Source organism: Dyadobacter linearis, assembly GCF_907165045.1.
Taxonomy (GTDB): domain Bacteria; phylum Bacteroidota; class Bacteroidia; order Cytophagales; family Spirosomataceae; genus Dyadobacter; species Dyadobacter linearis.
In genome coordinates this window covers 692,057-922,742 of the sequence record NZ_CAJRAU010000002.1, presented here as the reverse complement: position 1 = coordinate 922,742, position 230,686 = coordinate 692,057, and the positions used below count along the sequence as shown (strand labels likewise).

The 230,686-nt window shown below is 46.2% G+C and carries 182 protein-coding genes and 1 tRNA gene (2 of these 183 cut by a window edge); 95 read left to right on the top strand and 88 right to left on the bottom strand.

Annotated features, from left to right (window positions below; translation table 11 throughout):
- From KOD92_RS09865 to KOD92_RS27695, 7 genes are all read left to right on the top strand, one after another.
- Positions 1-830, top strand: the end of a protein-coding gene (locus KOD92_RS09865) for a TonB-dependent receptor plug domain-containing protein (RefSeq protein ID WP_215233372.1). It extends 1,795 nt beyond the left edge of the window; 830 of the gene's 2,625 nt are visible here — the last part of the coding sequence; its start codon lies off the left edge, out of view; its stop codon occupies positions 828-830.
- A gap of 37 nt (positions 831-867) precedes the next feature.
- The gene (locus KOD92_RS09860) at positions 868-1,419 is read left to right on the top strand and encodes a GNAT family N-acetyltransferase (RefSeq protein WP_215233371.1); all 552 of its coding nucleotides are present in this window, start codon (positions 868-870) and stop codon (positions 1,417-1,419) included.
- 30 nt (positions 1,420-1,449) lie between these two features.
- Complete coding sequence (locus KOD92_RS09855) at positions 1,450-4,278, top strand: HEAT repeat domain-containing protein (protein ID WP_215233370.1); 2,829 nt, start codon at positions 1,450-1,452, stop codon at positions 4,276-4,278.
- Positions 4,279-4,282: 4 nt separating this feature from the next.
- A complete protein-coding gene (locus KOD92_RS09850; RefSeq protein ID WP_215233369.1) occupies positions 4,283-7,981 on the top strand; it encodes a sensor histidine kinase in 3,699 nt (1,232 codons plus the stop codon).
- A 34-nt stretch (positions 7,982-8,015) separates the two neighbouring features.
- Positions 8,016-8,846, top strand: a complete 831-nt coding sequence (locus KOD92_RS09845; RefSeq protein WP_215233368.1) for a sensor histidine kinase — start codon at positions 8,016-8,018, stop codon at positions 8,844-8,846.
- Between the two features lie 30 nt (positions 8,847-8,876).
- Entirely contained in the window at positions 8,877-10,058 is a 1,182-nt protein-coding gene (locus KOD92_RS09840; protein ID WP_215233367.1) for a PP2C family protein-serine/threonine phosphatase, read from the top strand.
- Between the two features lie 92 nt (positions 10,059-10,150).
- The gene (locus tag KOD92_RS27695; protein ID WP_215233366.1) at positions 10,151-10,474 is read left to right on the top strand and encodes a DUF3800 domain-containing protein; all 324 of its coding nucleotides are present in this window, start codon (positions 10,151-10,153) and stop codon (positions 10,472-10,474) included.
- 39 nt (positions 10,475-10,513) lie between these two features.
- Here KOD92_RS27695 and KOD92_RS09830 read toward each other — a convergent pair whose 3' ends face one another.
- Positions 10,514-12,328 carry a glycosyltransferase gene (locus KOD92_RS09830; protein WP_215233365.1) on the bottom strand — a complete coding sequence of 605 codons (1,815 nt, stop codon included), beginning with the start codon at positions 12,326-12,328 and terminating at the stop codon, positions 10,514-10,516.
- A 224-nt stretch (positions 12,329-12,552) separates the two neighbouring features.
- Between KOD92_RS09830 and KOD92_RS09825 the strand changes: the two genes are divergently transcribed.
- From KOD92_RS09825 to pgi, 3 genes are all read left to right on the top strand, one after another.
- Complete coding sequence (locus KOD92_RS09825; RefSeq protein WP_215233364.1) at positions 12,553-13,746, top strand: DUF5009 domain-containing protein; 1,194 nt, start codon at positions 12,553-12,555, stop codon at positions 13,744-13,746.
- A gap of 65 nt (positions 13,747-13,811) precedes the next feature.
- Entirely contained in the window at positions 13,812-14,648 is an 837-nt protein-coding gene (locus tag KOD92_RS09820) for a sugar phosphate isomerase/epimerase family protein (protein ID WP_215233363.1), read from the top strand.
- Between the two features lie 82 nt (positions 14,649-14,730).
- Positions 14,731-16,380 (top strand): glucose-6-phosphate isomerase, encoded by a 1,650-nt coding sequence (pgi, locus tag KOD92_RS09815; RefSeq protein WP_215233362.1) that lies wholly within the window; start codon positions 14,731-14,733, stop codon positions 16,378-16,380.
- On the opposite strand, the gene KOD92_RS09810 is transcribed toward pgi, so the two are convergent.
- The 17 genes from KOD92_RS09810 to menB form a co-directional block, all read right to left on the bottom strand.
- Positions 16,359-16,727 carry a VanZ family protein gene (locus KOD92_RS09810; RefSeq protein WP_215233361.1) on the bottom strand — a complete coding sequence of 123 codons (369 nt, stop codon included), beginning with the start codon at positions 16,725-16,727 and terminating at the stop codon, positions 16,359-16,361. The genes pgi and KOD92_RS09810 overlap by 22 nt on opposite strands.
- Positions 16,728-16,788: 61 nt before the next feature.
- Complete coding sequence (locus tag KOD92_RS09805) at positions 16,789-17,310, bottom strand: hypothetical protein (protein ID WP_215233360.1); 522 nt, start codon at positions 17,308-17,310, stop codon at positions 16,789-16,791.
- Positions 17,311-17,356: 46 nt separating this feature from the next.
- Complete coding sequence (locus KOD92_RS09800; protein ID WP_215233359.1) at positions 17,357-17,881, bottom strand: hypothetical protein; 525 nt, start codon at positions 17,879-17,881, stop codon at positions 17,357-17,359.
- Between the two features lie 11 nt (positions 17,882-17,892).
- Positions 17,893-19,236 (bottom strand): C10 family peptidase, encoded by a 1,344-nt coding sequence (locus KOD92_RS09795; protein WP_215233358.1) that lies wholly within the window; start codon positions 19,234-19,236, stop codon positions 17,893-17,895.
- A 253-nt stretch (positions 19,237-19,489) separates the two neighbouring features.
- Positions 19,490-20,314, bottom strand: coding sequence for an SDR family oxidoreductase (locus tag KOD92_RS09790; RefSeq protein ID WP_215233357.1), 825 nt, complete (start codon positions 20,312-20,314; stop codon positions 19,490-19,492).
- Positions 20,311-20,526 (bottom strand): hypothetical protein, encoded by a 216-nt coding sequence (locus KOD92_RS09785; protein WP_215233356.1) that lies wholly within the window; start codon positions 20,524-20,526, stop codon positions 20,311-20,313. Before KOD92_RS09785 ends, KOD92_RS09790 begins: the two co-directional genes overlap by 4 nt.
- 183 nt (positions 20,527-20,709) lie before the next feature.
- Complete coding sequence (dnaK, locus tag KOD92_RS09780) at positions 20,710-22,644, bottom strand: molecular chaperone DnaK (protein WP_215233355.1); 1,935 nt, start codon at positions 22,642-22,644, stop codon at positions 20,710-20,712.
- 162 nt (positions 22,645-22,806) lie between these two features.
- The gene (locus KOD92_RS09775) at positions 22,807-25,347 is read right to left on the bottom strand and encodes a phosphocholine-specific phospholipase C (RefSeq protein ID WP_215233354.1); all 2,541 of its coding nucleotides are present in this window, start codon (positions 25,345-25,347) and stop codon (positions 22,807-22,809) included.
- Positions 25,348-25,495: 148 nt separating this feature from the next.
- A complete protein-coding gene (rplT, locus tag KOD92_RS09770) occupies positions 25,496-25,840 on the bottom strand; it encodes a 50S ribosomal protein L20 (RefSeq protein ID WP_215233353.1) in 345 nt (114 codons plus the stop codon).
- 104 nt (positions 25,841-25,944) lie between these two features.
- Positions 25,945-26,136 (bottom strand): 50S ribosomal protein L35, encoded by a 192-nt coding sequence (gene rpmI, locus KOD92_RS09765; RefSeq protein WP_215233352.1) that lies wholly within the window; start codon positions 26,134-26,136, stop codon positions 25,945-25,947.
- 118 nt (positions 26,137-26,254) lie between these two features.
- Positions 26,255-26,806, bottom strand: coding sequence for a translation initiation factor IF-3 (gene infC, locus KOD92_RS09760; RefSeq protein WP_215233351.1), 552 nt, complete (start codon positions 26,804-26,806; stop codon positions 26,255-26,257).
- Between the two features lie 111 nt (positions 26,807-26,917).
- Positions 26,918-28,861, bottom strand: coding sequence for a threonine--tRNA ligase (gene thrS / locus KOD92_RS09755; RefSeq protein ID WP_215233350.1), 1,944 nt, complete (start codon positions 28,859-28,861; stop codon positions 26,918-26,920).
- A gap of 61 nt (positions 28,862-28,922) precedes the next feature.
- Positions 28,923-30,125, bottom strand: a complete 1,203-nt coding sequence (locus tag KOD92_RS09750; protein WP_215233349.1) for a tetratricopeptide repeat protein — start codon at positions 30,123-30,125, stop codon at positions 28,923-28,925.
- Positions 30,126-30,148: 23 nt separating this feature from the next.
- On the bottom strand, positions 30,149-31,036 hold the full coding sequence (locus KOD92_RS09745; RefSeq protein WP_215233348.1) for a class I SAM-dependent methyltransferase: 888 nt from the start codon (positions 31,034-31,036) through the stop codon (positions 30,149-30,151).
- A gap of 393 nt (positions 31,037-31,429) precedes the next feature.
- Positions 31,430-33,007 carry a hypothetical protein gene (locus tag KOD92_RS09740; protein ID WP_215233347.1) on the bottom strand — a complete coding sequence of 526 codons (1,578 nt, stop codon included), beginning with the start codon at positions 33,005-33,007 and terminating at the stop codon, positions 31,430-31,432.
- Entirely contained in the window at positions 33,000-33,407 is a 408-nt protein-coding gene (locus tag KOD92_RS09735; RefSeq protein ID WP_215233346.1) for an EVE domain-containing protein, read from the bottom strand. The genes KOD92_RS09740 and KOD92_RS09735 overlap by 8 nt, the downstream gene beginning before the upstream one ends.
- Positions 33,408-33,446: 39 nt before the next feature.
- Positions 33,447-34,271: a 1,4-dihydroxy-2-naphthoyl-CoA synthase gene (gene menB / locus KOD92_RS09730; RefSeq protein WP_215233345.1), complete on the bottom strand. Its 825-nt coding sequence runs from the start codon at positions 34,269-34,271 to the stop codon at positions 33,447-33,449.
- A gap of 106 nt (positions 34,272-34,377) precedes the next feature.
- Here menB and KOD92_RS09725 point away from each other — a divergent pair, with 106 nt between their 5' ends.
- Entirely contained in the window at positions 34,378-35,439 is a 1,062-nt protein-coding gene (locus tag KOD92_RS09725) for an AMP-binding protein (RefSeq protein WP_215233344.1), read from the top strand.
- On the top strand, positions 35,440-36,219 hold the full coding sequence (locus KOD92_RS09720; protein WP_215233343.1) for a hypothetical protein: 780 nt from the start codon (positions 35,440-35,442) through the stop codon (positions 36,217-36,219). It abuts the gene before it with no gap.
- Positions 36,220-36,226: 7 nt separating this feature from the next.
- On the opposite strand, the gene KOD92_RS09715 is transcribed toward KOD92_RS09720, so the two are convergent.
- From KOD92_RS09715 to topA, 4 genes are all read right to left on the bottom strand, one after another.
- Complete coding sequence (locus KOD92_RS09715; protein ID WP_215233342.1) at positions 36,227-37,288, bottom strand: helix-turn-helix transcriptional regulator; 1,062 nt, start codon at positions 37,286-37,288, stop codon at positions 36,227-36,229.
- 147 nt (positions 37,289-37,435) lie between these two features.
- Positions 37,436-38,317 carry a bifunctional 5,10-methylenetetrahydrofolate dehydrogenase/5,10-methenyltetrahydrofolate cyclohydrolase gene (locus KOD92_RS09710; protein ID WP_215233341.1) on the bottom strand — a complete coding sequence of 294 codons (882 nt, stop codon included), beginning with the start codon at positions 38,315-38,317 and terminating at the stop codon, positions 37,436-37,438.
- 3 nt (positions 38,318-38,320) lie between these two features.
- Positions 38,321-39,013, bottom strand: coding sequence for an SIR2 family NAD-dependent protein deacylase (locus KOD92_RS09705; RefSeq protein WP_215233340.1), 693 nt, complete (start codon positions 39,011-39,013; stop codon positions 38,321-38,323).
- A 72-nt stretch (positions 39,014-39,085) separates the two neighbouring features.
- Positions 39,086-41,530 carry a type I DNA topoisomerase gene (gene topA, locus KOD92_RS09700; RefSeq protein ID WP_215233339.1) on the bottom strand — a complete coding sequence of 815 codons (2,445 nt, stop codon included), beginning with the start codon at positions 41,528-41,530 and terminating at the stop codon, positions 39,086-39,088.
- A gap of 338 nt (positions 41,531-41,868) precedes the next feature.
- On the opposite strand from topA, the gene KOD92_RS09695 reads away from it, so the two are divergent.
- Together KOD92_RS09695 and KOD92_RS09690 are read left to right on the top strand one after the other, a co-directional pair.
- Positions 41,869-44,640, top strand: a complete 2,772-nt coding sequence (locus tag KOD92_RS09695; protein ID WP_215233338.1) for a bifunctional aconitate hydratase 2/2-methylisocitrate dehydratase — start codon at positions 41,869-41,871, stop codon at positions 44,638-44,640.
- Between the two features lie 54 nt (positions 44,641-44,694).
- A complete protein-coding gene (locus KOD92_RS09690) occupies positions 44,695-46,965 on the top strand; it encodes an aconitate hydratase (protein WP_215233337.1) in 2,271 nt (756 codons plus the stop codon).
- A 71-nt stretch (positions 46,966-47,036) separates the two neighbouring features.
- Here the strand turns inward: KOD92_RS09690 and lspA are convergent, their stop codons facing one another.
- Both lspA and KOD92_RS09680 read right to left on the bottom strand, forming a co-directional pair.
- Positions 47,037-47,549 carry a signal peptidase II gene (gene lspA / locus KOD92_RS09685; RefSeq protein WP_215233336.1) on the bottom strand — a complete coding sequence of 171 codons (513 nt, stop codon included), beginning with the start codon at positions 47,547-47,549 and terminating at the stop codon, positions 47,037-47,039.
- The gene (locus KOD92_RS09680) at positions 47,549-48,235 is read right to left on the bottom strand and encodes a 3-keto-disaccharide hydrolase (RefSeq protein WP_215233335.1); all 687 of its coding nucleotides are present in this window, start codon (positions 48,233-48,235) and stop codon (positions 47,549-47,551) included. Before KOD92_RS09680 ends, lspA begins: the two co-directional genes overlap by 1 nt.
- A gap of 42 nt (positions 48,236-48,277) precedes the next feature.
- On the opposite strand from KOD92_RS09680, the gene KOD92_RS09675 reads away from it, so the two are divergent.
- Positions 48,278-50,098 (top strand): M61 family metallopeptidase, encoded by a 1,821-nt coding sequence (locus KOD92_RS09675; protein WP_215233334.1) that lies wholly within the window; start codon positions 48,278-48,280, stop codon positions 50,096-50,098.
- A 2-nt stretch (positions 50,099-50,100) separates the two neighbouring features.
- Here KOD92_RS09675 and KOD92_RS09670 read toward each other — a convergent pair whose 3' ends face one another.
- Both KOD92_RS09670 and KOD92_RS09665 read right to left on the bottom strand, forming a co-directional pair.
- On the bottom strand, positions 50,101-50,871 hold the full coding sequence (locus KOD92_RS09670) for a TIGR03915 family putative DNA repair protein (RefSeq protein WP_215233333.1): 771 nt from the start codon (positions 50,869-50,871) through the stop codon (positions 50,101-50,103).
- Positions 50,871-52,127, bottom strand: coding sequence for a putative DNA modification/repair radical SAM protein (locus tag KOD92_RS09665; RefSeq protein ID WP_215233332.1), 1,257 nt, complete (start codon positions 52,125-52,127; stop codon positions 50,871-50,873). The genes KOD92_RS09670 and KOD92_RS09665 overlap by 1 nt, the downstream gene beginning before the upstream one ends.
- A gap of 137 nt (positions 52,128-52,264) precedes the next feature.
- Between KOD92_RS09665 and KOD92_RS09660 the strand changes: the two genes are divergently transcribed.
- Positions 52,265-53,011 carry a thioredoxin family protein gene (locus KOD92_RS09660; RefSeq protein ID WP_215233331.1) on the top strand — a complete coding sequence of 249 codons (747 nt, stop codon included), beginning with the start codon at positions 52,265-52,267 and terminating at the stop codon, positions 53,009-53,011.
- Here KOD92_RS09660 and KOD92_RS09655 read toward each other — a convergent pair whose 3' ends face one another.
- A complete protein-coding gene (locus KOD92_RS09655; protein ID WP_215233330.1) occupies positions 53,012-53,812 on the bottom strand; it encodes a GNAT family N-acetyltransferase in 801 nt (266 codons plus the stop codon).
- Positions 53,813-53,974: 162 nt separating this feature from the next.
- Here KOD92_RS09655 and KOD92_RS09650 point away from each other — a divergent pair, with 162 nt between their 5' ends.
- On the top strand, positions 53,975-54,814 hold the full coding sequence (locus KOD92_RS09650) for a sulfurtransferase (RefSeq protein ID WP_215233329.1): 840 nt from the start codon (positions 53,975-53,977) through the stop codon (positions 54,812-54,814).
- Between the two features lie 88 nt (positions 54,815-54,902).
- Complete coding sequence (locus KOD92_RS09645) at positions 54,903-55,178, top strand: hypothetical protein (RefSeq protein ID WP_215233328.1); 276 nt, start codon at positions 54,903-54,905, stop codon at positions 55,176-55,178.
- Here the strand turns inward: KOD92_RS09645 and KOD92_RS09640 are convergent.
- A complete protein-coding gene (locus tag KOD92_RS09640) occupies positions 55,175-55,441 on the bottom strand; it encodes a hypothetical protein (protein ID WP_215233327.1) in 267 nt (88 codons plus the stop codon). The two genes, KOD92_RS09645 and KOD92_RS09640, sit on opposite strands and share 4 nt — an antisense overlap.
- A 197-nt stretch (positions 55,442-55,638) precedes the next feature.
- Here KOD92_RS09640 and KOD92_RS09635 point away from each other — a divergent pair, with 197 nt between their 5' ends.
- Positions 55,639-59,682: an FG-GAP-like repeat-containing protein gene (locus KOD92_RS09635; protein ID WP_215233326.1), complete on the top strand. Its 4,044-nt coding sequence runs from the start codon at positions 55,639-55,641 to the stop codon at positions 59,680-59,682.
- Positions 59,683-59,737: 55 nt separating this feature from the next.
- Here KOD92_RS09635 and KOD92_RS09630 read toward each other — a convergent pair whose 3' ends face one another.
- Both KOD92_RS09630 and KOD92_RS09625 read right to left on the bottom strand, forming a co-directional pair.
- The gene (locus KOD92_RS09630) at positions 59,738-59,971 is read right to left on the bottom strand and encodes a hypothetical protein (protein ID WP_229254609.1); all 234 of its coding nucleotides are present in this window, start codon (positions 59,969-59,971) and stop codon (positions 59,738-59,740) included.
- A 78-nt stretch (positions 59,972-60,049) separates the two neighbouring features.
- Positions 60,050-60,679 carry a pyridoxamine 5'-phosphate oxidase family protein gene (locus tag KOD92_RS09625; protein ID WP_215233325.1) on the bottom strand — a complete coding sequence of 210 codons (630 nt, stop codon included), beginning with the start codon at positions 60,677-60,679 and terminating at the stop codon, positions 60,050-60,052.
- Positions 60,680-60,757: 78 nt separating this feature from the next.
- Between KOD92_RS09625 and pdxR the strand changes: the two genes are divergently transcribed.
- Together pdxR and KOD92_RS09615 are read left to right on the top strand one after the other, a co-directional pair.
- The gene (gene pdxR, locus KOD92_RS09620) at positions 60,758-62,218 is read left to right on the top strand and encodes a MocR-like pyridoxine biosynthesis transcription factor PdxR (RefSeq protein WP_215233324.1); all 1,461 of its coding nucleotides are present in this window, start codon (positions 60,758-60,760) and stop codon (positions 62,216-62,218) included.
- Between the two features lie 25 nt (positions 62,219-62,243).
- Positions 62,244-63,458 (top strand): MFS transporter, encoded by a 1,215-nt coding sequence (locus tag KOD92_RS09615; RefSeq protein ID WP_215233323.1) that lies wholly within the window; start codon positions 62,244-62,246, stop codon positions 63,456-63,458.
- On the opposite strand, the gene KOD92_RS09610 is transcribed toward KOD92_RS09615, so the two are convergent.
- A complete protein-coding gene (locus tag KOD92_RS09610; protein WP_215233322.1) occupies positions 63,429-63,812 on the bottom strand; it encodes a helix-turn-helix transcriptional regulator in 384 nt (127 codons plus the stop codon). The two genes, KOD92_RS09615 and KOD92_RS09610, sit on opposite strands and share 30 nt — an antisense overlap.
- A 116-nt stretch (positions 63,813-63,928) precedes the next feature.
- Between KOD92_RS09610 and KOD92_RS09605 the strand changes: the two genes are divergently transcribed.
- Positions 63,929-64,207 carry a hypothetical protein gene (locus tag KOD92_RS09605; RefSeq protein ID WP_215233321.1) on the top strand — a complete coding sequence of 93 codons (279 nt, stop codon included), beginning with the start codon at positions 63,929-63,931 and terminating at the stop codon, positions 64,205-64,207.
- Positions 64,208-64,229: 22 nt separating this feature from the next.
- On the opposite strand, the gene KOD92_RS09600 is transcribed toward KOD92_RS09605, so the two are convergent.
- Positions 64,230-66,224: a heavy metal translocating P-type ATPase gene (locus KOD92_RS09600; protein ID WP_215233320.1), complete on the bottom strand. Its 1,995-nt coding sequence runs from the start codon at positions 66,222-66,224 to the stop codon at positions 64,230-64,232.
- A gap of 249 nt (positions 66,225-66,473) precedes the next feature.
- Here KOD92_RS09600 and KOD92_RS09595 point away from each other — a divergent pair, with 249 nt between their 5' ends.
- On the top strand, positions 66,474-66,977 hold the full coding sequence (locus KOD92_RS09595; protein WP_215233319.1) for a hypothetical protein: 504 nt from the start codon (positions 66,474-66,476) through the stop codon (positions 66,975-66,977).
- On the top strand, positions 66,974-68,773 hold the full coding sequence (locus KOD92_RS09590; protein WP_215233318.1) for a M64 family metallopeptidase: 1,800 nt from the start codon (positions 66,974-66,976) through the stop codon (positions 68,771-68,773). The genes KOD92_RS09595 and KOD92_RS09590 overlap by 4 nt, the downstream gene beginning before the upstream one ends.
- Positions 68,774-68,831: 58 nt before the next feature.
- Here KOD92_RS09590 and KOD92_RS09585 read toward each other — a convergent pair whose 3' ends face one another.
- The 10 genes from KOD92_RS09585 to KOD92_RS09540 all read right to left on the bottom strand — a co-directional run bounded on the left by KOD92_RS09585 (position 68,832) and on the right by KOD92_RS09540 (position 77,453).
- Positions 68,832-69,128, bottom strand: a complete 297-nt coding sequence (locus KOD92_RS09585; protein WP_215233317.1) for a hypothetical protein — start codon at positions 69,126-69,128, stop codon at positions 68,832-68,834.
- A 5-nt stretch (positions 69,129-69,133) separates the two neighbouring features.
- A complete protein-coding gene (locus KOD92_RS09580) occupies positions 69,134-69,898 on the bottom strand; it encodes a ParA family protein (protein WP_215233316.1) in 765 nt (254 codons plus the stop codon).
- 321 nt (positions 69,899-70,219) lie between these two features.
- Positions 70,220-71,473 carry an MFS transporter gene (locus KOD92_RS09575; protein ID WP_215233315.1) on the bottom strand — a complete coding sequence of 418 codons (1,254 nt, stop codon included), beginning with the start codon at positions 71,471-71,473 and terminating at the stop codon, positions 70,220-70,222.
- A gap of 10 nt (positions 71,474-71,483) precedes the next feature.
- Complete coding sequence (locus KOD92_RS09570) at positions 71,484-71,723, bottom strand: hypothetical protein (RefSeq protein WP_215233314.1); 240 nt, start codon at positions 71,721-71,723, stop codon at positions 71,484-71,486.
- A 35-nt stretch (positions 71,724-71,758) separates the two neighbouring features.
- Positions 71,759-73,273, bottom strand: a complete 1,515-nt coding sequence (locus tag KOD92_RS09565) for an HsdM family class I SAM-dependent methyltransferase (RefSeq protein WP_215233313.1) — start codon at positions 73,271-73,273, stop codon at positions 71,759-71,761.
- A gap of 62 nt (positions 73,274-73,335) precedes the next feature.
- Positions 73,336-74,043 (bottom strand): hypothetical protein, encoded by a 708-nt coding sequence (locus tag KOD92_RS09560; RefSeq protein ID WP_215233312.1) that lies wholly within the window; start codon positions 74,041-74,043, stop codon positions 73,336-73,338.
- Complete coding sequence (locus KOD92_RS09555; RefSeq protein ID WP_215233311.1) at positions 74,025-74,525, bottom strand: hypothetical protein; 501 nt, start codon at positions 74,523-74,525, stop codon at positions 74,025-74,027. The genes KOD92_RS09560 and KOD92_RS09555 overlap by 19 nt, the downstream gene beginning before the upstream one ends.
- A 147-nt stretch (positions 74,526-74,672) precedes the next feature.
- Positions 74,673-75,695 carry an acetate and sugar kinases/Hsc70/actin family protein gene (locus KOD92_RS09550; RefSeq protein ID WP_215233310.1) on the bottom strand — a complete coding sequence of 341 codons (1,023 nt, stop codon included), beginning with the start codon at positions 75,693-75,695 and terminating at the stop codon, positions 74,673-74,675.
- 49 nt (positions 75,696-75,744) lie between these two features.
- Positions 75,745-76,758 carry a hypothetical protein gene (locus KOD92_RS09545; RefSeq protein ID WP_215233309.1) on the bottom strand — a complete coding sequence of 338 codons (1,014 nt, stop codon included), beginning with the start codon at positions 76,756-76,758 and terminating at the stop codon, positions 75,745-75,747.
- 17 nt (positions 76,759-76,775) lie between these two features.
- Positions 76,776-77,453, bottom strand: a complete 678-nt coding sequence (locus tag KOD92_RS09540; protein ID WP_215233308.1) for a hypothetical protein — start codon at positions 77,451-77,453, stop codon at positions 76,776-76,778.
- Between the two features lie 192 nt (positions 77,454-77,645).
- On the opposite strand from KOD92_RS09540, the gene KOD92_RS09535 reads away from it, so the two are divergent.
- Positions 77,646-78,566: a sugar phosphate isomerase/epimerase family protein gene (locus KOD92_RS09535; protein ID WP_215233307.1), complete on the top strand. Its 921-nt coding sequence runs from the start codon at positions 77,646-77,648 to the stop codon at positions 78,564-78,566.
- A gap of 28 nt (positions 78,567-78,594) precedes the next feature.
- On the opposite strand, the gene KOD92_RS09530 is transcribed toward KOD92_RS09535, so the two are convergent.
- Together KOD92_RS09530 and KOD92_RS09525 are read right to left on the bottom strand one after the other, a co-directional pair.
- On the bottom strand, positions 78,595-79,602 hold the full coding sequence (locus tag KOD92_RS09530) for an alpha/beta fold hydrolase (RefSeq protein WP_215233306.1): 1,008 nt from the start codon (positions 79,600-79,602) through the stop codon (positions 78,595-78,597).
- Positions 79,603-79,675: 73 nt separating this feature from the next.
- Positions 79,676-80,839, bottom strand: coding sequence for an MFS transporter (locus tag KOD92_RS09525; protein ID WP_215233305.1), 1,164 nt, complete (start codon positions 80,837-80,839; stop codon positions 79,676-79,678).
- 304 nt (positions 80,840-81,143) lie between these two features.
- Here KOD92_RS09525 and KOD92_RS09520 point away from each other — a divergent pair, with 304 nt between their 5' ends.
- The 3 genes from KOD92_RS09520 to KOD92_RS09510 all read left to right on the top strand — a co-directional run bounded on the left by KOD92_RS09520 (position 81,144) and on the right by KOD92_RS09510 (position 84,089).
- Complete coding sequence (locus tag KOD92_RS09520) at positions 81,144-82,649, top strand: serine hydrolase domain-containing protein (RefSeq protein WP_215233304.1); 1,506 nt, start codon at positions 81,144-81,146, stop codon at positions 82,647-82,649.
- Between the two features lie 75 nt (positions 82,650-82,724).
- Complete coding sequence (locus tag KOD92_RS09515; RefSeq protein ID WP_215233303.1) at positions 82,725-83,369, top strand: hypothetical protein; 645 nt, start codon at positions 82,725-82,727, stop codon at positions 83,367-83,369.
- A 111-nt stretch (positions 83,370-83,480) separates the two neighbouring features.
- Complete coding sequence (locus KOD92_RS09510) at positions 83,481-84,089, top strand: DUF6134 family protein (RefSeq protein ID WP_215233302.1); 609 nt, start codon at positions 83,481-83,483, stop codon at positions 84,087-84,089.
- Positions 84,090-84,234: 145 nt separating this feature from the next.
- Here the strand turns inward: KOD92_RS09510 and KOD92_RS09505 are convergent, their stop codons facing one another.
- The 3 genes from KOD92_RS09505 to KOD92_RS09495 form a co-directional block, all read right to left on the bottom strand.
- A complete protein-coding gene (locus KOD92_RS09505) occupies positions 84,235-84,654 on the bottom strand; it encodes a hypothetical protein (RefSeq protein ID WP_215233301.1) in 420 nt (139 codons plus the stop codon).
- A 328-nt stretch (positions 84,655-84,982) separates the two neighbouring features.
- The gene (locus tag KOD92_RS09500) at positions 84,983-85,864 is read right to left on the bottom strand and encodes a bestrophin family protein (RefSeq protein WP_215233300.1); all 882 of its coding nucleotides are present in this window, start codon (positions 85,862-85,864) and stop codon (positions 84,983-84,985) included.
- The gene (locus KOD92_RS09495) at positions 85,861-86,448 is read right to left on the bottom strand and encodes a 3'-5' exonuclease (RefSeq protein WP_215233299.1); all 588 of its coding nucleotides are present in this window, start codon (positions 86,446-86,448) and stop codon (positions 85,861-85,863) included. Before KOD92_RS09495 ends, KOD92_RS09500 begins: the two co-directional genes overlap by 4 nt.
- A 122-nt stretch (positions 86,449-86,570) precedes the next feature.
- Between KOD92_RS09495 and nspC the strand changes: the two genes are divergently transcribed.
- A complete protein-coding gene (nspC, locus tag KOD92_RS09490; protein WP_215233298.1) occupies positions 86,571-87,728 on the top strand; it encodes a carboxynorspermidine decarboxylase in 1,158 nt (385 codons plus the stop codon).
- Between the two features lie 115 nt (positions 87,729-87,843).
- Here the strand turns inward: nspC and KOD92_RS09485 are convergent, their stop codons facing one another.
- Positions 87,844-88,737: a PIG-L deacetylase family protein gene (locus KOD92_RS09485; RefSeq protein WP_215233297.1), complete on the bottom strand. Its 894-nt coding sequence runs from the start codon at positions 88,735-88,737 to the stop codon at positions 87,844-87,846.
- Between the two features lie 290 nt (positions 88,738-89,027).
- Here KOD92_RS09485 and KOD92_RS09480 point away from each other — a divergent pair, with 290 nt between their 5' ends.
- The 5 genes from KOD92_RS09480 (at position 89,028) to KOD92_RS09460 (ending at position 96,778) form a co-directional block, all read left to right on the top strand.
- The gene (locus KOD92_RS09480; protein WP_215233296.1) at positions 89,028-90,692 is read left to right on the top strand and encodes a CTP synthase; all 1,665 of its coding nucleotides are present in this window, start codon (positions 89,028-89,030) and stop codon (positions 90,690-90,692) included.
- Positions 90,693-90,770: 78 nt separating this feature from the next.
- On the top strand, positions 90,771-92,594 hold the full coding sequence (gene yidC, locus KOD92_RS09475; RefSeq protein WP_215233295.1) for a membrane protein insertase YidC: 1,824 nt from the start codon (positions 90,771-90,773) through the stop codon (positions 92,592-92,594).
- A gap of 120 nt (positions 92,595-92,714) precedes the next feature.
- Positions 92,715-94,433, top strand: a complete 1,719-nt coding sequence (locus KOD92_RS09470; protein ID WP_215233294.1) for an ABC transporter substrate-binding protein — start codon at positions 92,715-92,717, stop codon at positions 94,431-94,433.
- Positions 94,434-94,448: 15 nt separating this feature from the next.
- Positions 94,449-95,747 (top strand): glutamate-1-semialdehyde 2,1-aminomutase, encoded by a 1,299-nt coding sequence (hemL, locus tag KOD92_RS09465; protein ID WP_215233293.1) that lies wholly within the window; start codon positions 94,449-94,451, stop codon positions 95,745-95,747.
- Between the two features lie 20 nt (positions 95,748-95,767).
- The gene (locus tag KOD92_RS09460; RefSeq protein ID WP_215233292.1) at positions 95,768-96,778 is read left to right on the top strand and encodes a glycosyltransferase; all 1,011 of its coding nucleotides are present in this window, start codon (positions 95,768-95,770) and stop codon (positions 96,776-96,778) included.
- Between the two features lie 11 nt (positions 96,779-96,789).
- On the opposite strand, the gene KOD92_RS09455 is transcribed toward KOD92_RS09460, so the two are convergent.
- Entirely contained in the window at positions 96,790-97,566 is a 777-nt protein-coding gene (locus KOD92_RS09455; protein ID WP_215233291.1) for a class I SAM-dependent methyltransferase, read from the bottom strand.
- 59 nt (positions 97,567-97,625) lie between these two features.
- Here KOD92_RS09455 and KOD92_RS09450 point away from each other — a divergent pair, with 59 nt between their 5' ends.
- Positions 97,626-98,000: a hypothetical protein gene (locus KOD92_RS09450; protein WP_215233290.1), complete on the top strand. Its 375-nt coding sequence runs from the start codon at positions 97,626-97,628 to the stop codon at positions 97,998-98,000.
- A 35-nt stretch (positions 98,001-98,035) separates the two neighbouring features.
- Here the strand turns inward: KOD92_RS09450 and KOD92_RS09445 are convergent, their stop codons facing one another.
- A complete protein-coding gene (locus KOD92_RS09445; protein ID WP_166444435.1) occupies positions 98,036-98,188 on the bottom strand; it encodes a hypothetical protein in 153 nt (50 codons plus the stop codon).
- A gap of 147 nt (positions 98,189-98,335) precedes the next feature.
- Between KOD92_RS09445 and hisS the strand changes: the two genes are divergently transcribed.
- The 15 genes from hisS (at position 98,336) to KOD92_RS09370 (ending at position 118,412) form a co-directional block, all read left to right on the top strand.
- Positions 98,336-99,703: a histidine--tRNA ligase gene (gene hisS, locus KOD92_RS09440; protein WP_215233289.1), complete on the top strand. Its 1,368-nt coding sequence runs from the start codon at positions 98,336-98,338 to the stop codon at positions 99,701-99,703.
- A gap of 12 nt (positions 99,704-99,715) precedes the next feature.
- Entirely contained in the window at positions 99,716-100,579 is an 864-nt protein-coding gene (gene hisG, locus KOD92_RS09435; RefSeq protein WP_215233288.1) for an ATP phosphoribosyltransferase, read from the top strand.
- 35 nt (positions 100,580-100,614) lie between these two features.
- Entirely contained in the window at positions 100,615-101,883 is a 1,269-nt protein-coding gene (gene hisD, locus KOD92_RS09430) for a histidinol dehydrogenase (protein WP_215233287.1), read from the top strand.
- Between the two features lie 61 nt (positions 101,884-101,944).
- The gene (locus KOD92_RS09425; RefSeq protein WP_215233286.1) at positions 101,945-102,373 is read left to right on the top strand and encodes an antitoxin Xre/MbcA/ParS toxin-binding domain-containing protein; all 429 of its coding nucleotides are present in this window, start codon (positions 101,945-101,947) and stop codon (positions 102,371-102,373) included.
- Complete coding sequence (locus KOD92_RS09420; RefSeq protein WP_215233285.1) at positions 102,373-102,834, top strand: RES family NAD+ phosphorylase; 462 nt, start codon at positions 102,373-102,375, stop codon at positions 102,832-102,834. The genes KOD92_RS09425 and KOD92_RS09420 overlap by 1 nt, the downstream gene beginning before the upstream one ends.
- Positions 102,835-102,860: 26 nt before the next feature.
- Positions 102,861-103,934, top strand: coding sequence for a histidinol-phosphate transaminase (hisC, locus tag KOD92_RS09415; protein ID WP_215233284.1), 1,074 nt, complete (start codon positions 102,861-102,863; stop codon positions 103,932-103,934).
- A gap of 40 nt (positions 103,935-103,974) precedes the next feature.
- Positions 103,975-104,496 (top strand): hypothetical protein, encoded by a 522-nt coding sequence (locus KOD92_RS09410; protein ID WP_215233283.1) that lies wholly within the window; start codon positions 103,975-103,977, stop codon positions 104,494-104,496.
- 99 nt (positions 104,497-104,595) lie between these two features.
- Positions 104,596-107,925 (top strand): UvrD-helicase domain-containing protein, encoded by a 3,330-nt coding sequence (locus KOD92_RS09405; RefSeq protein ID WP_215233282.1) that lies wholly within the window; start codon positions 104,596-104,598, stop codon positions 107,923-107,925.
- A gap of 187 nt (positions 107,926-108,112) precedes the next feature.
- Complete coding sequence (locus KOD92_RS09400) at positions 108,113-111,520, top strand: response regulator (RefSeq protein WP_215233281.1); 3,408 nt, start codon at positions 108,113-108,115, stop codon at positions 111,518-111,520.
- Between the two features lie 2 nt (positions 111,521-111,522).
- The gene (locus KOD92_RS09395) at positions 111,523-112,338 is read left to right on the top strand and encodes a CheR family methyltransferase (RefSeq protein WP_215233280.1); all 816 of its coding nucleotides are present in this window, start codon (positions 111,523-111,525) and stop codon (positions 112,336-112,338) included.
- Positions 112,335-112,931 (top strand): chemotaxis protein CheB, encoded by a 597-nt coding sequence (locus KOD92_RS09390; RefSeq protein ID WP_215233279.1) that lies wholly within the window; start codon positions 112,335-112,337, stop codon positions 112,929-112,931. Before KOD92_RS09395 ends, KOD92_RS09390 begins: the two co-directional genes overlap by 4 nt.
- A 2-nt stretch (positions 112,932-112,933) precedes the next feature.
- Complete coding sequence (locus tag KOD92_RS09385) at positions 112,934-114,856, top strand: response regulator (RefSeq protein ID WP_215233278.1); 1,923 nt, start codon at positions 112,934-112,936, stop codon at positions 114,854-114,856.
- A 94-nt stretch (positions 114,857-114,950) separates the two neighbouring features.
- Positions 114,951-115,715, top strand: coding sequence for a hypothetical protein (locus KOD92_RS09380; RefSeq protein ID WP_215233277.1), 765 nt, complete (start codon positions 114,951-114,953; stop codon positions 115,713-115,715).
- A gap of 276 nt (positions 115,716-115,991) precedes the next feature.
- Positions 115,992-117,839: a chloride channel protein gene (locus KOD92_RS09375; protein WP_215233276.1), complete on the top strand. Its 1,848-nt coding sequence runs from the start codon at positions 115,992-115,994 to the stop codon at positions 117,837-117,839.
- A 138-nt stretch (positions 117,840-117,977) separates the two neighbouring features.
- Complete coding sequence (locus KOD92_RS09370; RefSeq protein WP_215233275.1) at positions 117,978-118,412, top strand: MarR family winged helix-turn-helix transcriptional regulator; 435 nt, start codon at positions 117,978-117,980, stop codon at positions 118,410-118,412.
- Between the two features lie 49 nt (positions 118,413-118,461).
- On the opposite strand, the gene KOD92_RS09365 is transcribed toward KOD92_RS09370, so the two are convergent.
- The 4 genes from KOD92_RS09365 to KOD92_RS09350 are packed head-to-tail and all read right to left on the bottom strand — an operon-like array spanning position 118,462 to position 121,539.
- Positions 118,462-119,295 (bottom strand): DUF4097 family beta strand repeat-containing protein, encoded by an 834-nt coding sequence (locus KOD92_RS09365; RefSeq protein ID WP_215233274.1) that lies wholly within the window; start codon positions 119,293-119,295, stop codon positions 118,462-118,464.
- A 5-nt stretch (positions 119,296-119,300) separates the two neighbouring features.
- The gene (locus KOD92_RS09360; RefSeq protein ID WP_215233273.1) at positions 119,301-120,164 is read right to left on the bottom strand and encodes a DUF4097 family beta strand repeat-containing protein; all 864 of its coding nucleotides are present in this window, start codon (positions 120,162-120,164) and stop codon (positions 119,301-119,303) included.
- Positions 120,165-120,188: 24 nt separating this feature from the next.
- Positions 120,189-121,028, bottom strand: coding sequence for a HEAT repeat domain-containing protein (locus KOD92_RS09355; RefSeq protein ID WP_215233272.1), 840 nt, complete (start codon positions 121,026-121,028; stop codon positions 120,189-120,191).
- Positions 121,015-121,539, bottom strand: a complete 525-nt coding sequence (locus KOD92_RS09350) for an RNA polymerase sigma factor (RefSeq protein ID WP_215233514.1) — start codon at positions 121,537-121,539, stop codon at positions 121,015-121,017. Before KOD92_RS09350 ends, KOD92_RS09355 begins: the two co-directional genes overlap by 14 nt.
- A gap of 154 nt (positions 121,540-121,693) precedes the next feature.
- Here KOD92_RS09350 and KOD92_RS09345 point away from each other — a divergent pair, with 154 nt between their 5' ends.
- The gene (locus KOD92_RS09345) at positions 121,694-121,972 is read left to right on the top strand and encodes a type II toxin-antitoxin system RelE/ParE family toxin (protein WP_215233271.1); all 279 of its coding nucleotides are present in this window, start codon (positions 121,694-121,696) and stop codon (positions 121,970-121,972) included.
- 9 nt (positions 121,973-121,981) lie between these two features.
- On the top strand, positions 121,982-122,314 hold the full coding sequence (locus KOD92_RS09340) for a HigA family addiction module antitoxin (protein WP_215233270.1): 333 nt from the start codon (positions 121,982-121,984) through the stop codon (positions 122,312-122,314).
- Positions 122,315-122,339: 25 nt separating this feature from the next.
- On the opposite strand, the gene KOD92_RS09335 is transcribed toward KOD92_RS09340, so the two are convergent.
- Together KOD92_RS09335 and KOD92_RS09330 are read right to left on the bottom strand one after the other, a co-directional pair.
- Complete coding sequence (locus KOD92_RS09335) at positions 122,340-122,822, bottom strand: ferritin-like domain-containing protein (protein ID WP_215233269.1); 483 nt, start codon at positions 122,820-122,822, stop codon at positions 122,340-122,342.
- Positions 122,823-122,902: 80 nt separating this feature from the next.
- On the bottom strand, positions 122,903-125,335 hold the full coding sequence (locus tag KOD92_RS09330) for an ABC transporter permease (protein ID WP_215233268.1): 2,433 nt from the start codon (positions 125,333-125,335) through the stop codon (positions 122,903-122,905).
- Between the two features lie 247 nt (positions 125,336-125,582).
- Between KOD92_RS09330 and KOD92_RS09325 the strand changes: the two genes are divergently transcribed.
- The 6 genes from KOD92_RS09325 to KOD92_RS09300 all read left to right on the top strand — a co-directional run bounded on the left by KOD92_RS09325 (position 125,583) and on the right by KOD92_RS09300 (position 129,800).
- Positions 125,583-125,786 (top strand): hypothetical protein, encoded by a 204-nt coding sequence (locus tag KOD92_RS09325; RefSeq protein ID WP_215233267.1) that lies wholly within the window; start codon positions 125,583-125,585, stop codon positions 125,784-125,786.
- 6 nt (positions 125,787-125,792) lie between these two features.
- Entirely contained in the window at positions 125,793-126,221 is a 429-nt protein-coding gene (locus tag KOD92_RS09320; RefSeq protein WP_215233266.1) for a hypothetical protein, read from the top strand.
- A gap of 166 nt (positions 126,222-126,387) precedes the next feature.
- Positions 126,388-127,767: a sensor histidine kinase gene (locus KOD92_RS09315; protein ID WP_215233265.1), complete on the top strand. Its 1,380-nt coding sequence runs from the start codon at positions 126,388-126,390 to the stop codon at positions 127,765-127,767.
- A 29-nt stretch (positions 127,768-127,796) separates the two neighbouring features.
- Positions 127,797-128,171: a response regulator gene (locus KOD92_RS09310; protein ID WP_215233264.1), complete on the top strand. Its 375-nt coding sequence runs from the start codon at positions 127,797-127,799 to the stop codon at positions 128,169-128,171.
- Positions 128,168-129,214, top strand: coding sequence for an adenylate/guanylate cyclase domain-containing protein (locus KOD92_RS09305; RefSeq protein WP_215233263.1), 1,047 nt, complete (start codon positions 128,168-128,170; stop codon positions 129,212-129,214). Before KOD92_RS09310 ends, KOD92_RS09305 begins: the two co-directional genes overlap by 4 nt.
- Before the next feature lies 1 nt (position 129,215).
- The gene (locus KOD92_RS09300; RefSeq protein WP_215233262.1) at positions 129,216-129,800 is read left to right on the top strand and encodes an HD domain-containing protein; all 585 of its coding nucleotides are present in this window, start codon (positions 129,216-129,218) and stop codon (positions 129,798-129,800) included.
- 10 nt (positions 129,801-129,810) lie between these two features.
- Here the strand turns inward: KOD92_RS09300 and KOD92_RS09295 are convergent, their stop codons facing one another.
- From KOD92_RS09295 to KOD92_RS09245, 11 genes are all read right to left on the bottom strand, one after another.
- On the bottom strand, positions 129,811-133,059 hold the full coding sequence (locus KOD92_RS09295) for a cyclic nucleotide-binding domain-containing protein (protein WP_215233261.1): 3,249 nt from the start codon (positions 133,057-133,059) through the stop codon (positions 129,811-129,813).
- A 144-nt stretch (positions 133,060-133,203) separates the two neighbouring features.
- Positions 133,204-134,688, bottom strand: coding sequence for a mandelate racemase/muconate lactonizing enzyme family protein (locus tag KOD92_RS09290; protein ID WP_215233260.1), 1,485 nt, complete (start codon positions 134,686-134,688; stop codon positions 133,204-133,206).
- 48 nt (positions 134,689-134,736) lie between these two features.
- Positions 134,737-135,669 (bottom strand): RraA family protein, encoded by a 933-nt coding sequence (locus KOD92_RS09285; RefSeq protein ID WP_215233259.1) that lies wholly within the window; start codon positions 135,667-135,669, stop codon positions 134,737-134,739.
- Positions 135,670-135,696: 27 nt separating this feature from the next.
- Positions 135,697-137,229, bottom strand: a complete 1,533-nt coding sequence (locus tag KOD92_RS09280) for a SusD/RagB family nutrient-binding outer membrane lipoprotein (RefSeq protein ID WP_215233258.1) — start codon at positions 137,227-137,229, stop codon at positions 135,697-135,699.
- 111 nt (positions 137,230-137,340) lie between these two features.
- The gene (locus KOD92_RS09275; RefSeq protein WP_229254607.1) at positions 137,341-140,805 is read right to left on the bottom strand and encodes a SusC/RagA family TonB-linked outer membrane protein; all 3,465 of its coding nucleotides are present in this window, start codon (positions 140,803-140,805) and stop codon (positions 137,341-137,343) included.
- 123 nt (positions 140,806-140,928) lie between these two features.
- Positions 140,929-142,023, bottom strand: a complete 1,095-nt coding sequence (locus KOD92_RS09270) for a FecR family protein (RefSeq protein ID WP_215233257.1) — start codon at positions 142,021-142,023, stop codon at positions 140,929-140,931.
- Positions 142,024-142,156: 133 nt separating this feature from the next.
- Complete coding sequence (locus KOD92_RS09265) at positions 142,157-142,783, bottom strand: RNA polymerase sigma factor (protein WP_215233256.1); 627 nt, start codon at positions 142,781-142,783, stop codon at positions 142,157-142,159.
- A gap of 168 nt (positions 142,784-142,951) precedes the next feature.
- The gene (locus KOD92_RS09260; protein ID WP_215233255.1) at positions 142,952-144,952 is read right to left on the bottom strand and encodes a plastocyanin/azurin family copper-binding protein; all 2,001 of its coding nucleotides are present in this window, start codon (positions 144,950-144,952) and stop codon (positions 142,952-142,954) included.
- Between the two features lie 26 nt (positions 144,953-144,978).
- Complete coding sequence (locus KOD92_RS09255) at positions 144,979-146,706, bottom strand: family 16 glycoside hydrolase (RefSeq protein ID WP_215233254.1); 1,728 nt, start codon at positions 146,704-146,706, stop codon at positions 144,979-144,981.
- Positions 146,707-146,829: 123 nt separating this feature from the next.
- Positions 146,830-147,324 (bottom strand): hypothetical protein, encoded by a 495-nt coding sequence (locus KOD92_RS09250; RefSeq protein ID WP_215233253.1) that lies wholly within the window; start codon positions 147,322-147,324, stop codon positions 146,830-146,832.
- An 80-nt stretch (positions 147,325-147,404) separates the two neighbouring features.
- Positions 147,405-147,614 (bottom strand): response regulator transcription factor, encoded by a 210-nt coding sequence (locus KOD92_RS09245; RefSeq protein ID WP_215233252.1) that lies wholly within the window; start codon positions 147,612-147,614, stop codon positions 147,405-147,407.
- A gap of 353 nt (positions 147,615-147,967) precedes the next feature.
- Between KOD92_RS09245 and KOD92_RS09240 the strand changes: the two genes are divergently transcribed.
- Positions 147,968-151,225, top strand: coding sequence for a SusC/RagA family TonB-linked outer membrane protein (locus KOD92_RS09240; protein ID WP_215233251.1), 3,258 nt, complete (start codon positions 147,968-147,970; stop codon positions 151,223-151,225).
- A 42-nt stretch (positions 151,226-151,267) separates the two neighbouring features.
- Complete coding sequence (locus tag KOD92_RS09235) at positions 151,268-152,863, top strand: SusD/RagB family nutrient-binding outer membrane lipoprotein (RefSeq protein WP_215233250.1); 1,596 nt, start codon at positions 151,268-151,270, stop codon at positions 152,861-152,863.
- A 66-nt stretch (positions 152,864-152,929) separates the two neighbouring features.
- On the opposite strand, the gene polA is transcribed toward KOD92_RS09235, so the two are convergent.
- On the bottom strand, positions 152,930-155,803 hold the full coding sequence (polA, locus tag KOD92_RS09230; RefSeq protein ID WP_215233249.1) for a DNA polymerase I: 2,874 nt from the start codon (positions 155,801-155,803) through the stop codon (positions 152,930-152,932).
- A 399-nt stretch (positions 155,804-156,202) separates the two neighbouring features.
- On the opposite strand from polA, the gene KOD92_RS09225 reads away from it, so the two are divergent.
- Positions 156,203-158,350 (top strand): S9 family peptidase, encoded by a 2,148-nt coding sequence (locus KOD92_RS09225; protein ID WP_215233248.1) that lies wholly within the window; start codon positions 156,203-156,205, stop codon positions 158,348-158,350.
- 58 nt (positions 158,351-158,408) lie between these two features.
- Here KOD92_RS09225 and KOD92_RS09220 read toward each other — a convergent pair whose 3' ends face one another.
- From KOD92_RS09220 to KOD92_RS09200, 5 genes are all read right to left on the bottom strand, one after another.
- Positions 158,409-159,695, bottom strand: a complete 1,287-nt coding sequence (locus tag KOD92_RS09220) for an O-acetylhomoserine aminocarboxypropyltransferase/cysteine synthase family protein (RefSeq protein WP_215233247.1) — start codon at positions 159,693-159,695, stop codon at positions 158,409-158,411.
- A 116-nt stretch (positions 159,696-159,811) separates the two neighbouring features.
- A complete protein-coding gene (locus KOD92_RS09215) occupies positions 159,812-160,348 on the bottom strand; it encodes an NADPH-dependent FMN reductase (RefSeq protein WP_215233246.1) in 537 nt (178 codons plus the stop codon).
- Positions 160,349-160,522: 174 nt separating this feature from the next.
- A complete protein-coding gene (locus tag KOD92_RS09210; RefSeq protein WP_215233245.1) occupies positions 160,523-161,482 on the bottom strand; it encodes a helix-turn-helix transcriptional regulator in 960 nt (319 codons plus the stop codon).
- Positions 161,483-161,516: 34 nt separating this feature from the next.
- A complete protein-coding gene (locus tag KOD92_RS09205; protein WP_215233244.1) occupies positions 161,517-162,530 on the bottom strand; it encodes an LLM class flavin-dependent oxidoreductase in 1,014 nt (337 codons plus the stop codon).
- 93 nt (positions 162,531-162,623) lie between these two features.
- Positions 162,624-163,070: a DUF2147 domain-containing protein gene (locus tag KOD92_RS09200; RefSeq protein ID WP_215233243.1), complete on the bottom strand. Its 447-nt coding sequence runs from the start codon at positions 163,068-163,070 to the stop codon at positions 162,624-162,626.
- Positions 163,071-163,468: 398 nt separating this feature from the next.
- On the opposite strand from KOD92_RS09200, the gene KOD92_RS09195 reads away from it, so the two are divergent.
- From KOD92_RS09195 to KOD92_RS09185, 3 genes are all read left to right on the top strand, one after another.
- Positions 163,469-164,716 (top strand): GAF domain-containing sensor histidine kinase, encoded by a 1,248-nt coding sequence (locus KOD92_RS09195; RefSeq protein WP_215233242.1) that lies wholly within the window; start codon positions 163,469-163,471, stop codon positions 164,714-164,716.
- 140 nt (positions 164,717-164,856) lie between these two features.
- Positions 164,857-166,083, top strand: a complete 1,227-nt coding sequence (locus KOD92_RS09190) for an RsmB/NOP family class I SAM-dependent RNA methyltransferase (protein ID WP_215233241.1) — start codon at positions 164,857-164,859, stop codon at positions 166,081-166,083.
- A gap of 659 nt (positions 166,084-166,742) precedes the next feature.
- Positions 166,743-166,967 (top strand): hypothetical protein, encoded by a 225-nt coding sequence (locus KOD92_RS09185; RefSeq protein ID WP_215233240.1) that lies wholly within the window; start codon positions 166,743-166,745, stop codon positions 166,965-166,967.
- A 74-nt stretch (positions 166,968-167,041) separates the two neighbouring features.
- Here the strand turns inward: KOD92_RS09185 and KOD92_RS09180 are convergent, their stop codons facing one another.
- Positions 167,042-167,869: a ThuA domain-containing protein gene (locus KOD92_RS09180; protein WP_215233239.1), complete on the bottom strand. Its 828-nt coding sequence runs from the start codon at positions 167,867-167,869 to the stop codon at positions 167,042-167,044.
- An 84-nt stretch (positions 167,870-167,953) separates the two neighbouring features.
- Here KOD92_RS09180 and KOD92_RS09175 point away from each other — a divergent pair, with 84 nt between their 5' ends.
- Positions 167,954-170,068 carry a Tex family protein gene (locus KOD92_RS09175; protein ID WP_215233238.1) on the top strand — a complete coding sequence of 705 codons (2,115 nt, stop codon included), beginning with the start codon at positions 167,954-167,956 and terminating at the stop codon, positions 170,066-170,068.
- Positions 170,069-170,103: 35 nt separating this feature from the next.
- Here KOD92_RS09175 and KOD92_RS09170 read toward each other — a convergent pair whose 3' ends face one another.
- Positions 170,104-170,550, bottom strand: coding sequence for an SRPBCC domain-containing protein (locus tag KOD92_RS09170; RefSeq protein WP_215233237.1), 447 nt, complete (start codon positions 170,548-170,550; stop codon positions 170,104-170,106).
- Positions 170,551-170,657: 107 nt separating this feature from the next.
- Here KOD92_RS09170 and KOD92_RS09165 point away from each other — a divergent pair, with 107 nt between their 5' ends.
- Positions 170,658-171,113 (top strand): SRPBCC family protein, encoded by a 456-nt coding sequence (locus KOD92_RS09165; protein WP_215233236.1) that lies wholly within the window; start codon positions 170,658-170,660, stop codon positions 171,111-171,113.
- On the opposite strand, the gene KOD92_RS09160 is transcribed toward KOD92_RS09165, so the two are convergent.
- The 3 genes from KOD92_RS09160 to KOD92_RS09150 form a co-directional block, all read right to left on the bottom strand.
- Positions 171,110-172,432, bottom strand: coding sequence for a porin (locus KOD92_RS09160; protein ID WP_229254606.1), 1,323 nt, complete (start codon positions 172,430-172,432; stop codon positions 171,110-171,112). The two genes, KOD92_RS09165 and KOD92_RS09160, sit on opposite strands and share 4 nt — an antisense overlap.
- Before the next feature lie 406 nt (positions 172,433-172,838).
- Positions 172,839-173,489: an NAD(P)-dependent oxidoreductase gene (locus KOD92_RS09155; protein ID WP_215233235.1), complete on the bottom strand. Its 651-nt coding sequence runs from the start codon at positions 173,487-173,489 to the stop codon at positions 172,839-172,841.
- Between the two features lie 337 nt (positions 173,490-173,826).
- Positions 173,827-176,034 carry a T9SS type B sorting domain-containing protein gene (locus KOD92_RS09150; protein ID WP_215233234.1) on the bottom strand — a complete coding sequence of 736 codons (2,208 nt, stop codon included), beginning with the start codon at positions 176,032-176,034 and terminating at the stop codon, positions 173,827-173,829.
- A 62-nt stretch (positions 176,035-176,096) separates the two neighbouring features.
- On the opposite strand from KOD92_RS09150, the gene rlmD reads away from it, so the two are divergent.
- Positions 176,097-177,500 (top strand): 23S rRNA (uracil(1939)-C(5))-methyltransferase RlmD, encoded by a 1,404-nt coding sequence (rlmD, locus tag KOD92_RS09145; RefSeq protein WP_215233233.1) that lies wholly within the window; start codon positions 176,097-176,099, stop codon positions 177,498-177,500.
- 185 nt (positions 177,501-177,685) lie between these two features.
- On the opposite strand, the gene dnaB is transcribed toward rlmD, so the two are convergent.
- Positions 177,686-179,299 (bottom strand): replicative DNA helicase, encoded by a 1,614-nt coding sequence (gene dnaB / locus KOD92_RS09140; protein WP_215233232.1) that lies wholly within the window; start codon positions 179,297-179,299, stop codon positions 177,686-177,688.
- Between the two features lie 245 nt (positions 179,300-179,544).
- Here dnaB and KOD92_RS09135 point away from each other — a divergent pair, with 245 nt between their 5' ends.
- The 3 genes from KOD92_RS09135 to KOD92_RS09125 are packed head-to-tail and all read left to right on the top strand — an operon-like array spanning position 179,545 to position 183,554.
- Positions 179,545-180,492, top strand: coding sequence for a PhoH family protein (locus KOD92_RS09135; RefSeq protein WP_215233231.1), 948 nt, complete (start codon positions 179,545-179,547; stop codon positions 180,490-180,492).
- Positions 180,473-181,762, top strand: coding sequence for a M43 family zinc metalloprotease (locus tag KOD92_RS09130; protein WP_215233230.1), 1,290 nt, complete (start codon positions 180,473-180,475; stop codon positions 181,760-181,762). Before KOD92_RS09135 ends, KOD92_RS09130 begins: the two co-directional genes overlap by 20 nt.
- A gap of 1 nt (position 181,763) precedes the next feature.
- Complete coding sequence (locus KOD92_RS09125) at positions 181,764-183,554, top strand: ComEC/Rec2 family competence protein (RefSeq protein ID WP_215233229.1); 1,791 nt, start codon at positions 181,764-181,766, stop codon at positions 183,552-183,554.
- On the opposite strand, the gene KOD92_RS09120 is transcribed toward KOD92_RS09125, so the two are convergent.
- Positions 183,548-184,633 carry a DUF922 domain-containing protein gene (locus KOD92_RS09120; RefSeq protein WP_215233228.1) on the bottom strand — a complete coding sequence of 362 codons (1,086 nt, stop codon included), beginning with the start codon at positions 184,631-184,633 and terminating at the stop codon, positions 183,548-183,550. The two genes, KOD92_RS09125 and KOD92_RS09120, sit on opposite strands and share 7 nt — an antisense overlap.
- Before the next feature lie 68 nt (positions 184,634-184,701).
- Here KOD92_RS09120 and KOD92_RS09115 point away from each other — a divergent pair, with 68 nt between their 5' ends.
- Complete coding sequence (locus tag KOD92_RS09115) at positions 184,702-185,169, top strand: deoxycytidylate deaminase (protein ID WP_215233227.1); 468 nt, start codon at positions 184,702-184,704, stop codon at positions 185,167-185,169.
- Positions 185,170-185,251: 82 nt separating this feature from the next.
- On the opposite strand, the gene KOD92_RS09110 is transcribed toward KOD92_RS09115, so the two are convergent.
- The gene (locus KOD92_RS09110) at positions 185,252-185,767 is read right to left on the bottom strand and encodes an FKBP-type peptidyl-prolyl cis-trans isomerase (protein ID WP_215233226.1); all 516 of its coding nucleotides are present in this window, start codon (positions 185,765-185,767) and stop codon (positions 185,252-185,254) included.
- A gap of 97 nt (positions 185,768-185,864) precedes the next feature.
- Here KOD92_RS09110 and KOD92_RS09105 point away from each other — a divergent pair, with 97 nt between their 5' ends.
- From KOD92_RS09105 to KOD92_RS09095, 3 genes are read left to right on the top strand one after another with little or no spacing between them, the layout of a single operon-like run.
- Entirely contained in the window at positions 185,865-186,467 is a 603-nt protein-coding gene (locus KOD92_RS09105; protein ID WP_215233225.1) for an acyl carrier protein phosphodiesterase, read from the top strand.
- Positions 186,468-186,509: 42 nt separating this feature from the next.
- Positions 186,510-187,529, top strand: coding sequence for a DNA polymerase III subunit delta (gene holA, locus KOD92_RS09100; protein WP_215233224.1), 1,020 nt, complete (start codon positions 186,510-186,512; stop codon positions 187,527-187,529).
- A 54-nt stretch (positions 187,530-187,583) separates the two neighbouring features.
- Entirely contained in the window at positions 187,584-188,495 is a 912-nt protein-coding gene (locus tag KOD92_RS09095; RefSeq protein ID WP_215233223.1) for a DNA-3-methyladenine glycosylase family protein, read from the top strand.
- Here the strand turns inward: KOD92_RS09095 and KOD92_RS09090 are convergent.
- The 4 genes from KOD92_RS09090 to KOD92_RS09075 form a co-directional block, all read right to left on the bottom strand.
- Positions 188,460-188,747: an Ada metal-binding domain-containing protein gene (locus tag KOD92_RS09090; RefSeq protein WP_215233222.1), complete on the bottom strand. Its 288-nt coding sequence runs from the start codon at positions 188,745-188,747 to the stop codon at positions 188,460-188,462. The two genes, KOD92_RS09095 and KOD92_RS09090, sit on opposite strands and share 36 nt — an antisense overlap.
- 1 nt (position 188,748) lies before the next feature.
- A complete protein-coding gene (locus tag KOD92_RS09085) occupies positions 188,749-189,450 on the bottom strand; it encodes a 2OG-Fe(II) oxygenase (RefSeq protein ID WP_215233221.1) in 702 nt (233 codons plus the stop codon).
- A 98-nt stretch (positions 189,451-189,548) separates the two neighbouring features.
- Positions 189,549-191,327, bottom strand: a complete 1,779-nt coding sequence (locus KOD92_RS09080; protein ID WP_215233220.1) for an ABC transporter ATP-binding protein — start codon at positions 191,325-191,327, stop codon at positions 189,549-189,551.
- A 117-nt stretch (positions 191,328-191,444) separates the two neighbouring features.
- Positions 191,445-191,518 (bottom strand) — tRNA-Met (locus KOD92_RS09075).
- 199 nt (positions 191,519-191,717) lie between these two features.
- Between KOD92_RS09075 and KOD92_RS09070 the strand changes: the two genes are divergently transcribed.
- The 6 genes from KOD92_RS09070 (at position 191,718) to menD (ending at position 198,966) form a co-directional block, all read left to right on the top strand.
- Positions 191,718-192,110, top strand: a complete 393-nt coding sequence (locus KOD92_RS09070) for an START-like domain-containing protein (protein WP_215233219.1) — start codon at positions 191,718-191,720, stop codon at positions 192,108-192,110.
- Positions 192,110-193,603, top strand: coding sequence for an LptF/LptG family permease (locus tag KOD92_RS09065; RefSeq protein WP_215233218.1), 1,494 nt, complete (start codon positions 192,110-192,112; stop codon positions 193,601-193,603). Before KOD92_RS09070 ends, KOD92_RS09065 begins: the two co-directional genes overlap by 1 nt.
- Positions 193,604-193,707: 104 nt before the next feature.
- A complete protein-coding gene (gene rpsO, locus KOD92_RS09060) occupies positions 193,708-193,983 on the top strand; it encodes a 30S ribosomal protein S15 (protein ID WP_215233217.1) in 276 nt (91 codons plus the stop codon).
- Positions 193,984-194,093: 110 nt separating this feature from the next.
- On the top strand, positions 194,094-196,235 hold the full coding sequence (pnp, locus tag KOD92_RS09055) for a polyribonucleotide nucleotidyltransferase (RefSeq protein WP_215233216.1): 2,142 nt from the start codon (positions 194,094-194,096) through the stop codon (positions 196,233-196,235).
- A 64-nt stretch (positions 196,236-196,299) separates the two neighbouring features.
- Positions 196,300-197,163 carry a sigma-70 family RNA polymerase sigma factor gene (locus KOD92_RS09050; protein ID WP_015810559.1) on the top strand — a complete coding sequence of 288 codons (864 nt, stop codon included), beginning with the start codon at positions 196,300-196,302 and terminating at the stop codon, positions 197,161-197,163.
- 69 nt (positions 197,164-197,232) lie between these two features.
- Positions 197,233-198,966, top strand: coding sequence for a 2-succinyl-5-enolpyruvyl-6-hydroxy-3-cyclohexene-1-carboxylic-acid synthase (gene menD, locus KOD92_RS09045; RefSeq protein WP_215233215.1), 1,734 nt, complete (start codon positions 197,233-197,235; stop codon positions 198,964-198,966).
- On the opposite strand, the gene KOD92_RS09040 is transcribed toward menD, so the two are convergent.
- Positions 198,950-199,984, bottom strand: a complete 1,035-nt coding sequence (locus KOD92_RS09040; RefSeq protein WP_215233214.1) for a tetratricopeptide repeat protein — start codon at positions 199,982-199,984, stop codon at positions 198,950-198,952. The two genes, menD and KOD92_RS09040, sit on opposite strands and share 17 nt — an antisense overlap.
- A gap of 434 nt (positions 199,985-200,418) precedes the next feature.
- On the opposite strand from KOD92_RS09040, the gene KOD92_RS09035 reads away from it, so the two are divergent.
- From KOD92_RS09035 to trmB, 6 genes are all read left to right on the top strand, one after another.
- Positions 200,419-203,436: a tetratricopeptide repeat protein gene (locus KOD92_RS09035; RefSeq protein ID WP_215233213.1), complete on the top strand. Its 3,018-nt coding sequence runs from the start codon at positions 200,419-200,421 to the stop codon at positions 203,434-203,436.
- Between the two features lie 35 nt (positions 203,437-203,471).
- A complete protein-coding gene (locus KOD92_RS09030) occupies positions 203,472-205,139 on the top strand; it encodes a TonB-dependent receptor (RefSeq protein ID WP_215233212.1) in 1,668 nt (555 codons plus the stop codon).
- 30 nt (positions 205,140-205,169) lie between these two features.
- Positions 205,170-206,234 (top strand): HU domain-containing protein, encoded by a 1,065-nt coding sequence (locus KOD92_RS09025; protein ID WP_215233211.1) that lies wholly within the window; start codon positions 205,170-205,172, stop codon positions 206,232-206,234.
- A gap of 86 nt (positions 206,235-206,320) precedes the next feature.
- Positions 206,321-207,247, top strand: a complete 927-nt coding sequence (locus tag KOD92_RS09020; protein ID WP_215233210.1) for a hypothetical protein — start codon at positions 206,321-206,323, stop codon at positions 207,245-207,247.
- Positions 207,248-207,251: 4 nt separating this feature from the next.
- Positions 207,252-208,553 (top strand): bifunctional folylpolyglutamate synthase/dihydrofolate synthase, encoded by a 1,302-nt coding sequence (locus KOD92_RS09015; protein WP_215233209.1) that lies wholly within the window; start codon positions 207,252-207,254, stop codon positions 208,551-208,553.
- Positions 208,554-208,564: 11 nt separating this feature from the next.
- Positions 208,565-209,224, top strand: coding sequence for a tRNA (guanosine(46)-N7)-methyltransferase TrmB (trmB, locus tag KOD92_RS09010; RefSeq protein WP_215233208.1), 660 nt, complete (start codon positions 208,565-208,567; stop codon positions 209,222-209,224).
- Positions 209,225-209,279: 55 nt separating this feature from the next.
- Here the strand turns inward: trmB and gap are convergent, their stop codons facing one another.
- Positions 209,280-210,293 (bottom strand): type I glyceraldehyde-3-phosphate dehydrogenase, encoded by a 1,014-nt coding sequence (gap, locus tag KOD92_RS09005; RefSeq protein WP_215233207.1) that lies wholly within the window; start codon positions 210,291-210,293, stop codon positions 209,280-209,282.
- A 384-nt stretch (positions 210,294-210,677) separates the two neighbouring features.
- Here gap and KOD92_RS09000 point away from each other — a divergent pair, with 384 nt between their 5' ends.
- Both KOD92_RS09000 and KOD92_RS08995 read left to right on the top strand, forming a co-directional pair.
- A complete protein-coding gene (locus KOD92_RS09000) occupies positions 210,678-211,493 on the top strand; it encodes a 2,3,4,5-tetrahydropyridine-2,6-dicarboxylate N-succinyltransferase (protein ID WP_215233206.1) in 816 nt (271 codons plus the stop codon).
- A 156-nt stretch (positions 211,494-211,649) separates the two neighbouring features.
- Entirely contained in the window at positions 211,650-212,027 is a 378-nt protein-coding gene (locus KOD92_RS08995) for a helix-turn-helix transcriptional regulator (protein WP_215233205.1), read from the top strand.
- Between the two features lie 16 nt (positions 212,028-212,043).
- Here KOD92_RS08995 and KOD92_RS08990 read toward each other — a convergent pair whose 3' ends face one another.
- Positions 212,044-213,852, bottom strand: a complete 1,809-nt coding sequence (locus KOD92_RS08990; RefSeq protein WP_229254605.1) for a gliding motility-associated C-terminal domain-containing protein — start codon at positions 213,850-213,852, stop codon at positions 212,044-212,046.
- Positions 213,853-214,345: 493 nt separating this feature from the next.
- Here KOD92_RS08990 and KOD92_RS08985 point away from each other — a divergent pair, with 493 nt between their 5' ends.
- The 7 genes from KOD92_RS08985 to KOD92_RS08955 all read left to right on the top strand — a co-directional run.
- Complete coding sequence (locus KOD92_RS08985) at positions 214,346-217,579, top strand: SusC/RagA family TonB-linked outer membrane protein (RefSeq protein ID WP_229254604.1); 3,234 nt, start codon at positions 214,346-214,348, stop codon at positions 217,577-217,579.
- Positions 217,580-217,590: 11 nt separating this feature from the next.
- On the top strand, positions 217,591-219,099 hold the full coding sequence (locus KOD92_RS08980) for a RagB/SusD family nutrient uptake outer membrane protein (RefSeq protein ID WP_215233203.1): 1,509 nt from the start codon (positions 217,591-217,593) through the stop codon (positions 219,097-219,099).
- Positions 219,100-219,483: 384 nt separating this feature from the next.
- Complete coding sequence (locus KOD92_RS08975) at positions 219,484-221,781, top strand: PSD1 and planctomycete cytochrome C domain-containing protein (protein WP_229254622.1); 2,298 nt, start codon at positions 219,484-219,486, stop codon at positions 221,779-221,781.
- A gap of 189 nt (positions 221,782-221,970) precedes the next feature.
- Positions 221,971-223,398: a DUF1501 domain-containing protein gene (locus tag KOD92_RS08970; RefSeq protein WP_215233202.1), complete on the top strand. Its 1,428-nt coding sequence runs from the start codon at positions 221,971-221,973 to the stop codon at positions 223,396-223,398.
- 351 nt (positions 223,399-223,749) lie between these two features.
- Complete coding sequence (locus KOD92_RS08965; RefSeq protein WP_215233201.1) at positions 223,750-226,995, top strand: SusC/RagA family TonB-linked outer membrane protein; 3,246 nt, start codon at positions 223,750-223,752, stop codon at positions 226,993-226,995.
- 36 nt (positions 226,996-227,031) lie between these two features.
- Positions 227,032-228,540: a RagB/SusD family nutrient uptake outer membrane protein gene (locus tag KOD92_RS08960; protein WP_215233200.1), complete on the top strand. Its 1,509-nt coding sequence runs from the start codon at positions 227,032-227,034 to the stop codon at positions 228,538-228,540.
- A gap of 416 nt (positions 228,541-228,956) precedes the next feature.
- Positions 228,957-230,686: the 5' portion of a c-type cytochrome gene (locus tag KOD92_RS08955; RefSeq protein WP_215233199.1), read on the top strand. It continues 967 nt past the right edge of the window; 1,730 of the gene's 2,697 nt are visible here — the first part of the coding sequence; the start codon lies at positions 228,957-228,959; its stop codon lies off the right edge, out of view.

Sequence of the window (230,686 nt, the reverse complement as noted above, 5' to 3'; positions counted from 1 at the left end):
CCCGGCTGGATTACAACCAGATTCGTTCCAAAGGTGGTTACGGTTTTGTATTCAATCCGCGCCTCAGCCTGATCTATACCAGCGGTATGTTTGTGTTCAAAGGCATTTACGCAGAAGCATTTAAAGACGCTTCATACCTGCAAAAATACGCGACTACCCGGGAGCGCCTCCTCAATAACCCAACCTTGCAGCCCGAGCGTGTGAAAAATGTGGAAGCGAGCGTCTCAGTGCGGTTCAGCAAGGCGCTTTCCCTGAATGTGGCGGCTTATGTGGCTAATTACAGCAATGCAGTAGGACTTGCGACGGCGACTTTACCCGCAGGCGGAAACACGACGCAGTTTCAGGCGCTCGGAAAGCAGCGCATTATCGGGTTGCAATCGGAGGCGCGTTATGATATGAAGAAATTGAATGTCTGGGGAAATTTCACTTACAGCAACCCGCGCGACCTGAGCCGGATCGAGGGTCAGAAGATCCCGGTGAGTGACGTTGCACCCTGGTCTGCAAACCTGGGCGCGGTTTATGAGCCGGTTAAAAATCTCAGCATCAGCATTACTAACAACTATATAAGTGCCAGGAAATCGGGCGCAGGTACCTCGGGTAGCAGCAATCCGATCACGCATTTCAAACCCATTTACCTGCTCGGCTCGACGATCACTTACCAGAATATCCTTAGCAAGGTCAGCTTGCAGTTACAGATTTCCAACATTTTGAACAATGAATATTTCGTCCCCGGCATCCGGGCTGCGGAAGGTATCACCTCCGCTTCCAGATATCCCCAGGAAAGACGCGTATTCTCTGTCGGCTTGCTCATTGATACAAATCGAAAATGACATAAAAATGAATGCGACGCTAAACACTCCTCTATTCATGAAATCAAAATTTGAAATCGAAAACTCGGAATTCCTTCTCACCAAGCTGGATTACCCCGAGCGTCTCGACGAAATGGGCGCGCTGCGTGTGGCAGCCTGGAAGGAGGAGCAGGGTATCAGCAAAGATTTTTTCTCACATAAACTCTGGCTCGACGACGAGGATCTGCTCGCTCATCACTGGGTGATTACGCACAATAAAGTGATCGTAGCAGCCGCCAGAATGAGTTTTCATCAGGAATACAGCTCAGTACCTCACGCCAATCTGTTCGATGAAACGTTGCTGGGCCAGTTTGCAGAGGGGCCTTTCGCCTCGCTGAATCGCCTGGTGGTATTGCCGGGATTTCGTGGAAAAGGATTTTCAGGAGTTCTGGATCAGGCGAGAATTCAGTTTGCACAATCGCAGGGTGCGAGGTCTATTATCGCCCAGCCGATCGCGTCGCGGATCAAACCGCTGGAAGATCTGGGGTTTGTGTATTTAGGAAAAATCAAGCCGCTATACCAAATGCCAGAGCGTCAGATCTATTTCATGATCAAGGATTTAAGTAAATAAAAATTGAAAATAGCCGGTAACATATCGCGAATGCTCAATATCAGGAAAGGCGAGGAAAAGCTCGTGTCTTTGCTGATGGCTTACTCGTTCTTTATGGGTGGGGCAACCGCATTATTTTACACGGTAGTCGCCTCTTCTTTCCTCGTCAGTTTCGACCGGCTGATCCTTCCGCAGGTTTACATTGTGGGCGGGGTTTTCATTTATCTGGTCGGGCTGGGCGTGACGCGACTGCAAAAAAGAATGGCATTCAACAAGCTCGCGGAGCGGATGCTTCTGTTTCTCTTTGTGTCCATTTCGGTTTTCCTGGTTACCTATCACCTCACCGGCAGTAAGTGGGTTTTCTTTGTTCTGTTTATCTGGAACCGGGTTTTTGTGCTGGTAAATGGCGTTACGTTCTGGGCTGTTGTGGTTAAGCTATTTAATTTTCAGCAGTCGAAAAGATTGTCATCGCTGATCAATACGGGGGAAGTATTTTCGTCGGTGATCATGTACCTGGCGGTTCCTGCATTGGTGAAGATCGTGCCTACTGACTCACTATTGATCGTGGCAGTCGTGTTTCTGATCATTTGCGGGGTATTCCTGAAAAAGATCCACCAGAATTTCGTTACGCCGGAAGCTGTTAAAACAGAAACCAAAAGCGACACGCTGGAAAAGCAGGCGGAGCCGCAGGTAGATCCGACTTACTATCGGAATATCTTCCTGCTGGCGCTGCTGCCGGTGTTTGCATTGTTTTATGTCGAGTACATTTTCTTCGCCGAGTCCCGCATTATTTTTCCTGATAAAGAATCACTTGCAACTTTTCTCGGCTTCTTTTTTGGGATATCTGCCATTCTTGAATTTTTCATCAAAACCTTCTTTTACAATAAGTTGATCGCCAGGTTTGGCGTGCGACTCGGGATATTGATCCTCCCGCTCAGCCTGGTTTTCAGTTTCTCAGTATCTGTCATTTATGGACTGGGCTACGATACCGCGGCCATATTCTTTGCCTGCGTTGCGCTTTCGCGGTTTTTTATGAGTGCGATCCGGAAGGCGATCAGTGAGCCAGCCTACCAGACTTTGTACCAGCCCATACCTGCCCGCTTCCGACTGAATATCCAGGGCAGGATCGAGGGCCGGGCGAAGGCGATGGGCGGGCTGATCGCGGGCGCGTTGCTACTAGTGCTTGTTAATGTATTGGATCTGAATGCATTGCCGCTCTCGGCATTGTTTCTGGGAGTTGCATTGATCTGGACATTGGTTTCGATTCTCAGCCAGCGTTCTTATAAAAAGATAGTGCGTGAAAAGGAGTTTCACTTTCCTGTTCGGAAGAAGAAATCGGAGGAAGGGATCCTTTCGCACGTCGCTTCCGAAAAGCCTTTTGATACGCTGGTCAGTCAGGTATTTTCAAATGATGAAAGGGAGCGCGTTGAGGCGGCTTACGGGCTGGGCGGTTCCAGCCGGTTTTTGTCTTATAAATACCTGATCCCACTGTTGCAGGATGAAAGTCCGGTGGTCAGAAAAGCAGCTATTTACACGGCCGGCGAATTGAAGCGGCCTGAACTCTGGCCGTTTTTAATGGAGCAAATGGAGATCGACCGGTACTTTTCAGTATCGTTCCGCGCACTTGTAAAGTCAGGTGTTCCCTTATTGAAGTACATCGAAAAGTCGTTTCTGAGTAACAATGAGAACCGCGACCGACAGCTGCATTTGCTGAAAATCGTGGAAGAGATTGGCAATGCAGACGCGATCCGATTCTTGCGGAGAAATATCGAAAACCCTAACCGGTTTGTAAAAGAAAAGGTACTTGATGCATTGCGGAACCTGCAATATACCTGCAACAGTACCGAGCGCAGCTATTTGCTCAACGAGCTGGAAGAACATTTGAAAACGTTTGCCTGGCTGCTTGCCGCGCAATCCGATCTCAGTGCGGACTACGAGCCCGAAACGCCGCTCATGCAAAATCTGGAAAAAGAAAAGCAGCGGATCATATTCAAAGCATTTACAGTACTGGAAATCGTTTTCGGCAACCGGTTCCACGCTGTGACCCTATTGCGGGGCGAGCAGGCGACCGATGCGCGCGATTACCTCACCGAAATCACAGACCTGCTTTTGCCCGAAAATGTAAAAACAAAGGTGCTGCCTTATCTTGACAGCGATTCGCCGGAGGAAATGTACCGGCGCTACAATGACATTTTCCCCCAGGTAAAACTTCCGGTAGACGAGCGGCTGAAAGATATTGTGAACAAAGATTACACGCGCATTTCCAGGTGGACAAAGGCAGTTGCGATCAAGGAATTGAAGCGTTTTCCGGCGGAAAGCGTTACGCCGATACTGGTTTCGAATGGGGTGTCGCGTTCCAAAGTAATATCTGAAACTGCATTTTATGTGCTGCGGATTGTCAATCCGGCGCGGTTCAGGTCTGTTCTGGAAGTAATGACGAGGGAAAAAGACGTGTTTCATTTGCAGATCATGCAACCGCTCGAATGGCTGGCGAGCGAAGAAGATCTGATGGTATGCAAGCTCCGGCGACTGCGCGCGACAGCCGGGCTGGCCAGATTGCTGAACGGAGAACTGCAAAAGATCCTGCTCAATTCCGAGTATTTCAAAGCCCGGGAAGGTGACGTGCCCGACCTGCGGAAAGCGACCGGACGTGCTGATATTTCTATTCTCGTCACTTATGGAAAGCTGCTATTTTCAAAAGCGGGTATTGTGAGTGCGGGCGAGATCAGGAGTGTGAATGAGCTTAAAGAACTGGGCGTAGCGATGATCCCGAATGTGCTGGAAGAGACCGAGTTCTATATTGTAGAAGATTATCTGCTGCGGGATCTGAGAGTGTTAAAAGAAGAAAATCAGGAAGTTACTGAATCGAAACCCGATTGAAAATATGAATGCATTACGCGTGTTTATCTGGATTTTTTGCATCGGACTTGTGCCCGCCGTGGCGCAAATGTCCAATGTTGGCCAGCGCGAAACAGGCAGGCCGATGTCCGGCTTCTATCAATCTTCCGAGTACCACGCGCACGACCAGAACTTTGCGATCGCGCAGGACAGTTCCGGCGTCATGTATTTCGCAAATTTTGCGGGTATACTTGAATTCGACGGCGTTTCCTGGAAAACGATACAGACTGCGAATGTGACGCGCGTATCCGCATTGGCGACAGACCGGAAAGGCAGGATACTAGCCGGTGCGAATGGGGAATTTGGGTACCTCGCGTACGATTCGGCGGGCGTGCACCGGTTTGTAAGTCTCTCCGCGAAACTGAAAGAAAAACCGGCACAGATCGTGCAGATCGTTCCGGTTAAAAATGGTGCGTGGTTTGTCGGCGACGGGCTGAATTTCTTTTGGAATGGGAAAACGGTCAGTGCGTTCAAACATCAGCTTTCGATTCAGTCTGCATTTCCTTTGGATGAGAATATCCTCGTTTATGCGAGAGGAAAGGGTATTGTGCTGCTGGAAAATGGGAAAACGTCGGCCATTACGCGCGGCGATAAGGTTCCGGTCCTGCTCGATCTTGTGGCAGTAATACCGCTTCCGGATCGATCGGCAATGCTGGTAACAAGTGGTCAGGGGATATTTTTTCTTAAAAACAACCAGATTGAAAACAGGGGCGGGAATGCAAATGCGGCGCTGATCAGACAGAAAGCTATGGCGGCGGTTAAGCTGCCCGGCGGACAGATTGCAGTTAGTACGAGCTCGCAGGGACTGGTCGTTATCAGCGCCGAGGGAAATGTTGCGTTTCCGGTGTATCCAGCCGAAGATCTGCGAGATAGCCAGGTGGCGGCAATGTTCTTTGACCGCGACAACCACCTCTGGCTCGCCCTGAATGATGGACTCGCCAGGCTGGATTTGCCTTCTCCGATTTCGGTATTTGATAGTGAGTCTGGCTTAAAAGGCTCTGTCACTTCCATTACCCGGTTCGTGGGAAAACTGTATGTAGGGACTCTTTACGGCCTTTTTTATATTGATAATAACAAGGTAATGCGGGTAAATGCATTCCCCGGAAGCTGTCTGGGTTTTGATGTAGCGGGTGAAAATCTATATATCGCTTCGAATAAAGGTCTGTTCCAATTAACAAAAAACGGGGCATTGACTGCAATAGGGAGCGAATTCTCACTCACTGTAACCGCTTCGGCTTCTGGTAACCGGCTTTTTGTCGGTTTGCAGGACGGATTGGCTATTTATACTAAAAATAATAATGGCTGGAAAAAAGAGCGTGTAAACTCAGTGACGGAGCAGATCACCGGTATCACAGAATACCCGGCGGGCACATTTTGGCTGGAAACGCTTTCGAATGGTATTGCAAAGCTGGATCCGTCGACTGGCGCTTTGAAGAAATTCTCAGCCACACAGGGTATCAGCAGTCCGCTTTATAACAAACTGGCTGTGTTTGGTGAAAAACTGGTTGTCTCGAACAAAGACGGACTATTTGAATACCAGCAAAGCAGCGACCGGTTTGTAACCGCCGACTGGCTCAAAGGTCGCAAAGCCTGGTTCGACCGCGTGCAGGGAGATCGGCAGGGCAATATCTGGACCACCCGCGGAGACAAGAAATCGGTTACTTATTTCAGGAAAATCAAATCAGCTGTCGGGTTCGAGCAACTTGAAACGCCTTTCGCACCTATTTCCAAAGTGCCTTTTCAGGTTATATATCCGGATCAGAACGGTGTGGCGTGGCTAGGCGGCGACCAGGGGCTTTTCCGGCTGGATATGAATGTGAGCGGGCGGTATGCGCATAGTTACCCGGTGCTGCTCCGGCAAGTGGCGACCCGGGAGGGAAAGTTGCCTGTTGATAGTAAAAGCAGCTCGCCGGTCAAACTGAGTCACCGGCAAAATACGCTGATGATCGAATTCGCATTGCCGAGTTTTCATAGTAACGAGGAGGTTGAATACCAGCATATTCTGGAAAATTACGACAAGAACTGGTCGGACTGGAACACTTTGACCCGAAAAGAATACAGCGGGCTGCCGCCGGGAAAATATACTTTCAAAGTGAAGGCGAGGGATATTTACGGTAACATTTCGAAGGAAGCCACATTTGCCGTTTCGATCCTCACGCCGTGGTTCAGGCAATGGTATATGATCGTTTTGTACGTACTCGCATTCGCGGTTATGATCTATTATGTGGTTCGCTGGCGGCTTCGGCGGATCATCCGTGAGAAGCAGGCGCTGGAAAATCTGATCAGGGAGCGGACGGAAGAAGTGGTTAACCAAAAAGAAGAACTCGAACAACAGTCAGACGAACTTTCGGCGACGAACGATCAGCTGGAACGTATTGACGAATTTGTGAAATCGATCAATGGAGAAGTGAATACCGGGAAACTGTTTCAGCTCGTGCTGGACCGGTTATGCGGTTTCCAGAATGTGGACGGGGCTTCTGCATTGATTTATAACAAGTCGGCGGACAACTATCAGTTCATCGCGGTGTCCGGCTCGGCAGGAAACGCCAATGTGGATGACCTGAGAATGAGCGCAGCGGAAGCGGACGAGCGTTATGTGGAAAATTCGGAGGAGGTTTACGAAGATGTGTTCCTGAAAAACGATTTTAAAAACCAGAATACCAACAATTCGATTGGCGAAAGCTATTCTCCTAAATCACTGATCAGCATTCTGATACGGGTTGATGGAGAGGTGAGAAGCTATATCATGCTCGAAAATATGGAGCGCGAGCACGCATTTCAGGAGCGAGATTTTAATATGGTTAAAAACCTGAAAGAGCATTTGATCGGTGCTTATATTAAAACCAATATCCTTGAAAACCTCGAAAATACGCTCTCCAACCTGAAATCGACCCAGGAAGAACTGATCCGCCAGGAGCGGCTGGCATCGGTGGGAAGTCTCACCAAAGGGATTGTCGACCGCATTCTGAATCCATTGAATTACATTAATAACTTCTCGCAATCGTCTGGTAAACTGCTGAAAGAGATCACGGAAGTGACTGACAAGCACCAGGACGGATTGTCGGAAGATGAAAAGGACGATCTGGAAAGCGGATTTGAAATGCTTCAGAAAAACCTTGAAAAAATATACGAACACGGCAACAGTACCACGCGGATCGTGAAGGATATGCAGAAGCTGCTGAAAGGGAAGTCGACAGAATTTTTAGTAACAGACCTGAATTATTTCCTTGAACCGAAAGCAAAGTCGGCGATTCAGGAGGTTTTGAATGAATATAAAGGTGCCCAGGTGAAGTTGACTTTCTCGCTTGCTACGCAGCCGGTGCGGGTAAGTGTGCTGCCTTATGAATTTGCGCAGGTGCTCACAAACCTGATCAGCAATGCGTGTTACGCGGTTATTGAGAAGACAAAACTGGATAAGACGTTTGAACCGGAGATCAGCATTTCGACGAAAGTGACGGGCGCGGGCGTTTCTATATTCCTGCGGGACAATGGGAAAGGTATTCCGTTGAAAGAAACAGAGCAACTTTTTAATCCGTTTTTCACCACCAAACCTACATCAAAAGGCACGGGACTCGGACTGTATATGAGCAAGGATATAATTGAATACCATAAGGGCAGCATGTCGGTAACTTCAAAGGAGGGTGAGTTTACTGAAATTGAAATTTTCCTTCCGATTGTCAAGTAATCTGAGTCAGTACATTACCCCAAAAGCCAGTTTTATGGAGCCCGCTATTATTGATAAGGAAATTGAAAAATATCAGCAAAAGATCATTGAGCTGAACCGGCTGGCTGAACTTGGTCAGTTAAGCGCGGGTATTTTACATGAAATAAAAAATCCGGTCAGTTTTGTCAACAATTTTTCCCGACTGGCGAACGAGCTGGTTGAAGAGATCCGTGAAATTGCGGCAAAACCGCTTTCGGAGCTTAGTGAGGCAGATGTGGAAGGCGAGAAGGAGATTTTGAATACACTTTCGCAAAACCTGATGAAAATCAGCGAGAACGGAAAGCGCATTGAGCGGATTATTCAGGGAATGCTCGCCCAGGCGCGCTCGGACAGTGCCGTTTTCGAGCCTACTGACCTGAACCAGCTGCTGGAAGAATACAGTAAGCTGGCCTATTACAGCGTGCGGGCCGAGGACAGGGAATTTAATCTGACGTTCAATTATGAGCTGGATCCGGAAGTGGGCCAGGTGAACTTGTCGCGGGGTGAATTCGGTCGTGTGGTCGTGAACCTGGTGAACAACGGGTGCTATGCGATTAATGAAAAGCGGAAAACAGCCCCGGCGGATTTTGAACCGATCATCGAAATCACGACGAAACGGCTGGCGGACACCATTCAAATCACGATCTGCGATAATGGGATCGGCATTCCCGAAGATAGTGTGGCTAAATTGTTCCAGCCGTTTTTCACGACCAAACCGATTGGAAAAGGGACGGGACTGGGACTTTCACTTACTTATACAAGTGTTGTCGACACGCACAAAGGGAAAATCAGCGTGACTTCGATTCCCGGAGAAAGAACAGAATTTAAGATACTTATTCCTGCTTAATGAGGACTTTTACAAAAAAATCAAATAACAATGGCGATCAGGATATTAAGCGTAGATGATGAGCAGGATATGGAAATGCTCATTCTTCAATTGTTCCGCAAGCAGATCAGAGATAAGAAATACGAATTTGTGTTCGCGAATAATGGGGTGGAGGCTTTGCAGAAGCTGGAAGAATCGGACGATATCACGCTCATTTTGTCGGACATTAATATGCCGGGAATGGACGGTCTTACCTTTCTTTCCAAGATTAACGAGAAACAAAATCCGCTGTTAAAAGCGATCATGGTTTCCGCTTACGGTGATATGGACAATATCCGCACGGCGATGAACCGCGGCGCTTTCGATTTTGTGACCAAGCCGGTGAATTTTGAAGATCTGGAAATCACGATCTCTAAAACGGTCGAGCATATTGAAATGCTGACTAGCCTGGAAAGAGGGAGAGAACAGTTGATCGCGATCCAAAATGACCTAAGTGTGGCGCGCGAAATTCAGATGTCGATGCTGCCGAAAACGGTACCTGCCAATATCGGCAAAGCTGGGGTGGATCTGCACGCATTCATACATCCGGCCAAGGCAGTGGGAGGGGATCTTTATGATTATTTCATGATGGACTCCGAGCATTTGTTTTTCATGATCGGCGACGTTTCGGACAAGGGTGTTCCCGCTGCGCTGTTTATGGCGATCTGTAAAGCGATTTTTAAAAGTCAGTTTTCAAACCGGAATGGCGATAGTATCTGTGAAAAGGTGAAGATCGTGAATCAGTTTCTGAGTGAAGATAATTCCACTTATATGTTCGTTACTGCGTTTGTTTGTATTATGAATGTAAAAACGGGCGTAGTTGAATATGTAGACGCAGGTCACGAGCCGCCGATCGTTATCAGAGCCGACGGCAGCACGGAGCTGATCCCGAAGCTGGGCGGAATGGCGCTTTGCTTCGATCCCTCTTTTGAATATGAATCACATTCCTTTACACTCAATAAGGACGACAAATTTGTACTCTACACAGACGGCGTAACCGACGCAAACAACCTGGCCGGCTCCCGCTACGGGCTGCACTTTTTGCAGGATTTCTTCACTACCGGCGAAGGTTCCACAAAAGAAAGTGCAAAGGAAATGAATGAATCGACACTCGAAAGTCTGATCGAATTCATCGGCGCAGCTAATCAGTTTGACGATATTACGATGCTATCGCTGCGGTATTTGGGGAATTGAAAAAAAATTGTGACCTGAAAGCAGTTTGTCCGTCTAAGTGTAATATCTGAATTGTAATTAAACGTAGCCGGTTTCGGCTACTTTTTTGTTTAATGGATTTTACATTATATCTGGACGAAAGTGGAGATCACGGTCTAAACAGAATTGATCCCAGTTTTCCGGTCTTTGTTTTATGCGGCGTTTTGTTTCATGAAAAAGGCTATGCTTTATTCAATGAGCAATTCAATACCCTGAAAGTGCATTTTTTTAACTCCAATGAATTAATCTTTCATTCCAGAGAAATCAGGAAATGTGAGAAGGAGTTTCGGATTTTGGCTGACGAGAGAACCAAACTCATTAAAAAACAAAAGAGTTTAACAGGTTACCTGCTAAACTCTTTTGCCGACCGGGTAACCCCAATCCCGAGACGAATATAAGGTATCTCTTGGATTTTGCAAAACACACGCAAATCAAATTCAATACAAATTAGCGATCGGCTGGTGGCGGATGAGCGCGAGGCGATATACGTCGCGATAGTAGCGCATCAGCTCGGTCCAGCAGAGCGTGTCGGAAATGCTTTTGGGCAGATTCACACGCGGGACGTAGTGTTCCTTTTCAAAAGTGTCTACAAATTGGGACAGTAAATAGGTCAGGTTATTCACTGCTTCTTCGTCTGAGTGGTAGCGGCGGTGCAGCATTTGGATACCTTCCTCATTTTCAGGCAGGATTATAGATTGAATATACCTTCCAAAACCCGATAAATCGCTGGTAATTACTGGGGTACCGTGCATCGCAGCTTCCATGGGCGCATACCCCCAGGGTTCGTAAAGCGAGGGGAAGATCCCGAGGTGGCAACCTCTCACGAATTCCAGATAGTCCATGGAAAGCGGCGAGGTGGTCTGGTCGATGAAATCGGGATGATAGACGATTTTTACTTTGCTGCTTTCGCTATTATCCAGTCCCGAATCGTGAATGAAATCGACAATATGGTCTGGTTCTTCTAACAAATGTGTCACAGCCGGCGGCAGCTCTTCCCGCTGAAACTGTGCCTTGGCTTGCCGCCAGGTCAGGTAAAGTTCTTCGTCAAGAAGATTGTTCAGATCTGGTAATGCATTGCTTTTCAATCCGATTACATTGGAATACAGCTGTGGGCCTAAATTTTTGCTGATTTCCTTGCATATCTTCTGCAAATCCTGAAACCGCTTTTTGGATTCCAGAATTTCCGGTTTAATGTGAATGAACGGACGTTTTGAAATAATAAAAAACACGACCGAAATGTCGGAGCCCGAAGCGATCAGCTGTTCGTTCAGCTTTGCGATTGCCCGAAGTGTAATGTCAAAACCTTTATTATAGTACTCATATCTTCCCGAAGTGAAGAAATACAGGACCTTATCTGTCTGAAATGAATAGCTCGGCGTGATCAGAGATTTAACGAATGCGTCGATCTTCTGGCGGTGGAGCAGATGTTTTTCGAAAACCTCGTGACCTGCGCCCGGCTTCTTATGGATCCCGTTCCGTATAATATAGTCCGGTACCCTATGGAAGAAAAATTCGCACTCCTGTGATGTTACATCGCTGTTAGTTACCAGTACGTTAGCTTCCCGCGCAGCCGCCCGCTCGATACCAACTCTACCTTCAATGCCATATTCATAGGCTTTTTGCTGCCAGTCGTATTCGGGAATATGCTGGAAATAATTGTCTTCATTTGCGGCCAGATACCTGCCCAGCAAAGTGGCGTGTGCATTGAAAATAGTTGCTATCCTGACTTTATCATAATGCAGATCGGGCAGTGCGCCAGCGGAAACCCACTCGTGAAAGTGCGTGATCAGATCCTGCTCGATGGTCATGGAACTAACCGTTTTCTCCAAAATCATCCTTGTAATCTCCCCAAAAGCGATCACTTCATCCCGAAAGGAATCTGCCCGCAGCGACGATATCCCGTAACGTGACCACAACCTGGCCTTTACTTCGTGAGAGCGTTCTTTCTGTAAAACCGGCTCGATCAGCAGCACTTTTGGACGCGCATCTTCCAGCATCCAGTAACCATAATGAACCTTAAACCCAAGTTCTCTGGCAAACCGCACAGCCTCAGCAAGCGCAGGATTTTCGATATCCCGTAACGGACGAAAATGCTTATTGGACTTGTCTGAAAAATAGGGGCCAATGAGCAGGTACCGGTCGCCATAGGTGTCCAGCATGGTCGGTATCTTCGACCTGATGTAAGTGAAAAGTCCGCCGATCTGGTTACAAACTTCCCACGAAATCTCAAAGAGATAGGTGTCCGGTTTCAAATTGTAAAGGGGGTAGTTGAGTAAAATTTCCCACAGCTAGCAGGATAATTCAAACAAAAATAATCACTCTACAAAGTCGATACCAGACATACCATTTTAAGCAGAAAAAACTGGAAGTGAAGCCGATAAATCTGCTGGTGAGCTCATAATTATTACGTGCTGGAAGCGAAGTTTTGTCCAAATAAATCTATATTCGGAACCCTAACCCCTTTTCCTTTTTATAAATGAGCAAGAAATCAGCTTCGTTTCGTGTCGAGTCCATTGATATATTCCGGGCCCTGACCATGTTTCTGATGATTTTTGTAAACGATTTCTGGACATTAGAGGGCGTGCCGCAGTGGATGCAGCACAGTAAAGGAAGTGATGATGCAATGGGGCTTTCGGATGTCGTATTTCCCTGTTTTCTCTTTATCGTCGGACTTTCGATCCCTTTTGCGATTGCTAACCGCCGCATGAAAGGGGATGGAAACGGTATCATATTATTCCACATTCTGGAACGAACGTTCGCCCTGCTATTAATGGGTATTTATATTGTCAACCTGGAAAGTGCCGTCAGTGAGGGGATGGTGGTGAGCAAATATGTGTGGCAGATCGCGATGGTGGTAGCTTTCTTCCTGATATGGAATGTGTATAAGGGGACTAATGTGAAGTTCACGAGCATGAAAATCCTGGGCTATTTAACCCTGGCGGCGCTCGCGGTGATCTACAAGGGCGGCGACCCGGCAAATCCTTCTTCAATGGAAACGCATTGGTACGGGATATTAGGTTTGATCGGCTGGGCGTACCTGATCTGTGCGCTCATTTACTTTTTTATGAAGGACAACCTTGGGCTGATTGTCGGCGCGTGGCTATTCCTGGTACTATTCAATCTCGCAGATTTCGCGGGTATGCTGCAATTTCTGGATCCTGTCAGAGCGAAGATATGGATTGTGGGAAGCGGCTCAATGCCTGCATTCACCATGGCGGGCGTGACGGCGTCGGTGATCTACCGCAATATGACCAGCAGATCGGCCGCAAGTCAAACCTACCTCTGGATCCTCCTCATTCTAGGGATATTAGCATTTGCCTACGGTTTCGGCACCCGGCCGTTTTGGGGTATTTCCAAGATCCGCGCCACTCCGGCCTGGGTAGGAATTTGCAGTGGTATCAGTTTTTTTGCATTTGCATTCATGTACTGGCTGGTTGATTTGAAACGATCGAAAAGCTGGGCGGAGGTATTGAAGCCCGCCGGAACTTCCACGCTGACTTGTTATCTCGTTCCGTATTTGTGGTATGCGATTATCACACTGGTGGGTTTCAGTCTGCCGCTGTTCCTGCGGACAGGAATTGTCGGGCTGGTCAAATCACTTTGCTTTTCCCTGCTGGTCATCGTCGTGACGGGGCTGCTGAATAGGGTAGGTATCCGGCTTAAAATATGACGTCAGTGGTATATTGGCGCAGTTTCGTCTTTATACAATAGCGTAAATTTTAAACAGGAATCTCAATGACTTCAAGAAGATCTTTTGTAAAGAAAGGGTTTGCAGGACTGGTAGCAGGAAGCGTGCTATCGATGCAGGAAACGAATGCGGATGTAGTTTTCGAAAAGAAAGAAGATAGTTTCAAACTCGGAATAGCCGGATTCAGCTTCGTCAATTTCAAGCTTGACGAGGCACTCGCGATGATGAAGCGGACCGACGTACATCACCTTTGCATCAAAGATTTTCACCTTCCTTATAACAGCACCGCCGAGCAGATCACTGCATTCCATGAAAAACTGAAAGAATCGGGCGTAACTGGTTACGCGGTCGGGCCGATTTACACCAAAACTCACAAGGATATCGACAATGCATTTGATTATGCAAAACGGGTAGGCGTGAAGCTGATCGTCGGTATCCCGAACCATGAAGATCTTGCTTATGTAGATCAGAAAGTGAAGGAATACGATATAAAATACGCGATTCACAACCACGGTCCGGAAGACAAACTGTACCCGAATGCGGCGTCGATCCATGAACTTGTCAAAAACCTTGATCCCCGGGTCGGGATTTGTTTTGATATGGGGCACAACAAAAGGGATAATCAGGATTCGGTTGCGGATTTGGGTAAATATGCCAAACGTATCTTCGACCTTCACCTTAAAAATGTGACTGCGGCTTCCAAAGACGGAAAAGCGTGTGAGCTTGGCAGGGGCGTGATCGATATTCCTGCTTTTGTTAAAATGCTGAGAAAAAGCAAGTACAATGGCGTGTGCAGTCTTGAATATGAGAAAGATATGAAGGATCCGCTGGCAGGAATCGCCGAGTCGGTGGGCTATTTCAAAGGAGTGTGCGATGCAGTTTAACTGCTGAAAATCGCTTAAAGTGGTTCAAAACCGTATTTTTGCGTACCAAGTAGATTATTTTCATCATATAAATAAGATAGTGATGCTCCAAAACGTGCCCTTTGATAAACTTCCTGCGTATAAAAAACTAAAAACGCACCATAAATCGATCTCACAGAAACATCTCAAATCGCTTTTCGAGGAAGATGCGGACCGCGGTAAAAAGTTTACGATCCGCTTCGGTGATATCCTGGTGGATTATTCCAAAAACCGCATTACAACACGTACAAGATCCTATCTTACGCAACTTGCGGAGGAAGCCGGCCTGGCTGATGCGATCGAACAAATGTTCACCGGCGAAAAGATCAATGCGACCGAAGACCGGGCGGTACTGCATACTGCATTGCGCAACCGGTCCAACGAGCCGGTTTTGGTCGACGGGAAGGATGTAATGCCTGACGTGAATGAGGTGCTGGATAAAATGAAGGAGTTTTCGGGCAAGGTGCGCTCGGGTTCGTGGAAAGGATATTCGGGAAAAGAGATCACGGATGTGGTGAATATCGGCATCGGAGGAAGTGATCTGGGGCCTGTGATGGTAACAGAGGCGCTGAAAGCTTACAGCAAGCCCGGCCTCGAAGTGCATTTCGTCTCGAATGTGGACGGTACCCACATTGCCGAAACCCTGAAAAAGCTGGATCCGGAAACGACCTTGTTTATGATCGCTTCCAAAACTTTCACGACCCAGGAAACGATGGCGAATGCGCACAGCGCCCGGAAATGGTTTTTGGACAAAGCGAAAGACGAGAAATTTGTTAAAAAGCACTTCGTTGCCATTTCGACCAACCGCAGTGAAGTTGAGAAATTCGGTATTGATCCCGACAATATGTTCGGATTCTGGGATTGGGTAGGCGGCAGGTATTCACTATGGTCTGCTATCGGGCTTTCGATCGCGGTCTATATTGGATTCCAGAATTTTGAGCAGCTGCTGGCCGGCGCGCACGAAATGGACAAACATTTCAGGACAGCGAAATTTGAGCGGAATATTCCCGTGATTCTGGGTCTGTTGGGTGTTTGGTACAATGATTTCTTCGATGCTCAAACGCAGGCAATTCTGCCTTATGACCAATATCTCCATCGTTTTGCAGCATATTTCCAGCAAGGTGATATGGAAAGCAATGGAAAAAGTACCGGTCGCGACGGCCAGCCTGTGGGTTACCAAACGGGGCCGGTGATCTGGGGCGAGCCGGGTACCAATGGTCAGCATGCATTTTATCAGCTGATCCACCAGGGCACGAAGCTTATCCCTTGCGATTTTATTGCTCCTGCGATCAGTCACAATCCGCTTGGAGACCATCATAAAATGCTGTTATCTAACTTCTTTGCGCAAACCGAGGCTTTGATGAATGGGAAAACGGACGAAGAAGTGCGTGCAGAACTGAGTGGCTCGGGGAAATCCAAAGAAGAAATCGACGCGATCGCACCTTTTAAAGTGTTCTCCGGCAACCGACCTACGAATTCTATTTTGGTGAAAAAAATAACACCGAAAGTACTGGGAAGCCTGATCGCGATGTACGAGCACAAGATATTCGTTCAGGGAATTATCTGGAACATTTACAGCTTCGACCAATGGGGCGTGGAGCTCGGCAAGCAGCTTGCAAATAAAATATATCCCGAATTACAAAACGACTGGCCGGTGAGCAACCACGACAGCTCGACGAACGGTTTGATCAATCAATACAAACGTTGGAGGTAACGGTTCAGGATTAGCGATGTGATCACGTAACCGACTAAAACACCAGTAGCATCTGCCACTGCGTCCCACCAGTCAAAGGTGCGGTCGAAGGGCAGAAGCTGCTGGTACACTTCCAGCGCCAACCCATAAGCCATTCCCAGGAAAACAAGCTGCTTTCCTTTCCGCGGATAGGCAACCATCCAAAGGACTATCCAGACTATAAATAACCCCGCGTGCACGATTTTGTCAAAGCCGGCTACGGGCGCTGAGGGGATATCTTTTCCGGGCCAAGTGCAGGCGATCAATATCAAAATCGTCCATATCCACGCCAGCCAGGGTGTTTTAAAAATGTTAATCAAAGCCTTCATTGAGCAACTGTAAAGTTAGAAGCTTAAATTTAGGCCGAAATCGACATTATCAGAATCCAACTCACCGAAACTTTGCAGTCGGCTCATAGATATACCGTAAAGAATCCAGCTCCGGCCTGTAAGTGGCGCTTTTCATGACGTTGCTGAGTTCGACCCGGTATGTTTCTCCGTCACCGTCAGGAATTGCATCAAGGAATGCAGCGAAGCCCGATTCTGCATTGATCTGATACCAGTATTGGCTTGTTTTATATTTTCTGTCGTATCTATGATCTCTTCTCACAGCTTGTATCGAGTCTTTCTTATTGAGCGAGCTGTCATAGAAGGAAAATTTCTGATAGGGCACTCCCTTACTATATACAGGCCCAAGCAGGCTGTCCTTTTCGGAAAGAAATTCTTCTACTTCCAGCAATGTTTTTTCTGGCATCCCACCATTTTCCAGTTTGCCTTTTCTCTGATATTCAACCAGCCTCCAATACCCCGGCTCCCCGTGATTGGTAAGACTACCTACAAGTGCTTTGGTGAATCTTTCGGGAAAACATCCTACCAGGCAAGCTGCGAAAAAGAATAATAATAGAGCTTTCATATCTGAGTTAAGATTAGGGCTGACTTATAACAGTTTTACTATCAAGCTATTTAAACTTTGCAGTCGGCTCATAGATATACCGCAAAGAATCCAGCTCCGGCTTGTAAGTGGCGCTTTTCATGACGTTGCTGAGTTCGACCCGGTGGGTTATCGTTTCTTTTCCCAGTTCAACATCCAGGAAAGCAGCGAAACCGTATTCCTTGTTAATGTGATACCAATATTGGCTTCGCTTGCGCTTTCTGTCGTACCTACTACCGTAAATCACCGCTTGTAACGAGTTAGTCCTTTGTATCGTAGAATCGAAAAATGAAAAGATATAGTACGGCGCTCCCATGTGATATTGAGGCTCTTGCAGGCTATCTTTTATTGAAAGCGCGTATTCAACTTCAAGTAAAGCCTTACCTGAGATCTGATTTAAGTTCTGATTCTTACCCTTTTTTTGGTAACCAACTAAGGTCCAATATCCGGGCTTCTCGCCATATACCAGATCACCCGTCGGTTCCGGAGAATATCGTTCCGGAAAACATCCGGCCATCACCGCAGCAATCAAACCAGTTATAACAGTTTTCATATAAAGCTGTATTAAGGATGAACAATGTAAGCTCTCATATTCGAACTATTGTACAATGTCCCGCCACCGACAATGCCGTTGTAGGCAAACCAGATATCGTTTTCTGGATCATTTCCCCATCCCCAGTTCATTTGGAAGTAAGTCGAATGATTTTCGTAGCAATATCCACTTTGATCATTGAAAATCGCGTATAAATCTCTAATTCCATCTATTACCCAAATGTGTTGCTTGGCGGCGCATAGAGTGCAGTTAGAACCGAATACAATAACTGGTCTATGCGCTCGTAGTTCGTTGTTAATCATCTCGATGTTCGAAAAGAATTCTTTATCAAAAGAAGTGTATCCACGATTTGAAAAGAAATTGTCAATGTGGCCAGGTATATTCCACGTTTGGCATCCAGATCCTGAGAGCGGAATACCGAGCCCGGGGACAAGGGTATTATATACTGCGTCCAGATCCTTCCCTGTATCCCGCAAAAGTTGCGCAATATTTATGTTGTTTGCATTGACAGGAATGCAGTCGCCAGGCACATTTACTGGCATCGCGTTAAACATAGCAGTTGAATAGCCATGACCGTTAGTAGTTATTGGTTTCCGATGAAACCTGAGAACCTGCGATACTGCAACTGGCCCGCAGCCTGTGGGTGCCTTACCGCAATTGTAGTCTCCTTTGCAATTCAATGTGTTGATCCCCGCCGGACAGAAGGCATTGTACCCGGTTCCCTGACGCCATCTTGACATATTGTGTGTCAAATGCGCGATCGTCGAATTAGCCGGAATTGGGTGGTTTACAAACCATTCGCAGCTGGATTCGGGAGAGTGTACTGGCTGGTCGCTGGTTCGGCGGCCGTCCGGAGCTTGTCTTAACTGACGCCACATATTTACGACATCAATGTGCGCTTCCTTCTGGGTTTGGGCGCCTTCAAAGTTTTCCCTGATGATATCAAACCACAATTGAATTCCGGGATTATCTGTCTTTTCATTAAAAGAGCCGGTTTCCGAAAAGGCCAGAATCGGCTTCATCCGTTTGTCCGCAGACAGAAGCGTGAAGCCCTCATTATTTGCATATTCAATAATGTAAAATAGTAGCTCGGCACGTTCGCCGTAAAACTTCCTGGCCTCTTTCACTACGCGGACTTTGTTTTCGCCGATGCGGGCATTTGAAGTAATCTTCGCAACAGGCTCGCCGGACATTAACTCAATAGCCTCCTCCTGATCAAGGAAGAATTGATTTTTTTCAGATTTATGCTCATTTGAAGAAGGCTCTGACAGATCATTTTTCGAACACCCGGTTAATAAAATCCATGCAGCCGAAAATGCGAATAGGGAGGGAAGAAGAATTTTCAATTTCATCATATAGCATGTTTGATCTCACCCTCCCGGCATACTTTGGTGTACAACTTCGTGGTGCAATGCAAAGTGCCGCATTATATTTTTACGATCCAACAAGCTACGCTTATAAGTCTATTGGTCACACTTATAATTTAATCAGTCTCACTTATAATTAGAATTTTACGAGCTAAAATTGGCGATAAACGGCAACGCAAAACGTCCGGCATGTACCGGACGTTTTGCGTTGCTATGATGAAGTAATTGTAATTTGACCTTGTTAACCGTTGTCCGAAAATTCCGGATACAGCGTCATTCCGCCATCTATATATAATGTTTCGCCATTTACGTAATCGGAATCGTCGGATGAAAGCCATGCAACAGCTTTGGCGACATCCTGCGGCGTACCGATTCTCTTATATGGAATCAGGTTCATTAAACCCTCATACTTATCGGGATCCGACCATACCTCCTTATTGATAGGCGTTTTGATCGCACCCGGACTTACTGAATTCACTCTGATCTTATGCGGCGCCAGTTCCTGTGCGATCGATTTCATGAACATCATAATACCACCTTTTGAAGCAGCGTAGTTCACGTGACCTGCCCAGGGGATAATATCGTGTACTGAACTCATCAAGACGATCTTACCGATAGAAAGTTCGCTGTGATTAGGAGCTTCTTCATTATTTACCTGAGCTAAAAACTGCCTGGAAGCAGCGCGGCAGCAGAGAAACATGCCAGTCAGGTTCACATCGATCACTTTCTGCCATTCCTGCAAAGTCATTTCGAGGAAAGGGGCGTCTTTCTGTAACCCGGCATTGCTCACAAGTACATCTAGCCTGCCAAACTTATCGACCGTTTCTCGGAACATCGCCAGCACATCTTCTTCCTTGCTTACATCAGCCTGGATCAGAATAGCCTCACCGCCTCGTTCATGGATCTCATCCACCGTTTTCTTGCCTTCCTCTTCGTTGGAGCTGTAATTGACGACGACTTTTGCGCCCTGGCCGGCGAAATGAATTGCGCAGGCTTTACCGATCCCGGAACTAGATCCCGTCACAATAACAACCTGATCTTTAAATTTCTGTTCAGGACTTATCATATGATTTCTTTTTCGATTGATTTCAATTTTTGCCAGACACTACGATTAACCTTTTTGACAGCCCAGTTTTTGGCGATCAAAATGGCTTTCGCGACAGCCTCCCGGGGAGAAATGTTGTTGGAGCGAAGAAGCTCTTGTGCAATCGCAACCGCCTTTTCACGGGTGGTAGGAGATAAATACATCAATTCAGGCAGTGGGATTCTTGCGTCCATAGATTAACGTGAATTTTAGTAACAGGTTTTAATTTGATGATTTGTGTAACTGACTTGATAAAATTCGGTGCCAGTTGGCAGCCGCATTAATTATATATTTTTCGGGTTTCCTGCACCCCAGTTTTTGGTCTTGCGTGTAAAAAAAATCCCCATCTTTTCAGACGGGGATTTTCAAAGGAAGTCTTATTTAACTTCTTCAAAATTTACATCCGTCACATCGTCGGTAGCATTTCCGCCTTCCGCCGCGCCCGGATTTCCAGGATTCGCGCCGCCTGCAAAACCGGCTCCCGGATTAGCACCAGCCGGCTGGCCTTCGCCACCCTGTGCGTACATTTCCTGTGAAGCAGCCTGCCACGCAGCGTTCAATTTCTCCATTGCAGAGTCAATACCTGTCAGATCCTGGCTTTGATGAGCTGTTCTCAGTTCAGCCAATGCGCCTTCGATATTTGATTTATTGCCCTCAGACAATTTGTCCCCGAATTCTTTCAACTGTTTATCAGTCGAGAAGATCAGGCTGTCTGCAGCATTGATTTTCTCAATTTTCTCACGTTCTGCTTTATCAGCAGCTTCGTTCGCTTTTGCTTCCTCACGCATTCTGTTGATTTCAGCGTCGGTAAGACCACTGGAAGCCTCAATGCGGATTTTCTGCTCTTTACCGGTTCCCTTATCTTTCGCCGAGACGTGCAGGATACCATTCGCATCTACATCGAAAGTCACCTCGATTTGAGGGGTACCGCGCTGTGCTGGTGGAATATCCGACAAGTGGAAACGGCCAAGTGTACGGTTCTGAGTCGCCATCGGGCGCTCTCCCTGCAATACGTGGATCTCAACAGAAGGCTGGTTATCAGCAGCAGTCGAGAATGTCTCCGTTTTTTTCGAAGGAATAGTTGTATTTGCGTCGATCAGTTTTGTAAATACACCGCCCAGGGTTTCAATGCCCAATGAAAGTGGAATCACGTCAAGCAGCAATACATCTTTTACTTCGCCTGTCAAAACACCACCCTGAATCGCTGCACCAACTGCAACTGCTTCGTCCGGGTTAACGTTTTTAGAAGGTTTTCTGCCAAAGAATTTTTCAACTTCTTCCTGCACGCGTGGAATACGTGTTGAACCACCCACCAGAATTACTTCACTGATATCGCTGTTGGAATAACCTGCATTTTTCATCGCTCTCTTGCAAGGCTCCATCATTCTCTGGAACAATGAATCTGCAAGCTGCTCGAATTTCGCGCGGGTCAATGTGCGAACCAAGTGTTTTGGAATTCCGTCAACCGGGAATATATAGGGTAGGTTAATCTCAGTCTGCGTTCCGCTGGACAATTCAACCTTCGCTTTTTCAGCGGCTTCTTTCAGACGTTGAAGTGCCATTGGATCTTTGCGAAGATCAACAGCTTCGTCTTTCTGGAATTCGTCTGCAAGCCAGTTAATGATCACCTGGTCAAAGTCGTCACCACCTAAGTGTGTATCACCGTCGGTAGATTTTACTTCAAAAACACCATCACCCAATTCAAGGATCGATACGTCGAAAGTACCGCCGCCTAAGTCGAAAACAGCGATTTTCATGTCCATGTGCTGCTTGTCAAGACCGTAGGCAAGCGCAGCAGCAGTAGGTTCGTTGATGATACGTTTCACATCCAAACCTGCAATCTGACCAGCTTCTTTCGTAGCCTGACGTTCTGCATCATTAAAGTAAGCAGGAACAGTAATAACCGCCTCCGTCACTTCCTGACCAAGATAATCTTCTGCTGTTTGTCTCATTTTCTGCAAAATAAATGCAGAAACCTCCTGTGGAGTATATAGCCTGTCACCGATAGGTATACGCGGCGTGTTGTTCGGGCCTTTGTCTACGGTGTATGCAACAGTTTTTTGCTCACTGGTTACATCATCGTATTTTTTACCCATAAATCTTTTTATGGAGCTGATAGTATGCTTGGGATTAGTGATCGCCTGACGTTTGGCCGGTGCTCCGATTTTGCGTTCACCATTGTCCATGAATGCAACCACGGATGGAGTAGTGCGGGCTCCTTCGCTGTTTGCAATTACAACCGGCTCGTTACCCTCCATGACAGCCACGCAGGAGTTCGTAGTTCCTAAGTCTATGCCAATAATTTTTCCCATTGTTCTATATTAAAAGTTAAGTATAATTTGATTCTGTGCGTTTTGAGCGTTGACCAGTGTTTCGGTCGCTCCAAGACTTTCTAAAAAGCCCGTACCAGATTATACATGCAAGGTGGGAAGTGACAAACTGTCAGGCCGGGATCTCGGCCTGACGAAGAGATATTATGCGAGGACTTGTCCCATATAAGGGTCGCTCTGGCTCAGCTGGCCAGTTTCTATGTGGCCTGCGTAGCGTTGCAGGAAATCAGGATCGTTTTCAATAGTAACCGAGAAATCGTACCAGTTCGCGCTGTTTTTGAGATCGAATGAAATACTTAAACCATTTTGGGAAGAGAGTACCCTGCTATTAATTTGCTTACTTCCAGCACCGTAGGTGTTGTCAGTAATAGTTATCACTGTGTTGTTAGTAACATTCAGGTCACTTAATGTAAATATGGCGAAAGCGTGCGATTTTTTGCTTTTATCTAACTTGTATTGCAGGCCTACTTTTACAGAACCAGAATCCTTTGTGCCGGTATATTCTCTGTAAAATCCATTCGGACCATATACCCTCAAATGATATTTACCACCTTCAAAATCGCTTATTTTCCAGGAACCTTTTAATGCGTCCCCTGCTTTCACCGCATAATTCCATACCCTGGACAGTTCATTTTTATATTTTCCAGGTGCATAAATCATGAAAGGAGAGCCGGCAGCCTTTTCTTTAAACATGTCATTTTGGGCTTCCAGTGTAATCTCGAATGCACTTTTGTCAGATTTTAAAGCACCATCCGCCGATAGTTCGTAGGGAATAGGGCAGGCTGAGCGGGTTCCTTTCTCCTGATTCGGTAAAATGGATGAAGCAATGGGATCTTTATTCACTTCGTCAATTTCTGACTTGGTCAATGCTTTGTAACCGTTTGGCAGCCTTTTAAATTTTGCATTAAATATGCCTTCCATGAATTCGTCCCTTTCTAAAAACGTCGGCAACTTAAACTGCTCGCCTTCGTACGGTAAGAATGTAGAAGTAAGATCACCACAAATAGTCCGCCTCCACTCGCTGATATTGGTTTCTTTAATCTCTTTTCCGGATTTGTGACTCACAAACTTTTCAAGAAATTGAAGTATAGAAGTATGGTCAAAAACTTCCGAGCAAACGTTTCCGCCGCGGTTCCAGGGAGAAGCAACCACAAGGGGAACCCGGTAACCCAAGCCAATAGGGCTTTCCCGACTTTCCTTTTCAGGTTTTTTGGTCATATCCTCTTTTAATGTCACATATTCAGTTTTACAGTCAATGCCTTCTGAAACGGCGCCGGTATCTTCTTTATAAGGATTGGGAACAGAAAATGGAGGTACGTGATCGAAATAACCGTCATTTTCGTCGTAACAAAGAATGAATATCGTCTTCTTCCAAACTTCCGGGTCAGCCGTCAGAATATCCATTACTTCCGACACATACCAGGCTCCGTACCACGGCGAGGTAGGGTGGTCCGAAAAATTCTCGGGAGCCACCAGCCACGAAACTGTCGGCAGATTTCCGGTCTTTACATCAGACCGGAATTGGTGAAGAATATCTCCCAGCGGTGCCTTCGCCTCATTTTCAATATCCCCGTCCTGGTATTTGACGGTGGTTATCTTCCTGTATTCGGGGTCATTTTTATTAATTGTAAATGCTTTCTGATGGATATTTTTAGCACGTTGAGAAAGTTTTTCAAAATTCTCGGCGCTCCATCTTACCACTTCTTCCCGGGCAATCGCAAGACTGGCTTTCTTTTCGCTTAGTTTTTTCGCGAGCAGATCCGTTTCCTTCCCCGGCTGCATTACTTTCAATTTAGCTTGTCCTTCCTCAATCTCGCCCGGCAGTTTTTTGATCTGATTTTTCAAATATTCCTGATAGCCGGTGTGAAAGCGGACCTGGTATTGAGAGAACCATTCAATAGGGTTGTCCGTGAAATTCGCGAGCCACGACTCTTCTTCTCCTGTCAAACCGGTTGAAATACTCAGTTCATTCTGATATATTTTCCACGATACGCCGTGGTCTTCCAGTCTCTCCGGAAAAGTTGTCCACGATGCTTCTGCATCATCCGATACGTTTTCGTTTCTGACATTTGCATAATTTTTCGGGTCAGGATTTTCGCGGATCGTGCCGGTCCATAAATACAGTCGGTTTGGGGTAGTACCAGTGAGTGAAGAACAGAAATTTTGATCGCAGACCGTAAATGCGTCCGCCATTGCGTAGTAAAAAGGAATATCCTCTCGGTTGTAAAACCCCTGGGTCAAAGGCATTTTAGTATAGTCCTTATGCCCTGGCTGCTTGGCGGTCAGCCATTTATCATACTTACCCTCATTCCGCGCATCCACCTGATTGGTCCAGGAATGCGGCAGAGAGCCCATCCAGGTTGCATTTGTTTCCCGCATATTCAGCCGGAACGGAACGTGCGTCTCACCGAATGCATTCGTTTGCAGCCAGACAAGGTTTTGATTTGGAAGCGTGATAGCACGCGGGTCATTAAAACCCCGGACACCTCTCAATGTTCCGTAAGCGTGATCGAATGAGCGATTTTCCTGCATCAGGATCACCACATGTTCAGCATCAAGGTAAGTACTCCCTTTCTGCGGATCTATGGCCAATGCTTTCTGAATGGAAGCAGGTAGGGTACTGAATAGTCCGGCGGCGCCAGTGAGCATGCCGGCCTTTTTTATAAATTCTCTTCTTGATTCCATTTACAGGGTAATAGCGTTTGACACTTTTTTGTAATACCTGACAAGGCTACTAAAGTACCAAGCTTTCCCAATTATGGCGCATTATTTAATTGTAAAGAAGAATTTGTAGGGGTAAAAAAAATCCCGCCGGAGAGGCGGGATTGCTGTTTTATTTTACTTGATCAACGATCGCTTTGAAAGCTTCCGGATGATTCATCGCTAAGTCAGCGAGAACTTTTCTGTTCAGCTCGATGCCTTTTGCATTCATTTTGCCGATAAAAGCAGAATAAGACAATCCGTGCTCGCGGGTACCAGCGTTGATACGTTGGATCCACAATGCGCGGAAATTACGCTTTTTCTGTTTACGACCTGTATATGCGTAAGCCAAACCGCGCTCTACTGCGTTTTTAGCTACGGTCCATACATTCTTACGACGGCCGAAATAGCCTTTCGCAAGCTTCATTACTTTTTTACGTCTTGCACGTGACGCAACGTGATTTACTGAACGTGGCATGTTTTAACTGTTTTTGATAACGGGCGCTCTGTTGAGTCTTGAAAGCCTTTTACCGGGTTGAACTAAGAAACCGAAATGGTATTGTACTTAAATGGCTTTGCTTATTAACCAAGCATTGCCAACACTTGCTTGTGGTTAGACACGTCGATAAGACCCGTCTTCACCAATCCACGCTTGCGTTTTTTAGATTTTTTAGTCAGAATGTGACTGTGGAAAGCGTGTTTACGCTTAATTTTTCCAGTGCCGGTCAGCGAGAATCGCTTTTTAGCTCCTGAAATGCTTTTCATTTTAGGCATGATTCAAAAAATAATAGTTGATAAAATATAAAACAGCGCGCAAAATTAGCCAAAATGTTTATAAAATGAAAATCGTGGCCCCGGAATACCGAAGCCACGATTTCTATATATGTAAAGATCACTTGCTTTTAACAATCGGCGCAAGGATAATTGTCATCCTTTTCCCTTCCAGTTTCGGTTCCATTTCCAGCTTGCCGAATTCACTCAGTGCCTCAGAAAATTTATTCAAAAGATTTACACCTCTTTCTTTAAATACAATAGTCCGACCAACAAAATGGACATAAGCCTTCACTTTTGAACCTTCTTTGAGGAAGTTGATCGCGTGTTTCAATTTGAAATCGAAATCATGGTCATCGGTATTCGGGCCGAAACGGATCTCCTTGATCACAACTTTCATTGCTTTCGCCTTGATCTCCTTTTGCTTTTTCTTCTGCTCGTACTTGAACTTGGAGTAATCGACTACTTTGCAAACCGGAGGTACTGCTGTTGGTGCAATCTCAACCAAATCAAGACTTTGCGCCTTCGCAAGTGCTCGGGCTGTGATGATATCCACTATGCCTGGCTCAATATTCTCTCCAACCAGACGTACTTCTTTCGCTGTAATTCGTTCGTTAATTTTATAAGGTTCTTCGGGAACTCTTAACCGTCCACTAGGGGGTCTTAATGCCATATAACTTGGTTTGGTGTTGTTTTATTTTTCGGTGAAAATCAAAATTGCTAACAGTGAGGCAGCAAAAATAGTGCCTTCCTGATGGAATTATAACAAAAAGTTAGGAAAACATCAAATTACCGCTGATTCTTTCTTGAAGAAAGCCGCAAATTCCGCCACTGTCATGCTGCCCAGGTCACCTTCTCCTTTACGACGAATCGACAATTTCCCCTCAGCCATTTCTTTTTCACCGACTATCAGCATAAAAGGTACCTTTGAAACTTCCGCATCACGGATCTTCCGGCCAATTTTTTCATCCCGGTGATCCACGAAGCCTCTGATATCATCATCCTGCAACTGGAAAAATACCTCTTCCGCGTAATCCGCAAACTTTTCAGAAATCGGCAGGATCGCGACCTGGTCAGGTGAAAGCCACAATGGGAACTGTCCGGCAGTGTTTTCGATCAAAATAGCGATAAATCTTTCCATCGAACCGAAAGGCGCGCGGTGGATCATCACGGGCTGGTGCTTTTGGTTATCAGAGCCGGTATATTCCAGGCCGAAGCGTTTTGGCATTTGGTAATCCACCTGGATCGTACCCAGCTGCCACTTTCTGCCCAAAGCGTCTCTTACCATAAAGTCCAGCTTGGGGCCGTAGAATGCAGCTTCTCCCAATTCAGTTACGGTATTCAAGCCACGCTCGGAAGCTGCTTCGATGATCGCATTTTCAGCGCGTTCCCAATCTTCATCCTTCCCAATATACTTAACCTTGTCATTTGGGTCACGCAGCGATATTTGCGCGCTGTAATCGTCGAATCCAAGGGTTTTGAATACGTATAATACCAGATCTATCACGCGCACGAACTCTTCTTTCACCTGATCGGGGCGGCAGAATATGTGCGCATCGTCTTGTGTAAATCCACGCACACGAGTCAGCCCGTGGAGCTCGCCGCTCTGCTCATACCTGTAAACCGTTCCAAACTCCGAAAACCGCAAAGGCAGGTCTTTGTAGGAGCGGGGAGAAGTTTTGTAGATCTCGCAGTGGTGCGGGCAGTTCATCGGTTTCAGCAAATATTCTTCACCCGGATTCGGTGTTTTGATCGGCTGAAATGAATCTTTACCATACTTATCCCAGTGCCCGGAAGTCACATACAATTCCTTACTTCCAATATTGGGCGTGATCACAGGCAGATAACCTGCGCGGGATTGTGCTTTGCTCAAAAATGACTGGAGTCTTTCACGCAGCATCGCACCTTTCGGAAGCCACAATGGAAGTCCCTGACCTACTTTTTCAGAAAAAGCAAACAATTCCAGCTCTTTGCCCAGCTTTCTGTGGTCACGTTTTTTAGCTTCCTCAATCAGCGTTACATATTCTTCCAGCTCTTTTTGCTTTGGAAAAGTAATACCGTAAATGCGGGTAAGCATCTTATTTTCCTGCTTATTACGCCAGTAGGCGCCTGCAATATTGGTCAATTTGACAGCCTTGATAATTCCTGTGTTGGGAATATGGGGGCCTCGGCAAAGGTCAGTAAAACCGCCTTGCTCATATAATGTAATCGAACCGTCTTCAAGACCGTCGATCAGTTCCAGTTTATATTCGTCTCCTTTTTGTGTAAAGAACTCAACTGCCTCGGCCTTGCTGATCGGTTTACGGACATATTCATTTTTCTGCCGCGCCAGTTCGAGCATTTTCGCCTCGATCTTAGGGAAATCCTCCTGAGAAAGTGTCTTGTCACCCAGGTCGACGTCATAGTAAAACCCCTTTTCAATAGAAGGTCCTGTACCGAATTTTACACCCGGATACAATGCTTCAAGCGCCTCGGCAAGCAAATGAGCCGATGAATGCCAGAACGTCGATTTACCATCTTCGTCATTCCATGTCAGTAACTTCACAAGTGAATCCTGCGTGATCTGACGCGTAGGATCCCAAACTTCATTGTTGACCTTCGCAGCGATCACATTGCGCGCAAGTCCTTCGCTGATACTGAGTGCAATTTCGAAGGCAGTAACTCCTTTTGGGTAAAAGCGTTCGCTACCGTCGGGCAGGGTAATTTTTACTTGAGACTCGTCTTTCATTCAAAAATCTATTCTGTGGATTTAATTCAAAGGTTTTCTCAAAAACCGGCAAAGTACAAAGCTATTCAATTTTAGCTTTTCGCGTTGAGTCGACGCGGATATTTGTAGTACCCCGCGGTTTCAATACATTGATTTTGACACGCGCCGTGTCGAGCAGTTTGTAGCCGGCTGCCGGATTTTCGTCCGGGTAATACGATTGGTAGCTGTTCTCTTCATTTTCCCTCAGCCTGATCCTGTACAACCCATACCTGGCATCCTGGTCACCCGGCGCTAGTGCCAATGCGGTACTATAATACATTTTCGCGTTCTCGTAATCGTAGTTTTTCTCGTAACAAAGGCCGAGCATATTGTTGATTTCTTTCGACTGCGGCTTCTTCTTTACTAGTTTTAAAAGAGCAGGAATTGCCTTTGGATATGCTTTTGATTGTATTCCAATGTTCGCAATCTGTAAAAGCGCATCTTCATAGTCGGGACTTAGCGAAGCGGCTTTCTGAAAACTGAACAGCGCGGTATCTGGCCGGGCCATTGCAACGAAAATCTGGCCCTGCTCATAATGCAGATTAGGGTCATTCGGAAAGCGCTCTATCGCTTTTTGGTTCACTTGCAGTGCCTTATCAACATTTTTAAGTTTTCTCAATAATAAAATACTCTGTTGATATGCACGGAGCATTCTGGGATTTACATTGATTGCGTAGTCCAGACTCGCCAATGCAGAAAGCGAATCGCCTTGTCGGGCTTGCAACATTCCTTTTACGTAATAAGCAGGCCCATCATAAGGAGCCATTTTCAGCGCCTGGTTGAGGTAGCCGACCGACTCACCGAAGCGATTTTTTGCCTGTAAAATGTCAGCTAGCAGCACATACAATTCCGGACTGCTTTGCTGCAATGCTTCCGCGCGTTGTGCATCTTCGAGCGCATTGTCGATCTTGCCCAACTCCCGGTTGATTTTTCCGCGAAGCAAAAAATAGTCGCTTACATTGTCCTGCTCGTAAATCGACTCGTTAATATCATCCAGTGCCTCGTTAAATTGTTCTCTTTCAAAATAAATCCTCGCCCTCTTGAAGTAATTGATATCGGAATCAATACCTCTGTTAATGAGCTCTGTCAGTGAAAGCAAAGCATCATTCTGCCACTGCGCCCGCGACTTTTTCACGACCGGCGGAATGCGCGTAGCATTTCTCGCATCGCTCTGGCAGGATTGAAGTAATCCACCCAAAGCAATGGTTATCAGGAAAATAACGTAGCCAGAAACAGCTGATTTCATTAATAGAATAGGCTTGCTATATGTCAATCGTTTTGATCTGAAAAACGTGAAAACACACCCAGCGGCAATTTTTTACCAAAAGAATCGGCAACATACAATTCGCCGAATTCATGATTTGTTGCGTCTCCAAAGTGCGCATTGATCAAATTTTCCACGATCAGCGCCGAGAACCCGAGTGAGTACAAGTTGATGATAAAGAAATTATTTTCCTTCTTCAATAGAAGCGCACATAGCCGCAAAATCTCGTTCAAGCTTTCTTCCAAAAGCCACTTTTCACCATCAGGACCCCGTCCATAGGCTGGCGGATCCAGTATAATACCATTGTATTGATTACCCCGACGCACTTCCCGCTGCACAAATTTCAATGCATCTTCCACAACCCAGCGGATATTGTCAAGTCCGCTCAGCTGCATATTCTCACGTGACCAGCTGATCACCTGCTTAATAGAGTCGACGTGCGTAACGTCTGCCCCCGCAGCTTTCGCCGCAAGCGAAGCAATGCCCGTGTAGGCAAACAGGTTCAGTACATTCAGCTTCTCCTCAGGAATTTTTTTAACCTTTTTGTAAATGTAATCCCAGTTCGTCGCCTGCTCCGGAAACACGCCTACGTGCTTGAATGAAGATAATATGAGCTTGCTCCGCAAATGCATAGAATTGGTGCGATACTGAAAAACCCATTTTTCAGGCATATCCGCCTTCGAAACCCACTGTCCTTTTTCCTGGGAGTTCTTATCTTTTTTGAAAACTGCATTAGACCGTTCCTCCCATTCACTTTCGGGAAGCGACTTATCCCAGATCGCCTGCGGCTCCGGCCGCGTCAGAATATATGGCCCGAATCGTTCAAGTTTTTCAAAGCCACCCGAATCGATCAATTGGTAGTCAGTATGCTGATCTGGAGTAAGTAATATCACGTTTTATTTTTTCTATTTATGGTACATTCCGTCGGCTGAAGCCGACGGGCATTGATTTTAATTTCCGTTGGCTTCAGCCAACGGTTTCGGGGCTGATGCAGATTGGTATTGATTTCATTATCCTTCGGCCAAAGCATACGATCATGCATCAATTTCCGTTGGCTTCAGCCAACGGCCCACGGGCTGATGCTGATTGGTATTGATTTCATTATCCTTCGGCCAAAGCCGACGATCATTCATCAATTTCCGTTGGCTTCAGCCAACGGCCCACGGGCTGATGCTGATTGGTATTGATTTCATTACCCTTCGGCCAAAGCCGACGATCATTCATCAATTTCCGTTGGCTTCAGCCAACGGCCCCACGGGCTGATGCTGTTCGCCATTGAGATACGCTCAATATGCAATCTTATTCATATAAAACACATTTCTTCTTCCCCTGGTCTGCGGGTCGCCGGCTGCGTTTACGATGCGTTGTTCGCCCCACGCGAGGTAAAAGTTACCGTACCAATAGTCAATATCATCGGTACTGGTCTTTCTCACCTTGTCGCCTTCTACATTGGTTTCGTTAGGGATTACCCGGTCGCTGTCTACTACCTGATTGCCTTTGATAATCTTGCTGCGGATCGCGCCGTTATGGCTGTAAACCAATCTGGAATTTCCATTCGCAAAAGTCTGAACGCGGATTTTTTCCCGCAGCTCCATACTCTTCACATTATCAAAGTTAATGCTGTTGTCCCAGACAAGATTTCCATTCTGATCCACATCGGTCACAATGGCGTGGGTGTATGTAAATCCATCGAAAACCTGCTGGTTGTAGCCACGGCCGCCGTACATCGGGTTCCATAAGTAAGGGTTATAAAGTCCCATTCCAAAGGGGTAGCCGCCAAATCCACCATAACCCATTCCACCCATCATCGCATTGTTATTGTAGCGATATTCCGGGTAGAATGCCTCAGCGACAAGAAGATAGTGGTTATCCTTCGGTACGATATCGTGTACTAAAAGCCTGTAATTCAGTTTTAAATCGTCGCCGCTTTCTTTTTTCTTCTTGATGCGCCTTTCGATCTTTTCCTGCTGGCGCTCATTCATGAAATTAAAGAAATTTTTGAAATCAGTAAAACTGTGGTATTTCGTAAAAACGGTCTCTTCACCCACAATTTTACTAATATACAAACCCTGAGAAGCCGCCGTGCTGCTGCTCTGCATATTGCGGTACCCATATGTCCCGATCAAAATCCTGACCGAATCGTTCAATACCTGCAACCGGCCACTCAGCAATGAAAAATCATCTTCAGGATCCACCGAAACCTGCGTGTAAAGCTCGCCGGTTTCTTCATAGGAACGCGCTACTATCTTGGTTTGTCTTCCTTTTTTTACCGCAAAACAAACATTTACCAAATGATGCGCGGTATCCACTTCCACAGTCTGAATCGCATTTGAGCCTTTAATAGCGGAAGGCAGCACTCTCGTTTGCGCAGTTGTAAGCTGCGTAAAAATCAGTACCGGCTCATTCCGCACCATTCCTGCCATAAAAACAGAATAGCCCAGCGTTTTAAAATCCGTGATCTCGAAACGGTCGACGGTATTGATAGTGAAAGTCTCGACAAAGCCGGGGCCCACATTCACTTTTACAATCTGATAAAGCGAGCTGCGGTATTTGCTGAATAACAAAAAAACAGCCTGCCCGTCGTACGAAGAGGTTATATAGTCCAGATTGGATTCGATAGGACCATCAATGGACCAGATGCGATCGAGGTTACTGTCAAATTTCTGGACATTAAATGTACCGCGGTCAGGTTTTGAGATCAGCAATACTCCTTGCTCGCCGAGCGGAACGGTCTGGTAAGCCGTGTTGCCCGAGAGTGGAAGCTCCACGCGCTTCACACTCTGCGCCCCGGCTAGTACCGGAATGCAAAGCAGCAAAACTGCAAAAAACGCCAGCCTGAGCCCTGGGAGAATACGCTTAATCATGCGCGAGTCCAACAATAATATCAAATTCCTCGCGCCGCACAGGTGATACCGACAATCTTGACAATTTCACCAAAGCCATTTCCTTTAACCGGGAATCGCCCTTAATCTGCGCCAGCGTTACTGTTTTTGGGAATTTTTCAACAGGAACCACATTTACAACTACCCAGTCACCTTCTTTGGCGGTAGGATCGGGATAATGTTCTTTGGAAACTTCCGCGAGGCCCACTACTTCTTTTCCCTCATTGCTATGGTAAAAAAGTACCTGATCGCCTTTTTTCATAGCCATTAAGTTGTTCCGTGCCGCATAATTACGCACGCCGTCCCACATTCCCTCTTTTTCTTTTACAAGCTGATCCCAGGGGTATGTGCTGGGTTCGGATTTGACGAGCCAATAATTCATGATTCAGTTAGGCTTTTGTATTGAATGTGTTGTTTAAAATCAGGGGAATTTCGGGTATTTACTAAAATCAGGTTTTCTTTTTTCAAGAAACGATTTCTGACCCTCTTTCGCTTCCTCACTCAGATAATAAAGCAAAGTCGCATTCCCTGCTAATTCCTGAATTCCCGCCTGACCGTCCAATTCCGCATTGAACGAGCTTTTCAGCATCCTGATTGAAAGCGGGCTTTTCTCCTGGATCTTTTTACACCAGGCCACCGTCGTTTCTTCGAGTTCTTCCAGCGGCACAACCTTGTTCACCAAACCCATATCAAGCGCTTCTTTCGCGTCATATTGATCGCACAGGAACCAGATCTCACGCGCTTTTTTCTGACCTACTACGCGCGCCAGGTAAGATGCGCCGAAGCCGCCGTCAAAACTGCCGACTTTCGGGCCGGTTTGTCCGAACCGGGCATTTTCAGCCGCAATAGATAAGTCGCAGATCACGTGAAGCACGTGCCCGCCGCCGATCGCCCAGCCGGCCACCATCGCAATAACTGCCTTTGGGATCGACCTGATCATTCTTTGAAGATCCAGTACATTCAGCCTCGGCACATGGTCTTCGCCAATATAGCCGCCGTGGCCGCGCACTGACTGGTCGCCGCCGGAGCAGAACGCTTTTCCGCCTTCGCCGGTTAAAATAATCACGTCAATTCTCGTGTCTTCGCGGCAGATATGCATCGCGTCGATCATTTCCGTTACTGTAAGCGGCGTGAATGCATTGTGTTTATGCGGGCGGTTAATGCTTATTTTTGCAATTCCTTCGTGCAGCGTGAAAAGGATTTCCTCGTATTCTTTAATGGTTTCCCATTGAATTGAACTGGACATAATCTGAATTGAAATTTGAAACAATAGGGCAGGGGAATCCGAAGAAGCAGGTCCGTGCGCCGAATGTGCGAAATTACTGATTGTTTGGGTATCCTTCAAAAAGCAAATGAATAAGATGTTTTTAGCAAATGATTTTTGGGAAAAACCCCGGCCGGAAGATCCATATCTCGCGAAAGCACATGATTTTATGCGTGCCTGGAAAACGGGTCAGGAGGAATTCGTGCTGCACACTTCCGGATCAACAGGTGTTCCTAAGCCAATTTCAATATCTCGAAACCAATTGATAAGCAGTGCATTAGCAACAGGAAAGGCGCTGATTTTGGATAAAGGAACACGTGCATTAGTGTGCCTCAATATCAATTACATTGCCGGACTAATGATGCTGGTACGAGGAATGGAGCTGGATTGGCAACTGACGGTTATTGAACCTTCATCCAATCCGCTGCTTGACATCGGTGCAAGCGTTGCTTTCGATTTTACTGCGCTGGTACCAATGCAGTTAGCCAATATTCTGGAAAATCCTTCGACAAGAAACCGGGCTAACAGCCTCGGTAAGATCCTATTGGGCGGCGCGCCCGTGAATACGCATTTGCAAAACGAAATACTAAATATAGAGCAGCCCGTTTTTCAAAGCTATGGAATGACAGAAACGGTATCACATATTGCATTGCGCAAATTAAATGCACCAGTTCCCGAAGACAATTACACCTTCCTTCCTGGCATTCAGTTTGGTACTGATCCAAGAAGCTGCTTGTTCGTTTCAGGAGCTGTGACGAATGGAGAAACTGTGCAGACGAACGATCTGGTGGAAATTAGCGGCAATACTTTTAAATGGATAGGAAGAGCGGATAATGTAATTAATTCGGGAGGAGTTAAGATCGTACTCGATCAGGTCGACCAGATAGTAGCTCAGACTTTCTTTCATCTTGGTATAGCCAACTCGTTTTTTTCATGGTATCTGCCTGACGAGAAATTGGGGCAAAAACTCGTGCTGGTCGTCGAAGGTGCGCATCTTTTAATTGATCAGGAATTGATTTTAGATGAAATTAGGAAGCGGAGTTCGGCTTATGAAACTCCGAAACATATTTACTTTGCAGCGCAGTTCACAAAAACGCCGACAGGCAAAGTGGACAAACGCAGCTCATTTCAACAGTTTTCCCAAATTTAAATGGATAAGAATCTTCAAATACCAGGTCTATACATCATCCGGTTCGAAACTGCGCCTGTTGTCCCTGCGCCCTTTGCACACTACTATGCGCTGAAACTTAACCTGCTCGCCGAAAAGGAGTTAGAGGTAGATTTCGAGATTAAATACAAAGACCGGGACGAACTTTCGGAAGACGAAATTTACGACGAGGGTTTCACGACCGAAGACGATTATAAATGGAAAGGTCCAGTTCCTGAAAAGTGGATCAGCGAGTTTGAGCAAATATTTTCATCCTCGAAAACGATCAGAAAACGGGAGGAAAATGAATATGAAGATTTTGTTGAGATCGAGTTGGAAGAAAATGAAAAGCGGGTGACCATATACCCGGTTGACAAAGAACGCTGGTCGTATTTTTTGCAGGAATTCATGCAGGCGATCTTCGAAACCAGCGGCCGGGAAAATCCTTTTGAACTATCATTTGTTGAGATAGACCAGGATAAAACCACCCGCCTGGACCTGAAAGCTTCATTTGCTAACAAATCATTTACCATTAGCAAGAACAACGGAACGCCGCAGCAGCTTGAATGGACGCAGCTGCAACAAATTATGGACACGGTTTACCGCGCAGAGTTTGTATCGGACAATGCATCTGAAGTAAAGCCCTCAAAACAAGGTAAGTACCTTACTGCCGGTGATGGTTTGTGGTATCAAATGGGCGTCGCAGTTTTAGAAACGACATCGAAAAGTAAAGACCTTTCTAAAATAGAAAACCTGTTTAGTACACTGGGCAAAAAAGTTTAGCGCATTGCTAAATGCCCTGCTGCCGGTATTGACTAAGCTCCATTTGCAATTCATCCACTAGCTGCATAATGCGATCGAGCGAAGGTTGCGGCGCGGGCATTTGCAGGCTGATAAAAGCTTTGATCTCCCATACTTCCAATACGTCCTGTAGAGGAATTTCCAGCTCAGCTACTTCCGGATTATCGGAGGTCAGTAATAGAAATCCCGATGTTTTAACGTGGTTGAATGCAGTCCTGCAAATAATTCCCTGACTTTTTAGCACAAAAACATACTGCATTCCGTCGTGGATATCGTACCAGTTGCGCACGAAAGTACCGACCAGCAGCGAGCCGGGATATGTATAATCTTCTCCGGCTTCAAACGCCCGGTAATAGCCGGTTGCCAGATTTGGAAGCTGGAATGACGGCAGGTTAGTCAAATAAGCGGGATTCTGAAAGTTGGCCAGATAGTGGCCTTGCATATTAAATGCAACCCACTGGACAGTCTGGTAAATATTCGGCCGCTCTTCGGCAGCCGCATTGAACTGGTTAGTTTGAAACTGATTATTGAATACTGGCAGCTGGTTAGGGGCGTAATTAGCTGCCTGTGGCGGCTCAGGATTAGCATAATTCATCGCCCGCGGCGGTTGCTGTACGGCTGGTGCCGGTGCTTCACCACTGACCGGTTTGAGGTTAACCTGCCTTGACACCATTCTGAGCGGCTGTTCCGGCTGCTGATACTTCTCCATGATCTTTGCCAGCGGCTGGGGCTCGGCGTAAGTCGGTACTCTTGAAGGAGCAGCAGGAGGGATATTTCCTGAATGTGAAACTGTCATTGGCTTAGCTGGCGACAGCGGAAGCGACATATCAGGCGTTTCCCTTAGTTTTCTGAGATCATTTTTTAGCAAATTATCGACCGTAATGCCAAACGCAGACGCCATATTTTTGAGGTTCGTCAAATTCGGATTGGCGCGTGCCTCTTCGTAAGCTCCTAACAGAGAGCGTTTGATCGCTATTTTTCTGGCAAACTGTTCCTGCGTCAGCCCATTCAGCCTGCGCAGGTATTTGATATTATTACTTACAATACTCATAAACCGATAGATTTGAAATCTGCTACTAATTGACAAATCTTTTAGCAAATATCAAACAGGGCAACAAAAAACCAGCTGAACTGCATATTGAATGCAGCTCAGCTGGCCAGTGTTTTTGAGCAAGAAGCTCAGCTATTAAAATTGCTTTTATTGATAAATTTCTTTCTTGGCAGCCTTGAAAGTATTGGTAAGTAAACCACAGATCGTCATCAAACCAACACCTCCGGGAACGGGCGTAATATAGCTCGTTTTGGGGGCAACATCATTGAAGTCAACGTCACCTTTGATCGAATATCCGCTCTTTTTCGTGGGGTCAACCACTCGGGTAATGCCCACGTCAATCACCACCGCACCTTCTTTTACGTAATCAGCTTTGATGAAATCAGCCCGGCCCAATGCTGCGATCAGAATGTCGGCACTCTGGCAGATCTCTTTCAGGTTTTGCGTTTTACTGTGCGTAATGGTTACTGTGCAATTGCCAGGGTAGTCGTTTCGCTGCATCAGAATACTCATCGGCAACCCAACGATCTGGCTGCGACCTACTACCACGCAGTGTTTACCGCTGGTATCAATTTTCGCGCGGATCAGCATTTCAAGAATACCGAAGGGTGTCGCAGAAATATAAGCCGGAAGCCCCTTGCACATTTTACCCACATTCACCGGGTGGAAACCGTCCACATCTTTCGCAGGGTTTACGGCCTCCATGATCGTATTTTCAGAAATATGCGCAGGAAGGGGAAGTTGTACGATAAATCCGTCCACGTCGGGATCGTTATTTAGCTGTTCAACAGCTTCCAGCACTTCGGCCTCGGAAACCGTCGGCTCGAACCGGAGCAGGGTAGAAGAGAACCCGATCTCTTCGCAGCTTCTGATCTTTGAAGCCACATACGTTTCGCTCGCGCCGTCGCTGCCAACCAGGATAGCCGCCAAATGTGGTTTCTTGCCACCGCCAGCGACCCATTTTTCAACTTCTTCCTTTATTTCAGATTTGATTTGAGAAGAAATAGCCTTCCCGTCTAGTAGTTGCATTCTCTAATTTTCTGATAGTAAATATTTGTTGGTCAAAATTTCCATTCCTGTGGAAGCTTTTTCCTGAATGAAGGTCATATTGGGTTTCAGGCGAATATCAGGTTGGGCTGGATCAATCAGGTAAATGGGCCTGCCTGCCGGAACATAGTGCACGAGGCCAGCGGCCGGGTATACTGCGAGGGAAGTGCCGATTACGAGAAAGATATCTGCTTGTTCAGTGACATCCATCGCCACCTCCATCATCGGAACTTCTTCCCCAAACCAGACAATATGCGGGCGCAGCTGGCTTCCCTCCTCACACAAATCGCCCGTTTTCAGCTCCCAGGAATCCATTTTGTAAACGAGCGCGGGATTTTTGGTACTGCGTGATTTAAAAAGCTCGCCGTGCAAGTGAAGTACTTTGGAAGAACCGGCTACTTCATGCAGATTATCAACGTTTTGCGTAATGATCGTCACGTCGAAATGCTTTTCCAAATCTGCCAGCGCATAGTGTGCGGCGTTGGGTTTTACTTCGTAAGCCTGCTTTCTTCGCTGGTTATAGAAATCCAACACCAGTTCCTGATTTCGGGCCCAGGCTTCCGGCGTTGCCACATCTTCAATGCGATAATTGTCCCACAAACCGCCGTTGTCGCGAAATGTACTGATGCCACTTTCGGCGCTGATTCCCGCTCCTGAGAGTACTACTAGTTTTTTCATTTTAATGTGTGTTTATTTTTGCCACGACTGATACACAAATAGTTGTCATTATCGGCCGTGCTTGCTATCACTTCATGCCTTCTTCGCAGCCGGTTTCTTTGCCGCCGGTTTCTTTGCTGCAACTGTTTTCTTGGCCGCCGCCGGTTTCTTCGCTGCCGGAGCTTTCGCCGCGGGAGCTTTTGCTGCCGGTGCCTTAGCCGCTGGCTTCTTCGCGCCTCTGCTCGAGGGCCTGTCGGGCGTTTCTGCTGCCAGTTTTACAACCTCCTCGTAAGTCAGATCTGCCGGATTGGTTCCCTTAGGGATCTTTACATTCTTTTTACCAAAAGCAATATACGGCCCGTACTTTCCATTTAAAACCTTTGCGTCAGCGTCCTCAGCGAATTCTTTGATCGTTCTGTTACTGTCCTGCAAGCGCTTGTCAGCAATGATTTCAACCAGTCTTTCCTCGGTAACTGCCATCGGATCGTCGGTGCGTGCCAGCGAGAAATATTTCCCGTCGTGTTTCACATAAGGCCCGAATTTTCCAATATTAACGACCATTTCTTTTTCTTCAAACAAACCCACTGTCCGCGGTAATTTGAACAATTCAAATGCTTCTTCAATAGTGATCGTTTCCATCAGCTGGCCCTTCTGCAAGCTCGCGAATTTCGGCTTTTCTTCATCCTCCACATCGCCGATCTGCACATATGGTCCGTATTTTCCAATGCGTACCGACATTTTCTTGCCGGTAGCCGGATCTTCTCCCAAATCTCTGGAAGTCAGACTTCTATCAATCGCTTCTTCCTTCGCCTCAGCTACTTTCTTTTGAAATGGGGTATAAAAATCCTTGATCATAGTCCGCCAGGCAAGTTGCCCGTCAGCAATATTGTCAAAATCTTTCTCTACACTCGCAGTAAAGGAATAGTCGATGATATCCTGAAAATGACTTACCAAAAAATCATTGACAACCATTCCGGTACTCGTAGGGAATAGTTTCGCCTTTTCAGTACCGTATATTTCTTTATTTACCTTGGCTTTAATCTCGTCGTTGGAGAGCGTAAATTCTTTAAACTCTCTTTCAGTTCCAAGCCGGTCTTCTTTTACAATATATTCTCTTTTCAGGATCGTAGAAATGGTCGGTGCATAAGTCGATGGTCGGCCTATGCCCATTTCTTCCAGTTTCTTAACCAAACTAGCTTCCGTATATCTGGGCGGATTTCGCGTAAAACGCTCGGTGGCTTTCATATCCGACAAGTTCAGAATCTGCCCGATATTTAGTGGCGGCAGCATTCCTTTTTGCTCTTCATCGCCTTCCTCATCACTGGATTCGAGATATACCTTCAAAAATCCTTCGAATTTGATCACTTCACCTTGCGCTACCAGTTCTTCTGACGCGGTGGATATTCCAATCGTCGCGGTTGTTCTTTCCAGCTGTGCGTCAGACATTTGGGATGCGATCGCACGTTTCCAGATCAGCTCATACAAACGCTGTTCATTGCGGTCGCTGCTGGCTGATAAGGTCGAGAAATCAGTCGGGCGAATAGCTTCGTGAGCTTCCTGCGCCGATTCTGATTTAGTTTTGAATATCCTTTTATTATAATATTCCTGACCGTATTCCTTCGTAATCTGCTGCCGTGCTTTCTCCAATGCTTCTTCCGACAAATTGGTAGAGTCGGTACGCATGTAGGAAATTTTACCAGCTTCATACAATCGTTGCGCGACTGTCATGGTCTGGGCTACTGAAAAGCTAAGCTTGCGGGAAGCTTCCTGTTGTAATGTAGAAGTTGTAAATGGCGGTGCAGGTGTTTTTTTAGCAGGTTTTACTTCGAGATTTTTAATAGAGAACTCCGCTCCAATGCATTTTTCAAGAAAACGAACTGCGTCTTCTTCGGTCGCAAAGTTCTTTGCAAGTTCAGCATTCAATACCTTACCGTTGCCGAGGTTGAACTGTGCAGTTACCTTGAAACTGTTTTTGGTTCTGAAAGCATCTATTTCTCTTTCCCTTTCGACGATGATCCGCACTGCCACAGACTGCACGCGACCGGCTGAAAGGTTTGATTTTCCAATCCTAATTTTCTTCCAAAGTACCGGAGATAGCTCGTATCCAACCAGTCGGTCCAAGATTCTTCTGGCTTGCTGTGCGTCAACCAGGTCGGTGTCGATGACGCGCGGTTTGGTGATTGCATTTTGAAGGGCAGTTTTTGTGATTTCCCTGAATACGATCCTTTTGGTATCATCAGGAAGCCCGAGAGCCTCTTTCAGGTGCCACGAAATAGCTTCTCCTTCGCGGTCATCATCCGTTGCGAGCCAGACTTCTGCTCCTTTTGCCAGTTTTTTAAGTTCAGAAATGACTTTGACCTTGTCCGACGAGATTTCATAAGAAGGTTGAAAATCATGTTCAACATCCACGCCCATATCATGTTCCGGCAGGTCGCGGACGTGTCCGAAACTTGACTTAACGGTGAAGTCCTGCCCTAAATAACTTTCAATGGTTTTGGCCTTCGCCGGTGACTCTACGATCACCAGATTTTTCGACATAATTTTGGATTTAAGGAATCTGGTAGCACTTTGAATGTCCAAATATAGGGCACAATCGAACAAAAAATCAAAGTTGCTGCAAAAGGAGCGGGAAATATAGGGGTAGAACGCCGCCAGATCTGTCTGAGGATTTAAATAACGAATTAAATCAACCTGCAACGAGAACAAAAAGAAATGGGGGTGGGTTATCTATATGTACCATTAGAATATAATGATGCTAAATAGTGCTGAAAATAGGCTTCAAATCCTGCGTATATTGGCTAAATTCGTAATTTCGCGCGTTTCAAAAAGCTTATAAAATCGTAGGCTACCCTTTAAAAAATTGAAAAAATTCAAACATGAACATTTATAAGGATTACATCCGGGAGATCGAAGAAAGAGAAACCCAGGGGCTTCACCCAAAACCAATTGACGGTGCCGAGTTATTAGGAGAAATCATCGCACAGATCAAGGATACGCAAAATGAGTACCGCGAAGACTCTCTTAAATTTTTCATTTACAATACATTACCAGGTACCACAAGTGCTGCCGGCGTGAAGGCCAGGTTTTTGAAAGAGATCATTCTCGGGGAATCCGTATTGGAAGAAATATCACCCGCTTTTGCATTTGAATTGCTGTCGCACATGAAAGGCGGCCCATCGATCGGCGTATTGCTCGATCTTGCTTTGGGTGAGGATTACTCGATTGCCAAACAAGCTGCCCAGGTTCTCAAAACACAGGTTTACCTGTATGATGCGGACACAGATCGTCTGAAAGAAGCATTCAAAAACGGCAACGAAATTGCGAGGGAAATCCTTGAAAGTTATGCCCGCGGTGAATTCTTTACATTGTTGCCCGAAATACCGGAAGAAATCAAGATCGTAACATTTATCGCCGGTGAGGGTGATATCTCAACGGATTTACTATCTCCGGGTAATCAGGCACACTCGCGCTCAGACCGTGAATTGCATGGTCAATGCATGATTACAACGGCTGCACAAAAGCAAATCAAAGCATTGCAGGAAGAACATCCTGACAAGAGCGTCATGCTGATCGCAGAAAAAGGGACAATGGGAGTAGGTTCGTCCAGAATGTCAGGTGTGAACAATGTGGCGCTTTGGACCGGTAAACAGGCGAGTCCGTATATTCCTTACGTTAATATTGCGCCGATCGTGGGCGGAACGAATGGTATTTCACCGATTTTCCTTACTACTGTTGACGTAACAGGCGGTATCGGTATTGACCTCAAAAACTGGGTCAAGAAAGTAGACGAAAACGGAAACGTTGTCCGCAATGAAAGTGGCGACCCGGTTTTAGAAGAGGTGTATTCCGTTGCTACGGGCACCGTTTTGACCATTAATACCCAAACAAAGAAGCTATATAATGGCGACCGGGAACTGATTGACATTTCCAAGGCGCTTACTCCGCAGAAAAAGGAATTTATCAGGGCAGGCGGATCTTACGCAATTGTTTTTGGTAAAAAGATACAAACGGTAGCTGCGAAAATTTTAGGTATTGAGCCGACGCTGGTATTCGCTCCATCCAAAGAGATTTCAAATGAAGGACAAGGTCTGACAGCAGTTGAGAAGATATTCAACAGAAATGCGGTAGGTGTCACACCGGGTAAAGTTTTACACGCCGGTTCCGATGTTCGTGTGGAAGTTAATATTGTCGGCTCGCAGGATACGACTGGTTTAATGACCGCTCAGGAACTGGAATCAATGGCAGCTACTACGATTTCGCCTATTGTTGACGGTGCGTATCAGTCGGGTTGTCACACAGCCTCGGTTTGGGATAAAAAAGCGCAGGCTAATATTCCGAAACTGATGAAGTTCATGAACGATTTCGGTCTGATCACGGCGCGTGACCCGAAAGGCGAATATCACGCCATGACCGATGTAATTCATAAGGTATTGAATGACATTACGATTGACGAGTGGGCGATCATTATCGGCGGCGATTCTCATACCAGAATGTCGAAAGGTGTTGCTTTCGGTGCTGATTCCGGAACTGTAGCCATTGCATTGGCCACGGGCGAAGTATCGATGCCAATTCCTGAATCGGTGAAAGTGACGTTTAAGGGCGACATGAAGGAGCATATGGATTTCCGTGATGTGGTTCATGCTACGCAGGCTCAGATGTTGCAGAAATTCGGTGGGGAAAATGTATTTCAGGGCAGAATTATCGAGGTTCACCTTGGCACGCTGCCTGCCGACCAGGCATTTACATTTACTGACTGGACTGCGGAAATGAAGGCAAAAGCCTCTATCTGCATTTCAGAAGATGATACGCTGATCGAATCACTGGAAATTGCGAAAAAGCGGATCCAGATCATGATCGATAAGGGAATGGAGAACCACAAGCAGGTTTTGCAGGGATTGATCAACAAAGCAGATAAGCGGATCGCTGAAATAAAATCAGGCGAAAAGCCCGCTTTGGTGCCTGATGCCAATGCAAAGTATTACGCTGAGGTTGTGATCGACCTTGACGTGATCGTAGAGCCAATGATTGCGGATCCGGATGTAAATAATAAGGAAGTTTCCAAACGTTACACCCACGATACCATTCGCCCGCTTTCTTATTATGGGGAAGATAAAAAGGTGGATCTTGGTTTTGTCGGTTCCTGCATGGTTCACAAAGGAGATTTGAAAATTGTTTCTCAAATGCTCCGTAACCTGGAAGATCAGCAAGGCAAGGTTCAGTTCCACGCCCCGCTGGTTGTGGCAGCACCTACCTATAATATTATTGAAGAATTGAAAGTAGAAGGTGACTGGGATGTTTTGCAGAAATACTCCGGCTTCGAATTCGACGATAACGCTCCGAAAGTGGCGGCACGTACCGAATACGAGAATATGATGTACCTGGAACGTCCCGGCTGCAACCTTTGCATGGGTAACCAGGAAAAAGCAGCGAAAGGAGATACAGTTCTGGCCACTTCAACCCGACTATTCCAGGGAAGAGTTGTGGAAGATTCGGAGCGTAAAAAAGGAGAGTCTTTGCTCGCGTCCACTCCGGTAGTTGTGCTTTCTGCGATCCTGGGCCGCATTCCTAATATGGCGGAATACAAAGCCGCAGTGGTGGGTATTGACCTCACCAAATTCGCACCTCCGGTGAAGCAGTTAGCTAAATAGCATTTGTGGTACAATTGTTGAGAACTGTGATGTATAAGCAATAATCAAAGAGATATGGCATTTGACTTAGATATGATAAAGGGCGTTTACGCCCGCATGGAAGAGAGGGTAGAAGCTGCCCGCAAGGTAGAAGGGCGCCCTTTAACCCTGGCTGAGAAGATTTTATATTCTCATTTGTGGGAAGGCTCACCTTCGCAACGTTACGAAAGGGGTAAATCATATGTAGATTTTGCTCCCGACCGCGTGGCCATGCAGGACGCAACCGCCCAAATGGCATTGTTGCAATTTATGCAGGCGGGAAGGCCACAGGTTGCGGTTCCTTCCACAGTGCACTGCGATCACCTGATCCAGGCGGAAGTAGGCGCAACGCAGGATTTGAAAAATGCAGTTGATAAGAATAAAGAGGTTTACGATTTTCTTTCATCTGTTTCTAATAAATATGGTCTGGGATTTTGGCGCGCTGGTGCGGGTATTATTCACCAGGTTGTGCTTGAAAATTATGCATTTCCGGGCGGAATGATGATCGGTACCGATTCACACACGCCAAATGCGGGTGGTTTAGGTATGATCGCGATTGGTGTCGGCGGTGCTGATGCCAGTGATGTAATGTCGGGACTTGCGTGGGAATTGAAAATGCCTCGTTTGATCGGTGTGAAGCTGACCGGAAAGTTAAGCGGCTGGACTGCTGCAAAAGACGTTATCCTATGGGTAGCGGGCCAATTAACTGTAAAAGGCGGAACAGGTTACATCGTTGAGTATTTTGGAGAAGGTGCTGAAAGCATCTCCGCAACCGGGAAAGCGACGATCTGTAATATGGGTGCTGAAGTAGGAGCTACTACTTCCATTTTCGCATATGATCATAGAAGTGCTGCCTACCTGAGAGCGACGGAAAGAGCAGATGTTGCCGATGCTGCTGACGCGGTAAAACACTTATTGCGCTCAGATGACGAGGTTTACGCCGATCCGGCACAATATTATGACCAGCTGGTAGAACTTGACCTTTCGTTATTAGAACCACAAATTAACGGACCATTTACCCCGGATCTGGCGTGGCCACTTTCTAAGTTCGCTACTGCGGTAAGAGAAAATGGCTGGCCGGAAGTTCTTTCGGTTGGTTTGATCGGATCTTGTACCAACTCTTCTTATGAAGACGTAAGCCGCGCGGCCTCCCTGGCGCAGCAGGCTGTTGATAAAAAGCTGAAAGTAAGCTCTGAATATACCATTACACCTGGTTCTGAGCTGGTTAGGTATACGGTTGACCGCGATGGTTACCTGGATACATTTGCACAAATAGGAGGCGTAGTACTGGCGAATGCTTGCGGACCTTGTATCGGTCAGTGGGCACGTCACGGAGCTGAGAAAGGGGAGAAAAACTCTATTATCACTTCCTTCAACCGTAACTTTTCGAAACGTGCCGACGGTAATCCGAACACGCACTCATTCGTAGCTTCGCCTGAAATTGTAACTGCATTGGCAATCGCCGGTCGCCTTACATTTGATCCTCGCACCGATAAATTGGTGAATATAGATGGTGACGAAGTAATGCTCGACGAACCGAGCGGCATTGAATTGCCGATACACGGTTTTGCTGTCGAAGATGCAGGTTACCAGGCTCCGGCAGAAGATCCGAGTCAGGTTCAGGTACTTGTGAGCCCTACTTCTGACCGTCTCCAATTGCTGGAACCATTTGCAGCATGGGAAGGAACAGATCTGATAGGTTTGAAATTGCTTATTAAGGCGAAAGGAAAGTGTACAACTGACCATATTTCAATGGCAGGTCCCTGGTTGAAATACCGTGGCCACCTCGATAATATTTCGAATAATATGCTGATTGGTGCGGTCAATTATTACAATGAGAAAACCAACACTGTCAAAAATCAGCTAAATAATCAATATAGCGAAGTGCCAGCCGTTCAGCGTGATTACAAAGCGCACGGCATCGGGACGATCGTGGTAGGTGATGAAAATTATGGAGAAGGATCATCCCGCGAGCACGCCGCCATGGAGCCACGGTTCCTTGGAGTACGCGCGATTCTGACCAAATCTTTTGCCCGTATCCACGAAACTAACCTGAAAAAGCAGGGTATGCTCGCGTTGACTTTCGCTAACACAGCCGACTACGATAAGATCCAGGAAGACGATACAATCGATATTTTAGGGCTGCAAACCTTTTCCGAAGGACAGCCACTGACAATTGTTTTGCATCACAACGACGGTTCAACCGACGAATTTCCTGTGAATCATACATACAATGATCAGCAGATTGAGTGGTTCAAAGCTGGATCAGCATTGAATATCATTCGTCGTTCAGTAGGAGCTGTGTAGGTATTAGCCGTTAGCTATTAGCTGTTAGCCGGTATTCTTACCCTAACAGCTAATGGCCAACAGCTGATCGCTTATCCCAGCATCCGTTCTTTTTGCCTGCTGAATGACTGGTAAAGAAAAATGAACATGCCGGTCATGATTGAAACATCGGCCATATTAAAAATGCCTGTTTGGAAAAAGCCGAGGTTAATGTGCATAAAATCCGTGACTGAACCGTGCATAAGCCTGTCGTAAATGTTGCCTATTCCACCACCAATCGCAAAGCTCAATGCAAGTGAGCTGAGGAGTGTTAAGTTTCTTTTCACCAGAATATAAAATACTCCGAAAATGAGCGCGATAAGCGGAATAACCGAGAGAATCAATATTTTTAAAGTATCGGGTAAATTGCTTCCTATACTTAGAAACGCGCCTGTATTTTCTACGTAAATGATTGTGAAGTAATCCTTTATAACGCTGATCGATTCATAAAACCCTACATGTTTTCGGACAATCTGCTTAGATATCTGGTCACATCCGATATTTGCAACCAGAATGCTCAATACTACTGCATTTCTGAAAACCCTGCTGGATTTTAGTTTTGACATTATTTTGACAATGTTTTGATAGGAGTGACCATCACTTCCTTGAATTCCACTTCTGAGCCTTCCGACTGCAAGGCGATCTGTCCTTTCTGGGCCGTAGCGTTGTAGCCATAATTGACCAGCACGCCATTCAGCCACACTTTGATCGAATTTTTAACACATTCAATATGCATTGAATTCCATTCACCCAGCGGTTTTTCGGTTCCGTCCGTCAGGTTTGGAATACGGCGCAACTTATCTCCGTTAACTCCCCATTTTTCTTTTGGGCCGCGTCGTTTTTCCATATCAGGTACTGTAATATCTTCCTGAATACACCAGAAATCACCTGCATTTTGATGCATCATCTGGACTTCGATCGATTTCGGGAACATTTCGTACAAGTCACGCGGAGTAGAAACGAATACCAGCGCACCGCAGTTACCCGGCTTTCCGGCAAAACGATACTGAAAGGTTAAACGAAAGTTTTCATATTGATCGTCTGTGATTAAATGGCCACCCGGTGTCCCCAGACTGGTCAGCATTCCATTTTTGATGATAAAAGGCGATTTTACATTTGGATCTTTGTCCATTTCCGGCACGTCCACATGCCAGCCTTGCAGGTCTTTCCCGTTCAATAATGCTTTCGACTGACTGAAAGAAGTTTGGGCAAAAAGAAATACCGAAACGATCGGAAGTAATAATTTTTTCATGGGGTTAAGTTATATTTAATTTTTGCTACTTCTTTCATATTCATGACTAAAAAAATACTATCCCTCATCGCTTTGCAAGCGATCGCATTCCATGCACTCGCGCAAAAAATCAGCTATGATGTTTCCTTCCCGAATCTGGTTCATCACGAGGCAAATATTAAGGTAAATGTCTCTGATGTGCCTCAAAAGGAACTGACTTTCCGGATGAGCCGGTCGTCCCCCGGGCGTTATGCGACGCATGAATACGGCAAGAACGTGTATGAAGTCTCCGCCTCTGATAAGTCCGGCAAAAAGCTTGATATTCAGCACATTGATGGTGATATGTACAGGGTTTTAGGTATCAATGGTTTTGTAAAAGTGGAATATACACTTTATGCAAACCACGCCGACGGTACCTACGCGGGAATAGATGCGTCGAGCATTCAGCTCAATATGCCCGCAACTTTCATGTGGGTGAAAGAATTGCAGAATGCACCGATGGAAGTGAAATTTAATCTACCCAAAGAATCGAAATGGACAATCGCGACACAGCTGCTTAAAGGTAAAGAACCGAATACTTTCACTGCGCCGGGTTTGCAGTACTTTATGGATTCTCCCACTAAAATAGGCAAGCTCATCTGGAAGGAATGGACTTTGGAGAATGTCGATGGAAAACAATCGAAGTTCAAACTGGCACTCGAAGCGAATGCAAGTGATTCACTATCAAGCAGTTTTGCAGACAAAGTGAAAAAGGTTACGCAGGAAGCAAAGACGATTTTCGGTGAATATCCTGTGTTTGATTCTCCTGAATATACTTTTCTTGCTAGCATCAATCCTTACGTTAAAGGTGACGGAATGGAGCACCGGAACAGTACGATGATCAGTATTCCGGTCGCATTTAATGGCTCGGATAATCTGCTCGGTGTGTTTTCACATGAATTTTTCCATACGTGGAATGTGGAACGGATCCGTCCCAAATCGCTCGAACCTTTCAATTTCGAAAAAAGCAATATGAGCTTCGAGCTTTGGTTTGCAGAAGGTTTCACTCAATATTACGGTGACCTGATTTTGGAAAGAGCAGGGTTCGATCCACTGGCAGACTATTGCCAAGCACTCACATTTCTGGTAAATACAAAAGAAAACACGCCGGGTGCAAAACGCGTTTCCCCCGTCCAGGCAAGCAATATGGCTGTTTTTGTGGATGCTGGCGTGGCGGTTGATAAAACGAACTATCCCAATTTCTACACATCCTACTATCCCTACGGAGCTTCAATCGCCCTGGCACTCGATCTGGAACTCAGGTCCAAAGGTTTAAATCTGGATGATTTTATGAAAATGCTCTGGCTGAAACACGGGAAACCTGAGATTCCTTATTCGGTTTCTGACTTGCAGACTGTACTTGCGGATTATTCAAAGGATGCCGATTTCGCAGCCAGCTTTTTTACTAAGTATGTAAACGGACATGAATCTTTTGACTACAAACCGCTCCTGGCAAAAGCCGGACTTACGCTCAAAAAACAATCGGAAGGTCAGGCGTGGATTGGCGACCTAAGGTTTAAAGAAGGTTCTGAACTAACAATACTAAACAACACATTGATCGGTTCTCCACTCTATGCCGCTGGCCTCGACGTAGATGATCAGATCCTGAGAGTAGAGGGAAAAGCCATTGGTTCACAAAATGACCTGAACACAATTTTAAAATCACACAAACCCGGAGACAAAATAACCGTTGAATACAAGCACCGCGAAGAAACCAAACTGGCAACGATCGCATTGATTGAAAACCCTAGGCTGCTCGTCGTTCCGAGTGAAACTTTGGGACAAGCACTTACCCCTGAAATGCAAAAATTCCGCTCAGCCTGGCTGGATAGCCGGATCAAATAAGGTTAGCCCTGCTTTTCAGACAAATATTTCCAATATCGTTTCGGCACGTGACGAATATGCAACTTCATATTCTTCCGTGCCGGAATGTTGACATTTTTGAAATAATCTTTCCATAGAATCGTATACAGTTCTTCTTTTTCATCTAATAATCTCGCGGGCAACGCATTGAGGCTTGGTGACATTTCCTCTGTAAAGTCAAACACGATTTCCTCCACTTTTTCAAGATCATAAAACAGCCCGTATTTTCTTTTCAGATCATAAATAATCCATTTCTGATCGGCATACCTGTTTTTGAAATGTTTGATCAACAGCGGCAGGACATTGAAATCCGGTTCGATATGCGCATAGAAAATATCATCACCCGTTTTCTGAAACCGTATAAATGCTTCCATTCTGTGCTTTTCGCGATGCACTTTGTGCTCTAACTGGGAAATCGCGAGCACATCAGAATTCCCAAAATTTGTCTCCGCTCCTTGCTCGTGATCAATGATATATCTTGCAAAATCCAGCAAATGCTGAAAAGCTTGCGGCTGCTCAGAGAGGAAGGCTTTATATATATTCAACATCCAGCCGGGATCCAACTTTTTGCGCAATCCTGCCCAAACCCGTTTCGCCTTATCGTCCTCACTTACCACCGTGAAATGCTGGTGAAATACATCCGGATGAAAGTGTGCAGAGCTCACGACTTTCACCTTTTCGCTCTTTTTCTGGTAACAATAAAACACGGCCGTAAGCAAACCTTCCAGCGTCCCATCGAATACAAAGGTTTCCATCAGAAAAGCGAAAGCTGGTTGTGCGGATTCTTTTGGTATTTGCTATGACTTTCAGCCAAAATGATACCCTTAATATGTCCCGCTTCATATTCTTTCAACTGCATCGGGCTATCTCCGTACCTGATAAAATGGCGCGCCTTGTTGAAGGAAATTCCAATTTTTTTCAAATGATCTTTATATAGCCTGCCAAATTTCCTCGCCTGTACGATCTTCAATGCAGAAGTCACACCAATTCCAGGTACCCGCAGTATCATCCGATAATCAGCCGTATTCACATCGACTGGAAACTGCTCTAAATGCCGCAGCGCCCAGCTTAACTTCGGGTCTACATCTACGTCCAAATTAGGATGGGCGTCATTTAGTATTTCCTGCACATTGAATCCATAAAAACGCATCAGCCAGTCGGCCTGATAAAGCCGGTTTTCGCGGATCAATGGTGGTTGTGAGCCAATTACAGGCAGGCGGCTATCATTGCTGATCGGGATATAGCCCGAATAATAGACCCGTTTCAGCGAGAAATTCTTATAGAATGCATTAGCGGTATGCATAATTTCCTTGTCGGTATCCGGCGTCGCACCGATTACAATCTGCGTGCTTTGACCGGCCGGAACAAACTTGGGAACATGCTTGATCAGCGCTTTTTCATCCGAAAACTGGGTAATGCTTTTCTGAATAAAGCCAAGCGGCTTTTTGACTTCTTCGTGCGATTTCTCGGGAGCCAGAATTTTTAATCCGGCTTCGGTCGGCATTTCCAGATTGATGCTCATCCGGTCGGCGTACATGCCAGCCTCTTTCAGCAATTCCTCACTCGCGCCGGGGATCGTTTTCAAATGGATATATCCATTAAAGCGCTCTTCGGTACGCAACTTTTTCACGATCCGGACCAGCCTTTCCATCGTATAATCTGCATTCTTAAAAATGCCGGAACTCAGGAAAAGTCCCTCTATATAGTTGCGTCGATAGAAATTGATCGTCAGTTCGACTACTTCTTCAACACTAAATGCGGCTCGCTTGATATCGTTGCTCCGTCTCGATACGCAAAACGCACAATCAAAGATGCAGTGATTGGTCAGGAGTACTTTCAGAAGTGAAACGCAGCGCCCGTCCTCCGTATAAGTGTGGCAAATCCCGGTTCCTTCGGCATCTCCCAAGCCTTTATTTTCATTTTTCCTATTACTTCCGCTGGACGAACACGAAACGTCATATTTCGCTGCATCTGCCAATATTCCCAATTTCTCACGGATCCTCTCGTACATAAAATCTCCAATAAAGTTAATTTTGCCTGAAATATTGTGGCGGGTTCGGCAGTTATAGAAGTATAAATTTCGGCAATGATTCTGACAATATCAAGCTTTTGATATTTTTAAAATCATAATATTTTCTTTTTATTTGCATGTGCAGTAAGCAGGTCAATTTTTATCTTCTTCTTTTCCTGGTATTCAACAGTACGGTTTGTTCGGCACAGGAGGAGCCGAAGGTTACCCGTTATAATGGCAAGGTGAGCCAGCAATTCGTGATGAACCGCGAATCGGTCATTATTGATCGCGCGACAGGTAAAAGGCTGAGTTATGCCGAGTATGATGAGAAATTGAAGCGGAATCCGGGACTGTATAAAACACTGCCCGTTTTCGATAAATATGGAAAAGCGTCTTCTTTTGAAGTGATTAAAAGAAATCAGGTTGACGTACAGTCAGACGGTTCTGTGATGAATAATCCGGATCTTATGCCGGAAGTAGGGGAGCCGCTTTCTTCATTTATAATGGAAGGTTTGGACGGAAAAGAATACAATTCGGACAAGCTGCGCGGCAAGTATATCCTGTTGGGGTTTTGGGTAAAATATGAAAAACCGCTTTATACGCTGGCCAGTACCAAGGTCATTTCTAACTTCATTGAAGAGAATAAGAAGAGAGGCATTGATATCGTTTCACTCGGGACTACCTTGAACACGAGGGAAGAATGCATGGAAGCGATCCCGAAGCGCAATTGCGGTTTTATCCCGGTTCCCGAATCATATGGTTTCAACCACAGGTACAAGATCAGCGAAACGCCGTTTTTTATATTAGTTGACAAAAAGGGTATTGTAAAAGCAATGGCACCGCATACGGAATTTTCCAGGATCAGCGAGTTGGTATTGAGATAGTTATCCCAGCGACCCGCTGACTCGGTTGAATATTTTTTCCGGCATCCATTCTTTTTTCAACCCCAAAAACATTCTTCTTGAAAAGCGGTATTCGGCAAAATTATTTTGAATTAAAAACTGGATTGCCAGCGAGTTTTCCTGCGGTAATATTGCTTTATCCTGCGTCTGAAATCTCAATTTCATCAGCTCAATACCTGCCTGATCGTCGATCGCGATAACAGGCGCGTCGCCCCAATTGGGAATATAATAACCCAATACAATATCATCAGTAACATATAGCATTGAAGAATTCAGAAAATCATCGAGGATACCCGCCCGGTTTTCTCCACTGATCTCGCTGTCGATCTTGTATACCTGTGTTCGGAATTGCGCTTCGAACGGCACGATTTGCGGTGAGATGGTATGGGGCGGCAACGCATCTTCGCGGGTAAAATGCGAATAACAGTTTTCGATTTCAAATCCTAATTTTCTATAAACCGGGTAGCCAAACTCAGTGGCATCGAGGTAGATACTAGGAAACCTTCGACGGTCTATCTGTTTGATCAGTTCCTGGGTGATGATTTTTCCTAAGCCCTTATTCCGGTGCGCAGGATGTACAACAATGCAGGCGAGCCACACCGAATTGGTATGGTACATATTCGTTCCAATCGCCATTAATTGCCCATTTTCAGAAATCTTAATAGGAGAGCAAAAGTCTGATCTGATAAAAAACCGGAACCTGGGAATCAGATCTCCCCAGTCGGGAGGTTGCAATGCTGGCAGCTGGACAAGATCAGCTTCCTGAAAAGTGCTTATAGTCATTTGTATTTTATTCAAAAATTGCCGGAATATATTGCCGATTCCCTCAGCGCGTCCCCGAATGCCAAACATAATGATAAAAAGTATTCGGTTGGATACCGCTCGCGAATTCTCACTTTTCCCGAAAAGTCACTTTCTTTACTAAATCTAAAACCAGACTTCTATATGAATATCATTGTAGCCGAAGATCTTAAAAAATTGCTTTCCCAGGGCGAATTGGTGCTGATTGACGCAAGAGGCGGGCCGGATGCATTCCAGCGATATCAGGCCGGCCATCTTGAAAATGCGCTTTTTCTGGATCTGGAAACGCAACTGTCTGACAAAACGGATAATGCGGCAAATGGTGGAAGACATCCTCTGCCCGAGCCACAGGATTTCGGGCAGCTTTTGGGCAGCGCAGGCATTTCGCCCGAAAGCACCGTTGTGGTTTATGATGATAAAAACGGAGCAAATGCAGCCTCCCGGTTTTGGTGGATGCTCAAAGCGATCGGACACGAAAAAGTGTACGTTGTAAGCGGCGGACTTGACGCCATTATAAAGGCCGGCATTCCAATTACATCGGAGATTCCTGCAAAACCACAGTTGAAGCAGTATCCCGCAAATAGCTGGCGCTGGCCGCTGGCCGACATATCCCGTGTTTCAGAAATTTCCACGGACCCGGAATTAATGGTGATCGATGTGCGGGAGCATTACCGCTATGCAGGTGAAAGTGAGCCGATTGACTTAGTAGCTGGTCACATTCCGGGCGCGGTCAATATACCTTATACTTCTAATTTGAACGAAAACGGTGAGTTTTTGACGAAGGAAGAACTTACCTCTAAATACCAGGCTGCATTGGCCGGCCGCACGCCTGAACAGGTGGTGGTGCATTGCGGATCAGGCGTAACTGCCTGTCACACATTACTTGCGCTCAACGAAGCAGGTTTCGAGGGTGCCGCACTTTACGTAGGATCGTGGAGTGAATGGTCGCGAAATGATAAACCGATTGCGATTGGAAACAATTAAGTGGAAATTTATGTCCCGGTCTTTCAACAGTAGACCGGTTGTGGTACGATATTTTGTCACTGGCTTTAACCCAATTTTAATGTTAGCTATGAAAAATATCGAGTGCCACTATAAAGACGGATCATTGGTCTTTTGCACCACAAATTCTTACACATACGCCACTGCACACAAGATATTGGATGTGTTTAATTTTCTGGGACTGGTTTCGAGGATCAGGCTGAAATCAGGCCAGTCATTTAATGTAGTCGGGCGTCTGCCGGTCAATTACGACCCGTTTATTCCCGATCAGGGGAAATGGAATGATGTAGTGTCTCAGTTGGTTGAAACCAAGCAGGCCCTCGAAAAGGAAGTTTGTTCTATTTAGGTCTTTCTTAGGTCTTCCAGTTGTTTCAAGAGGTCGTTCAGCTCGTTTTCCGCTGACTTCAATGCTTTTAAATCGGCGGTATCTACTACATTCTCAGTAGAATCGTCAAAGTTCTTTGCCTCTTCCGCCACGTCAGGAATTTCCCGGTTTTCTGGGGATAATTCCTGTTCTGCTTCCAGATTATTTCTGTCAAATTCTATTTGCTGACGCTTAGACAGTATTTGCTCTCTAAGTTCTTTCTCCTTCTGATTGTCTGCTGCCATTTTTTTGAAATCATGTTTCTCTGGTTTCCCAAAAAACCAAGCCAACGGTTTAGATCGTTACGTTAAATAACTGAACACGGCAACTTGCACATTTCGCTGCCGTTGAATAATCCATTCGACCGGTATCCACTGTAATGATTAAGATTTGTCTCAATAATAATTGACAAACCTCTTCATTCACTTTACTGGTCTGGCTTATGAAACACACCTACTATCTTATCTTGGTATTGATGATTACCTTGACTTTCGCAGGTCTGGGGTATATTTTCCAAGATGGCGAGAATGAAGCAGCCGCTACTGTCATTCAAAGTGATACTACGGCTGTTTCGATTGGCAAATCTGTCCCTGCGGACATTGAAAAAAGCATTAGTCAACGCGAATACCATATTACCTTCGACACACAGAGCGGCCGGTATCAAAGTCCCAACCGGGAACATAATCTCCGTGCATTCTACGAACCGGGTGTGCTCACAGTCCGTAACCGAAAGGATTCCGCGGGCCACAACTTCGAATTCAAGCTGGTTAATCGAGGGATTTATGCAGACAACAAGCGAATCGATCTTATTGATCCAGAAACCATTGTCGAAAACAAAAACAACACCGCTGAGATCAGGCACAGTACGTTTACCGAGCAGTACATCAATAGTCCGGAAGGTATCCGCCAGAATTTTATCATTGAAAAAGCGCCATCAGGGACGGATGATTTGTCTGTTAAACTGCAATTGAAGGGTTTCAAAGCCAGAGAAATTGGTAACAATACACTTGCTTTTTATAGTGAAAAAGGGACAAACGACGAGTTGGTTTACAGCGGCCTGAAATGCTGGGACGCATCCGGCGAGCCTCTTCAGGCGACCCTGGCACTGAGCGAAGGTGATATTGAGATCAATGTCGATGTCCGCGGCGCAACTTATCCTGTCACGATTGATCCGATCATATCGAATGGAAATCCGGGCAATGCGATCAAAGTCCCGGAAGCGAATCAGAACCAGGCATGGATGGGCGGGGTAGTGTCCAGCGCGGGTGATGTGAATGGGGACGGATACAGCGATGTGCTCGTGGGCGCTTCCAAATATGATAACGGGCAAATTGACGAAGGGGCAGTTTTTGTTTATTATGGCAATTCGGCTGGTATCAATATGGCCGGTGGTGTGATGCTCGAATCTGATCAGAAAGAAGCACGTTTCGGCGCCTTCGCTTCCTCGGCAGGAGATATCAATAAGGATGGTTTCAGCGATATCATCGTCGGCGCGCATATGTACGATAAAGGCCAGACCAATGAGGGTGCAGCATTTGTCTATTACGGGTCTGCGCAGGGAATCAGCAAAGTTGCGTCGCTGGTATTGGAAAGTAATCAGGCTGAGGCCAATATGGGCAATACCGTCGGCTTGGCCGGTGATGTGAACGGGGACGGTTACAGCGATGTGCTGGTCTGTGCGCGGGCTTATGACAAAGGGCAGACCAATGAAGGGGTCGTTTTCCTTTATCACGGTTCAGCAGCAGGACTAAATACGAATAACCCTATGATCATTGAAGCCAATCAGGCCGAAGCGATGATGGGCTTTTGCGCCTCTGGTGCCGGCGACGTGAACGGGGATGGTTACAGCGATATCCTGGTTGGTGCCAGACTTTACGACAAAGGCCAGACAGATGAAGGTGCTGTCTTCGTCTATCACGGCTCCGCGCTGGGTATCAATCCTGCAAATGCGGCTACTACTTTGGAAAGCAACCAGGCAACAGCATATCTGGGCCACACGGCAGCGACTGCGGGCGATGTGAATGGCGACGGTTACAGTGACATCATCATTGGTGCGAACATGTACGACAAAGGCCAAACCAATGAAGGGGCGGCTTTTGTGCATTATGGTTCCGCGCAGGGTATCAACATTGTTGCTGCAACGACGCTTGAATCAAACCAGGCAGAAGCCCAGTTCGGCTATTCAGTAGCTAGCGCTGGAGATGTGAATGGCGACGGATATGCCGATGTGATCGTCGGGGCGATGTACTACGATAATGGTCAAAGTAACGAAGGGGCTGCGTTTGTTTATCCAGGCAGCCAAACCGGCATTTCGGCAACTGCAATTTCAACGCTGGAAAGTAATCAAGCTGGGGCGCAATTTGGCAGCAATGTCGCCAGCGCAGGGGATGTGAATGGGGATGGATATAGTGATGTGATAGTTGGGGCGAGTTCTTACGATAATGGGCAAACTGATGAAGGTGGGGCGTTTATTTGGTTGGGTGGGGTTAGTGAATTGCTTGATTGGCCATTGACAAACCTCGAGTCTAACCAGATTAAATCATATATGGGTAGTGCTGTCGCGGGTGCGGGTGATATCAATGGCGATGGTTATAGCGATTTAATGGTTGCAGCAGCTGCCTATGATAATGGGCAGACGGATGAAGGTATTGTTTTAATCTACCACGGATCTGCCGCAGGAATTAAAAATACTCCAGCCCAGATGTTGGAAGGTGATAACGAAGATGCCTTGTTCGGGTATTCTGTTTCAAGCGCTGGAGACGTTAATGGCGATGGATTCGACGACATTTTAATAGGTTCGATTTATTATTCCAATGTAGAAGATCATGAAGGAGCCGCATTCATTTATTTTGGATCACTAGTCGGCGTACAACAAGCATCGAAACTTACTTTGGAGAGCAACCAGGTAAATGGTCTGATGGGAGGTTCGGTGTCGAAAGCAGGTGATATTAATGGTGATGGCTTTTCAGATATTATAGTTGGTGTTGAAAATTACAGCGATCTCCAAGTTGGTGAAGGAGCGGCGTTTATTTATTTGGGTTCTCAGGCAGGAATTAAAAGTTCTGTTAAAACCATCGTGGAAAGTAATGTCGAAGATGCGTGGCTAGGAAAGGCGGTCTCGAATGCCGGTGACGTAAATGGTGACGGTTTCGACGATGTCTTAATTGGGAGTCCATGGTATAATAACGGAAATGGCCTGGGTGCCACCTTCATTTACTATGGATCTAAATCCGGAATTGCACTTAATCTTTCAAAAAAATTAGAAACTAGCCAGAATATAAAATTTGGATGTTCAGTATCAAGTGCCGGAGACGTGAATGCAGACGGTTTTGACGATATCATTATTGGGAGCAGCAGTTACAGAAATGGGCAGATTGCCGAGGGAGCTGCATTTATATTTCATGGCTCACCGATTGGGATTGAGGAGAATCCTGCCTCTATTCTAGAAAGCGATCTTCAAGGTGCAGAAATGGGCAACGATGTGGGAAGTGCAGGAGACATCAACGGCGACGGATATAGTGATGTGGTTATAGGGGCTTTCTATTGGGAAAAAGGCCAACAGAGGGAAGGAGCTTTCGCTGTATACCTCGGCTCAAAATTTGGAATCAATATCAATACCTTGAAGATTTATGAAAGTAATCAAGAATCGGCGCAGCTTGGTTCGTCGGTATCGGCTGCTGGGGATTTAAATGGTGACGGCTACGGAGATCTTATTGTTGGAGCCGAAATATACGATCACGGTCAGAACGATGAGGGTTCAGCCTTTATATTTTACGGGAACAAGGGTGTCAATATAAAAAATACAGTACAATTGTACAACAGTAATTTGCTTTCCCCAATCAACCAAACCCAATTCGCTCAAAACAACTTTGGTGCTGGATTATATTCAAAATCCTTCCTAGGCAGTAATAAAGGCAAGCTGGTTTGGGAAACGAAGGCGGCTGGGCAGGGGTTTTCAAAGGGAGCGAATAATGTAATTACGAATAGCACACAATCCTCCGGCTCGCAGAACATTTATGCGAATCTGGGACTGATGGGTACGGAGTTGAAGAATGTTATCCCGAAACAAGGACCGGCTACGAAGGTGCGGGTCAGGGTAAAATATGATCCTGTATTGGCGCTTACTGGTCAGACGTATGGTCCGTGGCGTTACCTGCCTTCTTACTTAACTGGAAACGGTACCGCGCCCGTACCTGACGAGCGAATGCAGGAAACCGTTTCAAGAAAAGCAACGTCAGTAGAAGGGTTGGGAGTAAAGGTTATAATTTATCCTAATCCCGTGTCAGATAGACTGCTAATTACCGAGCTTGACAAGAGTAAAGTGGCGAACGTTCAAATTGTTTCGAACTTAGGACGGTCGCTATACAAGTCAAATAATGCAGAAAGTGAAATTGACGTGAGCGGATTCAGTCCGGGTGTTTACATACTGATCCTAAAATATACCGATGGCTCGCAGAGTACGCACCGGATTGCGGTGAAAAGATAAGGCGGTTCGAAAAATGAAGAATGCTGCATTCGACACGGAATGCAGCATTCTTCATTTAAATTAAAACCGCAGTATCAGGTTCGTATTGATTGTCGTCCGGCGACGCGGAATAGGACAGTGCGATTCGTTTTCCGGTATTCTCAGCCAGCTCCAGCATTTCAAAAAGTCTTTCTTCTCCTTCTATCCGCAGCGCCTGGTACAATATGTTACCGTAGTGGAATTCCTGCGAACCAAGTCCTTTTGCCAAGGCAATCAGTTGATAACGATCAAAAATTTCCTTTCCTGTCATGGCGTGCAACATTTGACTTAAATCCGGCATCTCATTTTTGTCGAATAGATGTCAGGTTCACCCAGAAGGTTGCATGCACTATTGTAGATGTGCAGGAAGTTGAATGTCTTTACTTGTATCATCAGGAATTGCTTGTAGCCGCTGCACAGGAATCGGTATCAACCCCGACCAGATGGGAAGTTCCAGATCTTCTTCTTCATCTTTTGGCATTCCGCTTCTGACCTTTGCCGAAGCCTCTTCAATAGAAAATGCAAGCGCGGTTGTCTTTAATACTTCGTTTTTCTTCATTGGTCGCAAATATGACCAGCGATTCGGGACAATTTTGTTTGTAAGCCACTCAAAAGCAGCAGCCTTCGTTTCAAAGTCTTCGATCTTTTCAGCATTCGAAAATATCGTGACGGACCTGTAATTCACTGAGTGACTAAATGCAGATTTAGCGACGACCAAAGCGTCGGTCAACATGACGGAAATACATACCGGAATACCTTTTTCGATTTCCCGGATGAAATGGCTTCCGACGGATCCGTGAATGTAAATTTTGTCCTCGTACCGCACAAAAGCCGTGGGAATTGCGAATGGACGATCGTCCACGACAAAGCTGATTGTGCAAAAAAGCGCTTCGTCCAAAATGGAGTAGATCGTTTCGTAATCGTAATGCGCTCTTTTAGGAAGCCGGCTCGGAATAAGATGGGGAGGTATATTTTTCATGACATTTTTTTTCTCCAAAAATCTCACCTAATTGGACGATATAAATGATCCGATTTATAAACTTATGATAGTCCAATTATGCGTGTTTTATCTTCCCTGATCACCATTGAGAAATCCGGAAAAGGAGCGGTCTATTTGCAAATTGCGAATCAGTTGGTTGCATTGGTGAGGGCAGGTACGTTACAGCCGGGACATAAGCTGCTCAGCACCAGGGAGCTTGCAGCAAATTTGAAAGTGCATCGTCGGACAGTTGTGCAGGCTTATGATGAGCTCCTGGCGCAAGGCTGGCTCGAAAGTCACACCGGCCGTGGTACATTTGTTACAAAGCATTTACCTACTATGCAGCCTGCGTCTGGCGGAACGCGTTCAACAGTTTTACCAAAATCCCAAAAAGAAGCCGGATTTACATTCGAAAAGCTTTCCCATTTAAATCGACCTGTTTTAAAACCAGTCAACCGACTTCATCTCGACGATGGATTTCCTGATCCCAGGCTCGCGCCGAGAGCCGAGCTGGCGAGGGCTTACCGAAGCCAATTGTTGCAGGGCAATGCATATTCACGGTTGGGATATGGTGAAACGAAGGGTTCTGCCTGGCTGCGCCAGGAGCTTTCCTCCCATTTGAATGAGACCCGCGGATTGACGACTACTACGGATAACATCTTGATTACGAGGGGTGTAATTATGGGAGTGCATTTGGTAAGTACACTACTTATTAAACCCGGCGATCATGTTGCGGTCGATTCACCGGGGTGGTTTAGCGCAACAATGAATTTTGTGCATGCAGGTGCAACTGTGACAGAAATCCCGGTCGATGAATATGGAATGGATGTGTCAGCATTAGAAAGATTGTGCGAGCAAAAGCCGGTAAGAATGGTTTATGTGACTTCACACCATCATTATCCAACCACAGTTGCACTTCGTGCCGACAGGCGTATTGCCTTGTTGCAGCTGGCGGCCAAATATAAATTCGCTGTTTTCGAAGACGATTATGACTATGATTTTCACTACCTCAGCAAGCCGCTGCTCCCGCTGGCGGGGGCGGATTCGCATCAGATGGTGCTGTATTGCGGTTCTTTTACCAAAACGATATCGCCAGCTTTCCGAGTCGGGTACCTGGTGGGGCCGGAAGATGTGATTACCGAACTGGCACTTTTGCGCCGGATCATCGACCGGCAGGGGGACCAGATGCTCGAAAATGCAATTGCCGAGTTACTGCAAACCGGTGTCATTCAGCGGCATCTGCGAAAGTCAATGCGGGTTTACAAGCAGCGACGTGATCACTTTTGCGACCTTTTAAAATCTCAGCTTGGAGATTCGGTCAATTTTGAAGTGCCGGATGGAGGTATGGCAGTGTGGACTCGATTTGACACAACTATTAATCTGACGCACCTCGCCTCGCGAGCGCTGCGGGAAGATCTGTACTTTTCTGGTGCGACCAGTGAGATAGAAATGCGGAATAATGCGATCAGACTTGGATTTGCTTCATCGGATTTGAATGAACTGGAAGAAAGTGTTGCGATCATCAAGAAATTGTTGTGAGATTTGCAGCCTTAATTCATGACAAATGCCCAACGGGATTTTACAGAGCTATCGTATTGCATTCACCGGGCTGAGCAGGGAAACCTGGCTACTCAGCATTGTGATTCTCGTGAACCGCTGCGGTTATATGGCCGTACCTTTTATGAGTATGTATGTTACTCAAAATCTTCACCGAAGTGTCGCCGATGCTGGATTGATCATCACACTATTTGGAGTTGGGTCGGTGGTGGGCGCAATGGCGGGTGGATATTTCACGGATAAATGGGGATTCCGTCAGGTGCAGGTTATCAGCCTCATTATGAGCGGCGTATTTTTTATTCTGTTCAGTTTAGTGACCGACTTTACAGCTCTTTGCGGACTCGTAATCGTATTAAGTTTTTTTGTAGAAGCATTTAAACCGGCAAATAGTACAGCCATTGCAGCCTATTCGACGACTGCAAACCTTACGCGTTCATATGCTTTGAACCGGCTCGCGACTAACGTTGGATTTGGTTTCGGAACGTCGGTTGGAGGAATACTGGCCGCGATCAATTATCATCTCCTGTTTTGGGTTGACGGTGCTGTATATATGATAGCCGGGATACTGATAGTCATTCTTTTACCCAAAGCGAAGGTCAACCGGGAACGACAGAAGGATGAGGTTGACGAATACATGGGAAAATCGCCATGGAAAGACGGATTTTTTCTGAGGTTTTTGACAATGGTCACACTTTATATGGTCTGCTTCTCAATCCTGTTCAGGCTGGTCCCTGTATATTGGAAAGAGGAAATGCATATTGGCGAGGCAACTATCGGTATGCTGCTGGGAATGAATGGGTTGATCATCGCACTATTTGAAATGGTGCTCATTCAGAATTTGCGGGACCGGTGGCCTGATTCCGTATATATCGTAGCGGGCGTGGTTTTCAGTGCCCTTTCTTTCCTTGCGCTTGTAGTCCCGTTTGTTTTGCCAATTGTACTTGCCGGCTTTGCAGTACTGCTTTTCACAATCGGTGAAATGCTCGCAATTCCCTACATAACTACTTTTGTAATGAATAGGGCAATGGATAGCAACCGGGGCAAGTATTCTGCTGCTTACTCTGTGGCTCAGGCGGTTGCGCAAATCGTAGGTCCTGCAACCGGCGGTATTGTGGCCGCGCAATGGGGCTATCAGCCGCTGTGGGCGGGGCTGATAGTCGTTAGTGTGTGTTGCGCTTTCGGTTTCCGGGTTTTATTCCTCAGGGAAGCCAGGGTCGGTTGATTCGCCGGATTCAGCCTGCCCGAGCGCTTTGTCGAGCTGCTCTTTCAGATCTTTGATCCGCTCTTCTTCCATTTCAAGCGCCTTTCTTTGCAGTTCGATGAGATCATCTTTTTTGACCATCACATAGTTCTCCCTCGGCTCTTCAAACATCGGTGCTTCACCCACAAGCTGGGCGACGGTCGCGTTAAAAACTTCTGCGAGTTTGATGGTTTCCTTTAAAGACGGGTCACTCTTACCAGTTTCCCAGTGCGAGATAGTCTGCTTGCCGCGTCTGTCAATTTTTTCGGCCAACTCGTCCTGGTTCCATCCCATCAATTCCCGGTATTTCCTAATTCTATCGCCTGTTACCGACATTATTTTCGCTAAACTTATATGATTTCTTGACTTTGTATCGATAATGTTATACTTTTGTATATAGCAATTATCGTATTACGCAAAATACAAAATTAACACACACAACATTACATCAAATGGAGGAGCTGCAAGCACGAGTTTCCGAACAGGGTGGATTGTCCATCAAAGAGCGTCTTTTGGTGAGGTTCGTAAGATCCAGAAACATTGTCGGGAAGAACTGGCGGGGTGTCCTCGCTGCCCGGGATCCGTTTTTTAACACCAAGCTAGGCGGGGATTACCTTACTTCCGTTGCGCAAGCTGTATCAGACAGCAGTCGCGGAAATGTGGACCGGATCGAGCGGGTTACTATTGCGCTCGAAAAGGTGGCAGGTATCCGCTCAGTACCAATTGTTTAGCAGGTGAGAGGTAGTTTGGGTTTTAGATTTTTTTGCCCTGGATCCTGAATGCATTGAGGATCGCGAGCAAAGCGACACCGACGTCGGCGAAAACCGCTTCCCAGAGTGTGGCGATTCCGCCGGCGCCTAGTAGCATTACTGCCACTTTTACACCCATTGCCAGCGAAATATTCTGGTAAACGACGCTTTTGGTTACTTTGCCGGCGCGGATCGCAGATACGATTTTCGACGGTTGGTCATTCTGGATCACGATATCGGCTGTTTCAATAGCCGCATCGGAGCCGAGTGCGCCCATTGCGATACCTGCATCCGCCAGTGCAATCACAGGCGCGTCGTTTACACCGTCGCCAACAAAGGCAATTCGCTTGCCCTGGTCTTTCAGTTTTTGCACGATCGCGACCTTGTCTTCGGGGAGTAAGTCGCCATAACTTTGTGCGATTTGGAGTGTTTGGGCAATGTGCGACACCACCGCGGTTTTGTCTCCTGAAAGCATTATCGTCTCGATACCAAGCGATTTCAGGTCAGCCACAGCTTGTGCGGCGTCATCTTTAATTTGATCGGCAATCAGGAAATGGCCTGCATAAGCGCCGTCAACAGCGACTGCGACGATCGTTTCAGGGATATCCGTAAGGTTTGCGGGATATTGGATCAGGTATTTATCAAGTAGTTTTAAATTTCCTGCCAAAACCTTTTTCGTACCTACGATCCCGGCCAATCCATGTCCGGCTATTTCCCTGACTTCCAGCGGTTTTTGAAGCTCCGCAGCATTTGCATAACTGACAACAGCTTTGGCGACCGGGTGGGTGGAATAGTTTTCGAGAGAAGCCGCCAGCTGAATAAATTCCTGTTTATCAAGCGTTGTTTCCACGTGCTGAACTGCAAAAACTCCTTTGGTAAGTGTACCCGTTTTGTCAGAAACGACCGTATCGATTTTTGTGATAACATCCAGAAAATTAGCGCCTTTCACCAAAATACCATTTCGCGAAGCCAGGCCAATTCCACCGAAATAACCCAGCGGAATGGAGATTGTAAGCGCACAGGGACAAGCGATAACAAGGAAAACCATACCCCGGTAAAGCCACTGATCGAAATCGTAATTGTTTACAAAAAAGTAGGGCAGTAGAATGATCAGTACGGATAGCAAGAAAACGATCGGCGTATATATTTTTGCCAACCTGCTGATAAGTAATTGTGTCGGTGCTTTTCTGGCAGTGGCTTCCTGTACCATTTCCAGGATGCGGGACAGTTTTGAATCTTTAAACAAAGTAGTCACTGTAACCTCCACAGCTTGCTCGGTATTGATCATCCCTGCCAGTACCGTGTTGCCTTTTGAGATCACATCCGGCCGCGGCTCGCCGGTTAACGCGGCTGTATTGAATGTGCCCGATTCTGAACTGAGCTTTCCGTCGAGCGCAACTTTTTCACCCGCTTTTACCAAAATTATTTCGCCAATCGCCACATTATGAGGACTTACGAGGCTGTTCTGATGATCGCGGATTACGGTAACCGTGTCTGGGCGAATATCGAGCAATGCTTTGATCGAGTTTTTGGATCTGCTTACCGCGATATCCTGGAACAATTCGCCAATTTCATAAAATATCATGACCGCAACGCCCTCGCTGAATTCGCCGATATAGAATGCGCCCAGTGTTGCAATCGTCATTAATGTAAATTCATTGAAAAAATCACCGCGTGCTATCCGACGAAAGGCGATTGCAATCGTTTTGTTACCGGCTAATAAATAGGCCGCGAGCATCAGAGCGATCTCGACTGTCCGGTCTATTTCCATCTTGAAAATAAACGTAATTGCAAGTGTGGTCAGCAGGATCAGCAGGCTCAGCCAGAGCATCCACCGGGTTTTCAAAATGCTTGCTTCACCACTATCCCCGTGATCATGGTCGTGATCGTGATCATGGTCGTGGTTATGATTGTTTGCTGCCTTCTGCTTGTGGTCGTCGTGGCCAGAGCAGCAGTGGTCGGTATCGTGGTGAGTGGGATTGGTTTCCTGAACTTTCATTGTCGTTGAATTACGTTGCAAAGATAGGCCTGATAACCGTGCAACAGGGTTTCAGGTGCTGTAAATCAATCAATTGCACTATTGTTGCAATGTTTTTAGACTGAACTCCAACCAAATACGCGTCAAAATTTTCCGGTTTGTGCGTGAGTTATTTAACGGTATAGAATTCTGGCACCACCGGCAGTAGTAGCTATATGTTTTTGCCGCTTAAAGATTTAATTTTACCAATGCCCCATTTTATCCCTTTTCATGAATTTTAGACTATTCACTTACATTACTTTTTGTTTACTATTCATGCATTTAGGAAGCTGCACGCCGCGCCAGTCCGCACTTGACTTAAATGATGTATTGCGGTTTGATGCGACCGTTGCCGAACAGATTCTGTTCCTGCAATTCAGGGTGAATTTTGGTAAAAAGGGTGGGCAGGAGGAAGTGGAGCTGGTCAGTGCGGTGGCTGGAAACGGGAAATTAAAACCGTTTCGCGCGCCGGTGGAGTCGCCTTATAAAATTGAAGTTGTGCCTAGGTATAGCGTGAGTGCGCTTGAAACGGCGATGGTTTATCAGCACCCGCTGTTCCAGGAGGTTGAAGTTCACGATCCGTCTGGTGTTATTACCCGGAAAAAAAACTATCAAAAGGAGGGAGCATTCACGATGCGGATGCAGGCGGATCACAATATTGAGAAACTGGATATTTACAGCGTTACGCCAGAAAGAGGAAAGATTAAAATATACACCCTTAAACTAAAACAATGAAGAGAATCTCTACCGCACTATGTTTCATTTTATGCGCAGCCCGGGCATTTGCTCAGGAGTTTCCGGTCGACACTTTATACAAATCCGGTCCGCTGGACAGCAGGATTAATGTAGTCATTCTGGGCGATGGGTTTACAGAGGCCGAAATGCCAAAATTCAGAACGGAAGCGAAGAAGTTCGCCGATTTTTTACTGGAATATCAGCCTTACAACAGGTATAAGTCGTATTTCAATTTTTTCGCTATCCCGACTCCTTCCGAAGAAAGCGGGGTGAGTAACCCGGGAACCGCGCCGGATACTTATCCTGATCAGCCTGTCGGAACGAAGAAAACGTATTATAGCGGCACTTTTGGCTCGACGATCCATAGGCTGGTCACGATTAATTTTACTGCTGCATACAATGTGCTCGCAGCCAATCTCCCGACCTACGATCTGATTGTCGTACTTATCAATACAACCTATTACGGCGGGTCAGGCGGCTCCATTGCGGTACATACCCTGAACGAAAGCGCCAATACCATCGGCGCACACGAGATTGGGCACACATTTACTTCGTTAAATGATGAATACTGGGCCGGCCCGCAGTACGGCTGGGAGGCAGCTAATATGACGGAGGTTTCCAACCCGGCAGAAGTGAAATGGAAAAACTGGCTCGACTCGGAAGGAATAGGCGTTTACAAACATGGAAGCGACAGCGAGGCAGCCAGGTGGCATAAACCCGCAAATGGAAAGTGTCTGATGGAATATCTGAATCAGGAATTTTGTGTCGTTTGCAGGGAAGCGACTACGGAAAGGATACTGGCTATCGTAGATCCGACCAGCAACATTCAGCCCGATACGAGTGCGACTTTTCTCGTGAAAGAACCAGCTACTTTCAAATTTGATTTGCTGAAACCGGAGCCGAATTCTATGTACATACAATGGAAGCTGGATGGTCAAGTGCTCGATAATACTCAAAACGAAATCGTATTGACACCAGAGGATATTGCCGGTGTGGGCAGGCTGACCGCCACGGTATTCGACTCCACGCATTTAAGCAGGTCGGAAACGTTGCAAATATCGCGGGTAAGAACGATCGAGTGGCGGGTACAATCCAATTCGCCTGCTGTGTTTAAAATAACGACTTTAACCGACACCCTCTGTGCTGGCGGTTCGACTATGTTGACGGCTTCAGGTTGTAACGGAGAGATCAGCTGGTCAACCGGTGGGAGTGGAAATAGCATTGAAATAGGGCCAAAGACGTCCACAATCTACACTGCCACCTGTCTGGCAACCGGGCGGTTGGCCACGGCAACTATTACAATATTGCCCTTACCTGACGCGAATGCCAGCAATACCGGACCGTATTTCGAAGGTGCGGCTATTGAATTAAATGCTGCGGGTGGGACTAACTACGCCTGGTCGGGGCCGGGTAATTTCGCTTCCGCGGAGGCGAAAGTGACTATTCCGGATGCAAAGGTTTCGCAGGGTGGTACCTATATTGTCAATGTCACCGACCAGTTTGGATGCAGCGACACAGCAAGCACGACGGTTTTGGTGGAGCCAATTCTGGCTGTGAACGGGGATCCGAAGGAATGGGTGCGCGTCTCGCCTAATCCCGCCAGCGATCACATAGAAGTCGTGACCAGCCTTGCGGGTGAATCGGAACTGAAAATTTACGATATTGCTGGAAAGAAAGTCCGTACCAAGGTATTCAGTTCCAAAACGGAAATTAAGCTAAACGTTGCGGCGGGAATGTACGTGTACCGACTCAGGAATGCGAGGAAAGAGATTTCAGGAAAATTGCTCATTAAATAGCCGTTGCAGTGACGCGGGCACTGAATGCAAAAAGTCTCCGGTGTGGAGACTTTTTGCTTTAATCTGCAAGTGATTTAGGTTTCCTTCCGACTTTCGTCCGGTTGCGGATCTTGTCGGGGCGGGGACGGATCTCTTTATCCTGGAAATACAGCTTCAAAGATTCAAGGATGATATCTTTTTGGGTAAGCCCTTCCCAGTATCCATAATCTTTCATGTTTTCCATTAAAATGTAATCACAATCAAATGTTACTTTGGTTGGCGCGCCCGCAATCACCTCTTCGGGTTGGTTTGGCTCTTCCTGAATATCATTTACCAATGGAAGTGGCGCAAACTCAAATTTCCTATCTTTTGCCATAAGTGTCAGTTATTAATTCGTTCCAGTATTTCTTTAGTTAGCTTATAATAATCTTCGGCTCCGTTGCTGGCGGGAGCGTAATCGAATATGGTCATGCCGTTTGCCTGAGCTTCCGACAGTGCGATGTTATCGCGAATGTACGAATCCATAAATACTTCACCAAGTTGATCCCTCGTTGCATTGATCAGTTCGTGGCTGATCTTTTTCCTGATCTTCGGGTTATAGCGTGTCGCAAATACGCCGCCCAGGTTGGTGCTTGGACTAATTTTCTTGATCTCTGCCGAGTAAACCAGAAAGTTTCTCAAACCTTCATAACTTAAAAATTCGGCCTGCAACGGAACATAATATTGGTGGCACGAAACCAGCGCAAGTCTTGTATTTCCGTAAAGCGCAGGCGGACAGTCGATGATCACAAAATCGTACAGATCCTTTACTTTTTCCAGTGCAATTTTCAGGTTAAAAGGAAAAACAGGAGCCGACCTGATCGTTTCTTCCCTGTGTATCATTTCGGCCGATCCCGGCAAAACATCAATATCCCCAACACGCTTTACAATCTCGTCAAATTCATATTCTCCGGTGATGAACGCGCCACTGTCTTTCTTCAAGCCTGCGTGTGTAATTCCGAAGCTTTTGGTCAAACTGGCTTGCGCATCAAGGTCAATGACGAGCACTCTCGCATTTGCAAATTTGCTGAGACCGGCAGCAATGCTTTGAGCGGAAGTAGTTTTTCCTACACCACCTTTGTTGTTGACAATACTGATGATTTTCATTTAAAAGTATTATTAGTATAAAATGTTATCTGTATATTCCAAGTCTGATATGTAAATAAACAGAAAATATTTTTACCACTATTCCTTCCAAATAAAAAGTCTCATAAGTTTTTATCTGCCGTAAATGTATAAATCTTTTTAAAAGAATAATTAGTATAAAAAGATTTATTTTTGAAGAATTTCATTCATCTTCTGTAACTATCTGAATTCAAGCCGTTTGATATGTTGTATTGCGAAATAAAAAAGCCCGCCATTTTGAATGAGCGGGCTGACATAATACTTGTGTTCTGAATTTTCGAACCGTCGATCTGGTCAGGAATTCTAGATCACAGCTTTTGGTTCAATTACCTGAGCTGTTTTGTGAGTAACGTACTTGTGGATACGATACATTAAGAATCCGGTTATTATAATAGCAACCACGACCACGTTTCCGAGCAATGGATAGTTTTCCAGGTAACCTGTCGCAGTTTCGGAAACAATATAGCCTGCGATCAGAGAAGCGATTCCACCGGATATCTGCTGTACCGAAGAGTTAATTCCCATGAATGCGCCGCGGTCGTGAGGTTCGGGAACGGCGCTCATTAATGCAGAAGCTGAGATCATTCTGGCAGTAATACCTACGAATAGCAAAATGTTCAATATGATAATAATCCAAAGCGGGGTTACACTGAGATTGCAATAGATCAACGTCATTACACAGGCAATTACCGAGCCCCAAAGGAACACCTGATACTTGCCGACTTTGTCGCTTAGCTTCCCGATGAGCGGACTGAATGCAAGCATACAAAGTCCGGTTACCATATATAAAGTTGGTAATTGTGCTTCCTGGATCCCCAGGTTGTTCACACCATAAGCAGTTCCAAAAGGCATTAACATAAAGCCGCCGGTTGCGAGCATCGTCGTCGCCGCGAAACCTTGCAGATACTGCGGCTTGGAAATCGTCCTGCCCAAATGCTGGAATGCATTGCCCTGCGACTGGAATTTCAAATGGGCATTGATCGGCTTCATATAAGCGACGATCAGAATACCAACTATAATGCTCACACCGACGATCATCAGAAACGGCGCGTGCCAGCTGAATTCTTTCGCGAGGTAAAGTCCGATCGGAATGCCAAGTACCTGACTGCTCGCAAACGCCATTTGAACAAATCCCATCACGCGGCCGCGGACCTGGATCGGGAAAAGATCAGTGATAATCGCGAAACCAATAGAACCGATCACGCCTCCGAATAGCCCCGTGAAGATCCGCGCAAATAATGGAAAATGGTAGGTAGGTGCGATGCCGCACAAAAATGTGCCGATCACAAAGCCGGTATAAAAGAAGAGCAGTAATTTTTTGCGGTCAAATTTGTCGGCAAAACCCGCAGTGAGCAGCCCGGCCGCTCCGGCACTGAATGCGTAAGCTGAAACAACCAGCCCAAACTGGCTCGTACTGATCGAAAGCTTGTCGAGTAAAATGTAACCCAGCGGCGAGAGTACCATGAAATCCAGCACGACTGTGAATTGCAGGATTGCCAGCAGGGCAATAATAAATTTTTCGTAACCGGTGAATGCACCAGTCTTTTGTTCTGACATATATCTTGGTTTAGTCTGTTAATTCCTCGCACGCATAACCGGCCTGCTGCACAAGTGCGATCACCGGCCTGCAATCGGGCTGCCGGGCCTCTATGCGCAATACTTTGTCGATATCCGACAGGTCAATATTCCATTTTAATATTTCGGTCTGTCCGTCGAGCAAGTGTGAAATGGATCTTACGTGCCTCTTGCTGTTGATGTTAGTCCTGAAAATCAGGACAAATTCCTGTGTAAACTTTTCTTCATTCATAGCTATTGAGTTGACAATTGTGCATTCGCATTGACTTAGGAAAGCGGCTTGTCTGTAATCAGCTGCGGAGTTGCTTCGGGTATATTGGTTATGATATAATTCTCGATCACTTTCTTATTGTAACCCTTATAACCTCCCTGAAAATCCCGGCCGGCGACAGAGATGAAATCTGCCATTCTTGCCGAGTTAAGCTGCTCCAAAAGCGCTGAGATGTCACCATCATATTTGATAAAATAACCGGAATACACCGTCACTTCCGGGTTTTCATACAACACGAAATTCGGCTCCCGGTTCATCGGCGAAAAAATGATTTTTTTGCCAAAAGAACTATCCAGCCCCTGCGACCGCCCGAATGCGTACCAGGCGACAGGATTAACCTTCCCATTATCACGACGATCGAGCGCAGGTTTTACTTTAAGAAAATACGAATATGTTTTCGGGTATCTGTGTTCCAGCTCCTTTTCCGGAATGATCTGATGCTTTCCAGCCTCACTTTTCTGGTATGGAAAAAGGATATATTCGGCCACCGGATCCGCCGGAGATTTAAGTTTGGAACCCTTTATGACCGGTTTCAGCAGCCCGGTTTCCAGATAAACGAGATCACCGTTTTTATTTTTAGCAAAGCAAATCCCGTCGCTCTCTTCCAGAATCTGGAACAGATAATACCTGTCAGCAAGCGTTGTTATCCCAACTGAAATCCTGCAAATGTCCCCCAATCTCGTCCCCTCGATCAGTTGTGATTCAGGCACGGAAAGCTTCCAGGGGCTGCTCAGTTCCGTAAAATAAAAATCCCTCGACTGGCAGTTGAATTGCTTATCAATGCATTGTTCAAATGTAAAATGTAGCTCCTTTTTGTTTCCAAAAACCGTGACAGCAGAGTAGGTGGAAGCATTTTCAAATACCGGAATTTTACCGTAATTGGTAATGTGTCTGAGATTTTGATTCTGCTCGAAATAGGAGCGGAGCAATTTTCCCGTTTCAGAAATGAAGAAGGAATTGGGTGTAATAAACCCGCAAACTCCATTTTTAGTTAATAAAACACTGGCGAGTTCAAAAAATGCCACGTAAGCATCGGTAGAACCCGACCGGCAGAATGTGTATTCCTGGCGAATGAATTGTCGCTGTTTTTCGGGTAAATGCTGGATCCGGATATAGGGCGGATTTCCAATAATCAGGTCAAATTTTGTCGCATTGTTCCGCTGAAAGAGCGCATCGCATTTACGCAGTTTCCACTTCACAGTAAGTCCAAGCGGCGCCACGAGCTGATCCAGGTTTGCGCGGCACTTCGCAATAGCCAGCGGATCAATATCCCAGCCATGCACATTTTGAAGTAGCCCCGGCAACTGTGCGGGAGGAACGTTTTTAATCAGAAATTCAACGACCGGAACCAGAAAACGTCCGTCACCGCAAGCGGGATCGAGTATTTTTTTGTTGGAAAAATCGGTATTGTAAAAACCGCAGAGGCGCAGGATTTTTTCGACTATATGAAGCGGCGTGTAGATTTGCCCAAGTAGCTTTTTCTTTTCATAAGAGCGTGTTTGTGATGCCATTCTGCGATAGGAGCCCGGTTTTCAATGCACGAAAGCACCACCTGCAACTGCCGCTAAAATAGTCATTTCAGCTCGCAAATGCGAAAGCCAGCCAGCTTTCTGAGTGAATCTGTCAGTACCGGCGGCGCAATGTCCTTGAAATCGATTTCGTAAGTGCTTTCATGGAAAGTGAATGTGCTCCCGTCTGTTCTGGTTCGCCTCGTGCCCGACTTGTACAATTGTCCGATTGAGCCACTTTCAAGCGCATATTTGTCGATAAAGCCTAGTAAGGAGGCGATTGTTCCGTCCGTGTCGGATTGGTGGAAGGAAATGCAAAAGTAATGCGTGGTCTTAGATCCCTTTTTGTGCAACTGAGAGGCGGGAATATTCAAAACATAATCGCCAGCCAATGTGCCCGACTTGCGTTTCATGGATTTGATATCGACGGAAAAATTCTCACTTTCAGATCGGATCAAAAAATCTTGTCCCCAATCCTGTCCGTCGGTTGCGCCGAAAGATCTGGTGGGTCTGGGAAGGTGGTAGCAATCGGCGAAGACGATCTCGCCTAGGGTTCCCGTAAATCGCAGCATTCTCGTGCTCGCCAAAGTAGCGGACGTTCCGGCGCCCGGCGCACCGGCGCCCGGCGCACCGGCGCCCGGCTTACCGTCCCAGATATTTGACACGTGATGGTGACGCAAAGAATATTCGACCAATTCCCGCGCTTCCAGCCTCTGCTCGTCGCCCACGGAGATTTGAATATATGTACCGGATTTCAAAACAGTTTGCTCCATGCAAATCTAATAGCAAGCAAAGTGAGTACGAAGCCTATTAATATGACAGAGAATGGGACGTAAGTCCATGCTACTAAGTTGATTCTGTCCATAAACCACATCACCCCGATCAATGCGGTAATGAGAGTCAGGAAACCGGAAATCTTGCCAAAACCGGGAATTAGTGAGAAAGGTATCTTGCTTTTGATAAGCATCAGCGTCAGAGCAAGTGAAATGACAGGAAGAAATTGCAAAATGATATTCGCCTGCCAGATGCTCTGCCTTTCGAAGAGGAACAAATAGATATTTAATGTAATTGCAAAGATTCCAGGAATGCAAGTCGCATAAACAAGTACTGCATAAATGTAACTCCACAATTTAACATCCCGACTTCCATGCGCAACCTCTCCAATACCCCACGCAAGAACAGGAAGTATACAAAAGTAAATAGCCGCCGGCCAGGGATTAGCGGAAATGTAGGCGAATAGTTGTGATAGTGTCATTTTTTTTGGGGAGGAGAGGGAGGAAGGGGAGGAAAGGGAGGAAGGAGGAAGGAGGAAGGAGGAAGGAGGAAGGAGGAAGGAGGAAGGAGGAAGGGAGAATGAAGAAAAACACTTCCTCCCTTTCTTCCCTCCTCCCTTTCCTCCCCCTTACAACCCCAATAAAAACCCGATCGTGAAATTCGCGTCCCAGTCGAATACGAACTGATCGCAGCCGGTGGCGTCTTTTACTGCTTTGTAGATGTTGACGCCGGCTTTGGATTTGGCGTTTGTTAGTTTTGAATAGGCTAGTGGCTCGCTCAGCGTTGTGAAGCGCTCTTTGCCTTTCCGTACTTCCTTAGCCATTTCGAACGGTACGCCTCCGATGATGAAGCACGTTTTACGTTTGTCGGCCGGGACTTGCTTGGCTTTCGACGATACTTCTTCATATACTTTCGAATCGTCTGAGCCTTCCTGATAGTACTTTGCGCCGTAAGATTCCAGGGCCGACACTTTGGTACCTTCCATCCACGACATTTTTGTATTTCCAGAACCAATATCCACTACAAAAGCCTTGTTCGCATATTCAGCCGGTAAAACCGACCTCAATGCAAGCTGACCTTCCTGCTCGGCTGTAACCTGGTTCACCACGTATCCGATCGACTTCAAAACCCTGGTAATCTTTGGTGTAACATCAGCCTTCGCAGCTCCTGAACTTACTACAAAGTGAATATCCTTGCTGCTAACCCCAAAATCGAGCATGCCACCGATATACTTTTTTAGACCAATGCGAATATCCTCGTCGGTGGCCATATTCTCGGTCACAAGGCTGTTCCCAAACTCCGACTTTTCAAGCGCCCAGCGTTTTTGATCGTCTACTTTGATAATAAATGAGTTGAAACCGCTAGCACCGAGTTCTACAACTCCTTTCAATTTCCCATCGACCGGGGCTGGCGGGGTATAAGTGAATGCAGAGTTGTCAGAAGTCGTAGCTTCCGAATTCTCAGGTGTACTTTCCGAAGGTGTCGCCTCCGTTTCACTTGCGTTGGATGCCTCGGTTTCAGGGTTCTGCGCCCGGTCTTCGGCCATTTGGTTCAGCGCTTTTTCGCCTCCAAAGTATTTATACCCTACAAATAATGCTCCTATAATAAGTGCCGTGATAATCAGGCGGCCTGCGACAGTAAGTCTTTTCATTGTTTTGTGCGGTAAATTGAACGATGTTAAATAAGTGAACGAAAATAGTTTAGTCTAAAAGTCCTTTATAGCTGGAATCCTTGGGCGCTTCCAGAGGTCGGGTTGTCTGAGGTTGCGCGTCAAGCTGGATGAATTTGAACTGGCCGGAGTTGTAAGCTTCCAGCATCGCCTGACCTTTGTCGGAAAGCAACCCGTTTTGAACGTCCACGCCATTGATAAAGTCAAGCGACAAATCCATCGCGCGTTTCATTTCACCCAGTTTCTGGCTCATATCATCCTGGATATATTCCATCGACTCGTCGAAATAGAACTTCTTGTCAGGGTTACCTTTGAAAATGCTCACTGCCGTACGCAATGCATTAGAGCTTTCCTTTACAATTCGGTACTCAGCCTCTTTCAGTTTAACCTTGATCTCGGTTTCCTTGATAATGTAATCAGCGCTTTTGTTCACTTTTTCCATGAATTCCAGCACCGTCTTCATATTACGCTGCAAGGGGAAAAGTTTCTCATTCATTTCCTGCAATCCGGCGCCTTCGATGGTTGCCAGTGAAGCAGTTTCCTTCATTCCCGGCCTGTCAAGCATGGTACTGGCTTTGTTGGCCTCCGCGAATTTCTGTTTGATCTGCTCATTATTCTGATTGATATTCTTGTTCAGCTTCACAAGCTGACCCGCCAGCGTATTGATCTGGCCCTGCATTTTCTCTCTTTTCTCTTTCAGATCGTCGATATAGATCTTCATAATGGCAATAGGATCGAGCTTGATAACAAGTCCCGTTATCTTACGCATTAATGTTTTGAAAAGAAAAAATACGGCTGTACGTACATCCCTGCTGGTAAAAAGGAATATAACGAGCGCCAAAACCGCCAGCAAAAAGCCGAGATACAAAGTGTTTTGCGTCACTTCTATCAGGAAACCGGCGATCTTGTTCCAATAGTATAATGCAGCGGCACCGAGTCCGCCAAGGAAAAGGAGCGAAGCAATGCCCTCCGGCTTACTCCAGTACGACCGCTTGGAAATGTCTTCCTGCGATCCGCCTATCTGTGAGAAATCTGGTGTTGCCATTTGTATAATAAGTCAGGTTATTTGAGATATTGGTTTATTTTATTCAAGTCGGATTTAATTTGTTCAACAAAGCTCAGGTGAGTTGCCTCAAAACTGTCTTTGTTCGCATTGATTTTCGCGCTTTGCTCGGTTACCTCTCCGGAAATCTGTCCAAGCCTGTTTCTGTTTTCCTCTATTTTCTTTTGTAAATCGAGGATCTGCTGTGAAATGGCGGTATTTGACTCTTCCAACTTTTTCTGTTCCTCCTGCAATGCACCGACTCTGTCTTTGATCGCTTTTTCTACATCTTTCAAAAACGAAGACCGGTCTTTGTCAAGGATATTCAGGTACTGGTCTGCGGAAGACTTCAAAATGGCCGGGTCTTTCGGGCCGCCCATTGCCTTAAAACTCGCCCAGGCCGCCTGGAATTGCTTTTCTTCTCCCAGCCCAAGCCCTTCCATGCTTTGGAGTGCCTGCTTGTATTCGAAATAATCAGGTCCGGGTAGATTGGCCTTTTCAAGAAGGCTCACAAAGTGATCGACAAATTTTCTGTCGATCTGCATCGTCCCGGCTACATTAGACACTGTCGGCGCCGGTTGTGGCTCCGGCTGGCCAACCGCAGGTTTAGTGACCGCAGCAGTTTTAGCTGGTTCTTCGCTCTCTTTGATAAAAAAGCTGAGTATTTTCTTTCCGATACCCGGTTCAGAGTCTGCCATAAGTGTATAAAGTGTTAGAATTCATTGGTTTTACCAGGTCAATATTACTAAAAAGAAAAGGATTTAAGGTGTGGGGATAGTTACCAGTGGTGCCCTGAATTGATGAAGCCTCGGAATTTTTGGATGGGATTGTGATGTAAATCTTGAACCGGGCTGCTTTTTTACTGAAGTTTACCCCAAAAACTCTGTATTATGCTCCAATTAGGTTTTAATAGCGCGATTTTAGCCGATTTCGGATTCGAACATGTAGTTCAGTTTGCTTCAAATCACGGGTTTTCCTGCGTCGAAATGATGTGCTGGCCGAGCGACAATGCGGACAGCAGGCGGTACGCGGGCGTGACACACATCAATGTGCTGGACCTCACGCCAGCCAGGGTGTCGCAAATCAGACATACATTAAAGGAAGCAAACGTTTTTATCTCCGCACTCGGTTACTATCCCAATCCCCTGGATCCGGACCCAAACCGTTCCGAATACTTTATTGAACACATAAAGGAAGTGATCAGGGGAGCTGCGAAGCTCGACATACCTGTGGTTACTACTTTCATCGGCCGCGATCCGTCAAAAAGTATCAAGGATAACCTGGCCCGCTTTGCGGACGTTTGGCCAGCCATTGTGAAGGTGGCAGAAGAGAATAATATCAAAATCGCAATCGAGAACTGTCCGATGTTCTTTACCGATGACGAATGGCCGGGCGGGAAAAACCTCGCGATCAGTCCGGCGGTGTGGGATAGAATGTTCGAGATCATTCCCAGCCCGACGTTGGGACTCAACTACGATCCGTCGCACATGATCTGGCAGATGATGGATGAAACTTATCCGATTTACAATTATAAATCACGATTGCATCATGTACATTTGAAGGATGCGAAAGTTTACAAAAATAAATTAGATCGTGTTGGTATCATGGCAAACCCGCTTGAATATCATTCTCCCAAACTGCCGGGACTTGGTGATGTAAATTGGAGAGCATTTTTCGCTGCACTAACTGACGTTCGTTACCGCGGGCCGGTTGTGATCGAAGTCGAGGACAAAGCTTACGAAGGCAGTATCAAGGATGTACAAAGTGCAATTTTGACCAGCCGAAATTACGTGAGACAATTCTTTGGCTGATTTACATTCATAATAGGTTTGCCTGAGATTAAGGTTTGTCAATGAACTTCATCAGAGGTTGAATAAACCTGTCGAAGTTTTCAATATGAGGTGAGTGGCCGATGTCGTTTAATTCGGCCAGCTCACTTTTGTTTATCAAAGCTTTCGTCTGCCGGCCCAGTGCAGGATAATTTCCCAGTGTCTTTCTGACATCCTCAGAGGCCAGGTTTTTGCCAACTGCACTACGGTCGCGCTGACCGATGATCAGCAGCGTAGGCACCTTGATCTGGTTGAGCTCGTAGCAAACCGGCTGGGAATAGATCATATCATAAGTGAGCGCCGAATTCCAGGCGATACGCGGATAATCCTTGTTCAGCGTCCAGCCAGCAAGCAGATTTACCCATTTGTCATAACTATCTTTCCATTTTCCGTCGTAGTAACTGTTCAGCTGGTAGTTTTTGATGCTGTTAAAATCACTTTTCAATTCGCTCATATACCATTTGTCAATGGATTGATAAGGCACTTTCACCTTGTAATCTTCCAGTCCGAGCGGGTTTTCGAGTACCAGCTTTTCGACCAGTTCCGGGTACATTAATGTAAACCTGGTGGCCACCATTCCACCCATTGAGTGGCCCAAAACGATCGTTTTATTCACATTCAGCTTATCCAAAATCCGTTTCGTGCCAGCCGCAAGTTCCTGGAAAGAGTATTGGAAATGCAGCGGTTTGGTTGATTTTCCGAAACCAATCTGATCAGGAATGATAACCTGATAACCTTTCTCCGATAGTGCTTTCGCTGTCTGCTCCCAGTAAGCTCCGTTGAAATTTTTCCCGTGCAGCAGCATGATGGTTTTGCCATTGCTTTTCGAAGGCTTGACAACCATATATGCCATTTTTAGTTTCTCGGCCTGCGAATCGAATTCAATGAAGGATACCGGAAAAGGATATTCATAGTTTTCAAGGTTCATATCAAGACTCCGAAGCGTGTCTTTCTGGGCAGTTGCAGCCTCGCTGAATAGGGCCAGGGTAGCGACGAAAAGCAGGGATTTGATTTTCATTGGAGTATATTAAAATGAAAAAAGGGATACCGGTGCCGGTATCCCTCTCACTCAAATCTTATACCAAACGAACTCAGCTGATCAGTTTCGCTTTGGTCGACAAATAGGCTGTCATGGAAGCCAGCACACCAACGATCGCAAAGGACCAGCGAAGATCCGCGAATTGCGCAACGATACCGATCAGCGGAGGGCCGATCAGGAAGCCGATGAAACTAATTGAAGAGACCGCCGCAAGCGCCATTCCGGGCGACATGGTTGTAGATTTTCCGGCTGCGCTATACACTAATGGAACCACGGATGAAACTCCAAAACCAACCAACAGGAAACCGAAAGTAGCTGGAACGAGGAAAGGGAAAAGCACCGAAATAGCCAACCCTGTACCCATTAAGATACCGCTGATCTGCAACATCTTCCTTCTTCCAAGTTTGTTGGCGAGCCAGTCTCCGGCAAAACGGCCGCCGGTCATTGTGCCCATAAACGCTACATAACCCAATGTGGTCATGGAAGCCGGCACGTGCACTGCCTCCTGGAAATATACGCCGCTCCAGTCGAACATCGCGCCTTCGCATACCATCGCACAAAATCCAATGAGTCCCAAAGTAAGCAGGTCGCGGTCTGGTTTTACAAATAGCGGCTGAGCCTGCCCATCGTTTTTGTCACTTTCTGGCATCGTGTGTTTGTACGCCATTAAGATGATCGCAAATGCAGCGATCGCAATGAAAATGAAATGAATGTGCGGGGGGATATTTACCGAGATAAACAGCGAGCCGATCATCGCGCTCACGAATCCGGCAAGGCTCCAAAGTCCGTGGAAGGATGCCATAATAGATTTCCCCCAAAGCTGCTCCACTGCAACTGCCTGCGTATTAATTGCAATATTGGTAAGGTTACCCCATAATCCGAATGCAAATAAAACGATAACCAGCTGCTCCGTGCGACTTACGAAACCAATAAATGCGAGTGTCGTCGCGTATAGGACAGCGCCGATCAATACCATTTTGCGGCTTCCGTAATGTGTTACCATCCAGCCGGAAATGGGCAAACTTGCCATTAAACCGATCGGTAATGCGAGCAATACGGTACCCAGGCCACCTTCTGTCAGGTGTAGCATATTTTTGATATCAGGAATACGGCTTGCCCAAGCTGCAAAACTGAGTCCCTGAACAAAGAAAAAGGCTGCCACCGCAAGGCGCAGGTATTTTCTGGAATCGGAGGGGGCGAAAATTGATAAATTCATGACTTGCTTTTTTTCTTTTCGGAGTGTGAAGTTGTGTACTTTTAAATTGTCTGCTATATAATTATTTCAAGTATTCTGTGAGTGTGCAAATGGTCTGAAATTGCACTGTACCAATTCGATACTTTTTAATCACCGCAAAATTAACGTATATACAACAATTTAGATTCAGTATGATGGTATTATTTAAATAATATTAAAAAGTAACTGTTGTACAAAAGAAAGATTTAGTGATTTACCTTTAAATTGTTGCAGTCCGCTTACTGATTTCTTAAATTGGCCATTCTACCAAACTCTCCGGCGGCTTATGAAAAGGTGCATTTTTACCTCTTTATTTATCATTTTAGTACTGACAGGAAAAATCCAGGCACAACCCGACCGGATCGCGAGGATCAAGGCGACTCTGCCTGTGATCGAGCAACTGTACCGAAATCAGGCTGCCAAACATCACTTGCCGGGGCTGGCATTTGGTATAGTAGTGGACGGGCAGCTTGTAATGGCTGGTGGCCAGGGATTCACCGAGGTCGCGACTAAAACGAAGGCATCTGAAAAATCACTGTTCCGCATTGCCTCTATGTCCAAAAGTGTCACGGCAATGGGGATACTGGCGCTGCGGAAGGAAGGTAAACTGAAACTCGACGACCCGGCCTATCTCTATATTCCCGAACTGAAAGATATGCCTGCGACCACCACCGACTCGCCACCGATCACGATCAGGCACTTACTGACACACGCGGCAGGGTTTCCGGAAGACAATCCCTGGGGCGACCGGCAGCTGAATGATAAGGATGAAGACCTGATAGCACTTATCAAAAGCGGCATTTCATTTTCCAATGCGCCTGGTATTTTTTATGAATACAGCAATCTGGGATTCGCTTTGCTCGGCCGGATTATCAGTGTGGTTTCGGGAAAACCTTATCAGCAATATATTGATGAAAAGATATTTAAGCCGCTTGGCATGAACAGTACGATTTGGGAATACACAAAATCTCCCAAAAACCTGCTGGCGCACGGATACCGTTATGAAGATGATGTGTGGAAGGAAGAAGAGCTTTTGCACGACGGCGCTTACGGCGCAATAGGAGGGCTGATCACTTCGATTGAGGATTTTAGTAAATATGTCGCGTTTCATTTGTCTGCCTGGCCTGCGAGCTCAGGCCCGGAAAAGGGCCCGGTTTCCCGGAGCGATGTGCGTGAGATGCAAATGCCGTGGAGTTTCAGCGGTTTGGTAGCAGACTATAAATATCCGAGCGGCCGGCCTTGCGCGCTCACGTCGGGTTATGGTTATGGGCTACGGTGGAGCCGGGATTGTGAAGGAAGGACGGGAGTGGGGCACACGGGCGGTTTACCTGGCTTCGGTAGTCAGTGGCAGATCTTGCCTCAATACGGGGTCGGGATCATTGCACATGCCAACCGTACTTATGCAGGGTTGTCCTCGGTTAATACCGCTGTGTTGGATACGATTATTAAGTTAGCTGGCTTGAAGCCGCTTCCATTGCCCGTTTCGGCTATATTAAAACAACGAAAAGACCAGATCACAAAGCTTCTGCCTGAATGGAAAAATGCCGAACAGAGCGGGATTTTTGCAGAAAATTTCTTTCCTGATCATTCTTTGCCGCATCGTAAGAAAGCGCTGGACGTATTGCTCGCCAAAGTAGGCGCAATCAAAGAAACTTCCGAAATGCGCGCTGAAAATCAGTTGAGGGGCACATTTTTGCTGAAAGGAGAGAAAGGGGATATTGAAGTATATTTTACGCTTACTCCCGAAAATCCGGCGCTGATCCAGTACCTCGACTTTTCATTAAAGGAATAAAATCAAATGAAAATTTAAAAAAGGAATAGGGGGGACGTTTTTTTCGATTGTCTGGTAAGAAAACATCCAGCAATTATGAAAAAGCGACTACTACTATTTACACTTCTGCTATCTGCCGCGGCAATGAATGTTGCGCAGGCGCAGGCAAATGAGACGATCTTTCGAAATACGGGAATCCGCAAATCGGGGGGATATGCCGCATTATCGAGCAAGTTTACCAAGATCAACGGGAGCTATGCGAATATGTCGGAGCTTTATGGTGGCTGGTTTATAAATCGCCGGCTAATGATCGGAGTGGAAGGTGCAGCTACAACCAATTTCATTCCTGTCCCGCTAGTGAACCAAACTTACCCTGGCAATAAAATGACCTATATGTACGGCCAGTTTGGTTTAATGACCGAATATGTGGTTGCTTCTACCAAAAAGGTACATTTCAATGTAAACCTCCTCACAGGCTCAGGATTTACATTGCAATATGATCGACGCGAGTTCGACGACTGGGATTTTGATGATTGGGACGAATATGACGACGATGAAAACGCGAACTTCTTCTTTGTTATAGAACCCGGTGTGCAAGTGGAATTTAACCTTTTGAAATGGATGCGTTTCAGCCCGGGTGTATCGTACAGGCAGACTTTTAATGCAAAGGGAAATGGGCTGAGTGACAAAGATCTCAGCAATATCTCCTATAACCTGACCCTGAAATTCGGTTTCTTTTAATGTGATAGACAAGATCCGGTTGACCTGATTTATTCATCGGCAAGCAATAGGAACAAAATTTATACAGTTATATACAAGTTGCATGCAATTTCAGGTCTAAACCACAGAGGGATGAAAGTTTTGAGTATTACGGTTTTCGGGATTTTGTTCCTTTCAGGATTGTCAGCAAAGGCGCAGAATGTCTATGATGTGATCGTGGCAGGAAGAACGATCGGCTCTTTGAAGGTTTTTGATGATAAGGGAATTGATAACAAGGAAACGCACCGGATCGAATCTGATTTCAAGGTGATGTTCTACAAAGGTAAATATGCGACGCAGACCGATTACGTGCAGGGTAAGCTGGTTTCCGCTACTTGTTCGCACCATGTGAATGGCGATCTGAAAGAGAAAACGCTCACCAAAAGTAGCACCAAATCGCTCTATGAGATTATGTTTTCGGGAGAAGATGCAGAGGATAAACCTAAAATGGTGTTCAACTCGCCGATCAGCAGCACGATCACCGGACTTTACTATAAAGAGCCTGTTAACGTGAGTGAAGTTTATTCAGAGCGTTATGGCAAAATGTGCAGCGTTAAAAAGCTGTCTGACGGAAAATACGGCGTATCGCTGCCCGACGGGAAACAGGGAATTTATTCCTATAAAAACGGGCTTTGTCAGGAAGTAAAAACGGATCTTGCAGGCTTTAAGTTGCGCATTGTCCTGAATGAGAAGAGATTATAGTCTTAGAAGAGCCGATCATATTCTCAGAAACTAATAAGCACAAAAAATCCAGCTGGGTATCCGGCTGGATTTTTTATGGGTTAAGAAATAGGTTTCTAGTAAATGCCGGTCCCAAGGGACCGGCTCTCGAGTCCGGATATTGCGGCTAATCCGTCGTCGGATACACTGAGTCTTTTGATTGGTCCACGTAATCCGCCATCTGATCGGCGTTGCGATTATTTTCCGTATTCAAATTTGGCGTTTTGTAGTTACGTGGGGACAACAGCGGGTTAATCTCAATTCCCTCCACTTTGTAATCCCTGACTACCACCAGCGTCGCGGGTCTTGGCGCGTACTTGGGCGTGGTGCTCATGTATTTGCCACGTTGAAATTTACCGTTTCGCTCAACCGTGTTGATTGTTGCAACCTGTACTTTGGGTTGCTTGGTCTTGGCCTGAGCTGCCTTGTTGGGATGTTTGTAATTGTGAACCGAAACGCCCGGATCAACGATAGATTGGGCATTGGATTCGACTGTAAATATGGCGGTCGCAGCCAAGACAGCGATTATTAATTTATATTTTTTCATTTTACAAATACATTTAAAGGGTAACTATTAATACCTCGTTTTAAGAGATACTTCTAATATAGTACCGTTTAATGATGTTTGTAAATGCCTCTAATAGTATCAAAAATGCAGTATTTCAAAATCTTGAGTTCAAAAATCGTCGGATTTTACCGGATTATTGAAAATTTTTAAAAAGCTCGTTTTGATCAAACCTTTGATTTAAGATAAAAATTGAAATTGGAGAAAAACTGGTGTTAATCGCGCGTTTCAGTTTTTTTTAAAAAAAGTTAAATTTTAACAAGTTTCTAACAAACTTCTAATAAGTTACTGACAGCTTTGTGGAAATCTGTCACGAGAGCAGTGCCTTTGCGGAAGTTTTGACACTATTACAAATGCGCTCGATCGGCAGGTCATTGCTATCTACGCCGAAAGGATCTTCAATCTCCTCGGCTATCACTTCCAAACTCGCAAGAATGTAAAAGACGAACATCACGAAAGGAATAACAAGAAAATGAAGACTAAATGCGTAGCCGATCGGCAGGGTTAGGCAGTAAGTGAAAATGAATTTTTTAATAAAAGAACTGTAAGACAGTGGAATGGGCGTATTCCTGATCCGCTCGCAGGCGCCGCAGATATCGGTGAAAGATTCGAGCTGCGTATTCAGTAATATCGTATGCTCCGGCAATATGATACCCGCCCGCTGTAATTCGATCACCTTATGAAACATCGCTGAGGCAATCTGATTGGGAATATGCTCGTCCGTTTTGAGGTCGGATCTTATAAAAAAAGCAGTGTCTTCAAACTCCTCGATAATGAACTGATTTCGCAGGTGGTTTTTTAATGAAAAAGCATAGTTCGTGATCATTTTTTCGAAAAACGCCCTTTCATCTTTCATTTGCCTGTCGAGCAGACCATTCAATTTCAATGCAAGGTTCCGACTATCATTCAATAAAGAACCCCACTTTTTTCGCCCTTCCCACCACCGATCGTAGGCGGTATTGGTCCGGAAAACCAGTAACATGGAAATCACGAAGCCGAGCAGGGAATGCATCAGCGAGATATTTTTCAGATCATTATTCTCGCCGAGTCTGAAATGGATCAGGAGGAGATAGGCGACGATGGCTGAATAAACACCAATCGTCAAAATCAGCGGAGTCAGCTTGCGAACAGTATCCGCTTTTTGGAAATAGAAGATATAGCGAAACCACTCCTTGGGATTGTAATCGATCATATAAACTTAACTCGGTCGATGAGTTTGAAAAATTCTTTAAAGCATTTGGCCGTGAGCCGCGCATCTTCCAGGGCATTGTGGGTATCTTCTTCCCGTTCAAAACCAAAATATCCTGCCACCGAACCCAGGCTCAGCGAGCGCGGGACGGTTTTCCCATTTTTTTCCATGATCTGAAAGAAAAGGTAGGAGACAGTGTGGAGGTCCAACATTTTGTTAGAGAACGACCATTTCATTTTTTCGTTCCTGTACGCAAACCTCAGGAAGTTGATATCGTTGATCACGCTTTGCCCGCAAATGATCACATTGGATAGTCCCGGCTTACCCGCATTCATTTTCTTGATCCACTTTTCAAATTCCGGCAGCACATCATAAATCATCGGGGCATCAGCAAGATCGGAGAGGGAGAGTCCGTGTACCTCCTCTGATTTTACCGAAAAAGCCTCCTCATTTTCAGGATATACATTTTGAAGGTAAGTCCCGCGGGCGTTCCAGTTGTCATCGAAGAACTCGGCTCCGATCTGGATGATTTCGTTCCAACCGGGCTCAGGGCCGGTCATTTCAATATCAAGTACGAGAAAAGACATAGTATTGAGGAGAGCTTAATATTAAATTGATTGCGGTCGCGGAAACTCAAACCTGTTAATTTGCGTACAAAATTATGTAAACATTACATTTTACCGGTTTCGATACCTCATTCATTTACAAAATGCCAATAGATTATCAACAAATACCTTCGCCGTGCTTTGTCCTCGAAGAAGAGTTGCTGCGAAAAAACCTTGAACTGATCGATTCTGTGCAGAAAGCGGCGGGTTGCAAGATCATTCTCGCACTCAAAGGATTTTCGATGTACAGCGCATTTCCGATCGTAAAGGAATATCTGAGCGGCGCTACGGCAAGTTCGCTGAACGAGGTAAAGCTGATCAACGATTTCATGGGTGTACAGTCGCATACGTACATGCCAGCGTACCTGGACAGTGAATTTTCCGAAATCCTGGAACGCAGCAGCCACATTACATTCAACTCACTGAGCCAGTGGGAGCGGTTTAAAGATAGGGTAGAGGCATTTAAAAGTGAAAACCCTGACCATTCATTATCCTGCGGGATACGCGTAAATCCGCAATATTCCGAAGTAGCTACCGAAATGTATAATCCATGTGTACCAGGCTCACGGCTGGGCGTGACGCGAGATAAGCTGCCCGATATTTTGCCTGAGGGAGTTGATGGAATTCACTTTCATACATTATGCGAGAACGGATCCGACACGTTGGAGCGCACGCTGGCCGCTTTGGAGGAGAAATTTGGTGATTTGCTGCATCAAGCCAAGTGGTTGAATATGGGTGGCGGACATTTGATGACCAGAAAAGGATATGATATTGAGAAGCTAATCAAGTTAGTTAGTAATATCAGAGCTAAATATAACCTCGAAGTGATCCTGGAACCTGGCTCTGCAATAGCCTGGCGGACCGGCGTTTTGGTGACTACCGTATTGGATGTAATGGACAGTCAGGGTATAGATGTTGCAATACTGGATACGTCATTCGCAGCCCACATGCCGGACACTTTAGAAATGCCCTACCAGCCCGCAATTATCGGCGCGCACCAGGAGCCGGTGGCAGGTAAACCTACCTATCGAATGGGCGGAATGACCTGTCTGGCAGGAGACTTCATGGGAGATTATTCATTCGATGCACCGCTGGCTATTGGAGATAAAATCATATTTGAGGACATGATCCACTACACTATGGTCAAAACCACCACATTTAACGGTGTTAACTTACCTTCCATTGGTTTTTGGAATTCAAATGGCAATTTTAAGCTAGTGCGGAGTTTCGGTTATGAGAGTTTCAAGGATAGGCTATCGTAGTAAACCTCCTGTTTTGATAGATATTCGAGTGAAAATGTAAAGTCCCGTTTCAAAAAATCATGCAATTTCGATTTTTTGAAACGGGACTTTTTATGGTGCGTCTTTTTGAAATTGCCTATCTCGGGAGCATTGGAAACAGGCGTTTAATTTCGGCTTCGTCCGGCTGTTTACCATACTCGCAAATCTCAAAGACTTCGACATATTTAATGTCTTTTGCCTTCTGTGCGCCGTACCATTTTTCGAGTGAAACTTTAATTTCAGGGTTCACCGCCGACCGTTTTTCCATCGCATTAAGCAACCATTTTTTTCGCTCGACTACATCTTTCGGAACATTAGCAAGATCCTGGTTTGTCCACGGCAGCCACTCGTAAAATTGGGAAACATGCGCATCGAGTCCGTCCACCTTTTTAGCAAGAATATTGGTGATGTCAATAGCAATATCTGGGCGGAATGGATTTGGTCGTTGAAAACGGTCACGGAAATAGAGGAAAACCGGGTTCTTGGTTAATGGAGGCACACTGCTAAGGATATTTGGCACGATTACCAAATAAGCTGCATCCTGAACAACTACACCCGTATTGCGGTGATCAGGGTGATAATCGTTCGTGCGCGGCGCAATAACTACGTCAGCATTCCATTCGCGGATCTTGCGTATCACGGCTAGTCTGTTTTCGATCGTCGGCATCAGCTTCCCGTCGTGGTTGTCCAGTACGTCGTAAGAAATGCCCAGGCGCTTCGCAACCTCTTTCGTTTCGGCCAGCCGCCTTCTCGCGAGCTCGCCGCCGCCAATATCCTGGTGCCCCGCGTCTCCATTCGTGAGCGAAACGAATTTGACTTTGTGACCCATAGAAGAGTAAATGGAAGCAATACCTCCTGCCCCGAGGTCGCAGTCGTCAGGGTGGGCGCCGAAGACGATGATGTTGAGCGGCGTTTTACTGTCAGCCGCATTTTGCGCGAATGTGAAGGGACCCGCAAGGAGCAGGGCAGCGAGCAATAATTTTTTTTTCATTTAAATAAATTGGTGAAAGGTTTGAGGAAAACGGCCGGAAATGCGGATCCGGAAATATTTCAATTTAGTTTATAAAGATTCATTTTGAAGTCTGTTTTGAAAAAATTATAAACCGGAGTGCGCCTCCGGTCATCTATCCGCATGTCGAAGTAAAATATTTATATTTCGTAACTCATCAGACTGACAAACGATTAGTCCTTGCCGTCCAACTAATTAACCACCTCCACTAAGATTCTTCCCGTAATCGTGTATCTTTGTATCCCGTAATCATAGAAAAACAGCAACGTCTTATGGCTGCTAAAGCACAAAAGACCGCGAAGTACATTTTCGTTACGGGCGGTGTTACATCTTCTTTAGGCAAAGGAATAATTGCCTCTTCATTAGCAAAATTACTGCAAGCCCGCGGGCTCTCAGTTACGATCCAAAAGTTCGATCCTTATCTCAATATTGATCCCGGAACTATGAATCCCTACGAACACGGTGAGTGTTACGTAACGGACGATGGTGCCGAAACTGACCTCGATCTGGGCCATTATGAGCGTTTTCTGAACGTTCGTACTTCCCAGGCCAATAATGTCACGACCGGACGAATTTATCACAATGTCATCACAGCCGAGCGCCGTGGCGATTTCCTTGGTAAAACTGTTCAGGTTGTTCCGCACATTACCGACGAGCTCAAACGCAATATGATGCTGCTCGGCCAAACCGGCGATTACGATATCGTAATTACCGAGATTGGTGGCTGCGTCGGAGATATTGAGTCACTTCCATTCCTGGAAGCAGTGCGTCAGGTAAAGTTCGAAATGAACGAGCACGACACGCTGGTGATCCATCTTACCCTCATTCCATATCTAAATTCGGCCGGCGAGCTGAAAACGAAACCTACCCAGCACTCGGTGAGAATGTTGCAGGAATCGGGTATTCAGCCGGACATTCTCGTCTGCCGCAGCGAACATCCGCTTCCTTACGATATCCGTAAGAAAATCGCATTGTTCTGTAACGTGCAGGTGAATTCGGTGATCGAGGCGATGGATGCGGATACCATTTATGCGGTTCCACTATTAATGCTCAAAGAGCGGCTGGATCAGCGTGCGCTTTATATGCTGGACATTTATAATGATAAGGACGTAGACCTGGATTCATGGAAAACGTTTTTGTCAAGACTGAAAAATCCGGTCGATTCGGTTCGGATTGGGTTGGTTGGTAAATATGTCGAGCTTCACGATGCGTACAAGTCGATTGTGGAATCGTTTATCCACGCTGGTGCGACGAATGAATGCAAAGTACATATCGAGTGGATCCACTCTGAAAGTCTGACTGCGGATAATATCGCGGAGAAACTGGAAAATCTGGACGGAGTATTAGTTGCACCAGGGTTTGGTGAAAGAGGTATTGAGGGTAAAATCGCTGCGATCCAGTTTGTTCGGGAAAATAACATTCCATTCTTCGGGATCTGTCTGGGCATGCAAATGGCAGTGATTGAATACGCCCGCAATGTGATCGGCTGGGAAGGTGCGCATTCGGTAGAAATGGATAACACCACGGACCACCCGGTGATCCACTTAATGGAAGATCAGAAAGATATTTCCAATAAAGGGGGAACAATGCGTTTGGGAGCATATTCCTGCCGCATTAAGAAAGACACGCTGGCTTCCCGCATTTATGGCAAAACCAATATCAGCGAGCGCCACCGTCACCGGTATGAGTTCAATAGCAAATACCTGAAAGATTTTGAAGGCAACGGACTGATGGCGACGGGAATTAATCCCGAAAACGATCTGGTTGAAATGGTAGAGCTTCCAAGCCACCCATTTTACATAGGCGTACAATTCCACCCTGAGTTGAAAAGTACAGTTATGAACCCGCATCCGCTTTTTGTTCACTTTGTGAAGGCGGCGCTTGCTTACTCGCTTCAAAGAAGGTCTGTGGAAACGCTAAATCCGTCGATGAACTAGTCGGAAAATCCTTTAAAGGAAAATCTTATTACCTTTGCCGTCCCTTAGGGACGTGTCTTTTAACAATTTAAGTAAATAATGGATAAAAATTTTATCATCGGCTTAGTACTTATCATGCTAATGCTGATTGGCTACCAGATCCTGATTCCAAAGCCTGTGGAACCAACGCCTGTGGAGCAAACAACTACAACAAATACCCCCAAAGCGACAGCTACTCTATCGGCAGCGACAGATTCCAGTGACATTGCATCCCAAATCAGTGATACCGTTGCCCGCGTAACCCCGCAGGACCTGGTTATTGAAACGCAGGATACCCGTGTTGTTTTTACTAATAAAGGCGGTGTATTAAAGGAGGTATTGCTGAAAAAATATAAAACCTACGACCAGAAGCCGCTTTATCTGATCGCTGAAAACCATAATAAGTTTCAGATTGATTTCCCTACACAAACCGGCGATGTAAGGCTGACAAATGCTTATTTTTCAACAGATTCGAAAGATCAGCAGCTGAGTGCGAAAGATTCGGCAGTGATTACTTACCGTACCAATCTGAAAAACAACCAGTTTGTAGAGCAAACTTATGTAGTACACGGTTCTGGTTATGTGATCGATTACAGCATTAAATCCAACGGAGCAGCGCTGGGCGATAAGTCGGCGATCATCAATTGGAAAAATGACCTGTTGCAGCTTGAAAATGATATGGCGAAGAACCGGGAAGTGGTGACTATCAACTACTACACGGACGAACTCCTAAGCCTGCCGACCAGCGCAACTTCACCGGAAGCCGACAAGACAGCTGACCCGGTAAAATGGTTTACAATCAAACACAAGTACTTTCTTGCCGGACTTATTTCCGAAAAACATCCTTTTAATAACGTAGCACTTTCTGCGGATGTGAATCCGAATGATTCTGTGATCGTGAAAACGATGGGTGTCACTGCGGGTATTCCAATGGCTGCTATTCAAAAAGGAGAGGCTAATTTTCAGTTTTTCCTTGGGCCGAACGATTATCACCTTGTAGACAAGGTTCAGGCTGAGAATTTTGATCAGAATGTGTATCTGGGATATGCGTTCCTGAAACCGATCAACAAATTTTTCCTGGTTCCTCTATTTAATTTCCTTGAAAAATTTGTGAGCAATTATGGCTTGCTGATCATTCTGCTGGTATTATTTGTAAAAACACTGCTTACGCCGCTGACCTACAAATCGTACATCAGTATGGCGAAAATGAAGCTGCTCGCACCGGAACTGGAGCAGATCAGAAACCAGAACCCGGACGATATGGCGAAGCAGCAGCAGGACCAGATGAAGCTTTACCAGCAGGTAGGGGTAAGTCCGCTGAGTGGCTGTATTCCTGTGCTAGCGACGATGCCGATCCTGTTCTCGCTCTTCTTCCTTTTTCCGAATTTGATTGAGTTGAGGCAGCAATCGTTCCTTTGGGCACCCGATCTTTCGACTTACGATTCATTTATAAGACTTCCATTCACAGTTCCTTTTGGAGTAGGTAATCACATCAGTCTTTTCACAGTGCTGATGACGGCTTCGAGTATTGGTTATGCTTATTACAATAACCAGATCACGCCGACGCAGCCAGGCCCGGTGAATATGAAGGTGTTAGGTTACATTATGCCGCTGATGTTCATGTTCGTATTGAACTCTTTCCCGGCTGGTTTGACATTCTACTACTTCGTTTCCAACATCGTTACCATCGCGCAGCAGCTGCTGATCAAACGTTTTGTAAATGAAGACAAGATCCGCGCGATCCTGGACGAAAACAGACGCAAAAACGCGAATGGAGAGAAGAAACAGACTAAATTCCAGAAGTATCTTGAGAAGTCTCTTCAAGCTGCGGACGAAGCGAAGAAAAAGCAGGCCGAACTAGAGAAACGCGCTAAAAAGAAATAAAAGCTTTTTTGAATCGTAATATATGGGCAATATTTCCAAAAGGGAATGTTGCCTGTTTTTTTCTCTTCATACAAGTTTCCTAACTTGTTCGCTCTCAACACAACCTGACCACTAACTCTGATGAGACTTTTCATTTTATTGATTTTGGCGGCCTTTTTCAGCTCCCCACAATCAACCTTAGCGCAGGTAAACCCGCAGAACGAGGGTATTTACAGGTCTGCCGTCAACGATTATAAGCAGGGTAAATACGCGGTCGCCATGCAAAAGCTGGCGCCGATCGCCAAATCGACTGTTAAGGCATCTTATACTCCCTACGCACAATACTATTATGCATTATCGGCTTACCAGCAGAAACGGTACCGTGAAAGCCGGCAAATGCTTGTTCAATTGCAGAGCAGCTACCCGGGCTGGAACAGGATCAATGATGTATATTACCTTTTAGGCGCGATCGGGCTGGAATCCGGGCAGATCAATGAAGGTTTGGAGAGTTTACTGAAAATCAAGGACAGCTCTTTTGCGAAGGACGTACAGGGTTTGAAACAGCATCACCTGGCAACTGTGGGCGATCTGCCTACGCTGGTTAGTCTGCAAAAACAATATCCGACCGACCGCGATCTTGCATTGATCCTGATTCAATTCATCGAAAAAGCCCCGACTGCCTCCCAGGTTGACAAATCGTACGCTGCGTCGCTTCAAAAGCAATTTAAATTTAGCAATAAAGAAAAAGTAGCGGCAGTAGCGGCGGAAACTCCGAAACGCAGCGCGCCCAGAAGTGAGGGACAATGGACAAAAGGATACCTGGATGTAGCGGTATTGCTTCCATTCCGCCTGGATGAATTTAACAGTACCAGACGCAGATCGAACCAGTTTGCCTACGATTATTATCTTGGGCTTACGATGGCGAAAGAGCAACTGGCTACTGAGGGAATTCAGGTGAATTTGTGGGCTTACGATGTTAATAATGAAGCCGGGCCGATGGAAGATATTGTAAGTAACAAGAATTTTCAGCAATCGGATATTGTGATCGGGCCGCTTTATGCGAACACATTTGACGTGACTGCCAACTATGTTTCGCAAAGCGGCACATTGATGCTGAATCCGCTTTCTACCGACGCTAGCTTATTAAAATCTGCTTCGAATATTTACCTCGGACACCCGTCGATCAATTACCAGACGCAGCAGGCTGCACAATATATGAAAACGCAGTCGCCTGGACTTTCTTCCATTATTTATTACGGAAATACCTCAAAAGACTCCGCCATGGCAGCTTCCTATTCGAATGAGTGGAAGAGCAAAGGCGGGCGGGTTACGGCGATGGTGAAGATCCAACCGGACCGCGAGTGGCTGGAAAATAACATTCCTTCCTTCGAAACAGCAAAACCAGCACATATCGCTTTGTTTTCTTCCGACGGATCGTCGGGGCCGAACTTACTGGAAGTGTTGAATAACCGAAAATTGACGGTAACCCCGGTAGTGGCGACTTCTACAAGCTTTAATCCACAACAGTCCAGGATCTCACGATACGGTTCCAGATTAGCTTTAATAGATCCGGATTATGTGGACCGTGAAAAGGAAAGTATCCGTCAGTTTCAGCGGAACTACTGGAACAAAACCAGCACATTTCCATCGGTATATTCTTACCTGGGCTACGACCAACTCACGTTTTTTGCAAGAATGCTCAATCAGCACAAGGATAAGCTGGCGTCGGGAATTCAGGCGAAGCGTCACGGTGACAGCGAATACCTGCTTGCAGGCTTCGATTACACGAAGTCTAACGAAAATCAGATTACACCCATTTTAAAATACAACGGGTCCAAGTGGGTTCCCGTCGACAGATAATTCAACGATTCTATAATGAATACTTCAACCAGTCAGGCACTTTTTGAAAAGGCGCAGCAATTCATTCCCGGCGGCGTAAATTCTCCGGTGAGAGCATTCCGGGCAGTAGGAGGCACCCCGATTTTTATCAAATCCGCAAAAGGACCTTATGTTTACGATGAGGACGGAAATGAATATATAGAACTGATCAATTCCTGGGGGCCGATGATCCTCGGACACGCGCACGAACTGATTCAAAAGGCGGTTTCCGACGCGATACAGCATTCTTTTTCATTTGGCGCGCCTACGCGGCGTGAGGTGGAAGTGGCTGAGCTGATCGTGGAAATGGTACCTTCGATTGAGAAGGTAAGGATGGTTAATTCAGGTACCGAGGCCACCATGTCAGCGATTCGTGTAGCTCGTGGTTTTACAGGAAGGGATAAGATCATCAAGTTCGAAGGCTGCTACCATGGCCACGGCGACAGTTTTCTGATCGCTGCCGGAAGCGGGGCTGCTACTTTTGGTACGCCGGATAGTCCGGGTGTGACCAAAGGCGTCGCAAATGATACACTGACCGCGCCTTTCAACGATCTGGATGCGGTAAGACAGTTGATTGATTCCAATAAAAATAAAGTTGCCGCATTGATCCTGGAACCTGTCGTAGGAAATATGGGCTGCGTTTTACCGGCTGAAGGATTTCTTGAAGGACTGCGCAAGATTTGTGATGAGGAAGGTATTGTATTGATTTTGGATGAAGTAATGACCGGTTTTCGTCTCGCGAAAGGCGGCGCGCAGGAAAGGTTCGGCATTAAGCCCGACCTGACTACACTTGGGAAAATTATAGGCGGCGGAATGCCTGTTGGCGCTTACGGCGGTCGCGCCGATATTATGAACTGGGTATCTCCGGCGGGACCCGTTTACCAGGCAGGCACGCTTTCCGGTAATCCGATCGCGACGGCGGCGGGCTTGACAATGCTGAACTATTTGAACGACCATCCGGGAGTGTACACACAATTGGAAGAATCGGGTAAAAGGCTGGCGGACGGTTTCAAAGCGTCTTTACAGAAACTGAGCCTGAACTACACATTGAATCAAATCGGTTCGATGTATACCTTATTTTTTACCAATCAGCAGGTAACGGATTTTCCTTCTGCGAAATCTTCGGATCTGGTTCTTTTTGGTAAATATTTCCACGCAATGCTCAATAAAGGCATTTACCTGGGACCTTCGCAATTTGAAAGTATGTTCCTGTCTACTGCGCTTACAGACAAGCATTTGGATATGGTCATCCAGGCAAATGAAGAGTCCTTAAAAGAGGTATTAAACCTTCATTAACAACCATTCAATTCGACAAAATGCGCTTCTATTCCTTCATAATTCCTGTTTACAATCGTCCCGACGAGTTGCAGGAATTATTGGAATGCCTTGCCCGCCAAACTTTGCAGCATTTCGAGGTTGTAGTTGTGGAGGACGGGTCAAAAGTAAAAGCTGATCATGTAGTTGCGACGTTCGCGGAGCGGCTCGATATCAAGTATTTCTTTAAAGAAAATGGCGGTCAGGGTTTTGCAAGAAACCACGGATTTGAGCGAGCTTCCGGCGATTATTTTATCCTGCTGGACTCTGACGCGCTCGTCGAGCCGGATTATCTCGCTATTGTTGACCAAAAATTAAACGCTGCTTACGTCGATCTTTACGGCGGCCCCGACACCGATCACCCTTCATTCACACCGATCCAGAAAGCGATCAGTTACTCGATGACTTCCCTGTTTACAACCGGCGGGATCAGGGGAAAGAAGAACAATATGGGCGGTACATTCCATCCCAGAAGCTTCAATATGGGGCTTTCAAGACAGGTTTGGGAAAAAACGGGCGGGTTTCTGACGAGCAGAATGGGGGAGGATATCCTGTTCAGTATCGCCGCGATCAGGCTGGGATTCAAGTCGGCGTTGATCCCAGAAGCATTCATTTACCACAAGCGAAGGACCAAGTTTTTACCGTTTTTCCGCCAGCTGAAATTCTTCGGCCGCGCACGTATCAATATCGCCCGCTTTTATCCCGACGAACTGAAACTGGTTCACGCATTCCCACTGCTTTTCACGCTTGCGGTTTGCAGCATTCCAGTCTGGTTTTTTGTATTTAAACCTTTCTTCTACCTGGGAGCCGGCTTTCTGGTACTCTATATTCTAGTCTTATTCGGCGACGCGCTGGTGAAAACCAAACAACTTAATGTGGCTTTTCTGGCTGTTGCGGCTGCTTTTGTGCAGCTTTTTGGATATGGTACCGGTTTTTTACAGGAAGGCTGGAAACGGATCTGGGAGAAAAAATCACACCGCGAAACCGGGGCCGCTATCGAATATCCTTCCTGAATTTCGGTTCGTTAAGCCAGTTTCTGGCAGAAATAGACGATCTCTTCTTCGGGCAAAGCGTAGCGTTTCACTTCTGCTTTTGTCAATTCGTCCATCACAAAACGGTCTTCTTTCACGGTGAATCCGCCTTTTTCCAACTCTCTTCCATAGTCTCTTCCGAATAGCCGCAAGTGGTCATTTTGAAGGAAATGCTTTTCTCTTTCTTTGGGATCTGTGATAGTTACGTCTTCGTAGGTGGTTGCATATTTCAGGTCTTGCGGGGATTGGATCAATGCCCAGCCTCCCGGCTTCAAAACGCGGTGTAACTCGCTCATGGCCAATATATAATCATCCACGTGCTCCATGACGTGGTTACAGAAAGCGACGTCGAATGTGTTCGCTGGAAACGGGATCTGGTGAATATCCATTTTCACCTTTGCAAGTGGCGATTCAATGTCGGCGGTAATGTAATCGAGGTTTTTCATCTTCTCAAAACGGTCGATGAAGCAGTATTCCGGCGCTACGTGCAGCACTTTCAGATCGGCAGTGAAGAAGTTGGTTTTTTGTTTTAGATACAATCCCATTAACCGGTGGCGTTCCAGTGAAAGACAGCCCGGGCATAATGCGTTTTCGCGGCTCGAAGTATTGCGTCCGTAAGGGAGAAATTTTCTGTATTTGCTTTCGCAAACAGGGCACTGCACTTTGTTACCAATGTAAAATATGCTCAAAAACCGCGCTGCCCAGTGTCCGACCAGTTGCAGATAAGGACGCGGTATATATCTTAAGACTAAACTAATGATCGATTTCATTAAGTCAATTAACTAAAAATTAATAATTTTAGGATTATAAGTATTGAAAAAACCTACGAATGATTCCTTCGATTGATCCAAAACCGCCGGGTAAGAGGCTGATAAAGCAGATGTCAACACGCACCAAGTGGATGATCCTTGCTCCATGCGGCCTGTTGCTGTTCAGTTTTGGTCTTGCCGTACTCAGCCAGGCGGCCCACGAGCGGCGCATTGGAGAGCCTACTCAGGTGTGGGTGGTGCTGGGTCTGTACAGTCTGGCGCTTATCAACGGCGGACTGATCATGTTTGGCGAGGCGATCCGTTTTAGGATATTACTTCACGTTCGCCGCGAAACGCGCCGGAGTATGCGTCAGCTTGTTCGCAAGGTCAATACCAAATCTTCGGGCAAATCGAAATCGGCTAAAAAAGCAAAAAGCCCTATCAAAGCAGATTGACAGGACTAGTTGAATAATTTTTCGGAGAGGCCAATTTATTTTTTGTTAGCTTCAAACTGCGCCTTTATAGCCTCCACATCGACATTGCGAACCTCTGGTTTACGTAAAAGATCTTTGATCTTGGCAGTGCGGTTGTTTGCTACCGCTTTGTTTCTGCGTCCTTTACGTTTCAATTCCGTAACTCCCATTGTAAAATATTGTTTTGTGAAAGAGCCGCAAAATTAATCATTTTATATGAAATAATGCAGTCCATAATCACAATTATTGCATAAGCTGGCTAACTTTGCCCCTCAGCCAGCTGAATAAGGCGCATTTTTTTGAACCCAATACATATAATGAGTAAACCATCCCTAGCCCGCGGAACCCGTGACTTCGGTCCCGAACAAATGGTGAAGCGGACTTTTATTTTTGATACCATTCGTCGTTCCTTTCAACGATACGGTTTCCTTCCGCTGGAAACGCCTGCTTTTGAAAATCTTTCGGTTTTAATGGGCAAGTACGGTGACGAAGGAGATCAGCTGCTTTTCAAAATATTGAATTCCGGTGATTTCAGCGGCAAGCTTTCCGATCAGGACTGGCAAGAAGGTTACAAACCACTTACCAGTAAAATTTCTGAAAAGGGGCTCAGGTACGATCTCACAGTTCCTTTTGCAAGATATGTGGTGATGAACCGCGGAACGCTGGCAATGCCTTTTAAGAGGTACCAGATCCAGCCGGTGTGGCGCGCAGATCGCCCTCAGAAAGGCCGGTACCGCGAGTTTTATCAGTGCGATGCAGATGTAGTTGGTACGGATTCGCTGCTCTGCGAAGCCGAGATCGTCATGTTATTGCATGATATTCTGCCTGCATTGGGGATCAAGGATTTTGTGGTGAAAATCAATAACAGAAAGATACTCACAGGAATAGCCGAGATGGTTGGAGCTTCGGGCATGGAAGGTCCGCTTTGCGTGGCGATTGATAAGCTTGATAAAATTGGGAAAGAGAAGGTAGTGGAAGAACTACTTGAACGCGGATTTTCAGAATTAAGCGTTCAGAAACTCGAACCTATATTTGTTCTTTCCAATGAAAAGGAACCGTTTGCCGAACTGAAAACGTGGCTCGCCGATTCTGAGATTGCATTGAAAGGTATTCAGGAACTGGAAGAAGTGTGGGCGATGGTGAAAGTGCTGGGCATCGAAAACCCGCAGATCGAATTTGACGTTACACTCGCGCGCGGCCTTTCTTATTATACAGGGGCGATCTTTGAAGTGAAAGCTAAAAACGTGCAGATCGGCAGCATTTCGGGCGGTGGTCGCTACGATAACCTTACGGGTACATTTGGTGTTCCTGGAATTTCGGGCGTAGGAATTTCGCTCGGCGTCGACCGTATTTATGATGTGATGGAGGAGCTGAATCTTTTTCCGGAAAGTCAGAATGCGAGTACGAAGGTGATGATATCCAATTTTGATGCAGATGCATTTACATTTGGTCTGGCCATTTTGCCTAAACTCAGAAAAGCAGGAATAAACGCCGAGATCTATCCGGATTCAGTGAAATTGAAGAAACAGCTGGATTACGCAGACCGTAAAAATATACCTTATGTCATATTAATAGGCTCCGATGAAATGCAGTCGGGACTATTGACTTTGAAGAATATGAGATCCGGCGAACAGCAGAAGCTAAGCGCCGACGAGATCATCAATGCATTAACGAAAGAAATTTAATAGGGAAATACAATGAATGACGATATACTAAGAATTGCAATCCAGAAATCGGGAAGACTAAGTGAAGATTCTTTAAAACTGATCAAAGAATGCGGTATCCGTTTTGATAACGGCGCCGGTAAGCTTAAAACCGACGCGACTAATTTCCCCGCGCAGATCCTGTTTTTACGCGACGATGATATTCCGGGTTATGTGGAAGACGGCGTTGCTCACCTCGGTATTGTCGGCGGAAATGTTTCAGAAGAATCTGATAAAAACGTTGATACGGTTCATAAACTGGGTTTTTCTAAATGCAGGTTGTCGATCGGCGTTTTGAGCGAGCATCAATATGATGGAGTTCACGATCTGGAAGGCAAAAGTATTGCAACTACTTATCCGCGCTTATTGGGTAAATATCTGGAAGCAAATGGCGTGAAAGCGCAGATCCACGAGATCAGCGGTTCTGTCGAAATTGCACCAAGTATCGGGCTGGCCGACGCGGTTTGTGATATCGTCAGCTCCGGTAGCACGCTATTGAGCAACGGACTGAAAGAAGTGGAAACGATTTTCCGTTCCGAAGCGGTAATGATCGCCAGCAAGCAGCTTTCGCAGACGCAGCAAGGGTTACTGGATCAGCTTTTGTTCCGTATTAAATCGGTTCAGGAAGCGAAGAATAACAAATACATTTTGCTAAACTGTCCAACCGACGCGGTGGAAAATATTTCAAGATTCCTGCCGGGAATGCGTGCTCCAACGATTTTGCCGCTTGCTACGGAAGGCTGGTGCTCGCTGCATTCGGTGATCAATGAAAATGAGTTCTGGGAGAATATCGAGAAGATTCGCCAGGCAGGTGCAGAGGGTATTCTGGTAATACCTATTGAGAAAATGATCCAATAAATAGCCGCCTCGAAACCGGCATTCGTTATACCGATATGAATATTATTTCATTTCCAGACAGGTCGCAGTGGAGCGCGCTGCTTACCCGGCCGGTTCAGGAAACCAAGGATATTGAAAAACGAGTATTCCCGATTCTCGAACAGGTTAGGAATGAGGGAGATAAGGCACTGCGGGAACTGGCTTTGAAGTTTGACAACGTGCATTTGGGCGAGATCGCTTTCTCTGAGGAAGCAATATCAGCTGCGGGCGACCTGCTGGATGAAGAACTCAAAGCTGCGATCGGGCAGGCTTACAAGAATATTTACAAATTTCACAAAGGTCAGCTGCAAGCTCCTGAGAAGATCGAGACGATGCCCGGCGTAACCTGCTGGCGCAAAAGTGTCGGTATTGAAAAAGTTGGTATCTATATTCCCGGCGGCTCGGCACCTTTGTTCAGTACGGTTTTAATGCTGGGGATACCGGCGCAAATCGCAGGTTGCAAGGAGATAATTCTTTGCACTCCGTCAGACCATCCAGCTATATTATATGCAGCCGGGCTGGTTGGCGTGACGAAAGCTTTCAGGGTAGGAGGTGCGCAGGCAATTGCTGCGCTAGCTTACGGAACCGAGTCGATCCCAAAGGTTTACAAAATATTTGGCCCTGGAAATCAATATGTTACTGCTGCAAAAATGCTGGTAAGCAGCGAAGGTATCGCAATTGACATGCCAGCCGGACCGTCGGAAGTGGCTGTTTATGCCGACGATACCGCGGTACCGGCATTCGTTGCTGCCGATTTGCTTTCTCAGGCTGAGCACGGGCCTGATAGTCAGGTATTGTTGGTTTCGACGAGTAAAAAACTGCTTTCTACCGTCAATCTGGCGCTTCCCTCGCAACTGGAAAGATTGCCACGCAAAGAGCTGGCGGCACAGGCGATCGCCAATAGTAAAGCTATTCTGTTGGAATCGGAGGCTGATGCGATTGATCTGCTAAACCAATATGCAGCCGAGCATTTGATATTGAGTGTAGCGAATGCAGAAGCGGTTTCAGAAAAAATTATTAATGCAGGTTCTATTTTTCTAGGAAACTATACACCAGAATCCTGCGGCGATTATGCGTCGGGAACGAACCACACCTTGCCCACAAATGGTTACGCAAGAGCTTATAGTGGTGTTTCGGTGGATAGTTTTGTTAAAAAGATCACAGTACAGCATATCAGCGAAGAAGGAATACGAATTCTGGGACCAACTGTGGAAGCGATGGCCGAAGCCGAATCGCTGGAAGCGCACCGGAAAGCGGTAAGTTTGAGATTGAAAAGCCTGGAATAAATTAAAGATCCGGAAAAATGTCGTAGATTAGGAGACATTTTTCCAGTTAAACTTTGAGCTTATGACAGTTCGTATGGTTAATGATCGCCTGGGCGGCTATGGAGTCTTAAAACATCGGATCAACAATGATTTCGACCTTGCACGGCTCGCCTCCAACGGAGTTCCCAAAGCTTCCATTCAGCATCTTGCCGATTCAATTGGTATGGATAGCAAGGTTATCGTCGATTTGTTACCCGTAACTGCTCGCAACCTGCAACGCTATAATGATTCTGATCTCCTTAGCAATGTCGTTTCAGATCATCTGATCGCACTAGCTGATCTTTTCTCGGTAGGGGTTACTGCGCTTAGCAAAGATTATTTTCAAAGCTGGCTTACCGGCCCGATTCCTTCGCTCGGTAACGAAAGCCCGATCTATTTTCTCAAAACACACGCAGGAATCGAGCTGATCAAAACTGAGTTGGGACGTATTGAGCATGGTATTTTTGCTTAATGGAGCTGTTCAGGATATCGCGGGTTCAATATCAGGACGATCTGACGGGAATAGGCGCGTTCCGGCATGGCGGCAGGTGGAATTCTCCCGGGCATCATATGTTGTACACGGCATCTCACCGCTCACTCGCGATGCTTGAAGTGCTGGTGCATTTGAATAAATCAATACCTCCGCCGGATTATGTGATCGTGGTATTATATGTTCCGGACGCGATGGTGACAGTTAATGCGCCTTATGTGGTTGCCGATTGGGAATATGAGCAGCAGTGGAGCAAAGATCTGGGAGATGAATGGTTGCGGGAAAAAACCTCATTGTTATGTCGGGTTCCTTCGATAGTAGTGAAATCGGAATACAATTACCTGATCAATCCCGCGCACGAAAACGCCGGTGCCATAAAGGTTGTAGATAAAGAACCTTTTGAGTTTGATACCAGGCTTTTTACGTCTTTTGTAAATAAATAAATGCAGCCGATTGCTGCAAAAATGGAATGAACAATACTTTTGACCTGAAAAAAATACTTCGGCCGCACATCCTGACGCTGGCGCCTTATTCATCTGCAAGGGACGAATATACAGGTCACGTCGGCATTTTTCTGGATGCAAATGAGAATCCGTACGGGTCTGTTACTGAGGCAGATTACAACCGCTACCCGGATCCTTATCAGGCTGAGATCAAACAAAAAATTACTGTAATCAAGCAAGTTAGTGCTGACCGGATCTTTTTAGGAAACGGCAGCGACGAGCCTATCGACCTGCTCACGCGTGCAACATGTAGCCCCGGAACCGACCACGTGATCATCATGCCGCCCACTTACGGTATGTACGAAGTGAGCGCATCCATCCATGATGTTCGCATTGATAAAGCTTCCCTGACGACTGATTATCAGATCGACGTGGATGCGGTTTTAAATGCTGTAAAGGATAATACCAAAATCATCTGGATCTGCTCGCCGAATAACCCGACGGGAAATAATATGCAGGACAGCGCGATTGAGACGATTTTGAATAGTTTCAACGGTCTGGTCGTGGTGGATGAAGCTTATATTGATTTCACTGATAAACCTTCATGGGTGAGCCGCCTGGACGAATTTCCAAATTTGGTTGTGCTGCAAACCTTCTCCAAAGCGTGGGGATTGGCTGGTCTCAGAGTGGGAATGTGCTTTGCATCAGTCGAGCTGGTACGGATTTTAAACAAAATAAAACCACCTTACAATATCAGTTTGCCGGCTCAGCAGGCACTTCTGGCAGGTTTGGAGCATATTACCGCGAAGGACAATATGGTTGCCGACATTCTTCAAGAAAGAGCGTCACTTGAAACTAGCCTGCTTGACTTGCCGATCGTTGTGAAAATTCACCCGTCCGACGCGAATTTCTTACTGGTACAGTTTGAAGACGCCAAAGCTGTGATGGATTACCTGATCAACGAAACGATCATTGTGAGGGACAGGTCCAGGGTGCACCTTTGTGAAGGCTGCCTGAGAATTACGGTTGGTACAAATAAAGAAAATGAAGTTTTGATCGATTCTTTAAAGAAATACCAACAGAAAAACGTTACAGTATAGCATATTCAGCACATCAAACTTCCCCGATCCAACTAAAATTATGAAGAAATTAGCCTTAACGTTTATCTGCATCCTCTCGTTTGGAATTGCCCAGGCCCAATATGATAACTGGGCAGTTGGTTTCAAGCTGGGTGAACCTACCGGGGTGAATATCCGGAAATACTTCAATAATATACACGCGCTCGACGTGACGATCGGGACTTACGGTGGGATTCTGTCCAAGGACCGCAAGTACAGAGGCGACGAAGGAATTTACAAAAACACCGGCGTTTCGGTTCAGGTGCATTATTTGTGGCACACGCCGCTGTTCAATTCGGAGGCGGTTCATGTTTACTACGGTTTGGGCGGGCAGATCAATAGCCGCAGATCGTATCCAAAAAGGTTGAATGGAAATCATGAGAAGGATATTTCACTAGGCGGTTCGGCGCTGGCGGGGTTGGAATATTACATTCCCGATAACCGTATGTCCGTATTTTTCGAAGGCGGAACCTACCTTGAATTGCTGCCAAGGCCGTTTTATCTCAGCCCGAACCTTTCGGCAGGTATCCGTTTCAATTTGTAAGAACTCCCCATTTACTGGTTCAGGAAGGCAGGTGTAAGCCTGCTTTTTTTGTGTAAATTGGTCAGCGCTCAGTTCTGTTTTCTACTAAAATTTCCGAAAGTGTTTAAAGTTTATAGTTCGTCGGCTGGATCTGGTAAGACTTATACGCTTACCAAAGAATACCTGAAACTGGCACTCAGCGCTACTTCTGAGAGCTATTTCAAGCATATACTGGCAGTCACATTCACCAATGCGGCGGCGAACGAAATGAAGGATCGCATTCTGCTGATGCTGCGGATTTTCTCGGAACCACAAGCTGCCGGGGAAGCTGTTCATCCGATGATGAAGGATATCATTACCGAGCTATTTCCAGATACGGAAACAGACCCAGAGCTTTTCGAGGCGGCTGTGCAACTGCTCGGTGAGCGCGCGCAGAACGTTTTTGGCCAGATCATGCACCGCTACTCGGATTTTTCGGTGATGACGATCGACAAATTCACGCAGCGGCTTATCAGCAGTTTTACAGACGAACTGGGAATTCCTTTTGTATTTGAAACGCAGCTCGATGCCGACCTGCTCGACGATGCTGTGGACCGGCTGTTATCCAGGATTGGGCAGGAAGGGGAAGAGGTTTTGACGGATATTGTTGAGAAATTTTATCGGGAGAGTGCCGAGGAAGGCAAAAGCTGGGGTACGCTCCCCATGCAGATCCGTGATACTTCAGGTACCCTCCTGAATGAGCAGAGCTACCTCCAGATGAAGCGTGTGGAAGATCTGAAAATGGAGGATTGGATCAGCATTCGTAACAGAATGCGGACTTATGTGCGTGATCAGGAAGCCGCGATGCTGAAACTTTCACGCAATGCATTTGATTTGATCCAATCAGCTCATTTAACAGAAAAGGATTTCCATCAAAGCGGAAGAGGGATTTTTGGGTATTTTAAAGACAGATCAGAAAATAAAAAACTCTGGGGGGAGCCTAATTCCTACGTTTACAAGACAATCGGTGAGGGAGTTTGGTACGGAGGGAAAGCCGCGCTTCTGATTCGGGATGAGATCGACGGGATCAGGACAGACCTGGAAAATTACTTTCATCAGATCGAAAATACCCGGCTGGCCGAGTCAGGGAAAGTGATGCTTTACAACCAGCTCGACCGCCATATTTATCAGTTATCGCTTCTGGGAGAGATCAGGAAAGAATTTGATGCATTACTCAGGCAGAATAATCAGGTGCACATTTCGGACTTTAACCGCAAGATCGTCGAGATCGTCGCCAGGGAGCCGGTACCTTTTATTTTTGAGAGACTGGGGGAAAAATACAATCATATTCTGGTCGACGAATTTCAGGATACCTCTAAGTTACAGTTTGCCAACCTGTTGCCGCTGATCGAAAATGCATTGTCCGGCGGGTTTTTCAACCTCGTGGTCGGCGACGCCAAACAGTCCATTTACCGGTTTCGCGGCGGAGATATGGATTTGATCCTCAATCTGGCGCAAAATCAGATGGAGCGAATGGCGACGGTTTTCGGTGCCGATTCGTTTCATGCCGAGCGGTTGAACACGGTAAGTAATTATCTGCATATCAACCATTTAAAGGTAAACAGGCGCAGTTTTAGGGAAGTAACTGCTTTCAATAACGAGTTTTTCGGCTTTGTAGCCGACCTGCTGGGAAACGAATATCCGTTGATCAAAGAAGTTTACGATCAGAATTTTCAGCAGGAGATACCTGATAATGCAGCTATCGGCGGCCACGTGGAAGTGGAATTTTTGGAAATGAAAGATCCTTATGACGAAGGAGCCGAGATAGACCATGCAGCTGACGGAATGATAAGAAGGTCGATCGAGCTCGTCGCGGACTTGCGCACGCAGGGTTTTGACTGGCGCGATATTGCGGTACTGTGTCGGCGGAAGAAAGAGGCGGCGGCGCTGGCCAATTATATGAATGAAGCCGGTTATCCGCTGATTTCTGACGATGCATTGTCGATGAGCTATTCGCGATCGGTGCATTTTATTGTCTCTTTTATGAAGGTATTGCACAGTTCGGATCACCGGCTGGCGCGTTATGAAGCGGCTTATTTGTTTCATCATGTTGTCAAAAAGGAAAGTCCGGCGCCGGCTGATTATGAGGAAATCCGCCTTTTATGCGAAGAGCGGGGACTGGATTCTTTTTTGACCTACTTCAAAAAATGGAACATAAATCTTACCTCGTTCCGGCTGCGCCAGCTATCGGTTTTCGAACTGAGCGAGCAGCTGATGAAGCAGTTCGGCTTGCTGGAAAGTAAATTTGAGACAGAATACCTGTTCCGTTTTCTGGACGTTGTGCACGAGTTCGGAAACCGGAAAACGAATCACCTGGGCGATTTCCTGACTTATTGGGACACCGCCAGGCACAAGCTTTCGATCACTATTCCGGAAGGCACGGACGCGATCAGGATCACGACGATACACAAGTCGAAAGGTCTGGAATATCCGGTGGTGATCATTCCTTATGCCAACTGGAAAGTAACTCCCAATGCAAGACTTGATAAGCTTTGGGTGGATCTGGAAGGTATTGATTATGAAGAATTTAAAGTGCCTGACAGCCCGACTTACGCCGGTAAAAGTCTGAAAACTTCGCTCGTTTCGGTGGTGAAAGAACTTGAAAATACGGTTGCCGCACAGCAGTATCAGGATGAAAAGACAAGGGTACTGGTCGAAAATCTGAACCTGCTTTATGTCGCATTGACGCGGCCGGTGCAGCGTTTGTATATCCTCGCGAAACGGGAGCGAAACTGGAATACGGGCCAGCAGGTGAATAATTGGTTGAAGGAATTTTTCTGCCGGCAGGATTTTACGCCGGAATGGGACGAAAGCATATCAGTATATACCATTGCGGAAGGCAATGCGCCGCCTAGCCACGCGCATACAAAGTCGGACGCGCGGCCGTTCGTAATGCAGCAAATATTGAGTAACGACCGGTCGGACTCCATGCGGCTCCGCAGAATGGCCGACCGTATTTTCGACGTCAATACATTCGAAGCCAAGCGCGACCGGATCCAGAAAATGAAGTACCTTTTTACAAGGATGAAGACCGCGGCTGATTTGGATATTACGCTCGAAAAGCTGGTACGCGAAGGTATTTTAACCCAAAAAGAAACACCTGAAATGCGTGCTGCCGCCAGTCGCTTAATGGAAGGCACAGAGATTAAGTCGCTGTATAGCAATGAAAACCGGGTACAATTTGGCAAAGAAATGCTGATCCCGGGAGGAACCTTATTGCATATTGACCGAGCCGTTCAAATGCCCGACGGTACCTTTGTGTTCATGCTCTTTTCGGGCGCAAAAGACCTGAGCGAGCCTGGGCGTAATCTTCGCAAAGTAATGAATGCATTCAAAACATTAGGCAAAAAATCGCGGGGGGTGATCGTAGATCCGGATATGGAGTTGGTAGAATGGGTAGACGTTTTATGATATTATTGTTAATTTTTTAACACCAGAATATCTGTTAACCCAAGTCGAAATACTTTTGGCGTATATTGTAGTTAAATCTGGGACAAATTCCCGATTAGGTGCGGCCAATAGGCTGGAAATGAATATTTTTTGCTGATATTCACAAAAATATTACAGCTCTGGCTCAATTCTACGACCTCAGATTTCTATGAGATTATCCTTTCAGCGACAAGTTTTCCTCGGGACAGCTTTCTCCATAATTCTTGTGCTGGTTGTCGGCGTTACCTCTTATAATGCGATTAAAATTCAACTTGAAAACACTCGCTGGGTGTACCATACCAGGGAGGTAATGCGCATTTCCAGTTCACTTAAAAATCAGCTGCTGACGTCCGAAGCCAATGTTCGCGGATTTGCACTCACACGCCACGGTTCCTTCGAAACCAGTTATGTGCAGTCGGTGACGAAGGTTTGGACGGAGCTGGATGTTTTGCGAAAACTGGTGCGGGACAATAAGACACAGGCAACGCGGGTAGATTCGCTTTCGATATTGCTGCATACCCGGATGGATCTGATGGGAAGGCAATACGACATTTTAAAGGGCGGAAATTTTGACCAGGATACAATCCGAAAACTGGTACTGGCTGGGAAGAACGTCTCGTCACTACTGGATTTCAACTTCCGCCGGATCGAGAATATGGAGGAAGGATTACTGGCAGAGCGAGAGCAGAATGCGGCCGTAAGTTCCTCAGATGCAAAGCAATACATCTTGATCGGATCGTCCATATTCCTCTTTGTGGTCGTACTCCTCTATTATTTTATCCGGCGCACCTACAATGCGCAGATAGCTTCGGAAAAGCTTACCCTGGAAGCGAACAAGCAGCTGGAATTGTTGTCTCTCGAAGATCAGGAAAAGAACTGGATACTCGATGCGGCCGTAAAGTCGGCGGAAACTGTGCGCGGCGAGCCAACTCTGGTAGCGCTCTCCCGGAAACTGGTCGCCAGGCTAGCCGAGCTGACTGGCGCACATGTGGGCATGATGTACCTGCAAACCCGCGCCGGAAATACCATGGAACTGGCTGCGACTTACGGCATTTCCGAGCAGGATTCGCTTATTAAATCATTCAAAATAGGGGAAGGATTCCTCGGTCAGCTGGTAGCAGATAAGGTTGATCTTAAAAAACTGGACGTTGCGCCGGAATATTTTGCACTAAAAACTTCGTCGGGAAGGGTAGGACCGGGCGCGGTTCTCATCAAAACGATCTCGTTTCAGGGGCAGGTGAAAGCGGTATTGGAGATCGGGTATGTGCAGGATCCAGGGCACAAGGTTGTGAGGATACTGGAAATGATCTCTGACAGTGTTGCTGTTGCTATTATGGCGGCGCGCGCGCGCGAAGTGGCCAATGAATTGCTCGAAAAAACGCAGTTGCAGGCCGAGGAGCTGGAAAGTCAGCAGGAGGAACTGCGGGTGACCAACGAAGAGCTCACGCGGCAAACGTCGCTTTTGCAGGTTTCGGAGGAGGAACTTCGGGTACAGCAGGAGGAATTGAAGCAGATCAATACAGAACTGGAAGAAAAAGCCTTTTTGCTTGAAGAACAGAAAGGAACGATTGAAGCCGCGCGCGACCAGATACAGATCAAAGCCGACGAACTCGAAAAAAGCGGCAGATTCAAGAGTGAATTCCTGGCCAATATGAGCCACGAGTTGCGCACACCGCTGAACAGTATTCTGATCTTATCGAGGATTTTAGGTGAAAATAAAGGACTGCGATTGAATGACGAAGAGCAGCGTTACGCTTCCGTGATCTATAACTCGGGCAACGATCTGCTGACGTTGATCAACGATATTCTGGATCTTGCCAAAGTGGAGTCGGGCAAAATTGAACTGTATAATGAGGAAGTTAATACCGGCCTGATTCTTGCGGAACTGACCAATACTTTTCATAAAGTGGCTGAAAATAAGGGGCTTACTTTAAAAATAGAGCAAAATGCTTCCTGCCCCGACGTTCTGTTCGTAGACCAGGTGCGCCTGTTGCAGATCGTGCGAAACCTGTTGTCGAATGCGATCAAATTCACATCCGCGCCGGGTACAGTGTCGCTTACAATCGGAATGGATTCCACGCATTATGTGTTTGAAGTGGCTGATTCGGGCATTGGTATTCCCTACGAAAAACAGAAAGCAATTTTTGAAGCATTTCAGCAGGCCGACGGTTCAACCAGCCGGAAGTACGGCGGTACCGGGCTGGGACTTTCAATAAGCCGCGAGCTGGCAAACCTGTTTAAGGGATCGATCTCTTTGAAAAGCGAGCCGGGCGAGGGTTCCGTATTCACGCTCAGAATTCCGGTCCAATCTGCGCAGGAAGAAGCTCCGGCACTTGCGGCAGCTCCAATCGCAGCAGCGCCCGAGGCTGTTCCTCAGCTGAAAGAAAACAGGTTGCTATTGATCGAAGACGACGAGGTTTTCGCGGCAGATATGTCGGCAAAAGCAATTGACGCAGGTTTTGAAGTAAAACTGGCCATCGACGGAAAAAGCGCGCTGGAACTGGTGAAAACATTTAACCCGACCGCGATCATTCTTGATATGAACCTGCCGGATATGTCGGGCGATGAAGTGTTGAAAGTATTGAAAGCAGATTCCCGCGCGCGGCTTATTCCAGTCCATACGATCTCTTCCGGCGATTATTTTGACACAGATATGCTGAAAGGCGGCGCGATTGGTTTTATGCAAAAACCGGTCGACCAAAAGTCGGCCGTGAACATATTTAATCTCCTCAAACTGGAAGGCAAGGATCTTGAAAAGCAAAGAATTCTGTTGATTGAAGACGATGCGTATCAAAGCAAGTACCTGGGCGATTTCTTGACGAGTAATAACATTTTTGTTCTGTATGCCTATTCAGGTGAAGAGGCGCTCGGTATACTGGGCAGGGAATCTGTCGACGGGATCATCCTGGATGTGAGGTTGTCGGATATGAACGGGCTTGACCTGCTCGACGAGATCAAGCAAAACCCGGATCTGAGTAACCTGCCGGTGGTTGTGAATACAGCCGAAGATCTTTCACAGGCTGATCTGAGCCGGGTAATGAAGTATTCGCATCCTGTTGTAATTAAAACTAAAAAATCCAATGAGCGGCTGCTGGATGAGGTGAAGCTGTTTCTGAAAAAGTTCCAGCCACGTGTGCCTGCTGCGCCCGACAAGAAAAGGGGAGAACTGGGAGCCAATGCGGTATATTCGGAACATGCTTTCGTGGGCCGGAAAATACTGGTTGCCGACGATGATATGCGGAATATATTTGCATTGAGCGCAGTATTGGAGGATTCTGGTTTCAAAATTGAGATTGCTACAAACGGCAGGGAAGCGATTGAAAAGCTGGAAGAAAATGCGGATATCGAGCTGGTGCTGATGGACGTGATGATGCCGGAAATGGACGGGATCGAGGCGACGAAGATTATCCGGACACACAGTCGCTGGGCCTCGCTTCCGATTATTGCAGTAACCGCCAAGGCGATGCAGGGCGACCGGGAACAGTGCCTGGCCGCCGGTGCCAATGATTATATTTCGAAGCCAGTCGATATTGACAAGCTGCTTTCGCTCATCAAAGTCTGGCTACATTCCGCCTGATTATGAATTTACTTGAATATCCGGATCTGGAAGTATTGATCATGCAAATCAGAAATGCTTCCGGATTTGATTTCTCGGGTTATGCCAGACCGTCGCTGCTGCGGCGCGCAAGCCGCTATCTGACAAAGAATAAACTGACATTGCCGCAGTTGATCTCGCATTTGGAGCCCGAAAGCGATATAGTATTTGATCTGATGCAGGAAATGACGGTCAATTACTCTGAAATGTTCCGCGATCCCGATTTCTTTATTGGGGTTAAAAGTGAAGTTTTTACCTACCTCGAATCTTATCCGGGGCTGCGTTTCTGGGTAGCCGGCTGCGCTTCGGGAGAGGAAGCCTTTTCGCTGGCCATTTTGCTCAAAGAATGCGGGTATCTCGACAGGTCTCTAATCTACGCCACGGACCTGAATAACAAAGTGCTTACAGCGGCGCGTGAGGGTGTTTTTACACTCAGCAATGTCCGGACGTTCTCGGAAAACTACCTGCTTGCCCACGGACAAAATTCGCTCTCTGACTACTACCACGTTTCCTACAATAAGGCGGTTATCTCCCGGGAAATACGCAAAAACATAGTCTTTTCACTACACGACCTGACTGGTGACGGGGTATTTAATGAATTCCAATTTATCAGTTGCCGGAATGTAATGATCTATTTTACACTCGAATTGAGGCAGCGCGTATTCAGGTTATTGTACGAAAGTCTGAGTATGCTGGGGTTTCTTTGTCTGGGAAAAAGGGAAACGCTGCGCTATTCAGGTATTGAACAGAATTTCAGGGTGGTAGATACCGTGCTTAATATTTACCAGAAAATTAAATGAGGACATCTTCAAAATCACAGCCGCTCAGTCTGGTGCTTCTCGGAGGTTCCACCGGGAGTATGGTGATTTTTGAGGAGGTTTTGAAGCTATTGACAAGTCCGCCCGACTGTGCGCTCATATTCATATTGCATCGCGGCAAGTCCAGTACAGCCTTGCTTCCTGATTTGTTCAGGCGTAAAACGGGAGTGGTAATGATCGAACCGGACCATCTTGAAGAGATCAGATCGGCGCACGTTTACTTTGCATTGCCCGATTGCCATTTGCTGATAGGGCCCGATCGCCGCTTCTATTACGATCTATCTGATAAAGATTTTTTTTCCAGACCCTCCATTGACGCTGCGTTCGTGTCCGCGGCAGTCTCAGGTATTCCGGTGAAGGCTGCTTTCCTTTTCTCCGGTTCCAGTCCCGACGGTGCATTCGGAATGCGGGTTTTGGCTGAAAAAGGTTTTGCGACCTACGTACTGGATCCCGCCGAAGCCGAATCCTCGCGGATGCCCGAAGAAGCGATCAAGCTGTATCATGGCCACCGTCTTATCAGCAGGGCGAATTTTACAAGAACAATCAACGATATTATATATTCAAACGGAGTGTAGCCATGGAAAATACCAAATTACTACTGCTTGACGACCGGGAGGAAAATCTGATCTCACTCAAAGCGATCTTGAACAGGACCGATATTGAGGTTTTCGCGACTACCTCGCCGAACGAAGCTTTACGGATTGTTTGGGAAAATGATATTGCGGTAGCACTGGTGGACGTACAAATGCCGGGAATGGACGGATTTGAATTTGCCGAAACCCTGCTTTCCAACCCGAAGACGAAAGAAATTCTGATCGTATTTGTCACTGCTATTTCAAAAGAGACTACTTATGCTGTGCGCGGATTGAAAACCGGCGCAATTGATTACCTCTACAAGCCGCTCGATCCGTTTATTACCAATGCAAAAGTCGACTCGCTGATCAGGCTGGCGCGGAGCCAGAAGGAGATCAGGGACAAGAACAAACTACTCGAAAATTACGCGACGATCGTAACTAATTCCCCTGATATCATCGCAACTGTGGAGGCGGACAGTGGCAAGATCTTCTCGATTAATCCGTCTGTTGAAACCATTCTCGGCATTTCGCCAACTGGCCTGGTGGGCGTATCCATCCTGGATCTGCTCGTCGACCCGCTCAATTCTTCCCTGCGGGATGTGCTGGTGAAGAAGACTTACATTGGCGGGCAAACCATGGTAATCGAGGATCAGTTTTATGGACTGCTGCGTCAACCGGTTTGGCTCGAATTGCGCATTATGTTCAAAAACAGACTTCTGTTTGTTAACCTGCATGATATTGAAAAGCGAAAGGCGCACGAACGTGCCCTGATAAACGCTCAGCAGCAAGCTGACAAGGCAAGAAAGGGCAAAGAAGCGTTTCTGGCTAATATGAGCCACGAAATACGCACACCGCTAAACGGTATTATTGGCTTGGGAAATCTGCTTGCCGCTACCGAGATGACCGTCGGGCAGAAGGAATTGATTGATATGTTGCAACAATCCTCCGGTTCGTTGCTGAATATATTAAACGATATTCTTGACATTTCTAAAATCGACGAAGGCAAGTTTTCGGTCATCCCAACGTCAACCGACCTGCGCGATAGCGCCAAAGCAATAGTTGATCTGATGAAATTCAAGGCGGACGAGAAGAAGCTGAGTCTCACATTCCAGATTGACAGCGCTGTGCCCGAATGTGTACTTGTCGATGGAATGCGACTCAACCAGATCCTGCTGAACCTTGTCGGGAACGCATTGAAATTTACCGAAAAAGGCGAGGTAAGGCTGAAAATCGACTATCTGGCGACGGTTAGCTCCGGTCATAAGATCAGGTTTATGGTGGAAGATACCGGCATTGGCATGTCCGGTGAGCAACTCGCAAACATCTTTTCTGAATACGGGCAGGCTTCCGAAAACATCTCGCATCAATACGGGGGTACCGGTTTAGGCCTGACTATCTCGCAGAAACTCGCGCGTTTAATGGGTAGCGAGCTCGAAGTCAATAGCCGCACGGGCAGCGGCAGCCAGTTTTTTTTCACGATGATCCTCAACGATGCCAAGCCGAAAAATAAGGAGGTAAAAACGCAGATATCGTTTCAAAATCTACCTCCATTTACCGGCAGAAAAGTGCTCGTAGCAGAAGATAATCCTATTAATGCACTGCTTTTAAAGAAATACCTGAAAGCCTGGATGCTTGAAACGACTGTGGTAGTAAATGGCCGGGAAGCAGTCGAGACGCTGCGAAAGCAGATTTTTGACCTCATTATTATGGATACAAGAATGCCGGAAATGGACGGTTTCCAGGCAGCTCGTCTAGCCAGAAATGAATTGAAGATCACTACCCCGATATTATCGCTCTCAGCCACAGTATTGCCGGAGGAAATACAGCAAGCCTACGAAGCAGGAATGAACGATACACTTTCCAAGCCATTTGAACCTGAAAAACTGCACCAGAAAATAAGCATGCTGTTACCACAACTGGTCTGACAACCTTTTTGCAACGATTTGTTTCCTGTAATCGTAATGATTATTTGCAGGAATTCGTTTATCAGGTATATTCAAAATCGTTTCAACCAACAAAATGAGAAATATAAAAAACAGTGCAATTATCCTGCTGTTAGTGGCCCTTTTCGGATGCAGTTCATCCAAAACAATGACTTATGAATCCAAGTGGAATGCACCTTTTTCATACGTGGATGGGGTAAAGCCTGACCAGCAGGACCAGCGTTCGAGGCTGCGTTACGGGATTATCAATGACGATCAGTTTGTTTATATCACATTAAAGACAAAAGACCCGTCTACGATCCAGAACATCCTGAGCAGCGGATTGAAGATCGCATTCAGCCCGGAAGGACAGAAAAAAGAAGCCTATTCGCTGTTGTTTCCGGTGGTAATGAAGGAGGACAGGAAGGCGCTGAAAAGGATCGATACCGATCTTCCAAATAGCCTGGGACTGGGTTTGCTTCTGGATTCTTATAACAAAGAAGCAGTATGGAAAGATAAAAGCGGGCAGCATTTTATCAATCTTGTCGCTCCTGACGGCAGTATCAAATCTACCATTACCATGGACCGTGACGGAGAGTTGACCGAGCAAATTGTGATTCCTTTCGCTTTAATGGCAGTGAATGCGCGGGAAACTTCCATGCTGGGTGTAAGCATTAAGGTTGACGGTCAATCTTCACAATCAGGATTCAGTCCCCGGATCGGCATCGGTCTCGGCGGCGGTATCGGAATGGGTGGAGGAATGGGCGTTGGAATTGGTAACGGTGGCTACGGTTCCAGGTATAACAACAACGAAAAGAACGTCGATATCAGACTGGAAGTGCAGCTTGCAAGAGCTAATTGAGTCCAAATCTTTTAAACACAGAAAAGCCTGCCCTGGAAGTGGTGGGCTTTTTTGTTTTGTTACAATCTGAAATATTACTGATATTCAGTTAATTGAACGTCGTTAAATTTTCTTTCTTAAACAGATATTTCATTTCTTCTTGATATTTGTCTTGAATCACCCTATTTCGCCTCGCCCGGGAACATGTTTTGCAGCCACTTAGGACGAGCTGTTACTTTTCCCAATCCTGAATCCGACGCTACTAGACGTGCGCACTGACCCCAAAACATTGAGCTGGTGAATAAGATCAATATTAAGAAATTCTATAACTTTTTAAGATACCGAAGAGACTTCACCAGGTACAGCCTGAAAAAAGCGAGGAGTTACGAGATCCTGTTGTTCTGGCTGAAAAGTGTCATGAACCGTACGCAGTTCCTGATCCTCTCGGGTATGCTTGTGGGGATAACCTGCGGGTTGGCCGGGGTATTATTGAAAGAGCTGGTCCATTACATTCACTATATTATCACCTACAAGGTCCATTTTGAGCGCCAGATTCTCTTCTATCTGCTCTTCCCTTTCCTTGGTATTGTAATCACCACACTCGTCGTCATCTTCGTATTTAAGGGGCAGGACAGAAAAGGCATTGCGGCGATACTTTATGAGATCGCGCAGAATTCCAGTATTGTTTCTTCTGTAAAAATGTATTCCCAGATCGTGCAAAGTGCGATCACAGTAGGGCTCGGCGGATCGGCCGGGTTAGAGAGTCCGATCGCGGTAACCGGCGCCGCCATTGGTTCCAACTTTGCGCGTACCTACAAGCTCGATTACCGGGAGCGCACATTGCTGCTCGCCGCAGGTGCGACGGCCGGAATTGCGTCCGCATTCAATGCACCGATTGCGGGTATGATGTTCGCTTTTGAGATACTGCTGACCGGCGTCGTTTTCTCAGATTTTATCCCGCTCGTCCTAGCGGCAGTGTGCGGAAGTTTGGTCTCAAAGATACTTTTAGAGGAAGAAGTTTTGTTCCAGTTCAAGACCCGAAATGCATTCGATTACCACAACATTCCATACTACCTGGCACTCGGCATTCTGTGTGGATTGTACGCACGGTATTACGTGTTGATCGCAAAAGCAATGGACCATTTTTTCCAGAATCTTAAAATGTCACGCATCAAAAAAGCGATGCTCGGCGGGGCAATTCTCTCGGTGCTTTGTGTGCTCTATCCGCCGCTCTTTGGCGAGGGTTACGACACCATCAAAGCGATCACGAACGGGCAAATGCACGAGGTAATGCAGAATAGTCTTTTCCGGTTTATCGGGTACCGCGAGTGGGTGATTCTGGTGTTCGTCGCGGTGATCTGTCTGCTCAAAGCATTCTCTGCTTCCATCACGATTTTCAGCGGCGGAAACGGGGGAAACTTTGCGCCCTCGCTCTTCGCCGGCGGCTCGCTGGGGTATGTGTTTGCGCTACTCTGTGTACAGCTCGGCATGACCGAAGTGCCCACCAATAACCTCGTGATAGTAGGAATGGCAGGTGTGATGAGCGGGGTATTGTACGCGCCGCTGACAGCCATATTCCTGATCGCAGAATCAACCTCCGGCTACGACCTTTTCATCCCGCTCATGGTCGTGTCTGTGATCTCTTTTTCTATGGCAAAATGGTTCTCGTCCGTCTCGCCCGATCTCGAAAAACTGGCCGACCAGGGAAAGATATTTACGCGCGAACACGACCGGAACCTGCTGTCGCTGCTCCAAATCCTCGACCTCATCGACAAGGATGTGCAGGTGATCCGGCGCGACGCTTCCCCGGAGGAACTAGCGGAAGTAGTTCGGACAGGGCATCGCAATATGATCTCCGTGATCGACTCGGGCAAGCGGCTGGCCGGCATCATTTCCCTTGACGATATCCGTCCGCTTTTCTTCAATCCCGAAGCCGCCGATATGCTGGAAGTCGAGAGCCTGATGAAGGTACCGGCAGCTGTGATCAGTGACTTCGACAGTGTGGTGAGTGTGGTCAAAAAGTTTGACGAAACCGGTGCCTGGAACCTTCCGGTAGTGAAGGCAAACGGCGAATTTTTAGGGTTTATTTCCAAATCCAGCGTCCTAAACAGCTACCGCCAGCTGCTGCGTGCACATTCAGGCTAGAAGTGCCACGTGAAACATTCTTTTTATTTCTCCAAATCGTAAATAATTGTTTAATAAGAAGATAACGATTCTATTTATTTGATATATATTTGAGTTATCAAGTATATATCAACCTTTTATCAAGTACACTTCAAATATATGGCAGCTATATCTCAATCATTGAAGTTCTTTCTAAACCTCACTACCGCGCAGACGCTGACTATCAAGAAGTTCGACTCAAAACTGAGTTCGCTGGGTATTAGTCTGAACGAATTTATGATCCTGTACCACCTCGGAGAAGCGCCCGACGAGAAGCTGAGACGCACCGATCTGGCCGAAAAAGTGGGGCTCACTGCCTCTGGAATTACCCGGCTTTTGTCGCCTTTGGAAAAGCTTGGTATGGTAAAAAGAGAGGCGAATAGCCGCGACGCGCGGGTGAGTTATGTGAAGCTGGCCAATGCGGGGAAGAAGATTTTGACCGAAGCTATTGCTTCCGCGGAGGCGACCTCAGAGCAGATTCTGGCTTCTGTTAAAACAAAAAAACTCGAAGAGCTGTCGAAAATGCTCTTCGAGTTGGGCGCTACGATTGAATAGCGTTGGGCTCAGCGAAAGGCCCGTTCTTCTGGCAAAATCTCAGCCGATGTTATTTGGCTTTTCTGACGTAAATATTGCCATTCATATTCTTAATCATGATCTCACTGCCACCGCCATTTACCTTGCCCTTCACCCAGTCTTCCACCGACACCTGAAACATTCCGTCTTGCTTGGAGCGCGTCGCCTGGGGCTGGCTTTTGTCTATGCTGATATCAAAGTCGCTGTAAATTTCCCCGCGGTCAGATTTGATCTTCACATCAAATTTGGCCGTGGCCGGCAGGGTCACATCAACGTTTCCATTGAGGGTGGAAAATGCCATCGGCGAGTTTGAATCTATCGTCTTGAAGGTAGCTTTGAGGGCACCGTTTATGGTATTGGCAACGGCTGATCCCGCCACGTTGGTGAGCGTAATATCCCCGTTTACATTCGCGATTTCAAGCTCGCCCGAAACGTTCTCGACGATGATATTTCCGTCGTTGACCGTCGTTGCTTTCAGGCCAAATTTCTGCGGTACTTTGATGTGCAGGTTCATTGTTTTGTTGACGAATTTGGTGCTCACGGTGATCGCATTATTTTCCTCCGTCGCGGTCAGTTGGATACCGTTGCTCGCCACGATCCGCCGCATTCCGGAGGCTTGTTCGTCCTTCGGTTTATCTGAATTATCCGAGCCTTTGAAAGTCGCTTCGATCACCACATCTTTCCCCGCATAGCCACTGATCCGGATCGATCCGTTCAGCAAATTTACTTTCAGCGAGCCGGCTTTGGAAGGGTCGGAGAGAGGGACTGTGATCGTCTCTTTTGGATCGGTTTGCGCCAGTAGTGCAGTGCTTCCAAGTGACAGGGAAATCGATAGTGCGAGGGCTAAAATTTGCTTCGTTTTCATTTTATTTATGATTGCTCTTTAAGATAAATGTTGCCGTTAAATGTTTCAAACTTGTGAGTCGGGCCGCCCTTACCAATGCGGATATACGTCTCCGTATTCAGTTTGTAAACCGTCTTGCTATTGCTTGTTTCCTGGTTCTTCACCACGCGGGCAGGCAGCGGTTCGGCATCCGGAAAATCTGTATAGAACTTACCGTTAAAACTTTTAAACTGGCAATCTGCCGAGAGTGCAGCGGGATAGGTAATCTTAATATCCCCGTTTAAAGTTTTGAAATCCGATTCGCCGGGAGGCAAAGTCACGAAGTTGGCTTCCACATCTCCATTTACCGTACTCACCCTCGCCGCGCCCTTTGCATTCGCAACTTTAATCGCCCCGTTCACATTGTTTACACCCAGCGCGCCCGTCACATTGTCGATAGTCACATCGCCGCCGTTGACAGTTGAAACATGCAGGTTGAGCGAATAGGGGACTTTTACGGTAAAATTCAGCTCGAAATGGTACTCGATCTTCGGACCATTCCAGTTCTTGCGGCCTCTGTTTGGCCGGGAATCGAAAGGATCGGCAATGTAAGCGATGATACTGTCTGCCTTTTGGTCAAATTCGAGTTTGAACTGGTTCTTACCTTCTTCCAGCACTTCTTTGGATTTCGCAGTAATCTTTTTATCGATTTCCAGGATCACCTTATCTCCATCGTAACCTTCTACTTTGATAAAACCGTTGATATTGTAAATGGCCAGCGTACTTGTGGCTGCGTTCTGCGAAAGTGTGAACTCTTTCTTCACGTGGTCGCTGAATTCCAGCTTTTGGGCCGGGGATTGGGTACAGGAAAGTACCGCTCCCGCCAGCAGAGGGATTGCAAAAATTTTCATGGCTAACAGATTGATTATGGTTATTTAAGATAAATCCCTGATCGACTGCTCGATTTTATTCTTGACCAGATTATCGAGTCCTTCTTTTTTCAAAAGGGTTTTCAAAGCCTTGATAGAGCGTTTTTCCTGCAATTTCACCATCACATCAGCCAGCGCGGCCTGTACCATCGGCGAATCCTGCTTTGAAAGCGACTTCACCAGCCCGCTCCTCACCAGTGGATTGTCGGCATATTGGGTCAGTGCTTCCAGCGTTACCAGCCGTACGTTCACATTGTCGTCGTTATTAAGTGTGGCAAAAAGCGCATCGATTACGCGTTCGTCGGCTTGCGCAATATCGCTCGTATAGCCAACCGCCCGCAGCCGCTCGGTAGCAGAAGGATTTTCGATCAGCGACAACATCATCGTGCTTTTCATATCCTGCACCTGCGCCGCGAGTGTTTCTATTTGCTGCTGATAAGCCGCAGACTGATTTTTCTTCTGCGTGGTTTTATACCCGATCGCCCAGCCGAGCCCCACCAATAGTAAGCTAAATGCCAGTTGTACAGTCCATTGCGGTAATGCCCAGTTCCGTATCCTATCTACCAAATCTTGCCATGAAAAACCAACTTCGCTTTTTTCTGCTTCTTTAAATTCATCCAGCATCGTGTAAAAGTTGGCCCGCATCGACTCGCGCGGCTCGGGAACATTGATTTTCCCCAAACTATTCCAAAGCTGCTTGTCAGCCGCAAACTCTTCCTGGCAGCTCACGCATTCGGCCAGGTGGCTGTTGATTTCCATCTGTTCCGGTTTGCTGAGCCGGTTATGAAGCCAGTCCGTCAATCGCTCCTTAGATTGCTCGCAATGCATTTTTTTATCTGCTTTCATTAGTGAAAAACCGTTTTTTTAATTCTCCCAAAGCCCTGTGAACCCGCACTTTCACTGTACCTTCATTGATATTCAGCACTTTGGCTATTTCATCGTATTTCAATTCCTGGAACCTGCTCAAAATGAGTACTTCGCGGTGCTCAGCAGAAAGGCCGCCCATAGCCTGGTGCAGCATATCCTTGTCCTGCTGTTTTTCAAACCCTTCATCGGCCAATATCCCGCCACCCAGACTGTCGGCATAATCGTTGATATCAGCGTGATTCAGCCCTTTCTTCTGCTTAACCGAATCATTCAGCACGTTTCTTGCCAAATAATACATCCACGACCTGAATTCACCTTCTCCTGTAAACGTATGCTTGTATTTCAGCATTCGGTAAAACACATTCTGAACCAGGTCTTCGCTCGCGTCGGCTTTATGTGTCATGTGATAAAAAAACGCGAACAGAGGCCGGTTGTACCGCTCAAACAGCAAGCCCATCTTATCCAGATCGCCGGCCTTTACCCGTAACATCAGTGAATTATCGGTGAGCGTATTCAAGCAGTCGGTTCTATTTGTGGTGATTCTGACGTGATAACTGAGGGAATCGGGAAAGGTTACAGGAAATTAAAAGTTTATTTTTGAAATGTTTACTGTAACTTGGAACGTTACATGTTATACAGCGTTTATGATTGTTACTTTCAAACATAAAGGGCTGGAACTATACGCACAAAAAGGAGACAGATCCAAACTGCCAAATCAGCAAATTGCCAGGATCAGGCTCATTTTGACGCGTTTAGACAGCGCCAAAAGTCCTGTTGAAATGAATCAGCCGGGCTATCATTTTCATCAGCTGAGCGGCAACCTGCGAAAGTTTTATTCCGTACGAGTTACAGGAAACTACCGGATTATCTTTCGATTTGATGGTGAAAACGTCTTTGACGTAGATTATGTAGACTATCATTAATTAGAAATCATGGCACTATTTGACCCTGCTCACCCGGGCGAACTGATACGGGAAACAATTGAAGGACTTAGGGAGGAGACTAATCAGAAACTGACCATCGGGGAAGTTGCAGACGGACTTGGCGTGACCCGCAAAACATTGTCGGCCATTATCAACGGAAAGCAAAGCGTTACTCCTGAAATGGCGCTCCGACTCTCCACTGCATTTGCCAATACCAGTGCTGAATTCTGGCTTACCGTTCAGGAACAATACGACCTGGCTATTGCAAGAAGAAAAATCGATACGAGTAAAGTCCGCAGATTTTGGGAACCAGGCAAGATTATCAATCAACTTAAAGCCTAAAAAAAAGCCGGATAAACCGGCTTTTCTACGTAGTTAAAGGATATTTCGGAATGTCCCGCTGGCGATCCCTTTCTTTCATGATGGTTTCGTGCGTGGAGGTGATCGCATTTTGCTGCCTTAAAAGCATTTGGTTGATGTCAGCAGGGAATTCCATGGATTTGAGCGCCTCCTCGTAAGCTTTTCGTGCGGCATCCTCAATTCCTTCGGCATTTTCAAGTACCGCACGTCGGTTATCGATAGCGAATACAGCCCGGATATCCATCCAAACCCGATATAATTTGCCCGAGGTCATCGTTCCCGTCTCCGGCTCGCCTCCCAGGCTTACTACCTCGTCGCTCAGCTCGATCACGTGCACGCGGCTCTGGTCTCCCAGTGTATTGAAAAGCGCCCGCAGGTCATTCTCTATTTCGTTGGTTTCGTCATAAGCTTTTTCATATCCCGCAAGTCGGTCATTATTGATCACGATGAGATCGTTGAGCACTTCGATTATCTCCGCATTTTGTGCCATTTCAGTTGTTGGTTTAGTGATGAAAAAATGCCTTTAAATAATTATTCCACACCCAAATACAACTTTCAGATCGGCGCCGGTTACTCGGCGCGCAGTGATTTCACGGGGTTCATCAGCGCCGCCTTCACAGACTGGAAAGAAACGGTAAGTAATGCCACTGCCAGGGATAAAATGCCAGCCAGGCCAAACATCCACCAGGTAATCTCAATTTTATAAGCAAAACCCTGCAACCATTTGTTCATAACCCACCAAGCGACCGGTGCGGCGATTAGCATTGCAATGCAGATCAGCTTCATAAAGTCACGCGACAACAATACCACAATGCCTGGTACCGAGGCGCCCAATACTTTGCGGACGCCGATCTCCTTCGTCCGTTGCTCGGCCGTAAAAGTAGCCAGGCCGAAAAGTCCCAGACAAGCCACGAAAATGGTCAGACCAGCAAATATTCCCAGGATCTTGCCCGTTTTCTGCTCCGCTTTGTAAGTTTCGTTAAAACGGTCGTCGAGAAAAGAATAGGTAAAAGGAAGATCGGGCTTGAATGCATTCCACTTTTTTTCAAGACTGGAAACCAGGCTGGGGATATCGTCGGTCTTCACCTTGGCGATCATTGTGCCGGAGCCTTTGCCCAATATCATTACCAGCGGCGCAATCGGCTCGTGGAATGATCGAAAGTGGAAATCTTCAACAACCCCGATCACCACATAAGTCAGATTTTTCCCTCCGTTGAGCGTATTATGGATGGTGTGATTTACCGCATTGCCTTTCCAGCCCATGGTTCGGGCGGCGGTTTGGTTGATAATGATAGCCGAAGAATCCGTCCCAAATTCTCTCGAAAAATTCCGCCCTTCCACCAGCTTCATACCCAGCGTCGGTATATAATCATAGTCAATATCATAACGCAGCGATTTAACCAGCTCGGTTGACCGCGATTCGGGGTAAATGGAGAAGTTGTTGTTGTAAGAAGGGCCGGCCGGCAGGTAACCCGACAAGCTTACCTTTGCAATGCGGCTGTCGGAGAGCAGCTCATTTTTGAAAGCCTCCTGATTTTTGCCCAATGCCCAGGTCTCGGGCAGTACCAGCACCTGTTCCTTATCGTAGCCGAGCTTTTTGTTTTGGATAAACCTCAATTGATTGTAAACCACCAATGTACCGATGATCAGCACAATAGAGATACCAAATTGGAATACAACGAGCCCGCTACGCATACTAAACCCTTTTGACCCGGTTGAAAGGCTGCCGGCGATATTGCCTTTTAAAACAGATATTGGTTTGAAGGAGGAAAGAAAAAACGCCGGGTAACTTCCCGCAAAAAAGCCGACAAATAAACCGAACAAAATGAAGTAAGCAACAACTGCAGGAATGGTTTCCATATTGATTGCCAGTTCTTTATCTGCCAGTGTATTAAACAATGGAAGTGTTGCAACTCCTATTAAGATCGCGATCGTCATCGCCAGGAATGTGATCAGAACCGACTCGGTAAGGAATTGCAAAACCAGTTCGCGTTTTGCCGAACCCATTACCTTACGGACGCCGATTTCCTTGGCTCGCTTGGAAGAGCTGGCTGTCGAAAGGTTCATGAAATTGATGCAGGCGATCAGCAGCATGATCGTCGCAACCGCCCCGAATATATACACGTAGCGGACATCCCCGTTATCGCCCAGATCGTACTGAAAATCTGACTTCAAATGAATATCGGTAAGCGGCTGCAAGTACAGTCCGATCAGGTTTCCTTTTTTACGGAACTCGTTGAAACTCATTCCAAACGCAACCTGAACCTGCAGCCCCATGTATTTTTCCACTGTCGCCGGCAGTTTGGCTTCCAGCTTTTTGTAATCATAATCTTTTGGCAAAACCAGGTAAGTGTAGAACTCGGATTGCATCCACGAAGTTGATTTCGCATCTGCCGAGTTGACGAGTGAGGCAAAAATATCGAACCGGAAATGTGAATTGCGGGGTATATCCTTGAAAACGCCGGCAACTCTGGCTTTGTCACTCGATCCCTTGAATGTCAGCAACTTGCCAACCGCATCCGCATTTCCGAAAAACTTCCTCGCCAGCGATTCGCTGATTACGATAGCATTCGGGTCTGAGAGGGCAGCTTTGCTGTTTCCGGATAAAAAGGGCAGCGTGAAAACCTGGAAGAAATTGTTGTCAACGTATGCTAACCTGTTGTCAGTGTACAGTTTATCGTGCATGGAAATAACCGGTGAGCCGCCCTGGCGGAGGCGTGTCGATTCCAGTACCTCGGGGTAATCGGCCTTTAATGCAGCTGCGGTCGGCGGCATGACGTGCGCCTCATTGAATTTTCCACCCATCATCGAGCCTTTGAAAACAACGCGAACGATCTGGTCTGCCTTTTCATTAAAACGGTCGTAGCTAAGTTCGTCGATCACGTACAGGCTGATCAGCATACAGGAGGAGAGCCCGATCGCCAGTCCTACGATATTAATAGCAGAAAACGCGCGGTTGCGGAGCAGGTTGCGCCAGGCGATTTTGAAATAATTTTGGAACATAGGGCAGACGTTTGAATCGGTAGGATTGAAATTTTATGGCTAACAGATAGTACAATGCATTACATAGTTCTAGGTATAAAATATATGCCAGTTTTGTAAAATCTTGTTTATTAGCTGATTAAATGTAGTGAGCTGCTGATTTTCGTTCGTATTCGGACACATTTGTACGAAAGTACGCATTGTGCATGTGGCACGACAATGTAAAGTTTGTATACAGTAATTATTGTATATAAACTTTACAGTCTTTATGTTTGAGAATAATTACACACTATATATGGCAAAAAAGTCCAGGCAAGAGGAATTAATTGAAATCATCACTATCAGATTAGCCGAGCTAGAAATCGATTTATTGATCCCGCTGGAAGATTTGCCTGATGAAGAGTTTAATGACTTGATAAAAGAAGCGATCAGACTGAGAGAAATGTTACGGTCATTGAGTGATTTTGAATAGGATATTATGAGAGAAAATTTCAAAACTAAGGTAGACCAATATGTGGCTGCGCTGAAAAGTGCCGGGAAAGAAGAAGTTCCGGTCATCAGATCTGAATTTGCTGCTTGGTATCATGCCTTAACAGATTCTGAGAAGAGTGAGTTGACACCATTCTGGCAAGATATTAAGGACAGCGCCAGGCAAAAAATCGCAGAAATCAAAGAGGCTCTAAATGAATTACAGCAACTGCAAAACGTGAAAATAGTTGTTGAAGGAGCAGAATACGATCTTCACGAATGGATCACCATTTCCGAATATTCCCGAATTCATCATCTCAAAGTAAGCAGAGTGCAAAACTGGATCACCCGCGGAGTTGTGCCAAGAAGTAAGGTATTGGCGATCCCTCAGCTGAACAATATGAAACTGATAAAGAACGAAGTCTACGCCAAAGCGTGACCCCACCCCAAACCCCTGGGAGGGGATTTTGCATCTTGCATGTATATCGCAGAAGTCCCTTTAGGGATTTAGGGTAATTGCAGCTGAATGGGTTATTTAACGGAAAATATTTACTTTGCTGCACAATCATTTTATTCCGAAAGAATAAACAGTCACCCTGCCTTGCATGGATTATTTCCTCGTTTCCTTTTTCCTGATCCAATACATCCGGACTTCTTTACAAACCGCCACGCAACATCCTGAATGGGACAAGCGACTGGTGATCGGCAGGTACACCAGCATCGCTTTGGTGGCAGTTTTCTACGCTACCGAAACACCGCACTGGTTCAACTGGATCTGGAACGCGTTCCTGGTATTGATCATAGTCGTCATATTCACCGACGATTTTTTCAAAACATTGCGCGCAACTGCGCAGACCATATTGCCATTTATAGGGCTATGCATGATCCGGGATGCTACCCGCGCATTATCTCCTGATTTCTATAAAAAATATGACAGCGGTTTCGATATAGCCGTCGCATTCGCCTTCGTGCTGTGTTTTTTTATCTGGTTTTATGCCAGGAAGCAAATGAAGGTACTCCAAAAGGAACGTGAAGACAGGCTGCGGGAGGAGCAGGCGAGCAAGGCGCAGAAAGAGTCGCTCGAATACCTGGTGAGTGAGCGCACTTATGAGCTGACTTTACAAAAGGAGGAGCTTCAAAAGACGATCGAAGAACTCAAATCAACCCAGAACCAGCTGATACAGAGCGAAAAAATGGCATCACTGGGAGAGCTGACAGCTGGAATTGCGCACGAAATACAGAACCCGCTCAATTTTGTCAATAATTTTTCGGAGGTATCGGTGGAGCTTTGTCAGGAGTTGGAAGAGGAAATTGATAAGTCTGCGCTGGGCGACTCGGACAAGGAATATATTAAAGAGATAATTGCCGATCTGAGCCAGAACCAGCAGAAGATCACGCACCACGGAAAGCGCGCAGATTCGATCGTAAAAGGGATGTTACAGCATTCAAGGGCATCTTCGGGGCAGAAGGAGCCGGTGGAGATCAACTCGCTGGCTGACGAATATATGCGCCTGGCTTACCACGGGCTACGGGCGAAGGACAAGGAATTCAATGCGGCGCTGGTTTCTGATTTTGACCCCACGATAGGAAAGATAAATGTGCTGCCACAGGATCTGGGCCGGGTTTTCCTTAATCTTTTCACCAATGCATTTTACGCAGTGGCGGATAAGAAAAGGAAGTTGATCGAGGAAGGAAATCTAGGTGAATACCGGCCGGAAGTGAAGATCAGTACCAAAAAATTTGCCAACAAACTGTATATCCGTGTAACCGACAATGGTACGGGAATGCCCGAGCACGTCAAAGCCAAGATATTCCAGCCTTTTTTTACAACCAAACCCACGGGGCAGGGAACCGGACTTGGGCTGTCCATGAGCTACGATATTATCACAAATGGCCACGGCGGCGTGCTCGATGTAGAATCTGTTCCGGGTGAAAGGACGGAATTTCGCATCACGATCCCTATTAACGAAACGCAGGAGGCATAATTTGCACTTGCAGTTTAAAACTGAATACTATGAAAATCCTGGTTGTAGACGACGAAGAAGACGTGAAGTCACTTTTTGAACAGAAATTCAGGAAGGAAATACGCAGCGGTCAATTCCAGTTTTCGTTCTCTTTTTCGGGCGAAGAAGCGCTTTCCTATCTGCAAGCGCATCCTTCCGAAGTGGTCATGATCCTTTCGGATATCAATATGCCCGGCATGAGTGGGATTGAGTTGCTCAGAAAAATACGGACTGACCATCCTGCGGCCCCGCCCCAGGTGATGATGATCACAGCCTACGGAGATAGCGCAAACCACGATCAGGCGATGCAACTCGGCGCGGACGATTTCCTGACGAAACCCGTCAATTTTGTTGAATTAAAAGAGAAATTGCTCAGCATTTTATGAAAGCCAAAATACTGGTAGTGGACGATGAGGCGGATTTACAGCTGCTGATCAAGCAAAAGTTCAGGAGGCAGATCCGGGAACAGGAATATGAGTTTTTGTTTGCTGAAAATGGATTCAGGGCCCTCGAAGTGCTCGCCGTAAATCCGGATATTGATATGGTACTCAGCGATATCAATATGCCCGAAATGGACGGTTTGACGCTCCTAATCCGACTTGGAGAGATCAGTCCGATCCTCAAATCGGTGATCGTGTCGGCTTACGGGGATATGGATAATATCCGCACGGCGATGAACCGCGGCGCATTCGATTTCCTGACCAAACCTATCGATTTCAAAGACCTGGAAGTGACGATGGAGAAAACGCTCCATTATGTGGCCCAGTTGAAAGAAACGCTGAAAGCAGTACGTGAAAATGACATTCTGCGCATGTACGTCGATTCTTCTGTGCTGCAATTTATGACCCAGGATACCTTTGAAAAGTCGCTGATGACGAGCGAGACTATCAACGGTACGGTCGTATTTATGGATATGTGCGGCTTCACTTCGATCTCTGAAAAAGAGCCGCCCGACAGGGTGGTGAAGTTGATCAATAAGTACTTCGATGTGATGGTAAAAGAGATCATCGCGCAGGGTGGGCTGGTCGATAAATTCATGGGAGACGCTGTAATGGCCGTTTTTCGGGGCGATTATCACCTGGACAGAGCGGTTGAATCGTCACTCGCGGTGCGTAATCATATTAATGGTTTCAAGGAAGAATTATCGGATCAGTCCGGGTACCTGCCGAAAGTTTCCATCGGTATCAATTCGGGCGAAATGGTTTCAGGCAATATTGGCTCGGCTGCATTAAAAAGGCTGGATTACACGGTGATCGGCGATGTGGTGAACGTGGCGCAGCGGCTGCAATCTATTGCCAAGCCCGGGCAGGTAGTGGTTGCGGAAGCGGCCTATCAGCTGATTAAAGAGGCATTTCAATGTAATCCGGTTGGCGAAATGAATCTCAAAAACAAGGAAAATCCGGTTATGATCTACGAAGTTCTGGAATAATATGGATGTTGAAAAAGCCAGAGAATTTATCATTGAACAAATGCGGGACCGGTTGGCGCCGGAGCTTTACTACCACGGTTTGCACCATACGCTCGACGTGGTGAATGCTGCATTGGAAATCGCAGAGCTGGAAGGGGTTGCCGATCAGGAAAGTTTACAAATACTCGAAACCGCCGCGCTCTACCATGATAGCGGTTTTATGAATGTGTATAAAGGTCACGAAGAGAAAAGTTGCGTGATCGCTCGGAAAGTGCTTCCGAACTTTGACTATTCAAATGCGGAGATAGATAGGATCTGCGGTCTGATTCTTGCTACGAAAGTTCCGCAAATCCCTCAAAATCAGCTGGAATACATACTATGTGACGCGGACCTTGACTATCTCGGTCGGGCGGATTTTGAGCCTGTTTCCGCCAGTCTTTTCGAAGAACTGAAAGCGCGCGAAATGGTGAGCAGCGTCACGGACTGGAATCAAACCCAGGTCCGGTTTTTCGAATCACATTGCTATTGGACCAGTTCTCAACGGGAAAGACGAGATCAGCAAAAAGCTGTTCACCTCAATTTGATAAAAAAGAAATTGCAGGCTTAAAGGTTACAAATTAACCCTGCAACCGCATTTTCTCATTCTGAACCCGGATCCGTTGGCACAAAATCCGCAGAACATTTCGCAGTATCTCGTCGCGTTCTTCCATTAATTCAAAGAAATCTTCCTGATCAATGCGGAAGATCAACACGTCGGTTTCCGCGATTGTAGTTGCCGATCTTGGCTCGGTATCCAGCAATGCCAGCTCCCCGAATATCTCTCCTTTATCGAACAATGCGAGTTGCTTTTTACCATCGTAAATCCCGACCGTACCGGTGTAAATAATATACATGGAATCGCCCAGATCGCCTTTTGCGAAGATTTGCTGGCCTTCGCTGTACGTTACCTCTTTCATAATCGGTGCGATCGAGCTCAGCACATTTTCGGGAGTTTGAGAAAATAGCTGCGTGCTTTTTAGTACGATCACGCGCTCCATTTCGGAGATAGTCTGCGTGCTTTCTGTATGTTTCATAGGAATGTTAGTGCTGAATTTCAGGTTCGGATCAAGTGTCAGCTGCGCATATTTTTCACGGACTGCATCCCTGATCAGGCGGGACGGGTGGTTGGCAAGAAGCTGCAAACTCACCGGATCGTGTTGTTGCGGATCAAACTGCCGGATCGCCAATGCGACTGTCCAGCTTGTAAAAGTGTGATCAGCGTGGGTTAATATATAGGGGATGATCGAAACGACAGCTTCCTGATTTCCGACGTATTGCCGCAGTGCGTCACGTTTTCTCTGCACAGGTATATTTTCAAATATCGCGTGCAAAGCCGGGTACAGTGTGCGTGGCAGTAAGCTCTCGATCATTTCGAGCGAATTAGCCCTTTTTTCCTTACTCGCATGCCGGATCCCGCGCCACGCATTCTGCACCGAATCCTTATCATATTGCATCATGAAGAGGTAAAAAAGCCGCTGACCGGTCAGTTCCAGTTCATATTCCAGCGACTCATTCCAGGATTTGTCAGCATTGGTATCATCGATGCCAGATAGAAGAAGTGACGCATGTACCAGTTCCTGCTCAACGAAAGTGGCTACAACTTCTTTATAATCAGCGACCAACAAATAGTTTGTCAGGACCTTTAATGCGTCTAGCTTTATAAAAGTATCGATCTTATAACGCGTATCTGTACTTATTTGACTATTTGAACTTTTATTAAGGTATATATTTTTAATTAGGTCAAAAAGTATTTGAAGTATAAATTCGTGTTTGGTGCGTTCAGCCACTTTAATGAGTATACTGATATGCTCGCCTGACTCGTCATTACGCAACCATTCTTCCACAATTCTTATCCCGGAATCGCCCGATTTGATCAGGGCGATAACGGTTGGGCGCGACAGTGAGCCGCTCAGCATCGGTTTCAATTCGCGTAATAATTGCGCAGATCCCGAGCCTGCTGCAACTTCCAAGGCCAGATTACGTACTTGCGGACTACCGTTTTTTGTGCAGTTCTTAATATGCTCTTCGTGGGAATGAATACCGATTATTCTCACACATTCGAGCGCCGCGATCTGCTGAGTGTCCGATCCCGAAAGGAACATTTTACGCAGTGTCCCATGTACGAGCGGCAATGCTTTTCCAGCTTCCCAGCAGCCGATGATGCAGCCTTTGACGATATCAAGATCCGGGTGAGCGAGGAATCCGGCGAGTTGCTCGTCGGAAATTCGGGAGGTAGAGCAGGCAATGCGAACAGCCAACGTCTGGCAGGCCGTGTCCGGTTCGGCTTCGATGTAATGAATAAAAGAGGCAGATAACTCCGGCTTTTCAAGTGTGGCCAGCGTCTGCAAAGTTTTCAACCGAACTTGTATCGCAGGATTTTGAAGCAGCAGATCCACATTCTTGCGAAACAGTGAAACCTTGTTTTTAGCCAGCCACTCAATCGCATTCAATACTTCTTCCTTACGCTCGCTTTTGAGATTTTCGGTAATAATTGGCAAAGCTTCGGCGGGTGAAGGCATCTCGCCACTTCTGATAAATCGCTTCCCAATCGCCGATTTCAACTCCTGAATGTAGTGTCCGTAGGCTTTCCGGAATATGGAAAGGGCAACGATCGCGAACAAAAGCGAAAGGTCGAAGGTCAGGCTGATATTGCTCAGGTGCTGAGAATACACGATCCAAAGCAGCAGACCGGCGATCAGCATTCCCATTGGCTCAAATAATCCTTTCGCCAAAGTATGCCCTTTCAAGCGGGTTTTGGTAGAAAGCGGCTGGAAAAGCACGAGGAAAACCGGGTCAAAAATGGTTCGTCTGACGAGCTCGAATAGTAAGTAAGCCGCGCAATAGTAGAAAAGTAACGAAGGCTCATCCTTGCGGAAATAGGAAGAAATCAGCAGTCCGAGTGAGATGAAAATAGTAGTGAGAGGCAACAGATATAGCGTCAGCTTCACGCCAAAACGCTCGACGGTTTTACCCGAAAACAGCAATTTAACGACCGTCGAAATACCGTAAGTAGCCGCCAGCAATGTGCCCACGAACACGATCACATCGTGCTGGCTGTGAAATTTGTATTTGACATTCACAAAAAAATGGTACTCGATCCACGTCGCAGCCGCCGCGATCGCTACCATTCCCAAACAGAGCGAAGTCAGCAATTTGTTGCCGCCAAAGTATTTCTGAATGATCCTGGAATCGGACTCGGAAACCTGCCGCGGACGTGCATGATGCGGATTCGGAATATCAGTAAATCTGAATGTAAGTAACTGTGTATAGAAAGCTAATGCAAAGAAAATCAGCGAAATAACAAGCAGGATCATGAGCACAGAAGGGGAGTGGATCAGCACGGCCAGTACGGCACCCAGCGCCTTTGCAGGCATATCCCCCGAACCGATAACGCTGAACAGCCTCTTACTTTGGCGTACATCAAAAACAAGCGCCGAAAGTCCCCAGAATTCAAGATTGATCAGCAGATAAATGATCCGGTAACCGACCATGACAGCAATAGCAGTCGCGATTCCGTGGCCCAGCCAGAGCAATACCATGACCACCAAAACCATGAACAGGGACGAAACCATCGTGCCCAGGCTCAGTCGTTTGAGCAGCAGGTGATGTTCAAAATATTCATAAATTTTCCCGGCCGCCATCACCGCCAGCGCAGCCGCTATATATGCAATCGGAAGTGAGTATTCAGGATGATTTTCAAGCAGCAGGACATTGGCAGAAACATAAACCAGTGTAGTGCCGACGTTGATGAAAAAATTATGAAAGAAGAAAAGTATCGTCTGCGGATTGAAAGAATTGGGAAAGGTTTTCTTTAAATAAGAGATCATAAGTCGAAAAAGCTAACATCGCTTATGTAAAGTAAACACTAATTCTTCTTTAAAAAACAGGTTGGTATTGTTGAATACAGCGAACAGCTGTCAGAAATGAGGAATTTGATATAGCCGGACCTGAATGTCCGGCTACCATGTTGATCAGCTCCAAAGCCGGTCGTGCGAGCGTTTGTCGTTCCAGTCGGGAGTGGGGGCGAAGAAGCTTTTGTCTTTCGGATTCAAATGCTTTTTGACCTCTTCGTCAACGAGTTCGATCCCCAATCCCGGCGCTTCCAGCGGCACGGGCGCATAACCTTTGTCGATCAGCTTGCGTCCGTCGGTCGTTTTCACCAGACTTTCCCACCACGGAACATCCACAGAATGGTGTTCCAGTGCAAGAAAATTCTGGGTTGCCGCCGCGCAATGCACATTGGCCATAAAACTTACCGGCGTTCCCGCAAAGTGCATCGCCATCGCGATACCGTGCTCTTCCGCGTAGTCGCCGATACGTTTGGTTTCCAGCAAACCGCCCGACGAAGCCAGGTCCGGGTGCACAATATCAACCGCCCGTTTTTCGATCAGGGCTTTAAAACCTTCCCGGAGATAAATATCCTCGCCGGTCAGCGTGGGCGTTTCCAGCGCGTCGGAAATGGTTTTCCACTGATCGGTATATTCCCAGGGTACCATATCTTCCAGCCACGCGAGGCGGTATTTATCCAGCGCCTTTCCGAGCCGAATGCCGTTATTGATATCAAAATGCCCGTAATGGTCAGTGGATAATGGGATTTCGTAACCGATCACACTACGCACATCTTCCACAACCCTCGCCATTTCATCCAGTCCTTTTTGAGTGATCTGAATGGCGGTGAAAGGGTGTTTGGTATTCGCGTAGGAATGGTAATCGCCCGCCCACTGCGAGAAGCCGCCGCCCCAGAATTTATTGTTGACGACCGCATTTTCACTGTTGCGCAGCATACCGATCGAAACGTCCATTTTCAGCCAGGTGTAGCCCTGGTCCTGCGTACGGAATTTGATCTTCTCTTTAAACTCATTCAGATCGTTCGACTCGGGGGTATCTGCGTACAGCCTTACTTTATCACGATACCTGCCGCCCAGCAACTGCCAGCAGGGAACGCCGTAAGCTTTTCCGCAGAGGTCCCAAAGTGCCATTTCAACAGCGCAAACGCCACCGGCCTGTCTTCCGTGGAAGCCAAACTGCTTGATCGATCTAAAAAGCTGTTCAACGTTACAGGGATTGTGGCCAAGCAAATGTGCTTTCAAACTCAATGCATAACGCTCGTCGGCGCCGTCGCGCACTTCTCCGAGACCGTATATTCCCTGGTTGGTATCAATGCGGATAATGGGCGTGCGGCCCACATTCTGAACAATGCAATACCTGAGATCGGTTATTTTTAAATCCGAAGGCTTCGAGGCGCGGCTCACTTTCGAGGTTGTTTGCGCAATGGTATCCTCGGTCGACATGGACATAAATCCACCCAGCGCAATCCCGCCGAGGGCAGAGTTACGCAAAAAGTTGCGCCTGCTTGGTTTTGTTGCGGGGTTGTTGATTTCCGCAATGGCCGCCTGCTTCTCAGCCTGTTCCACTTTTTTGTTACCCGCAATGATTTCGTTTAAAATGCTTTTCATAGTTTCTGAATGGTTTAAGAAAACAGTTAGTTGGGCGAACGTGAAGGATCAGTAGTTACGCTCTTTTAAATAATCATCTAATTCCTTCTTCGTCATCGGCAGCTTGCCGGGGTAGTTATTTACCCAGTTAAGGAAATCTTTTTGAATCGCGTCCGACCATTTCGTATCGATTTCTCCCGGCGTATATTTGCCTTCGCGCAGGCGCAGGTGACCAAATTCGTCACGTAATGCTGTCACTTCCGACGTTAGTACGAGTTCTTCAACCAAATGGGCGGGGATGAAAATGGTACCGTACTTCTTGGCCAGTACCACATCACCCGGCAGCACGATCGCGCGGCCAATCCGGATCGGTGTATTGATATTGACGAGCATCATTTGCTGGATATACGAAGGATCCTGGCCTTTCATCCACGCATTGAAACCCTTGATCTCACTCAACCCTTCCACATCGCGGACTGAGCCGTAAAACACAACACCGCGCTTTGATTTGGCATAAATGGAGTTGCCGAGGTTGTCGCCTATCAATGTACCGTCGGCCACTTTCCCGTAACCGTCGGCCACATACACGTCGCCTTCTTTCAATACATCAATTGGCCAGGAGTTGGTCCCGCCGGTCTGCACGCGACCTTCTTTTTTACCAGTTTCTTTGACTAAGTCCTGCAAATCGGGGCGGGAGGGCACATATTGGGCGGTTACCACGCGGCCGGTCATAGTACTGTCTGTGTGGATCAGCTGCCAGTCGCCCTCGAATTGGTTATGGTATCCTTTGTTCCGCAGCACACCCCAGGCTTCTTCCATGGAAATGTCTTTCAGCCGGGCTAGGATCGCGTCGGAGACTTTCGGGCGGCCGTCGGGCATCCGCTCGCCTTTCCACGCGGCGGTGTAGGCTTTGATCTGGTCGGGTGTAGGGGAGATCGATTGTGCTGTGGCGGTAAATCCCAGCAGCACAAGCGCTCCCACCAGCAAATTTTGTTTTAGCATAAATGAAAAATTAAGGGTTAGTAATGCTTATTTGTCCCAAAAAATAGGCGTTCCGAGCTCATCAGGGCCCATTCTTGCTATTGCTTCTTTATAGTTGGCTTCGTTCACAGATCTTTCGCGGACCGGGTAAACCAGCCTTTTGATAAAATCTTTAACGGAAGGATCTTTCCCCGGATAATTGTTGACAGGCAGCACCGGAAATCCGCTTCTTCGGAAGTTTGCCCAGGCTTCCGAACCGTTCAGGAAGGAGGATACCCAGTATTGGTTATTGATCTGTTCCAGTGCTTTTGCAGCAACAAACGGGTTTGTAGCCAGGTAGGCGGTTTGCGTTGCCTCGGGAATGGCGGCAGAAACATCGTAAGTGGTCATTTGCGCCATATGTGCTTTCACACCGGCCTCGTACAGTGCTTTTACATCGCCGGTTGCCCAGCCGCGCTGCACAGCCTCTGCCAGCAGCAAAGAAGTTTGGGAATAAGTGATAAAAAATTCCGGCGCATCGATCTTCCCAACTGTTCTGCGATTGATTTGCGAATATTTGAAAGCAGAACCAATTTTACCTGGAAAGCCAGGTATAGCAGTGATGGTTGACTCGTTATAGCCATAAGGCATTCCCTCCTGATTGGCGGGGTTTGTGTCCTCGGCACCCACTGTGGCGAGCGGATTTCCCGGCGCTTCATACTTCACAGCAATTACTTTCAGGCGCGGATCAGCAGTGGTTTTCAGATAATCAATAAACGCTTTGCCCATATAAACGTTGCCGCGTTCTGTTCCCTGGAAATAACCGGCAAGGGGGTGATTGAATGTGCTGTTAAATGCGATAAATGCATTGTCGGCATTGCTACTTTGGAGGCCCCCATTCGCCGCGTCAACTGCAATCGCAACATACTGTTTTGCTTTCGCCTGATCAATTTTCGAGTAACGCATGGCAGCGCGCAGCAAGAGTGAATTGCCCAGCTTTTTCCATTGCGCGATATTTCCTTTGAAAAACAGGTCACCGCTCTCGATCGCTTTCGATGCGTCCAATCCTTTGGTTCCTTCAACCAGTTCTTTGAGGATATCATCGTAAATCAGCTTCTGGTCATCGTATTTGGGCAAATAAATACCTTCCAGAAATGCTTTTCCGGCCTGGAAGTAAGGCACATCGCCATAGGTATCTACCAAAACCATAAATACATATGCCTTCCAGATCCGCGACATGTTATACAGATTGGATCGGTCTGCATTGTCTTTGGTCTGTGCGATCACAGTAGTGAGCACATTTACCGGTCCGTTTTGCAGGTACAGTGAATTGAAATTGGCATTGGAATTAGGATCCGTCACAACATTGTGGTTTCCACCTTCAACTACACCCGTAAAAGGCGTATTAATCTGCTGGACGATCTGCATCTGATAATGCTGTGTCGCAATGGCCGAAGAGAACTCCGCATTGGAGAAAAGATAGATCGGATCAATGCTGGTGGCCTGTACCGGATTTTTATTAACATCTTCAAAACCCTCGTCGCAGGAACTAACCCCCGCCAAAAGCAAAACCGCCGAAATGTATATAAGTGTTCTTTTCATATCTAATGTTGAATGACCGGGTCGCCGGTGCGATGAATGATTGAATGATTGAATAATTAAATGAGTATTCTCCCTTCCTCCCTTCCTCCCTTTCCTCCCTTTCCTCCCTTATTATAGCTTCAAATTCAAATTAATCCCATAACTCCTTGTCGTTGGAAGGGTGTGGGTTTCGATGCCTTGCAGGTTGTCCGATGCGGATACCTGTGCTTCCGGGTCAAGGTTATCGATGTATTTTTTGATCATCAGCACATTATTACACATGGCGGAAATGGTCAGACCCTTGATAAAGGTTTTTTCTCTTAGGAACCGGGAGAGATCATATCCGATCGAAATGGTTCTCCACCTTACAAAAGCGCCATTGTAAACAAAAGGCGAAGCCAGGTTGGTGCTGCGGTATGCGGTGTAAAACTGTTCCGCTTCCACCCTGGTATCATTGGCAGACCCATCGGCTTTCACGCCTTCCAGCAATACGCCACCTTCACGACCCACCAGAGAAGTTTTGGACAATCCTTCCCGAAGGAAGTTCAGGTTAGAATTGGAGAGGATCTTATTTCCAGCCTTGAAATCGATCTGAGTGCCGATGCGTATTCCTCTCACGTTAAAGGAGTTTACCCATGCACCAACCCATTTGGGGATCGCACTGCCAAAGGTTTTGAGCTCACCTTGCTGAGGCAAACCTCCCGAAGTAACGATCCGGCCCTGCGCATCTTTTTTGTAGTCAAATCCGCGCAGCGAAGCAAGCGGTTTGCCGACTTCATGCGAAACAATACCGAAAAACTCGCCTGTACCCACATCAAACCGCGGTTGTGGCGGCGGCCCTGGTGCCAGTTCGATTACCTTGCTGATGTTGTAGCTTCCGTTGAAGCTGGTTTCCCAGGTAAATCCGTCTGTTCTGGTTGGTACGATAGTCAACAGAAATTCAACCCCCTTGTTACGCAGCTTACCAACGTTGACCTTGGTCTGGCTGAAACCGGAAGCATTGGAAATATCCACGTTGAGAATCTCGTCGATCGTATTTTTGCGGTATAAGGAAATGTCAAGGTTCAGGCGACTGTCAAAGGTTTTTATTTCAAGACCAACTTCTGTTTCTTTTACTTTCAATGGTCTCAGGTTCGCATTCGGGCTGACGGTCGAAGGCAGGTTCCCCAATGCAGTTCCGTTAAATGGATTTGCATTGATACCGTAATAGAGATTATTGGAATAGGGATCCGTATCACCACCTACTTCGGCGTAAGCTGCGCGAAGTTTACCATAGTTAAGCCAGTTGGGTGCATTTGCAAATGCCTGACTGAATACAAAGCTACCGCTCACCGATGGGTACAAATAGCTGTTGGACTGCGGATTTAAGGTCGAGAACCAGTCATTCCTACCAGTTACGTTCACAAAGAGGAAGCCTTTGTAGGAGATTTCGGCCGCACCGTAAATCGAGTTTACTTTCTTTTTGCTGTACCCGTAATTCGGCGTCTTCACTTGCCCGTTTGCAATGGTATACAGATCGCGAACATAGAAGTTGGTCACAGCCGTGGACACGTTGTCACTTACCTGCAGCATCTGGTTGCCACCCAATGTAATATCTATCCCAAAATCACTAAAACTGCGGTTGGCACCAATCAGAACATCCAGGTTACGCTCGCGGAAAGTGGATACATCCTGGTAGTAATATCCGTTGAAACCTGTTGTCACAGCGCTGATAGAGCGGGTACCGGTAGGACGGTTATAGTTATACGGACGCGTGAAGTAATCCTGACCAATGCGGCCCTGAACGAAAAGCCAGTCTGTAAAATCATAACGTACCGACGTATTTCCGAAAATCCGGTCGCGGCGCACGTTCTCGAAACGGTCGTAGGCGACCCAATAGGGGTTATTTCGGTTCGTAAATCGAGCCAGCGGCATTTCGTTACCATTTGCATCTTTGCGGTTTTTGAGCCAGTCCGTATCGATACTCGTTGCCAGCGTGTAGATGGTCGTATTGGCATTCATATCCTGGATACCGATCTGCGGCGGGTTTTTGTTGTATTCGTTTGAATAGTTAGCATTAACCTGTGCAGATAGTTTTTTAGAGAACTTGTAGTTCAGGCCGAGGTTAAAGATTCTTTTGTGGTAATCAGAATTCGGCATGATCGCATTCGCGTCGGTATTGGCAAACGAAAGCCTGAAATTTCCCTTCTCATTTCCACCCGAAAGCGCAATGGAATTGGTGAAGCTGGTACCTGTGCGGTAAAACTTTTTAATGCGGTCTTTGTGAGGTGAATAAGGCTGGATACTCCCGTCAAACTGCGGGGTAGGGGCATTATCGAATTTTTCACCAAAAGCAAAAACACCAGAACTTTGTGCCTCCGCAACGTTGGTTGGCCGTTTCCCAAATTCTCCCTGGCCATATTCATATTGAAAATCGGTATAATCGAGCGCTTCCTGAGCCTGGAAATTGGAGTTGACCTCCACGCCGATACCGGTAGTCCGGCTTCCGCTTTTGGTCGTGATAATAATCGCCCCATCTTTCGCCCGAAAACCATATAGGGCCGCCGCAGCCGCACCTTTCAGGACCGTCATCGACTCAATATCATCCTGATTAATACTCTGCAACCCGTCGCCTGCATCCGACGAGCCGCCGGTAGGGTTACCTGTGCCATTTCCATTCGATCCACCCGCTGAAACGCTGCTATTATTGATCGGAACGCCGTTTACAATGATTAGGGGCGAGTTGTTGCCGCCAAATGAAGACTGGCCGCGGATACGGATCTTGGTCGATCCGCCTGGGCCGCTCGCTGGTGGAGTTACATTCAAACCTGCTACTTTTCCCTGCAAACTGTTTCCTAAATTAGTCGTTCTGTTCGTGGTAAGTTCCTCTGTATTAATAGTCGCGGTTGAATAACCCAGCTTTTTGGCATCCTTTTTAATACCCAGGGCAGTGACGACTACCATTTCCAGGTTCCGCACGTCCGGCTGCATGGTTACTTCGTACACAGACTGACTGCCGAGCGCCACTTCCTGAACTGTGTAACCCACATAAGATAGTATGAGTGCGCCGCCCGCATCGGGTACGCCGATTTCGAAACTACCTTCCGTATTGGTTGAAGTACCGGTTTTGAGTCCTTTTACCACAATACTAACCCCCGGCAACGGCTGGCCTTTTTCGTCCAGGACCTTACCAGTGATCGTGCGGTCGATATTGGATGGATTTCGGATATCAATCAGATTAATACCCTGATCAGGTTCGTTTTTGATCAGTATAACCTGCTTACCATCAATCTTATAGGTTATATTGATCGGTTTGAAAAGCTCGTTCAGCACATCTGCCAGCGGCTTTTCAACTGCATTAATGGAAACCTTCTGCTGCGTTCTGATCAGCGACGAATTGTAGGTAAATTTCACTTGCGTCAGCTTATTTAGCCTGGTCAGAACAGACTTCATATCCTGATTCGTAACCTGGATCGTAATACGCTGATTTAGAATATCCTGTGCGCCAACCGGGCCCGCCAGGGAAATGTTGGCGAAGATGAAGGCAATTATTAGTTGGTAAAATGACATTCTGAAAGCGCTGTAAATCAGCCTTATCTGGTATCGGTGTTTTTTCATGTTTTAAAAGTTTTGTTCTGATTTAAAAATGAGATGGCATAGCTATATTCTCATAGGCACACGCGGACTATTGTTATGAATGAATTGTCGGGAAAAACTGGGGTATTGGGTCTGCTATTTGGCTTAATTACAACCTCTTGAACTGATCACTACTTCTCCATCCATCATTTCGTAAGAAGCTCCGATTGCCTGGCATATTGCGTTCATCCGTTGTTTCAGGGTTTCATCGTCGAACTGCGCACTAATCCTGCATTGCGCCAGCAAGTCTGCATTATATTGAATCTGAATGCCATATATCTTTTGCAGCGTATTCAAAACCTCCGCGACAGGCTTATCATCGAATACCTGGTTGCGCTGTACAATCGACTCGACTAGGATTTCGGGACTTTGCACATTGCCTCTTTCCAGCCGGTTTTCTTTTCGGTTAAAAACCGCCTGCTCGTTGGGACTCAGGATTACGCCTGATTGCGGGGCGCGTTTTTCCTCGGTGTGTTCATATTCGGTTTTCGGAAATACGGAGACGCGGCCGGTTTTCACAGCCACCAGCACCGTATTCTCATCGTCAAACGCTTTCACGCGAAAACTTGTACCGAGCACTTTCGTCACTGTTTCATTCGTGTACACGAGAAATGGCTTGTTTTCATTTTTGCTTACGTCAAAAAACGCCTCGCCTTTCAGATAGACGCGCCTTTCGTTTTCAGCGAAAGTTTTCGGGTAGCTGATACTGCTTCCCTTCGCCAGGGTAGCCACGCTATTGTCGCTAAGCAGAATCGTCATTTCCTGCTGCGTGGTATTGGTACGTATTTCCAGCTCAGACTTAATATTAATAGCATTTGCGCTGCTGGCAGGCTGTTCTTCGGATTGTTTTGAAGTAAAATAAAGTACCCCGAGACCAGAGATTAGCACGATCGCCGCAGCCGCTTTCCAAATCGCCGGCAGGAAAGAACGCAGGCGGCGATTGTATTTTCTTTCTTCTGCCATGCGGGTGATCTCTGCAATCTCCTGATGCAGCATTTCGTCCGTAAGGTCGTCGCTGTAAATGCTGTGCACCGAAAGCACAAGTTCCCTGGCCAGATTGACCATTGGGACCTTATCCGGATTTTCGTCCGTCCAGCGGTTCCAGAAAAACGAAATTTCAGGCGTAGGTTCCAGGACCCAGCGACGGAACATTTCGTCTGTGGCAAGTTCCTCCACCGAAAGCGACCGGTAATTAATCATCGCGTAAAAGTTGTTATCATAACTGGCTGACGAGGAAAATGCCTTTTAAATAGGTATGTCAGCTTTTCGGCAGTTTATAACCAAAAAAATCAAAATAAATTTGAAATAATGATAAAATTAGGGCGGGAAGGGATCAGGCGCCGGTCTTAAAGTACCAAAAACCCAGCATAACCAGCCAGAAAAACTCGGCGGGAGTCCAGATTTCCTTGATCTCTTTTAATGTACGATAGAGCAGATTGGCGACACTTTGCCGGCCAAGTCCCATTACATTTGAAATATCTTCGTGGTCGAGGTTTTGGTAAAAGCGCAGGTAAATGATTTCCTGTTGTCTTTTAGAGAGGAGTGAGATGATCTGTTTTAATCGCCCCTGCTGGTGTCTATTGTGTTCATCTTCAATAATATGGACTTCCACGGAAGGATCGGATTCATTTCCGTCAAAAAAAGCAGATTCCGGTTGCTGGAATCTTTTCAGCCGAACACTTTCCTTGATAAGTCTGTGCCTCAGCGCTTTGAGCAGGTAGGATTTAACAAATGCAGTCTCATTTAAAAACGACCTGCGTTCCCACAAATCCATGTAAAGTTCCTGAATAGCGTCCCGGATGAAATCGGGATCAGAGGAGAATTTGGTGGCGTAGTTATAAAGTGACCGGTAGTGGATCTGGGCAAGTTTTCCCATAGCCTCAGAGTCGCCGGCTTTGAATTTTTGCCAGAGGCGAACGCTCAGGTCGGAGGGATAATATTTGCTTTCTTCTTTGCTCAAATCTCAGTTTTTGTGGGGTTTGTTTAATTTATTCAAAGAATCATGCTACTGAAAGCGGGGCAAAATTTTAATCTCCTTGTATCAACCTATTCAATCATTCTGAAAAATAAAAGAAAATTACTTCCGCAGAACCCTCTGATTACCAGATCCTGCGGAAGATTTCGGGTGTTATTTGACTACCTTCATTTTACCCTGCATCATGGTATAATGCCCGGGGAAGGTGCAAACGTATTGGTAGGTGCCCGCCTGTTTCGGCGCGACAAAAAAGATGGATTCTGACTTCTCCGGCTCAACGATATTGCTGTGAAACAGAACGTCGTTTGTCTTCGGAACGTAATTCATTTCTGAACCTTCCAAACCAAGGTTAAGCCCTGCTTCACCAACTGCATTGGCAGTTCCCGGCTTGGTAATCACCAGGTTATGCAGCATATCATCGTTGTTGTTGAAGACAATGCGCACGCGTGAACCAGCTTTCACCTGTATTTCAGAAATATCGAATTTCAGGCCCGGCACAGTTCCGATCGTGATGGTCTGATCTGGTCCTTTTGTCCAGCTGGCCGGCATTTCAGTCACTCTTTTTGCAGAAGCAGCAGTGTTGGCCGCATTGGTTTCAGCCGCAGGCATATTGTGCGCACTGTGGTCAACCGGAGTGACTTTTACAGTAGTTGTAAACTGCGCGCTGCTGGCAGGATTTCCCGCCGCGATTTCGTTGAGGGTATAGTATCCGGTGGTATGCAGCAATGCATTTCCGTCCGCACCTTTCACACCATCCGCCTTGATCTCATGAATATAACCCTTCCGTAGTGTAGCAGGATCAACGACCAGCCTCACGCGCATTCCGTCCTCGGACACGATAATACCTTTCAGCGGCACTTCCTGCGTATTGATAATCGGGCTGCCGTAGGTTGAGTGATATTTGTAAGTAAAACTGTTGAGCTTATACGCATCCTGGCTCGCAGCGGCCGCCTTGTCTATCGGGCTGGTGAATGTGATCTCGAACCCGTCCGGCGTAGAGCGTACCGTTTTCATTTCAAAAGGCATTTTTCCCGTCCAGACGAGTCGCTGAATACCGAACTCCGATTTACCGGTAGCAGACCAGCCGCGGCTCGTTTGTCCTACAAACATTGAACCGTCCAGTCCCCATTCCATTCTCAGAATACCCGACATAAAACCTTCTCGGAAGGGAAAAACGGTTCCCTGCCACACGCCATTCACTTTTTCGAGATCAACCCGGGTGATAATACTATGTCCCTGATCACCTACGAACATTTGTCCCGCAAACGGCCCGAATGCGCCATTAGTAACGTCTTCTTTGAAATCGGAAGTAGAAATTCCGACCAGTGTATGAGGAAACCAAACCGCCGGCGGCTTGATCCCGGGCACTTTTTTGGCAACATCATAAAGTGGCTCGCCGGTATTAGGAACCTCGGCAGCTGTGATCTTAACCGGTGAACCTTCTTCCTTGCCCCATTTCAATCCAGCAGGGTTACCTGCGAAATCGCCTTTTTCAAGATGCGTCATGCGGCCTGAGCCGACCCAGTCGCCCTGGTTTTCAGTATAAAAAATATCTCCTTTATAAGAACCAAAACCCGAAGGCGAGCGAAGTCCCGTCGCATAGGGCGTCAGTTTTCCGTCTTCTCCCAGTTTCAGCATCCAGCCCCTCCATTTGGAACCACTTGCGCCGCGGCCTACCCAGTCGAGGTTGAGCGTTACCAGAAGTTCTCCGTTTGGCATGGCCACCGGCCCGTACGAATACTGGTGGTAATTACCTGAAAGCGGCCATTTTGCGAAAGAATCGTACACATCGGCTATTCCATCATTGTCGGTATCTGCCAGCCGTGTTACTTCTCCACGTTGGGAAATCAGAAAATCTTTGCCCCTGTACAACAGTCCAAGCGGCTCGTGGAGACCCGTTGCAAACTTATGGAAAGAAGGTTTTCCGTCGCCTTTCAAATAGGGGTTACCTATCATCCACACTTCCCCGCGGCGTGTAGAAGTAGCCAGTCGCCCATCGGGGAGCACCTGCATGCCGCCCACTTCCATTTTAATGTTTTCGGGAATGGGTATGGTAACAATGCGGTAAAAATCGTCTTCCTTATTTGGCTTTGATTGCGAATACGCGCTCAGGCAGCCGAAGGAAATCAGTGTTGTTAAAAGTATATTTTTCATTTAAAAAGAATGCGGTTGGATTGATTTTACCAAAACATGGAATAGCTGGTGGTCGCTGATACAGGTAATATCAGCTCCTGTACCTCGCCAGCCGGCCGGATCAGCGGCTTTGATTTCTTGTCTGTCTGCACATAATACTTATCGTCGATCTGGTAAAGTCCTTTTTCGATCTCCACGACCTGCTTACCACTTGCCAGCAATGCAAAAAGCGGCTTGTCTGATTTTCCCTGCACCTCAAACGTACGCGACAATGTATTCCCGCCGGAAACCAGCTGGTCAGTTACAGTAGCAGCGCCCAATGCGTAGCGAAAAACCGGGTAGCCCTGTGGATTGATATTGTAGCCAAGGAAATTGATATTCGATGAATCCGGCCAGGCAGTGGCGTTTGTTTCCAGGGCTGCAAGGCTGCTTCTGCCCGAAACGTGCACTTTCAAACCAGCGGGGAACAATAATTGCGGCTCGCCACGCTCGTACCACATTTCTGTTACGTCAGCAAATTGTCCTTTCCAGGCCTGGATCAACGCGCCGCGGTTAAGGTCAATCGTATAGTTCCATCCGTCAGCACTACCTACCGATATACAATGTGTGCGTTTGGATTTTTCACCGTCGATCAAAACGAAAGAGCGTACCATTTCCGGGCGCATATCAGGATTTACGCTGATGTATGGTTTCGGTTCAGGTTCCGGAAGTGATGAAAGCGTATGCAGATCGTACGGACGAATGCCTGCTTTTTCAACACGCAAACCCAAAGCAGGCTGCCGCCACGGAAACCGCGAATAATGTATTTTGAACTTATGTTTTCCCTGAGTCAGATTCGCAGTGCCTTGATGCGATTCCTGCGAAGTCGCTTCACCTGTTGCGATAATGCTTTTACCATCAATGTCAAGGTCGAACATCGGACCTGAGTAGATCGTTGTAAAAATGTAGTCGCCGGCTTCTGTTACGTCCATTTCGCCTTCGTAAACGAGGTGAAATTCGCGCATTCCGTTGGTTACTTCCTGTGTGAGGGTAGTGCCAGTGCCTTCGTGGTCGAGTTTGCTGTACGTTTTGCTATCCCATTTGTCGGAATAGACTTTATAATTGAGGCCAGTCAACGTCAGCGGTTTGCGGCTTGCCAGCAACTGGTAACCGATATTGCGGAATGCGATGGTGCCTTTTGTTACTTCCAGCGAAAGCGGCTGACCGTCGGCAGCCGGTTTGGAGCTTGGCAGGTAGATGGTTTCCAATACCGTCACACCATTTAGCGACAAGGTATTCAACCGAGCTGAACCAGGCAATGCTGGAATAGCTGCATCATAGGACAGCTCGATGGTCTGCCAGAGGCCCGGCGCTTTGGCTGCGTTCTGGGTTGGAAACTGGCCTACGTAGCCCGAAGTGAGTGTACTTTCACCTTTCAGCTTGCTGCTGTCGGAGATCCGCACTTTCTGACCGCCCGGTAATATCAAAAACCCTTCCGCGCCGGGGGATAAATTGAATTCTGCATAAAAGCGGAGGTCGCTGGCTTTTAATTTGGTGGCGATAGCTGCGCCAGGATTTCCAACCAAAATTCCCTCGCCGGACTGGGTTTTGACTTTGGTAAGTCCGGCAGGATGAATGGCGATATTTCCCTGAATGGTCCAGTTAGGGCTACTTTTCTCAAATGAAGTGAGGTCTTTTAAGGGTAGGGGTGAGTAATTTCCCTTGCCCGACTGGCCCCAGACTACCGCGGGACAAGCGAGCAATAGGAGGGAGACTTTCCGGAAAAAATGGTGCATCGGCTTTATTAAGTGTATTGTTTACAATTAAAAAGCGAAGTTCGCAAATTTTTCTACTAATATACCCGGAAATATTAGGATTTATTTTTACGCCGGAAAATAGCATTTGGCACGATGTGCGGATCAATTTTTGGTTTGTTGCAAAGGCTGCCCATAGACGGCGATACCAATCGCTTCAATCTCTGATTTTGAGAGATAACCTTCGGGTAGCGATGCTTCCAATGCACTATATGCCTCATTCTTTACTGTGAAAGTATAGCGTTTGTCCGATATAGGATTTCGCAAAATCAGCGCCTGCTTTACAAATAGTAGTTCAAAAGAACCCGACTCAATATCCAAATTCTGCCAGTTTTCTTCTTGCAAAAATATATTGATCATGTAAGGTTTAAGCTTGCTGTTATTCAAAATGAGGTGGAGCCGTTTCTGGTCGTTTTCAGTATCCTTGGTCACTTTAATATCACAAGTCGGGATATAAAATCCTTTTGTATCGTGTGCAATCTGCTCTGCGTTTTCGAGCAAAACCGGATTTTGCTTTGGTTCATTGCTCGTTTTGTCACAAGAGAATAATGTGAAAACCAGTGTGGATGCTAATAGTGTGAAATTCAGGGCATCTTTCATGATAGTGTATAGAAAGTTAGAATGTGCTCAAAGCTAAATGCCTTTTAAACAGGATACAATACCCCAAAAAGGAGTATTTTTTACGTAGTACTCCTGTTCAAATTGGCGTAGCGGATCGCAAATACATTGAGTTTTACATCTTCCGCGCCAAGCTGCCGGAGCTTTTTGTTGATGTTCGCCCGGTGTTTTCGGATCGTTTCTAGACTGATAAACAACTTTTCAGCGATCACTGCGGAGTTGTATCCTTTCCCGATAAGCATCAGGACCTCGTGTTCCCTTTTGGTAAACATATTTTTTGGTTTTAGGTGGTCTCAATTACCATTGAGACGTCGCTCTACACAAAAAGTAACGGATCGTTGAATATTTGACGAATTAGTTCCTGCTGAAAGTTTAGCTGCATTGAATATTTGTCTGCGAGTAGCGCCTCTCATTAAACTTTCGTAATAGTGTAATGCTGGTGAATAAACCGACTGGGGAGCGGTTTCGTCTGGGCAGGGTTTGTGCTGCTATACCTGATTTGTTGATAGTATGTTAATAAATACTTAACACAAATCAGTCCTCAAAGCCGGAAGTTTGTATTTGGAAATAACGGTCTCAGCACCACCATCTTTTTCTAAATAAAAACAACTAAACGACTGCTCAGATGATTAAACAACTCTACTCTCACTTGCGGCTTGGGCTCCTTGGGCGAAGCAGGCAAGCCATTTTCCTGGTGGCTTTCTCGCTGCTGTCCCAGGTAGTGAGCGCCCAGACAGAAGTTACCGGAAAGGTAACTGCCAAAGAGGATAATACGCCCGTTCCCGGTGTCAGCATTGTGCTGAAAGGAACTACGACCGGTACCATTACGGACTCGGAAGGAAACTACAAAATCGAAGTGCGCGGCGATGCGCCAAAGCTTTCATTCTCTTTCTTAGGATTTGCTTCTCAGGAAATTAGCGTTGATGGGCGCAGTAATATTGACATTGCAATGGCGGCCGACCAGCGTCAGCTTACCGAGGTGGTAATCACTGCTTTGGGTATCAAAAAAGACGTCAGGAGAATCGGGGTAGCTATTCAGACGGTTGACGGAAATTCGGTGGTAAAAGCTCGCGAGCCGAATGCGATCAATGCGCTGGCAGGTAAGGTAGCAGGCTTGACGGTGGGTATTCAATCGGAATTACTCCGCAGACCGAACATTCAGCTGAGAGGGAATTCAGACGTTCTTTTCGTTGTGGACGGCGTGCCGGTCAATTCGGATACCTGGAATGTGAGTCCTGATGATATTGATACTTATTCCGTTCTGAAAGGTGCATCTGCATCAGCATTGTACGGTTTTCGCGGAAAAAACGGCGCGATCCTGATCACTACAAAACGCGGTACAAAGGATAAGAGAGGCTTTTCTGTGGATTTCAATTCCTCCACAATGGTTGACAATGGATTTTATGCTATTCCAAAAGTGCAGGATCTGTACGGCCCGGGCGATCACGGCCGCTATGCATTCGGTGACGGAAAAGGCGGTGGATTGAACGACGGAGATTATGACGGTGGCTGGGGACCTAAATTTGAAGGACAACTTATTCCGCAATACGATAGTCCGGTGGATCCGGTTACGGGCCAGCGCCAGGGAACTCCGTGGGTAGCACGCGGAAAAGACAACTTAACGCGCTTCCTGCGCCCGGGCTTGCTTTCGACAAACAACATTTCGGTGTCAGCGTCAGGCGAGAAATATAATCTTCGCTTTTCGACCTCGCATACGCATCAGAAGGGAATTGTGCCGAATACCAAGCTGAATATCACGAACTTCAATATGGTAGCGGACTATAATTTCTCGAAAAAACTGAAATTCAACTCTTCGCTGCAATACAACCGTCAGTATACGCCGAATATTCCGGATGTTAATTACGGACCTAACTCCATCATTTACAACATTGTACTGTGGGCAGGAGCCGACTGGGATGTGGATCAGATGCGCAATTACTGGCAGCCGGGCAAAGAAGGTCTGCAACAGATCTACGCCGAATACCAGCGTTACAATAACCCGTATTTCATGAGCTACGAGTGGCTGAGAGGTCACCAGAAATCGGATATCATCGGTCAGGTGGGAATGACCTATCAGTTCACCGACTTCCTGGAAGCTACATTGCGCTCACAGATCACGACGTGGAGTTTGTTCAGAAATGAAAAAATGCCTTACTCCGCCGGCGCTTATGGTCGTGACGAGAGGCGGGGCGATTACCGGGAAGACCGCCGGAATTTGTTTGAAAACAATACGGATGTGCTCGTTAAGTTTGATAAAGACGTTTTGCCGGGCCTAAATGCGAAGATCTGGGCAGGAGGGAATATCAGAAGTTTTGAATACAATGCGGCTTACGGATCTACTGACTATCTGAACGTACCGGGATTGTACAACTTCAATAACTCGGCAAACCCGGTGAAAAGTGCCAATTTCAATTCAGCAATGCGGGTAGCTTCGGCTTATTATTCTGCGGATTTTACTTACAAAGACTATTTCACAGTTTCGACGACGGGCCGGATGGACAAGCTTTCCACGCTTCCAAAAGGCAACAATGCATTCTTCTATCCCTCAGTGGCATTATCGACGGTCATTTCGGATTACGTAGCGCTGCCGGAAGTCATTTCCTTTCTGAAACTGCGCGGTTCTTATGCCAATGTGAAGGATGGTTTGACCATGTCGACGATCGGTACCAACCCGACAGGTTCCAACCCGCTTGAATATGGTGACCAGTATTTTTCACCTTACGACGGACCTTCCTATCAGAATGCGGCGGTTTATTCAACGCCATTTGCCTACAATAATACACCTGCGGCCTATTTTACCAACCAGCTGAATAACCCGGCGCTCGTTCCCAACACTTCGTCACAAACGGAAGTTGGTGTCGACCTGCGCGTGATGAAAAACAGGCTGGGACTTGACGTAGCGTATTTTGTGTCAAACGACGGTCCTAGGATCTTTGCACTTCCGGTATCAAGCACAAGCGGATATAGCTCGGCGCTGGTAAATGGTATTGAAACCAAGAAAACCGGCTGGGAAGCTTCTCTAACGGGTTCTCCGATCAAGACTGAGAATGGTTTCAACTGGGATGTAGTGGCTAATTACTCTACTTTCAAGGAAGTTTTGACAGAGATTTACCCTGGTCAGGATGCATTGAATACCTTCTTTCGCGTGGGCGACAGAATGGATAAATACTACGGTCGCGCATTTGCCAAAACTGCTGATGGTCAGATCATTAATGACGACTCAGGCCGGCCGGTATATTCACCTGTCAACCAGTTCCTTGGCTACGTGAATCCTAAGTTTGTATTGGGTATCAATAATAAATTCAACTACAAAAACGTCAATTTCAGCTTCCAGTTTGACGGTCGTTTTGGCGGTGTGATCTCTAATTACATTCAAAAGCAGACTTTCCGCGGCGGTCGCCATATCGAGCTGGTACAAGGTCAGCTGGGCGCTTCCAGAGAGACGGATTATCAGGCTTTCAAGAACAATACAGAAAACAAAACCTACGTAGGTCCTGGTGTTCAGGTTGAGGGTGGAACTGCATTGAATTTCGACGCTGACGGCAAGATCACAAACCTTTCCGAACTGCGTTTCAAACAAAATGCGACCGCTCAGAATGTTCAGGACTGGGTAAGCCGCTATTACAATAGCGACGAAGGCAACCTGATGAGCCGCTCGTTCGGAATGCTTCGTGAGGTAGTTATCGGTTATACTTTGCCACAAACCTGGCTGACAAGAAGCAAGTTCATCCGCAATGCGTCGGTTTCCCTGGTTGGCCGTAACCTGCTGTATTTCGCTGAGAAAAAAGATATCGACCTTAACCAGTTCGTATCTGGCGGCAGCTCCGACCTACAAACTCCTTCGGTGCGCCGCTATGGGGTAAATGTTAGCCTTACTTTCTGATCAGCCGCTTAGTTTAATCTGTCATCAAAAATCTTGAAAACAATGAAATTCAATTATAAACTCATAGGATTCAGCACTGTTTTTGCCCTGATGCTTTCAGGTTGCGAGCGGAGCTTTGAGGACCTGGAAAAAGATCCAAACCGTCCCGTTACTGCCCCGGCCTCTCTCGTTTTGAAGGGTATTGAAATGGATATGTACAGCAAAACGGGCACACCTTTCAGCGACGAAATGCGTTGGAACCAGTTTTACGCGATCAATTACAATTACTACGGAAATAACGAATATCAGTGGTCAGCCTTTGAAGACCATTACCCTACGTTGAAAAACGTGATCAAAATGGAAGAAGAGGCCAAGCGGGCCGGTGCTGCTGATGTGAATGTATATTCAGCACTAGGCAAATTTTTCCGTGCCTTTTTCTTCGATCAGATGTCGGTAAGGGCCGGTGACCTGCCGATGAGCCAGGCACTGCTCGGCCTGGAAGAGGTAGCTCCCAAATACGACTCGCAAAAGGATGTGTACATGCAGATCCTGACGTGGCTTGATCAATCGAATGCGGATATGACTGCGCTGATCGCAGCGGGCGACACGAAGGTAACGGGTGATTTTTACCTGGGAGAAGATCTGAAAAAGTGGCAGAAAGTGGTAAACGGTCTCAAACTCCGCATATTGATCCGTTTAAGCAAAAAGGAAAACGAAGCGGGAATGAATGTAAAAGCCCGGTTTTCAGAAATGCTCGCCAATCCGACTAAATACCCTTTAATGGACGGAATGGCTGATAATCTGGAATTTAAGTTTAATAATTTCAACAAATATCCTTCCAATCCTGACAATTTTGGTTTCGACGCGACCAGACAGAATATGGCGCAGACTTACGTGGGGTTGCTCACTGCCCGCAAAGATCCGCGGGTAATGGTTACTACCGAGCCGGCGGGTTCTCAGCTGAAAGCAGGCAAGCAGCCGTCGGACTTTACAGCATTTGTGGCAGCTAGTTCCGGCGAAGATCTTTCGGATATGTCCAACAAGGCCGGGAAGAACAATGGAGCCGGGTTTGCTCCGGGAGAGTATTCTTTCCAAAGCCGGTCGCGGTACTATTCCAACTATACTGGCGAGAATACGTTCATCGTCGGCTATCCTGAAATGTGCTTTAATATTGCCGAGGGTATCAACCGCGGCTGGGCAACCGGCAGTGCAGAAGATTGGTACAAAAAAGGTATCAAAGCTTCGCAGGAATTTTATGGTGTAAAAACGGGCGCGCTGACTATGACCTATTCCAAAACGGGCGGCCGGGCAGCGACAGACTTTGTCAACTATACCATTAATTTCGATTTCGACGCGTATTACGCGCAGCCGCTTGTTAAGTATGCGGGCAATTCAGTAGCCGGTCTGGAACAAATCGTTACGCAGAAATACCTGGCGTTTTTCATGAATTCGGGAATGGAAGCGTATTTCAATTACCGCAGGACCGGATTTCCTAAGTTTATGACCGGCGTGGGAACGGGAAATTCAGGCAGGATCGCCGTAAGGTGGCAATATCCGCTGACGGAAAGGACTACGAATGAGACGAACTATAAAGCAGCAATTCAAAGTCAGTTTTCGGGAAAAGATGATATCAACGATCTGATCTGGCTTTCGAAGTAAGTCGGGGTTAGAAGTAATAAACAAGAACGGAGCGATATTCTCGCTCCGTTCTTGTTTTAATGCAGCTCAATGCGCTTCCAGCCAGTTGGCTCCCACACCAATGCCCGTTTCCATGCGCACGGCCATCGGAATCGCATTCCGCATCAGATCATCTACCCGCTCTTTCAAGAAGTCGATCTCATCCCGGTGCACGTCAAATACAAGTTCATCATGCACTTGCAGGATCATGCGCGATTTCAGCTTTTCCTTTTGCATAAAATCGTGGATATTGATCATCGCCACTTTGATCATATCTGCCGCCGAACCCTGGATCGGCGCATTAATCGCGTTTCGTTCGGCATATCCCCGGTTGGTTTGGTTTCCTGAGGTAATATCCGGCAGGTACCGTCTTCTGCCCAAAATGGTCTCGACGTATTTCTTTTCGCGTGCATCGTTCACGACGCGGTCCATGTAACCTTTTACCGCAGGAAATTCCTCAAAATAGGCCCTGATAATTTCACTCGCCTCGCCGCGCGGAATACCCAGCCGCTGCGCCAGACCGAACGCGGAAATGCCGTAGATGATACCAAAATTCACCATCTTGGATTTCCTCCGCATATCGGAAGTAACTTCTTCAAGCGGCACGCTGAATACCTTGCTGGCTGTGGTGGCGTGAATATCCCTTCCCTGATTAAATGCCTCGGTCATACTCGCATCCTGACTGAATGCGGCCATAATACGAAGTTCGATCTGCGAATAATCGGCGGAAAGTATCTGGAAATCGTCGTTATCCGGCACAAATGCTTTCCTGATCTCGCGCCCCCGCGGCGTGCGAATCGGAATATTTTGCAGGTTAGGATTGGTTGAACTAAGTCTTCCCGTTGCCGCAACAGCCTGATTGTAAGACGTATGGATACGCCCGCTCTTTTTGCTGACCAACAGCGGCAACGCGTCTACATAAGTTGATTTCAGTTTTTGCAATTCACGGTAATCCAGGATCTTGCGTGCGATCATGTGATTGTTTTCCAGGTCTGAAAGAATATCTTCGCCTGTCGCATATTGCCCTGTCTTCGTCTTTTTCGGCTTTTCGATCAGTTTCATTTTTTCAAATAAAACCTCCCCAAGTTGCTTCGGTGAGCTGATATTGAATGACTGGCCGGCCGCTTCGTAAATTTCAGATTCGGTGATACGCAGGTCCGTTTCCAGTACCGCTGACATTTCTTTCAATGCATGAATATCCAGCCGCACGCCTGTATTCTCCATGGACGCGAGCACTTTCAAAAGCGGCATCTCTACATCATAATACAGTTTCGATGCGCCTACCTTGGGTAATTCCCTGGCGAAGATCGTATTGAGCTGCAAAGTAATGTCGGCATCCTCGCCGGCATATTGCGTGATTTCGGGGATAGCAACATCGCGCATGGTACCCTGCTTTACGCCCTTTTTGCCAATCAGCGAAGTGATCGAAACCGGGTCGTAGTTGAGGTAGGAAGCTGCCAGAATATCCATTCCGTGCCGTTTATCGGGTTCGAGGATATAGTGGGCGAGCATCGTGTCGCTCAGTTTTCCTTTTACTTCGATACCGTAATTTTTCAGTATCAGCAGGTCATATTTGATATTCTGCCCGATCTTTTCAATGGATTCGTTTTCAAAAACTTCCCTGAAATGCTCCACAATTTCCTGCGCCTGCTCGCGATCGGCGGGAACCGGGATATAAAAAGCCTCACCCGCCAGATATGAGAAAGAAAGTCCCACCAGTTCAGCGTCAACCGCGTCGAGGGAAGTGGTTTCTGTATCAAAGCAAAAAGCGTCCTGCAAACCCAGGTAATAGGCCAGACTTGTCATTAATTCCGGCGTATCCACGGTATGGTACCGGTGAAATGTATTGTCGATCGTTCGCCGCGTGGTCGGAATTCGCAGGTCTTCGTAAGCTTGTTCCGGCGCGTCGTCGTCGGCGATGCTTTCGCTCAGGATCGCAGGCTGCTTACCTACTTCTTCCGTCGGATTACCAAACAGGTCGAGCTGGGCCTTTTGTGGCTTGGCGGCCGGCCGGGATACCTGCGTGGTTTGTATTGGCTGGCCAACTCCGAGTACACGCTGTTTTAATGTCTTGAATTCAAGTTCGTCAAACAGCTCGACGATCTGATCCGCATTCGCCGGACAAATGGTCAGGTCCTCGGCGTCGAATGGGACGGGTACTTTAATGTCGATAGTCGCCAGCTGTTTGCTCAGGATTGCTTTATCAAAATTATCCCTGATCTTTTCGCCTAGCTTGCCTTTGATCTCGTCGGCGTGGGTGATCAGGTTTTCAATCGTGCCGTATTCTTCAATGAGTTTCTGGGCTGTTTTTTCACCTACACCCGGAACGCCCGGGATATTGTCGACCGCGTCGCCCATGAGTCCGAGGATATCAATCACCTGATCAATCCGCTTGATCTGCCAGCGGGCCAGGATCTCATCTACGCCCAATACCTCTGCACCTTTTCCCAAAAACGCAGGTTTATAAATATGTACATGCTGCTCCACAAGCTGGCCGTAATCCTTGTCAGGCGTCATCATGTATACCTCGAATCCGGCATTGGAAGCTTCCTTGGCAATGGTACCAATAATGTCATCGGCCTCGTAACCGTCGAGTTCGAGTATGGGAATGCACATAGCGCGCAGCAACCTTTTGACGAGCGGAATTGCGACGGTAATATCCTCGGGCTGTTCCTGACGTTGCGCTTTGTACGCTTCAAACTGTACGTGGCGGAAGGTAGGAGCGGCTGTATCGAAGGCGACGCCGATGTGTGTTGGCTTTTCTTTTTGCAAAACTTCCAGCAGCGTATTGGTGAAACCAAACACGGCGCTGGTATTCAAGCCTCTCGAAGTTATCCTCGGCGCCTTGATAAAAGCGAAGTGTGCGCGGTAGATCAACGCCATCGCGTCGAGGAGGAAAAGCTTGTGAATGGGTTTATCCATGAGGTAAGACTGGTTACAGAACTCAAATATAATGTATGTAAAAAGACTGAAGCCGATTACCAACGGATTTTTGTAGATTGCTCAGCACGAAGCAAGTAGCGTTTTAGTTCTTTCAATAAGTGATATAAGTTATGTATTGTAAATTAATATCTTAAATAAATAACTTATCATACTTTTTATATAATTCAAATATATTTAATGTATAATAAGTATAACATTTATAGTCTTTTAATTCGCTAATATTAGTTTTGCGTATTTAATACTTAATATACTTTTAAAACTATTTGATAATTTTAAATGTCCAATTAACTTAATATTAATCAATTACTATCAACATATAGTTAAATCTATACATTATAAAAGTATTATACATTAAAACCATTTAATATTATAACGCCAATGAGAATTATTTTACCGATTTTAGCTGTTATCGTTTTTTCATGTAATCAGAATCGAAAGTTGGAAAGAGAAGCATATCAATGGCCGGAAGCGACGCCTCCCGTAGCAGAGAAAAAAGACCATGAAACCGGAATGCATGGCGACAAAAGGAATGACGAATATTATTGGATGGCCGACTTTTTCAGCAAAGGCCCGGACAGCAACAAGGTAGTCGAATACCTCAAAGCTGAGAACGAATATACCGCCAAACTCCTTGGAGGAACTGACCAGTTACAGAAGGATCTGTTTGCAGAAATGAAGGGCCGCATTAAAGAAAAGGACGAGTCTGTTCCAGTGTTCAACAACGGATATTGGTACTACACACGGAGCGAGGAAGGCAAACAGTATTTCAAGTATTGCCGGAAAAAAGCGACGCTGGAAGCGAAAGAAGAAATCCTGCTCGACATAGACCAAATGGCCGAAGGACATACTTATTATTCGGCGGATGGATTTAGTATTAGTCCGGACAACAAGCTGCTGGCATACGGCGTCGATACCGTTTCCCGCAGGGAATATATCATGAAAATAAAGGATCTGGAAAGTGGCGAGCTTTTGAGTGACGCGGTGTATCGTACTGATCCGGGCTATGAGTGGGGGAATGACAACAAAACACTCTTTTACACTTCCAAGAATGCAAAGACGCTGCTCAGCGAGAAAATCAAGCGGCATACGATCGGAACGGATTCGAAAAAAGATCCGGTTGTGTACGCGGAAAACGATAAGAGCAATTATATAGGTGTCGGCAAGACCAAATCGGAAAAATACATTGTGATCGCATCTTCCGCGACGATGTCGTCGGAATACAGGATATTGGATGCAGACAAGCCTGAGGGAGAATTTGCCGTATTCCAGCCGCGCATGAAGGACGTGATCTACGATATTGACCACCACGAAGACAAATTCCTGATCGTTACCAACAAGGATGCGCTGAACTTCAAATTGATGGAAACGCCGGTAAATAAAACGGGCGTTGAGAACTGGAAAGAGGTGATAGCGACAAGAAAAGACGTTTTGCTGGAAGGAATCGAGGTTTTTAAGAACTTCCTGGTAGTGAGTGAGCGGAAGAAAGGTTTGTTGCAAATCCGGATCCGGAACACAAAAACCAATGCAGAGCATTATGTGGATTTCGGCGAGGCGGCTTACATGGCGCATCCTTCGGGCAATCCTGAATATGATACCGATAACCTTCGCTACAACTATACTTCGCTGACAACGCCGAATTCTGTCTACGATTACAATATGGAATCGAAGAAAAAGGAGCTGAAAAAGCGCCAGGAGGTTGTGGGCGGCTACGATCCGACGGAGTACGTAACAGAGCGGCTTTATGCGACTGCGCGGGACGGAGTACAGGTACCGATTTCACTTGTTTACAAAAAAACAACCGGCCGGAGCCCCGAGTCGCCACTTCTATTGTATGCGTATGGTTCTTACGGTTACAGCACGGACCCGAGTTTCAGCAGTACCAGGTTGAGTTTGCTTAATCGCGGTTTTGTATTTGCGATCGCACATATTCGCGGCGGGCAGGAAATGGGCAGGCAGTGGTATGAAGACGGAAAAATGTTCAAGAAGAAAAATACGTTCAACGATTTCATCGATTGCGCGGAACATCTGGTCAAAGAAAACTACACTTCCACGTCTCATTTGTACGCAATGGGCGGCAGTGCGGGTGGTTTACTGATGGGCGCTGTTGCCAATCTGCGCCCCGACCTCTGGAATGGAATCGTTGCAGTCGTGCCGTTTGTGGATGTGGTTACGACCATGCTGGACGAGAGTATTCCGCTGACTACCAATGAATTTGATGAGTGGGGTAATCCAAAAAATAAGGAATCTTACAACTACATGAAATCGTATTCACCTTACGATAATGTTGCTAAAAAAGCGTATCCGAATATGCTCGTGATGACGGGATTGCACGATAGTCAGGTACAATATTTCGAGCCGGCCAAATGGGTAGCGCGGTTGAGAACGCATAAAACGGATAAGAATGTACTGCTTTTGAAGACGAATATGGAAGCGGGTCACGGCGGGGCTTCCGGCAGGTTTGATTACCTGAAAGAGATCGCGACCGAATATGCATTCATGTTTGCGCTGGAAGGGATCAATAAATAAAACCTCCTGACCGGTAAGAAAAAACCCAGAGCGGAATGTTCGCTCTGGGTTTTCGTTTTTATAACTGACTGATAGACTGCTCTATATCGCCTATAATGTCGTCGATATGTTCGATACCAACGGAAATGCGGAGCATCGTGGGCAGTACGCCTGCCGATGTTTGTTCCAGTTCAGAAAGCTGGGAATGCGTGGTAGAAGCGGGGTGAATGATCAGCGTTTTCACGTCACCTACGTTTGCTACGTTACTGATCAATTTGAGATTGTCTACAAATTTTTCAGCAGTTTGCTTTTCTCCTTTCAAGGCAAAAGATAAAACGCCGCCAAAGCCCCTGGTCAGGTACTTTTTCGCGAGCGTGTGGTATCTGTTACCTTCCAATCCAATGTAGTTTACGCTTTCCACTGCCGGATGATTTTCCAGCCACTGCGCCAGTTTAAGCGCGTTTTCAGCGATGCGTTCTACCCGGAGTGTCAGCGTTTCCAAACCTTGCAGGAAGAGAAACGAGTTGAAAGGAGATAGGGAAGGGCCCCAATCACGCAGTCCTTCCACGCGCGCGCGGATGATAAATTGAATATTGCCAAATGGGCCGCCAATGCCGAAAACGTCGTTCATCACGAGTCCATGATAGCTTGGCGATGGTTCTGTGAATTGCGGAAATTTCCCATTGCCCCAGTTGTAAGTACCCGCATCTACGATGACACCGCCAATAGAAGTTCCGTGACCGCCGATCCATTTTGTAGCTGATTGTACAACGATGTGTGCACCGTATTTAATAGGCTGGCAAATTGCCCCGGCCGCACCAAAAGTATTGTCTACGATCAACGGGAGATCATATTTATTGGCAAGTGCTGCGAAAGCTTCAAAGTCGGGAACGCTGTAACTGGGGTTACCGATCGTTTCCAGGTAGATAAACTTCGTTTTGTCGTCGATCAGCGCCTCAAAGCTACTGACACTGTCGCCATCTGCAAAGCGCGCCTCAACGCCAATGTTCTTAAACGAATTTTTGAACTGGTTGTAAGACCCACCGTACAAGAAGGAAGTGGTCACAAAATTATCGCCGACAGTTGTGATATTATTGATCGCAATGAACTGGGCGGAATGTCCGGAAGCAGTAGCTAATGCCGCCACGCCGCCTTCCAGCGCAGCAACACGCTTTTCGAAAACGTCGCTGGTCGGATTCATGATCCGGGTGTAAATATTTCCAAACTCCTTCAATGCGAACAGGTTAGACGCATGTTCGGCATTATTGAATACGTACGAAGTGGTTTGATAAAGGGGAACTGCGCGGGAATTGGTTACCGGGTCGGGCTCCTGACCGGCATGGAGTTGCAAGGTTTCAAACTTCATTTGCTGAATAAGTTAATGTGGACGAAGCCCAAATGTATTAAAATAACGATAGATAGTATATCAAATTGGTAGTCTTTTGTTTGCCAGATATTAACTTGCACAATTCCGATAGAAGTTCAGGAACGTATATATATCAGGGAGAGTAAATTAGCGACCTGAATTTTAAGCAGCTCAATTGTATTTTGGTCCGCAATTTTACCTTCGACAATCTTGGATTTTACATTTGGAATGGAGAGGTACGAATTTTCATTACGTACTGTTCCTAACGCAGTAAGTGTAAGGAGAAGGGAGGCCAGCGCCTTGTCGCCCCCGGTGTTTAACGGCGAGGCGCTGATCGCAGCAACCGGCTTTTCGTTGAACTCCCCGGTAGCGACGGTCCAGTCCAATGCATTTTTCAACGTGCCGGGCACTCCGAATGCGTATTCCGGGGTGGATATAATCACGGCGTCTGCAAGTTGAAGAGCTCGTTTGAATTTCATCACAGCATCAGGCTCTTCCAGGCCCGGACTGAAATGCGGCATTTCGTCGAGTCCATTGAAAATCTGAAATGTGACGTTTTCGGGAAGGAGTGATTCGATTGCCCGAAGAATAATTGCGTTGGTTGAATCGCTGCGAAGGCTGCCGGAGATCCCGAGGATATTGATCTTTTTCATAGCTCAATATAAACCGTCGGCAGGAGTGAATCAAGGTTTATCACCTACTGCGACCGCAATGAGAGCGATTTTGGGACTGCGACTGCCCCTGAGATTGCTGCCTGAGCTGCGAAAAAAATATTTCTGGTGTGTATTGAAATCCTGGCGTACTATAAATGCCTGCGAAATCAAATTTCAGGAGCCCGTATCAAGATCCAGATTTTCTGAAATTTGCGTCAAAAGCCTCTTAATGATGGTTTTAAGCGAAACCGGTTCAAGAATTTGTGCATTTGGCGCGATCATCAGGAACCACCGCGCAAAACCTTCCAGACTAACAGTCAGAAAACTCATTTCGACGTGGTCTTCGCGAATGATCTCAGAAACAAACCCGTAGTAGATCCGCTGCTCGCCCACATAGCGCGCAATCCTTTTATCCATTTTGATCCTCACCAGACGGAGATTCTGCCCTTCGTGACCATTTTCAAGAAACTCTTTTAATGGAGCATGCTTATGTTCAAAAGGCTGGTCGGTCATTTCGGAATGCAGGATCCGGTCGGAACGGAAGTTTCGGTAATCGCTTCGGAGGTGGCAATAAGCGATCGCGTACCAGTAATTATTTTCGTGGTAAAGACCTACGGGCTCAATAACCCTTTCGAGTTGTTCTTCGCTGTTAATCGCCTTGTAGTGGATCTTTGCAATCTTTTTTTCAGAAATGCTTTTGAGTAAAATATCAAAGGTATTGCTGGTTGGTTTGTAAAATGCACTATTCATTCTCCGCACCGCGATATGGTCTTCCAGGCTTTCGACCACCGACTTTTCGCTGCTTCTCAATACCGCCTTGACCTTAAACATGGCCGATTGGTACTGGGACTGCGTTGAGAAATCCGTGAATTTTTCCATCAGCTTTTCCGCCGTAATGAAAGTCCGCGCTTCTTCCTTCGTAAACATAACAGGAGGCAGACGGTAACCATCCATGATCGAATAGCCTACGCCTGCCTCGCCTATAATAGGTACGCCCGCCTCTGCGAGCGAGCTGATGTCTCTGTAAACCGTTCGCAAACTGATCTCAAAGCGCTCTGCCAAATCCTGGGCCTTCACAATTTTTCGGGATTGCAACTGGATCAGAATGGCAGTTATGCGGTCAAAACGGTTCATTCGCGTCGGTTTGGATTGGTCGCCGCAAATATGCTTAAACTACTGCTTCCCTCAAATTAAAAGCTTCCGAAATCAATGCGAAAGATTTCAGCCTGGTTTCGACCGTATCCGCCATCGTAGAAATGATGATTTCATCCACTTCAAAATCGTTGGCCAGCTTAGTCAGCTGTTCTTTTACTGAATCCTTCGTTCCCGAAATCACCCTGCCGCTATTGTATTGAAGGCGTTCCAGCTCACCTGGTGTAAAGCGATATTTGCGGACAGTCTCAGGATCCGGGAAAGGGCCGAATTTTCCCTTTTCAAATTCGATCAATACATAATCCATCATTTTCCGCATTTCAGCAGCCTTTTCCTCCGTTTCTCCGCACAAAACAAAAGTGGAAAGAATCGCATGAGGCTCGGGATATTGGTCCGATGGACGGAAATTCCTCCGGTAGGTTTCCACTACATCCGGCCTGACAAATCCGTTGATAAACTTTGCAACTGCCAGTCCCAGGCCAAAACGTGCGGCAATATTGCTGCTTCCGCCGCTGGAACTCAGAATCCACTGCTGCGGGATGGTGTCAGACTGAGGTGTTGCGTAGATAAAACCACGGTCTGTGCCGGCGGTATCTCGGAAAAAATGCTGTAAATGTTCGAGCTGCCGCAAATAGCTGCTCTCGCTAAAATCGTTGGAGGGATTCAATAGAGTAGAAGTGAGTCTGTCTGTGCCTGGTGCGCGCCCCATTCCCAGGTCTATGCGGCCCGGGAAAAGTGTTTCCAGCATTCGAAAGTTCTCCGCAACTTTCAATGCACTGTGATTCGGAAGCATAATCCCGCCAGAACCGATGCGGATATGTTGGGTTGCATCAGCCAGTTTGACCATTAAAACTTCGGGCGTCGAGCCGGCGATGAATGTAGAATTATGATGTTCGGAGACCCAAAAACGGCTGTATCCCAGCTCTTCGGCAACTTTTGCAGTATGTATTGTTTCCTGAATTGCTTCCTGCACCGTGGTTCCCGCGCGAACCACAGACTGATCCAGGACTCCCAGTTTAATATTATTCATGACGTCATGCTGTTTATTGGACAACAAACGCCGACTGCATTATATTCCAGTTACAGGCAAATCAGGACTTTCCTTGAAGATAGTAGGGTAGTTTTAAAGCGGGTTTTCGGTTCGTTTCCAATAGGTAGACTTTCCCAAAAGCGGGAATCCGATATAACTGCGTATTTCGAGCAGTTCACTTCGCAATTTCATCAGGCAATTATAGGTTTTGCCGCTCTGGGGATCGTACATTTTCCCGTTGTCCCACATTCCTGAGTCGTAGATAAAGTTTGATAGCACATTTACATTTTGCAGATTTCTGTCACGGAGCTTTTCATCATTATTGCGAATATCTTTTCTCGAAGTCTTACCATCAGATTCAAATAATTCAGTTGACCAGATCAGTCTCCCGAAATATTCAGACCCTGATTTATAGATCTCTATTCTCCGGTCTTTTTCCTCACTCAGCCATTCCCCGATAACCTTATCAGCAGCGCCGGTTTGCGCATTTACAGCAATTGAAGCGCAAAGTAAAAATGTTGTAAAAATGATTCGATACATTAATAGAATACCTAAAAATTGGAATTGATGTCGATGAATTAACTTTAAAATATTCAAAAACCCGATGTGCTCATCACTAAGTAGCTGAGATTGCCGTATTGGTTAAAACGTTAACTGAGACGCGTAAACCAAATAATCTTTCACTGTTAATTAAATTAACTTAATTCAAAGTTCTATCTAACACTGTAAGATTGAGAATATGATTGGAGGAGCTCGCTGATTAATACTAAATCTTCAATGAATGTAAAACTAATATACAACAGTTTCCTAAAAATGCAATTCAGTACTATTCTAAGAAGGCAGTTTCATAATCGTATGTCCAAAAACGGAAAGTTTGTAGTACACATTGTGAACATTCGAATTAGTTCTATTTTTGTTATTCGTATACCCGATCATCAATGCATTCAGACTCTGTACCATCGAATCTCTTCAATGCGCCTGTCCCAGCCAATGAGATGGAACGCCTTATTGGCTTGTCGGATCTTGATATCGACTATGGCGATCATAAAAATGCATTCAGTGACCTCGCCCGGCTTGCGGCGAAGGTCGCCGGAACCAGTATCTCCCTTGTCAACCTGATTGACTCACTTACGCAGTGGACGATTTCCAATTATGGTCTGGATATCGACCAGATGCTTCGGGAAGATTCTGTCTGCCAGTACACCATCATGAACGTTGAATCCTTTGAGGTCACCGATCTTTCTGCCGACGATCGATTCAAGGACAAAGACTATGTGACGGGCAAGCCAAATGTTCGCTACTATTACGGTGTTCCCCTAAAAACGAGCGCTGGCGTTCCGATAGGTGCGCTTTGTGTATTGGATCGGGAACGCGTTTATCTCGATCCTGAAAAAATAGAGCTTTTAAAGATTATCGCCGACGAGATCGTAAGTCGCCTCAAAACGATTAAGGTCATGGAAGCGTTAAAATCGAGATTACTAGAAGCCAAACAGACACAAAGAAAAGTTGCGCACGATATCCGCGGGCCACTTGGCGGAATAGTTGGATTGGCCCAGATCATTAAGGATCAGGGAGATACCAATCAAATGGACGAGGTTCTTGAATTTATCAACCTGATTTATAAAAGCGGAAACTCGATACTTGATCTCGCGGAAGAAATTCTTGATTCTAACAAAGACAAACGTGTAGCGGTGGCTGCAAGTGGAGGCGATAACACTCGATTTGACCTCACAGTTTTTAAAGATAAGCTTGAAAAATTATACGGCCCCCAGGCCCGGCACAAGCAGATTGTATTCACTGTGAATACAACTCCTCTGACCTCAAACATATCATTCCCAAAGAATAAACTGCTGCAAATTACAGGCAACCTTATCTCTAATGCGATCAAATTTACGCCTGCTTTAAAGCACGTGACCGTGGATCTGGGGCTGCTGCTGCATATTGACAAACCTACACTCCAGATTGTTGTAAAAGACGAAGGTGTGGGAATGGATGCGGCGGGCATCGACGCGATTCTAGCAGGTACTTCCACTTCTACGGATGGAACCGCGGGCGAACAGGGTTATGGATTTGGACTTGCTTTGGTAAAACATCTTGTTACAAGCCTCGACGGGCAGTTAAATGTTGTTTCGGAACGGGGAGCAGGGACGAGCTTCGTGGTTGAGCTGCCACAAAAGATCTATTAAAAAAACCAGCAGTTCTCATTTGGTGTGCTTTTAAAAAGTAGGCAAAGTTGGTAAAAACCGCGCCTTACAGGTAATTTGCATTGCTGCGCCGGCGCTAATGTGCACCTTCGCCAGCAACAAATACCTTAACATATTACATTTTGAAAATTCACCGTGGTTTAATATTCGCTATCGTTGAAGGTCTGCAACACATTTTTGTCAGAAACAGGCAGGCTGATCAGGTTGTCGAGCAGCTGTTAAAATCTAATAAAAAATGGGGCGCTCGGGACCGCTCTTTCATCGCCGAGAATATATATGAGATTGTACGCTGGTGGCGGCTTGTCAAATACGTCTCGCAGGTTGAAAAGGCGAAGGAAGAAGCTGACTTCGTCAAACTGACTGGCGTATGGCAACTGATCAAACCGCTGCATTTGCACTCAGGGGAAGTAATTGCGCTGCCGGAATGGCCGGAATTTGCAGAAATCAGTACGGAGCATGTTGCTGCACGATATGCAGAGGCGATGGAAATACGGAAGATCGCTCAATCTATTCCTGACTGGATCGACGAGCTCGGAGAAAAAGAGCTTAAAAAATCTTGGGATAAGGAGCTGAAAGCCCTAAACGAGCAGGCGCAGCTGAATTTGCGCGTTAATACTTTAAAAAGTGATGTTCAGGCGGTACTGGAATTGTTTGGTGAAGATAATGCAGCACCGATTGCAAACGTGCCCAACGCAATTCTGCTCAAAAAAAGGCAGAATATCAATAATACCGAGGCTTTCAAAAATGGATACTTAGAAGTTCAGGATGCTGGTTCTCAGCTTATTGCACCTTATCTGGATATTCAGCCCGGATTGTCGGTGATAGATGCATGTGCCGGCGCTGGTGGAAAAAGTCTGCACTTGGCGGCATTGCTGCAAAATACCGGGTCGATACTGGCAATGGACATTGCAGGACTTAAACTGAACGAATTGAAGAAGCGTGCCGAGCGCAATGGCGTGACAAATCTGGAAACAATGACGATCCAGTTCGACTCGGACATTGAGAAGCTTTCCAGAACCGCCGACCGCCTTTTGTTGGACGTTCCGTGCTCAGGGTTAGGGGTTTTGAGGAGAAATCCGGATTCTAAATGGAAATTGAAGCCGGAATTCCTGGATCAGATACGCCACGTTCAGTGGCATATCCTCAGTACTTATTCGCAAATGGTCAAAAAAGGCGGGAAAATGGTGTATGCGACTTGCAGCATTCTGCCTTCTGAGTCGGAGGATCAGGTGAAACGCTTTATGAAAACGAACCGCAAGGAATGGGAGCTGATTTCCCAGCAGCGAACGTCGCCCGCCACGGATGGTTTCGACGGATTTTATATGGCCCTTTTGCAACGCAAATTGTAACATGCCGTTGACTGAAGTCAACGGGTATTGAATGTTCATGAATTTGCGTGAGGCTTTACAGCGAAAGCAATCAATTGCCGCTGACTTCAGTCAACGGGTATTGATTTTTTATGAAATTGTATTTTGCTTTTGTAGCGCAAGTGATGTTTTGCCGTTGACTGAAGTCAACGGGTATTGATGTTGATGAATTTGTATTTTGCAGCGCAAGTGATGTCTTGCCGTTGACTGAAGTCAACGGGTATTGAATGTTGATGAATTTGCGTGAGGCTTTTACAGCGAAAGCAATCAATTGCCGTTGACTTCAGTCAACTGACTATTGATTTTTATGAATTTGCTTTGCAGCGCAAGAGATGTCTTGCCGTTGACTGAAGTCAACGGGTATTGAATGTTGATGAATTGTATGATGCCTTTCCAGCGATAGCAATCAATTGCCGTTGACTTCAGTCAACTGACTATTGATTTTTATGAATTTGCTTTTGCAGCGCAAGTGATGTCTTTCCGTTGGCTGAAGTCAACGGGTATTGAATGTTGATGAATTGTATGATGCCTTTCCAGCGAAAGCAATCAATTGCCGCTGACTTCAGTCAACTGACAATGATTGTGGGGCATGGTTTTTTGTTTTGTTTTGATTTCATCAAAATGTTAAAACCATGGATTTTATGACAGGATATTCATACGCGAGTTTTACTAATGAAATGCCCGACAAACAACCGCCGGCGACCAGTTACCCGGAACCGGGCCAGACTGCTCCAATGAATCCGCAGCCGGATGTTCCAGGAACGGATGCTCCGGAAGTGTACACAGGTAACAAGACCGAAGAAAATGCATCTACGGAGGATATTGATGAAAATGACGTAGGTGTGATTGAGTCTCAGAATCCCTGATTGTCTGACTGTCAGCTTATTATCACTATATTTAAAAGGAGACTTTTTCCGTAACCCGGCAAAAGTCTCCTTTTTTATTTTGCTCCCAGAAACATCAATGACTGAATAACAAACTGGTTTTGCGTTTTATTGGCAAAGGTAAAAGACAGTTCTTTGTCCGTTTTATTGTCGTAGTCAATATCGTTGTGCCCCATATTAATATACAGCATCCGGTATTTCTTGTTTGTCCATGCCACAGGATAATAGCCGCTATGCCAAATTTCGTGTTGTTTCGGTCCCGTTCCTAGCGGGAAACTAGCATTATCTACGGAGAGCAATACCTCAATATCCGGATTGTTTTTCAGGTCTTTCTCCCAACAATACCATTCATTGGGCGCTGTTCGGAATGTATCAGGCAGGTTTTGAGTAATTGCACTCGCCTTGTTTTCAACCTTTAATATGGCAGAAGTGGGTCGCCACGTATTGCTTTTATATTGGCCCGATCCCAGAAACTGGTCGTGGTACCAGTCCCAATTTTGTGGATAGGCAGAAGGAGTCAACGCGAATGCGGCGAAGTGAAACCCGATCCAGCCGCCGCCTTTTTCCATATACCTTTGAAATGCAGCCCGCTGTTCAGGCTTTTCTGGCCGGGTATCCAGAAATATAACCACTTGATATTTAGCCAGAAACTGATCATTCATATTGTTCCAATTGCTCGTTGAATCGTAGGTGAAACCCATTTGCTTTCCCGTTTCAGGAAAAAACCGATGCGCCTCTTTTACGAAGCTAATATGCGCTTTATCATTTTTTCCGGTGAAAAATGCAATCACTTTGAAGGCCGGTTTTTGTTGGGCAAGAGCTTTAATATTAAAAGACCAGAAAATGAGCAGCAGAACGAAATGGATAACAAACCTGAATTTCATCGAAATGGGCGGGGTTAACTGGATTTTAGTTTTTAAAGCTACAAAAACCAGTTTTATTTGTCGTTACCAATGAACGTCTACCAAATGAATTATACACTGATTGCCCAGCAGACCAATATTGCTGATAAACAAGTAAGAAGTACCATTCAATTATTCGAGGAAGGCGCGACGCTGCCTTTTATCGCCCGCTACCGTAAAGAAGCGACGGGCGGGTTAGACGAAGTGCAGATCGGCGCGATCCGGGATGCCTGGCAGAAGCAGCAGGACGTGGAAAAGCGGCGGGAGGCTATTCTGAAAAGTATCGGAGAACAAGGTAAGCTGACTGCCGATTTGAAGAAGAAAATCGAAAGCGTCTTTTCGCTTACTGAGCTGGAAGACATTTATTTACCATATAAACAAAAGCGCAAAACGCGGGCCATTGCTGCGATTGAAAAAGGATTAGAACCTTTGGCACAGCTTATTTTTACAGGCAAAGAAAGTGACCCAGAGAACAAAGCGCTGGGATTTTTGAATGACGAAGTACCGAAAGTTGAGGATGCATTGCAGGGGGCAAGGGATATTATGGCGGAGTGGATCAATGAAAATCAGGATGCGCGGGGCAAGATCCGTCAGACATTCCAGCGCGGTGCTGTGATCACATCCAAAGTGAAGAAGAAAAAGGAAGAGGAAGGAGCCAAGTACCGCGATTATTTTGATTTCAGTGAGCCACTTTCCCGCATTCCGTCGCACCGGCTGCTTGCGATCCGGCGGGGAGAAGAAGAGGGGATATTGAATGTAGATATCTCCCCGGACGAAAAACTGGCACTGGAATCTCTTGACAGGCTTTTTTTAAGGGGATCAAATGCTTGCAAAGACCAGATTGAGGCGGCTATTACCGACAGCTATAAAAGGTTGCTTAAACCGTCAATTGAAACCGAGTTCACAAACCTGTCAAAGGAAAAGGCGGACATCGCGGCTATTCAGGTATTTACGGAAAACCTGCGGCAATTACTGCTCGCCTCGCCGCTTGGGCAGAAGAACGTTCTCGCCATTGATCCGGGCTATCGTACCGGTTGCAAAGTCGTGGTGCTCGATCAGCAGGGAAATCTGGTTTCCGACCAGGTGATTTATCCATTCGATCGCCCGGGGGATGCACAGACCAAGCTGCTCGATCTAATCAAAAGATACACAATCCAGGCTATCGCTGTCGGTAATGGAACCGCAGGCCGGGAGACGGAGGATTTTGTTAAAAAGCTACTCGATACTTCTGGCAGCAGCGAAATTGGTTTGTTCTCCGTGAGTGAACAGGGCGCGTCGATTTACTCGGCTTCCGAAGTAGCGCGCGAGGAATTTCCGGATAAAGATGTGACCGTGAGAGGCTCGGTTTCTATTGGACGCAGACTCATGGATCCGCTGGCAGAGCTTGTCAAGATCGATCCAAAATCAATAGGAGTTGGTCAGTACCAGCACGATGTAGACCAGAATTCATTGCGAAATGCCTTGGATACAGTCGTAGAAAGTTGCGTGAATTCCGTAGGCGTAAATCTCAACACGGCCAGCAAGCATTTATTGAGGTACATTTCCGGCCTCGGACCTGCTCTGGCGCAGAATATCGTCGATTTTCGGGCTAAAAACGGAAATTTTAAATCGAGGCAACAATTGTTAAAAGTTCCCCGCCTCGGGTCGAAAGCATTTGAGCAGGCTGCCGGATTTTTGCGCATTGATGATGCGGCTAATCCATTGGATAGCAGTGCAGTACATCCAGAAAGATATGCATTGGTCGAACAAATGGCCAAAGATGCGGGTGCCACGATTCAGGATCTAATAGCAAAAACAGAAATTCGGAAACAGATCAAGCCGGAAAAGTATATTTCGGATTCGGTCGGGCTGCCTACATTGAAGGATATACTGGCAGAACTCGAAAAGCCTGCCCGCGACCCACGTTCGGAAATTAAGAAATTTGAATTTGACAGCTCAGTCAGAAAGCCGGAAGATCTGAAAGTTGGAATGATATTACCGGGTATTGTTACGAACATTACTGCATTTGGCGCGTTCGTGGATGTGGGCGTAAAACAGGATGGTTTGGTCCACGTTTCGCAAATGGCGGATCGTTTCATCAAAGATCCTAATGAAGTAGTGAAGTTACAGCAGGTAGTTCAGGTGAAAGTTACCGAAGTAGATCTCGGTCGCAAGCGCATTGCATTAAGTATGAAAATGTAACCTTTCCAGGCTTTACCTGGAAAGGTCAGGATCTATTACAACACATGCTTGCGGTCTTCTTCGAGCAGGTGCTTGATTTGCTTGGAAACATTCATCCAGTTTTCCTCGGCTTTGACAACCGCTTCGTCAGAGTCGAGGTTATCCTGCGTAATAGTCAGCGTCGTTTCGTCATCATATTCGGATACGTGATACGTCACGTGCATGTAATTATCTTCAAAATCCTCTACCCCGGATAGCGGGCTCCAATAGGAATAGCTCAGTACGCGCTCCGGAATTATTTCTAAAATAGTGCCTTTGTCTACATACTGCTGGCCTTCCCATTCGCCGGTAAAAGTGATCGGACTGCCAACCTGCCAATCCGAATACACTTCGGCGCCGTACATATATTTTCTGACGATCTCAGGGTCGATCAGCGCCTTCCAGACTTTGGATGGACTGGCGTAAATGGACGTTGAAGTTGTTGCAATGAGTTTTCTGTTCATTTTGCTCAGATTTTAGTCATAATTCGAAAGGGCTAAAATCATGCCACTATCAGCCATTTTTTGCGCTGGTCTGACTATTGATGTATGTTTTTAAATCAAAATCTTTTATGCAGGAGTTATATTTTACGCAAAAATTGCCCGTGTCGCTGGACGAAGCCTGGAATTTCTTTTCAAACCCTGCGAACCTGAAAGACATTACCCCGGCTCACATGGGATTTATCGTCACCTCCAAACATCACGGCGAGCAGATGTACGCCGGGCAGATCATCCGGTATATTGTCAAGCCGGTGCTGGGTATCCCGCTAAAATGGTGTACCGAGATCACGCACGTGGCTGATAAACAGTACTTTGTTGACGAACAGCGATTTGGCCCGTATGCATTCTGGCATCACCAGCACCGGTTTACGGAAACGGCCGATGGTGTTCTTATGGAAGATATCCTGAATTATAAAGTGCCGCTGGGGTTTATCGGCGACATCGTAAATGCATTGTTCGTTCGGAATGAAGTCCGGAAGATCTTCACTTACCGGCACAAAATATTGACTGAGAGGTTTGGGAGCTAGAAATTGTATTGCACGCGGCAGGTGAATACATCGTCAGAAATATCGGTCTCAAAACCAGATATTGCCGATTTTTCATTTCGTACGATATCATAGTAGAAAGTGAATTTCAGCGATTCATTAGCGATGTAAACGTACCCCATTCCAAATGTATAGTAGCGCAGATCCGCACTGCTGAACCCTTCCGAATTCCGTAGCTGCTGACCCGCTACGCGTGTATTGGGATCGTACCAATCGTATTTAAACAGAATCTGATGGTCAATGCTGCCCAGATTTTGAAGAAAGTAAAAGTAGGCACCGTCGAAGCTCCGGGCATAGAGTGGACTTTTTAGGCCATTCGCGATGGGATACACGCCCGGCGTTTCACTGCTGGCGAAGGTTCCGGTCTGCTTTCCCCGCACGTACTCAGCTCGAAATTCCGTTTCTCCTTTTCTGTTTGGGAAACTGATCTGAAAATCGGCGCCGGAGTAATTTCTGGGTGATTTTTTACCCAAATTATTCGTTGAAGAATCGCGCAGCATGACAAACTCGTTGCCTTTATTTTGTGTACTGTAAAAAACGGGTGATTGGTGGGTGATACCTCCCAGATATTGAGAAACCGCGACTGATACGGTAGCTCCTCCGAGTGCCCGTATTTTGCTCGGCTTCATACTCAGCCGGCTTACTACATCTTTGTGGCTGTCGTAGTCCACCGGCCCCGCCATTCCCTGACCATTGAAAACGCCTACGTCAAACTTCGCCTTTTGCCACCAGAGATCGGACTGCCGACTGGTAACAGTAAGCATTGCGCCAATGTCGCGCTCGGTTTTCATAAGCAGCTGCGACATGCGTCCGCGCTCCGGACTTTCGCGGTTGGCGGAAGATAGGTTCACTTCGTAACCGAACGGCCGGGCGAACATTCCTGTGGTCAGTGCGAAAAGCCGGAATTTGTTTTCATAAAAGCGCCCCCAGAAATCGCGGATCGCGACACCTCTTTCTGTCCCGTCGAATTGAAACACAAAATAGGATGTCGGGTCATTGTTTTTATTCAAATGCGCATAGTCCACACGTAAGCGTCCGCGGCGCAGCATGAACCTGTTATTGGATGCGGGACTGAAATTTCCGCCTGCAAAGGTCTCTGCACCTTTCTTAGAAATGACCTGAAATTGTGGCTGGATATACCCGCTGATCCGCACGCGATTGTACCTTTCATAAATGGAAAGCATTCCCTTTCCCATTTGGTTGGTAGTATCAACCAGATCCATTAGAAACCGCTGAGAGAAGCCGTGACTGGCTGTCAGACATAGTAATGTAACGGTTAGACCGGTTATGCGGAGTTTCATTAAGCTTTTATAATTGGTGTTTGAGGCTGCAAAGAACCTCAATTTCCCTTATATATCTTGCCTAAATCGGCTAACTTTTCCGACTCACTGTTTTTTGACCTTTTCTATAAAGTGACTTATTATAAAAACAAACCTCATATAATATTAAGTAACTTACTGATAATCAATACTTAAATCTCGTGCTAACTTTCAGTTTCAAAACTTACATTAGTATTTAACGTAAGTAACTTTCAAAAAATATTAAATGTATTATTTATAATAAAAAGTATTTTGCTGTTAATACTTTGTAAATGTTCTATTTGATTCAATAATGGGAAACTTTCTGTATTAACTATAAAATGAAAAAGTATTGACTGAATAGATCAGTCAATACTTTATATTAATACTTTAAGTATCAAAAATGCAGTTAGTACCCGACTGTAAAACGTTCTTTAATGTGGTTTGAATGCTCTATCTCGTCTGCAATTGCAACCGCAAGATCTTCTACGGAAATCGTACTCCGGCCCGATTCGTTGAATACCGGTTTGTTCAAATCGGTGCGGTAACTTCCTGTCCGTCCACCCGGAGCGCCGGGGCCCATTTCGATGGCCGGGCTGAGGTAGGTCCAGTCGAGTTCCGTTTCCTGTCTGATAATATTAAGATATTCACGGGCAGCGCCGGCACCGGGCTTGAACTCCTCCGGAAACTTTGGCGTGTCGATCAGTTGCAGGCCCGGCTTGATTTCCAGACTTCCCGCACCGCCGATTACAAGAATCCTGCCCACGCCGGAATCCTTTACGCCTTGCTGAATAGACCGTGCGCCGGCAAGGAATTCATTGTAGATATTCGGATTGGACCAGCCTGGGTTGTAGGCGCTGATCACTGCATCCACGCCGGCAACTGCCGCCGTCACTTCTGTTGGATCAAGAACATTCGCGGCGACCGCAGTGACAAGGTTATCAGCCGGAATCTTGTCGACATTCCGTGCTATGGCGACCACCTCATGTCCTCTGTCGATCAATTCATTCAATACATGTGAGCCAACAAATCCTGTTGCTCCTATTAATGCTATTTTCATTTTGGTTAATGTTAGTGATGGGTAATGGTTGAATGGCGGAAGGGAAAATGGAAGAAAGGAGGAGGGATTTTGTAGTATCTATTTTCATCTTCCATTCACAGCCCTTGACTTTCAGCTTTTTAAGTCATTTACTTTTAAAAAGGTTAATATATAAATATCTTTTTATTAGTTTCATTCTTTCTTTAAATTAAATACTTTTTAACCTTACGTAAAATACCTAACATATCGTAAGCTCCATTAGTTATAAACATATTGTAAGACGCGTTACGTTCCGGCCAGACTGAATTTTTGATATTTACCTACTGAAAGATTTTTCATTCGTAGTGCCGTTTTGTATTTATTTCAAGATGGTTAAACCGCCTTTGTAGGAGCGTTTTGTGTATTGTATCAGGTAGTAATAATAGCCACCGGAAATGTCGGTCGGGCACCAGTCGTTGGGGCGGATGTTGGAATAGAAAACTTGCTTTCCCCAGCGGTTATAGATCGTCACATCTTTGAACTGGTCATCGCATTTATCATCCGGCAGTTCCTGAAATACAAAGCAATCATTTTTGGAATCTGCGTTTGGTGTGATCACATTCGGGAATTCCGGAAAGGGTTGCTCTTCGTTATCTTTCAGAATTATCCTGACGGTTGTCGTGTCGCTTGCCGCAGCGCAACTTTTGTCCTGAGTTATGAAGTCAACTAAAAAAGTTTGCTCCGCTTCGCCAGCCAGTAATGTACATTCCGGGCTCCACGAATAGGGCGACGTGACTGACTTTACGCCCGTCTTTCCTTCGAAGATCATACCCAATGCGCTCAGGTCAAACCCGCGGCCAGCTGCTACGAGACTGATCCTGTTCGTGTCCGGGTCGGTTCCAATCACATCGAACAAGATCGCTTCCGGCCCGCCGATCAGATAAGTGATCTCCGGAATGTCCAGCGAAGTTTTTACAGCAGGTGGATTGTTAGGCGATTCGTCGACGATAAAAAATACCGGCTTGGAAACGGGCATTGGATTTCCCTCGCAGCGCATATCTTCCAGCTTGAAATCGACAGTCAGCGTATCGCCTTTCTTTGCCTGGCAGGGTGGGGTCCAGGTAAAATTCTGCTGGACATTCTCAGTACCGGAAGTCGCAGCGAATGTCATTCCCAGATCTGTCATATTAAAGTCCCGCCCGCGGCCGGAAAGTGCCAGCTTATCCTTGTCAGGATCTTTACCAAAAACCGTAAAGGTAACCGGCACGCCAGCGGTCACATGCACATAATCTGCGGCGAGCGACGTGGTCACCTTAGGCGCATTGTTACCGGCGCTTTCCCGTTTAATATAGATGCTGAGGGTATCGGTGAGAGGAAAGGGGCAGCTTTCGTCTTCCGCTATGAGATCGATCCGGATCGGGCGGTTGTCGTAGGTGACGAAGCAATCTTCCAGGCAGACTTCAAATTTCAGCGTATCGTTCGCGACAGTAGTCCGGAACTGGGCGGGTAGGATGGTGAAATAGTTCTTGCTATTATTCACAACCAGCCCATTTACCCTGATCATTTGATTGATAGTAGGGTCTGTAACGATCACTTCGAAGCAGTTGGGATCATCTTTTTTAACTGTAATAATCTCATTTTCATTGTACCAGGTGGTTTTACCTTTGGGTTTGTACAACAATTTTGGCGGATCCATTTTCGGACAATCGACGACCTTTAACTGAAAATCGCGGGTTACCGTCCCGATTTTGGCTCCTTTTCGATATTCATCCACCTGCACTGCAAATACATACAAACCCACACTTCCGGGCGTGACAGTGAGCATTCCCGTGGCCCGGTTCACTTTGAGCGGGTCCGGGCCGGGAATGACATTGTCGACGGTGATACCATCGATCCAGTCCAGCCGCGGGTAGGCGGAAGATCCGCGCGCGGGAATACTGGGGTTAGTCTTATCGGAATATCCCTGCATCGGCGTGATCAGGCTATAAACGAGGCTGTCCCCGTCAGCATCTTTTCCACCAAAATCAAAGAAAAAAGGCGAGTTCACGCAAGCATAATCACCATTTATCGTGGGAAAGAGGGGTGAGGAGTTTTTGAAATTCGCATTGTTCTTGAACAGAGGCGGAAATTCGAGGTAAAACAGACTTCCTGCGTCTCCGGGATTCTTGATGTTGGTGATTGTCCCGTTTCGGCAGCACCTGTCCCAAACCATGTAATAGCCCTGCGGATCATTAAAATCCGTCGGATTGAGCCGCAAAGTGGAACTGTACGTGATCTGATAAGTCTGCAACGTAGATATTCCGCACAATGGATTTGCGTAGGTGACCGATTTTCGTTCTATTTTTGGAGCTTCAAGCCAACCGACGGCCGCATTATCGCGTTTTCGAAAAACATAAATGACAACTGCGGGATCTTCCGCTCCGGGGTTACCATTCAGCGCATCGAAATACATAGTAAGCCCGATGTTATAGTTGTAGTAGCTGTCCTTGTTTTCAGTAATAAAAAGCTGTCCGCCTACAATGTGTGTCGCTTTGGCCTGGAAGAAGAAGAATAGTAAAATTATTGACCAGATAAACCGTTTTTTCATGGTTTGTTGAACTGTAAAATTGATCCTATAAGGCTTTGGATTTAGTAATTAAAAAAAGGAGTATGCTCAAAAACAACACTTATGAATACGTTGAAATTACCGATTTTGCGGCAGAAGGCAAATGTATATTTAAATCGGAGGACGGTGTAATTTTTGTAGAAGGAAATGTGGCTCCGGGTGACATCGTTGATTTGCAGGTAGTCAAAACAAAGAAGAAATTAAAGGAAGCGATCGTTACAAAAACACACAAATTATCACCATTAAGAACTGACCCATATTGTATTCACCACGGCGTTTGCGGCGGCTGCAGGTGGCAGCATATCGACTATCAGCATCAGCTGAAATTCAAGAGACAGCAGGTTATCGACCATTTTGAAAGGATTGGAAAGATCAGAAATGTTGAGAGTAACCAGATCGTGGCTGCTCCGAGGACTGAATATTACCGTAATAAGTTGGAATTCACTTTCTCAAACTGGCGCTGGCTGACGAAAGAACAAATGGATTCGGGGCAGACATTCTCGAAAAACGCGCTCGGCTTTCACGTTCCGAAGCGTTTTGACAAGATTTTCACAGTCGATCACTGCCATTTACAGCCCGACCCTTCGAACACGATCCGCAACTCTCTGCATCATTTCGCAAACCTGAAAAACATTCCTTATTACGACGTGCGTTTCAACGTTGGGATTATGCGGAATTTGGTTGTGAGAACGGCCAATACCGGCGACGTGATGGTGATCGTACAGTTTGGGGCGAATAATGAAGAGGTGATCGCCGAGGTGATGGAATATATGCACAAAACGCACCCTGAGATCACTTCGCTGAACTATATTATCAATTTGAAGGGAAACGATTCCTACCAGGACCAGGAAGTAATCCATTATTCGGGCGAGACTTTTATCCGCGAAACCATGGAAGACCTCACGTTTCTGGTCGGGCCAAAATCTTTCTATCAGACCAACTCTGACCAGGCTTACCAGCTTTTCAGCGTAGCAAGAGAATATGCGGGTCTGACGGGAAATGAGTCGGTTTACGACTTGTATACAGGAACCGGGACCATTGCGAATTTCGTAGCGAGAAGAGCGAAAAAAGTAGTCGGAGTGGAATACGTGGAAGCTGCGGTGCAGGACGCGCGCCGGAACTCCGAACTGAACGGGATTACGAATACGTCATTTTTCGCGGGTGATATGCGCAATATCATGAATGAAAGCTTCCTGGAAACCCATGGCAGGCCCGACGTGATTATTACCGACCCGCCACGCGCCGGAATGGACCAGCCTGTTGTAGAAACAATCCTGAAAGCCGCACCCGATCGCGTCGTATATGTAAGCTGCAACACAGCCACGCAGGCGCGAGATCTGGCGTTGATGTCGGAAGATTATGAGGTTACCAAAGTGCAGCCGGTAGATATGTTCCCAAACACGCACCACGTGGAGAATGTGGCGCTGCTGGTGAGGAGGTACTCGTAGACATCTAGACCCCTAAATCCCCTAAAGGGGACTTTTTGCGATCTGCAAAGTCCCTTTTAGGGGATTTAAGGGAAGAACTACGGGCGCATAATATGATCAGTCCCGCAAGGAACGATTCTTTTGCGATCTGCAAAAAGTCCCGTTCAGGGGATTTAGGGGTATTTAATACAATAGATTCAGGGGCATTAAAACGGCGGTTCGCTATCCGGCCCTTTGTAATCAAAGTTACTCAGGTCATTTGCGCGGCTCCTTAATGTGCCGCCCGCTGATGATGGATTGGCCTGGCTTTCGAATGAGCCGATTGGGTTACTGGTCTGGATGGGGCGGTCGACTGTGAACGGGGCTGGCGTGTAGCCTGAATCCAGATCCGTAAACTTGGTATATTTTCCGATGAATCGCAGTTGAACTGTATCCAGCGATCCAGCCCGGTTTTTAGCGACAATTACTTCACCAATTCCCGCAACCGAATTTCCAGCTTCGTCCTCTGTAATGCCATAATATTCAGGACGGTACAAGAACAATACCATATCTGCATCCTGCTCGATCGAACCGGATTCCCTTAAATCTGAAAGCTGGGGCCTCTTTTCTCCTCCACGCGTTTCAACTGCCCGGCTTAGCTGCGAAAGTGCGATTACCGGTACATCCAATTCTTTTGCAAGGTTCTTGAGCGACCGTGAGATCATCGCAATTTCCTGCTCCCTGTTACCCGCACCCTTGCCGCCAGTATCTCCTGTCATCAGCTGCAAATAGTCAATCACGATCATTTGAATATCGTGCTGCGCTTTCAAACGGCGACATTTTGCCCGTAATTCCAAAATGGAGAGGGCAGGGGTGTCGTCGATAAAAATAGGGGCATTGGTAAGGCGGTGAATGCGGTGGTGAAGCTGCTCCCACTCGTGCGGGGCAAGGCTGCCTTTTCTGATCTTGTCACTGTCAATCTCCGCTTCGGCCGAAATAAGCCTGTTTACAAGCTGTACCGAGGACATTTCGAGGGAGAATATCGCGACCGGCATATTAAATTCCACCGCTGCATTCCGGAGTGAGGAAACGACGAATGCCGTTTTTCCCATACCCGGACGAGCCGCGAGGATCATCAATTCAGTTTTCTGCCAGCCGGAAGTAAGTCTGTCCAATGCACTGAAACCCGACGGAACGCCCGTCAAACCGTCTTTATTATTCTTTTTCTGATCAAGTTCAGCCAATGCCTGCCGCATCAGCGCGCCCATGTCAGCGTAGTTTTTCTTGATATTGGATTCCGAGATCTGAAACAGGTTCTGTTCCATTTTATCCAGCAGCATAAAAACGTCCGTAGTTTCTTCGAACGCGTCGCGCTGGATCTCGGAGGCGATTTTGATCAGCTCCCTTTTAATATAAGCCTGGGAAATGATCCTTGCATGGAATTCGATGTTGGCCGCCGAGTTAACCTTACTCGTCAGCTGCATAATATAAGTCGCGCCGCCGATCATTTCGAGTTCTCCGGTACTGCGCAGTTTGGCAGTAACGGTAAGCATATCAATCGGTTCTGAATCAGCGAAAAGCGTAATGATCGCGCTGTAAATGCGGATATGCGACTCTTTGTAAAAACTGTCGGGCCGGAGGATGTCAGCTACTGCTGTCAACGCATCTTTTTCGATCATCAAAGCACCCAGTACAGCCTCTTCCATATCCACAGCCTGTGGTGGTAACTTGCTGATATTCTGATCCATAGACGGGGTTCGGGCGCCGTACGGTTTCTTTGCGAATGCACCGGATTTGGAGCCTTGTCTCGACTGGTTATTGGGGCTTTTTTCGTTTTCCATAGGAAAACAAAGTTACGCAATGCGGGGCGCGTTCGAAAGAAAGAGCCGGGAAGTTCGCTCAATATTTTTTTCTCAAAAAGGTTATTTTTTCAGCTACTCTGATAATGAAAGAGTTGCCCGGGAAATGGTGTTTTTTGCAAAGTTTTTTCCATCTTGAAATTGGAAATTCTCTTTATGCGTTTTATAAATGTTGGTATTATTACTAAATTTTAGAACAAATAGGTAAACACTAAACTTTGATTCATTTGCTGGAAAAAATCATCACGCTCGAAGACGTTTCAATGGTGGACTTTTTGGGTATTCATAATGTGAATATTAAGGAAGTTGCCGCAGCTTTCCCGGAAAGCAAGATCATTTCACGTGGCAACGAAATCCGTATCCAGGGCACAGCGCCGGAGATCATCAGAATTACGGATGTAATGGATTCACTGCTTGCGCACTATCAGAAGTACGGTAAAATCACGAATGATAACGTAAAAGGGTATCTGAATGGGATTTCGAAAACGCCGGTAGCCGGTGGCGAGGATGACGATGATGTAATCGTTTACGGGAATAAAGGGCTGGTTATCAAAGCCAAAACCACAAATCAGCGGCTCCTAGTCGAGCAGGCTGCTAAATATGACCTCGTATATGCAGTAGGTCCTGCGGGAACGGGGAAAACCTATACCGCGGTCGCAATCGCTGTGCGGGCGCTGAAAAATAAGGAAGTCAAGAAGATCATTATTACACGTCCGGCCGTAGAGGCTGGCGAGAACCTGGGATTTTTGCCCGGAGACCTGAAAGAAAAGATAGATCCTTACCTTCGGCCGATCTACGACGCGCTCGACGATATGATCCCGCCTGAAAAGCTGAAACTCTATCTGGAAAGCCGCACGATCGAAATTGCGCCACTTGCTTACATGCGCGGGCGGACTTTAAATAATGCTTTTATATTGCTGGATGAAGCCCAGAATACGACGCCAATGCAGATGAAAATGTTTCTGACGCGTATGGGGCCGAGTTCAAAGGCCATTATCACCGGTGACAAATCACAAATCGACCTTCCCAAGAACCTCAAATCGGGTCTGATCGATTCGCTGACAGTTTTGAAGGGGATAAAGGGCATCAGTTTTGTTGAACTCGATGGTTCCGATGTGGTAAGGCACCGCCTGGTTAAGGATATTTTGGCTGCTTATGAAAAATCAGAGCAATAGTTGGCTCATCATTTTACTGCTGGTATTAGGTACTGCCTCACTTTCAGTGGCGCAGTTACCTGATGCTGCATTGATCCGCTGCGCGACCACTGAGCAGGATTCTGTGAGAATGTCCCGAAATCCCGCTCTTTTGAAATTGAGACAACAATCGGAAACAGTAATCCAGCAGCATATCAGCCGCAGCAGGGTTAATAGTCGGAGCAATGCGGATGAGATCATCACGATTCCCGTCGTTGTTCACGTTATACACGCACAAGAAAATAACAGCCTCGGTGGGGCTGGTAATGCGAATATTACGGACCAGCAGGTGCAGAGCCAGATTGAAGTTCTGAACGAGGATTACAGCAATACCTCCGGCTACAAAGGATTTTATACGGATTCACTGGCCGTTGATACACGGATCCGGTTCAAACTGGTGACCGTTGTACGGACTTATAATGCAAAAGCTCAGTTCAGTCCGATCGCTGACGCGGAGCAATTAGCCGAAATTTCGCCTGCGTGGTCTACCAACCGTTATTTGAATATATGGGTTTGTAAATTGAATGACAGATACTTAGGCACTTCCCAGTTTCCGGTAGTTACGGAGCTGAATGACCTGACGCGCGGTTTGGCGACCACGGAAGACGAAGTAACAGACGCGCTTACGGACGGTGTGATCATTGATTACAGGTATTTTGGTAGAAATGCACCAGCGATTACGAGCCGCATTTATAATCTGGGGAGAACAACTACCCACGAGGTCGGTCACTGGCTCGGACTGATCCATATCTGGGGCGACCGGGATTGCGGAACGGATCATATTGCAGACACGCCAACTGCTTTTACTAAAAATGAAACTACCGACGTGGAATGCACCCCGGTATTTTCTCAATGTCGCGGTGTCACAACCCGCAATATGATCGAAAATTACATGGATTATTCTCCCGATGCGTGCATGAGCGTTTTCACAAATGGCCAGATGGAGCGGATGCACGCAATACTCGAACTAAGTCCGAGAAGGGCACAGCTGGTTGAATTTTCCAAGATCACTACCGAAGACCTATTGGTGAATATTTATCCAAATCCGGTACAGGAAACACTTTTTTCAAGCATTTTCACGCCCGGCTATGAAGTATTCACAGTCAGCGTTTTTAACCAGAGAGGCCAAAAAGTCATTCAAGACACAGTTAACAGAACATCGCTCAACGTAAAAAATCTCCCCAGCGGGCTTTATTTCTATAAAGTCGAGACAGCCTCAAAGTCGCTGACCAAGAAATTTTACGTGAGGTAATATGTTTTCAAAAGTGCCGTTTGTCGGCTTTGTGCTGCTCTTTATCGCCGGTATCCTGCTGGGCGGTTTTTTCTTTTCGTGTGAAATTTTCTCGGAGATATCGTCGCTTGTACTGCTCACTATTGCAGTTATTTCGTCCATTCTTTGCTACCGGTTTCAGCTCAAAGGAGGAACGAGCGTTTCAATATGGTTCTCTCTGATCTGCCTTGGCGCCTTTTGCCGTGTTGCTGCGGAGGAGAGTCGCAATGCTATTATTGACTCTTTTGAAAATTCACATTACACTGCTTATGAAGCGGTTATCGCGAGTCTGCCTGAAAAACGCCAGAAAACGGTACGTTTTGAAGTGGAGATCACAAGGGTTCTTGAAAACGAATTATGGATTTCAATGCCGGCGAGAGGGCTTATCAATATCCCGGCCCACGCTGAACAAATTCCACGACCCGGCGACAAAATCGTTGTGAAGGGAAGGCTCGAACGACCTTTCCTTGCTATGAATCCTGAACAGTTTGATTACCGAAAGTATCTGCGGAACAAGGGTATTTTGTGGACTGATCAGTTAAGGCAAGGATCGTTTGCTGTAAATCACGCATCTTCCAGTGCACCATCGCTCCGACTTTGGCTCACTGGTATATCGGACTGGGCTGATAGGCGTTTCCGCGAAAATCTGCCCGACGATCGTTCTTATGGTTTGGTGAAAGCAATGCTATTGGGCCGGCGAGACGATTTGCAGGCGGAGCAGACTGACGATTACATTGCCTCGGGTTCAGTCCATATTCTGTCGGTATCCGGCATGCACGTCGCTATTATCTTTTTGATGATCACGACGGTGCTTGGCTGGCTTAAAAAGTGGCGCTACGGGAAGTTCTTGTACGTTAGCATGATTACGCTGCTATTGGTTTTCTACGCGCTGGCAACCGGTTTTTCTCCTTCCGTGCAGCGGGCGATGATTATGTGCATTGTGTTCGTGCTGGCTGAGGTTTCGGGCAGAAAGCATTATTCGATGAATACGCTGGGCATTTCTGCGCTGCTCATCTTGCTTTTCGATCCGTCTGCATTGTTTGATGTTGGTTTTCAGCTGTCTTACCTGGCGATGACGGGGATATTTCTGTTCTACGAGCCGATCTATTCAATTTTTAGCCCTGCGAACCGATGTACTAAGATCATCTGGCAAATTTCTGCGCTCGCATTTGCGGCTCAGCTGACAACTTTTCCGCTCAGTATCTTCTATTTCCACCAGTTTCCAACCTATTTCTGGCTGGTCAATCCTTTCGTGATCGCATTTACCAATATACTTTTGCCTGCTGCGCTTGTTTTGCTTTTAGTTTCCTTTACAAATCTGGATTGGCTGCAATGGCTTGTTAATCAAGTCGTCGACTGGTCTGCGTACCTGACTAATATCTCGGCCAGCATTCCGAAAAACCTGCCAGGTTATCTGATTGAGAACGTTAATCTTGGATTTATCGAAACAGTATTGCTTTATGCTGTTTTTCTGATGATCTGGGTAGCTTATGAGAAAAGGGAATATCAGTATTTGAAATACGGTTTTGCATTGACTTTTGCTTTCATTACGCTCTCTGTTTCGACTAGCATACAGTCTTATTTAATAACCGAAACTATTTCATTTAATATCCCCAAACATACCGTAGGAAGCTATAAGTACGGAAATAAGTTGTACCTGGTAAGTGACGAAACTTTCAAATCTGACACGCACGCATTTGATTTTTATGTCAAAAACTATGCGGTTACGCGGGAGATCGGCGAGACCATATTTATTTCCACAAAACCTCACTGAACTTCGTAGACTGCCGCGATTTGCGCCGCAACTTTCTTGTCCCATGCAGCTTGTGCGCCTGCATTCAGCCCGTGGCCGGTTTCGCCATCGTATTGTTCCTGGTCGCGGTTCATTTCCCGGAATGCTTCCAAAAACTGGTATTGGATTTCGCTGTCGTAATCCTGAATGGTAAGATCCGCCTTCCGAAGCCGCTCCTTAAATTTTTCGACTACCAGCCGCGTAATGTCAAAATGGATCTGTTCGTGGCGTAATGTTCCCGCATTCCGCGATTCCGGTCGGCCCCAGGACATACTTTTGACCATAAAAGTTTTCAACCCAATCTCTACAACCAGATCGTTTTCCTTCGGGTAGGAGCGACCCTCGTAGCCGAAACTTGTAAAAACGGCAGCCGCGTATCTGCTGCCCGGTTTTCCGGTCCGTACTTTGAAATCGTCCCAGATCAGTGGTCTTTTAGGAGAATAGAAAACGGTATCCTCGCTGGATGCATTCACTATCTCTTTGAAAACCAACACCAAATTTCTCGCAAGAGCCGGATTCTTGCCCGTATTGCTCACCATCCATTTCTGAAAATGCGCCAACGACTGGTCGAGCAGCTGCTTGACGAGCTTTTGATAATCATAATCCTGTTCGGGGCGGGTGTAAGTCGCGGAAGTAAGGTAGCCAGTAAGCTCAACAGGCTCCATATCGCGGTACCAGCGAAATTTTACATTCAGCTTCACCTCGCCCGTCACTTTATTCGGACCAACCCTTTTTTCATTAAGCGACAGCTCTTTTATAGTGACGTAAAGCGGCAGGTGAGAAGGATCTTTTTTGGGGGCCAGGAAAGTCCAGTAACTGAACAATTCCTTTTCCGCAGTTGCCGGCAGTGAAACGGGTACCTCTTTCCCTAAGGCGATCACTTTTCCCAGCCCTGCGCCCGGTAGTAGCCTTTTATCTTCCACTTCCTGAATGTAAAATTTATACGATTTGAACAAACCCGCAGGATCCCGGGACAGGTTCAGCGTGATCCGGTTCTGCTGCGCCTGGGCTGCCAGCAGATTGGTAAAAAGTAATATGGAAAGCAAAAACCGGCGTATCATAGTATTGGTCTGTGTTGAAACAAGCGGTCATTTATCTAAGTTTGTATAAATTATTTACAGTAAACCGAATGACATTACCTACAACGAATTTGCGGCCGGAATTTGATGACATTTTCATGGAATTGGCAAAAAATCTGGCCAAACGTTCCCATTGCATCAAAGCCCAGGTCGGCGCCGTGCTTACAAAAGATACGAGAATTATTTCAATAGGATACAACGGTCCGCCGGCGGGAACGCACAATTGCGACGAAGAATTTCCGGGAGTAGGTTGTCCGAGAGACGCAAAAGGAAGCTGCTCGCTGGCCTTGCATGCCGAACAGAATGCAATTTTGTTTGCAGTAAAAAACGGTTCAAATATCGAGGGATCGACCTTATTCGTAACATTAGCCCCCTGCATTGCCTGCGCCAGGGTAATCTATACAATGAAGATCAAAAAAGTAATTTTCCTACATTCCTACGCAGCCTATAAGGGGATCGCAATAGAGGAAGGAGTGGAGTTTTTGAGGAGGTTTGGCGTAGAGGTGGAGCAGTATTAATGATTGAATGACCGAATGATTGAATGAATGAATGTTTATTCATTAAAAATATTCAATCATTCAATCATTCAATCATTCAAAATTAATGATGATGCACACCACCAGCTCCATGTACGTGTCCGTGGCTGATTTCTTCTGGTGTTGCTTCGCGTACTGAGAGGATCTGGCCGGAGAAATGCATATCCTTACCTGCGAGCGGGTGGTTGAAGTTCATTACAACCAGGTCGCCTTTAATTTCTACAACCTGTCCATGCATTCTTTCACCATCTTCGTTGGTCATAGGAATGATGTTCCCGATCTGAAGTAATTCGTCCTGATTCACATCTTCCATTTGGAAAACCGCTTTTGGAAGCTCTACAATCGCTTCTTCGTCGTATTCACCATAGCCTTCTTCTGCTTCTACGGTGAAATCGAAGGTATCTCCGGCGGACAAACCTTCTATCTGATTTTCAAATCCCTCCGGCAATCCGCTGATGCCGTGGATAAAATACATGGGGTCGGTTTCGTTAACGACTTCAACAACATCCATTTCTCCGTCGGAATCAGGAATTTGTAAGTTATATGTTAACGCGACGACGTTATTTTTTTCGACTTTCATTTGTTCGTTTGATTAAAATGAATGTTGTTGTAAAATAATTGTTCCATAAAAGGAGTAGTAGCAAACCTACGGCAATTTTCTTCAAAAATTAATTGATATGAATTTTTTAGCCCATATTTTGCTGTCTGGGGAGCGTGAGGGGACTATGATGGGAAATTATGTGGGCGATTTTGTGAAAGGGCGTCTGACCGAATCCAAGACAGAAAACTGGAATTCGGAATACGTGCTTGGCCTCAAATTGCATCGCTTTATTGATTCTTTCACAGACACGCACGAAGAGGTACGTGCGGCAAAAGTTGTAGCGGCGAAGGCAATGGGCCGGCTGGCGGGAATCGTGACAGATATCTACTTTGACTACTTTCTGGCGAAGCATTTCGCTGATTATCACCCGGATCCGCTATTCGTTTATGCGCACGCGACCTATTCCACCATTGAGAAAAACGAATACCTGATCCCCGGGGAAATGATCCCGATGGTGAGAGCAATGATCCGGCAGGACTGGCTGACTGGGTACGCGACCTTTGAAGGGATTGATACCACATTTCAGCGCCTGTCCCGCCGCGCTGCTTACCTGGAACCGATCCGGCTGGCTGGCCTGGATTTACGGGAGAACGAAGCATTTTACTACGAGAAGTTTTTGCTGTTCTTTCCACAATTACAGAAAGGTGCAGCAAGATTCATCGAGGAGCAGGCTGCCTGACAATCGCATTAAAGCTACTTTTATTCAGATTTTATTACACAAATGGCACATACTCCCGATAGTATTCTCAAAGATATCAAACAGAAAAAATACCTTCCTATCTATTTTCTTCACGGTGACGAACCCTATTATATCGACTCGATTGCCGAGGAACTCGAAAAACGCATTGTGCCGGAGTCGGAAAAGGGTTTTAATCAGTTTGTATTGTATGGAAAAGATACCGACGTGACCGGCGTTTTGAGCTACGCTCGGAGATTTCCGTTTATGTCGGAAAAGCAGCTTGTTTTAGTTAAAGATGCAAACAAACTGGGCGGTATCGAGCAAAAGGATCAGCTCGCCCGGTTGGAAGACTATGCTAAAAATCCGGCTCCCAGCACTGTGCTGGTGTTTTGCTTCCATGCAAATGCCGACGAGCGGCGTGCTTATATCAAGGCGATCCATGCAAATGGCGCGGTGGTACCTTCCAAGAAAATGTATGATAACAAGCTGCCGGACTGGGTTACCTCATTTTGTCAGCATGAAGGCGTGAAAATCAGTCCGAAAGCGGTTTTAATGCTGGTCGACAATATCGGCAACGATCTGAAACGACTTTCGAACGAGATCAGGAAGGTAATGGTGAATCTGAAAGCCGGCGAGGGAATCGATGCGGCGGCGGTGGAGCGATTTGTAGGGATTAGCAAGGAATATAATGTTTTTGAATTCCAGAAAGCATTAATGGTCCGTGATGTGTTGAAAGCCAATCAGATAGCCAGTTATTTTTCTGCAAATTCAAAGGATAACCCGCTGGCGCCTATTCTTATTATTCTATATAATTTTTACTCCAAATTGCTACTGGTACACAAAAGCGCGGATAAGTCGGAAAAAGGACTTGCGGCCGAGCTGGGTGTAAATCCGTATTTCGTGAAAGATTACGTTACCGCTTGCAGAAATTATCCCTTGCCAAAAGTCGCCAATATCATTCATTATCTGCGCGAATGCGATGGCCGGATGAAGGGTTTGGACGGTGTGACGATCCCGGAAGGAGAGCTTTTGAGAGAGCTGGTATTCAAGATCGTGCATTGATAAATTCAGCAAGAAACGGCTTTTACGTGCGCTGGCACTACTTTATCTTCGACAATGCTAAAAACTGATACGATTTTAATTCCTATTCCTGCGCTTTTTAGTTTTCAGGAATGTCTCTGGTTCCTCAACCGAAATTACGACGACTGTCTGCACGAGATCAGGCAGGATAGCATTTACAAAGCACTGGAAGTGAAAGGTGAAATGGTTTTGATCAAAGTCACTGAAAACGGCGCTTTTCTTGAACTGGACGTGCTGGAAGGGGATATTGATGCAGATGGAAAAGAATATCTGGTCGCTTATGTGAAAGATTGGTTTGATATGGACAATGCTATTCAACCCTTTTACGACCTGCTTAAAACCGACGGCCGGCTCGCCTACATGACTGACCGTTACAAAGGGCTGCGCCTGATCGGCATTTCTAACCTTTTTGAAGCGATTTGCTGGTCGATCATCGGTCAGCAGATCAATCTTTCCTTTGCTTATAAGGTCAAACGCGCGCTGGTAGAGCGATTTGGAAAAAGCATTACACGGGACGGTGTGAGCTATTATGTATTTCCAGAGGCTGCAATATTAGCTGAGGTGAGTAAAGAAGACCTGAAAGCGATCCAGTTTTCGAGCCAGAAAGCGGACTATATGATCGGGATTGCGAAGGCATTTGCTTCCGGCGCACTCAGCAAAGAGATGATTATCGATCTACCCGACTTCGAGTCAAGGAAGAAGGCGTTGACGGCCCATAAAGGAATCGGGATCTGGACTGCAAACTACGCATTGATGAAATGCCTGCGCGAGCCGCAGGGTATTCCGTTTGGTGATATCGGGCTTTTGAATGCATTGGCCAACCACAATATCATTCAGGACAGAAAAGAGATTGAGAAGATCAATGCACTTTTTGCGCAGTATGCGGGCTGGGAAAGTTACCTGGTCTTTTATTTATGGCGAAGTCTGACTGTCCGCGAACCTGCCTGAGTTCTTCCATTTGAGGTATTTGTCCCGCAAACAATGTCCGCAAGGCCGGTAGCCATTTCGCAGCGCCTCCTGTTCGGACTGGAAGAAATTCCTGTTTCGTTGCGTCATTCTCCTTCCCGATTTGCAGTTTAGCAGCCCGTATATTTTCAAATTTTTGTTACCGCCAAAGGCAATAGCACCGTCTGCGATGAGGCGGTACAGTTTTCTGCTCGTAGCAAAGGATTCGGTGCCGATTTGGGAATGGGTTATCATATCAGCTTAAAGCGTCGTGAAAAATGATACCTAATGTAAATCGCTCGCCCGACAGCACTTCACTTACTCCGTGTTTCATATTAACACGATAATATCCGCGACTGCCGCTTACTGGTCTGAAATTGGTCGTGAATAAAAGAATATCACCTTTATTTGGTCTCAACACGATCGCTTTTGACTGCGCGCGCGGCGTTTGCTGTGTCAGTACGAACTCGCCGCCTGTGTAATCTTCGCCAGCCTGATTCAGAAAAATTACCATCTGAATAGGGAAAAATACTTCTCCGTAAAGATCCTGATGCAATGTATTATGTCCGCTTGCGCCATATTTGAGGATGAGCGCGGTCGGTTTATCCTGTCCCCGTGCGTGACACGTTTCCTGAAAAGTATGAAAATCCGCCGGGTACTGGTGGGGCAGGTTCAGTTGCTGCATCCATAGATTTGCAACTGGTGCGAGCCTGGGGTAAAAGCTTTGCCGGAGCTGCTGAATGAGGCCGGGTAGGGGATAATTGAAATATTTATATTCACCTAACCCAAAACGATACCGTTCCATGGAAATGGTTTTGCGGTACAATGCCGCATGCTCATAGTCGCCGGAAAGCGTATCGCATTCGTCACTGGTCAGGACGCGCTCTATACGAGCGTAACCTTTTGTGTTCAGCTCATTTTCAATAGTTTTCCAGTCAATAGTTTCAGGATTTTCCACGGGCAGAATGTTTTGTCGCCAATATTTATTTTGACAAAATTACCCTGACCGCTATTTTGCTAAAACCTGAAACTTGCGGAATGCGCAGTGAAATGCGACTATGCGTGTACCACCTGCTCGTCTTTACGCTCACCGATCTGCTGCCGCCACATAGCATAATACAAACCTTTCTCATCCAGAAGCGATGAATGCGTGCCGGTTTCAATGATCTTTCCTTTTTCTAATACGTAAATGCGATCGGCGTGAAGGATTGTCGAGAGCCGGTGCGCGATCATGACGGTAATATGCTGCCGCTGATCGGTAATGCTGCGGATCGTATTGGAAATTTCTTCTTCGGTCAGTGAATCCAGGGCGGAAGTTGCTTCGTCGAATATGATCAGGTTGGGGTTCCGCAGCAAAGCACGCGCGATTGAAAGTCGCTGACGCTCACCGCCTGAGAGTTTCAAACCACCTTCACCGATCACGGTTTCAATGCCATTTTCAGCTCTTGACAAAAGATTATAGCAAGCCGATTTCAATAACACATCCTGGATCATTTCGTCGGTCGCAGTCGGATTAACGAAAAGCAGGTTTTCTCTGATAGTACCGGAGAAAAGCTGCGTATCCTGCGTCACAAAGCCTATCTTGTTTCTGATCTCGTCAAAATCAATGGCATTACCGTTGTGATTATTGTAGAAAACACTTCCTTCAATAGGCGGATAAAGTCCAACCAGGAGCTTTACCAGCGTCGTTTTACCAGAGCCCGACGGTCCTACAAATGCGATCGTTTCACCACGTTTAACCCTGAAAGAGATATTTTCTAATGCGGGCCTGTTTGCCGACTGGTGCTGAAATCTGACATTACTGAACTCCAGAACCTCAATTTCTCCGATCGTCTCGGGATGCAAAGGTTTCTGCTCGATGGGCCGGGCCAGTAACGTTTGCAGGTTATTCAAAGACGCTTCGGCCTCGCGGTAGGACATTATTACATTCCCCAACTCCTGCAAAGGACCGAAAATGAAGAAGGAATAGAATTGCATCATCATCATTTGTCCGACGGTAATCTGGTCGCGGAAGACGAAAAACAGCAGCGCAAACATGATGCATTGCTGCAGGAAATTCACGAACGTACCCTGTATAAAGCTGATTGAACGAATGCTTTTTACCTTTTTAAGTTCAAGTTTGAGGATTTTGAAGGTAGTAGTATTGAGTCTGCCGATCTCCTGCTGGGTAAGTCCAAGGCTTTTTACCAACTCAATATTCCTCAGCGATTCGGTGGTTGAACCGGCAAGCGCGGTGGTTTCGGTGACGATATTCTTTTGAATGGACTTAATCTTGCGGCTTAAAACGCTCGTCAGTATAGCCAGCACAATGGATCCTACGAGGTAGATCAGCGGCAGCATCGGGCTCAGCTTGAATGCAACGATAACTACAAATACGATTCCTATCAATGTAGTAAAGAGCACATTAACGAAATTCATAATGAACTTCTCACAGTCGGCCCGTACTTTTTGAAGAACGGATAATGTTTCGCCGCTGCGCTGATCTTCGAAATCCTGGAAAGGAAGTCGCAACGCATGCCGGAGCCCGTCGGTATAGAGGTTAGCCCCAAACTTTTGAATCACAACATTAACCAGATAATCCTGAAAGGCTTTTGCGATCCGGGAGACCATCGCGGTTCCGATGATCAGCAGCAAGCCTGTTAGGACACCTTTGAAAAACGCGTCGTCGAGGCCGTTTTTACGAAAATAGTCTGCCTTATTCGCGTACGGATCTATGAGCAGGTTACCTAGGATATATGGGTTCAAAAGGGAAAAAACCTGATTGATTGACGCCATCAGCAAAGCGAGCAATATCAGCCATTTATAGCGGCTGAGATATTGTAACAATAATTTCATACAGTTCGGGTGAATAGGTGGTTTACCTAGATGGTTAAACTGAAACGTTGGGATTTTAATTCTCGGAGCAGGCAGAAAATAAAAAAGACACCCTGGAAGGATGTCTGAAAATCGAAGTAGCGGGGAGCAGAATCGAACTGCCGACCTTAGGGTTATGAATCCTACGCTCTAACCATCTGAGCTACCCCGCCGTTTAACGTGGTGCAAAAGTATGTTAAATAATTTAATGACACAATACGTTTTCTTTAAAAATGACGAAGAAATTCTGAATTCTGCGTTGCTCAAAATTTATCTTTACAGGCTTTTATTCTTGATTTATGCTATATTACAACTTTTAAGTCAGCGATGCGGCAGGAACTGACTGGGACACCCTTTTTAATAGTAGTTCATATGGAAAAATATAAATTTATTACTGAGTTTGAATTGCGTTCCTCTCCCAAAGTGCTCTTTCCATATATCTCGACCCCTTCCGGATTGGAACAGTGGTTTGCCGAAAAAGTCACCGTTTTACCCGATCATCGCTTTGATTTCCAGTGGGACGGTGATAGCCATATTGCCAGACAAACCAGTCTTAGAATTAATAAATCGGTTCGTTTTGATTTTGAAAATACAAGTGACGACAATCTTGATAACAACTACCTGGAACTGAAATTGGAGGTAAGTGAGTTAACTCAGGCAACGTTCCTGCGCGTAAGCGACTATTCGCCCAACCGGGACCGGGATGAGCTTGCTTCGTTGTGGGATGGATTTATGCATAATCTTAGAGATATAGTAGGTAGTTGATGAAAAAGCTTGATAAGCTTGTTTTAATGTCGTTTTGGGGGCCATTTGTAATTACAATGTCGGTCGTGGTTTTCGTTTTTCTAATGCGGATCATGATTTTTTACATTGATGATTTCGTCTCCAAAGACCTGGGAATTACAGATTACGCCCAGTTATTCTTCTTTTTTAGTCTGATCACCGTACCCACTGCATTGCCGCTGGCTACGTTGCTATCTTCATTAATGGCATTCGGTAACCTGGGTGAATTCTTTGAGCTTACAGCCATTAAGAGTGCAGGGATTTCGGTTGTACGCACGATGTTGCCACTTTTTATCGTGACTTTCGGGATCAGTGTGTTTTCCTTCTTTTTCAACGACCGGGTGTCTCCATGGGCAAATTTGAAGGGATATAGTCTTTTGTATGATATTAAAACTACAAAAGCGACGCTCAAAATCAAGGACGGGATATTTTATAATGATCTGCCCGGATATAGCATTAAAGTAGATAAAAAGGAAGAGAACGGCCGGTTAAAAGGAATGGTCATTTATAAGCACAGTAACCGTTCTTATGAATTCGGTAATACCGAAATTATCCTTGCCGACTCCGGAAGAATGTATTCCATTAATGATAACCGTTACCTGGTTATCGAACTTTATAACGGGACCAGGTATACGGATGAAGCCGCTTCGGGAAATGCCAGGCCGGTATACATTTCTGCCCCAACTGGTTCAACCAAAGCTTTTTCCAATTTCAGCAGGAATTCGTTCAAGCATTACCGGCTTACGGAAAGTCTGGCTTCATTCGGCATGAAACGTACCGATGAAGGGCAATTCAAGTACCACGAATTCATGAAGAATATCACAGATCTTACCAGTACGGCGGATTCACTTCGGAATTCTTATGTAGAAACAAAGAAGAATCTGGTTTCAGGCAGCCAGCAATATTACTCCTATAATTACAGGGAGGGAACAGATAAAACAATTAAGAAAGGCGCGTGGATTGATTCCTTGCTGGTGAAACCGGTATCTGATAGTCTGAAAAAAGATATCCTTCAGAATGCGAAAAGTGCCTCCGGCAGTATGCTAAGCTATACGAAGACACAATACGATTACCTTCAAACGAAACTGAAAGACGCAAACCGGTACGAACTGGAAAAGCACCATAAGTATACCAATGCAATTTCCTGTCTGATCATGTTCCTGATCGGCGCACCGCTGGGAGCAATCATCAAAAAAGGTGGATTTGGTGTACCTGTATTGGTTTCAATCTTGTTTTTTATCCTATTGTACGTTTTGACGAACCAGGGAGATAAGTGGGTGAAGGAAGGTTTGCTGGCAGTCCCACTAGGAGCATGGATGGCCAATACTATTCTTTTATTAGCCGGATTATATTTCATTGACCGTGCCCGAAGCGACTCCAGTTTGTTTGATAAAGATGTGTATCTGATGTTCGTGAAAAGAATTAAAGAACAGTGGGCAAGTAGATTCGGCAAAAAGGAACTTATCCAATCATAGTAAAATTATATTTTTAATATCACTGCAAAATCGTACTTTTGCAACCTTATTTGCGGCAAGGCGCTGTCAATTACTTCATATTTATTTAATCTGTTGTTACAATCATGTATTTAACCGCGGAAAAGAAGAGCGAGATCTTCGAATCAAAAGGTTTTAAAAAAGAGAGCGGAGACACCGGCTCGGCTGAATCACAAATTGCTTTATTTACGTACCGCATCAACTATTTGAACGAGCACTTAAAGACGCACAAGAAAGACAATGATACGCGTCTTGGTCTTCTTAAAATGGTAGGAAAGCGCAGAAGATTGCTAGACTATCTTTACAAAAATGACATCAATCGCTACCGTGCGATTATCGTCGAATTGAACATACGTAAGTAATTCAAAATCAGGGAACTTCAGTAACATGTAAGTTCCCTGATTTTTTGCGGACTTTAGAAAATCATCGGAACGTCAGGACGGCGTTTCACAGCTACAAAAATCAAAATTCTATGCTTTTTAATATAGTTACTAAGACTATACCCTTACCTGATGGCAGGGAAATCACTATCGAAACAGGAAAATTAGCGAAGCAAGCCGACGGTTCGGTAGTTGTCAGACTGGGGAATACCATGTTGCTGGCCACAGTTGTAGCTAACAAAGATATCAGAGAAGGACTGGACTTTTTGCCATTATCGGTTGACTATCAGGAGAAATTTGCTTCTGCCGGCCGTATCCCAGGAAGCTTCCAGAGACGCGAAGGTAAACTGTCGGACCACGAAGTATTGACAAGCCGCCTGGTTGACCGTGTACTTCGTCCGTTATTTCCGGACGATTATCATGCAGAAGTTCAGGTGAATATCCTTTTAATATCTGCGGATCACACTGCATTACCTGACGCATTAGCTGCTTTGGCTGCATCTGCTGCACTGGCTGCATCTGATATCCCATTCAATGGTCCGGTATCGGAAGTACGTGTTGCTAAAATCGACGGAGAGTACGTAATCAACCCGGGATCTGCCGAGCTTGAAAGGGCGACGATGGAACTGATGGTCGGTGCGACTTACAACGATATCGCCATGGTTGAAGGTGAGATGAGCGAGGTTTCGGAAGAAGAAGTAATCGAAGCGCTCAAAATCGCACACGAAGTTATTAAAGCACAATGCCTTGCTTTGAAAGAATTCGAAGCGGCAGTTGGCAAAACTGAAAAAAGAGAATATGTAGGTGACGATGCGGATGCAACAGTTGAAGCACGTATGCGGTCATTTGCTTATGATAAAATATATGCAGTAACTAAGCTGGGTTCTGCTAATAAAAATGCCCGTAAAGACGGATTTAAGGCGGTTTGGGAAGAATTTAAAACTACAATAACGGAAGAAGAAGCACCTGAATTTAAAGAGGGTCTTGCGAAACGTTATTTCAATGACCTGGTTTGGGAAGCATCCCGTCGCCTGGTTCTGGACGAAAGAGTTCGCCTGGACGGTCGTCGTCTGGATGAAGTTCGTCCGATCGCATCAGAAGTTGATTTCCTTCCAAATGCACACGGTTCGGCCCTTTTTACGAGAGGTGAAACACAATCCCTTACTACGGTAACACTGGGTACTAAAAATGATGAGCAAATTGTTGATACTACCTTGAAATACGGGTACAGCAAGTTTATGCTTCACTATAACTTTCCTGGATTTTCTACCGGCGAAGTAAAACCTAACCGCGGACCTGGCCGTCGTGAAGTTGGTCACGGAAACCTGGCACTGCGCGCATTGAAAAAAGTATTGCCGGTGGCAGAAGACAATCCTTACACAATCCGTATCGTTTCTGACATTCTGGAGTCAAATGGTTCTTCGTCTATGGCTACCGTTTGCGCAGGTTCACTTGCATTGATGGATTCAGGCTTGAAGATCAAAGCGCCGGTTTCAGGTATTGCGATGGGACTTATCTCAGATGAAGCAACTGGAAAATACGCGGTTCTTTCTGATATTCTTGGAGATGAAGATCACCTAGGGGATATGGACTTTAAAGTAACCGGAACCGAGGCTGGTATTACTGCCTGCCAGATGGATATGAAAGTGAATGGACTTTCATTTGAGGTATTGACAGAAGCGTTAATGCAGGCAAAAGCGGGCAGACTGCATATTCTTGGCGAAATGAACAAGACGATGACAGAAAGCCGCGCGGATCTGAAACCACATACACCACGTGCCATTGTGATCAAAATCGACCGTGATATGATCGGTGCGGTGATCGGGCCTGGTGGAAAAGTTGTTCAGGATATTCAGAAAGAGTCGGGTGCTACCGTTTCTATTGAGGAAAAAGATGGCGCTGGCTTTGTAAGTATATTCTCAGCAGACAAGACTTCAATGGATAAGGCTGTTTCCCGTATTAAAGGCATCATTCTGGTACCTGAAATCGGCGAACTATACACTGGTAAAGTGAAGTCTATTATGCCGTTTGGTGCATTTGTTGAATTCCTGCCTGGTAAAGACGGTTTATTGCATATTTCCGAGGTTAAGTGGGAGCGTCTGGAGACTATGGACGGTGTACTTGAGGTAGGCGAAGAGATTCAGGTTAAGCTGGTTGAAATCGATAAGAAAACGGGTAAATATCGCCTTTCACGCAAGGTATTGTTGCCAAAGCCAGAGAACAAAAATGCATAAAATAGTGTTGGTTCTTTAAGACACTATTGACGTCGTTATATAACATACTTAATAAGAGATATAGATGAGACAGCTAAAGATCAGTAAGCAAATTACCAACCGTGAAAGTCAGTCGCTAGACAAATATCTGCAGGAGATCGGTAAGGTGGATTTGTTGACGCCGGATGAGGAGGTGACATTAGCGCAAAAAATCAGGGATGGAGATCAGCTGGCCTTAGAAAGATTGACAAAAGCGAATCTTAGGTTTGTGGTATCCGTTGCAAAGCAATATCAGAATCAAGGTTTGTCGTTGGGTGATTTGATCAATGAAGGAAACTTAGGATTGATCAAGGCAGCTCAGCGTTTTGATGAGACAAGAGGTTTTAAATTCATTTCATACGCAGTTTGGTGGATCCGTCAGTCTATTTTACAGGCACTGGCAGAACAATCACGTATTGTACGTTTGCCTTTGAACCGGGTAGGTTCTTTGAATAAAATATCCAAGACGTTTTCAGAACTGGAGCAGCGTTTCGAGCGCGAACCTTCACCAGAAGAACTGGCGGAAGTACTTGAAATTTCTTCTTCTGAGGTAGTTGATACCATGAAGATCTCAGGTCGCCACGTTTCTATGGACGCGCCTTTCGTTCAGGGTGAGGAAAACTCATTGCTGGATGTTTTAGAAAATGATCTGGAAGACAAGCCGGATTCAGGTTTGGTTAACGAATCTTTACGCAAAGAGGTACAAAGGGCACTTTGTACGCTTACCCAACGCGAAGCTGATGTGATTGCATTGTATTTCGGCTTGAATGGCGAGCATGCGATGACTTTGGAGGAGATTGGCGAGAAGTTTAACCTTACACGTGAACGCGTTCGTCAAATCAAGGAAAAAGCGATCAGAAGATTGCGTCACGTTTCGAGAAGCAAAGCTTTAAAAACTTACCTTGGTTAATTGTAAGTTTAGATATTGAATATTTATAATGATAAAATAGCCTCATAAGAGGCTATTTTTGTTTCTGATATGGCCATTTTACAACCTCTGATTGATTTAGCTTCGGTATGCTTCGCGCATGGTGTGCGGCATGTAATCGTTTCTCCCGGCTCTCGCAGTGCCGCGTTAACACTGGCCTTTGTTCGCCACAGGGGCTTTCAAATGCACACCTGTATGGATGAACGCTCGGCAGCGTTTATAGGCTTGGGAATCGCGCAACAACTGAATATGCCCACGGTATTAATATGTACCTCAGGCAGTGCGGCGTATAACTTCGCGCCCGCAGTAGCGGAGGCATTTTTCCAGCATATTCCGCTACTCGTTCTCACTGCCGACCGACCCAAAGAATGGCAGCACCAACTCGACGGGCAAACTATTTATCAAGCTGATATTTACGGACGGCACGTAAAGCGATCGTTTGAGATTTCGCCTGACTATGGGCACAAGGATGTGCAGTGGGCGATTAATCGCATTGCAAATGAGGCGCTCATATCTGCTTCCTCTCAGCCGTGGGGACCTGTTCATATTAACATTCCGATTAGAGAGCCATTTTACCCGCAGGAAACGGATGCATTTCAGCCCTCAGAGCATATTCGGGTCTTTGAGAAGATACAAACGAATGCGACGCTATCCACTGAATTGTGGCACCAGATGATTGAAGAATTAGAGGATGGTGGCAGCGTGCTGATAGCAGGCGGGCAGGCGAGATATGATCCGGAACTGAGTGAAAGTTTAGAGAAGATATCGGAAGAGTGGGGGATTCCCGTTTTGGGTGATTGTATATCTAACCTAAATTTAAAAACCCATTTAATCAGCCGGCACGATCTGTTTCTAGGAATGGAAAATGCCGCAGAGTTACGGCCAGATTTACTGATTACGTTCGGTTTGTCATTCCTTTCAAAGGAATTTAAGCAATTCATTCGGCGAAATCCACCGAAGCAACATTGGCATATTGGAGAAACTGCTGTTTTGTCAGATCCAATGCAGGTTTTGACAAAAAGTATCCCTGTAAAGCCTGCATATTTTTTTAAAGAATTATTTGAGCAGGTTGATTATCAGCAGTTTGTTCAAAATACGGACTTTGATAATGTCTGTTCCAATATAGGAAAATGGGATGCCTTCGAAGCGCGCAGTACTACCGGCGTAGCCAAGTACCTGGATGATCTTAGATCGTTAAATGATTTAACATCGGTAGATTTACTATTTAGGTATATAAAAAGTGAATATCAGTTACATGTAGCAAATAGCATGGCAGTGCGTTATGTTAATGTATTACTTACTGAATCTGTAACTAGCGAGCTCTTTGCCAACAGGGGAACGAGCGGAATTGACGGATGTGTAAGTACGGCCATTGGTGCTGCGCGCGTGAACAGTAAACCGACGATGCTCATTGTGGGAGACGTCGCCTTCCTATATGATCGAAACGGTCTGCTTGCAGCGCCACTTCCTGACAATCTCAAAATCGTTGTACTGAACAATGGTGGGGGAAACATATTCCGCATGATCGACGGACCAGGTGCCTTGCCCGAAATGGAGGAATTTTTCGAAACTAGACATTCGTATACTGCCCGCCGCACATGCGAGGACTCAGGAATTACCTATTTGAGCGTTACCGATTTGTCGTCGCTCGAAGAAACTCTCAAACAGTTCCTGCAAGCTCCGAAAATAAGCCTGATTGAAATTTTTACCGATCCTTACGAAAATGAAAGGGTGTGGAAGGGATTGAAGGCGACGGTAAAAAGCGACCTTATCGGCAATGCTTAGCAACCAGGTCAATCGCCAGTGAATCCTTCAAAATAACTCCCTGGTTCCATATTTTGCAAGCCTCATCGATCTGCTTGTTATCAAGATACGCTTGTCCTGTAAGTCCGTAGAGCTGATCCACCGGCTCGGCTTTGTCGATAGCTTTCAAATAGTTTTTGAGTGCCTCCGCTGGCATTTTTTTCTGAGTGTAGTATATACCAAGGTTTCTCCATGCATATCCATTGCGGGGCTGCTTATCAAGTGCACGCTCCACCAGCCTCTTTCCTTCTTCCATAGCTCCCGTCATGAGCAGCACATAACCTTTGTTATTCAGGGAATAGGCATCGTCTGGCTGAGTGCTCAGCACTTTGTCGAAGCAGGCCAGCGCCCGCTGCCAATCCTTTTCTTTGGATAATATTAACCCAAGATTGTTCAGTGCCTGCGGATGGCTGGAGTCTAAGGCTAACGCTTTCTCGAAATCGGATTTGGCGGCAGGGTAGGATTTCATTCGATAATATAATGCTCCCCGGTTTACGTAGGCTTCAACATTTGATTTGTCCAGGCTGATTGCTTTGTCGTACTCTGCAATGGCAAGCTGATCCGTTCCCCTTGTACTCAGGAGGTCACCTTTGATCAAATAAAACCGGGAGGAGTCTTTATATTCCTTTTCAATTTGTGCCAGATCTTCAAGGGATTCATTGATCTTCCCGATATTTAACCCAGCTTCCGCCCTTACGAGATTTGCTTGTACGAGTGTAGGGTCAATTGTGATCGCTTCTGTTAAAATCTCATAGGCTTCTTCCGCCCGATTCATTTTTAATAAAGTTATCCCTTTGTTAAGATAGGCGTCCGAAAAATCTGCATTTTTGGCAATTGCTTCGTCGTACAACCGAAGTGCTTCGGCATAATTGTTTTGCGTAAGAGAAACATTGGCTTTCAGGAAAAAATCGGCAGCGTCTTCCTTTTCCTGACCTCCACAGCTAAAAATTATATTAGCTAATAAAATTAGTATAACGGTTAGTATTGTATTGATATTCATGATGTTAGATTATTTATTTTAATATGAGATACATAAAGGATATACCTCATCAAGATCTCAAAATTGGTGTTTATCGGTGGAACAACAAATACATTATTAAAATCGAGCTGGGTCTGCTTGAACAGACTTACAAAATTGAAGAGTACGAAATACAGGATATCGCCGAGTTAGAAGGTTGTTTAGATGAGGCCTTTCTCAATTCCGTACTAGTCAAATTCACTGAAATGCAGCGTGATTTCCAAGAGACCTTACATCGGAATAACGTATTGTTCTAAATGTAAAAATCGGCTTTTGAGTCAACGTATACGGTTTTAATGCACATTTCGTTAGTTATCAAACCATTTCAGGCGGTAATTGTGCGCAGAGGTAATCTTATATAAAAGGATATGGTCCATCGCAGTATAATAATTCAAAAATCCACCAACTCAGCTTCTATGGTATTAAAATGCAGCGCTTCGGCGCTCGGATTGCTTTTAAGTGCGGGTACAACTTATGTATCAGCTCAAAACACGCTCAGTATCACCGAGCCCGAAGCTCATTTCAGGAACGGGCTTGAATATTATGAGAAGTCTAACTACGTCGCGGCCAGGCAGGAATTCGGCGAGTTCTTAAATACACAGGATAAGTTGCTGAGTACAAGCGACTATAATAAGGTGACAGCTGAATATTATGTGGCCGTCACGGGTTTATACCTGAATTACCCTGAGGCAGAGGTTCAGGTAGATCGCTTTGTAAAGAATCACGCAGAGCATCCCAAAGCGCAACAGGTTTATGGTGATCTCGGCCGTTATTATTACAATGCCGGTAACCACGAAAAAGCGATTACCTACCTGGAAAAGGCGGTGCAGACACCTGCTTCGGGAAGTTCCCGGTCGGAGAGCGCGTACCAGCTAGCAATGTCCTATTACAACACGCAGCAGCCGGACCTGGCTTTGCCGTTATTTAATCAGGTTAAGAATGATGTGTCCTTTACTAATTCAGGGGATGCATCTTTTTATGCTGGTGTTATCAATTACCAAAAAAATAATTTCAGTGCAGCACTGGAAGATTTCCGGCGGGTGGAGGAGCATCCTTACTATAAAAATGAAGCGCCTAACTGGATCATTTCATCCATGTATCAGCTGAAAGAGTTTGACCAGTTGACACAGTATGGAGAGAAGATCCTGGGACAGCAGCGCGGCAATACTAAGTTGGATGACGTTGCACTCTACGTGGCAGAGGTATATTATGAAAAAGGGGATTACGCAGCGGCAGTTAAAGCATACGATAGATATAAGCGTATGCGGCCAGGCACGATGCCGCCCGCAGTTGCATTGCATTACGGACATTCGCAGTTCCGAAGCAATAATTATGAAGCTACAATAACGACATTAAAGCCAGTTGCAACAGGCAAGGATTCTGTTTCGCAGTACGCATCTTATCTGCTAGGAATCAGCTACTTAAAGACTAATGCTTTAAGTAATGCTTTAACATCATTCGACAATGCATCACGGTTAGACTTCAACGATGTAGTGCAGGAAGAAGCGTCTTACAACCACGCAAAAGTGCAGTTGGAAACAGGCAACAACCAGGAGGCAGTAAAGGAGTTTACCGGATTCATTGCTAAATTCCCTCAGAGCAAGCACAAGGAAGAGGCGACTGAACTTATTGCCGAAGGTTATGCAAATTCGAGCAATAGCGCAGGAGCGATAAAATATGTTGAGGGGCTCCAAACAAGGAATACTAAAATAAATGGTACCTACCAGCGCTTGACATTCAACCAAGGAGTAGCGGATTTCAATCAGGAGAAGTTTGCAGAGGCAGTTGTGATGTTTGACAAATCACTTAAAGTCCCGATCGACCCGGAAATTCATACGTCGGCAACTTATTACAAGGCGGAGTCAGTGTATGGTTTGAAAAAGATTGACGAGGCGGCGGCGCTTTACCAGCAAATCTCCAAAAACCCGAAAGCAGGGATTTATGCTAAGAAGAGCTTGTACGCATTGGGCTACATTTATTACAACCAAAAGAAATATGCTCAAGCATTGCCTTACTTCAAGGAATTCACAAACAATATAGAAGGAATGGATGCGCAAATGATCGAAGATGCGCATTCACGTCTGGCGGACTGTTACCTGGCGGCGAAAAATTACAACGAAGCGATCCGGACCTACGAGCAGGTTGCGTCGAAGGGAAAAGTGGATAAGGATTACGCGATCTTCCAAAAAGGCCGGGCTTACGTTTATATGAACCGCGAGGCGGAAGCACGTAAGCAGTTTGAGATGGTAGTAACTCAATACAAGAATTCCCGCTATATCGACGATGCGTATTTTCAGATGGCCGATATTGATTTTCAAAATCAGAGCTACTCGGCAGCTGTAAAAGGATTTACCAGGATGATCAATGAGGCACCGAAGAGCTTTATGATCCCGGCAGCGTTGCTACGTCGCGCGCAGTCGTATTACAACTTACAAGTGTACGAACAGGCGATTGTCGATTTTAGAAAGATCCTGACAGAATATTCAGATTCTCCTTCTGCTAGCAGCGCGCTGGAAGGTATCCAGGAAAGCTATACTGCGGTTGGGCGGCCGGAGGAATTTACGCAAGTGCTCGGTGTGGTCCGCAAGAACAATCCAGGGAACGAGAAACTGGAAGAGGTGGAATTTGACAATGTCAGGAACCTCTATTATGCCGAGAAATATGAAAATGCGATTCAGGCATTGCAGGCATTTCAATCCAGTTATCCTGCGAGCAAGCATAAGTATGACGCTAGTTACTTCATCGCATCGTCTTACGATAAGTTGGGTCGGGTAAATGAAGCATTGCAGGCTTATAGTCTGGTTGTGCAGGAAAACCGGTCCACGTTTGTAGCCGCTTCCGCACAGCGCTCGGCGGAGCTCGAAATTGGACGAGGCAACTTTAATAATGCAGTTACCAATTTCCGCGTACTGCTCCGTAATTCCGAAAACAAAAAGGAACAGACGCAAGCTTGGATCGGCTTGATGGACACTTATTATACATTGAAAAGCTACGATTCCACTTTGTATTACGCCAAAGAGGTTATCAATGTAGGTAATGTGGTTCCTGGTGGGGTCGGTAAAGCGCAGTTGTATTTAGGCAAAGTTCCTTATGAAAAAGGTGATCTTGGTAAAGCGGCGGAGGAATTTAAGAAGGTAGCCAACTCTTCCAAAGATGAATTTGGAGCTGAGGCCAGCTACTGGAATGCGATGGTGCTTTTTAAACAAAAGAAATACAAGGAGGCGGAAACAGCGATTATTGAGCTGGGAAAAGCATTTGAAGGTTTTGATTTCTGGCGCGCCAGATCTTTCATCCTGCTGGCTGATGTGTATGCAGGTTTAAATGAGATCGGACAGGCAAAGGCTACGCTCAATTCGATCATCGAAAATTCAGATGATAAAGAAGCAGTTGAGCTGGCGAAGGAAAAGCTGACGCAGATCGAGAAGTTAAAGTAATTCACCCCGTCGATTAACAGAAAATATTCATACTGATGATTAGAATCCAAGCATCAAAAATTGCCCTGCTTTCTCTTGCCTCTGTATTTGTTGCAAAATATGCATTTGCGCAAAGAGGAGAAATTGAAAGCCAAACTTACGAGATCGTTAAAGAAAAGAGCATTGAGTTTGCTCCGGCTAATCGCGTTTTTGATAAAGTGCAGCCTATTAAGGGCGAGACCGGCAAAACCAAGGTTAACTATGAGATTATTGATCCAAAGATTAATATATCCTCGCCGAAGCTAACACCGTCAGTAGCGGCTTCGACCGATGAGAAAAAGAATGAGGAGAAAGATGTGCTTAATAACTATGTAAAGCTGGGAGGCGGTAATTACGGCCGGTTTCTGGGAGAAGCGTTTGTAGGTGGGCGTCCTTCGGAAGACCTCGCGTTTACTACTCAGTTAAAGCACTTATCTGCTGCAAATGGGCCGGTTGACGGAAAGAACTCGGCAAATGCTGCTACCAATATTAAATTGGGTGGCAAATACATTCGCAGTACCTACAAGGTTGAGGCGAATCTGGAATATGACCGGAAGAATTACTATTTCTACGGATATCAGCCGCAACCTGAGGGCGTTATGGTTGACCGCGACACGATCAGACAGACGGTCAATCAGTTTGGTGTAAATCTTGGCTTCGAAAATACGGATGCATCGGTACTCGTCGATTATTCTGTTAAAACCAGCCTGAACTCGCTGCGTGACCGTTATAGCGCCTCGGAATTGGATTGGGGCACAAAATTAATGGCCTCCGTGCCCATTTCTGAAAGTTTCTATGCTTTGCTTGAAGCCGATGCGTTTCTTTCGCAGCGCATTGATATGTTTACTTACCAACGGAATCTTTTTCGGGTGAAGCCCACATTCAAATATGTAACAGAGGCATTCACGGTTTCGGCCGGACTTAACGTTGTTAATGACACGGATAGTGAATTAAAAATCAATAAAACAAAGGCATTTCCTGCATTGAATGTGGATGTAACTCCCTTGCCTGGCCTGCATATCTTTGCTGGCTGGAATGGTGATATCGTAAGAAATACGTTGAGAAGTATGTTGAGTGAAAATCAGTGGTTGGGACCGAATGCTTTGATCGTAAACTCAGAAAAGACCTCAGAGATTAGCGGTGGTGTGAAGGGAGAAGTTGCCGGCGGATTTAATTACGAGGGTAAAGTAGCTTATACGAGCTACCGCAACTTTTACAATTTCAACAATTCATTGGTGGATACGTCAAGGTTTTCGATCATTTACGATACTGGGAAAACAAAGGTATTAACCATTTCGGCACAGGCTGGCTATAACTTCAACGATGCATTTAAAACTTCTCTGAAAGCGAATTTCTTTGATTACGCAATGGGAAGTGTGGAGGAAGCCTGGCACCGGCCGGACTTAACGATTAACTGGTTCAATGCACTTACGATCAGCAAAAAGCTATTTGTAACTGCCGATTTTTATATGCTGAGGGGATTAAAAGCGAAAAATTTCCAGAGCGGAGTAGTGACGAAATTACCGGTGATCGCTGACCTGAATTTCAAGATAGACTACCTGTTAACCAAGAACTTCTCTGCATTTGTGTCACTGAACAATGTGTTTGGCAAGCAATATCAACGCTATCAGTACTACCCGCAGCAGGGTCTGAACTTTATTGGAGGATTGTCATTTTCTTTTTAACTTCGTCGAGTTAACTTCAAAAAGTGCTTCATGATCGCCGTTGAAAACGTTTTAAGAAAACTCATTACTGAATACGAGTTTGTAATTATTCCGGGATTCGGGGCCCTTATTTCCCATCACATTCCGGCTACTTACGACAAAAGCTCGGGTCTCTTCTCGCCTCCTGCGAAGAAGCTGGCCTTTAATGAATATCTTAAATTGGATGACGGCCTGTTGGCAAATTACATTTCAAGGCAGGAAAAATGGTCACATACAGAAGCGGTCGATTTTGTAAAGCGATTTACTGATCAGTTGCGTTCGACATTGGAAGCAAATGGACAAGCTACAATTCCGGGAGTTGGTGAATTTGAGAAGAATATAGAGGGAAAGCTTGTTTTTGAACCGAAGACAGAGAAGTACTTCAAAGACGAATGGTACGGTTTCGAGAAAATCAAGGTAAAGCACTTTAACAAAGTAGTTGCGGCCAAAGCTATTGCAGATCAATATGCAGTCGAGGAGGAAGTGGAGGTACTTGCAGGTGACGAAGACAATGTGCGTTCGGTGAATTGGGTTCGCTGGGTAGCCGCTGCGGTAGTTACCGGCTTGCTTTGCGGACTGAGCTTTTTTATGGTCAATTCAGATAACCGGGATATTCAAAGTACATTGAATCCGTTTACAGAGCTTTTTGCCAAAACTGAAAAAGTAGAGAAAGCGCCGGTAAAAGAAGCTGAGACTATCGTAGTTGAACCGACTAACGTTGTTCCCGAAGCTGCCGTAAAAATACTAACTCCGACAACCGACTCAGCTGGTACTGCTGCAACTACCGCAGCACCTGAACCAATTGCAGCTGCTCCGATAGTTGCCACGACGTCGAAATTTTATGTTGTTGCAGGCGCATTTAAAGGGCCGAGACAGGCAAAGGTTCTGCTGGAAGATTTAAAGGCGAAAGGATTCGAAGAAGCACTGATCATCCCCGGCGATAAGTACAGCACGAAAGTTAAAGTTGCCACTAGCGTCTATAATACTGAAAAAGAAGCCTATCGCGCTTCGGCCAAACTGAAATCGGTTATCGGCCAGCCTGGCTGGGTTTATAAGTCAAAGAAAAAGAATCTGTAATACCGAGAGGAAGCGAAAGCTTCCTTTTTCGTTGCATACGAAATTTGTTAAATTTACGTTTTCGAGGAAATTATAAATAGCGTAAAATGGTCACATTACAAGCAGAAGATCGCCAAAGAATTGCTGTTTCCTGGGCCTGGTCCTTTGGGATCACGGCGGCTATGCTCGCGATATTCTTTTTTATCCGCCTGAGCAGCTCAATGCCCAAGGTAGAGCCGATGGAGCTTTTTGTGGAGGTCAACTACGGGACCGACAAGGTTGGAAAAGGAGATATTCAAACTTTCAATAAGCCAAATGATAGTAAGGTCGCGCAGAATATGCGTGCCGATGCAGATGAAGTTAAAAAGGTGAAATCGGTATCAACTCCAAAACCAACACCTCCGACGCCACCTAAAATAGAGTCGCCTAAGCCTACAAAAACGGTTGCAGAGAAGCCCGTTATTGCTTCAAAGCAGGAGAGCCCGGTAGAAGCGCCGGAAAAGGCTGACGTTAAAAAATCAACCGGAGCGGAAAGCGCTTCTGCACCTGTTTCGAAGCCAGCTCCTGAGAAGCCCGTTAATAGAGATGCATTGTTTACCAAATCCTCAGGCAGTAAGTCAGGCAGTAATGGAACAAATGGAACGCAAAGCGGAGTAGGCGGGAACAATAATGGGGACGATGCGGAAGGTGTAGGTGACAAAGGTTCTAAAACAGGAAGCCTGTTTGCAAAAACTTATAAAGGAGAAGGAGGCGGTGGCGGCACTGCGGTAGGGTTAAGCCTATCTGGGTGGAGCTGGTCAAGAAGACCAGTTGTAGACGATAATTCGGATGCTACCGGTGATATTACTTTCAAGATTACAGTGGATAAAAACGGTCGCGTCAAGAACATAGTCACGGCGAGCACTACTGTCACGGATTATGCAGTGGTGAACAAATATAAAAGTGCCGTGAGAGAATTGACCTTTATTCCAAAATCGGCGAATGTTCCGGACGAATCTGTTGGAACGCTTACCTTTAAAATCCGGTCTAAATAAGCAAATGACTTACCAGGAGACGCTGGAATATCTGTACAGCAGATTGCCCGTATTTCAGAACATTGGAGCCCGTGCCTTTAAGCCGGGCCTTTTTACTACCCAGGAGCTGTGCAAATCACTTGGAAATCCTGAGAAAGCTTACCCCATTATTCATGTTGGCGGAACAAACGGGAAGGGGAGCACCTCGCATATGCTTGCGGCTATTTTACAACAATCCGGCTACAAGGTCGGGCTTTATACTTCCCCCCATTTAAAGGATTTTAGAGAAAGGATCAGGATAAACGGAGCGCCCATCACCGAAGAATTCGTAGTTGAATTTACCAACGATATAGAATCTAACATTGATAGATTAGATCCTTCTTTCTTTGAAGTAACAGTTGCAATGGCATTTAGCTATTTCAGAGATCATCAGGTTGATATCGCTGTGGTTGAGGTTGGGATGGGCGGACGTCTTGATTCTACTAATGTAATCACGCCAATTTTATCGGTAATCACCAATGTAAGTTTGGATCACACCCAATTTCTGGGTAATACCCTTCCGGAGATAGCGGCAGAGAAAGCGGGTATTATCAAGGAAAAAGTCCCGGTAGTGATCAGCGAATACCAAGAGGAGAATATTGCCAATGTGTTCATCAATAAAGCATCTTCTCTCGAAGCCCCGATTACATTCGGCTCTCAGCAATATCTTACTGAAAGCATTTGGGTGGATGACGGTAAAATGATCGTCAACGCAGAGAGACTGGGTTCCGAAATCACTGAGCGTGAGGACTTACGTTTAGACCTGACCGGTTCGTATCAGTTACGAAATTTGGCAGGGGTCTTGACAGCGCGGGATGTCTTAAAATCAGAGGGTTGGAATATCCCACCGGAGGCAGTTCGTGCTGCACTCAGCCAAGTTGTTCCTCTTACCGGGTTGAAAGGTCGCTGGCAAAAAATAGGCGATCAGCCTTTAGTAGTGTGTGATACTGCTCATAATGTAGGTGGTTTAAGCGAGACGATCGCGCAGTTTACAAGTCTCCCACATAAGAATCTTCGGTTCGTTATCGGATTTGTAAAGGATAAGGATATCAGTGCGATACTGAAGCTTCTTCCGCTCGAAGCGGTTTATTACTTTTGTCAACCTGGCAATTTGAGAGCTCTCGATGCGTCGGAACTAGCCTTTGCGGCATTGGAGCACGGTTTACAAGGAGAGGTGTTTTTAGATGTAAATGTGGCGTTGAAGCAAGCAGTGAATGATTCAGACCCAACAGATATTATTTACGTAGGAGGCAGTACATTCATTGTGGCTGACCTCGACCAATTATAGTGTTTATTTGAATGACAAGGAGAAAATTACATCATTACAATTTCAGTGCGCAGGCAGCGAATGTAATCGAAGCAGGAAAGCCGCTCTACGAGCAAATTAAAGGAAAATGGAACGAGGTCTATTTTCAAAATAGTAACCCGATCGTGGTTGAGCTGGCTTGTGGAAAAGGAGAATATACAGTTGGCCTTGGTCAGAAGTTTCCGGAAAAGAATTTCATCGGAATGGACATCAAAGGCGACCGAATTGCAAGAGGAAGCGCGGTTGCTACTGAATATGGTTTGAATAACGTAGCTTTTCTGAGAGGCGGCATTCAATATTCGCACGAATTCTTTGCTGAAAACGAGCTGGATGAGATCTGGCTTATTCACCCAGATCCGCAAGTTCGTGAAAGGGACGAGAATAAAAGACTGACAAATCCCAACTTTCTGTGTAAGTACGCTGAATTCATCCGGCCAGGCGGGCTGTTCTGTTTAAAAACGGATAGTACTTTCTTGTATGAATACACCCTGGAAACAATCAGTAATACAAGCCGGTACAAGATACTTGAACATACCGACGATCTTTATCAGTCGCCGTTGCTCGACGAGCATTATGGCGTGAAGACGCACTATGAGTCAATATTCACGAAAAAGGGTTACAGTATTAAATACATAAAAACCCAGCTAATATAAAAGCCGCCGGTCTTTCGACCAGCGGCTTTCCATCAATTTCAAGTACTTCAATATATTATTTTCCGATCAGGCTCGCAAAGTAATACACTGTTCTTACCAGCTGTGAAACGTATGACATCTCATTGTCGTACCAGCTTACAGTCCTAACTAGTTGTGTATCACCAACTTTCTGAACTCTTGTTTGCGTTGCGTCAAACAATGAGCCGTAGCTGATACCGATAATATCGCTGCTTACGATCTCATCTTCTGTATATCCGTAACTTTCGTTTGAAGCTGCTTTCATGGCTGCATTAATCTCTTCAACAGAAGTTTCTTTGCCAAGAATTACAGTCAATTCAGTCAATGAACCTGTCAAGGTAGGTACGCGTTGGGCAGAACCGTCCAATTTACCTTTCAAAGAAGGCAACACAAGACCAATCGCTTTTGCGGCACCAGTACTGTTTGGAACGATGTTCTGTGCAGCTGCACGAGCTCTTCTCAAATCGCCTTTTGCGTGAGGAGAATCCTGTGTATTCTGATCGTTGGTGTATGCGTGAATCGTCGTCATCAAACCGTTCACAATACCGAATTTTTCTTCCAAAACCTGCGCCATTGGAGCAAGACAGTTGGTAGTACAAGACGCGCCGCTGATGATTGTTTCAGAGCCATCAAGAATATTATGGTTAACGTTGAAAACGATAGTTTTCAAATCGCCGGTTGCAGGAGCAGAGATAACTACTTTCTTCGCGCCAGCTTTGATGTGAGCGCTTGCTGATTCCTGGCTTGTGAAAAATCCTGTACATTCAAGAACAACATCAACATCATGTGAGCCCCAGGGAATTTGTGATGGGTCACGCTGTGCGTAGATCACAATATTTTCGCCGTTGACGGTTACTGAGTTTTCAGTTGATTTAACTTCGGCGTCGAAACGACCTTGTGCGGTATCATATTTAAGAAGGTGAGCAAGCACCTTTGGGCTCGTTAGATCATTTATGGCAACTATCTCAATACCTTCCATATTGTATATCTGGCGATATACAAGGCGACCGATGCGGCCGAAACCATTGATTGCGACTTTAACTGTAGACATATCTTATTTGATTGGTTAATTCAATGCAAAAATAACAAAAATGAGGGTATTTGCACGAAATAGACGGTAATAATGCGGTTTAAACGGCTCCCAAGAGATATACTACTAATTTTAGTTAAATTCCTGCACGCCAAATTGATTAGTATTTCTATTTTTTTACTAATATTGATAGTACCAATTATTGGCGAATATCTTATTTAATCTATTGTTTGTTTCGTTATCCATGTCTTATATTGCGTCATCGTCTGTTGCTGTGAGGCTTTTCTCGGTTCCGTCCGCGTATTTCTCACACCTGGTTTTGTTTAACGAATTTTATTTTATTAATTCACCTAACAGACTGAAAATAAGTACTTTAAATAATATACATTAATCTATTGCTTTAACATGAGTATTGAGGAAACAATTGAAAACTACTGGAACAACAGAGAGCTTTTGAAAGAAGAGAAGGCAAAAAGCTATATCTCAGATCTTATTGAAGAAGTTGACAAAGGCAGACTTCGGGTAGCTGAGCCGCAGCCTGACGGGACTTGGTTAGTTAACCAAGCGCTAAAAAAAGCGATCATTCTCTATTTCCCAATTCAGCAAATGAAAACTACTGAATTGGGCATTTTCGAGTATCACGACAAGATGAAACTAAAAACGGGGTACGAGCAATTGGGCGTTCGTGTAGTACCTCCGGCTGTGGCGAGATACGGTGCCTATATTTCCAAGGGTGTAATATTAATGCCGTCGTATGTCAACATTGGCGCGTACATAGATGAAGGAACAATGGTCGACACCTGGGCGACTGTGGGAAGCTGTGCGCAGATCGGGAAAAACGTACATTTAAGTGGCGGAGTAGGAATAGGAGGGGTGCTGGAACCAGTACAAGCTGCGCCTGTTATAATTGAAGACGGTGCATTTATAGGTTCAAGATGTATTGTAGTGGAAGGTGCTCACGTGGGTAAGAGAGCTGTGCTCGGAGCTGGCGTGACAATAACCGGCAGTTCTAAGATTATCGATGTTACTGGTTCTGAACCAGTTGAATACAAAGGTTTTGTTCCAGAAGACTCTGTTGTGATTCCAGGAATGCTTCCAAAGGAATTCGCTGCTGGTACTTATCACGTTCCTTGCGCATTAATCATTGGTAAGCGTAAACCAAGTACCGATTTGAAAACGTCGCTAAATGACGCCCTGAGAGACAATCAGGTCGCTATCTAAAAAGCTTATTTAATCTAATCAACTAAATGCGGTGCCCAGGTGCCGCATTTTTTTCGTTCTTTTGGGTAATTTACATTTGTACTTGTTAGACAGAAGCGACAATGTTACATTTGTATATTATATGTTAATTTACGTTTGTGTATTAAATTTACAATTATGAATTTAAGCGATAAAATAAAGCAAATACTGACGGATAAAGCGATTTCGCCCTCGATATTCGCTGATGAGATTGGTGTACAGCGATCGAGTATGTCACATATATTGGCGGGGCGAAATAAGCCTAGTCTGGAAATGGTGCAAAAAATTGTGAAACGTTTTCCGGAATTAGGATTGGACTGGATACTGGACGAAAATGACCTGCCAGAATTGGCAACTACACCAACGCCCACAGCAGCGAGAAAAATAGTCGCAACAAACGCCAGTAAAGAAGTAGCGCAGTCCCGGCCGGCAACAATCATCACACCTGAACAGAAGGTTGCGAAGATCATAGTCTTTTATACCGACGGTACTTTTAAGGAATTCAACGAAGCTTAGGCAGGCATTACAAATGTCACTTGAGAAGCATCACTGTTCCGGTTAGATCTCGATCGACTGTTTTTATCACATAAGGATAGCTACCAGCGGGCAGCGGCGCTTCTTTATAAGTACCATTCCACGGTGTAGTGTAGCCAGAGGAGAGATAGATCAACGTACCCCAGCGATTATAAATCCGTACTTCGACGATCTGATCCTTTGCATTGAATATTTCGAAAGTATCGTTGCGCCCATCGTTATCAGGCGAGAAGGCAGTTGGAATATGCATCTTGTCAATCACGTAAACGTGGGTAGAATCCTGAAAAACGCACCCATTCGCAGTGGTGACCGTCAGGACATACGTAGTATCTAAAAACGGCCCGACAGTCGCATCCTTACCAGTTGGGTCAGACAGTAATCCGTAAGGCGGCGACCATTCAAAGCTATGGTTTCCATTAGGCGGCAATAATATCGGTGCAAGCGTAGTCCGCGAACCTTCCAGGAGCCCCTTTCTTTCCGGCAGCGAAACCAGCAGGTCTTCCTCACTGATCGCAAGTGTATCGATTCCCTGACAGCCCGCATTTTCATTCGTAATGACGATTTTATAAGTGCCCGGTTCTGATATCTCCAAAGCCGGGTCCGTAGCCGCAAGGTTTGCATTGTCTTTCGCCCAGGTGAGTTTCTCTCCGTTCAATATAGATCCGCCATTCGCCAGCAGGATCATCGTTTGTCCAGCACACAATACATCCTGATCCGAAGAAATGATTGCTTCGATCGGTTTCGAAAAGCCGGCTTTTACCATTTGAGAAGTTGTATCCCGGGAGCATTTTTTAGTATAGCTCTTGATAACGGAATACGTTCCTGAATCTTTAACCATGATACTTGCACCGGTAGCGCCGGGAATATTCAAACCATTCAGCTGCCACTGATAAGACCAATCCTGCGAAGCCTCAGTTTTCAGTTGTATCGGACTTTCCGGACAGAATGTAATTTCACCTGCGGGCAGATCGTTGTGCATGATGATAGGCTGGGCAGGCTGGTCGCCATTGCAATCGATCACGAGTAGCTGAAAGTCCCGCCGGACGAAACCAATCAGTTTACCATTCCGAAATTCTTCCACCTGGATCGCAAAAACATACAGCCCAATACTGCCCGCAGTGACGGTTAATATACCGGCATTGGAAATACGCAACGGACTTGGTCCGGGAATCACGTTCGTGAGAGATATTGAATTCGTCCAGGTCACGAGCGGGTAGGGCCTTACTGGCGCGATCGTTCCAAAGGGTTCTTCCGGTGTTGTTGAACCGCGCATCGGGTTCACCAGCGAATAGCGTAATTCGTCTCCATCTGCATCGGTCGCGCTCATATTCATCGAAAATGGGCGGTTCGCACAAATGTATTGACCGTTGGGAACAACAAAAGAAGGGGAAGAATTGGGTAGCGAAAGGGGAGGAAATTCAAGATAAAAAACAGTCCCGTTTTCTCCGGGGCCTATTATGTTATCAATATCCGCATTGCGGCAGCACCTTTCCCATACCATATAATAGCCTCCCGCATCTGAATATTCCGTGGGATCTAGTCTTAGTGTACCTGTGTAGACACCGACTGACACACTAAGCGCCCGGCTCGTAGCACAGGCCCTGTTTTGAAATGCGACGAGTTCCGAGGAACGAAAACCGACCCGCAAGTTGCCCATCAACCGGTTATTGCTTTTCTGATAAATATAAATATCAGCGTTGTCGTCCCTGTTACCGCCATTATTGGGGCTAGGAATAACCAGTCCATTGGTATCCCAAAACTGAATAAGCCGGATCTCGAAGGTATTAGCCACACTCGTCTTATTCATCTGCAACTCGCCTCCGACAATGTGATTGCCGACAGCATGAAATGACAGGTTAATTAACAGTGTTAGAATTAAGAGGTTTCGGAGTAGAGAGCAATTCATAGGCGTCTGATACAGGGCTTTAGACCCGTTAAAGTTAGTCAATCAAAACGGCATCTATGAGTGCCTGTAAACATATTTCGTGGGCAAATTATATTAATTGTTCCTTTCATACACTTTTTGGTTTTTACCGGACAGAACAGGACAGTACCCTTTGCATTTCACTATACTTTTCGAGAATAAGTACAATTCAAATCAAAAATTGTACTTATTTTAGTAAGCGCTAATATGTATCCCTTCTGTATCATGCATTTGTCAAAACTCCTCTGCACCACAGCCGATGCATACAGCGCGTCATTTTTTTTCCATCAAACCCACCAATCTATGCCAGAAAGGACAAAACCACCAATCCCTGTTAGTCATGACCTGTGTTTAACTAAAATCAAATCCTAGACTTATGAATTTACCTCGACTAATGAATTACAAACCCTGCCTCAAAGTACTCCCGAAAGTGGTACTCGCACAGGTGTTTGTAGGTATCTTATTTACTGGCCCGACATTCGCCGGACCTGACCAGCCTGGTCGCATTGCAGCAACCCATGCTACCGTTGACCGTACCGTGAAAGGCCAGGTTAATGACGATAAGGGGCTTGCACTTCCGGGTGTTAGTGTGATTCTTAAAGGTTCCAGCTCGGGTACGGTAACGACGACCGATGGAACGTATTCTCTGGACATTCCGGAATCTGGAAGCAACGTGCTTGTGTTCTCATTTGTGGGTTACCTGAGCAAAGAAGTGACCGTCGGAAATCAATCGACGATCGACATTCAGCTCGCGGTTGATACCAAGGCGCTTGAAGAAGTAGTAGTAGTTGGTTATGGTACACAGCGCAAGCGGGATATTACCTCGGCGCTTTCTGTAATCAATATTGACGACATCGGCGAAGTACCGAAGTCCAACGTAACGCGGATGATCCAGGGACAGGCTGCCGGTGTGATTATCAAGCAAAAAAGCGGTGCCCCTGGTCAGCAGTTTGAAGTGAAGGTGCGCGGTATCAGTTCTTTGGGAGCTGGCAGCGATCCTTTGTATGTTATCGACGGTTTTCCAGTGGGTATTTCAGTAGGTCAAAACCTCAACCCAAATGACATCGAAACGATTTCTGTATTAAAAGATGCAGCATCAACGGCGATCTATGGTGCGCGCGGCTCGAACGGTGTTGTTCTCATCACGACCAAATCCGCAAAAGAAGGTAAGACTTCCCTCAACGTTTCTGTTGATTATGGTGTGCAAAATGTGCCTGAATCTAGAAAAACCAAGGTTTTGAACGGACAGGATTTCGCCCAGTTTAAAAAGGAAGTTTTTGAAGGTCGCTTCTTGCTGGCCAACAAAAGGAACCCGACATTGGAAGAGATACCCATTGACTTCCGTAACCCGGAACAAACAAAGTATTCTACCAACTGGTTTGACCTGATCCTCCATAACAATGCGCCCTACACGGATGTGAACGTAACACTTTCGTCCGGTACAGGCCCGATCAAATCGGTGATCTCGGCGGGTTATTACAAAGAAGCGGGTGCATTGCAGCACACGGATTATGACCGTGCTTCTCTTCGTACTAACCTGATGGGTGATGTAAACAAGTTCATTAAAATGGGTGTGAATATCGCTGGTAGCTATTCAAGATCCAGCCTTGCAAGTACGGACGGACGTAATGCACAGGTTGGGTTAACACTGATCGCCGATCCGCGTTACCCTGCGTACGATGAAAAAGGTGAACTCATTCCGTATTACAATGGTGTAGGTGATGTATTCGGATTCCCTAATCCATTGTATATGCTGAAAAACATCAACCGCGACCGGAATATCGCTGATGTACTGGCTAATGGTTATGTGGAATTGAGTATACTTCCCGGTTTGAAATTCAGATCTTCTTTGAATACCAAGATCAATTATAACAGGTACAAGGAATACATTCCGTCGACAATCGGACTTCCGGTTGCGACAGGTGCGAACGGAGCGCCTCCGCGTATCGCCACAGCTCGTGATGATTCTGAGGAATTGCGCAACTACGCAACTGACCAGTTGCTGACCTACGATCTGAACATTGGAGAAAACCACCATTTTGACGCATTATTAGGTTACACTGCTCAACAGGAAACTGTGAAAGGTCTGTACGGAAGTGGTAACACATTCCCCGACGATTTGACCCCTTACCTGGGTAATGCAACGATCCGTTCTTCCAACTCTATCGAAAGAACGTGGACGATGATCGGTTACATGGCGCGTGCCAACTACTCTTTCAAAGACAAATATTTGCTTTCTGCATCTATCCGTCGGGAAGGTAGCTCACGTTTCAGCGAAGGTCACCAGTTCGGTAACTTCCCTGCGGCTTCTGTGGGTTGGAGGATCTCGGAAGAGAGTTTCATTCCAAAAGCTGCATGGTTGTCAGATCTGAAACTGCGCGCAAGCTGGGGTATGACGGGTAACAACAGTTATGCGGTTAGTGCCAACAATAACTTTGGTGTGGGTCAAAATGCGGGTGACGATGGAAACTACGCGAGCCTTGCATTCCTTGGAATTAACAACTACGTACTGGGTAACTCACTCGCTTCCGGTAAAACGGTTACGCGTTTCGCTAACTCAGAGCTGTCGTGGGAAAAGTCAAACCAGCTGAACATTGGTCTTGACCTTGCTACTTTCAATAACAGCCTTGTGTTTACTTTGGAATACTACAAAAAGATCACCGACGATATGTTGCTCGGTTACAGCATTCCAGCGATCTCAGGATTTACCTCAACCCTGAAAAACCTAGGTAAAGTCCAGAACCAGGGAGTTGAATTTGCAGCTAACTACCGCATTAAACTCGGAAAAGTTAACCTGCGTACCAATGCGAACGTAACTGTGAACAGAAACAAGGTACTTGCGATCAGAGGACAGAACGACTTTATTCTTCAAGGTAGTCAGTACGGCGGTTACAACATTCAGCAGGTTGGACAGCCAATCGGGATGATCTTCGGATATCGTAAACTGGGTATTTTCAATACAGAGGAAGAGATCAAAAAAGCGCCATTGCAGGAAGGTGCAGTACCGGGAGCAATGATATTCGCCGATTTGCACGGAGCTGCCGATGGCGGTCCTGACGGAATCGTTTCTTACGATACAAAGGATATGACCATTATCGGTAACCCGAACCCTAAATTCAACTGGGCGTGGACCGTTGCTGCTGACTACAAGCGTTTCGATGTGAGCGTATTGTTCATGGGCGCTTATGATTTCGATATCTACCGGAACATTGAAGCATCTACCATGAATATGGACGGTGTGTTCAATGTATTGGAAAAAGCGAAAGATCGTTGGAGATCTCCACAAAATCCTGGTTCAAATCCTGGCGCGAAGAATTCACAAGGTGGTACCGACTATTTCAAATGGTCACGTGAAAGCAGCGAGCGTTATGTGTACGATGGAACACATACCTGGATCAAAAACGTAACAATCGGCTACACGATCCCGAAAGTAAAAGGAATTTTGTCTGACGCGCGCATATTCGTCAATGCTGCCAACCTATTCCTGATCACGAAATATCCTGGAAATAACCCTGATGCCGGCGTACGCGGCGGGACTGAGCTCAACAATGACGATGAGTCTTATCCTGTCCCAAGAACATTCTCAGCCGGATTAAAAGTGAACTTCTAAAAACTTTGGAAATGAAAAGCAAAATAATAATAGGAATAATCGCACTTGGGCTCATGCAGTCTTCCTGCAGTGAGGACTTCCTCAACCAGACGGACCCGACCAAAGTAGGCGTAGGTGTGTTCTACAAGAACGAAGCGCAGGTGAAGCAGGCATTGAACGGGGTTTACGGACAGGTTCAGAGCATTACCAACACCGGCTATCTCTTCGGCGAGTTCCAGACTGACAATACCACGATCGACCTTAACCCGTCGGACCGCGGTGGTGCGGGTGGCTGGGAAGCGTTTGAATATGGTACTGTGAACTCGGGTAACGGTGAAATAGCGACGCTGTGGAACAACTACTATGCGACGCTTTATAACCTCAACCTCACGCTGGAAAAAATGGTCGACGCGACCATGGAAGACGGACCGAGAAAGGAAATCGAAGGTCAGCTTAAATTTTTAAGAGGTTACCTGTATTTTAATCTGGTTCAATATTTCGGTGATGTGGTGATCGTTACTTCCACACTTGCTACACCTGATCCGGCATTTGATCTGATCAGAGCGCCTCAGGCGGAAGTTTGGGCGCAGGTTGAAAAAGACCTGAAAGAGGCTGCGGCTTTATTGCCTGCCAAATACACGAATGCTGCCGACAAAGGCCGCGTGACAAAAAGTGCGGCGCTGGGTCTTTTGGGTAAATCATATCTGACATTGAAAAGATATGCAGATGCGGTGACCACTTTGAAAGAAGTAACGACGCTGGGCTATTCGCTGAATGCCAACTATGCGGATAACTTCGATCCGTCGCCGGCTAAAAAGAATGGGCCGGAGTCTCTTTTCGAAATTCAGTACCAGGGTGATAATGACCTTGGCGAATGGAGCAATTTCCAGTATGTATTCGCTCCGAGGGTTTCAAGAGGCGCGGTTACAGGTTATGCGGCCGGTGGTAATGGTGGAAGAAATTCTCCCAGCAACGATATCATTATGGCTTATGAAAAAGGCGATCTGCGTAAAGATATCTCTCTTAAAACGAGCTTTACGCTGGATGGAAAAGAGTATCCGGTACCTTATGTGGCTAAATACAACTACCCGCATACCATTTTGGGACGTACCAATACCAACTGGCCGATCCTGCGCTACGCCGACGTTTTGCTGATGCTTGCAGAAGCGATCAATGAGCAAGCCGGCCCGACTGGCGAAGCTGCCGATTATGTGAACCAGGTTCGTAAACGTGTTGGACTTGCTGCGTTACCTACGTTGGACAAAGCTGCATTCAGAACAGCTGTGTTGAACGAACGCAGGCTTGAACTCGCATTCGAAAACCACCGCTGGTTTGACTTGAAAAGAACAATGACACCCGCACAATGGGCTGCTTTCATGAATGCGCACGGTGCGCGCGAAAGAGCGAAACCGACCATCGACAGAGGAAATGTTCCTTTTAACTCTACGGATTATGTATTCACCGAAAACGAATACGTGCTCCCGATCCCGGCGCCTCAAATTCTGATTAATCCGAAATTGACGCAGAATCCAGGTTATTAATGCATTTGCCGGACTGATCAGGCTGGGTCACCAGTCCGGTTAGTCCGGCATTTTTTCTCTTTTACCTTAATGTCTCTTTTATACACATTCTGATAAACCCTGTAACTATTACAAGCAGCGGTTCGTTACTACACTAATATTATCTTTGCCAATTTTCACTATCTCCGAATTATTATTCCAAAAATCTACAAAGACCCGGTGTGTGATGCTTGATCAGTGCAAGACAGAACAGGACAGCATGCGGCTCCTTTCCTTTTTAATTTGTAAAATATTTCAGCATCCCCGATACTGAATATTCCTAAACCCCTAATTTTTTTCATTGTGTTACTTCAAGCAAACGAAACATTCTGGCTTTGGCAATTTTTAGGTCGATTGCACCCGTTAATGGTGCATTTTCCGATCGGCCTTTTGCTGGTGGCCCTTTTACTGGAAATACTGGATTGGAAACGCAAGTCTGCCGGACTACGTGAAGCAACCCGGATCGTAACATGGATCGGAGCAGGAAGCGCGCTCACAGCAGTGATCTTCGGTCTCTTGCTCGCAGAAGCCGAAGATGCTTCCGGTACCAGTTTTGAAATCCATAAATGGTCGGGTATAGCCACGATGGCGCTCGCCGTTGCGGCATCATTTGCATTGCGCGCTCGAAACCGCGCTGTTTTCCGCTCTCTGCTTTTCGTAACCGTATTCGGCGTTACGTTTGCGGGACATTACGGCGCCATGCTTACCCACGGCGACGATTATCTTTCAAGTACATTGCCTTCCTCCGGAGAACCACAAGAGCCGGCCGGAACAGACGAAGCTGATTTTGTACTTACCAATACAGGCGCATTGAACCCACAGCAGGTACAGGACCTGAATGTCGAAGTGCGGTCAATACTGGCGCATAACTGTTACAGCTGCCACAGCGAAACCAAAACGAAAGGTGATCTTCGGCTCGACAGCAAAGACGCGATCATGAAAGGCGGCGAAGGCGGCCCGGTGGTTGTCCCGAATCACCCCGACAAAAGCGAAATGATCAGACGGATCAGTCTGCCGAAAGGCGATAAAGAGGCAATGCCGACAAAAGGCAAAAGACTGACCGAACGGGAAGTAAACGTATTGAAATTCTGGATTGAAAAAGGTGCATTGTGGCCGGAAGGTGAGCAGAAAAGCATTTACCGCGTAGCTGCACTGGAACCAAGAATGCCGACTGTTCCTTCACCCACCGCAGAGTTGAACAAACCGGTCGACCTGTTTGTGAATGCCTATTTCAAGAAAAATAACATTTCCTGGAAACCGGTGGTTGACGACCGCATTTACATTCGCCGCGTTTACCTTGATATTATCGGCCTGCTTCCTCCACCCGAAAAAGTAGACGCATTCATAGCAGATACCCGCCCTGATAAACGCGAAGTGCTGGCGAGAGAACTCCTGAACCGCAATGACGACTACGCGCAGCATTGGATGTCGTTCTGGAACGATGCGCTCCGTAACGATTACTCGGGAACGGGCTACATTACCGGTGGCCGGTTCGATATTACGAAATGGCTGTACAGTTCTTTACAGGTCAACAAGCCTTATAACTGGTTTGTGAAAGAGCTGATCAGTCCGAATAAAGAGTCGGAAGGATTTATAAAAGGAATTAAATGGCGGGGCACGATCAATTCGAGTCAGCGTACCGAAATGCAGGCGGCACAAAACGTATCGCAGGTATTCTTGGGACTGAACCTGAAATGCGCTTCCTGCCACGACAGTTTTGTAAGCGACTGGAAACTTGCCGACGCTTATGCATTCGCCAATATCTTTGCTGATACACTACTGGAAATTAACCGTTGTGATAAACCGACCGGAAAAATTGCAGGCACGAAGATGCTGTTCCCTGAACTGGGCGAGATCAGTGTAGATGCAAATACCGAAACGCGCCTCCGCCAGCTGGCCGACTTCCTGGTGCAGCCGAAAGACGGAAGACTTTACCGTACCGTAACGAATAGGATTTGGGCGCAGCTGCTTGGCCGCGGGATCATTGAGCCGGTGGACGTGATGGACAATATGCCGTGGAGTGAAGATCTGCTCGATTGGCTGTCATCGGATTTCGTTGCAAATGGGTATGATATGAAAAAGCTGATCTACACGATCGTCACTTCCAAAACCTATCAGCTGCCTTCCACTTCGGTGAAGGAGGCAAATGATATCATGGCCAACGATTTCAAATTTACGGGAATGGTGAGAAAGAGACTTTCTGCTGAGCAATTCTCGGATGCGATCAGTGTTGCCTTTAAACCGATGTATGCCGACTCGGCGATTATGTACAAGCGACTGCCGGAAGATATTAAATCCCGGATGCCATTTGCCCGCGCAGCCTTCGTGAAAAACGATCCGTTCCTGACCTCGCTGGGAAGACCGAACCGGGAAACCGTCAGCACCAGCCGTACCTCGCAGGCGAATCTTTTGCAGGCGCTTGAACTGACGAACGGAAACAAATTCACGCATACCCTGAAATTGGGATCAAAGGAATGGAAGGCGAAATATCCCACGACCGACTCACTGGTTACCGCACTTTACCGAAAATCACTCGGGCGCGAACCTTTGCCGAAAGAGCTGGCCGCTGCCAAAAAAATCCTTGGTCCAACTCCTAATGAAGAAGGTATTCAGGATCTGGTCTGGGCGATCGCACTTGTGCCGGAATTTCAGTTGATCTATTAATGTAAAAACTGGCACAACCAGATCGATATTATCAAAAGTATTAAACTTAGAATACATATTAGATAGCTACCAGCATTTAGTATGTATTACACAAACGATTATTATTTTTAGTATTAAAAGTATATATCTTTTGTTAGAATAAATTTCAGTTAATATATTGCATATCAATATTTTAAACCCATTATCAAAATGAGAAGTAAATGGAATAGGAGGGAGTTTTTGCAGCATGCCAGCGCAGCTACTATGGCAGCTCTGGCCGCGGGCGCTCCCGTTTCAAGCCTGCTTTCTTCTTGTAAGGGCAAGTCGGGATCCAATTCTTCCGCCGATACTGTCATCCTTTTGTGGATGGCAGGGGGAATGGCGCATACCGAAACATTCGATCCCAAGCTATATACGCCTTTCGAAAAAGACATGGAAGGCAATCGCGTATTGAGCACTTTCAAATCGTTACCGACCAAGCTCGACGGCATTCATTTTTCCGACGGTCTGCAATCAATCGGTAACGTATTGGACAAAGGAACTTTGATCCGCTCCTACGTGGCGGCTGATATGGGACACATCCTGCATTCGCGGCACCAGTACCATTGGCATACCTGCTACGAGCCGCCGCAAACCGTCGCCGCGCCGCATATGGGTTCGTGGATCGCGAAGGAATTGGGACCTAAAAATCCGGTTATCCCTGCATTCGTCGACATTGGTCAGCGTTTTACAGTCGGAGAAGCAGAAGAGCTGAAAGCATTTCACACAGCCGGTTTTCTTGGCAACGAGTTTGGTCCGTTCTTCATTCCGGATCCGAGCCAGGGTTTGGAAAGTGTTCGTCCGCCCGTTGGAATGGACGCAAAAAGGTTTGAGCGCCGCAACCAGCTTTACAACGAATTGATCAACAACAGCCCGGTAGGAGAGTTTGGCTCTGACTACCAGCGCGAGTCGCTGAAACGTTCGATGGAGCAAGCTTATGCATTGTTGAACTCCCCGGAATCGAAAGCATTTGACCTGAGCACCGAGCCAAAAGCGAGCTACGATGTGTATAATACCGGCAAGTTCGGCCTCGGCTGTCTGCTTGCAAGGAGATTGACTGAACAAGGTGCACGGTTTATCAGCGTTACTACTGAATATGAACCGTTTAAAGGTTGGGATACCCACGAAAACGGACATACCAGGTTGCAGGAAATGAAAAAACAGATCGACGGACCTATTGCCCAGCTGATCAAAGACCTGGATGAAAAAGGCTTGCTCGATCGTACAATGGTCGTTTTGGCAAGCGAATTTAGCCGGGATATGATGGTGGAAGGCAAGCCCGATGCGAAAGTGCTGGAACAGGTAGCTCAGCCGGATATTCTTTCAGACCTTAAATTCTACGGCATGCACCGCCATTTCACCGACGGAGGCTCGATGCTGATGTTTGGAGGCGGGATCAAGAAAGGGTTTGTTTATGGAAAAACAGCAGACGAAAGGCCCTGCAAAACCATTGAGAATCCGATCAAGATCGACGGGGTTCACCAGACGATCTACCACGCGCTCGGAATTGCAGAAGATACCCAATATGAAGTAGAGAAAAGACCGTTTTACACAACACCCGATGGCAAGGGAAAAGCGGTTCTCGACCTGCTGGCATAACGATCACAATTTTTTAATGAAGCACCTGATAGACAAGTCAGGTGCTTTTTTTATGCCCATTATCCTAAAAAGTCTTTGTAATTAAATATTCCTCAAAACCAGACAGAACAGGACAGTCGAAACTTCTATTCATTCTAGTATTGCGATAAATAACACTTTGCAAATTAAAATTTGTCTTTTTTAAGTATTCATCATTTGCACTGACTATTCCTAACCTAACCCTGCCACATTATTCACCTAACCCGAGCGACTATGCAGAAAACCGACCATTGAATTCTCCTGCCTAAAAAGACGTACTGAAAGCCCTCCCGCAATAAAACCTCGACAAAACAACATTTAAAGCTAGATTTTATGAATCAAATTCGACAATTCCCATATTGTTCCGGATTCAATTCATTCATCAAGCTCTCTTTGAGCCAGGTGCTTATAGGGGCAGCTTGTGGATTGAATGCATATGCCGGCAGTAACTACGTGGTTCCGAACGCATATACCGAGAATGGTAAGTATGCAATAGACAAGAATATCAAGGGTAAGGTGACTGATGAAACTGGTGCGAATGTGCCTGGCGTGAGTGTTCTCGTGAAGGGAACTACGACCGGTACGGTGTCAGATGCCGATGGTGCTTTTTCCATCAATGTGCCCGATCAAGGCGCTGTATTGATCTTTTCTTCGGTTGGGTTTGTATCTCAGGAAGTGCCGGTAGGCAGTAGCAATAACATTGATATTAAGCTGCTTGCAGATTCAAAAGCCCTGTCCGAAGTGGTGGTCGTGGGCTACGGTAGCCAGTTGAAGAAAGAGATTACGGGCGCCGTTCAGACTGTTAAAGCAGAAGAATTGAAAGATATCCCCGTTTCACAGGTAACACAGAAGTTGCAGGGGCGACTGGCCGGCGTACAGATCAACCAAACTACTGGTAAGCCCGGGCAGGGAATGTCCGTTCGTATACGGGGGCAGGTTTCGGTAACCGCGGGCAGCGATCCTTTATATGTAGTGGATGGATTTCCGATTACAGGGACGATCGCACAAATGAACCCGGACGAGATCGAAGATATTACAGTATTGAAAGATGCTGCCTCGACGTCACTTTACGGTTCCCGGGCTGCGAACGGCGTTGTGCTGATCACTACCAAACGAGGCAAATCCGGTCAGACCAATGTGGGATTCAATGCATTTTACGGTTTCCAAAAAGTACCTCAGAAAGGCCGGATCGAGATGCTGACCGCGCAGGAGTTTGCGCAATTCAAGAAAGAACTGTTTGAAGATGAGAACAGAACGGTACCTGCGCCTTTTGATAAACCGGAGCTATTCGCGAATCAAAATAACGACTGGTACGACGCGCTGCTGCGCACTGCGCCGATTCAAAGCTATAACCTGACAGTTAGCTCGAACAAGGAAAACATGCGCACATCACTCGTAGCGGGTGTTTTCAATCAGCAGGGAGTTGTGATCAACAACAACTACAAGCGCTTTTCGCTTCGGATGAATACGGAGTACGATATTTCCAGCAAGGTGAAGATCGGATTTAATATCGCACCGCAGTATGTGTACGACAATACACCCAGAACCGACGGCGACCGCGGAACAGGTATTCTTTTTAATGCACTGCATACCTGGCCGGTGATGCCAATTCGTGATGCGGCCGGCGAGTTAACCAAGTTCAATCGTTTCCCCGACAACACCGGAAACATTTACGCTTATCCGAACTGGGTACGCGCCGCAGACGAACTTACCAACGAGACCAAGATCACGAAGTTACTCGGCAATACTTACCTGCAATATCAGCCGATTAAAGGTCTTACGCTGAAATCGACACTGAACATTGAAATGGAACAGAATAAGTTCTTTTTCTTCAACCCGTCGACCGCAACCAGCCAGATCAACGTGCCTATTCCGACAACGGCCGCTGCGATCCGTCAGAATTACCAGAATTTTTCCTGGCTCAACGAGAACCTTGCAACTTTTAACCAGAGCTTTGGTGGAAAACACAATTTTGAGCTTCTGGGAGGCTTTTCACAGCAAAGGTTCCGTCAGGAATTTGACCGGATAACTACTAATACCTATACCGACGACAGGCTGCCAACTATCCAGGGCGCATTGAATATCGACCGTGGCGGTAGCTTTAATGTGAATGGGATTTCAGGTTCGAACACTTTTAACGGTGTGAATGAATGGTCGCTGCTTTCGTATATTTCCCGGCTGACTTACAATTTCAAAGGCAAATACCTTTTCACAGCAGCGGTTCGTGCAGATGGTTCGTCCCGTTTTGGATCTGAGAACAGATGGGGTACATTCCCTTCGTTATCAGCAGGTTGGGTATTATCCGACGAGAATTTTATGCAAACTGTTAATAAGGTTTCATTTGCCAAGGTACGCGCAAGCTATGGGGTGATCGGTAACAACAACATCGGTAACTACACCCAATATGCACTGGTTAACAATACTACCAATGCGGTTTTTGGAAATACCGTTGCCACAGGAGCGAACGTGACTTCGCTGGCAAACCCTAACCTGGGCTGGGAAACTACCAAGCAGTTTGATTTGGGACTGGATCTGGGCTTATTCAACGACCGGATCCAGTTTATCTACGATTTTTACACCAAGCGGACAACAAACTTGCTTTATGCAGTACAGGTGCCACAAGAGGCAGGATTTACCAATTTCAATGACAATATCGGCGAGATCAAATTCTGGGGTCACGAGTTTGCGATCACTTCCCGCAACCTTGACGGAAAGCTGAAATGGACAACAAATGCGAACATTTCTTTCAACCGAAACAAGGTAATGGAACTGGCTCCCGGCATCGACCGCGTATACGGAACATTCCACATTACGCAGGTAGGGCAGCCTTTTGGGCAGTTTTATGGTATGGTAAAGGAAGGTTTCTACGAAAGCGCAGAAGATCTGGCAAAATATCCTGTCATTCCCGGCCGCTCTGCAATCGGTACTATCAGAATGCGTGACGTAAATGGCAACGGTGAGATTACCTACGGAGGCGATGCAGACGACCGGACGATTATTGGTAACCCATTTCCAAAGTTCACTTATGGTATCACCAACAATTTGAGCTACAAAAACTGGGATCTGTCGATTGTCGGATCCGGCTCGCAGGGTAACCAGCTTTGGGTTCGCCACTTGTACAGTACTGCTAATCTTGATGGCGTTTTCAATATGGTAGCTGGTGTAAAAGACCGCTTCCGTGTGAAAAACGTAACAAATGACAAAGGTGTAGGTATTGCTACTACCGTAATCTCAAAAGGAAACGGAATGTACGGCGCGACAAACAATGGAGGAAATTTCACCGGTATCGAGCGCGACTGGAACAGCTCGCATTTCGTGGCTGATGCCTCTTACTTCACGATCAAGAACGTAACATTGGGATACAATATCGGCGCTGTGAATAAATTTTTCAAGTCTGCTCGTTTGTACGCTTCTGTGCAGCAATTGTATGTATTTACCAAATATTGGGGTGGACCAAATCCGGAAACGAGCGCAAATGGAGAAGGTAATGGTGACGGTGGAAACCTGAGCCAGGGTGTCGATTTTTCCAACTATCCTGTACCACGTACCTGGACTTTGGGTGTCAACCTCAACTTCTAAGTAAGATCAGTAACAGACAATTTAATCTGAAACGAAATGAAAATAAGATATATAGCAGCTTGGTTCCTGGCTACGGCCCTGACGGGTTGCGGCGATAAATTTCTGCGCGTGATCCCGGAAACCGCATTGAGCTCCGGCATCTTCTTCACGTCGCAAAATGACTTTCAGCAGGCCGTGAATGCAGCTTATGTTCCTCTCCGTCAAATGTTTAATGAACGGGCTTGGATTCTGGAAGAAATGCATTCCGACAATACTTACTACGCACGTAACGTACTTTACGGAGCGGTGGATGCTACGGAAAACGTGGCGGATTTTGCAATACCTACTGCCGCCGGCGTGACCGCGAATGATAACGTATTGGTTCAATACAGGCTCAACTATCAGATTATCTCGCGCGCCAACCAGATATTGGTATTGATCGACGACGTGGAGTTTGATGAAGTAGCGAAGAACAATTTGAAAGGACAGGCTCTGTTCCTTCGTGCATTCGCATACTTTGATTTGATCCGTCTTTTCGGAAAAGTGCCCCTTCACCTTGAACCTGTAACAAGCAGGGAAGATGCAGCATTGAAGCTATCAACTGCGGAAGAAGTGTATGCCCAGATCGAGAAAGATGCAACCGAAGCCAGTACGCTTTTGCCCAATAAAGCAAAACAGGAACCGGGACGCGCTACTTCCGGCGCAGCAAAAACGCTTTTAGCTAACCTTTATCTGACCCAGAAAAAATGGGCGCAGGTGGAGCCGTTGATGAAAGATGTGATCACAAACGACGGTTACACGCTCATGCCGGATTATGCCAATGCATTTTCCACAACAACGGGAAATAAGAACAACCAGGAATCGGTATTTGAAATCCAATATATGGAAGGCTCGGCCGGATATAATGGTAACCAGATCTATCGCTTCCTGCCGTCACCAATCACTGCTGCTGAAATTGCGCCGATCACGGGTACTGCCAATCCGCAGGGAACTTCACAGGAAAGTAATAACATTCCTACGCCCGACCTGATCGCAGCTTATGAGACTGGTGATAAAAGAAAGGAAGCTTCCATCGGTTTCGTGACGCTAAGTTCAAGTCAGGTTGAAAATAAGGTTTATCCTTATATTAAGAAGTACGCGAAAACGCATGCGCTGCATAACAATACAGGTCAGAATTGGCCGGTGTACCGGTATGCAGAAGTGCTGCTTTTCATGGCAGAATCGTTGAACGAGCAGGGCAAAACGGCAGATGCAGCCACTTACCTGAACCAAGTCCGTAATCGGGCCGGGCTGGCAGCCACCACAGCCTCTTCACAGGCAACAATGCGGGAAGCGATATTCAAGGAAAGGCGCGTTGAGCTGGCTTTCGAAAACAAACGCTGGTTTGACCTGACCAGAACCGGTCGCGTGAAGGAGATTATCGGTGCTTATGGTGCGAAAGTAAAGGCGAATCCGGCAGCTTACTATTTCCCAAAAGGAGCAGTTCCCCCGCCGAATGCATTCACGGTTTTAGACGATTATTATGGTCTCCCGGCAGTGGAAGCAGCTTTGACGCCGCATTTTTAATTTTGAATGATTGAATGATTGAATAAGAAAGTTGTGTTTGAATAGGTTATTATTAGGTTTAAGAAGTGCAATAGGAGAAACACCTGTTGCACTTTTTTTATCTAAAGCCAAAGCTCTTGAACCAACCAAATCATATTCGTACCAAACACTCCATATTCCCCCTAATATTCACTCATTCACAAACTCACTAACTCACTCCCAATTCCACGGCGGCTCAATCATTCAATCATTCAATCATTCAATCATTCAATCATTCATAATTCATTCCCCCGACACAACAGGATGGTCGCGTGAAACATAACATATAATATTGCGATAATCAGATTATTTGAAGTTTTAGTTAGTTTTATTTTAGATATTAACATAACGAGTAATCAATTCTTAACATATTATTTATCAAACCACTGAGCTGTAAAATGTACACCAAAAAACAATGGTTGAAGCTTCCAATGACACTTGCAGTGCTGATTGCTGTGGGTGTTTTTTGCGGAGTAATGCTGAGTAACCGAACCGCGAAACACCGACCACCGGGCTCGAAAGTCGACAAACTGAAACTGCCCGAAGGTTTTAAAGCCGAGCATTTGTACAGTCCGTCGGAAGCCAAAAATGGCTCGTGGGTATCGATGGCATTTGACGACAAAGGCAGGATGATCACCTCCGATCAGTACGGGTTTCTTTACCGGCTTGAACTTCCTCCGATCGGTTCTACTGCGGCGCCAAAAGTTGAAAAGCTGATTGTTGGAAGTAAAACTGACACTGCCAAAGTCAATATGGGCGCTGCGCAAGGTTTGCTGTATGCATTCAATAGCCTTTATGTGGTTGTTAATAACCGGTCAACAGACAAAATCCCAACGAGCAGCGGTGTGTACCGTTTGCAGGATACCGACAATGACGATCAGTTTGATAAAGTGACTTTGCTGAAAGCGACAAAAGGAGAGGGGGAACACGGCCCGCATAGCATTATCCTTTCTCCGGACAAAAAATCGCTTTACGTCGTAGCTGGTAACCACACGGATCTGCCTGCAATGGATTCATACAGATTGACACCAAACTGGAAAGACGATAACCTTTTTCCTCTGATCAAAGATCCACGCGGTCACGCAAATGACCGTATGGCGCCAGGCGGATGGATTGTTGAAACAGATCCAGAAGGAAAAAAATGGGAGCTCGTTGCGGCGGGTTTCAGGAACCCGTATGATATCACATTCAATGAAGCGGGTGATTTGTTCACCTATGACTCAGATATGGAATGGGATTTCGGCCAGCCCTGGTACCGGCCGACGAGAGTTTGTCACGTGACGAGCGGCGGCGAATTTGGCTGGCGGACAGGTTCAGGAAAATGGCACCCATCTTTCCCGGACAATCTTCCTGCATTGCAGAACATTGGTCAGGGATCACCAACCAACCTGATCTATTTGAAAGACGCACGTTTCCCAGCTAAATACAAAAACACACTGCTTGCATTCGACTGGAGTTTCGGCATCATGCATGCATTGCACCTGAAACCAAATGGCGCAACATACACAGCTGAGCATGAGGAGTTTATTTCCGGTTCTCCGCTGCCTTTGACAGATGGACAGATCGGTCCTGACGGTGCGCTTTACTTTTTGACAGGTGGACGCCGCCTAGAATCAGATCTTTATCGGGTATATCACAAAGACCACGATAAGATTGCCGCAGGTACAAATGTTACCAAGCCGACCATTACGCCTGAGCACAAACTTCGCACTGAACTTGAACAGTTCCACGCTAAAAAAGACCCGAAAGCAGTTGCAGCGGCCTGGCCGAACCTGAATCATGCGGATCGTTTTGTTCGCTATGCAGCCCGGATCGCGGTTGAGCATCAGCCGGTAGATCAGTGGAAGTCGAAAGTTTTGACAGAAAAAGATCCACAAAAACTGATATATGGTGCACTGGCGCTGGCGCGTCAAGGTGATGTGAGTGTGAAGGACGAGCTTTATAAAGCACTGATCAAAATTGACTACAACAAGTTACCGGAGACCAAACAGCAAGATCTGCTCAGAACTTTTGAAGTAGCATTCTTCCGTTTCGGACAACCGGATGCGGCAACCAAGACTGCTGTTGTGAGTTACCTGAACCCGCATTATCCTGCAAAATCTGCTACTACAAACAGATTATACAGCAA

What these genes read in the sequence shown, in the direction of transcription:
- KOD92_RS09220 (WP_215233247.1), bottom strand. Translation starts at nt 159,695, where the DNA reads ATGAAGTTTGAAACCTTGCAACTCCATGCCGGTCAGGAGCCCGACCCG.
- topA (WP_215233339.1), bottom strand. Translation starts at nt 41,530, where the DNA reads ATGTCGAAAAATCTGGTGATCGTAGAGTCACCGGCGAAGGCCAAAACC.
- KOD92_RS09160 (WP_229254606.1), bottom strand. Translation starts at nt 172,432, where the DNA reads ATGAAACTCCGCATAACCGGTCTAACCGTTACATTACTATGTCTGACA.
- KOD92_RS09130 (WP_215233230.1), top strand. Translation starts at nt 180,473, where the DNA reads ATGAAAAATCAGAGCAATAGTTGGCTCATCATTTTACTGCTGGTATTA.
- KOD92_RS09280 (WP_215233258.1), bottom strand. Translation starts at nt 137,229, where the DNA reads ATGAAAAGAACACTTATATACATTTCGGCGGTTTTGCTTTTGGCGGGG.
- KOD92_RS09550 (WP_215233310.1), bottom strand. Translation starts at nt 75,695, where the DNA reads ATGAAAAGACTTACTGTCGCAGGCCGCCTGATTATCACGGCACTTATT.
- KOD92_RS09355 (WP_215233272.1), bottom strand. Translation starts at nt 121,028, where the DNA reads ATGAAAGCAGATAAAAAAATGCATTGCGAGCAATCTAAGGAGCGATTG.
- KOD92_RS09165 (WP_215233236.1), top strand. Translation starts at nt 170,658, where the DNA reads ATGCAGGAGTTATATTTTACGCAAAAATTGCCCGTGTCGCTGGACGAA.
- KOD92_RS09360 (WP_215233273.1), bottom strand. Translation starts at nt 120,164, where the DNA reads ATGAAAATTTTTGCAATCCCTCTGCTGGCGGGAGCGGTACTTTCCTGT.
- KOD92_RS09095 (WP_215233223.1), top strand. Translation starts at nt 187,584, where the DNA reads ATGCTAAAAACTGATACGATTTTAATTCCTATTCCTGCGCTTTTTAGT.
- KOD92_RS09860 (WP_215233371.1), top strand. Translation starts at nt 868, where the DNA reads ATGAAATCAAAATTTGAAATCGAAAACTCGGAATTCCTTCTCACCAAG.
- KOD92_RS09540 (WP_215233308.1), bottom strand. Translation starts at nt 77,453, where the DNA reads ATGGCAGACTCTGAACCGGGTATCGGAAAGAAAATACTCAGCTTTTTT.
- KOD92_RS08975 (WP_229254622.1), top strand. Translation starts at nt 219,484, where the DNA reads ATGGTGCATTTTCCGATCGGCCTTTTGCTGGTGGCCCTTTTACTGGAA.
- KOD92_RS09650 (WP_215233329.1), top strand. Translation starts at nt 53,975, where the DNA reads ATGAATATCATTGTAGCCGAAGATCTTAAAAAATTGCTTTCCCAGGGC.
- KOD92_RS09455 (WP_215233291.1), bottom strand. Translation starts at nt 97,566, where the DNA reads ATGAAATCGATCATTAGTTTAGTCTTAAGATATATACCGCGTCCTTAT.
- KOD92_RS09585 (WP_215233317.1), bottom strand. Translation starts at nt 69,128, where the DNA reads ATGGCAAAAGATAGGAAATTTGAGTTTGCGCCACTTCCATTGGTAAAT.
- trmB (WP_215233208.1), top strand. Translation starts at nt 208,565, where the DNA reads ATGACAAGGAGAAAATTACATCATTACAATTTCAGTGCGCAGGCAGCG.
- KOD92_RS09705 (WP_215233340.1), bottom strand. Translation starts at nt 39,013, where the DNA reads ATGAAAAAACTAGTAGTACTCTCAGGAGCGGGAATCAGCGCCGAAAGT.
- KOD92_RS09790 (WP_215233357.1), bottom strand. Translation starts at nt 20,314, where the DNA reads ATGATAAGTCCTGAACAGAAATTTAAAGATCAGGTTGTTATTGTGACG.
- hemL (WP_215233293.1), top strand. Translation starts at nt 94,449, where the DNA reads ATGAATACTTCAACCAGTCAGGCACTTTTTGAAAAGGCGCAGCAATTC.
- KOD92_RS09115 (WP_215233227.1), top strand. Translation starts at nt 184,702, where the DNA reads ATGACATTACCTACAACGAATTTGCGGCCGGAATTTGATGACATTTTC.
- KOD92_RS09800 (WP_215233359.1), bottom strand. Translation starts at nt 17,881, where the DNA reads ATGAAAACTGTTATAACTGGTTTGATTGCTGCGGTGATGGCCGGATGT.
- hisC (WP_215233284.1), top strand. Translation starts at nt 102,861, where the DNA reads ATGAACAATACTTTTGACCTGAAAAAAATACTTCGGCCGCACATCCTG.
- KOD92_RS09050 (WP_015810559.1), top strand. Translation starts at nt 196,300, where the DNA reads ATGAGACAGCTAAAGATCAGTAAGCAAATTACCAACCGTGAAAGTCAG.
- KOD92_RS08990 (WP_229254605.1), bottom strand. Translation starts at nt 213,852, where the DNA reads ATGAATAAGACGAGTGTGGCTAATACCTTCGAGATCCGGCTTATTCAG.
- KOD92_RS09725 (WP_215233344.1), top strand. Translation starts at nt 34,378, where the DNA reads ATGAATAAGATGTTTTTAGCAAATGATTTTTGGGAAAAACCCCGGCCG.
- KOD92_RS09020 (WP_215233210.1), top strand. Translation starts at nt 206,321, where the DNA reads ATGGTCACATTACAAGCAGAAGATCGCCAAAGAATTGCTGTTTCCTGG.
- KOD92_RS09615 (WP_215233323.1), top strand. Translation starts at nt 62,244, where the DNA reads ATGCCCAACGGGATTTTACAGAGCTATCGTATTGCATTCACCGGGCTG.
- KOD92_RS09065 (WP_215233218.1), top strand. Translation starts at nt 192,110, where the DNA reads ATGAAAAAGCTTGATAAGCTTGTTTTAATGTCGTTTTGGGGGCCATTT.
- KOD92_RS09595 (WP_215233319.1), top strand. Translation starts at nt 66,474, where the DNA reads ATGAATTTTAGACTATTCACTTACATTACTTTTTGTTTACTATTCATG.
- KOD92_RS09390 (WP_215233279.1), top strand. Translation starts at nt 112,335, where the DNA reads ATGAGGACATCTTCAAAATCACAGCCGCTCAGTCTGGTGCTTCTCGGA.
- KOD92_RS09470 (WP_215233294.1), top strand. Translation starts at nt 92,715, where the DNA reads ATGAGACTTTTCATTTTATTGATTTTGGCGGCCTTTTTCAGCTCCCCA.
- KOD92_RS09425 (WP_215233286.1), top strand. Translation starts at nt 101,945, where the DNA reads ATGACAGTTCGTATGGTTAATGATCGCCTGGGCGGCTATGGAGTCTTA.
- KOD92_RS09660 (WP_215233331.1), top strand. Translation starts at nt 52,265, where the DNA reads ATGTGCAGTAAGCAGGTCAATTTTTATCTTCTTCTTTTCCTGGTATTC.
- KOD92_RS09670 (WP_215233333.1), bottom strand. Translation starts at nt 50,871, where the DNA reads ATGGAAACCTTTGTATTCGATGGGACGCTGGAAGGTTTGCTTACGGCC.
- KOD92_RS09015 (WP_215233209.1), top strand. Translation starts at nt 207,252, where the DNA reads ATGACTTACCAGGAGACGCTGGAATATCTGTACAGCAGATTGCCCGTA.
- KOD92_RS09080 (WP_215233220.1), bottom strand. Translation starts at nt 191,327, where the DNA reads ATGAAATTATTGTTACAATATCTCAGCCGCTATAAATGGCTGATATTG.
- KOD92_RS09270 (WP_215233257.1), bottom strand. Translation starts at nt 142,023, where the DNA reads ATGATTAATTACCGGTCGCTTTCGGTGGAGGAACTTGCCACAGACGAA.
- KOD92_RS09295 (WP_215233261.1), bottom strand. Translation starts at nt 133,059, where the DNA reads ATGATCTCTTATTTAAAGAAAACCTTTCCCAATTCTTTCAATCCGCAG.
- KOD92_RS09845 (WP_215233368.1), top strand. Translation starts at nt 8,016, where the DNA reads ATGGAGCCCGCTATTATTGATAAGGAAATTGAAAAATATCAGCAAAAG.
- KOD92_RS09025 (WP_215233211.1), top strand. Translation starts at nt 205,170, where the DNA reads ATGATCGCCGTTGAAAACGTTTTAAGAAAACTCATTACTGAATACGAG.
- KOD92_RS09240 (WP_215233251.1), top strand. Translation starts at nt 147,968, where the DNA reads ATGATTAAACAACTCTACTCTCACTTGCGGCTTGGGCTCCTTGGGCGA.
- KOD92_RS09305 (WP_215233263.1), top strand. Translation starts at nt 128,168, where the DNA reads ATGAAAGCCAAAATACTGGTAGTGGACGATGAGGCGGATTTACAGCTG.
- KOD92_RS09485 (WP_215233297.1), bottom strand. Translation starts at nt 88,737, where the DNA reads ATGAAAAAAAAATTATTGCTCGCTGCCCTGCTCCTTGCGGGTCCCTTC.
- dnaK (WP_215233355.1), bottom strand. Translation starts at nt 22,644, where the DNA reads ATGGGAAAAATTATTGGCATAGACTTAGGAACTACGAACTCCTGCGTG.
- KOD92_RS08980 (WP_215233203.1), top strand. Translation starts at nt 217,591, where the DNA reads ATGAAAAGCAAAATAATAATAGGAATAATCGCACTTGGGCTCATGCAG.
- KOD92_RS09185 (WP_215233240.1), top strand. Translation starts at nt 166,743, where the DNA reads ATGACAGGATATTCATACGCGAGTTTTACTAATGAAATGCCCGACAAA.
- KOD92_RS09510 (WP_215233302.1), top strand. Translation starts at nt 83,481, where the DNA reads ATGAAAGTTTTGAGTATTACGGTTTTCGGGATTTTGTTCCTTTCAGGA.
- KOD92_RS09150 (WP_215233234.1), bottom strand. Translation starts at nt 176,034, where the DNA reads ATGAAAAAACGGTTTATCTGGTCAATAATTTTACTATTCTTCTTCTTC.
- KOD92_RS08995 (WP_215233205.1), top strand. Translation starts at nt 211,650, where the DNA reads ATGAATTTAAGCGATAAAATAAAGCAAATACTGACGGATAAAGCGATT.
- infC (WP_215233351.1), bottom strand. Translation starts at nt 26,806, where the DNA reads ATGGCATTAAGACCCCCTAGTGGACGGTTAAGAGTTCCCGAAGAACCT.
- KOD92_RS09825 (WP_215233364.1), top strand. Translation starts at nt 12,553, where the DNA reads ATGAGCAAGAAATCAGCTTCGTTTCGTGTCGAGTCCATTGATATATTC.
- KOD92_RS09600 (WP_215233320.1), bottom strand. Translation starts at nt 66,224, where the DNA reads ATGAAAGTTCAGGAAACCAATCCCACTCACCACGATACCGACCACTGC.
- KOD92_RS09200 (WP_215233243.1), bottom strand. Translation starts at nt 163,070, where the DNA reads ATGTATCGAATCATTTTTACAACATTTTTACTTTGCGCTTCAATTGCT.
- KOD92_RS09505 (WP_215233301.1), bottom strand. Translation starts at nt 84,654, where the DNA reads ATGAAAAAATATAAATTAATAATCGCTGTCTTGGCTGCGACCGCCATA.
- KOD92_RS09610 (WP_215233322.1), bottom strand. Translation starts at nt 63,812, where the DNA reads ATGTCGGTAACAGGCGATAGAATTAGGAAATACCGGGAATTGATGGGA.
- KOD92_RS09450 (WP_215233290.1), top strand. Translation starts at nt 97,626, where the DNA reads ATGATTCCTTCGATTGATCCAAAACCGCCGGGTAAGAGGCTGATAAAG.
- KOD92_RS09530 (WP_215233306.1), bottom strand. Translation starts at nt 79,602, where the DNA reads ATGAAAATCAAATCCCTGCTTTTCGTCGCTACCCTGGCCCTATTCAGC.
- hisG (WP_215233288.1), top strand. Translation starts at nt 99,716, where the DNA reads ATGAATGACGATATACTAAGAATTGCAATCCAGAAATCGGGAAGACTA.
- KOD92_RS09735 (WP_215233346.1), bottom strand. Translation starts at nt 33,407, where the DNA reads ATGAATTATTGGCTCGTCAAATCCGAACCCAGCACATACCCCTGGGAT.
- KOD92_RS09225 (WP_215233248.1), top strand. Translation starts at nt 156,203, where the DNA reads ATGAGAATTATTTTACCGATTTTAGCTGTTATCGTTTTTTCATGTAAT.
- KOD92_RS09120 (WP_215233228.1), bottom strand. Translation starts at nt 184,633, where the DNA reads ATGATACGCCGGTTTTTGCTTTCCATATTACTTTTTACCAATCTGCTG.
- KOD92_RS09205 (WP_215233244.1), bottom strand. Translation starts at nt 162,530, where the DNA reads ATGAATAATATTAAACTGGGAGTCCTGGATCAGTCTGTGGTTCGCGCG.
- KOD92_RS09775 (WP_215233354.1), bottom strand. Translation starts at nt 25,347, where the DNA reads ATGGAATCAAGAAGAGAATTTATAAAAAAGGCCGGCATGCTCACTGGC.
- KOD92_RS09590 (WP_215233318.1), top strand. Translation starts at nt 66,974, where the DNA reads ATGAAGAGAATCTCTACCGCACTATGTTTCATTTTATGCGCAGCCCGG.
- KOD92_RS09810 (WP_215233361.1), bottom strand. Translation starts at nt 16,727, where the DNA reads ATGAAGGCTTTGATTAACATTTTTAAAACACCCTGGCTGGCGTGGATA.
- dnaB (WP_215233232.1), bottom strand. Translation starts at nt 179,299, where the DNA reads ATGGAAAACGAAAAAAGCCCCAATAACCAGTCGAGACAAGGCTCCAAA.
- KOD92_RS09215 (WP_215233246.1), bottom strand. Translation starts at nt 160,348, where the DNA reads ATGAAAAAGATCAATATCCTCGGGATCTCCGGCAGCCTTCGCAGCGAT.
- KOD92_RS09715 (WP_215233342.1), bottom strand. Translation starts at nt 37,288, where the DNA reads ATGAGTATTGTAAGTAATAATATCAAATACCTGCGCAGGCTGAATGGG.
- KOD92_RS09040 (WP_215233214.1), bottom strand. Translation starts at nt 199,984, where the DNA reads ATGAATATCAATACAATACTAACCGTTATACTAATTTTATTAGCTAAT.
- KOD92_RS09340 (WP_215233270.1), top strand. Translation starts at nt 121,982, where the DNA reads ATGGCACTATTTGACCCTGCTCACCCGGGCGAACTGATACGGGAAACA.
- KOD92_RS09710 (WP_215233341.1), bottom strand. Translation starts at nt 38,317, where the DNA reads ATGCAACTACTAGACGGGAAGGCTATTTCTTCTCAAATCAAATCTGAA.
- KOD92_RS09525 (WP_215233305.1), bottom strand. Translation starts at nt 80,839, where the DNA reads ATGAATTTATCAATTTTCGCCCCCTCCGATTCCAGAAAATACCTGCGC.
- KOD92_RS09070 (WP_215233219.1), top strand. Translation starts at nt 191,718, where the DNA reads ATGGAAAAATATAAATTTATTACTGAGTTTGAATTGCGTTCCTCTCCC.
- KOD92_RS09180 (WP_215233239.1), bottom strand. Translation starts at nt 167,869, where the DNA reads ATGAAATTCAGGTTTGTTATCCATTTCGTTCTGCTGCTCATTTTCTGG.
- KOD92_RS09545 (WP_215233309.1), bottom strand. Translation starts at nt 76,758, where the DNA reads ATGGCAACACCAGATTTCTCACAGATAGGCGGATCGCAGGAAGACATT.
- KOD92_RS09245 (WP_215233252.1), bottom strand. Translation starts at nt 147,614, where the DNA reads ATGTTTACCAAAAGGGAACACGAGGTCCTGATGCTTATCGGGAAAGGA.
- KOD92_RS09410 (WP_215233283.1), top strand. Translation starts at nt 103,975, where the DNA reads ATGAAGAAATTAGCCTTAACGTTTATCTGCATCCTCTCGTTTGGAATT.
- KOD92_RS09820 (WP_215233363.1), top strand. Translation starts at nt 13,812, where the DNA reads ATGACTTCAAGAAGATCTTTTGTAAAGAAAGGGTTTGCAGGACTGGTA.
- KOD92_RS09000 (WP_215233206.1), top strand. Translation starts at nt 210,678, where the DNA reads ATGAGTATTGAGGAAACAATTGAAAACTACTGGAACAACAGAGAGCTT.
- rplT (WP_215233353.1), bottom strand. Translation starts at nt 25,840, where the DNA reads ATGCCACGTTCAGTAAATCACGTTGCGTCACGTGCAAGACGTAAAAAA.
- KOD92_RS09580 (WP_215233316.1), bottom strand. Translation starts at nt 69,898, where the DNA reads ATGAAAATCATCAGTATTGTCAACAACAAAGGTGGTGTAGGAAAAACT.
- KOD92_RS09260 (WP_215233255.1), bottom strand. Translation starts at nt 144,952, where the DNA reads ATGAAAAATATACTTTTAACAACACTGATTTCCTTCGGCTGCCTGAGC.
- KOD92_RS09795 (WP_215233358.1), bottom strand. Translation starts at nt 19,236, where the DNA reads ATGATGAAATTGAAAATTCTTCTTCCCTCCCTATTCGCATTTTCGGCT.
- KOD92_RS09850 (WP_215233369.1), top strand. Translation starts at nt 4,283, where the DNA reads ATGAATGCATTACGCGTGTTTATCTGGATTTTTTGCATCGGACTTGTG.
- KOD92_RS09665 (WP_215233332.1), bottom strand. Translation starts at nt 52,127, where the DNA reads ATGTACGAGAGGATCCGTGAGAAATTGGGAATATTGGCAGATGCAGCG.
- KOD92_RS09300 (WP_215233262.1), top strand. Translation starts at nt 129,216, where the DNA reads ATGGATGTTGAAAAAGCCAGAGAATTTATCATTGAACAAATGCGGGAC.
- hisD (WP_215233287.1), top strand. Translation starts at nt 100,615, where the DNA reads ATGAATATTATTTCATTTCCAGACAGGTCGCAGTGGAGCGCGCTGCTT.
- KOD92_RS08970 (WP_215233202.1), top strand. Translation starts at nt 221,971, where the DNA reads ATGAGAAGTAAATGGAATAGGAGGGAGTTTTTGCAGCATGCCAGCGCA.
- KOD92_RS09720 (WP_215233343.1), top strand. Translation starts at nt 35,440, where the DNA reads ATGGATAAGAATCTTCAAATACCAGGTCTATACATCATCCGGTTCGAA.
- KOD92_RS09275 (WP_229254607.1), bottom strand. Translation starts at nt 140,805, where the DNA reads ATGAAAAAACACCGATACCAGATAAGGCTGATTTACAGCGCTTTCAGA.
- KOD92_RS09445 (WP_166444435.1), bottom strand. Translation starts at nt 98,188, where the DNA reads ATGGGAGTTACGGAATTGAAACGTAAAGGACGCAGAAACAAAGCGGTA.
- KOD92_RS09555 (WP_215233311.1), bottom strand. Translation starts at nt 74,525, where the DNA reads ATGACACTATCACAACTATTCGCCTACATTTCCGCTAATCCCTGGCCG.
- KOD92_RS09420 (WP_215233285.1), top strand. Translation starts at nt 102,373, where the DNA reads ATGGAGCTGTTCAGGATATCGCGGGTTCAATATCAGGACGATCTGACG.
- KOD92_RS09500 (WP_215233300.1), bottom strand. Translation starts at nt 85,864, where the DNA reads ATGATCGATTACAATCCCAAGGAGTGGTTTCGCTATATCTTCTATTTC.
- KOD92_RS09210 (WP_215233245.1), bottom strand. Translation starts at nt 161,482, where the DNA reads ATGAACCGTTTTGACCGCATAACTGCCATTCTGATCCAGTTGCAATCC.
- yidC (WP_215233295.1), top strand. Translation starts at nt 90,771, where the DNA reads ATGGATAAAAATTTTATCATCGGCTTAGTACTTATCATGCTAATGCTG.
- KOD92_RS09035 (WP_215233213.1), top strand. Translation starts at nt 200,419, where the DNA reads ATGGTATTAAAATGCAGCGCTTCGGCGCTCGGATTGCTTTTAAGTGCG.
- KOD92_RS09855 (WP_215233370.1), top strand. Translation starts at nt 1,450, where the DNA reads ATGCTCAATATCAGGAAAGGCGAGGAAAAGCTCGTGTCTTTGCTGATG.
- KOD92_RS09495 (WP_215233299.1), bottom strand. Translation starts at nt 86,448, where the DNA reads ATGTCTTTTCTCGTACTTGATATTGAAATGACCGGCCCTGAGCCCGGT.
- KOD92_RS09235 (WP_215233250.1), top strand. Translation starts at nt 151,268, where the DNA reads ATGAAATTCAATTATAAACTCATAGGATTCAGCACTGTTTTTGCCCTG.
- KOD92_RS09350 (WP_215233514.1), bottom strand. Translation starts at nt 121,539, where the DNA reads ATGTTACGGGTAAAGGCCGGCGATCTGGATAAGATGGGCTTGCTGTTT.
- KOD92_RS09565 (WP_215233313.1), bottom strand. Translation starts at nt 73,273, where the DNA reads ATGGCATCACAAACACGCTCTTATGAAAAGAAAAAGCTACTTGGGCAA.
- KOD92_RS09175 (WP_215233238.1), top strand. Translation starts at nt 167,954, where the DNA reads ATGAATTATACACTGATTGCCCAGCAGACCAATATTGCTGATAAACAA.
- KOD92_RS09630 (WP_229254609.1), bottom strand. Translation starts at nt 59,971, where the DNA reads ATGACAGGAAAGGAAATTTTTGATCGTTATCAACTGATTGCCTTGGCA.
- holA (WP_215233224.1), top strand. Translation starts at nt 186,510, where the DNA reads ATGGCACATACTCCCGATAGTATTCTCAAAGATATCAAACAGAAAAAA.
- KOD92_RS09155 (WP_215233235.1), bottom strand. Translation starts at nt 173,489, where the DNA reads ATGAAAATAGCATTAATAGGAGCAACAGGATTTGTTGGCTCACATGTA.
- KOD92_RS09195 (WP_215233242.1), top strand. Translation starts at nt 163,469, where the DNA reads ATGCATTCAGACTCTGTACCATCGAATCTCTTCAATGCGCCTGTCCCA.
- KOD92_RS09170 (WP_215233237.1), bottom strand. Translation starts at nt 170,550, where the DNA reads ATGAACAGAAAACTCATTGCAACAACTTCAACGTCCATTTACGCCAGT.
- KOD92_RS09570 (WP_215233314.1), bottom strand. Translation starts at nt 71,723, where the DNA reads ATGAATGAAGAAAAGTTTACACAGGAATTTGTCCTGATTTTCAGGACT.
- KOD92_RS09690 (WP_215233337.1), top strand. Translation starts at nt 44,695, where the DNA reads ATGGCATTTGACTTAGATATGATAAAGGGCGTTTACGCCCGCATGGAA.
- KOD92_RS09315 (WP_215233265.1), top strand. Translation starts at nt 126,388, where the DNA reads ATGGATTATTTCCTCGTTTCCTTTTTCCTGATCCAATACATCCGGACT.
- KOD92_RS09460 (WP_215233292.1), top strand. Translation starts at nt 95,768, where the DNA reads ATGCGCTTCTATTCCTTCATAATTCCTGTTTACAATCGTCCCGACGAG.
- KOD92_RS09625 (WP_215233325.1), bottom strand. Translation starts at nt 60,679, where the DNA reads ATGAAAAATATACCTCCCCATCTTATTCCGAGCCGGCTTCCTAAAAGA.
- KOD92_RS08960 (WP_215233200.1), top strand. Translation starts at nt 227,032, where the DNA reads ATGAAAATAAGATATATAGCAGCTTGGTTCCTGGCTACGGCCCTGACG.
- lspA (WP_215233336.1), bottom strand. Translation starts at nt 47,549, where the DNA reads ATGTCAAAACTAAAATCCAGCAGGGTTTTCAGAAATGCAGTAGTATTG.
- rlmD (WP_215233233.1), top strand. Translation starts at nt 176,097, where the DNA reads ATGCTCAAAAACAACACTTATGAATACGTTGAAATTACCGATTTTGCG.
- KOD92_RS09645 (WP_215233328.1), top strand. Translation starts at nt 54,903, where the DNA reads ATGAAAAATATCGAGTGCCACTATAAAGACGGATCATTGGTCTTTTGC.
- KOD92_RS09535 (WP_215233307.1), top strand. Translation starts at nt 77,646, where the DNA reads ATGCTCCAATTAGGTTTTAATAGCGCGATTTTAGCCGATTTCGGATTC.
- KOD92_RS09330 (WP_215233268.1), bottom strand. Translation starts at nt 125,335, where the DNA reads ATGTTCCAAAATTATTTCAAAATCGCCTGGCGCAACCTGCTCCGCAAC.
- KOD92_RS09480 (WP_215233296.1), top strand. Translation starts at nt 89,028, where the DNA reads ATGGCTGCTAAAGCACAAAAGACCGCGAAGTACATTTTCGTTACGGGC.
- KOD92_RS09320 (WP_215233266.1), top strand. Translation starts at nt 125,793, where the DNA reads ATGAGAGAAAATTTCAAAACTAAGGTAGACCAATATGTGGCTGCGCTG.
- KOD92_RS09030 (WP_215233212.1), top strand. Translation starts at nt 203,472, where the DNA reads ATGATTAGAATCCAAGCATCAAAAATTGCCCTGCTTTCTCTTGCCTCT.
- pdxR (WP_215233324.1), top strand. Translation starts at nt 60,758, where the DNA reads ATGCGTGTTTTATCTTCCCTGATCACCATTGAGAAATCCGGAAAAGGA.
- KOD92_RS09325 (WP_215233267.1), top strand. Translation starts at nt 125,583, where the DNA reads ATGTTTGAGAATAATTACACACTATATATGGCAAAAAAGTCCAGGCAA.
- KOD92_RS09090 (WP_215233222.1), bottom strand. Translation starts at nt 188,747, where the DNA reads ATGATAACCCATTCCCAAATCGGCACCGAATCCTTTGCTACGAGCAGA.
- KOD92_RS09750 (WP_215233349.1), bottom strand. Translation starts at nt 30,125, where the DNA reads ATGAAATCAGCTGTTTCTGGCTACGTTATTTTCCTGATAACCATTGCT.
- KOD92_RS09515 (WP_215233303.1), top strand. Translation starts at nt 82,725, where the DNA reads ATGAAAAAGCGACTACTACTATTTACACTTCTGCTATCTGCCGCGGCA.
- KOD92_RS09105 (WP_215233225.1), top strand. Translation starts at nt 185,865, where the DNA reads ATGAATTTTTTAGCCCATATTTTGCTGTCTGGGGAGCGTGAGGGGACT.
- menB (WP_215233345.1), bottom strand. Translation starts at nt 34,271, where the DNA reads ATGTCCAGTTCAATTCAATGGGAAACCATTAAAGAATACGAGGAAATC.
- KOD92_RS09385 (WP_215233278.1), top strand. Translation starts at nt 112,934, where the DNA reads ATGGAAAATACCAAATTACTACTGCTTGACGACCGGGAGGAAAATCTG.
- KOD92_RS09560 (WP_215233312.1), bottom strand. Translation starts at nt 74,043, where the DNA reads ATGGAGCAAACTGTTTTGAAATCCGGTACATATATTCAAATCTCCGTG.
- polA (WP_215233249.1), bottom strand. Translation starts at nt 155,803, where the DNA reads ATGGATAAACCCATTCACAAGCTTTTCCTCCTCGACGCGATGGCGTTG.
- thrS (WP_215233350.1), bottom strand. Translation starts at nt 28,861, where the DNA reads ATGAAAGACGAGTCTCAAGTAAAAATTACCCTGCCCGACGGTAGCGAA.
- KOD92_RS09655 (WP_215233330.1), bottom strand. Translation starts at nt 53,812, where the DNA reads ATGACTATAAGCACTTTTCAGGAAGCTGATCTTGTCCAGCTGCCAGCA.
- KOD92_RS09285 (WP_215233259.1), bottom strand. Translation starts at nt 135,669, where the DNA reads ATGCTAAAACAAAATTTGCTGGTGGGAGCGCTTGTGCTGCTGGGATTT.
- nspC (WP_215233298.1), top strand. Translation starts at nt 86,571, where the DNA reads ATGCCAATAGATTATCAACAAATACCTTCGCCGTGCTTTGTCCTCGAA.
- KOD92_RS09370 (WP_215233275.1), top strand. Translation starts at nt 117,978, where the DNA reads ATGGCAGCTATATCTCAATCATTGAAGTTCTTTCTAAACCTCACTACC.
- rpsO (WP_215233217.1), top strand. Translation starts at nt 193,708, where the DNA reads ATGTATTTAACCGCGGAAAAGAAGAGCGAGATCTTCGAATCAAAAGGT.
- KOD92_RS09805 (WP_215233360.1), bottom strand. Translation starts at nt 17,310, where the DNA reads ATGAAAGCTCTATTATTATTCTTTTTCGCAGCTTGCCTGGTAGGATGT.
- KOD92_RS08965 (WP_215233201.1), top strand. Translation starts at nt 223,750, where the DNA reads ATGAATCAAATTCGACAATTCCCATATTGTTCCGGATTCAATTCATTC.
- KOD92_RS09840 (WP_215233367.1), top strand. Translation starts at nt 8,877, where the DNA reads ATGGCGATCAGGATATTAAGCGTAGATGATGAGCAGGATATGGAAATG.
- KOD92_RS09365 (WP_215233274.1), bottom strand. Translation starts at nt 119,295, where the DNA reads ATGAAAACGAAGCAAATTTTAGCCCTCGCACTATCGATTTCCCTGTCA.
- KOD92_RS09125 (WP_215233229.1), top strand. Translation starts at nt 181,764, where the DNA reads ATGTTTTCAAAAGTGCCGTTTGTCGGCTTTGTGCTGCTCTTTATCGCC.
- pnp (WP_215233216.1), top strand. Translation starts at nt 194,094, where the DNA reads ATGCTTTTTAATATAGTTACTAAGACTATACCCTTACCTGATGGCAGG.
- KOD92_RS09255 (WP_215233254.1), bottom strand. Translation starts at nt 146,706, where the DNA reads ATGCACCATTTTTTCCGGAAAGTCTCCCTCCTATTGCTCGCTTGTCCC.
- KOD92_RS09400 (WP_215233281.1), top strand. Translation starts at nt 108,113, where the DNA reads ATGAGATTATCCTTTCAGCGACAAGTTTTCCTCGGGACAGCTTTCTCC.
- KOD92_RS09250 (WP_215233253.1), bottom strand. Translation starts at nt 147,324, where the DNA reads ATGAAAGATGCCCTGAATTTCACACTATTAGCATCCACACTGGTTTTC.
- KOD92_RS09785 (WP_215233356.1), bottom strand. Translation starts at nt 20,526, where the DNA reads ATGGACGCAAGAATCCCACTGCCTGAATTGATGTATTTATCTCCTACC.
- KOD92_RS09695 (WP_215233338.1), top strand. Translation starts at nt 41,869, where the DNA reads ATGAACATTTATAAGGATTACATCCGGGAGATCGAAGAAAGAGAAACC.
- KOD92_RS08985 (WP_229254604.1), top strand. Translation starts at nt 214,346, where the DNA reads ATGAATTTACCTCGACTAATGAATTACAAACCCTGCCTCAAAGTACTC.
- KOD92_RS09640 (WP_215233327.1), bottom strand. Translation starts at nt 55,441, where the DNA reads ATGGCAGCAGACAATCAGAAGGAGAAAGAACTTAGAGAGCAAATACTG.
- hisS (WP_215233289.1), top strand. Translation starts at nt 98,336, where the DNA reads ATGAGTAAACCATCCCTAGCCCGCGGAACCCGTGACTTCGGTCCCGAA.
- gap (WP_215233207.1), bottom strand. Translation starts at nt 210,293, where the DNA reads ATGTCTACAGTTAAAGTCGCAATCAATGGTTTCGGCCGCATCGGTCGC.
- KOD92_RS09605 (WP_215233321.1), top strand. Translation starts at nt 63,929, where the DNA reads ATGGAGGAGCTGCAAGCACGAGTTTCCGAACAGGGTGGATTGTCCATC.
- pgi (WP_215233362.1), top strand. Translation starts at nt 14,731, where the DNA reads ATGCTCCAAAACGTGCCCTTTGATAAACTTCCTGCGTATAAAAAACTA.
- KOD92_RS09290 (WP_215233260.1), bottom strand. Translation starts at nt 134,688, where the DNA reads ATGAAAAGCATTTTAAACGAAATCATTGCGGGTAACAAAAAAGTGGAA.
- KOD92_RS09335 (WP_215233269.1), bottom strand. Translation starts at nt 122,822, where the DNA reads ATGGCACAAAATGCGGAGATAATCGAAGTGCTCAACGATCTCATCGTG.
- KOD92_RS09520 (WP_215233304.1), top strand. Translation starts at nt 81,144, where the DNA reads ATGAAAAGGTGCATTTTTACCTCTTTATTTATCATTTTAGTACTGACA.
- KOD92_RS09395 (WP_215233280.1), top strand. Translation starts at nt 111,523, where the DNA reads ATGAATTTACTTGAATATCCGGATCTGGAAGTATTGATCATGCAAATC.
- KOD92_RS09740 (WP_215233347.1), bottom strand. Translation starts at nt 33,007, where the DNA reads ATGATTAAGCGTATTCTCCCAGGGCTCAGGCTGGCGTTTTTTGCAGTT.
- rpmI (WP_215233352.1), bottom strand. Translation starts at nt 26,136, where the DNA reads ATGCCTAAAATGAAAAGCATTTCAGGAGCTAAAAAGCGATTCTCGCTG.
- KOD92_RS09380 (WP_215233277.1), top strand. Translation starts at nt 114,951, where the DNA reads ATGAGAAATATAAAAAACAGTGCAATTATCCTGCTGTTAGTGGCCCTT.
- KOD92_RS09345 (WP_215233271.1), top strand. Translation starts at nt 121,694, where the DNA reads ATGATTGTTACTTTCAAACATAAAGGGCTGGAACTATACGCACAAAAA.
- KOD92_RS09575 (WP_215233315.1), bottom strand. Translation starts at nt 71,473, where the DNA reads ATGTCAGAACAAAAGACTGGTGCATTCACCGGTTACGAAAAATTTATT.
- KOD92_RS09110 (WP_215233226.1), bottom strand. Translation starts at nt 185,767, where the DNA reads ATGAAAGTCGAAAAAAATAACGTCGTCGCGTTAACATATAACTTACAA.
- KOD92_RS09675 (WP_215233334.1), top strand. Translation starts at nt 48,278, where the DNA reads ATGACTAAAAAAATACTATCCCTCATCGCTTTGCAAGCGATCGCATTC.
- KOD92_RS27695 (WP_215233366.1), top strand. Translation starts at nt 10,151, where the DNA reads ATGGATTTTACATTATATCTGGACGAAAGTGGAGATCACGGTCTAAAC.
- KOD92_RS09680 (WP_215233335.1), bottom strand. Translation starts at nt 48,235, where the DNA reads ATGAAAAAATTATTACTTCCGATCGTTTCGGTATTTCTTTTTGCCCAA.
- menD (WP_215233215.1), top strand. Translation starts at nt 197,233, where the DNA reads ATGGCCATTTTACAACCTCTGATTGATTTAGCTTCGGTATGCTTCGCG.
- KOD92_RS09310 (WP_215233264.1), top strand. Translation starts at nt 127,797, where the DNA reads ATGAAAATCCTGGTTGTAGACGACGAAGAAGACGTGAAGTCACTTTTT.
- KOD92_RS09635 (WP_215233326.1), top strand. Translation starts at nt 55,639, where the DNA reads ATGAAACACACCTACTATCTTATCTTGGTATTGATGATTACCTTGACT.